The sequence below is a fragment of the Streptomyces yangpuensis genome (assembly GCF_024666385.1).
GTDB lineage: Bacteria > Actinomycetota > Actinomycetes > Streptomycetales > Streptomycetaceae > Streptomyces > Streptomyces yangpuensis.
Genome location: NZ_CP102514.1, coordinates 7,241,297 through 7,435,303, shown reverse-complemented (window position 1 = coordinate 7,435,303; position 194,007 = coordinate 7,241,297). Strand labels below are relative to the sequence as shown.

Below are 194,007 nucleotides of genomic sequence, written 5' to 3'. Positions count from 1 at the left end.
CACTGAGCCCCAGCAAGGCGACCGGCACCCGCACAGCAGGACCACCTCGCCCGCCAGACCCTCACGGCCACCGGCTTGCGCAGGACGGCGCCCGACAACCGCAGGTCCTCCCCATGACCCGCTCGTGTCCCCCGCCGCTACCAGGCCGCAGAACGGTAATCCTTCAGGAAAACCCCATGCAGAGGCCGACCCGCCTCACCCTCGCGAATCGGATGGTAAACACGCGCCGCGCCGTCCACGACATCCAACGGCGGCCGCCACCCGGTCGCCGCGTGCCGCGCACGAGCCGCCGCCGGCTTCTCATCCGTGACCCACCCGGTATCCACCGAACAACAGTGAATCCCCCGCGCGGCGAGATCAGCACCACTGGTACGAGTGAGCATGTTCAACGCAGCCTTCGCCATGTTCGTATGCGGATGACCGGGCGACTTGTTCAGCGCACCGAACTGACCCTCCACCGCAGACACATTGATCAGGTAACGAGCCCGACACGGCGACAACTCCAACAGCGGCAACAGACGATCCGCCAGCAGAAACGGGGCAACCACATTGACAAGTTGCACCTCGATCAATTCCGCAGCACCAACCCCGCCCAACCGAACAGTCCACGAATTCCCCGCAGCCAAATCCGGCAACAACCCCGCCGCATCCACCACACCCCCCACACCAACAAACACACCACACGCCGACAAAACCGAAGAGCCCGAGGCGGACAGCGCCAGGGGCGGACTGCCGGGCACGACGAAGCCGGGAGCCACCCAGTGACGTGCGGCCGGCAGCCCGGCAGCCTCGGTGGCGGCCAGGGCCGCGTATGCCTCGGGTGCACGGCGCAGGGTCTGCGCGGCGTTGTTGATGAGGATGTCCAACGGGCGGCCCCGGTCGAGCTCCTGGTCGGTGAAGGCCAGTACCTGACGCGGGTCCCGCAGGTCGAGCGCGGCTATGGTCAGTCGATTCCACCAGCGGTCACGGTCCGGGGCGGCGGCGAAGCGGGCAGCGGCGTCACGCGGGAAGCGGGTGGTGACCGTCAGGTCGGCGCCATCACGCAACAGCATCAGGGCGAGTTCGTGGCCGATCTTGACGCGGCCGCCGGTCAGCAGCGCGCGGCGCCCGGTGAGGTCGGTACGTGCGCTCCGCTGTTCGAGGTTGAAGGCGCCGCAGGGCATACACAGTTGGTGGTAGAAGGGATGCACTTCCCGGTAATGATCTTTGCAGATGTAGCAGCGCTGCCCGCGGCGCAAGGTTCCGAGGGCCGCCGCCGGATTCCGCGCGGCGAACCTTGATGACCCGTCTGCAGGCGACTGCTCGGGGTTGCGTCCGGCTTCTGTCAGGAGCCGCGGGCCGGTCGAGTGCGTGGACAGGGCTGTGTCCATGGTCCGGTCGCCCGCTCCGGTTGCGGTGGCGGCGAGGAGTGCGGCGTCGATCTCCCGGTCGCGTACACGTGCTTGGGCCCTGCGGTCGCGGCGACCGCTCCGGACAAGCTTCTTGGCGGCTCCTTCGATCCGGCGCCGCTGAGCGTCCTGCGCCGGCAGCTGGGCGGCCTGCTGCAGCAGGGCCAGCAGGTTCTCCACCGACTCGCTATCCATACACGTCTTCGAATTCACCTGCCCATTCTCAACGTGAAGTGTGTGGACGCCTCGGTCTGGGTGCGTGATCGCCCACCGGACTTGGCCTGGCCTGTTCCTGCGCCACGACGCCGGATACCCGGGTGCGGCCGGGAGGAGAGGGATCTAGCCTGGTGGCTTCTCAGTTGTGGAGGAGGGTTACGGTGCTGGTCATGCCTGGGCGGCGGACGTCGACGATGGAGCTGTTGGCCATCGAGGCTGCGAGGCGCGGGATGATGGTTCGTGCGGCGGAGGAAGTGAGCGCAGCCATGGAACCGGCACGGGGACCGGCCTGCGGACCGGCCTACTGGTACGGCGGGCCGACGGCGGGGGCTCGGTTGGCCGGACGGCTTGGGCTCGCGTTGCTCGAACCGGCGGATGATTGGCTTGTCCGGTTGCCGCAGGAATTCACCGGGCGGGAGGTGCGGGTCGGGACGGTCGCGGATGCCCGGGCGGTCGAGCGGCCGACATTCGTCAAACCACCACGGGACAAGTCCTTTCCGGCTGCTGTCTATGGCGATGGCTCCCGGCTGCCCGCCGATCTGGACCCCGCGACGCCAGCGTTGCTTTCAGAGGTGGTGACCTTCGCCGCCGAGTACCGGTTGTTCCTGCTTGACGGGCAGATCGTCGCAGGCAGTCGCTACGCGGTGTTCGGCCGCCTCGACCCGCTCCCGCTTCCGCTCCCGCTCGACAGGAACGGGGTCATTGCCCCGGGAGCCTCGGAAGCTTCGGAGATTGTCGAGTTCGTCGACCGTCTGGTCGCTGCGTCCGGGGTGGCCTTGCCGAGCGCCGTCGTTGTGGACGTCGGGCAGTTGCTCGATCCGTACCGCTCGGGCCACCAGTGGGCTGTGGTGGAGGCCAATATGGCGTGGTTCTCACATGCGTACGCGGCGGACCCGGCGCGGGTGCTGGACGTGGTGCTGCGGGCGGCAGGGCCTCGCGATCGGGTGCGGCCGCAGGATCAATCGTTCGTGCGGCACTGAGGACTCCTCACGCGGCAGTGGCAGTTGGCAGTGCCTGGCGGGGCGGCCCGTCCCCTGGCGCAGCGGCGGGTGAGCGGCAGCCGCACGACAGAATCCGGAGGCCACGGTTCGGATCTGCCGGTCAGGTACTCAACGATGGGCGCGCCGCCCCGTACGGAGCGCGGCCGAGGTGAGTACGGTCTCGGCCGGGCTCCGCGTGCGGGATCGGCGTGGCTCGGCCGCAGGTGAGGACGACCGCGTCCGCGCCGGCCGGAAGCCGGCCGCTAGGACCGGTTGAGCCAGAGCTGGCCGGCTTCTCCGGTGCAGGGCAGCTGCCGGACCTCGCGCCGGCTGCCGTTGGGCATGCCGGCGTCCGCGAGACAGAGTCCGCTGACCTTGTTCTTGATCAGGGCTCCGCCGTTCTGCCAGACGAATTGCCACTTCTGGCCGTCGGTGTGGGTGCAGCTCCGCTGGACGATGACCCCGTGGGAGTCGAGAGTCGTCGGCTGGACGCACATCAGCGCCGCGTGCCCCGGGGTGATGAAGGTGTACGGCTCGCCGAGGAGAGGTTCGGTCCAGAACCTCTGGTGCAGCTCGTTCTTGCAGCTGAACTGCTGAATGATCGCGGAATCGCTGAGGGATCCGGCCCTCACGTCCAGGCATTTGCCGGTACCGATGTTCGCCCACTTGTTCTGCGTGGCGACGGACACCGCGCTGCCGGAGTTTCCGGGGACGGCCTGGGCAGGCATGGTTACCAAGCCCGCCATCGACAGTGCCGCGCCGACGGCAACACCGGCGCGGAGGGCTAACGAATACACGGATCCCATGTCAGAACTCTCCCCATTTCGTCACACGCGCTGCGGAAGCAGCACTCAATCGAAGGCTAGAGCGCGCGGACGGCCCCGTGTGCCGTTCCTGGAGTCGATGACCGAATCACGTCGAGCGCACACCAGACGATCAGCCTGAAAGCGAAGGCGCCGTGGTGATCACTGCGCAACGACAGAGGCGCTCGCAGCCTGCCCGGCCCGGCCAGGGCGCCTGCAGGCGCAGGCGCCTGGCGCCTGGGACTCAGCGCAGGGTGAACGGTGCCACGTGGGTCGTGGTGTGAGTTCGGCTGTTGGTGCATTCGAGGTTGCAGTTTCCGCGGGCAGGCCTGGGCCTTGGGCATTCACGGGGAAGCCGTAGGCGAGCCGTAGGCGGACAGGAGTGGGGTGTAGCCGAACCGGCCTTGGCAGGCCTGGTGACCGGGCCAACGATGCGATCGGCCGTCAACGTGATGTTCGAGCCGGCGAGGTTGCTGCCGTTCGCGTCGAGGATCCGCAGGCTGATCACGACTGGGCCGAGCAGACGGGCCGGGCGGCTGGGGCCGTAGAGCCGGCGGATCCGGTACGCGACGTTGCAGGTGTCGCTCTTGGTCCACGGGTTTTTGACGGTGTCCGTGGCATCGCCCGCGGCCCTGCGGGGTCGAGCCGTACGGGGTCGCTCTGCGGTGTGGAGGTGTTGCCGGCGGCGTCGGTGGTGGTTGCAAGTCGGCGTGGTGTCGCCGTTGGGTGGGATGGCCACCGAGGCTGCCGCGCCCCAGAACTCGGTGGGACCGACGGGCTGGGCGCCTGTCACGCGCTGTGGATGGTCTTCACGACGCCGAAGCCGCAAGCCCCGTCGAGTGCGCCGATGTTGACGTGTGCGGGGCTCGTGGTGTTCCAGCCGGAGCTGATCGGCGTTGGTGAGATCGCGGCGAAGGTGGCTGGCGCGGTGGTGGCCGGGTCGTAGGTGAAGCGGCCTGCGGCGGTGATCGGGCTGGGGCCGTTGGCGTTGGTCACGGTGACATCCACGGTGCCCCGTGCCTGCTGGGCGCGTCAGCGGTCAGTACGTGCGGGCCGATGACCTGCACGTTCGTGGCCGGTACCGAACAGAAGTTCACGGCGGCGGCACCATACGTGAGGAACTCCGTGCTGCGGAGGGTCACGTCACGGTGTTCAGGCACCGCGCGAGGGCTTCCATGCCACCACCCACGCCCCGAGCGGGACTTCACGGCCCGGCACGTGATAGATCACCGCGTACGGAGGGACGGTGGCATCCCGGGCGCGCGCCTCCTCGCGGGAGAGGGCGCGACCGCCCGTACGGGACGTCGCGTCCCAGGACTCGTCGAACGTCACGTACGTCGTGTCAGGCATCTCCATCGGCATCGGCGTCTGCTGCGTCCCGCTCCGCGAGCACCTCGGGCATTCCTTCCAGCAGCACCACAACCGCGACCACCTCACCGACGTCGGAACGGCCGACCCACACGGGGTAGGTGCCGTCCCCGGTCGTGGCGAAGGCCATGAGTTCGCCGCCGGAGGCCTCGTCCCAGGTGTGCTGCATGAAGAGGGAACCGTCGTCGAGGTCCTCGTACCCGTCCAGGTCCGGCTCTCCCTGGATCAGCCCCCGCTCGTAGAGCGCGACGAGCGGCTCCCAGGCCCCGGCGTCGGCGAAGCAGCCGGTGGCGCCGTCGGTGTCGAAGCCGGCTATCTGGTTCTCGATGAACAACCGGGGATCGTCGTCCGGGGCGAGGGCCATCTCCCAGGCCGTGGCAGGGGTCTCACTGACGAGGAGGCGGACGGCCGTGCAGGACGTGGTCGTGACCTCGGCGTTCCGCCACTCGCAGTGGTAGCTGTAGCGCACGCACGCCTCGTCGAGTACGTACTCCCCGGGCGAGACCGGGACCGTGATGCGCGGCCCGTCGCCTTCGTCGGCGTCCGGGCCGGAGACGGCCAGCAGCCCGCTGGGTACGCGCAGGCCGGCGACCCGGCGCGGTTCCACGACGGTCATCTCGGGGTGGTACCCGTCGGTCACGCGCACCCCGGGGCGGAACAGCTCGTTGATCGGCCCGGGCTGTGCGGGGCGCGGCGCACGCCAGCACGTGACGGGAGCCTCTCCGTCACCGGGCTCGAACGGCTCTCCCCCGCCCTTGCCCGTCCCCGGATCAGCCGCCGTGAAGGTCGGTGGTTCGGCGAGCCCGTGAACCTGGGCCGAGAGGAGCGGCCACTCCCCGAATGCCGGGCGGTCCATCCAGCGCTCGTCCTCGCCCACGGTCGGGGAGGTGACGTATACGCCCCCGTCCTGCCCCTGGTTTTCCTGTCTCCGTTGGCCTCTCCCGTCCGGGAAGAGGTCCACGGTGGTGCGCGGGCACTTCTCGTCGAACTCCGGCATCTCCGGGTCGGTGTAGTGCCAGGCGACGGTGTACCGGCGCAGCAGCCGCGACGGTTCGTCCAGCAGCCGCATGTCCAGGTCGTAAGCGCGGCGGCCCTGGGCGTCGTAAACCCACAGCCCGACGTAATGGTCCCGCCAGGAGACGAGCCGGACCTCCAGCGGAGCCTCCCGGCCGGGCTCCCGGTACACCACCACATACGGAAGTCCGGTGGCATCCCGCTCCCGGGCCTCCTCGACGGAGATCGGCCGCCAGGGCGCACACGCCTCCGGGTCCCACGCCTGCGCGTACCCCACCTCGACGACCATTGCCGCTCCCCGCTCCTGCGCTTCGCCTTGACTGTGTTCCTGATCTGCAAGGTAACCGCCCGCTATGACAACGGCCCTACCGGGCCGGGTATGAGGCCGGTCGGCCGGCTGGTCGTCGCGTCGGCCGGGCACCGAGAGGCACGGGTGCTCCCTGGTGCGGGGGCCTGCGGACGTGAGGTACGGGGTTGCAGCGGTTGCAGCACAGCGGCGTCTGTGGTGTCGCTGCGGTGTCGTCGTTGTCTCTGGTCTCTACGCCGACGGGGCCTGACCGGACGGGAACTGCCGAGGCACGATCTGCCGTCTCCCATGATGCCGCGTGGGGTTCCGCGGGTGGATGAGTCCGTGCGCTGCCGGCTGATGCCATGTCAGTGCTGGGCAGTGTTCTGGTGTCGGTGTCGGGGGACAGCGGAGGGGGACGGGGCGTCGTGGCAGATACGAGCCGTAACAAGATCTGGGTAGTGGTCGGAGCCTCGTTCGTCGCCGTCGGCCTGCTGATCAGGTTGGCGATCGCCATGGGTGGCTCCCACGCTTCGCCCACGCCGATTGCGAGCCGGCCGTCGCTGGACGGCGGCGGTGCGGTGACGGTCAGCCCGGGGGGCTATCCCGCGCCCAGGTCTCTCTGCGAGCGCGTCGACTTCCAGGAATTCGCGGGGGTGTTTCAGCTTCAAGGTGCGCGCGATGGCTACAACACCGGTCTCGAGCCCGAGGTGGTCTCCGGCTCCATGTGCGAGCAGTCCATGTCTCGCGGTGGTACGGGAACGGTCGAGGTCACCGTCCTCTGCAGCGCGTGGCAGGACATTGCCAAGGCCATCGAGGGGTTCGAGCTCGGCCGGGCAGCACCCTACGGCCCTCCGGAGGCGGTATCCGGTCTCGGGGACCAGGCCTACCGCTACCGCGGGTCGAACCATCCCACTGTCGGGATGAAGGCTCGTGTCCGCAACCTCGACTGCAAGGTCGAGGCCGAACCGAAGCCCCCGATGACCGATGCCGAGGTCGACGGCTCGTTCGCGGCCATGCAGCAGCTTCTTCAGACCCTGATCCCCAAGCTGACCCACTGAGGTGGAGGGGACGGTTGGAGGTCGTCTGGGCGGGCACCGGGGCGGCTGCATGGAGGGCGCCCGCCCGGCGGCGGTGATCAGGTCGCTGTTCGTGTTCGCTCCAGGTGCTGGTGCAGGTGCCGGACCGTAGAGGTGGTCGCGTACGGCACAGGCGGCGTCCCGTACCGGCGGAGGCATGTCCGGGTCGGTGTCCGACACCTGGTGGAACGGGCGCATCCCTTGAGCACGTCGATGCTCGGGACGACGCGCCGCCCCCTGCTCGCACACTGTGGCCGCCTGGTCCAGGCGTCAACGCCGAGTCGGCCGACGTTCAGCTGCGCCTGGCGATGGCCCCTCCGGGATTGCGGGCCGGGCGGTTGGCGTTTCACCCACGTTCCCGCTCCACAGGCCTGTGTTCGGCCTTGCTGCCTGCGGCGTGGGGGCGGTCGCCTGTCGCCTGTCGCCTGTCGCCTGTCGCCTCAGCCTCGCACCATGGGCGATGAGAAACTCTCAGCCCCCAAGTCCGCGCGCGACTACTGTGCCGTCGGTGGATCGTCGCGAGCAGCGAAGGGGCTGAGTTGTGCTGACCACTACGCACCCGCCGTAGGTGCCTCTGGAAAGCCCAGAGGGCCGTACGGAGGCTCCCGATGTCCCGAACTGTCCGAACGACCCCCATGCGACTCCGCGTCCAAGCGGGCTCATCGGAGTCCATGGCGCTGTACGACCTGCGCTATGCACATGCTGAACTGGCGCGAGCCGCCCGCGAAGGCCGTCGTCCCGTCCCGGCGGAGACGCTGCGTCGGGTCACCTCTTGGCAGTGGATGGTGCTCTACTGCAGGACGGGCTCGTTTTCCGCCGAGATCGCAGCGGCCGAGCGCCGCGCCCGGCTCCAGGATCGACTCGACGCCCAGTGGATCCGCGGACTGCACCGCGCCGGCCACGAGCTTGACGACGCGGACATGCCGCCGGTCCGTCACCGTCATGGTGTGCTCTGGCATGCCTGGTAGAGCCGCGGAACACCACTGCCGTCTGCCGGGCAGCCACCTGCACGCACAGCTCATGGGCTGGGCCTTGCCGTCGCGGCCACGGCGGCGTTCTCCGTGCAGGCAGCCGTGAGTCCCGTAGGACGAGACAGGCCCGGCAGCGGGCCGGAACCTGGCCGTCGGCCCGGGTACACCTCGGGGCGTGTGACACGCATGCGCCGCACCGCACCGCACCGCACCCTCTGGAGCGGATCCGGTCCGGAGGGTGCGGTCGTGTTCTCAGCCTTCTGTGTCAGCCCCTGCGACGGCGGTTCCGGGCGACGATCGCGCGGGTGACCACGGGCGGGAGCAGGTCCTTGGCCAGCTTGCGCCAGCGGGCACCGGGCCTGCGCGGGACGGCAACGGGGACCGGCGCCGGTTCCGCTTGCGGCGCGGGGTGCAGCGGCTGCGGGGGTGTCGGCGCGACCACGCCCTGGTCCCCGATGCGTACGAGGGGGCGGCCGTCGATCACGTCCACGCCGTGCCAGAGGTCGGAGCGCTCCTCCAGCCACGCGAGCAGTGCCGCCTGGTGGGGCTCCGGGTCGCCCCAGGTCGCGTAGAGCTTCGAGCCCGAGACGCAGATGGGGTGCAGGTCGCCCGTGACGACGGCGGTCCAGACGGCGGCGGCGACGCCGGGGCAGTGCTCGGAGCGGTAGTCGTCGAAGACCACCACGGCATCCGGGGTCGCTACGAGACGCGAGGACGCGATGTCCGTGACGACATGCTCGTAGAGGTGCGAGGCGTCGACGTGCACGAATCGGCAGCTCGTCGGCTTGACCTCGTCGGCGACGACCGAGGTGGGGGCCTGGATCAGCGTAGGCAGCGCCTCGTGGAAGGCCAGGTAGTTCGTCTCGAAGCCGCGCCGCGTGAGCGTGGGGTAGGAGCTGCGGTTCTCCGCGATGTTGAAGTCGTCCGTCGCAGGCGAGTCGAAGAGGTCACAGACGGTGAACTCCTCGCCGGGCCGGAGGTACCGTCCGAGGAAGATCGCGCTCTTCCCCATGAAGGCACCGAGCTCCAGCAGGTCGCCCGGCTGCCCCTCATCGCTGTTCTGGCGTGTCAGGAACCAGTCGAAGAGCACCTGGTCATACGCCGAGAACCACCCTTTGACCTCGCTGTACGCGGTGGGGACGAGCGGGGCCGGCTCACCGTCGGGGGTGGTGACGGAAGCTTGTGAAACGTGCGACACGGAGAGTCATCCTCCAGCGGAGTGGCATCGGTTTTCACTCTGATACCCGGCCGGGTAACGGCACCCTAAGCCCTGAACGGACGTGTGACGAGATGTGAGCGAGATCTGCCTGTGATTTGCGGTCGGTGCACCTCGTGTGTTCAGACCTCGGTCCGGCGGCGCCGCCGCTCGACAGCGATGTTTCGGACGCGCCCGGGGGGGGCGGCGGCGGTCGCGAGCAGGTACTACGGCGCCTCGTACCCGGCCGGGCGTGGGACGGCGGCGCGCTGGGATCCGTCCGACGGCTCGGTGAGCCCCTCGGCGGACCGGGCTCGCCGCGGGTGATGGCCGTGAGCAGCGTCCACTCGCCCAGAGCCCCGGCCGCCGGTCCGTCCTTAAAGCGCTCCGCGTGCCGAGCAGTACGCGTGCCGAGCAGTATGTGTGAAACTCCCTCTGAATGATCACTCGGGGGGATTTTCGCGTTGAACGAGCTGTTGAAGAGAGTGTGGATCGGGATGGGCGCGACGCTGGTCGCGAGTCTGGGCGCCGTGGTCCTGCCGGACCACATACAGATAGCGGACGACGGGCGCATCCACCTCGGGGCGCCCGCACCCATACCGTCGCCGTCCGCGCCGGCGCCCACGCCGGAGTCCACGTCACCGCCCCTTACGCGGGAGGCGGTGGACGAGGTGATCCGGACCGCGGTCAGCGCGGCGGGACTCGACGCGGAGCAGGGCCGCCCGGCCATCGCAGCCGGCGGCAACATGAACAGGACGAGTTGGGTGGCCGTCCGCGAGAAGGCCGCAGCGCAGTCCGAGATGGACGCGATCTGCGCGGATCTGGAGCGCCAGGGCTGGACGCTGAACCCGAACGGCGACCGGCCCAACGCCTCCCGCAGCTACAAGCGCGGGGGCTGGTACCTGCTGGTGAGCACGCGCGGTACGAGCCAGGCGCCCTCCCCCACCTCCGGCTTGACCGACTCGCAGACCTATCTGACCCTGACCGGGCTCCAGCTGAACCTCGCCGACATCCCCCTCCCCGAGATCACCGTCCGCATCGGCTGACCTCTCGATCAGGGCCGGCCGGCCGCGAGTGCTGAAGCGCGAGGATTGCTGAAGTATGCAGACTCAGACTCCGGCGACAGCCCCCACGCCAGAGCCGTGCCGCGGTCGCCCGTGAGGCCCACCTCAAGGAGGCCTGCGTACCCGTGGCGAAGGTGGTGCGCAGGTGCCCAGGTCTCGGGGTCGGTGGCGGTCGTGGTCGCGGTGGCGGTCGGGGTGGCGTTCGCCGTGGCGGCGGCCCTGTGTGTGTGGGGTGCGGCAGGCCGTGGCCAGGCTGCCCGCGAGCCGGCCAGCCCGGCGGTACAGAGCCACCAGCGGTACCAACGGCGTGGCTGTTCCGGGGGCGTGCGGCACGGCCGGCCCACCCGGTGGGCGCGGTGGCACGCGGCCCACACCCTGTCGCGGGTGTGGGCCGTTTCGGTGTCCCTCTGTCGACGTGCCTGCTACCAGGACGACTTGGTGACTCCGGGGAGGAATCCGGCGTGCGCCTGCTGCCGCAGCCTCACCCGGGACAGGCCGAACTTCCGGAAGTACCCGCGGGGCCGACCGTCGACGCTGTCCCTGTTACGGACCCTGGTCGCGCTCGCGTTGCGCGGCTGCTTGCGCAGTTCGGCCATGGCCGCTTCCCGTTCGGCCCCGGTGGTGGAGGGCCTCCGGATGATCTCCTTCAGCTCCGCCCGCCGAGCGGCGTACCGCTCGACGGTGGCCTTGCGCTTCTCGTTCTGCCCGATCTTGCTCGCTTTGGCCATCAGACCTTCACCCCGCGTGCGCGGATCCGTGCCACCGCGGCCTCGATGCCGATGCTGTCGACGGTCTTGATGGCCTTGGCGCTGAGCGTGAGCCGGACGTGCCGGCTCTCGCTGGGCAGCCAGTACCTCTTGCTCTGGATGTTGGGGTCGAAGCGGCGGGACGTACGCCGGTGCGAGTGGGAGATGTTGTTGCCGAATCCCGGCTTGGCTCCGGTCAGTTGGCAGTGTGCGGACACAGGCTGGCCTGCCTCTCCACCGCGGAGGCGGTATCGATAATGGAAATCATTCCCATATAGTAGCGCCATGGCACGCAACGAAGTACGCCCGGTCATCAAGCTGCGCTCCACGGCGGGCACCGGCTACACCTACGTCACCCGCAAGAACCGGCGAAACGATCCGGACCGGATGGTGCTGCGGAAGTTCGACCCGGTGATCCGCCGGCACGTCGACTTCCGCGAAGAGCGCTGAACCGCACCACCGGCCACTGCACTCCATCCCAGAAGGACAGCATCATGAAGCCCGGAATCCACCCCGCCTACGGCCCTGTCGTCTTCCGCGACAAGGCCGCCGACTTCGCATTCCTCACCCGCTCCACCGCCACCAGCGACAAGACGGTCGAGTGGGAGGACGGCCAGGTCTACCCCGTGATCGACGTGGAGATCTCCTCGCAGAGCCACCCCTTCTACACCGGCACCGCCCGCGTCCTGGACACCGCCGGCCGAGTCGAGCGCTTCGAGCGCCGCTACGGGAGCAAGCCGTGACCCTGCCCGTCGCCATCGTGTGCGGGCTCCACTCCGACGCCCGCAAGGAGGTGGTGGAGCGGCTGCTGCACTCCGTACCCGGCAGCGTCGCGCTCCACCACGACCTGGCCGCCGCGCCCACCGGCACGGTGCTGCGCGTGGTGAGGGACGCATCGGGCGAGCTCTCCCGCACGCAGACGCCACTCGCCAACGACTGCGCCTGCTGCGCTCTGCGCGAGGACCTGGTCCCCGAGCTGCTACGGCTGGCCGACAGCGGTAGCGCACGCCTGGCCGTGGTCGAACTGTGGGACTCCGTCGAACCCAAGGCCATGGCCGAGGTCATCGCCGGACACGGCCGCCCGGCACTCGACCTCACCGGCGTGATCACCGCGGTGGATCCCTCCCTCGTACTGCCCTGCCTCGCCAACGGCGACGACCTGGCCGACATCGGGCTCGCGGCGGCCGCCTCCGACGGGCGGACGGTGGGAGACACCTGGGCCCGGCAGCTCGAGTACGCCCCCGTGCTCGCCCTCGTGGAAAGTGAGGACGCCGACGACGAGGACCGCGCCCTGCTCTCCCAACTGCATCCGACTGCCCGCCAGGTGCCGGCCGGGTCCGGGGAACTGGCCCGTCTTGCGTTCGCCGGCTTCGACGTGGAAACGGCAGCGGCGGCGCAGCACCCCGCCTGCGCCCGGCTTCCCCAGGAGGCCGACGAAGCGGGAGTCACCACCTTCGTCTGGCAGCGGCGCCGGCCGTTCCACCCCGAGCGCCTCTTCGACGCCCTGGAAGACCTCTCCTGTGCCGCCGCCCGCAGCCGGGGCCGGTTCTGGCTCGCCGACCGTCCCGACACTCTGCTGGCCTGGGACGCCGCCGGCGGCGCCCTCTGCGTGGAGAACACCGGGCCCTGGCTGGCCTCCCTGCCCGACGCCGCCTGGGAGATGGTGCCGCCGATGCGCAGGGCTGCCGCCGCACTCGACTGGCATCCCGAACACGGTGACTGCTGCCAGCACCTCGTCTTCACCTCCCCCGGACTCGATCGGGACGGGCTGGAACGACTCCTGGATTCCTGCCTGCTCACCGACGCCGAGTACGCGGCGGGGCGGGAGGCGTGGCGAAGGCTGCCGGCGGCCTTCGACTCGCTCCTCGACCCTGTCTCCTGACACCTTCCCCATCCCACCCCCGTACGGGTCTCTGTCCCCGTCCCGCACCTCTGCATCCCCCAGCCCAAGGAGTTCTCATGGCCCGTCGTCAGCCCCCCAAGCCGCTGAAGGCCCGCCCCAACCCGCTCGAAACGGCCCGGATCACGTACATCGACTACAAGGACACCGACCTGCTGCGGAAGTTCATCTCCGACCGCGGCAAGATCCGCAGCCGACGCGTCACCCGGGTCACGGCGCAGCAGCAGCGACAGCTCGCCGCGGCGATCAAGAACGCCCGCGAAATGGCCTTGCTCCCCTACGCCGGCAGCCGCTAGCACTCACGGCCGCGTGCCGGCACGGGGTGCGCGGGACCGCGACGCCGGCCGGGCCGTCTTGACGATCTTTCGCCGGGCGGACGCAACCGGCACCCCGGCGGCGTGCGTGTCGGCAGCCGAAGGGTCTCAGAAGACGTTGCACGTCGTGGCCGTGCGGAGTCGAACCGCTCGGCCCCGGACCCGGAGTGTCAGGAGCCGTTCCGTGTGGGAGAAGATGTTGGGAAACGACACCAGCGTGCATCAGGACCGAGTACTCGAAGCCTTCCGCCAGGAAGCCGAAGCCCTGACCCATGCCATGTCAGAGCTCTCCCCGGCCGACTGGCAGCTTCCGACGCGCTGCACTCCCTGGAGCGTGCTCGATCTGCTCGGACACGTATGTGTGGTGATCGACTGGCTTCCGGGCATGCTGGACGCACCGGCACCCGATGAGCCGGAGATCTCGGCAGCGGAGTACTACCGCCCGGACGACCGGTTCTCACCCCGGACCAACGACCGTCGGATCGCATTGGCCCAGGACCGCGCGGCAGGGTCCGCCGACGGCGCCGCCTTCGCCCGGGACTTTGCCGCCGCCTGGCAGCGGGTCGACCAGCTGTGCCGGGTGCAGCGGGTCGGCCGGACCGTACGTACGCGTCATGGCGACGCCATGCTCCTGTCGGAGTTCCTCCTGACCCGCGTGGTCGAGGTCGCTGTCCACGGTCTCGACCTCGCCGACGCACTCGGACGCAAGCCCTGGCTGACCCCGGCCGCCGGGGACGCCGTGACGGAGCTGCTCCTCGGCACGGAACATGTCACGGCCGTCGACGAGCTGGGGTGGAGCCGGGCGCGTTTTTTGCGCAAGGCCACCGGCCGGGAGCCGCTGAACGCAGCGGAGGCCGTACAGGTGGAACAGCTCGGCATGCGCTGGCTCGCCCTGGGCTGACCTCGACGCCCGCCCGCGCCCGCTTCCGAGGAACCAGGATCACCCGGTGGGCGGCGCGCAGCGTGTGCACGTCTGCCGCCGTATCGTAGGGATCACCTGGTACGGATCAGGAGGACTCGTGCGACGTGGTGAAGTCTGGTGGGTCGATTTCGGCGAACGGCGTCCGGCCGTAGTCCTGTCGGGAGGCAGCACGTCCGGGATCCGGGTGATGCAGGTCGTCGACCCGGCGGGCGTCGACATCAGCGGCCTGGGCGTCGAAGTGGCCGTGGGTGCCGAGGAGGGACTGCCCTGTGACGGTGTACTGCGGTTCGCGTTCCGGCGCCCGGGCTTCACCCCCTGTACGTGGCTGACCACTGTCTCCCAGGATGACTTGCTCGAACGGGCGGGCGTCCTGACCTCCGCGAAGCTCCATGAGATCGAGGAGGCGCTCCGCCTGGCCGAAGAGGCGCAGGAGGCGACCCCGGAGACGACCGCGAAGCTCAGCGAGATGAGGGACGCCCTGCGTCTCGGGGGCCTCGGGTAGGCGGAACGGGAAGGGCGGCCCGCCAGGTGCGGATGTCAGCGGCCTCCATCCGGAGGGTGTCGCGGTGACCCGGCTGCTGCGCTCACGCCGGTGCGCCTGCGCAGCAGCGTTCTTTCGTCTTGCGCAGAAGGCCGGGCGCGCCTCGGCGGTCAGGAAGTACCGGTGCTGTCGGGCGATGGCGGGAGCACGGCTGCCCGACGGCGCCGTTGTCCCCGAAAAGGAGCGAAGTGAAGACCCGTCAGAGGAATCCCGATGTCCCTGAGCCCGACGAGCCCTGGAGCGAGATCAGCCCAGGACTCTGGATGGGCGGACACTACTGGACCGACGGCACCGGCCGCCTTCAGCCGGCTGTCGCAGGTGACGAGTTCGACCTGGTCATCAGCCTATTCACGCGCACAGGCCACGGTCCGCACCCGGCGGTCCAGCACCTGATCACCGAACTCCCCGATGGTCCGCTCACTGCCGGCCAGATCCATTCCATCCAGGAGTTGGCCCGTACCGCGGCACATGCTCTACGAGACGGCCGTACCGTGCTCGTGCGATGTCACTCCGGCTACAACCGCTCCGGGCTGGTCACCGCGCAGTCTCTCATCGAGCTGGGTTACACATCGGACGCAGCCATCAGACTCATCCGCCAGAGGCGATCGCCGCGGGCACTCAACAATGAGACCTTCGAGCAGTACCTGACCACCGGGCTTCATGTGGCTCACCTCCTGAGCGGGCTCGACACGCTCGGCTGAACCACGCGCGTTGCGCTCCTCTGTGCCGCGGCGGCGGTTCCGAGGAGCCGTCGGGGGTCGGCACCGGGTTGGGGCTCCGTGGTGTTCTCCGTGGCCGGCACGGAGGCGGTACGCGGTCTCGCCGGGGCAATCTGTGGTCACGGCGATCGGCCCGGCAGCAGCAGACCGGGCCGAATCGCACCAGCGATTGAAGGAGTGACCATGGCCGGCACCACCACCACCGCCAGCAACAGCAACAGCACGTACGAGGGTTTCAGCGTCGAGGAACGGGCTGCGATGAAGGCACACGCCCTGGAGCAGAAGAAGGCCGCACGCCGAGGCTCGGCCGCGGAAAAGGCGGCGGAGGCGGAACGGGACGTACTGGCGAAGATCGCCGAAATGCAGGACTCCGACCGGATCCTGGCCGAACGCGTCCACGCCATCGTCACCGCCCACGCCCCGGCCCTCTCCCCGAAGCTCTGGTACGGCATGCCCTCCTACGCCCTGGACGGCAAGGTCGTCTGCTTCTTCCAGAGCGCGGAGAAGTTCAAGGCCCGCTACGCCACCCTCGGCTTCAGCGACCTCGCCAAGCTCGACGACGGCCCCATGTGGGCCGCCGGCTTCGCCCTGACCGAAGTAACCCCCGAGGTCGAGGCCCGGATCACCGAACTCGTCAAGCGCGCGGCGTGAAGCGTCCGACGGCAATTAACGCCGGTCCGGGCCGGCTGGGGTGCCGCTGTCGTGCGTGCAGGCTGCGGCGTGGCCCGGCTACGGGGTGGTCATCGGGGCGAGACCGAGGTCGGTGAGGGCACGGGCGCCGCGGGCGGCGTGGTCGCCGCCCGCGAGGGTCAGGGTCCGGGCCGACTGATAGCGGCAGCCGGCGGCGTCGAACGCGCTCGCGGTGGCGATCAGCCGTTCCGTGTCGGCGTCGAGCAGTGCCGCCGCGCGTTCCACGAGGGCGGTGGCGACCGGGTTGCCGGCCACCGCGGTCCGGGCTCTCGCCAGGCGGGCGGCTGCGTCGGGGGCTCCGGCGAGTACGGAGGCTTCGGCGCGTAGTGCCACGTACCAGTGGAGCCAGATCCAGGTGGTCCACTGCCGTACCTGGCCCGGTTCGGGGGCCGTTCGTTCCAGGGCTGCCTCGGGCCGCCCCTGGTGCAGCATGAGGAGCGCGTCGAAGACCGCACCGTACCCGTGGGTGTTCCATGGCGAGGGGTCGACCTGCGCGAGCAACGCGCTCCAGTCGCGCCGGGCTTCCTGGTCGTCGCGCAAACCGTGGATCGTCGCCATCGCTGCCGCCGGCGGACCAAGGACCGCTCGGGCGGGGCTGCCGGCCCGCTGCCAGGCGTCGCGGAACCGCAGGCCGGTGGTGAGCGCCTGTTCGGCGTCGCCCGCCAGTGTGTCGGCGACGAGCAGCCAGCCCGTGGCACGGTGGCCGACCTCGGCCAGCTGCGGGTGTTCCGCGAGTCGCCGCGCCCACTGGCGGGCGCCCGGGAGGTCGCCTACGCCGAGCGCGGCCTCGGTGGCCTCGCCGAGCGCCTCGATCAGCTCGTGGGTGCCGGCCGGGCCGTACGGGCTGTACGGTGCGTCCGAGCCGTCCGGCACGGTTACGAGCAACTCGACCCGGCGCCGAGCCGTCGCCGCTGCCGCGAATGCGTCCCCGGCCCAGCTCAGCGCACCGGCAAGGGTGTCGAGCGCGGCGGACTCCGCGAGCGGGTCCTTTTCGAGGTGGGCGAGTTCGACCGCTCGTTCGGCGGAGGCGATGGCCTCCTGGACGGCGGGGCTGCCGGGACTGCCAGAGCTGCTGCCGGCCGTGTGCGTCGCTCCGTCGGAAGCGTCGGTAGTGCCAGTGCCAGTGCCAATGCTGGCGCCAGTGCTGTGCGTGTGCGTGGTGCTGATCGCGTGGGTGAGGGTTCGCCCGGCCTCGGCCAGAGCGACCGCGGCCCGGGCGGAATGGTCGGTTCCGGCCAGTTCCCGGGCCTCGGCGATGAGCGCGTCGGCTTCCTCGGGCCGGAGCGGGGTGACGAACTTGCTGGAGAACCGGTACGCGTTGCTGGCGGCGGCCGCCAGATCGCGGGCGGCCGCGACGGTGTAGCCCGCCCCGCGTGCGACATCCGCGGCTGCGAGGTTGAGGCGGTGCATGTCATCGCCGTGCAGGCGGCAGGCGGCCACGGCTGCCGCGTGCCGGAACATCGCCGCCGCATCGGCCGGATTGGTGGCGAGCGCGGCGGCCTGTTCGTACCGCTGCTGGGACTCTGCGATCAGATGGCGGGTGAAGGCCAGTTCCGCCATGGCGCGGGCGAGACGGTAGGCGTCCACGCGCTGCTCCGTACGGCTCTCCGCCCACGCGAGGGCGGCGCGCAGTTCATCGGCCGCCCGGTCGAACCGGGCCCGCCAGTCCGCTCGTGGCTCCACCAGTTCGGCGCTTCGGGCGAGGCACCAGTGGAGGTGCCGGGCCTGGGTGTCGTGGAGTTCACCGGCCTCGGTGAGGCGGTCGGCCCCGTACTGGCGCAGGGTTTCCAGCGCCCGATAGCGGGTTCCGTCCGGGGCGAACGTGACGGCCAGCAGGCTCTGTTCGGCGAGTCGGGCCAGCCCGTCGACGACGGTCGCCGCGTCGAGCCGGGTGACCTCTGCCGCCGCCTGGGCGGTGAACGGTGTCACGAACACCGACACCCGGCGCAGCAGCGCCCGGTCGGCCGGCTCCAGGAGGTTGTGGCTCCAGTCCAGCGCCGCCCGGACCGAGCGGTGCCGGTCCTGGGCGCGGGAGCCTCCGGTGAGCATGCGCAGCGGGTGAGCCAGGGCGGCGGTGATGCCGTCCAGGCCGAGGGTGGCGTACCGGGCGGCGGCCAGCTCGATCGCCAGTGCCATGCCGTCCAGCCGTGCGCAGATCTCGGCGACCTGCTCGTACTGTGCGGGATCGAGGGGCCGGCCCACCGATGTCGCCCTGTCGATGAACAACGCGACCGCGTCCGACCCGCCGGCGACAGTGCCCTTGCTGTCATGGCGGTCACGGCTGTCGTCGCCGTCATCTCCGCCCTCGCCGTAGTCGGCCGACGACGGTGACAACGACAGGGAAAGTGACAGTGACGGGACCGGGTACACCCGCTCGAACGGCACCATCAGCCGGGAGCGGCTGGTCACCAGCACGCGCACCTGTGGGCAGGCGGCCAACAAGCGCTCGAGGAACAGCGCCGCCCCGTCGACGACCTGCTCGCAGTTGTCCAGCACCAGCAGGGCGTGGCGGTCGGCGAGTGCGGTGGCCACGGACCCGGCCATGTCGTGGCCCAGTTGCTCACCGAGGCCGAGCGCCTCGGCGACCGCAGTGGCGATCATGCCGGGGTCGGTGACCGGGACCAGGTCGACGAACCACACCCCGTCGGCGAACTCATCGGCGGCATCCGCGGCCACCGCCAGCGCGAGCCGGGTCTTGCCCACCCCGCCGGGGCCGACAGCGGTCACCTGCCGGTGCTCCTTGAGCATCGTGGCCAGCGCAGCCCGTTCGCTCTGCCGGCCGATGAACGAGGTGAGGCGCATCGGCAGCGCCGGCGCGGGGCGCTGCTGGTCAGGCCTCGTCCGTCGGGTCGCGCACCGGGCCAGCGCCCGCCGGTCGGGCACATCCAACTTGCGCAGCAGCGAGGAGACATGGGTCTCCACCGTGCGCACCGAGATGTACAGCCGTGCCCCGATCTCGGCGTTGCTGAGATGGTCCCCGACCAGTTCCAGCACCTCGGCCTCGCGAGGCGAGATTTCCGCTGCTTCTCCCATGGCCCCATTCTGTCGCACGCGTATCCGTACTCCCGCTCCGTGCTCGTCTCCGTGGTCGCCACGGATGCCGGCCGACCGTGCCGCGCGAGACGCTGTGACCCACACGGAACGGAACGGAACGGAACAGAACGGCCGTTCGCGGCCCATGACTTCAAGGAGCGCCATGTCCAGCTCGCCCACCCCGTCCGCCTCGTCCACCCCCTCCAGCCCCTCCACCTCGTCCCCCTCAGGAATCAGGACCGTGCTCCACCCGGTGTCCGAACTGGGCAGGGCCAAGGAGGTGTACGCGGCGGTGCTCGGCGTGGCGCCGAGCACCGAATCGCCGTACTACGTCGGCTTCGAGGCCGCAGGACAGCATGTCGGGCTGGTGCCGGGCGGCGGACCGCAGGCGATGACGTCACCGGTGGCGTACTGGCAGGTGACGGACATCGGGGCGACGCTGGCCGCGGCGACGGCGGCGGGTGCGACCGTGACCGAGCCCGCGCATGATGTCGGTGGCGGTCGGCTGGTGGCCACGGTCGCCGACCCCGACGGCAACGTCCTCGGCATCCTCCAGGACCAGTCGGGCACCGGCCCCCGCTCCCGCGCCCGGCGCCGTCTCGACACCGAGCACCGGCTCACCCACGATGTCGACGTCTGGGTGGCGACCGCTTCGACCGACGGCGCGCCGTACCTGGTGCCGCTGTCCTTCGACTGGGACGGCCGAACCCTGCGGGTGGCCACCCCGGCGGACAGCCCCACCGGCAGGAACCTGGCAGCAGCCGGGACGGCCCGCCTCGCACTCGGTCCGACCCGCGACGTCACCATGATCGACGCCACGGTCGAGGTCCTCGACCTCGATGCACTCTCGCAGGAAGTGGGTGACCGTTTCGCCGGACGCACCGGCTTCGACCCGCGCGCACTCACCACGGCCTACCGCTGGTTCCACATCACCCCGCACCGCATCCAGGCCTGGCGCGAGGAGGACGAGCTGGCCGACCGCGAACTGATGCGGGACGGGCGCTGGCTCGCCTGACGTCACCCACGGCAGGCCCACCGAGCCCTGGTACGTTGCGCTGGACGGTCCACGCCGGGGCTCAGGGCACGGTGAAGAGGACCTTGTCGCCGTCCGCCGCGGGGTCCGCCACCTTCAGCGTGGCCCGGACCTTCGCTCCGAGACAGAGGTCCTCGCCGTCGGTCGAGCTGACCTTGGCCAGCACGGCGGGGTCGGCCAGGTACACCTTGCCCATGCGGGGCCTGTCCCACTCGGCGTCGGTGTCGACGACCGCAGCGTCGAACACCTCGCCCACGCGGTGCATGAGGACCGCGGCCTCGGCCAGGTCCAGGGTCTGCCGGTCCGCAACACCCCCCTTCCCCCGTGCCATGTCGCACGGCAGGCAATGCAGGGCATCGAGCACCCACTCCGGCGGGTCTTCGTCCGCGCATGCCGCCACGCACAGCGCACCGGTATACCTGTCGACCAGGCGGCGCAGCGGGGCCGTGCAATGGGCGTACGGGGCCGCGATCGCCGCGTGCATCGTGTGTTCCGGCGTCTGGTGGTCGCGGAAGACGGTGTACTCCGCCTTGGGCATCGTTGTGGTGGCCTCGGTGAGGAACGCCATGTGCTTCCGGTTCTTCGGATCGAGCTTGCGGACCAGCGCGGCGTACGAGACACCGGGATCCCAGGCGATCCCCAAACACTTGGCGATCTTGTGCAGGCGCTCCACGACCTGTGGGTCGGTCTGCTCCTTCTGGGTGCGCAGGATCCCCGTACCGCTGTCGATCATGATCTGGGCCGCGGCCATTCCGGTCATGAGGGAGATCTGTTCGTTCCAGCCCTCCACCGGCAGCGTCGCCGCGTAGCTCAGCCGGAACGATCCGTCCTTGAAGGTGACCTCCTGGTTCGGCAGGTGTACCGAGATGCCCTCTCGCTTGATCTCGATGTTCTCCCGCAGCTTGCCGATCTCGCGCAGCAGTGCGACGGATTCCGCGGCCGTGCCGTTCTCGATGCCCTGCTGGACGCCCTGGTAGCTGTATTTGGCCCGGCTGCGGACCATGGCCCGGGTCACGGTCGATTCGGTGACGTTGCCGTCGGCGTCGAGGTCGTGCTGCCACAGGAGGGCCGGGCGGTCCTTGCACGGCAGCAGGCTGGCCGCGTCCTCGGAGAGCACGGGCGGGTGCAGGGGCACTTTGAGGTCGGGGAAGTAGAGGGTCTCGATCCGGTCGCGCGCCTCGGCCTCCAGGGGGCTGCCGGGCCTGACGAACGCGGCCACGTCGGCGATGGCGTAGTACACGCGGAAGCCGCCGCCTGACCGCCGTTCCAGATGCATGGCCTGGTCGAGGTCCTTGGAGGTCGACGGGTCGATCGTGAAGAACGGCAGATGGGTGGCATCCTCGTGGTCCAGGTCCGGTCGGGCTGCTGCCCTGTCGGCTGCTTTGAGTACGCGCTTGGGAAAGGCCAGAGGGATCTTCAGCTCCGTACGGAGCTCCACCAGCGCGGAACGCAGGGCGTCCAGGGCCTCGCCGGACATGTGCAGGGGGCGGCGTCGCATGCCCTGAGCGTAGGACGAGGGTCACGGACCGGCGCGGCGGGCGGGTCCGGGTGGCGGAGCGGCCGTACGGGGTGTAGGGCGGGGCCGCCCGCCGTACGGAACGGGCGAGGCGGCAAGGCTGCGGGGTGGGCCGTTTGTGGCAGGCCAGAGGCCTGCTGCGGGGCCAGTCTCCGGCACTGCGGCCACAGTAGGTGACCCGACAGGGCTGTCGTGGGAACGGATTTGTGACGAATCCTGTGCGCCGGCGCCGTATTGCAGAAGGGCACCCGCTTCCAGAAGGGCACCCGCCCTGTTCTGCCGGCGGTGAACCCCGGCCCGACCGGGCGCGACGATCACTACCGTCCAGTCCCATGACGACGATTGCCACGCGCACGGTCCAGTACCCGGCCGACGGTCTGACGATGATCGGGCACCTCGCGCTCCCGGCCGGTGCCGGCCGGCGGCCCGCGGTACTGCTCGGACCGGAGGGCCCGGGACTCAGCGACGTCGAACGCCGCCGGGCCGATGCACTCGCCGAGCTGGGATACGTAGCGCTGGCCTTCGACATCCACGGCGGGCGCTATGTGAGCGACCCTGAGGAGATGCTGGCCCGTTGCATGCCGCTGCTCGCCGACCCCGACCGGATGCGAGGCATCGGCCACGCGGCGCTCAACGTGTTGCGCGCCGAACCCCGGAGCGACCCCGACCGGATCGCCGCCATCGGCTACGGCACCGGGGGCGCGATCGCGCTGGAACTCGGGCGCGACGGCGTCGACCTGCGCGCGATCGGGACAGTCAACGCACTGACCACGGGCCGACCGGGCGAGGCGGCGCGCATCCGCTGCCCGGTGTGGGCCGGGGTCGGGTCGCAAGACCCGATCATGCCGCCCGCGCAACGCAACGCGTTCACCGCCGAGATGCAGGCCGCGGGCGTCGACTGGCGCCTCACGGTCTACGGCGGCGCCTTGCACGCCTTCCACCACCCGCCGGTCGACCACCCCGTGGTCCCCGGCGTCGGCTACCACCCACGGCACGCGCAGCGAGCCTGGCACGACGTCCTCGACCTGCTCGCCGAGTGCGTGCCTGTGACGGAGTGATCGGGGCAGTGGTCAGGTCAAGCTCGGAGATCGGCTGCGGATGCCTGTGCGGGTGCCCGGCGGGTGCTGGTGCCGGGCGGGTGCGGGCACAAGTGGTGCTGCACGCCGCGCGGATGCTCCAACACTGCGCATCGCCCCGTCGGACGGGGCTGCACCTGGACACCGTGCGCCGCTGGGGCGGCCGGTTCGCCGGACAAGCCTTGCCCGGGCTGGGCTCAGAGGCCGTCAACGCTGCGGCCGTCCGGCTCCGTGCGCACCCCGCTGCAGGCCGTCAAGGCCAAGGCGCCGGGCCTACCGCTGCCCACCGCTGGTCGGGCCCGGAACTGGCCCGCGATGCCGCCCGGCGGGGCATCGCCGCGTTCGTTTCGGCGTCCACCGGGCGCCGCCGGCTGGCCCACGACGCGCTCCCGAAGGCCTTACGGAGCCGACCGCTCAGGCGCCGGGAGCCCGGTATCCGACCTGGTCCACCTTGTTGAGGGCCTCCAGGGTTTCCTCGACAGTGAGCAGGACAGTGGTCTCGAAGGAGCGGAGCGCGCCACCACGGCTGATCGCCAGCGCCACCGCGGCCATCGACACGTTGTCCGGAGCCTCCCACAGGTTGTACCCGTCGTGTGTGCCGAAGGCGTACCAGAAGCCGTGGAGCCGCCCACCGACGGACTCGATGTACTCCCGGGCGGCCTCGGAACGGTCCTCGGGGTGGCTGGTCAGCCTCGCCCAGGTTTCCGGCGTGTAGCTGAACCTCGACAGATAGAGCGGCATAGCTTCCCCTTTCATCCCCCGCAGGGTGCCCGAGCCGCAAGCCGGAAGCGTGGCGGCGCCACCGCACATCCCCCTTGCGAGCCGACGGATGACCGTCCCGGGTCATGCAGTGCTCACTCGCCACAGGCCCCGCTCGCTCCGGAGCACCCTGGCCCGGCGATCGACTCCCCGGCCGGGGTGCCGACGGCCGGCCGGGTGGGGTCGTTGCAGGCATGGGCACCAGGCATCAGTTCGTGCACCGTGCCCGGCTGCCGCCGTACCGCCCGTCGAGGCCGATCCGCCACTGAGTCACCCCCAGAGCTGTCCCCTGTGCGGTGGCCCCAGCTGTCACGTCCGGCCGGGCGCTGCCCGGGTACGGCGTTCCTCGACCGACTCGACGTCGGCTCGCAGACCAGTGGCGTCCGCCAACCTGGGCAGCCGCAGCCGCTGTGCCCCTCGACATCAGGCCTCACGGCGCCGGCGAGCCTGACTGCGGGAAGCTCCTCGCCGACCAGCAGGGCCTTTCCGTTGGGCCATCGGGGTGCGCCTGGGAGACACCGTCGGGCGAAGCATCCGGGCGGTACGTCAGATTCGCGCATTTCTCCACGCATCCGACCTGACAGCATGTTAGGGATATAAGCGGAATGATCCGCCAAGTAGGAGGTATGTAGCAATGCGCACGACTCTTCTTCGTGTGGCGACCGTGCTGGGTAGCGTGGCAATGCTGGCCGCCGTCGGCAGCGGCGTGGCAACCGCCGATGGCGTGGGCAGCGCAGGCATCGGCAACCATGGCGTCGGAAACGCCGGTGCCTTCAACGACGGCATCGGAAACGCCGGCGCCTTCAACCATGGCGTGGGCAACGCCGGCATCGCCAACTGGGGACTGGGCAACGCGGGTATCGCCAACACGGGGATCGGCAGCCACGGCATCGGCAACTCGGGCATCGGCACCGCCGGCATCGGGAACTGAGACGGGCCACCGCCCACCAACATCGCACAACGACCGTGTGACACGACGCGCCCGGCCGATGGCCGGGCGCGCCCACCGGAGCCTCGGCCGCATCAGCTGCGAGGCACCGGTCCGGGCGAGACGCCCCGCAAGCCCACTAAGACAGCGAGGCTGGACGCTGTCGGCCGCAGCGACGGCCACGCAGGGCGGGCGAGGAGAAGGTCCCGATTGCTGGACGCGCTCACCTGGAGGGGACGGCGTCCTTCGGGGAGGTGTGCCAGTTGGTGACGACCGGATTGTCCACGGTGATGGTGCCGACGGGCAGGGAGACCGGGTCGGGGTCGTCGTTACCGATGGCCACGATGATGCTGTCCAGCTCTTTGCCACCGTTCGCGCTGGTGGCCTTCGGGTTCACCCCCGCGTAGGCCGCGGTGTTCCCGGACAGTGTGACCTGCTTTCCGGTGGACTGCTCGGCGGGGCCGGCTTCCGTGCCGTCGGATCCGAACGCAGTGGTCGGATGAGCGGCGGGCAGGACGCAGGTGATGCCTGGCTTCGCCTTCGCGATGACGAGAATGTATCCACCGGCCTGCGTCTCGGACCTGGTGCTCCAGGAGATGTCGTTGGCTCCGCAGACCGGTGACATGATCGCGACGAATGCCGCCGACTCGCACCGCGGCCCGGGCCGATGCGAGCGGGCCTGGACTTGCTTCGCCCGCTCTGGACGCATTATCGGGTGGCGCTGCCCCGGCACTCTTTCAACCGGTGGAAGTGCGCTCCGCAACCTTGCGCTTCCAGTGGAGTTGCCTGTGCGAGAACGCCTTCCGGGTCCGCGAGCGCCTTGTGCGCGTAATCCTCGAGGCGGGGTGTGCCCCGTACGGCTTGCCTCTCAGCCATTCAGTGACCGCGGGTGTTCCCCACGTCGGATGACGCACGAGGTCCGGTCGCTCTTGCACCTGCGGTCGGCGTGGATCATCCACTGCGTCCGGAGAGGACCCAAAACGAGACGCAGTCACTGTCGAGGTGGAACGGGCCGGCACTTGAACAGATACGGTCATGCCCGCCAACGCCGAGAGCCCTCACTACGGATCTGTCCAGCGGTATGCATCGAAGCGAGGTGTTGGCCCCCGTCACGCGAGCCGCCCCTGCTGTATCCCCTCCGGACCAGGGACTGACGAACAAGGAATGAACGCACAGATGAAGACGACAATCCGGTCAGCCTTGGGCACCGTCCTCCTGGCCGCCATGACGGCCACCAGTGGCTCTGCTGCCGCCCAGGAGGCAAGGGCCGACGCACCGGCCGCGGACCATGCCCGGCTGACAGGGCAGTGGACCGAGCCTGTCGACAAGAACCGCCCGGGAATCACCTTCTACATCCAGAAGCTGACCTTCACCGCGGACGGCCGTTTCGAGCAGATCAACGACGTGATCTGCAACCAGGACGATTGTCCCGCGTTCAGGATCGGCATGAACACGGGCACGTACCGTACGGAGGGAAGGACCATCCACCTCGACGGCAACCTCTCCGACCTGCACGGCGCCGTCCGAAGCAGCAACACCATCGTCCTCGACAAGCACGTTCTCCACCGCACCACCGGCGAGGCCTCGAAGTAGCTCGCCGGGCTTGCCTGGACCCGCGACGAACGTGCCGGGCGCGCATGCCGCAGCTGGGCCGCCGCCACCACCGACGACCCGCTTCGATGACGGCCGTTCATGCGAGATCGGACTGTCCGTGGACGGCGTGGAACGTTCCCGCCGCGGTGAACGCGTTGGCGATCGGCGCGATCCTGCTGGATCACCACAGGCGGCCTCACCCCCCAGGACACCGAGGGCATCCGCGCACTGCTCCTGGACCGCTTCGCCGCCTGGTCCCCGCGACTGCGGCAGATACACCGCTACAACGACGGCCCCTACGTCGACCGTCCCCTGTACGCCCTGCCCGGGGCAGCACAGCCTTCGAAGGCCGACCGCGGTGCCCCGCGGGGGCGGTGGATACTGTGGCGTTGCAGGTGAAGTTCATTGACGACCGGGGGACTTGAGCGCAACGCGAGAGCCGCATCGAGCAGGAGGACAACGGTGCCGTGGCGAACCCCGGAGGCGCCGAACTGCTGTACTGGCCGGACACCTGCACGGGGATCGGGGACTACCTGCTGCGGGCTCTGCCGAACACCCGGGTGGGCCTCCTGCGGGCAGACGCTCCCCGCACCGCCGAGGCCTCGGTCAGCGGCATCTTGTACGTGTGGCCGCAGGCCTCGCGCTGAAGGGGAGCCCTGGGATCCCAGGGCTCCCGTGTGAGCGGCTGTGCTTGGCGTCAGCGTGCGAATTTTTCAATGGCCGCGGGGGTGACCGGGGTGAAGAAGTTGACGAGGTTGCCGTCGGGGTCGCGGAACAGCAGCGACCGGTTGCCCCAGGGCATCGTGGTGGGCTCGGTGACGAAGTCGGTGACGAAGCCGGTCAGATTCTGGTGAACGCGGTCCACGTCGTCCACGAGGAACTCGGTGATCACGCTGTGGTTGTCCGCCGGCCGGGCCGAGCCCGGGGCGAACAGCGGGACGGTGCGGGTCCCGGCGATCGCGAGGGTGGCACCCGCGGTCCGGAGTTCGGCGAAGTCCTCGGTGGCCCACGTCGCCCGCGCCCCTGTGGCTCGCTCGTAGAAGTCGACGAGGCGTGCGACGTCGCTGGTGATGATGCGGATCGAGACGAAGTCCATGGGAATCTCCTTGGCTGTGCTGGAGGCGTGCTCGTCGCAGGCTAGGAGAAATAGTGGACAGAATCGGTCCTGTATTCGCGCTACGCTGCCAACATGCCTCGACCGACCGGCCGCGTGCTGACACTCCTGGAGCTGCTGCAGTCGGGCGGCACCCGGACGGTGGCCGAACTCGCCGACCGGCTCGGCGTCCAAGGACGCACCGTGCGCCGGTATGTGGACCAGCTGATCGACCTCGACGTGCCCGTGGAATCGGTACGCGGCCGCTACGGCGGATACCGGCTGGCTCCGGGGTACCGCTTGCCTCCGCTCATGCTCAGCGACGACGAGGCGCTGGCCGTGCTTCTCGGCCTGGTCGCGGGCCGCCGAGCGGGGTTGACGACGACGGAGCGCACGGCAAGCGAGACGGCGTCGGCGAAGATCCGGCGGGTGCTGCCCAAGCGCATCGCCCGTCGGCTCGACACACTCCTCGAAACTCTCGCCTTCACGGACCAGCCCGGCGAGTTCGACACCCCGGACGCCGGGGTCCTGCTCACGATCGCCGATGCGGTGCGCCACCACCGACCGGTATCGATCCGCTACACCGACCGTGACGGACGGCGCAGCGAGCGCACGCTGCACGCGTACGGGATCGTCACCCATGCGGGCCGGTGGTACGTCACGGGCAAGGCCGCCCGGATCGGCGAGGACCGGACCTTCCGACTCGATCGCATCACAGATGCGCGGACCCTGCCCGGCTCATTCGAAGCGCCAGTGGGTCCCGGTCCGGCGCAGCGCGTGTTGTCCGGGTTCGCCACGGCCGAATACCGGCATGAGGTGACCTTGCGGATCCACGGGACGGTCGAGCAGATCCGCGCCCACCTTCCGGCCGGCGTCGCGAGCCTGGAGGATGACGCGTCCGCGGTCGGCGAGGACCGCGCGACCGAGCGCTGGCTGCGCGTAGAGCTGCGGGCGGAGCGGCTCGACTGGTTGCCCCCGGTACTCGCCTCACTCGACCGGCCGTTCGTCATCGAGCGCCCCGATGAACTCCGCGACCTCGTCATCGCGCTCGCCGGTCGCCTCACGTCCTACGCCGCCGGGCACGACCGCGAGGAACCGATGGCATGAGATGGCACAGGGGGACGGTGTCATCAGGTCGAGGCCGTCGAGTCAGCCTGAAGGAGCAGTACAAGGACACACCCGCCGCCGGTGGCCGGTAGGTCCGCGGAGCCCCGCCCTTCGCCGACATGCTCCACGGTCGCGCCGTCAGCGGCCCACGTACGCGGGAACGCCGCCCAGTCCGTGGGGTCCGCCAGCGGGGTGGCGCCTCTGCCGTAGGGGGCGAGAAAGGCCTCGAGATGTGCGGTCGTGTCCGGCGGTACCGGCAGCCCGACGGCCCTCGGCCAGCCCTGTCAGGGCGTCGTCGCGGGTCCGTGCACGTAGTCGTCCGCGTCTACCGGACGAGCTGATACACCGGCCGGGCCCGTACAGGTGTCGTAGGCCTCCGTGCGCGGCCAGTACCGTCCTTCGAGGGACTCGGCGCTGCGGTTGAGGCGGGCCAGGACGTCCTCCAGCTCCCGCACCTCCTCGGGAGACCAGTCGGCCACCACCCGGGCCAGGCAGGAACGGTTGACCTCGCGGTCGGCGGCGAGCCGGCGACCGCCTTCGGCGGTGATGCGCAGTTTGCGGGCCATCCCGCCGTCCGGGTCCGCGACGCGCTCGGCCAGGCCGCAGCGCAGCAGCGCCGCCGTCTGGCGGTTTACGGTCGAGGTGTCGAGCCCGAAGGCCTCCGCCAACTGCCCGATGGACATGGGCCCCTGGGTGTCGATCCGGCTGAGCAGCAGGTACGCGGACCGCTCCAGGCGCTCGGGGTCGCGCTCACGCCGGGCCAGCACCTGGTGCCGCGAGAGCAGCATCAGCTCCCGTTCCAGTTTCTCCAGCACTGCGCCTCCCGCTCCCTTCGGCGCTCCATTATCGCCGCCCCGTGGACCGGCGGGGCTCCTCCTGCCACGAGCGGCCACCCACGGGCCGCAATATGCATGATACACAGCATGTGTACTATGCATTTCTCGTCGCGCCCCGACGAGCCCCAGCCTCAATCCGGAGGACCTTCATGACCGTCACCACGTCCACCGCCTCCCGCGCGGCCGAGATCCTGTCCCGGCCCGTCACCCTGAACGGCCTGACCGTCCCCAACCGCATCGCCATGGCGCCGATGACGCGGATGTTCTCCCCCGGCGGCGTGCCCGGCGAGGACGTGCAGGCGTACTACGCGAGCCGGGCCGCCGCCGGCGTGGGCCTGATCGTCACCGAGGGCACCTACGTCGGTCACGACTCCGCCGGGCAGAGCGACCGGGTGCCGCGGTTCCACGGCGAGGAGCAGCTGGCGGGATGGGCGAAGGTCGCCGCAGCCGTGCACGAGGCGGGCGGCACGATCGTGCCGCAGCTGTGGCACATCGGCATGGTGCGCAAGCAGGGCGAGGCGCCGTACGCCGACGCGCCCGCCGTCGGCCCCTCCGGCATCCGCGTGGACGGCACCGAGGGGACCGGCAAGGCGATGACCGGCGCCGATCTCGACGACGTCATCGGCGCGTTCGCCGACGCCGCCGCGGACGCCGTGCGGATCGGCTTCGACGGTGTCGAACTGCACGGCGCTCACGGCTACTTGCTCGACCAGTTCCTGTGGGAGCGAACCAACCGCCGTACCGACGCGTACGGCGGCGACGCGGTCGCCCGCACGAGGTTCGCCGCGGAGATCGTGGCGGCGGTCCGCGAGCGCGTCCCGGCCGACTTCCCCGTGATCTTCCGCTACTCGCAGTGGAAGCAGGAGGCCTACGACGCCCGGCTCGCGCAGACCCCGGAGGAGCTGGAGGCGATCCTGGCGCCGCTGGCGGCGGCGGGCGTCGACGTGTTCCACGCCTCCACCCGGCGCTACTGGCTGCCGGAATTCGAGGGCTCGGACCTCAACCTCGCGGGCTGGACCAAGAAGCTCACCGGCCGCCCGACCATCACCGTCGGCTCGGTCGGCCTCGACGGCGACTTCCTCCGCGCTTTCGTCGGCGAGGGCGCCGCGCTGGGCGACATCGACAACCTCCTGGACCGTATGGAGCGCGAGGAGTTCGACATGGTGGCCGTGGGCCGGGCGCTGCTCCAGGACCCGCAGTGGGCGGCGAAGGTCCTGGGCAACCGCTTCGACGAGCTGAAGCCGTACGATGCCGCGGCGCTCAAGTCGCTCAGCCGGTAGCCGGTGGCCGGTAGCCGGTAGCCGTCCTGAGCCTCGGCTCTCGAACGCCCCGCGACGTCGGTACGCCGACAACGCGGGGCGTTCACGCAGCCCGGTCATCCCCAGACGGGGAGGCAGTAGTCGCCGTCGGGGTGGGTGCCCTGTCCGGGGCGGGGCGGCCGCCCGGGCGTCCCGGTGCGGCGGGGGTCGTAGCGGTAGCCGTCGTGCTGCCGGTCCAGCCGGTACACGACCTGCGGAGTACCTCACGGCGGCGACGGAGGTACCCAGCCCGGGTGCCGTCCCGACAGACCCACCGCCCGGTCCAGCAGCGGGGCGTCGTCCGGTACGGGTACGACCGGGCCGAAGATGCCCCCGCCGCGGTCCTCTTCCTCTGCGGCGGCGAGGAGGAAGGCGTGCGAGAGGCGCAACGCGGCCTCGTCCGGGACGTACTCCTGGCCCGTCGCCCGGGCCAGATCCCAGCCGTGGATCACCAGCTCGTCCACGGCCACCGCGCCCGCGACCTCGCCCGGGAGGTCCACGCCGCCCGCCCGGGTCATGCCGGTCCAGGCAGCCGGGTCCTGCCAGGCCTCGGCCAGCTCGCCGAGGACCCGGGGCAGTTCCTCGCGCCAGGCGGCGGGCAGGGACACTCCGGCCGGGTCCGGCGCCGTGTCGGTGGTCGGGCCGAGGTCCTTGCGGCCGGCGTCACGGAACGCGACGGCGAGGCCGGTGAGGTGACCCAACAGGCCCCCCACCGTGTACTCGGGGCACGGCGTCGGGCCGGCCAGCCCGGTGTCCGGCACCTCCGCAGCGAGGCGGGACACGATCCGGGTCTGCTCCGCGAGATCGACGGACGGCGTACCGGTCATCCCCTGCTCCTCCGGGGGCACTCTCCTCATTCCTCCTCGGCGCCGTCGTCCGACTGGTTGCGTGCGCGCCTCGTGACCACGGCTGCCGCCGCGACGGCACTCGTGGCGAAGGCCAGGGCGAGCATCCACCGCTGGTCGAAGGTGTGGCCGGTGGCGTGGTCGAGGGAGTAGCGGCCCGCCCCCGCGAGGCCGATGGTGGCGGCGGTGAAGCCGAGGAAGGCCGGGTATTCGAACCCTCCGCCCTGGGCGAAGAAGCCGGCCGGGGCGTGGACGGCGACGGCTCCGGCCATGGCTCCCGCGGCCACGGCGCCGGCCGCCGGCGTGGCGAGACCCAGCGCGAGGAGCGCCCCGCCGCCGGTCTCCCCCAGGCCTGCGGCGAGGGCGCTCTGCCGGCCGGGCGTGTAGCCCATGTGCTCCATCGCGGCGGCCGTCTTGTCGAGGCCGGCGCCGCCGAACCATCCGAAGAGCTTCTGCGTGCCGTGCGCCATGAGTACCGCTCCGGTGCCGGCCCGCAGCGCCAGCAGGGCGAGGTCGCGTCGGTTGATGCAGCTCATGGAGGTCTCCCTGGAGGCGGCGGGCCCGGCCGTCGTGTCGGTGGTCGGTGGTCGGTGACGACATTCGTATCCCGTCGGGGCCGCAACGACCCTGCGCCGCCCCGCAAGTCCGCCGAACGGGCGGCAGCCCGGCCGGGCACCGGCCGGTGCTGCGGGACGCGTGCGGGTCAGGCGTGCGGTCGCGGTCAGTGCCCGCCGTCTTCGAGGAAGTGGCGGACGTCGGCGGCGAAGGACGCCATCTGCTCGCCCGCCTCCAACCGTGTGGCCACCGCGGCGCTCCAGCCTCCTGCGGCGGTCCGCCGGGAGCGCAGGGTCCAGGTCAGGGCGATGTGTCCACCCGAGGAGAAGACCGCGGACACGATAAGGTCCCGGTCGTAGGTCTCCCAGCGGCGGTCGCCGTCCCAGCCGGTGAAGTCGGGCGTTCAGTCCCGGCGCGTGCACCTCGACCGTGTGGTGCACGCAGTGGCCGTCGGCGCTGTGCCGGTCGCGAAGGCGACCCCCGCGGATGGGGCGTCCTGGCAGCGCACCGCCACGTACGGACCCTCATCGGCGAAGTCGTCGCGGCGGGTCACGAGGAGCATCCCTGGTCGGCGTGGGACTTCCCCGCCGGGGTTCCGGTGTCGCCCTGGAGCCACACGTAGCCGACGGGCTGGGCCTCGTTCCAGGTTTCGGCGAGGGCCGGGTCGACGGGCAGGAATCCGGCCGCGCGGTAGCAGCGAAGGGCTCGCTCGTTGTCCGGGTGCACGCGCAGGAAGACGTTGCGGTAGCCGGCCGCGACGGCGCGCGCGAGCAGCCCTCGCACCAGTACGCGCCCCAGGCCCCTCCCCCGGGTGTCCGGTGCCACGATGAGCCGGGCCAGTTCGGCCTCGTCCTCCCCGTCGTCGAGCCACAGCTCTCCGTAGCCCACGACCGCCCGTCCTCCACAAGGACATGGGCCCGGACGTCGGCATCCTGCTGCCAGTCGGTGACCGTCCGCGGGGACAGGGGGAACTCCTGCCGTCCGCACCACCTGACGACCTCGTCGGCCGAGGTGGGCCAGCCGGCCACCGTGGCGGCGTGGGCAGCGGTGAAAGGGAGCAGGTCCATGCCCGTCGGTCCGTCCGGAGTCACGATGCGACAGCGCCCCACACCGGGCCGCAGGGCGAGCCTACGTGTGCCTCTGCCGCCGTCGCACCGGTATTCCACGCCCTGACCCCCGTCGTGTGCCGCGCCCGGTCCGGTCTCGCGGCGGGACGCCGTCGCGTCCGCAGGGCGCGGGAGGGCCGACGCGTTCACACTGGCAGGATGACGAGTGCAGTGCACTGCGTGCAGTGCGGCAAGGAGGCCGGATGAGCTGGGCATCATGGACCACTCGCGGGATCTTCGCCGGCCGGGACGGTGTCATGACCGGCGAGGCGGGACCCGTCCTCACCGGTGAGCTCGACATCCACACCACGTGGACCGAGGCCGAGGGTATGGCGCACGTCACGGTGCAGTACAGCGGGGCCTCCGACTGGCTTCCCCTTGCGGGGAGTCCCGTCCCGTGCCCCAGTGAGGAGGCGAGCCGCGCCCTGCACGAGGCGGTCATCAATTCCGTACGTGCCGGAGCGACCCTGCCGCTGAGCGCCGGTCTGCCCTGAACCGCGATCCCCGATGCGAGCCGGTGCTGGCGGGCGGTGCCGTGCGGTACCGCCCGTCAGGCGGCCGCGCCCACGCTCCGGCGGGCGGCGAGCCTACGGCGTTCCTCCTCGGTGAGCCCGCCCCACACCCCGTACGCCTCGCCGGTGCGCAGCGCGTGCCGCAGGCACGCCTCCCGCACCGGGCACCGGGCGCACACCTCCTTGGCCGCCTCGTCACGGGCGGCGCGGTCCTCACCGCGCTCTCCCGCCGGGTGGAAGAACCGGCGCGAGCCCAGGCCGCGGCAGGCCGCTTCCGCCTGCCACGCCCAGTGGTGCTCGGCCAGACCCGGGAGTCGCGACACGTCGGACATTGCTTGCTCCTTCCGTGGGATGGTGATGACGAAGGCTCGCCTGCTCACGATCCGCCGGATGAAACGTCGGTGGCGACGCGGTCGACGGCGGGGGCCCGTCGGCCGCAGTGGGGGGCTGCGGCCGACGGGCGTCTTCACGGCCCTGCCGGGCCGGCTACGCCGCTACGCGGCGCCCGTCATCCGGGCGAACACGACCACGTTGCTGTTGTAGTAGTGCTTCTTGGGGTCGAACTCTCCGCCGCAGGTGACCAGGCGCAGGCCCGCGTGGTCGAGGTTCTTGTAGACCTCCAGTGTGGGGAACTCGGCCTTCGGGTACTCGCTGACCTTGTCCACCGTGAACGTGACCGTCTTGCCGTCCTTGCGCGTCACCTTGATGGTGTCACCGCCCTTCATCGTCTTCAGCTTCTCGAACACCGCCGCCGCTCCGTTCCAGGTGACGTGCCCTGCGATCACGGCCGGTCCCTCGGAGCCGGGCGTCGGTCCCGGCTCGTACCAGCCCGCGAGCGCGGGGTCCTTCGGGGTCTGCATGGTGCCGTCGCCGTTCTGCTTCAGCGTTTCCAGGGTGCTGGTCACGCCCAGGGACGGGATCGTGATCTTCTGCGGCTCGGAGCGGGCGAGGGCGGGCTGGGCCCGGCCCGCTCCCGTGCCGCCGCCCGTGGCCGAGCCTGCGCCCGTACCGTTCTTCGGCGCGTCGGCGGGTTTCCCGCTGGGGGCTGCGCCCGCGGCCTCGGGTGCCGCGCCCTGCGCGGCCTGCCCCTGCCCGGCCTGCCCGTCGGGGGCGGCGGGCTTCGCCGCGTTCTGGCCTCCGCAGCCCGCGAGGAGCAGCGCGGCGAGGGCGGCGGCGGCCAGGGGGCGTACGGTGCGGCGGCGGCTCCACCCGGTGGCCGTGGCGGTCGCGCCGGGTAGGGGCGACGTGCCGGGTTCGGGCGACGTGCCGGGTTCGGGGGTCGGCCTCACGCGCCGCCCCCGGTGTTCTCCCGGCGGACGGGGACGGGGACCGCGGAGGCCCGCTTGCGCGACAGCGCCACCGCGCCGGCCGCCGCGGCGAGCACGGTGATCGCCACGCCGTCGCGGACCGTCACCGGCACGGAGGTACTCTCCGGGGTGCCGCCGCCGGTCTCGATGGCTCCGACGGGGAGGGATCCGACGGCCGCGCCCTTGACCTCTCCGCAGTTGGTCGGGGCCGTGGCCTCCTGGGGCAGCTTCGGGTCGAGCTCGCTCTTGCCGGCTCCCTCGAAGTCGTACTTGCCGTTCTTGTTGCGGTCGATGCCGTGCTGTACGACGTGCAGGTCCTTGATGTGGTCGACGACGTCCTGACCGACGGTGATGGTCCGCTTGTAGGAGATCTTGCCCTTCTTGTCGGCGACGGGCATACGATCCACGGCCAGGCCGCTGGCGGGCTTGGTGTCACCCGTCGTCGTGAGCGAGATGTTGATGTCGCCGTAGTCGTGCGTGGCCTCGGTGTTGTTGAGGATTCCGTCGCGGTCGGTGTCGTCGGTCGCGTCCGGGCACTTGAAGTCGTGCCCCTTCGTCGAGCCGTGGAGGTGCTGGGCCGACGGCGAACCGGGCACCATGCCCTCGGACTCGATCTGTACGGTCAGCTGATTGCCCTTGAGACTGAGCATGACCGTGCCGCGGGAGCCCGAATTGTTCAGCTGCGCCAGATCGATCTGGTACGCCTTTCCGCCCTCCGCGAGCGCTGGTCCGGAAAGACCGAGGGTCAGGAACACGGCGGTGGGTACGGCGGCGAGAACCACGTGGCGACCGGCGCGCTTGACTATCACATTCGCTCCTGTTCCGTGGATCCCCAGGACGGGAATCGCAGATCGTACGGGGTGGAATCGAGCCCCGGAAAGGGTCTCGTTCCTATTTCGGCGCCCCAACGCCTGTGGATGGGTGCCTGTTTGAAGATTTTTCGGCGCCCACTACGTCCGGCAGCCTTCCCCCGGTCATCCAGATACGTGACATCGCATCGGCCAGGGCGGGGAATCGGGCCGCCTCGCAGAGCATCACCGAGAGCACGAGCATTCCGTGCGCGGTGGATTTCGGATCACGGTTGCGGTGCAGCCGCATGACCGCGTCGCCCAGGGGGCGGCGTCCCAGGAGGAGCCCCGGGAGCCGCACGCCCGCGGCCACCTCCAGGTCCCTGCGGCGGCCGCCGAACGGCAGTGCCTGCGTACGGCTGATGCCGGGCGGCGCGGGCGAGTCCCGCACGTGGCGGACGTACGCCTCCGGCGGAGCCTGGCCGTTCTCGAAAGTGTTGCGGAATCCGATGATGCGAGGGCCTGCGCCGTGCGGGCGGAGCTCGACGTAGAGCTCGATGAACAAACCACTGAGCTGAATACGGAGCGGGAGTTGGGATCTGCCCCGGTCCCCCGGGCCGGCCATGCTGAAAATACCGTGAGCATCTGCGGCTCTCGACCGGATGGTCGACGTCAGGAGCCGATACTCGTCCACCGATGCGTACGCCGAGGAAAACGTCACGGGTTTCAGCATGGCCGCCTGCATCAGGTGGAGGAGCCGGGAGCCGGACTCCTCGTGAGTAATCTGAACGGATTCGGTTCGACCTTGCTGTACTCACGCACGCGCATCCACCGCCTTATACATCGTTCCGGTCACCGACGGGAGGGGTGGCCCCCTTCCCCGGTTCCGGATTCGGTTTCGGTTCGGTCTCGACCTTTGTAGTCCTCCTGGCGGCGGCCGGGCGAATAGTTGGCCTGTGATGCCAAAAAATCAGCGCGCCGCCCCGTCCAGTGCCTGTTCCAGTGCCTCCAGGACGGTGTCGCGGAACAGCGTGGTCTTGTAGCCGGTCTGCGGCAGGGGCCGGCAGCGGGTCAGTACGGTCGCGGCCGCCGCGGCGAGGATCCCGGGGGTGGCCTCGCGGCCGATCAGCACGGTTTCCACCTCGGGCAGGCGCAGCGGGACGCGTGCCACCCCGCCGGCCGCGACGGCGGCGTGCGTGACGGTGGCGCCGTCGAGCGCGAGCCGGGCGGTGGCCTCGACCAGCGGCCACTCGGCGTGGGCCCGGCTGATGGTCCGGTGGTGGGCGGCGCGTTCACCGGGCAGCGGCGCGGGCAGCCGGACGGCGGTCAGGACGCGGTGCGGCAGCAGCAGGTGGTCCGCGTGGTGGAGGCGGTCGCCGTCGCCGTACAGGTCGGCGACGCTGCGCGGCGCTTCGTCGTGGATCTCGGCCTCGGCGTCGTAGGTGAGCAGGGCCGTCGCCAGGGTGGACGGATGCGGGGTGATGCAGGGACCGCCGCCGCGGACCACGCCGAAATGGTGGTCGCCCTCGCGCGCGGGGCAGCCGGCGCCGCCCTTCTGCAGGCAGCTGACGTGCGGGTTGCGGAAGTACCAACAGCGGTTGCGCTGCAGCAGGTTGCCGCCCAGGGTGCCGGCGGCGCGGATCTGGGGGGTGGCCGCGGTCCCGGCTGCCAGGGCGAGGGCCGGCCAGCCTGCGCGTACCCGGGGATCGGCGGCCAGCTCGGCGAGGGTGGTCAGGGCTCCGATGCGCAGGCCGCCGCCGGGCAGCGGCGCGGTGCCGCGCAGGTCCGCCACACCGTCGAGGTCGGTGAACGGCCCGGTGGAGACGCCGCTGCGCTGCCGGGCGCCGGTGTCGGTGCCGCCGGCCCGCAGTTCCCCGCCGCGGGCCCGTACGGCGGCCGAGAGGGCGGTGAGGTCGGGCTGTTCGGTGCTCACGTACCCAGTCCTTCCAGGAGCCGGTCGGGGCGGATCGGCATGTCGTACGGGCGCCAGCCGGTCGCGTCGTGGACCGCGTTGGCCAGGCACGCCGCGGTGGGCAAGGTGGCGATCTCACCGAGGCCGACGCCGCCGCCGGGGACGTGGTCGAAGCCCTCCTGGTGGAAGTGGACGGTGATCTCCGGGGTGTCGCCGATCCCGGGGATGCGGTAGTCCTCCAGGTTGTCGGTCAGCACCCGGCCGGTGACCGGGTCGGTGCGCCGCTCCTCGTACAGGGCGTAGCCGATGCCCTGGACGACGGCGCCCTCGCACTGGCTGCGGGCCAGCCGGTCCTCGTGGATGCGGCCCGCGGCGATACCGCTCCAGACGCGCAGCGGGCGGATCCGGCCGAGCCGGGTGTCCACCTCGACCTCGGCGACCTGCACCGAACCGGTGAAGCCGCGGCCGATCGCCACGCCGCCCAGGGTGAAGGGGAGTGCGAAGCCCCGGTGGTCGCGGGGGCGTCGCCCGGTCACCCGTACGCCGTGGGCGGCAGCGAGCCGGGCGGCGACGTCGGAGCCGCCGAGTGCTTCACGCAGCCGGGCGGCGGCGTCCGCGGCGGCGGGTACGAGGGAGGGGGTGGTGCGGCTGCCGCCGGAGGTGGGGCCGTGAACGGTGTCGCTGTGGCCGATTTCGGCGCGCACCCGCGCCTCGTGCAGGCCGAGTGCGTCGGCGACGGCGCGGCGCAGCACGGTCCGCGAGCCGGTGCCCATGTCCTGTACGGCGCAGCGGGCGACGACGATCCCGTCCTCGACGGCGAGTTCGACCTCGGTGACGGGGTCGAGGAGGTAGAGCCAGTTGGCCGCCGCGACGCCGACGCCTCGGCGGAAGCGTCCGGTGCCGCCGCGGCGGCCCGACCAGAGCGGCAGTGCGGCGGCGTGGTCGTAGAGGGCGTGCCGTTTGGGGTTGCCGTCCCAGCGGCGGCGCAGGGCGATCGGGTCCTGGCCGAGCCGGTGGGCCATCTCGTCGACGGCCTGTTCGAGGGCCCAGCACATGGTGGGGCCGCCGGGGCCGCGGAAGGGGGCGCCCGGGGGCCGGTGGGTGACGGTGTCGAAGTCGCGGAGCCGGCGCGGGGCTTTGCCGTACATGAACCGGGCGAGGGCCGCCACGGTGCCGCCCACCGAGACCCCGCCGTCGCTGTCCGCGTCCATCGCCAGCGCGCTCAGGTCGCCGGCCGCGTCGACGGACATCGCGAGCCGGATCCGGCTGGCGGGCCGGTAGCCGCCGTCGGTGAGTTCCTCGTCCCGGTCGAGCACGACCCGAACGGGGGCGCCGTGCAGCCGGGCCAGCTCCGCCGCGGCGACGACGTCGGTGGTCAGTCCCATCTTGCAGCCGAAGCCGCCGCCGACGTGGACGGCCCGCGCCACCACCCGTTCGGCGGGCAGGCCGAAGCGTTCGGCGGCGAGTTCGGCGACGGCTTTCACGGACTGTGTGGACACCTGGAGGTGGAGGGTGCCGTCGGCCCAATGGGCGAGGCAGGCATGCGGTTCGAGCGGGGTGTGGGTCTGCGCGGCAGTGGTGAACACGCCTTCGACGACCCTTTCGGGGTACTTGGTACGCGCCTCCTGGATGCGGCGTACGGCCAGGGCGGGGCGTTTGCTCATGGCGGACGGGCCCCGCAGGTTGCCCCGCCAGCGGGCGGGGACCAGTTGGGGGGTCTCCCCTGATCCGGGGGCCCGCTTGCGGGACGCCTTGTCCTCGTAGACCGGCGGGCCTTCGCCCGTTCGGGCCAGGCGCGCGTCCAGGGCCGCGGGCAGCACCTCGTAGTCCACGGTGACGCGCGCGGCCGTCGCCCGTGCGGCGGCCCGGTCGGTCCCCGCGACGGCGGCGACCGGCTGCCCGATGTAACGGACCACGCCGTCGGGCGGCAGCAGGGGCACCAGCGGCAGGTCGCCGGCCTCCAGGGAGCGTACGTGGGCGTGCGCGTGCGGGGAGCGGATGATCACGCCCTCCAGCAGCCCGTCGGGGTGCAGGTCGGTGGTGTAGCGGGCGGATCCGTCGGTCTTCTCCGGGGCTTCGACGCGCGGCACCGCCGCTGCCCCCGCGCCGTCGGGCGCCGAGCCGGTCGGTGCCGTGTCGTGGTCGCCGGCGCAGGCCGCGGCCACCGCCCTGAAGATCCCCTCGTAGGCGCCGCAGCGGCACAGATGGCCGGCCAGGGCCTCCGCGATCTGCTCGCGCCCCGGCCGGGCGGTGCCGTGCAGGGCGCGCCAGCGCTCGACGAAGGCTGCCGCGTCGACGACGAAGCCCGGGGTGCAGTACCCGCACTGGAGGGCGTCCTCGGCGGCGAAGGCCCGTGCCACGGGATGGCCGGACAGGCCCTCCACCGTCGTCACCCGCCGCCCGGCCAGCCGGGCCGCCGGGGTCAGGCAGGACACCCGGGGTTCCCCGTCGACCTGGATGGTGCAGGCCCCGCACACGCCGCCGGCGCAGACCAGCTTGGTGCCGGTCAGGCCCAGCCGGTCGCGGACCACGTCCACGGCGGCGGGGTCGCCGTCCACGTCGACCGTCCGCCGGGCGCCATTGACCTCGAACTCCACGAGACGTACTCCTCCGCCGTGGGGTGGTGGCCGCCTGGGCCACGCTCGCCGACAGCCTCCTTGATATCCCGGCGTCGGGGCCGGCGCAGCGCGGCGCGGGCCCGATCCCGCCCGGGCCCGGTACCGCGGGACGGGGCTGCGGGGCCCGGGGCCGCGGAGCGGTACGGGGCGGTTGTTGCTCCGTTCGCGGTGCGTCGCCCGTGGAGTTGCCGGTCGCTGGCGGGGCGTGGGGCTGGGCGCGCGAGCCGCTCGACGTCGGCACGCCGCTGTTCACTTGCAGGACTGAGCGGAGCGGCGGGCGGGCCCGCGCCACACCCTGCCGCGGCGCGGTGGTGCCGTGGTGCCGTCAGGTGCGGGGGACCTCGCCCGGGTCGGCGTGGTCGGGGAGGGTGCCGGCCCGCAGGGCCGCGGCCGCGTGGACGGCGGCGCCGACGGCCAGGGCGTCCTCCTCGAAGACGACACGGTTGGAGTGGCAGTCGGGGGCCTGCGCCGGGGGCACGCCGGGCGGACACGCACCCAGGAACGCCATCGCGCCCGGCACCCGTTGCAGGACGTAACTGAAGTCCTCGGCGCCCATGAACGGCTCGGCCAGGTGGTGGACCCGGCCGGGGCCGAGGAGCGCGGCGGCCGCGTCGTGGAGGGCGGCCGTACGGGCGGGGTCGTTGACGACGGGCGGGTAGCCCTCGGTGAGGGTGACCTCGGCGTGCGCCCCGTGGGCGGCGGCGACGTGGTGGGCGACGCGGGTGATGCCGTCGCGCACCAGCTGACGGGTGGCGGGGGTGAGGGTGCGGAAGGTGCCGCGGATCTCGGCGGTCTCGGGGATGACATTGCTCGTCGTACCGGCGTGCAGCGAGGCCACGGTGACCACGGCCGGATCGAACACGTCGACGGTGCGCGTGACCATGGACTGCAGGGCCTGGACGATCTCGCAGGCGACGGGTACGGGGTCGAGGGCCCGGTGCGGTGTCGAGGCGTGGCCGCCGCGGCCGCGTACGGTGACGTGCAGCCCGTCGGATGCGGCGAAGGTGGGACCGGGCCGCAGATGGAGGGTGCCGCTCTCGAACCGGGTGGTGACGTGCAGGGCGAAGGCGGCCGCGACGTCGCCGTCGGCACTCTCCAGTACCCCCTCGTCGATCATGTGGCGGGCGCCGCCGCCGGATTCCTCCGCGGGCTGGAACATGAAGACGACGCGGCCCGCCAGCAGGGCGCGGCGGGCCGCGAGCAGCCGGGCCGCTCCGACGAGCATGGCGGTGTGGGTGTCGTGTCCGCAGGCGTGCATGGCGCCCGGCACGGTGGAGGCGAAGTCAAGACCGGTCTCCTCGGCCATGGGCAGGGCGTCCATGTCGGCGCGCAGCAGGACCGTCGGGCCGGGCCGGGCGCCTTGGAGTCGCGCGGTGACGGAACTCAGGTGCGAGCCGGTGGACAGGTCCAGCCCGAGCCCGTCCAGTGCCTCCAGGACGGCTTGCTGGGTGCGGGGCAGGTGCGTGCCGGTCTCGGGCAGGCGGTGGATGCTGCGGCGCAGTGCCACGATGCCGGGCAGGGCGGCGCGTGCTTCGGCGAGCAGCCCTTGGAAGGCTTCCGGCGGGACGGGCACGGCGTCTCCTCCGCGAGAACGCACAACGGATGTACGGGACGTACGGGACGTACGGGACGTACGGGACGTCTGCCATGGTGCCCCGCCGTCCGCCCGCCACGCCGGCGCACCGCGTCCGGCGCGCCGGGGGGGGGGCGTACGCGCGGGGGCTCCGCGCAGTGTCAGCGGTGTCAGCCGTGCGTCGTGGGACGGGTGAGGGAGCGGAGGCGGCGGGCTTCGAGCACCGTGGCGAGGGCGTAGGCGCCGCCGCCCGCACCCGCGAGGGCCCAGTAGAGGCCGGGTGCGTCGAGTGAGAGCACCGCGCCGGAGGTCAGCGCGAGCCAGATGCCGAGGCCGTAGTGCAGCACGTTGCGGCGTACGGCCCCTTCGGCGAGGTAGAGCAGGCCGACGACGATGCCGGACCCGGCGGGCCACAGGACGGACTGGAGTTCCGGCGCGTCGAGTACGGAGGTCAGGCCGGTGATGGCGAGGGCCAGGGCGGTGAAGGCGGCGATCCAGGCGGTGCCGAGCAGTTTGCCGGAGAGGATCTCGGGGGCGGGGGCTCCGCGTTGGGCGCGGAGCGCGGCCAGGGTGGCCTGGACGATGCCGGTCACGAGCCCTGACCCGAGCAGTGTCATGGGGAGCCAGTCGGGCAGGCCGAGCAGGGGGGAGTCGCCGTGGGAGGCCGCGGCGGCCCCGTGGCCCAGCACATAGGCGAGTCCGAAGCTTGCGTAGGCCGCACGGCTGTCGACCTCGGCCGGTCGGCTGGTCGCGGGGATGCCGGCTTCGGCCGGCGGGAGAGTGGCGGTACTGGTCACGGTGGAGTTCTCCGGGGGTGAGGAACGGATGGGCGCGGGGCCGGGTCCTTGGCCTGGGTTCCCTGGATCGGGTCGGGTGGCCGCCGGGTTCGCAGTCAGGGGTGGAGGCGTCATGCGGGCTGTTCGGCGCGTGCCTTGAGGCAGTCGAGCCAGCTCTGCAGGGAGGTCCGCAGGGCCGTGGTGAGTTCGTCGACGGCGTCGACGGGGTCTCCGCTCCAGGACTCCTCGGTGTGGACGAGGACACCGGCGTCGGTCGGTTCGAAGGTCCAGACGTGGATGCCGATGATGCCCTGGACGGTCCCGTCCCAGACGATCCGCTTTCCGGGTACGAGTTCACGGATGGTGGAGGTGATGCTCATGCCGTGGGTCAGCCAGGTGAAGGCGGTGCCGACCGCCAACGGGCCGTTGAGGCGTGCCCGGTCGATGCCGGCGTTCCAGGCCGGCCAGTCGTCGACGTCGGTGTGCAGCGACCAGACGGTGGCGAGGGGGGCGTCGACCAGCGTGCTGAGGCCGACAACGACGGGGGCGGTGGTGTCGATGGAGTGCATACGGTGTCCTGTCTGTTGCGGGAACGGGCGGGGCTTTCGGGCTCTTGGTCAGGGGGCCGGAGCGGAGGCGGGCCCGGGGGTGGGAGCGGGCGCGGGCCCAGGTGCGGGCCCCGGTGCGGGGGCGGGGGCCGGGACCGAATCGGGCGTCTCGCCCTGCGGGGGCGGCGCCGCGGCTGCGGGCCTGCGGCACGGGACGAGCGCACGGCGGGCGCTCCCCGCCGGGCGGGTGAGTGGTACGGCGAGGAGCGCGGAGGCCGCCAGGATCGCGGCGGAGACCGCGAAGGCGGTGCGGTAGCCGGCGGTGAGTGCTTCGAGCGGGGGCTGGTGGCCGGCCGCGTGGGCGGTGACGGAGCCGGCCAGGGTGGCGAGGGCGGCGAGGCCGATCGCGCCGCCGACCTGCCGGGTGGTGTTCACCAGGCCGCCCGCCAGGCCCGCGTCCTGCCGGGGGACGCCGTCCACGGCGAGTGCGGTGAGCTGGACGAAGGCGACGCTCAGGCCCATACCGATCAGGACGCTCGGGCCGAGGATGTCGACGAGGTAGGTCCCCTCGGCGGTCATCCGGGACAGCCACAGCATTCCGGCGGCCTCGGTGAGCAGGGCCGCGACCACGGTGGCGGTCGCGCCGATGCGCCGGGAGATCCGGGGTGCCGCGAAGGCGCCGAGCATGTTGGCCACGGCGAGGGGAAGTTGGCCGGCGCCGGTCGTCAGGGGGCTCATCCCGAGGACCTGTTGCTGGTAGAGCGGAAGGAAGAAGAACAGCGCGATCCACACGGACCCCAGCAGCGCCATCAGGACATTGCCGGCGGCGACCTGGCCGGTGGCGAACAGCCTCGGCGGGATCAGCGCGTCCGGCCGTCGGCGTTCGACGAAGGCGAAGGCCGCGAACAGTACGGCGGCGGCGAGGAGGGCGCCGAGCACCCCCGCGTTCGTCCAGCCGAGGGCGCGTGCGCTGGTCAGCGCCCAGACCAGGCAGGTCAGGGCGAGGGTGACGGTGGCCGTCCCCGGGAGGTCGAACCGCCCGGTACCCCGGCCGGCGCCCAGCGGTACGCACACCGCCACCGCGGCCAGGACCAGCACCGCTCCCACAGCGGCGATGTGGAAGACCCAGGGCCAGCCCCACGCCTGGGTGAGTACGCCGCCCAGCAGGACACCGACCGCGCCTCCCGCACCGGAGACCGCTCCCCACACGCCCAGGGCCTTCCCCCGGGCGGGGCCGGGCGGGAACAGGTCCATCGCCAGGGCGAGTGCGGCCGGGGCGATGACCGCGGCGCCGAGACCCTGGACCGCGCGGGCGGTGATCATCAGCGTCGGCGTGGCGGCGAGTCCCGCCGCCAGCGAGGCCCCGGCGAACAGGGCGAGACCTGCGATCAGCACCCGGCGGCGGCCGAGGAGGTCGGCCGCCCGGCCCCCGGCGAGGAGCAGCGCCCCGAACGCCAGCCCGTAGGCGTTGACCACCCATGTGGTGCCGCCGTCCGACAGTCCCACGCCGGCCCGGATCTGCGGCAGGGCCACGTTCACGATCGAGGTCGCGAGCATGACGGTGAACTGCGCGGCGGCCAGCGCCGCGAGTGCGGGCCCCGGGCGGGGTGGGGCGGGGGTGTCCTTCGTACGTCCAAGGTTCATGGCGCACAGCCTCACGGCGGGCGGTGTCCACTTTCCATGCCCGGCGGGGCCGGTGACTGTCCACTCCTGTCCGCACCGGTCCGCACCAGTACGCACCTGTGCACTGGAAGGCGGCAGCACCCGCCCCGATCGGCGGCCGCGGGCGGCGCGGCCGGCGTCGGCCGGCGCCGGTTCAGTGGCCGTCGATGACCGTGGCGTACGCCGTTTCCCTGACCTCCGGTTCGGGGTGGCGGCGCAGGGCGACGACGGGGGCGCGGCAGGTGTCCGGCCAGTTGTGGCGCATGCCGAGTGCCGTGGCGAGGCCGACGGCGAGGAGGCCTTCGACGAGTCCGCCGTCGTCGCCCAGGGAACCGATCGCGGCGAGGGCGGCGGCGGGAGCGGCGAGCGGTTCGCCGTACCGGTGTACGGACTTGAGGTCCTCCGCCACCCGGCCCGCGAGCACCGGGCGGTCCCCGATGGCCGCGGCCAGCTCGCGGAGCGCGAGGAGGATGTCCGGCTCGGGCCCCGCCAGGTAGATGGCCCGGACGAGCAGGGCGGTGCGGGTGGCGGTGAGTTGCGGTTCGGTCGCCAGCCGGCGGGCCAGGGCCGCGCACATCCGGTGGTCGCGGGTCCATGAGGTGAGCAGGCAGTCCAGGCGACGGCGGGCCGGCAGGTCACCACCGGGTCCGCCGCCCTCCGGCTCTCCGGCCGTGATGAGGGCCAGCAGCCGTTCCACCACGCCGTGGAGGAGGCTGCCCGGCGCCACGCCACCCAGCGGGTGCGGCAGTTCGGACTGGGCGAGCTGCTGCAGTCCGGACCGCGCCCGCCAATCGCTCAGGGGCGATGCGAGGTCGGTGTAGACGTCCGCCAGCACTCTGCCGGCCGCGGGTGCGTAGGGCGCCCAGTACTCGAGAACGCCCAGGGCTGCGTTCGCCGTGCATTCGTCCGCGACCAGGGGCAGTCGGGCGACGAGTTCCCCGTAACGGGGCCGGTGGGCCGGCGCGAGGTCCATCGTGCCCCGGTCGAGGAGCGCGCTCCGGACCACGTCCGGCCCGTGGGCGGCCGCCGACTCCAGCAGGGCCCACATGTCCTCGTCCGGCAGGAGCGCCGGGGCCAGGCCGACGACCGTGGCGTGCACATCCTGATGGACGCCCGGGGTACGGGCGACGGTGGACAGGAGCGCGGAGGCGGCGCCCGGGGCGAGGTGTGCGACGGCGAGCCGGGCGGCCGCCTTCCGGACGGTCACCTTGACCCCGCTCTCGCGGGTCAGGACGTCACGGAGCACCGCCTCGACGCGGGTGGGACGGGCGTGGGCGGCCGCACGGCCGGCTGCGGACCAGGCGGCCGCCGCCCTGTCGTCGCCCGCGTGGTCGAGCAGGGCGCCGAGGACGGAGGCCGGGTCGTGCAGGTGGGCGGAGGCGTCCAGGGCCGCTGCCGTCAGGACCGCTGTCAGGGCCGTCGGTGCGGACTCGGCATGGAGGGACGCTGCGTCGACAGGGTCTGTGTCGAGGGACCCGGCAGCGCGGGACCCGGCAGCGCCGGACCCGGCAGCGCCGGACCCGGCAGCGCCGGACTCGGAGTGGCCCGAGGCGGAGTGGCCCGAGGCGGAGTGGCCGATGTACCGCTGGAGCAGGGCCCGCCCGTACTCCGGCACCGGCGCCACCGCGCGCAGCAGCGCGGCCCGTTCGTCGAGACCGCGGCCGGTGTCGGCCACGACGGCCGCGGCCAGCCGGACCGCGGCTTGCTGCTGCCGGGGCAGCCACCGGTCGGCGTACCGGTAGGGGGGCAGCGGCCGGGCGGTGCCGGCCGCCGGGAATCGGCCGCCCGGGGGCGGGGTCCTGGGCAGAGCGCGGTCGAGCAGGTCGGTGCGCTCGGCCGCCAGTACGGCGAGCACCGCGGGCAGGAACACCGCGGAGGGCTCCCGCGCCAGCAGCTCGGTGACGCGGGCGCCGCGGGTCGCCGGGTCGGCCAGCCAGGCCTCGGCGACGTCACCGTAGCGGGTGTCCGGGCACGTCCGGAGGGCCTGTTCGAGGCGGTGCCGGAGTTCGGGGATCCGGTGCGCACGGCGGCCGCAGGCCGTGACGAACGCGAGCAGGGGCGCGATGTCCCCCTGGGCGGTGGCACGGTCCAGCCACGGGCCGAGGGCGGTGAGGGCCGCGCGGATCGCGCCGGTGCGCGCGATGCTGCCCGCAGGTCCGAGGTCCACGGTGCCGGTGTGCGCGGTCAGCGCCTCCAGCACGCGTACGGCGCTCCGCAGGGCGGCGGAACCGGCAGGCGTACCGGGGGTCGTGCCGAGCAGGGTCACGGCCAGGGTCCGGAGGGTGTTGCGGGTCTCCTCGGAGCAGTCCCGGGCCCGCAGGGCGTCCAGGCACAGTCGTTCGAGCGACGCGGCCCCGCTGCGGCCGGCGGCGGGTGCGGTGGTTCCCAGGGCGCTCACGAGCAGCGGTGCGGGCAGATCGGCGAAGGCGGCGAGGGCGTCGTGGCGTACGAAGTCGCGCTCGTTGACCAGCCGGCCCGCGGCCAGCGCGAGGATCTCGGCCACCTCTTCCGGGTCGCGGGTGTAGGCGGCGTTGAGGCTCAGCTGCGCCCAGATCGACCCTCGGTCGTCGGCTTTGACGGTACCGAGGGCGGCCAGGAATTCGGGGCGGGCCTCGGCGGGCGGCAGCAGGGAGAGCGGACGCCACCGGCCCCAGCCTCGGTCGCCTCCGGTGCCGAGCCCCTCGATCGCCGCGCGGGCCCGGGCGTGCCGCTCGGCGGCCGGCAGAAGGGCGAGCACCTCCTCGTGCACGCAGACGTTCGGGCGGGTACCGGCCGCGGCGACGACGGCGTCCACGAAGGCGGGGCGGCGTGCCGGGGGCATCGACCGCAGGAGGGTGGTGAAGGCGTTCCGGTGGAGCCACCGCGCCCCGAGCCGGTTCAGGGACGGCGGGTCGGCCTTCACCAGCTGCCGCATGACGGCCGGGCCGGGTGTCCGTTCCCACCGTGCACCGGCCCGCGCGGGGTCGGCGTACCAGCGTGCGACGCGCTCGGCGTCCACCGCGACGAGGTGGCCCAACCCGCCGTGCACCGGATCGGGCAGGTTGTCCGGGCCGTGGCGTTCCAGCAGGTCCAGGACCCGCTCCGGGGCGGCGGGCAGGGCGGCGGCAAGGGCCGTGGCGTGCTGCTTCCACCAGACATCGCGCAACTGCGCGGGAAGACCGGCGAGTTCGCGTTCCGCGTGGGCGAGGACGGCGGCGGGGTGGCGGGCGGCCAGTACGCCCCAGTCCTCGAAGGCGAGCGCCCCGGCGAGTTCGGGCAGCAACTCGGCCGCGAACTGCGGTGAGCAGCCCGGCAGGAGGCGGGCCGCGTCCCGGTCGCCGTACGCGGTGCGCGCCCTGAGGGCCAGCCGCTGCGCGAGCCGGGGGCGCTGTCCGTCGCGCAGCAGTCGTGCGAGGTCGGCCCGGACCACGGCGGGCGCGTCGTCGTACGCGGCCTCGACGGCGGCGTCCGGGACGGGCAGTCGGCGGGCGCCGCGCAGCGCGTACCGGCGGACGACGGGGTCGCTGTCGGCGAGCCGGGCGGCGAGGTGCCCGACTTCACCGCCGGTGAGGGCGGCCAGCGCGGCGAGGCGGCGCTCGTAGGGGCCGCGCGCGTCCAGGGCGGTGAGGAGGTCCCGGAGGGCGCCGTCCCGGGCTGCGAGCCGGTGGGCGGTGACGGCGGTGTGCCGGAGCCGGGCGGCGTGCGGCAGGGGCGCGAGGTCGGCGAGCAGTTCGTCTGCGGTCGAGATCATCGCTGGGCATTGTGCCCGATGGGGTGGCGTCGGCCCCATCGAATTTCGGAGCGCCCGCCGCCCCTCGCGCCCACCGCCACCGCCCACCGCCCGGGTTCGGCGGGCGGCGGGCGGCGGGCGGCGGTGAGGAGGGGGCTTGGGCGGTTACGGGACGCGCAGCGCGGCCAGCCGCTGTTCGAACGGCACGGTGACGAAGCCGTCCGCCGGATCCACCGATGTGATCGCCCCGGTCGGCGAACGCGGCGCGATCGCGGCGGCGGTGTCGACGTCGGGGGCGGTGCCCGCGGCGGGGAGCACTGCGGGGGCGGTGAACCGGGCCAGTTCGGCGCCCGCACGCGCGATCCGCTGTGCCAGTCCCTCCTCGCCCCAGTCCTCCGAGGCCGCGTACACGGCGGTCGGCAGGACGAGCGCGCGCAGGTAGGTGAAGAGCGGGCGCAGGGCGTGTTCGGTGACCAGGGAGTGCCGGGCCGTGCCGCCGGTCGCGCCGAGGAGTACCGGTTTGCCGGTGAGGGCGTCCTTGTCGATGAGGTCGAAGAAGGACTTGAACAGGCCGCTGTAGGAGGCCGCGAACACCGGCGTCACGGCGATCAGGCCGTCGGCGGCGGCCACCGCGTCGAGCGCGGCGGCCAGCCTGGCGGGCGGGAACCCGGTGACGAAGTGCTGGGCGATCTCCGTCGCCAGCTCCCGCAGTTCGATCACTTCGGTCTCGGCGTCCACGTGCTGCAGGGCCGCGGCCGTGAGCCGGTCGGCGAGCAGTCGGGTGGAGGACGGTGAGCTCAGGCCGGCCGATACGACGACGATCTTCATGCCTGCGTCACCTCCTTCGTGTCTTCGGTGGTCTCCCGGGCGGCGGCCGCGACGCGGGCCGAGTGCGTCGGCGCGTCGGGTACGCCGGCCCGGCGCATGTTCGCGAACTCCTTGCGCAGCACCGGTACGACCTCCTCGCCCAGCAGGTCGAGCTGCTCCAGGACGGTCTTCAGGGGCAGGCCCGCGTGGTCCATCAGGAACAGCTGGCGCTGGTAGTCGCCGACGTAGTCCCGGAAGGAGAGGGTCCGCTCGATGACCTCCTGCGGGGAGCCGACGGTCAGCGGCGTCTGGGAGGTGAACTCCTCCAGGGACGGGCCGTGGCCGTAGACCGGCGCGTTGTCGAAGTACGGACGGAACTCGCGCACCGCGTCCTGCGAGTTCTTGCGCATGAACACCTGGCCGCCGAGGCCGACGACGGCCTGTTCGGGGGTGCCGTGTCCGTAGTGGGCGTAGCGCTGCCGGTAGAGGTTCACCATCTGCTCGGTGTGGGAGGCCGGCCAGAAGATGTTGTTGTGGAAGAAGCCGTCGCCGTAGTACGCGGCCTGTTCGGCGATCTCGGGCGAGCGGATGGAGCCGTGCCATACGAAGGGCGCGACGCCGTCGAGGGGGCGGGGGGTGGAGGTGAAGGACTGCAGCGGTGTGCGGAACTTGCCCTTCCAGGTGACGACGTCCTCGTCCCAGAGGCGGCGCAGCAGCGCGTAGTTCTCGATGGCGAGGTCGATGCCGTCGCGGATGTCCTTGCCGAACCAGGGGTAGACCGGGCCGGTGTTGCCGCGGCCCATCATCACGTCGACGCGGCCGTCCGCGACGTGCTGGAGCATCGCGAAGTCCTCGGCGATCTTCACCGGGTCGTTCGTGGTGATCAGCGTCGTCGACGTGGACAGGATCAGGTTCTCGGTGCGTGCGGCGATGTAGCCGAGCATCGTGGTCGGCGAGGAGGGGACGAACGGCGGGTTGTGGTGCTCGCCGGTGGCGAAGACGTCGAGGCCGACCTCCTCGGCCTTCTGCGCGATGGCGAGCATCGCCTTGATGCGTTCGTGCTCGCTGGGCACGCGTCCGGTCGTCGGATCGGCCGTGACGTCACCGACTGTGAAGATCCCGAACTGCATGGCTCCCCTTCCCGAGGTTGTTTACGATTCAACTATACCCGGGAACGAGGGGTGCGGCCGAGGTATTCCCGATGCCCCTGCCGGCTCGGCGGGCCGATCCCCCCGATGCCCCGATGCCCCGACGCCCCGACGCCCCGGCACAACGGGAAGCCGCCCGGCGGGACGGCGCCGGGCGGCTGCTGACGACCGCGTTCGCCGCGACGCGACGGCGGTCAGGCGGGGGCGTTCCAGGCGGTCGACAGCCCGTCCAGCCACGCAGGCGGCAGCTCCACGGCGTCCCACTCCTCGCGCAGCTCCCGCGGCGCGGCGGCGAGCCGCTCCAGCACGGCGATGCTCGTCGCGGAGTGGAGCAGCGAATAGCGGCCGTGCATCGTGATGGCGCTCCCCGGTCCGTAGCCGGCGAACATCCGCTCCAGCCGGGCCTGGTGGTCCGCGGCGAAATCCGTCAGTCGGCCGGCGTATCCCGCCCGCTGCCGGGGGCTCATCGTGCCGAGGACGGCGGCGAGGACCTCGTCCGTCACCTCCGGATCCAGTTCCGAGGCCTCGGTGAAGGACAGATAGAGCGGTGTGACGGCCACCCGGGCCCGTTCCACCTCCATGCGTCTGGCCCGGGGGCGCTCCCCCGCCGGGCCCTGCTCCCCTGCCGCTCCGACGGCCTGCACCAGGGTCCGCTCGGCGACGGCCCCGAGCTCCTCCAGGACGTCCCGGGCGCCGTCGAGCCGACCCGACTCGTAGGGCTCGTCCTTCTCCCCCGCAGCGCTCCGGCCGCCGCTCAGCTCCTCGTGCGCGAGAGCCAGCGCGCCCGCCTCCAGGAGCCCGATCAGTTGCCGTGCGTCATCGGACGGGACTCCCGCCCGGGCCAGGAGCTGCAGCAGCGTCGCCCTCGCGTTCTCGACGCTGACCTCGTCCGGCCACTGCCGCCCCCCGTCGGCCACGCTCATCAGATCCTCCTCGTCGCTCGGTGGTGCGGTGGGTACGACGCATCGCACCCTTCGACCGTGCAACGCGCGACGGCCGGACCGTGCTCCCCGCGGCGGCCCAGCCCGGGCGGCCGGGAGAGCGGCGATCAAGGGCACCGTAGCCGGTGATCCTTCCAGACGGCCGACGGCGCTGCCTCACGCCCTGCGGACGGCCCCGGCGGCGGCGGGTCGGCCGGGGCCGCGCCGGGGCCGCCGCGGGCGTCAGGGACGCAGGCCCGCCCGCCTGAGGGTGATCTCGGACAGGGCGGAGATGGCCTGCCGGTCGCCGCGGCGCCAGGCGTCGGCGAGGCCGCCGGGCGGGGCGGGGATCGCGGCGAGGTCGCCCGGCGGACCGGTGAGGGCACGCAGGGCGAGCAGGTCCGCGCCGCCGGGAGCGTCGAGGAGGCGCCGGATGGTGGCGGTGCGGCGGATCCAGCGCAGCCGGAGGGGAAGCCACAGCAGGAGCACGAAGGCCACGGGGACGACGATCAGGCCGAGCGCGGCCAGGAACGCCACCTGCCCGACGATGTCCTGCAGCGACTCCCCGGCGTCGGCGAGGCCGCTGCCGGCGTCGGACGCGGACCGGAACGGCGTCTGCAGGAGGTCGCCGACGAGCGGCACCCGGGAGGCCGTCTCCCCGGCGTCGTCGAGGGCGGCCGCCAGGCTGTCCCCGGAACTCTCCACCTTCCGGCCCGGCTCGGCCAGCAGCATGATCGTCTCGTGGACGGCCAGGGCGAACCTCACCGCGACGGCGATCAGGAGCACCGCGATCAGGTCCGCGAGGATCTGGCGGTTCCGTCGCGCGGGCGTCTGGGCGTAGAGAAGCAACGGCTGCTCCTGTTCCGGTCACGGCATCGAGGAGGGCCGGCCCCGGCCGGAGCCGTCGACTGCCGACGGCGAGGCCCGGCCGGTCGCTCGACCGTACGTCGCCCCCACCCCGTCCCCGGGTGTCCCCCGGCCCGGTTCCACAAGACGTTGCCGACTTGGCTCAGCGCACAGCCCCCGCGGGCGGAGCGCCGGCAGGGGCTGTGGGGGTGGTCAGGTCAGCCAGGGCTTCCAGACGTTCTCGTTGCGCTCCACCCACTTCTTCGCCGCCTGCTGCGGCGACAGTTTCTCCTCCGCGATCATCAGGGAGACCTCGTTCTGCTGGGCCTTCGTCCAGTGGAACTTCTTCAGGAAGTCGGCCGCCTTGCCGCCCGACTCCGCGAAGCGCGTGTTGAGGTACTTCTGCAGCGGCGTGTGCGGGTACGCGCAGGCCACCTTCTCGGGGTCGTCGGCGCAGCCCTCGCTGTACTCGGGCAGCTTCACCTCGGTCATCGGGACGCGCTCGAAGAGCCACTGCGGCTCGTACCAGTACGTCAGGAAGGGCTTGCGCTCCTTGGCGAACTGCTTGATCTGGGTGATCTGGGCGGCCTCGGAGCCCGCGAAGACCACTTCGAAGTCCAGGTCCAGGTTCTTCACCAGCGCCTTGTCGTTGGTGATGTAGGACGGGGAGCCGTCCAGCAGCTGGCCCTTGCCGCGGCTCTCCGGTGTGCGCAGCTGGTCGGCGTACTTGTCGAGGTTCTTCCAGTCGGTGACGTCGGGATGGGCCTCGGCGAAGTACGTGGGAACGAACCAGCCGATGTGGCCCGTGACCCCCAGGTCCCCGCCGCGGGTGATGGTCTTCTTGCCCTCGACGTACCGCTTCTCCTGTTCGGGGTGGCCCCAGTCCTCCAGGATGGCGTCGACGCGCCCCTGGCTGAGGGCGTCCCAGGCGGGCACCTCGTCGACCTGGACGGTGTCGACCCGGTAGCCCAGCTCGTGTTCGAGGAGGTAGGAGGCGACGGCGGTGTTCGCCTGGGCGCCGACCCACGACTGGACGGAGAGGGTGACGGTCTTCGCGCCCCGTGCCGCCGCGTACGGGGAGGTCTGGCGGGTCATGTCCGCGGCCCCGCAGCCGGTGAGGACGGCGAGTCCGGTCGCGGCGGCGAGGAGGGCCACGCCGCGGCGGCGGCGCGGCGGGCGCCGGTGGTTCGTGTCGCGCATGTCAGGCCTCCTTCGCGGGCTGGGTGACACGGTCGAGGAGCAGGCCGAGGCAGACGATCGCGGCGCCGGCCACCAGACCGGTGGCGAGGTCGCCCTGCGCGAGGCCGAGGACGACGTCGTAGCCGAGCGCGCCACCGCCGACGAGGCCGCCGATGATGACGACGGCGAGGACCAGCACCACGGCCTGGTTGACGGCCAGCAGCAGCGCGGGCCGGGCGAGCGGCAGCTGAACCTGGCGCAGCAGCTGGGAGCGGGTCGCGCCGAGCGAGCGGGCGGATTCCACGACGGCCGGGTCCACCTCGCGCAGGCCCTGGACGGTGATCCGGACGACGGCGGGCAGTGCGTACACGATCGCGGCCGCGGCGGCCGGGGCGCGGCCGACGCCGAAGAGCGCGACCACGGGGATGAGGTAGACGAACTGCGGCAGGGTCTGGCAGACGTCGAGGACCGGCCGCAGCAGCCGTTCGGCCCGGGCGCTGCGGGCGGCTCCCACGGCGGTCGCGAAGCCGAGGACGAGGGTCACGGCCACGGCGGCCAGGACCTGGGAGAGCGTGTCGAGGGAGGCTTCCCACACGCCGAGCACACCGACGGCGGCGAGGGCCAGGAACGCGGTGAGCGCGGTACGCCAGGTGCCGGCGAGCAGGGCGAGGGCGCCGGCCAGGAGCAGGAGCAGCCACCAGGGGGCGGACTGGAGCCCGGCGCGCAGCGGGTCGAGGACCCAGCCGGTGAAGCGGGCGGCCCAGTCGGCGGTACCGCCGACGACGGGGACACCGGAGTAGAGGTGGTCGGTCATCCAGGCGACGGCGGAGTTCACCGGCTCGGCCAGGGAGACGGTCCAGGACTCCGGCCATACGGAGGTGCCGGCCATCCGGCCGACGACGGCGACGGCCACCGCCGCGAGGAGGGTGAGGAGGCGGCCGTACCAGCCCGCGAAGACCCGCCGCAGCAGGTGCTGTTCGCTGACGGGTACGGGTTCGGCGCCGAGCCGGCGGCCCGCGGCGTCCGCGGTGCGGTCGAGGACCACGGCGAGCAGCACGATCGGGATGCCGGCGGCGAGGGCGGCGCCGACGTCCACGGAGGCGAGGGCCTGGTAGACGCGGTCGCCGAGGCCGCCCGCGCCGATCACGGAGGCGATGACGGCCATGGAGAGGCCGGTCATGATGGCCTGGTTGACGCCGAGGAGGAGCTGCGGACGCGCCAGCGGGAGGCGGGCGGTCAGCAGCCGCTGGCGGCCGGTGGCGCCGAGCGAGGCGGTGGCCTCCATGACGCCCGCGTCGGCCTCGCGCAGGCCGAGGGCGGTGAGGCGGGCCATCGGCGGGGCGGCGTAGACCACGGTGGCGAGGACGGCGGCGGGCACGCCGATGCCGAAAACCAGCACCATCGGCAGCAGATAGGCGAAGGCCGGCAGGATCTGCATGGTGTCCAGTACGGGGCGCAGCAGGCGGTGGGCGCGCGGGGAGAGGCCCCCGGCGAGGCCCAGCAGGGCGCCGAGCACGACGGAGGCGCCGACGGCGACAACCATCAGCGCGAGGGTCTGCATGGTCGGCACCCACATGCCGAGCAGCCCGCAGGCGGCGAAGGCGGCGGCGCAGGTCAGGGCGAGCCGGGTACCGGCGAGGCGCCAGGCCACCAGGGCGGCCAGGGCGGTGACCCCGGTCCAGCCGGCGGCGAGGAGGAGCACGTACACGGCGCGGACGGACACCACGACGGCGTTGCTGACGTGGCCGAAGAGGTACAGGAACAGCGGGTGGCTGTCGCGGTGGTCGATGATCCAGTCGCCGGCGCGGCCGAGCGGGCCGGAGAGGTCCACGGCCAGGTCCGCGGGCCAGCTGCCGGCGCCGGGGAAGGCCACGGCGAGCGGGATCAGCAGGGCGACGGCGATGCCCATCGGCACCAGGAACGCGCGGCTCGCGACCGGGCCGCGCCATGCTCTGCGGGGCCGGTCCGCGGCGGCGGGCGCGGTACGGGAGGGCGCCGGCCCGGCGGGTCGTGCCGCGGACCTCCGGGTCTGCGCGGGGACCACGGCCCGGGAGCCGGCCTGGGTGTGGGTCGGGGACGCGGTCATGCGCACCACCTCCGGGCGTCGGTGACAGGGGTCGGGGGACGGTCGGCGCGGGTCATGCCGCCACCCCCGTCCGGGCGGGGCGCGTCATGCCGCCACCCCCCATTCGGGCAGGGCGCGTCATGCCGCCACCCCCCGGCCGGGCGTGGCCGGGAGCCCGGCCACGACGGCGAGCAGCCCGGCGTCGTCCACGACGCCCAGGCAGCGGCCGTGGTCGACGACACGGGCCGGTCCGCCGCTGCGGGCGACGGCCTGGATGGCCTCGACCACGGTGGTGGCGGGGCCCAGCGCGGGTCCCTGTTCTGCCTCGCCCGCGACGGCGGGGCGCATCGCGGTGCGGACGGTGAGCACCTGCTCGCGCGGGACGTCGCGGACGAAGTCCCGTACGTAGTCGTCGGCCGGGGAGCCGACGATCTCCTCGGGCGTGCCGAGCTGGACGATGCGGCCGTCGCGCATCAGGGCGATCCGGTCCCCCAGGCGCAGTGCCTCGGCGAGGTCGTGGGTGATGAAGACCATGGTGCGGCCCTCCTCGTGGTGGAGCCGGGCGACCTCCTCCTGCATCTCCCGTCGGATGAGGGGGTCGAGGGCGCTGAACGGCTCGTCGAACAGCAGCACCTCGGGGTCGGCGGCGAGGGCGCGGGCCAGGCCCACGCGCTGCTGCTGGCCGCCGGAGAGCTGGCCGGGGCGCCGGTCCTCCAGTCCGTCCAGGCCGACCTTGGCGACGAGTTCGGCGGCCTTGGTCCGGCGGTCCCCGCGGCCGACGCCCTGGATCTCCAGTCCGTACGCCACGTTGTCGAGGACGGTGCGGTGCGGGAGCAGGCCGAAGTGCTGGAAGACCATGGCGGCGCGGTGGCGGCGCAGGGCGCGCAGCCGGGTGGCGTCCATGGCCAGGACGTCCTCGCCGTCGATGGTCAGGCTTCCGGAGGTCGGCTCGATGAGGCGGGTGAGACAGCGTACGAGGGTGGACTTGCCGGATCCGGACAGGCCCATCACGACGAAGACCTCGCCCTTGCGGACGTCGAAGCTGACGTCCCGGACGGCAGCGGTGCAGCCGGTGCGCTCGCGCAGGTCGGCGGCCGGGAGGTCGGCGTCGGCGGAGCCGGGGACCTTCGCGGCGGCCTTGTCGGGGCCGAAGACCTTCCAGAGGCCGTCCACGGAGAAGACGGGGGACCCCGCCGGGGCGCCGGCGGACGCACCGGCGGGTGCGGTGAGGGACGGGGCAGGAGTGGTGCCGGGGTGGGTGGCGGAGGTCCTGCCGGGGGTGGTGGCGGGGGTGGTGTTCATCGGGTACCACCGTCCCGGGCCAGCAGTTCGGCGGCTTTCTCTCCGACCATGAGCACTCCGATCATCGGGTTGACGGCGGGCATCGTCGGGAAGACGGAGGCGTCGGCGATGCGGATGCCCTCGAGGCCGCGGATCTTCAGGTCCGGGCCGACGACCGCGCCGGGGTCGTCGGCGGCGCCCATCCGGCAGGTGCCGGCCGGGTGGTAGACGGTGTGCGCGACGGAACGGGCGTACGCGCTCAGCTCCTCGTCGCCGGTGATCTCCGGGCCGGGGCACACCTCGCGGCCCAGCCAGCCGGCGAGCGGCTCCGTCGCGGCGATCTTCCGGGCCAGCTTGATGCCGTCCACCAGGGTCCGGCCATCGTAGTCGTCCTCGTCCGTGAAGTAGCGGAAGTCCAGGGCCGGTTTGACCTCGGGGTCCGCGCTGGTGAGGTAGAGGCGGCCGCGGCTGCGCGGCTTGGGGATGTTGGGGGTCATCGACACTCCGTGCGCGGGCCGTTCGTAGCCGATGCGCTCGGGATTGTCGGTGAAGGGGACCTGGTAGAAGTGGAACATCAGGTCCGGTCCCGCGGATTCGGGGTCGCGGCGGACGAAGAGCCCCGCGTCGCTGTCCATCGCGGAGTTGTCCGGGATCGGGCCGTCGGTCTCCCAGACGATCACCGACTCGGGGTGGTCCAGGAGGTTCTCCCCCACCCCGGGCAGGTCGTGGACCGGCGGGATGCCGAGGGCCTCCAGGTCGGCGCGCGGGCCGATGCCGGAGTGCAGCAGCAGGCGCGGGGTGTCCACGGCTCCGGCGCACACCAGTACCTCGCGGCGTGCGGTGACCAGGGACTCCGTACCGTCGGCGGCGCGTACGCGGACTCCGCGCGCCCGGGTGCCGTCGAGTTCGATCCGGTGGGCCCAGGTCTCCAGCAGGATGCGGAGGTTGGGGCGTTCGTCCATGACGGGGTGGAGGTAGGCCACCGACGCGGAGGAACGCTTGTTGTCCTCGGGGTGGTAGGCGAGGTCGAAGAAGCCGACGCCCTCGTGGAAGGGCTTGCGGTTGAAGCCCTCGATGCGCGGCACGCCCAGGGCGCTCTGCGCGGAGTCGACGAAGTCGCGGGCGATGGCGTTGCGGTCCTTCTCGGCCACCGGGACGATGTTGTTCAGGAGCTTGTCGAAGTACGGGTCCATGGCGGCCGCGTGCCAGCCCTCGGCCCCCGCCTCCGCCCACTCGTCCCAGTCGGACGGGAGCGGCTTGAATGAGATCAGGGTGTTGTGCGAGGAGCAGCCGCCGAGGACGCGGGCGCGGCTGTGGCGGATGTGCGAATTGCCGCGGGGCTGCTCGGTGGTGGGGTAGTCGTAGTCGAGTTCACCGCCGAGCAGGCCCATCCAGCGGCGCAGGGTGAGCACGTCGGGACGGTCGACGTCGCTGGGCCCGCCCTCGATGACGGCGACGGTGACGTCGGGGTCCTCGGTCAGGCGGGAGGCGATCACCGAGCCGGCGGTGCCGCCTCCGACGACGACGTAGTCGTACTCGTGCTCCGCCGGGGTGGGATGGTGTGGGGGGGTGGTCATGCTGTGCTCCTCCTTCAGCCCGCGAACCAGCGCACGGGGCGCGGGGCGAGGTTCTGGTACACGTGCTTGGTCTCGCGGTACTCGGCCAGGCCCGAGGGGCCCAGTTCGCGTCCGGTGCCGGACTTGCCGAAACCGCCCCACTCCGCTTGCGGGAGGTAGGGGTGGAAGTCGTTGATCCAGACGGTGCCGTGGCGCAGCCGGCCCGCGACGCGGCGGCCGCGGCCGGCGTCGGAGGTCCAGACGGCGCCGGCGAGGCCGTACTCGGTGTCGTTGGCGAGGGCGATGGCCTCGGCCTCGGTGCGGAAGGTCTCGACGGTCAGGACGGGCCCGAAGACCTCCTCCCGTACGACGCGCATCCCGCGGTGGCAGCGGTCGAGCACGGTCGGCCGGTAGAAGTAGCCGGGGCCGTCGGGGCGTACGCCGCCGGAGCGGAGCACGGCTCCCTCGGCGAGGGCGGAGGCCACGTACTCCTCGGTGCGTTCGCGCTGGGCGGCGGAGACCAGCGGACCGCACTCGACGCCGGGGTCGGTGCCGCGGCCGAGGCGGATCCGGTCGGCGCGGCGGGCGAGTTCGGCGACGAAGCGCTCGGCGACGCTCTCCTCGACGATGAGCCGGGAGCCCGCGGAGCAGACCTGGCCGCTGTGCATGAAGGCGGCGTTGAGGGCCTGGTCGACGGCGGTGTCGAAGCCCTCCTCGGTGGCGCAGGCGTCGGCGAAGACGACGTTGGGGTTCTTGCCGCCGAGTTCGAGGGCGACCTTCTTGACGGAGTCGGCGGCCGCGCGCATCACCTTCGTGCCGCTGGTGAGACCGCCGGTGAAGGAGACGAGGTCGACGTCGGGGTGGGCGGCGAGGCGCGCGCCGACGGGGTCGCCGGGGCCGGTGACCAGGTTCGCGACGCCGGCCGGCAGTCCGGCCTCGACCAGCAGGCCGATGAGGGCCGCGGTGGACAGCGGGGTGATCTCGCTGGGCTTGAGCACGAAGGTGTTGCCCGCGGCGAGGGCGGGGGCGATCTTCCAGGAGGCCTGGAGGAGCGGGTAGTTCCAGGGGGTGATGAGCGCGCAGACCCCGACGGGTTCGTGGACGACGACGCTGTGGACGTCCGGGGTGCCCGCGTCGACGACGCGGCCCGCGCTCTCGCCGGAGACGAGGTCGGCGAAGTAGAGGAAGGCGTCGGCGACGCAGTTCACGTCCACCCGGCCCTCTTCCAGGGTCTTGCCTGCGTCGCGGCTCTCCAGCAGGGCGAGGCGTTCGCAGTCGCGGTGGAGCAGGACGGCGGTGCGGCGCAGGACGGCCGCCCGTTCCAGGACGGGGGTTCGGGGCCATTCCCCGCCGTCGAAGGCGGAGCGGGCGGCGCTGACGGCCGCGTCGGTGTCCGCGGTGCCGCCCTCGGCGACGACGGCGAGGACCGTGCCGTCCGCCGGGTCGAAGACCTCTCGGGTGGCTCCTGAGATCGCGGAACGCCACGTTCCCGCGATGTGGATGGTCGTCTGCTCGGACACGACGCGCTGTACCTCCGATTCCGGCCACCGCGGCGTCCCCGCGGTGGTGCTGCTCGGGCGCGCTTGCCCCGGTCCTCGGAAGACATGTCCCAACAGTCACTGGAAGTGACGGGAGTCACTCCTTGTGGCTCCGCGGAGGGCTGGGCCGCAGGGCCTGCGTCACACCCCCCGGCCGGGACGTCCGAGGCCGCCGGGACGGCCGGGACAGCAGCGGGCGCAGACACTCCGGGTCCGGCGGCTCGGCCCGGCCGGTGCGCGGGTCGGGCACGAGGCCGGAAGTGCCCAGCCACTCGGTGAGGTACTTGGCCCTGGAGATCCCGGGGCCCCCGGTTGCCGCGCGGGCGGCCGGCCGACCGCGGCTGCCGCAGACGTCGTCGCGTCAGCCGCCGGTCGTACGGCCGGACGTGCCTCAGGTGTTCGCCAGCAGGAGGTGGCGCTCGTCCGGGGTGAGGCCACCGCGCACACCGTGCGGGATCCGGTCGGCCAGGGCGTGGCGGCGGCACGGGAGCCGGACCGGGCACCGGTGGCAGACCGCCTTGGCGGCCTCTTCGCGCTCCCGGACGGCCTCGGCCCGCTCGTTCACGGCCGGCTCGAAGACGTCCCGCGCCCCGGAGCGGCACGGTCCGTCGAGTGGTGCGTCGTGCCGGGCGTCGAGCATCCGCGGGTGGAGGAGTACGTCCGTACGGGAGTTGTCGGTCACGCCCGGGTTCCTTCCGGCAGGGGCGGTCCGTCGTGACCGCCTGTTCCGGCGCGTATCACCGGAACGGGCGCATCCATGCGCCGCCGGTTCCCCGGGTCACAGGCGCCAGTACGTACCGGCCCGGGAGTCGACGTGCACCACGTGCCGGCCGACGCGCACCACGTGGTGGTCCGGGCCGGACCAGGAACCGGCGGCGCCGTCCGCCCCGGGCAGCGGGGTCCAGATTTCCAGGAAGGTGCTGCCGTCCGGGTTGGTGCCCCGCTCGACGAGGTCCGCGCCGTCCCACCGGAAGGTGCCGGTGTCGTCGCCGGGCTCACCCGTGACGTGGTGGAAGCGCACGCGGGAGCCGTCGAAGGAGGTCGTACCGGCGAAACCGCGACTGTCGGCGTAGTACGGCCCGGCCTGCAGCCACACCACTTCGCCGTCCGGCGGGTCTTCGATCAGCGGTCCGCCGTCGCGGCTGATGCCGCGCCGCAGCCAGGCACCGCGCCCGGGTACCGGGACGCCGTCGGCCCGGCCGTCGCCTCGGCCCTCCGCCCGACCGCCGGCCGTCGGCTCCGGCGCCCGCTCCCGCTCCGGCTCAGGCGCGGTCATCGGTGGCGGCGGTGTCGTCCACGGCCAGCAGCGTCAGTGGCACGTTGCCGCGCACCGCCTGCGAGTACGGGCAGACCGCGTCCGCCCTGTGCACCAGGGGCTGCAGGTCCGCCGCCCGCCACCCCGGCAGGCTGACGGTGAGGGACACCGCGAGGCCGTATCCGGCGGGTGTGTCCGTCGTACCGAGCTCCACCTCGCACGCCACGCGCGCGGCGGAGGCGTCCGCCCCGAACTCGGCGGCGACTTCCGCGAGCGCGGAGGTGAAGCAGGCTGCGAAACCGGCCGCGAACAGCTGCTCGGGGTTGGTGGTGCCGGGTACCTTCTTGCGCGGCGGCGCGAGGCGGACGTCCAGGCGTCCGTCGTCCGTGCGGACGGCTCCGGTACGGCCCCCCGAGGCGTGCGCGGTCGTCCGGTACAGGCTGCGGGTGAGTGGCACGGTCATGGCGTTCGTACGGCCCATCTTGCTCGACGAGGACACTGCCCGGGTGCGGACAGCGGGCGGTGCCGCTCGTGCGGCAGCACCTCGCGCGTCGTCGTGCGTAACCGGGTACGGCGCATCTCGTCCGGGGCCTGGGATCCGGCCGCCGCACAATCTAGCACCGCGGAGTGTCGGCCCGGAACCGGCTGCGGTACGCCCCCGGCGGAAGCCCCTCCCACCGGGTGAAGGCCCGGACCAAAGCCGTCGCACCGCTCAGCCCGACGAGCGGTGCGATCCGGTCCAGCGGCAGGTCGGTGGTCTCCAGGAGCCGTCGGGCCCGGGCGCGGCGGGCGGCATCGAGGAGGGCGCGCCACGACGTGCCCTCGGTGTGCAGGGCCCTGCGCAGGCTGCGGACACTCAGGTTGAGCTGCCGGGCCGGGCCCTCGGGGCTCGCGTCCTCCAGCGTGGCCCGGTCGAGCCACCGTCGGACGCCTCCGGCCACCGTCCCGGCCGCGGACAGCCGCGCGAGGAGACGGTCGGCGTAGGCCCGGTGCAGGGCGTTGAGCACCGGGTCGTGGACGGGGCGGCGCCGGTCGAGGTCCGCGTCCGCGACCGTGATCGCGTTCTCCGCGGCGTCGAAGGCGACGGCGCAGCCGAACACCCGCGCGTACGGCTCGGCGGCCCCCGCGCGGGCGTGCGCGAACGACACGGTCAGGGGTGTCCAGTCGTCGCCCACGATCCAGCGGGCCGCCCGCACCATGCTGCTGACGACCGCTTCCACCTGCTGGGGGTGCATGGCGGACGGTCCGACGGTCGGCCGGTAGCCGATCCGGCCGACGCCGCCCTGGCGCTCCAGGGTGACCGTGCCCGCCTGGCTCACCAGCGGGTGGTAGCGCTCGGCCGCCTCCGCGGCCTCCGCGAGGCTGGCGCAGGTGAGGATGAGGTGGCCGAGGATGTGCAGGCCGTCGGGCCGGATGAGGTCGCCGACCAGGAGGCCGGTGTGGGGGCCCGCGTCCCCGGCGGCGAGCACCCCGTCCCACAGGGCGCGCATCTCGCCGTACTCCAGCCGGTCCGTGGGCAGGGCCCAGGGACCGGACCCGCCCCCGCCCCCGCCCCCGCCCCGGGCCGACGCGCTCAGGACGGCGTGGGCGTAGGACGCGGTGACGGAGGGCGGCTCGGCGGTGGACACGGCCGTCAGTCAATGCGGGCGCACCACCCCCGTCAAGGGTGTCCGCGGGCCGTCCGGCGCGGGAAGACACGGGAGGGGCAGGACCGGTCCGGGGAGTCAACGCCTTGGCCGTGGGGGTCAATGACGGCGCGGCGGGCCGCTCTTAGCGTCGTCCTTCGGACACCAGAGGAGTACGCCGTGATTCTCTTCCTGCTCCCCGCGGGCGACTACGACCCCACCGAGGCGGCGGTGCCCTGGGCCGCGTTGCGGGACGCCGGCTTCGAGGTGCGTTTCGCGACCCCTGACGGAAAGGTCGCGCTCGCCGATCCCCGGCTCACGGACCTCGGTTTCTCGTGGCTGTCGCCCTGGCTGATGACCCGCCGGGCCGAGCTGGCCGCATACCGGCGCCTCACCGAGGACCCGTCGTTCCTCGCTCCCTGCGCGTACGCGGACGTCGATCCGGACGCCGTCACGGGCCTTTTCGTCCCCGGTGGTCACGCGCCGGGCATGCGGACGCTCCTCGAAAACGCCACCGCCCAGCGGTTGTTCGCCGGGATCTTCGCCCGGGGGCTGCCGGTGGGGGCCGTCTGCCACGGAGTGCTGCTCGCCGCCCGGGCCAAGGATCCCGCGACGGGGCGCTCGGTCCTCCACGGCAGGCGGACGACGGCCCTGACGTCGTTGCTGGAGTTGACGGGGTGGAACCTCACCCGTCTGTGGCTGGGGCGCTACTACCGCACGTACCGGACCACCGTGCAGCAGGAGGTCACGGCGGCGCTCGCCGATCCGCGGCACTTCCTGGCCGGTCCGCCTCTGCCCGTGCGCGACACCGCCGCCCGGCCCGGGCGCGGCTTCACCGTCACGGACGGCAACTACGTATCGGCGCGGTGGCCGGGTGACTGCCACCGCCTCGCGGCGGACTACCTCGCGCTGGTCCGGGCGCACGCGGCGGCGGGAACGGCGGACCGCGCGGGGTGAGCCGGCCGGGGTCCGGACGGCCGCCCGAAAGACCATCTCCGCAGTGTCGTGCACGCTTCGTGAATGGGATGGGATGAGATGGGGATGACTCGACGAAGAGCATCGGGGCGAGGCCGGTACCTCCTGATCGGCCTGGTCCTCGCGCTGGTCGCACTGGCGCTCGGCCCCGCGACGGCGGCCGGCGCCTCGGCCGGCTCGCGGTGGTGGGAGCCCGTGGCGCGCCCGGCGCCGGACTCGCAGGTCAACGTCACCGGGGAGCCGTTCACCGGGACCGACGCGCAGGGCCGCGTCCGCGGATATGTCGACGGGCACGTCCACCTGATGTCCGACGAGGGCTTCGGCGGACGGCTGGTCTGCGGGAAGGTCTTCTCCACGGGCGGTGCGGCGGACGCCCTCAAGGACTGCCCCGAGCACTACCCGAACGGTGTCCTCGCTCTCTTCGACATGATCACCAAGGGTGGTGACGGCCGGCACGACCCGAACGGCTGGCCGACCTTCCGCGACTGGCCGGCCCACGACTCCTCCACCCACCAGCAGACGTACTACGCGTGGGTGGAGCGGGCCTGGCGGGGCGGGCAGCGGATCCTGGTGAACGACATGGTCACCAACGGGGTCATCTGCTCGCTGTACTTCTTCAAGGACCGCGGCTGTGACGAGATGACCGCGATCAGGCTGCAGATCCGCAAGACGTACGAACTGCAGGACTACGTCGACGCCATGTACGGCGGCCCGGGCAAGGGCTGGTTCCGGGTCGTCACCGAACCCGACCAGGCGCGCAGGGTCATCCAGGAGGGCAAGCTCGCCGTCGTCCTCGGGGTGGAGACCTCGGAACCGTTCGGCTGCAAGCAGGTGCTGGACGGCGCCCGCTGCACCATGGCCGACATCGACCGCGGCCTCGACGAGCTGCACGGTCTGGGTGTGCGCAGCATGTTCCTGTGCCACAAGTTCGACAACGCCCTGTGCGGTGTCCGGTTCGACTCGGGCACCCAGGGCATGGCCATCAACGTCGGCCAGTTCCTGTCGACGGGCACCTTCTGGAGCACGGAGCCCTGCCCGGGACCCGAGCACGACAATCCGATCGGGTTCGGCCTCGCCGCAGCACAGGCCGAGCACTCCGGGGACGCCGGCGCGTCGCACGCCCACGCGGCGGGCACGGTGGGCGCCGAGGGCGACGCGGAGACGGACGCCGAGGCGCGGGCCAGGATCCGCGGCGCGTTGCCGGAGGGGGTGGAACTGCCGGAGTACGGTGCTTCCTTGCAGGCGGCCCAGGCCCAGTGCAACCGCCGGGGCCTGACGGCGCTGGGCGAGTACGCGGTGCTGGGCATGATGAAGCGCAGCATGATGCTGGAGATCGACCACATGAGCGTCAAGGCGGCCGGCCAGGCTCTGCGGATCCTCGAAGCCGAGCGCTATTCCGGTGTCCTGTCCACGCACGGCTGGATGGACGAGAACTGGACCGAGCGGGTCTACCGCCTGGGCGGCTTCATCACCGGCCACATGTACGAGGCCCCCGCGTTCGCCGCGGAGGCGCGCAAGCATGCCGCCCTGCGCGCCCGGTACGGTGCCGGCTACGGCCTCGGCACCGACATGAACGGCTTCGCCTGGCTGCCCGGACCGCGGGCCGCGGCGGGCGATCCTGTCCGCTACCCGTTCCGCAGTGCCGACGGCGGCTCGGTCCTCGACCGGCAGGTCACCGGCTCGCGCGTCTGGGACGTCAACACGGACGGCGGCGGCGCCCATTACGGTCTCGTGCCGGACTGGATCGAGGACATCCGGGTCACGGGCGGCCAGGACGTGGTGGACGAGCTGATGCGGGGCGCCGAGGGCTATCTGCGCATGTGGGAGCGTACGAGCGACCACACCACCCCCTACGAGCCCCTGGTCCGCGGCTACCGCCCGCACGCCGGGCATCTGGCCTCCTCACGGACGCTGCCCGCGGGCTTCACCCATGAGGCGGTTTGGAAGGTGCTGCGGGACCCGGCACCGGGCACGGTCCGGCTCTACGAGTGCAAGGTGGCGAACCACTCGCTGCTGACGCCGGACCCGGGCTGCGAGGGTCAACAGCCCCTGGGCGCGGTCGGGTACGTGTACACGAAGGCGGTGCCGGGCTCGGTCCCCCTCTACCGGTGCTACATACCGTCCGTGTTCGACCACTTCGTCTCCAACCGGGCCGACTGCGAGGGGCCGTACGTGCGGGAGGGTCTGCTCGGCCACGTCATGCCGGCGGCCGGGCCCGGCACCGGCTGACGGCGGGCACCCACCGGATCCCGGCCTCCTTCAGGAACGGCCGGGCTCCGGTGGGCTGCCGCCGAGGACGTCGGCGACATGGGCGGCGAGTGCGGAGCGCAAGCCGTCGGGGGACATCTGCCGTTCGTCGATCAGGTGCGTCACCAGGTCGGCGCGGATCGCGGCCAGCAGGGCGTGGGCGGTGAAGTCCGGGTCGTGGACGCCCGGTACCCGGTCGAGCGCCGCGCGCAGCGTTTCGTGCCACCATCCGTAGTGCCCGGCCCGGTACGGGCTGCTGATCCCGGCGTCCTCCGCGGCGGACATGAGGTTCCGGTTCTCGGTCTTGAACTTCAGGGCGGTGTCGAGGAGGTCCAGCACCTGCTGCCGCGGGTCGGAACCGGTCTGCTCCTGCACCTCCCCCACCGCGCGCCGCAGCGGTTCGAGGCGGGAGGTGATCACGGCGGCGATCAGGCCGGCCCGGTCGCCGAAGCGGCGGAAGAGGGTGCCCTTGCCCACGCCGGCGGCTGCGGCGATGTCGTCCATCGACACGCTGTGGGGGCTGCTGCTGGCGGCGAAGAGGGCGTCGGCGGCCGCCAGGACGGCTTCTCGGTTGCGCTGGGCGTCCGCGCGCTCCGTACGCTCCCTGCCCTCCGTACGCTCCGCTCGTGGGGTCACGGGTCCTCCCCGGTCTACGGCCGCTCCGGCCCCTGGAAATGATATTCGGCCGGTGCGTGCGGGCGGCTGCACCTCCCGTTCGACGAAGGCGCGCAGGGTGCCCGGGGGGCGCCCGGTGAGGCGCTCGACGGTGTCCGAGGTGCGGTCCTCCGCGCCTGCGGCGATGGCGCGGTCCATGGCCGCGAGCATGGTGGCGAACTCCAGCGGGATCTCGGCCGCCCAGCGGTCGCGCAGTTGCTCGAAGGTCAGCTGCCGGTGCACGACGGTGCGGCCGGTGACCTCGGTGATGACCGTGGCGACGTCGGTGTAGCTGAGGGCCTGCGGCCCGGTGAGGATCAAGTCGGTGTTCGGGGCCTGTTCGGCGGTCAGGGCGTGTACGGCGACGGCGGCGATGTCCTCGGCGTCGACGAATCCGACCCGGCCGTCCCCCGACGCCGTGAGGATGGCTCCGTCGTCGCGGATGGTGCGGGCGTGAGGGGCGGCGCCGGTGAAGTTCTGCATGAACCAGGACGGCCGCAGCACCGCCCACTCCTCGAACAGGGCGGGCAGTTGCTCGTGCACGCGGCCCACGGCCGGGCCGCCGGAGGGGATCGCCGAGGAGCTGAGCAGCACGACGCGGCGTACGCCGGCGGCGCGGGCCCCGTGGAGGAAGGGCAGCATGACGGCGGCGGGGTCGGGAGCGCCGGTGGGCGGGACGAGGTAGGCGCGGTCGGCGCCGTCCAGGGCCCCGGCCCAGGTCGCCGGGTCGTTCCAGTCGAAGCGGACGGGGTCGGCTCCCGCCAGTGGGGTGGCGTTCCGGCCGGCGGCCTTGACGCGGCGTCCTGCGGCGATCAGTCCGGTGGTGACGCGGCGGCCGGTGGTGCCGGTGGCCCCGATGACCAGCGTGGCGTGGGTGGTCGTCATCGGTTCTCTCCGGTGAGGTCGGCCCCGACGCCGGTCAGGGATGCGGCGAGGGGGTTCCAGTAGTCGCGGTAGGAAGTGATGAGCCCGTTCTCGACCGTGACCACGGCGATGTAGGTCATGTCGTAGGGAGTGTCGGTCTTGACCAGACGGCCGACACCCCGCATCTCGACCACGATCGTTTCGGGGACGGTGGTCTGATGGATCGTCACGTCCGGGAAATCGTGCAGGTCGATGTGGTCGGGGTAGTCGCGCATGTACGCGCCGACCGCGGCCTTGCCTTCGAGGCGGGCCGGCCAACCGGCGGGGGCGAAGGGAAATTCGAGGACACCGCGGGCGTCCCACAGGTCGACCCAGGCGGGGATGTCCTTCTCCAGCAGCAGGCGCAGGCCGTGGCGGTACAGCTCCGCGGGCTCCATGGGCTCCGCGGGCTCCATGGGCTCCGTGGGGGTCGTCATGAGGAAGCTTCCGTTCTGCTCGGCGTGGCGGCGATTTCTGCTCGGCGGGGCGGCCCGGGGGAACACAAACGGACCGCCAGTCCGCATGACCGCGACCTTACGGACCGCCGGTCCGTTTAGCAAGGGCGGTGACCCCGCCGGCAGTGGAGAAGGGCACGGAAAAGGCCGTGGCCGACCCGCGGAACGGGTCGGCCACGGCCTTCGGCGGGGCTCAGGAAGTGCGCTTCAGGGTCCAGGTGTTGGGGTTGAAGCTGGGAACGGCGGAGTAGCGACAGCCGCTCGAGTAGTAGGTGCTGACGATGGTCCAGCCGGCGGGCGGCCAGGTCGACGCGCAGGCGTTGACCTGGGTGCCGACGGGGTAGCCTCTCAGGTCCTTGATCTGCTTCATGTTGGGCGTGAAGCCGGAGCCGCACCCGGCGCTGTTCCACCACTGGACGTCCACCCAGCCGTCCGGGGTGAGCGCGCTGGCGCACATGTTGACCGTGTCACCGGGCGCGGCGGAGGCGGGACTTGCGGTGACGGCCAGGGCGGTGACGGCCATGGTGGCCAGGGCAACGGCGTAACGGGTGCGGATCATGGGACGTTCCTTCCTCGGTGCACTGGGTTCGCCGCCGACCGTCGGCAGGCCGTACCAGGCGCCGCGTCATTGCTATCCGACCCAGGAAGACTCCAGAAAGTCACCTTTTGGGCATAACTCTGCGATCGTTTAGCGCCGGTGTCAGCCGATCGGCTGCCGCGCCTCGGCGCGCACCTTCAGGGTGGCCTCGGCGAACTTCGCGAGGTCGATGGCACCGGGCTCTTGCTGCGCGGTCTCCGGCGTCACGAATCCGACCGAGGCACCGGTGTTCTCGTCCGCCCAGGCGCATATGGGCAGGGAGCCACCCGCCGCGCCCTGCTTCATGGTCAGCACCTGGCAGGACAGGGTGATGTCGGAACCGTTCGGGGTGATGTCCTTCGCAGGGACGGCCACGGTCGCGCCCTCGGCGTCCCCGGCGCCGGCCAGCATCTTCCTGCGGGCCCCGGCCGGGTCCTTGAACCGGCCGTACATCCCCGAGACGACCAGCGCACCCGTGCCCTGCGGGGACTTGGCGCTGTACTGGCCGACGACCGGCTTCGGGTCGCGGATCTTCGAGTCGTAGGTGCCCTTGAGGGCATCCTCGCCCGCGGTGGCCGAAAGGTCCTGGTCCAGCGTGTACTTGCCGTCCAGAAGGGTCTTGGGGACGACGAGCTTGTGGGTGGCCTCGGGGAAGCCGCCCCCGCCTCCGGTCAGCAGGCTCGCCCCGAACCCGAGGACGCCGAGCGCCACCAGCGAGGCCGCGACGATCCCGATCACCATGCCCGTCCGGTTCCTGCGCTGCGGCGGACCCATCGGGGGCTGCCCCCAGGCGCCTTGGCCGGGGTACGGCTGCTGCTGCGGGTACGGCTGATGCCCCGGGTAGGGCTGCCCGGGGTGGGGCTGCGGGTGCGGGTGCGGGGGCTGCGCGGTGTACGGCAGGCCGCCGTACGGGGCCTGGGGCTGCGGGGGCCCGTACGGGCCGGGGTTCTGCTGGGGCGGGGGCGTGCTCATGCCCGAACGCTACGGCAGCCCCGCCCGCGTCCGCCGCCGAGGGTCTCCGGGCGGACGGTCAGTCCTGGGCGTGGTCCTGGTCCTGGCCTGGGCCTGGGCCTGGCCTGGGCCTGGGCCTGGGCCTGGGCCTGGCCTGGGCCTGGGCCTGGGCCTGGGCCTGGCCTGGGCCTGGGCCTGGGCCTGGCCTGGGCCTGGGCCTCAGTCCTGGTTCTGGGCCTCAATCCTGGTCCTGCGCCAGGCTGAAGAGCACCCGCTTGTTCTTGTCGGGGTAGGCGGGGTCGGCCCGTTCGAGCCGGACCCGGACGTTCGCGCCGAGTTCGAGGTCGACGGCGGCCGAGGCGACTTTGCCCAGCACGGCGGGCTCCGCCAGCTGTACCTGGCCCTCGCGAGGATTCGGCTGCGCCAGTTCCGCGTCCGTGTCGATCACCACCGCGTCGAAGGTGCTCCCCACCCGGTCCATGAGCAGCGCCGCCTCCACCAGGTCCACCGATTGCCGGTCCGCCGCGTTCCCCTTGGCCTTCTCCATCCGGCTCGGCAGGTCGGCCAGGGCGGCGAGCACCCATTCGGGCGGCTCCCGGTCCGCGCTCGCGGCCACGCACAGTTCACCGGCGTACCGGTCGACCAACCGCCGCAGGGGCGCCGTGCAGTGCGTGTACGGTGCCGCGATCGCCGCGTGGACGGTCTGCGCGGGGATGTGCTCGTGGTCACGGAAGGACTTGTAGACCGATTTCAGCAACAGGGCGCCGGCCGCCTCATGGAGGAAGGCCGCGTGCCGGTGCTGGTGCGGATCGAGGGAGCGGATCAGTTCGGCGTACGAGACGTGGTGCGGCCAGTCGATGCCGAGGCCCTGGGCGATGTGGCGCAGTCGCGTGACCTCGTGGGTCGGGGCCTGCTCCTGGGTCCGCAGGATTCCGGGGCCGCCGCCGTCCAGCATCATCCTGGCCGCGGCCATACCGGTCATGAGGGAGATCTGCTCGTTCCAGCCGTCCACGGGCAGTGCGGCCCGGTAGCTCAGCCGGAACGATCCGTTCTCGACGGTGACCTCCTGGTCCGGCAGGCTGAGCGAGATGCCGCCCCGCTCGGCCTCGACGGCCTCGCGCAGGGTTCCGATGTTGCGCAGCAGGGCGACGGACTCGGCGGCGGTGCCGGCGTCGATGGCCTGCTGGACGGCCGCGTAGTCGAGTCTGGCCGTACTGCGCACCAGGGCGCGGCTCACGGACGACGTGATCACCTCGCCGTGGGCGTCGAGGTCGTGCTGCCACAGCAGGGCGGGGACCTTCTGGTTCGGCAGCAGGCTGGCCGCGCCCTCGGAGAGGACGGGCGGGTGCAGGGGCACCTTGCCGTCGGGGAAGTAGAGGGTGACGATGCGTTTGCGGGCCTCGGCGTCCAGTGCGTCGCCCGCGGTGACGAAGGCGGCCACGTCGGCGATGGCGTAGTACACGCGGAACCCTCCGCCGGGCCGTCGCTCCAGGTACATGGCCTGGTCGAGGTCCTTCGAGCCGGGCGGGTCGATCGTGAAGAGCGGCAGGTCGGTCGCGTCCTTGTCGGGCAGCCGGGGCGCGCGGGCGGCGGCCTGGGCCGCGGCGAGCACCGGATCGGGGAAGACCGAGGGGGCCTGCAGGTCGGTCCGCAGCTTCTTCAGGGCGGTGGCCAGCGCGGCCTTGGCCGCTTCGGACATGCGCATCGGGCGGCGTGGCATGCCCCGAGCGTATGGCGGAGGCCGCCCGCCGGCACGGCGGGCGACCCGTCCGGGTGCAGCGGGGCCGGCCACACCGCGCGTCGACCGGACACGATGCGCCGGGCGTCCGGGGGTCCCGGCGGGGCGGCCGGTCGCTGCTCGGTGCGGGGTGGCGGCCCGGTCCTCGTCGTCGGGTCAGGCGCCCACACCCAGCACGGTACGGATCAAGGTCCGCTGGGCATCGGACAGGCAGGGGTCCTGGAGGTCGAGCACCTCGTCGTCGACGGTGATCCGGTAGCGGTAGCCGTCGGGTGCGGGAGCGACGGCCCGCTGGGCGAGCTCCTCCAGTTCCGCCGCGTCCGGGCGCCCGGACGTGTCGAGTGCGCTGAGCTTCTCCAGGCCGCCGGCGAAGCCTCCGGAGCGGGTGACCGTTATCAGCATGGCCGTTCCTTCCTGTCCGCTGGTGTGTCGTACGGTCTGCGCATCGCAGCCACTGCCGCGCATGCCCCGAACACCGGCGCGCTGTCACCCGGCGGGCGCCGATCCGCAGGAACGGCCGGAAAGCGCCGTGCGGCGGGCAGCGGCCGACGGCCGGCGCCTCGGCGCGAGCGCTCTGCGCGCGCGAGCCGGTCGGCGAGGAGTGCGCGCAGGAGTTCCGGTCGCTCGTGCGGCCCCGGGTACACGGGGCGCGCGCCGGGGTGTGCGGCGCCAGGGTGTGCGCGTCCAGTGCTCGGCGATCCGATGGCGGGCCGCCCGGTCGACGAGCCCTGGGGCGGGAGCCCCACGTAGCGTCGGTAGCGTTCGAGTATCTCGGGCGTCCGGATGACGAAGTAGCTCCGGACGACGTCGTCGCCGATGTGGCCCGGCGCCGAACCACGCCATTCAGGCCATGTGAGGCATCCGGAGGCCGTCACACACACTGTCCGCAAAAGCGTTCAGAACGGCCGGAATCGGCAAGACCCGCACCTCCGGGGTCGTGGCGGTCGCCGCGCTCCTTTCGTCCATGGTGTGCGCCTCGGGCGGCGCGGACCGTAACGGGAACCGCCCGCCTCAGGCGCCCCGGGCCCAACCGGTTGCGCACCGTGCACCCTTGCACCCCTGCACCCCTGCACCCCTGCCCAAGGATCTGCACTCGCCGGGAACGTCCGAATATCGATCACCGACGGGGAACACCGGCCGCCGTCCCAGCAGTTCATCGGATGGAACCGGGGGCGGGCCCGCACGACTCGTCCCCGACCGGGCAGATCCATGGGCAAGGAGACACCGTGCGCATTCTCTTCACCGGACCGGCCTCGGCCGGACACCTCTTTCCGATGATCCCGACCGCGCAGGCCTTACGTGCCGCCGGGCACGAAGTACTGTTCGCGGGCTCGCCGCCACTGCACCAGCTGCGCCAGGCAGGTTTCCCGATCGTCGAGATAGGCGACGGCCGCACCATCCAGGAGGTGTTCGAGCAGGACACGGGCGAGGAAGCGCGTTACGTCGCGCCCGACCTGACCTCCGACCAGATCCTCGACAGGGCGGCCCACGGTTTCGCCCTCCTGTCCCGGTCCACCGTGGACGGTCTGCTGGAGGTCGCCGACAGCTGGGGCGCCGACCTGCTGGTCTACGACTCCTTCCAGGCGTCGGCCCCGCTGGTCGCGGCCAAGCTCAAGATCCCGTCGGTGATCCAGAACTTCGGCGTGACCTCCGGCCACGACATGGTCGCCCGGCTCGCCGCCAACTTCACCGAGGCGTACGAGACGTTCCGGGTGGACGGCCCGGCCGAGCCCACCGCGCTGAACATCGTCCCCGCCTCTCTCGGCGGCGACCCGGACGGCCTGCGGATGCGCTACCTCCCGTACAACGGCGGCGGTTTCGTCCCCGTCGGACTGCTCCGCCGCGGCACGCGTCCGCGCGTGGCCGTCACCCTGGGCACGGTGCTCACCGAGATGGACGGCGTCAACGCCATCGTCCGTCTGATCGAGGCCGCCGCGTCGGTGGACGCCGAGTTCCTGCTCGCCGTGGGCGACGCCGACCTCACGCCGCTGGGCACCCTCCCGGACAACGTGCGCGCGCTGCCCTGGGTCCCGCTCGCCGAGCTGCTGACCGCCTCGGACGCACTGGTCCACCACGGCGGCTCCGGCACCCTGCTCACCGCCCTCCAGGCCGGCCTGCCCCAGCTCCTGCTCCCGCAGGGCGCTGACCACTTCATCAACGCCGACGCCCTCACCGCGACCGGCGCCGCCCTGCGTTCCGCCTCCGACGAGGTCGATACCGCACTCCTCACCCGGCTCATATCCGACCAGGCCCTGCGCGAGGGCGCCGACCGCCTCCGCGCGGAGAACGCCGCCCTGCCGACCCCGGCCGAGACGGTCCCCGCCCTGGAGGCCCTGACCTCCGCCTGAGGCGCCGCTCTCCGCGGCGCCAGGGAATCCCGGAGGCTGCTGCCGAGGCCCGGGCAGGTGCCCCCTGCCCGGGCCCAGGCCGACGGCACCGCGCCGGCGGCGAAGAGGCGGCTGCCAGGTCAGGGGGCGTCGCGTGGCAGGGTCAGGGCATCTCGTCGGGGTCACAGCTGGCCCGGCGCAGCCCGATCGCACGAAGGGCCCGCATCAGGGCCTCGTGGTCCCCCTCGCGCACGATGTGAACGGCTCCCTCCACCATCAGGCCCGACACCGCACGGGGCACCCGGGTGGCGGCGGTTCGCAGCACCACCCCGCTGGGCGGATCCAGATCCCGCACCCCCCGGAACACCCGCTGGACCCCCGCGTCCGAGTCGATGCTGTCGAGCCCGGCGGGCAGGGCCAGGACGGTGATGTCGGGGAGCAGGACGCGGGCGTGCGCAAGAGCGACCGCGGGGTCGTGGGCGTGCGACACGACCTGGAAGTGCGGGTTGCGCTGGATGCCCGAGCGCAGCAGCTCCAGCTGCTCGCCGTCGGGCACGCCGACTACCAGGACGGTCATCACCTTCCCATCGTGCTGTCCCGCGTACCGCGGGGCGACCCGGGAGGGCGGGGCGTGGAGCCCCGACTCAGACCGCCGCCGCATCGTCGGCCGACTCCGGCCGCGGACTCCGTACGGCTTGCGCGGGCACTCCAGCCTGTTCGGGCTGCGCGAGCGGAAGGTGCCGGGCGGCCTCGGTGGCGGTGTACGAGGTGGCGAAGGTGAAGGCGCGAGGGGACGGCCCGTGATCCCGTAGCTCGGTCAGCCGGTCCAGCGCCTCGCCGACGGTCGGCAGATGGCCGGCGGGCACCCACCACAGCACCATGTGCGCCTCGACGTGCCGCTCGAACCATTCGCGGCGCCGCCGCATCACCTCCAGGTGCCCGCTGCGGTAGGCGAAGTCCCACAGCGCCTCCTGGGTCTCCCACACGGACAGATTGACGATGACGTCCTCGCCCGCCGGGCGCAGGCCGGTGGCGTCGCTCTCCCCTTCCCCGACCAGGCGCCATACGAAGCCGGGCGCTCCGTCGGCGGCGGCGTTGACCGGGTCGAGCGCTTCCACGAACGGCGCGATGCGCGGGTCGTCGATGGGGTGGAGGAGCGTGGCGACGTTCAGCTGGGCGAGGTGGGCGGCCTGCATGGGTTTGGTCATGGCCTCATCCCAGCACGCCGTCCATTTCTATGTCAACGTTCATTGTTTTTAGAAGCCTCCACCACCACGCAGCACTCCCCCGGCCGGGCGTCCATGCGGGCACGGACCGGACCGTCGGGACCGATCAGCCCTTCCAGCAGGGCGAGGTTCATACCGCAGACGAGCGGTGGGAAGCGCTCGGCCACGACGTGGAACGGGCAGTTGCGCATGCGCACGACGCCCCCGAGGCCGCCCTCACCACCCTCGCCTGCCTCTCCGGCTTCGAGGTGCGGCTCGTAGCCACGGGCGGCCAGCAGCTCCATGGCTTCCGCGAGGCCGCCGCAGGGCGCCGCCGAGCCACGCAGGGCCTCGCCCCGGCGGCGGGCGGCAGCGCGGAGCCCGGCATCCAGGCCGGCCTCCTCCGCGGCCTCGGCGAGCAGTTCGGCGGCGGTCCGGTAGTCCCGGGCGGGCAGCGAGACCGACCGCTCGACCCGGGCCCGCGTGTACACCTTGGCCGGACGGCCCGCCCCCGGCCCCGAGCGTCCGGTCAGGCGCCGACTGCCGCTCTCCAGCAGCCCCGCCTCGGCCAGCCGGTCCAGGTGGTGCGCGGCGAGCGTCCGCGCCACGCCGACCGCCTCGGCGGCCTCGTTGCGGCCGACCTCGCGCCCCTGAGCCGCCACGTACTCGTACAGCCGGCGGCGTACCGGATCCTGCAGCACCGCGATCACGTCGATGTCCTTCATCCGGCCATTCTAGAAACAACACAGATTGGAGATAGAAGGCCCGGCGGAAACCGATCGACGGTCCTGCGCTGCGACGGCGACGATGCCGGAGGCAGCAGGCTCACCCCCCACACCCGGAGGCCCGATGGGGTCCGGATGTGCCGACATCGACGTGCTCGACGCCCTGACCGGAGCCGGCAGGTCCGCGGAGCTCAACGACGCGGACGACGCGGGCGACATGTTCGAGTGGTGTCCACCACCCGGAGGCGGGGACGGGCGGCACGCTCGGGTCTCGGGGTGTCCAGTGCCGTTGGAGGCTGCACCTGTCCGTGATCGTCACCAGCGACGCGCAAGGTGGTCTCCCTGCGCTACTGGCGGCACAGTTTCCCGTACCTACTCTGCATCTTCGACGGCCCCGGACACGGCGGTGAGATAGCGGCTCAGAGTTTCGCGGCTGTCCGGAGTGAACGGGTGCTGCCGCATGAACCGGCGGAGTTCGGACTCCGACAGCCAGCTGTGCCACATGATCTCGTCCGGATCGGGTTTCAGGTCGGCGAGTACGACGGCCTCATGGACCGCGAGCCAGTGGGGGCTGAGGCCGCTGCGGTTCAGGAACTTCACGATGAAGCGGACCGGTACCCGGATGCCCAGTTCCTCGGCCAGTTCACGGGCCGCGGCCTCCTGATAGGACTCGCCTGCGGTGACGGCGCCGCCGGCCACCACCTCGTAGTGCCCCGGGAACCGTGAGACCCCTTCAGAGCGGCGATGCACCAGGACCTTCCCCGCGCGATCCCTGCACACCGTCACGGCGATGCGATGCAACCAGCCGTGGCGAACGGCATCACTGCGGCTGACGACCGCCAAGACCCGGTCCTGCTCGTCAACGTGCTCCACGAACTCATTCATGCGCTCCACGATCGCAGGCAGCCGAATGCAAGATCCAACTGCCCTGTGCAGCCTCGTCTGCAAGCGGTGTCACCCCCGAAGCCCAGGCCCGCGAGACGAGATTCCCGCCCCCTCGGAGCCCCAACGAACGTGATACCGCGTGTCCTTGATGAGCGCACCTGGTCCGCCACGGAAGTGGTAGGGAGCGATGCTGCTGATCGAATGACTCTGGCCGGCCGCCGCGACTGCTGGCCCGGACAGTCAGGTAGAGGAACAGATCGGGCGCCACGAGTCAGCCGCCGTGGAGCCCCCACTCATCGAGGCCGCCGTAGATATGAGCTTCGAGGCATTGCGGGGCTTCAAGGCCCACGGCCTCGCCTCGGTACACGACGATGAGAGAGTCACCGCCTCGCCACCAGGTGTCGGTCACACCCTGTACTTCGGGCACCGGCTCGAAACCGCCGAGATCCATTGACTCAACGGCCTTGCCCTTGATCCTTGTGACGGTCCTGGCCCAGCGCCGGGCATGCGCGGCGAGCGCCAGGGACTCCACCCATCCGTCCGTGTTGGCATGCAGAGGTACCCAGCGGAAGGCATCGATCCCGAATGCCCCGTCGGGGCCGATCCGAAATCCGTAGGCCATCGACACCCGGCAGTTCCCCGCCGGGAACGGCCAGCCGTCTTCGGACATCCGCTCGGGGCAGTCGGCCTGCAGGATGCGCGGACCGCCCTCGTAGAACGGGGCCGGCGGCAGGGCGAGGCCTCCCCAGCGGTCCTGGAAGGCGGCGGCCCGGTCGATTGACGAAGTGATGCTGCCCGCGGATGCAGTTCGGGGTGGCGAGCCCCGCACCAAGCAGGCGAATCCGCGGTCACTGGTCATGGTGCTGGAGCCTGGCGACGGCTCCGCTCCCACCTCCTCGCAGGCCGACCATTGCGCTCCGTCGCACTGCGCCATCGGCTCGCCGCTACGTGTGCTTCCGTCCGGAAAGGCGTTGACCGTGAGGTCGGCCGCCGGTGTCTTCCCGGTTCGCCCGGCAATCGGCTTCGGCTGCCCGGCCAGGGGCGGCGATGCGCACAGGCAGCCGGAGGCCCGGCCCTGTGTCACCGTTCGCGGTGGTGTGTTCCCCGTACCCGCTCAGGGCGGTCAATGGCGCACGCGGTAGCGCAGGTGAAGTACCCGGTTGCCCTGAATCACCACATCGGGATCCTCCAACAGGTGTTGCGCCTGGACCGAACCGAAGTAGCGCTTGCCCGACCCGAACACGACGGGTACGACGTCCATGCGCACCTCGTCGACCAGGCCCGCGGCAAGCACCTGGCCACCGACGTCGCCGGCGGCGACCTCGACGATGCGATCACCCGCAAGCTCCTGTGCCTTGGCCACGGCTGCCTCGACACCGTCGACGAAGTGGAACGGCGCCTTGGGGTCCCAGCCCTCGGGCATCGGCCGGTGCGACACGACGACCACATGGTCGATCCCGCTCGGCGGTTTTCCGTCCCAGCCGTCCGTCAGGTCGAAGACGCGACGGCCGGCGATCGTGACCCCGATCCGGTCCCAGTACGGCCGGGTGTAGTCGAACGACGCCTGCGACACCTTCAGCGCGCCGCTCTCGTCCAACGGGACGTCACCGCTGACCAACCAGTCGAACAGCGGTCCGGGCTGGTCATTCTCGTCGGCGACGAAGCCGTCCACCGACACCGAGCTGTACATGACCACCTTGCCCATGGTGCTCTCCTCTCCTTCGGGGCCCCGAATTGGGGTCTCGTGAGCTGGCCCTCTTGTAAGAAATCCATCGGCGGGCATAGCCCGGTCCAGCTACCAGGCCCGGAAGTCCCGGAAGGACCGTCATCAGGACCGATCACGCCCCTGCTCACGGGCACCCCAGGGGCCAGTCGAGGCGAGCCGAAATCCTGTGGAGAGCACCTGCGTCGCGTGGAATGCTTTTCGGCGACTGCTGACGGAAGAAAAGGCTCACACCGTGTACGTACCGCCCTCCGCGCGACCTCTCGATGATGACGAGCGTGAGCTCGTGGAGCTGGCACGCCGCACCATCGACGCGCATACCGACGCCGGGCCCGACGAAGACGGGATCCACACGATGGGCGCCGCGGTCATGGCTGCCGACTACCGGATGTTCGCCGGCGTGAACCTCTACCACTTCACCGGTGGCCCCTGCGCCGAACTCGTGGCTCTGGGAGCCGCACGAGCCCAGGGCGCCCGCCAGATGCGCTGCATCGTTGCCGTGGGAAACCACGGGCGCGGGGTCATCGGCCCGTGCGGGCGCGATCGGCAGGTCTTCGTCGACTACTACCCCGCCATGCGCGTCATCGTGCCCACACCCGCGGGGCTCAGGTCCGTTCTCGCCGCCGACCTGGTGCCGCTGACTCAGCAATGGACCCGGGAAGGCATGAACGGTCTCGACCCCTCGCTCTACCAGGACCCCGAGACGGCCGGTCCCCCGATCATCCGGTTCAACCCCCGCTACCTCGAGGCCGTCCGCTCCGGCGCCAAGACCAAGACCACCCGCTTCCGGGACCCTGCCCGGCTCGGGCCGGCACGGCTGGTGTTCGAGAGCGACCCCGAAGTCGTCCTGCCGGCAGAGGTGACCGGCATCAGGCACTGCCTGGTCAGCGACCTCACCGACGAGGACGCCCGATCCGAGGGGCTGACGACCGCAACCGAACTCCGGGAAGGCCTCAAGGGCCACTACCCCGGCCTGGCGGGAACCGACGCAGTCGACGTCATCACCTTCCGGATCAACGAGGCAGACGCCGCTTGAAGAAGGGTACGGAACATTGCGCCTGAGGCGCATCGGAACGATCCTGGCCGCAGCCGCGCCGACCGTACTGGCGGTCCCAGGGCGGCCGGTGCCAGGACACCCGAGGACCGCGCACGTCAGCCGCGCCACATCGGCCACACGGTCGGCCCGCCGCCCGGGAGCCGGATCTCACCGGTGACGCGGAAACCCAGCGCTTCGTAGAAGGGGATGTTCGTGATGTTGCTGGACTCCAGGTAGGCGGGTTGGCCGAGCCGGTCGCACTCGGCCAGCTGCTGGCGCAGCAGCGCCGAACCGACCCCCATCCCCTGGAGTCCGCATTCCGTTCCCACCACCGGCAGGTACCAGTGGGGCGTGTCCGGGTGGGCCTCGTGCAGGGTGTTCTGGACCTCGCCGGCTCGCGGCATCCCGCGGAGGCCGAAGACGCGTGCGTACGGGGCCAGCGCCGCAAGCTCCCGCGCCGCGGAGGTCTTCCAGCAGCCGGGCCCCGACCACAGCGCGGCGGCCAGCAGCCGCCCGTCTCCCGTCGCCGCCACCCGGACGGCGCCCGCGCGCGGCCGCTGCTGACGCTGGGCCAGCCGGAAATAGCGGGCGATCCTGCCTTCGCGGCCGGCTGCCGGCACCATCCACACCATGACCGGGTCCTCGGCGAAGGCCCGGGCCAGGAGCGTGGCGACGGCGCCCGACTCGGTGGGCCGGGCCGACCGGATGCCGTACCCGTCCGACGGCACCCATGGATGTCTGCTCATGCGGTCACGGTAGGCAGCCGGACCGAGCCGTCCCCGTCGGGCGGTGGTGGACACGCCGCACAGGACACCGTACGAGCCACCCCTCACCGGGACGCGCGCTGCCGGACGGCGCAGGGTGCGCCCGAGCCCCGTGTCGGTGCTGAAGAACAACGTTTCCGTCGCGCCTTCGGGGAGAGCTCCCCCGGTCGGCTGTATCGATGGCGTTGTCCCGGGCCGGGAAGGCTAGTTGGGGGGCGGGCGTTCGGCCGGGGGGGTCGCGTCGGCGCCCCGTTCGGGACCGCGCGGCCCGGTCGGGCCGCTGGGGGCAACGGGGCCCACCGGGGCCGCTGGGGCCACCGGGGCGGAGGGGGTTGCCCGGTGTGCGACGGCCGCCGGTCGGGGTGAGTCCGGGGGGCGTTCGGTGTGTCTGCGCGCCCCGTGCGGCCGGGCTCCCTTGAATGGGCAGCCTCCTACGGAAACGGGCACCGTATGACCCTCCCCGCACCGCACCAGTCGCCGACGACCGCCGCGAGCCGGTACACCCGTCGGTCCGTCCTCACGGGTGCCTTCGCCCTGGCCACCGCCGCGGCGCTGCCCGTCGCCGCGGCCGGACGCGCGTACTCGGCCGCCGGCCCGGAGATCATCGGCTGCGCCGCCTGGGGGGCGCGGGCCGCGTCCGAGCCCGTCGTCGTCCTTGCCAACCGCCCGGAGCGGATCATCGTCCACCACACGGCGACGGCGAACGTGACGGACTACTCGAGGCAGCGCGCCATCGCCCTCGCCCGGGCCATCCAGACGTACCACATGGACGCGCAGGGCTGGATCGACACCGGACAGCACTTCACCGTCAGCCGCGGCGCGTTCGTGCTGGAGGGCCGCCACAACAGCCTGGCCGAACTGAACTCCGGCCGGCGTCAGGTGCGCGCGGCGCACTGCGTCGGGCAGAACACGGTGTCGATCGGGATCGAGAACGAGGGCACCTACACCTCGGAGGCCCCGCCCGCGGCGCAGTACGCGGCGCTCGCCGACCTGTGCGCCCACATCTGCGACCACTACGGTCTGCCCGCGTCGGAGATCTACGGCCACCGCGACTTCAACTCCACCGCCTGCCCCGGTGACCGCCTGTACGCCCTGCTGCCGGCCCTGCGCCGGGACGTGGCCACCCGCCTCGGCACACCCCTGTCGGAACCGGAGCCGAACCCCGACGAGGATCCGGTGTGGGACCTGGTCCGCCAGACCACCGGCCGGCCCCCGGCCGCGACACTCGGTGAGTACCTCCCGGCAGGTCTGCTGCCCTGACAGGACGCCGCCCCGTGCGAGGTCCGGGCCCGGGCCCGGACCGTCGTCGGCGCCACCCGGCTCCTGACCCTGACCCTGACCGCCACAACCTGCCCGGCTGCCTACCCGGCCGGCCGCCGCCTGTCCACCGAGCGAACACCTCCGTCCCTTCGTTCACGCGGCTGTGCGCGGCCACCGGGGCGGATAGCGTCGGGGCGGGTGGCCACTGCTGAGGTCCGCCCGCGTACCCGAAGGCAGGACGAGATGAACCCCTTGGCCGCCCGCGGTCCGCACAGCGTCACGCTCGCCACACGCGCCGACCGCAGCGTCATCACCCTCACCGGCGACATGGACCTCGACCACGTCGGACCCCTGCGCACGGCGCTCGTGGAGGCGTGCACCGCTCCCGGTGCTCCGGCGCGGGTGGTCGTCGACCTCGCGCGCCTCGGCTTCTGCGACTCCGCGGGACTCAATGCCCTGCTCCACGCGCGGTCGCTGTGCGAGTCGAACCGGCGGACCCTGACGCTCACCGATCCCGGCCCGCAGTTCCACCGTCTGCTGTGCATCACGGGCACCGACCGGCTGTTCGACCTCTCCGTGTCCGGGGGGTCCGCCGGGCCGGAGTGCGGAGCGCGGTGAGCGCGGTGAGCGCGGTGAGTGCGGTGAGCACGCTGAGTGCGGTGGGCGTCGTCGCTCAGCCGGACCTGAGCGTGACGGAGGGCGGCACACCGTACTCCCGCCGGTAGGCGGCGGCGAAGCGGCCCTGGTGGGCGAAGCCCCAGCGTCCGGCGATACCGGCGACGGTGGCGGTGCCGGACGGATCCGCCGGGTCCGCCGACCGGAGGTCGGCGTGGGCCCGCGCCAGCCGGACCCGGCGGAGGTGGCCGAGCGGAGTCGTGCCGGCGTGCCGGGTGAAGGCGTACTGCACCGCGCGCGGCGTGACCGGGACGGAGGCGGCGATGTCGGCCAGGGTGATGTCGCGGTGTGCGTTGGCCTCGATGAACGAGAGGGCGCGGCGCAGGGTGTCGCTGTGTGCGTCACGCGTGTCCCGCGGGGCGGCCGCGTCCCCGCGGGCGGTGTTCGGCAGCGTGTGCAGGACCGTGGCCGCCAGGTGCTGGACGGCCGTCGAGAGCAGCAGCCCGTCGGGGCCGTCGGCCACGGCGCTCTCGTCGACGACGTGGTCGCGGAGGTAGGCGACGGCCGCGCCGAGCCGCCGGTTCTCCGCCGGGCCGACGGCCCGGGCTCCGGTGATCCGTACGTCTCCGCCGCCCGAGCCGGGGGCGACCCGGGCCAGCAGGCGGGGGTCGAACATCGTGATCGTGTACCGGGCCTCGCGCACCTGCCCCGCGTACGGCCGGTCGTGGGGGGCGAGGAGGAAGGTCTCGCCGGGCCCGTAGACCTCCTCGCGGCCGTCGGTGGTGTCCACGATGGTGCCGCTGTGCATCGACACCAGGCAGACCTTGCCCAGGCAGCCCGCGTCGTAACCCATCGTGTAGCCGAACGACAGGCGGTCCACGCTCAGTCCCCCGGCTTCGGTACGGGCGATCCGCGCCCGGCTGTCCGCGGGGCGGCCGCCGATCTGCATGGGGGTGTACGCGGCGGACAGGAACGCCTCCGTGGCCTCCAGGTTCCCGCTCTCGAAGAAGAGGTTCGCCATCGTGCCCTCCCTCGCCGACGCCCGGCACCGCCTGCCGTCGAGCCGTCGGACATCGCCGCCTCCAGCACTTCCAGCGCCTCCAGTATGCCGTGGCCGGTCCCCGGGCTACCGGCCGGTGCCGGCCTCGAAGGTGACCGGGAGGCTCAGCGGGCCGCGCAGTCCGCCCGGGCGCCAGGGGATCTCGTCGGGTGCCACGGCGAGGGCGAGTCCGGGAAGCCGGCGCAGCGCGCTGCCGATGGCGATGTGGCCCTCCAGCCGGGCGAGCGGCGCGCCCAGGCAGTAGTGGACGCCGTGTCCGAACGCGAGGTGTGCGTTGTCCTGCCGGGTGATGTCCAGGCGGTCGGGGTCCGGGAAGCGTGCCGGGTCGCGGTCGGCGATGGCCGAGGCGATCAGGACGGTCGCGCCGCGCGGGACGCTCACGCCCGCGATGTCGAGGTCCTCGCGGGCGAAGCGGGCGATGCCGGGGCTGACCGGGCCGTCGTAGCGGAGGAACTCCTCGACGGCGCCTCCCAGGAGCTCGGGGTCGGCCCGGAGGAGATCGAGCTGTGCGGGGTGGGCGAGCAGCATGGCGATGCCGCCGCCGATCAGGTTGACCGTGGTGATGTAGCCGGCTGCCAGCAGCAGGAACACCATGGCGATGAGCTCGTCCTCGCTGAGCCGCTGCTGCTCGTCGCGGGCGGTGATGAGGCCGCTGAGCAGGTCGTCGCCGGGCTGGGCCCGTTTGGCCCGGATGAGGTCGGTGACGTAGGCGCGCATGTGCTGCCATGCCTCGTTGACCACGGCGGGGTCCGGGGGCTGGGCGCCCCGCATGATCATGCGGTCGGTCCAGTACTGGAAGTCGTGCCGGTCGTCCGCCGGAACGCCGAGCAGTTCGCCGATGACGGTGACGGGGAGCGGCAGGGCGAACTCCGCGACGAGGTCGGCGTGTCCGGCCGGAGCGATGCGGTCCAGCAGCCGGTCGGTGATGGCCTGGACGCGGGGCCGCAGTTCAGCGACCCTTCGGGCGGTGAATGCCTTGGAGACCAGTCGGCGCAGCCGGGTGTGGTCGGGCGGGTCGCTGCGGAGCATGTTGCTCAGCATCGAGTCGCGCTCGGTTTCGGGGAGCTGGGCCAGGAGCCGGGGGTCGGAGGCGTCCCGTACGTCGCTGCTGAGGCGGGTGTCGGACAGGGCCGCGAGGGCGTCCTCGTAGCGGGTGACGAGCCAGGCGTCGAGGCCGCCCGCGATGACGACGCGGCGTACGGGGCCCTCCTCGCGCAGTTCCCGGTACAGCGGGAAGGGGTTCGCGAGGAAGGCGGGGTCGGCGTAGGGGAGAAGGACGGGCCGCTCACTCATCGTGCCTCCAGGAATACGTCGCCGTAGCCATGGGAAGTGAGGATATGCGCCCCAGTCTCCACGAATGCAGCTTTTCGGTCATGGCGGACGACCCGTGGTCCTGCATGACAGCTCGTCAACCGCCCGCTCCGAGCCCGGCCTGACGGTCGGTCCGTTTCCGATGGACGCGTGATCTGGGCCAAGGCCCGCACCGGAAAGTATGATCAAGAAATGGCTGACATGACCGAAACTACGCCCGGCTGGCTGACCAGCGACGAGCTGGACATGGCCAGGGCTCAGATGCCGATCCTGTACGTCGAGGCCGTTCCCGTGCGCGTGAACGAAACCGGCGAGGTCACCAGCATCGGACTGCTCCTGCGGATCGGCACGGACGGGACGATCAACCGGACGTTGGTGTCCGGCCGCGTCATGCACCACGAACGGATCCGTGACGCGCTGCTGCGCCACCTGGAGAAGGACCTGGGCCCGGTGGCCCTGCCCCTGGTCCCGGCCTCGCTGCAGCCCTTCACGGTGGCCGAGTACTTCCCGACAGCCGGCATCACCCCGTTCCACGACCCCCGCCAGCACGCGGTGTCCCTGGCCTACGTGGTCCCGGTGACGGGTGACTGCCGTCCCCGGCAGGACGCCCTGGACCTGGTCTGGTTCAGCCCGCGGGAAGCGGCCTCGGCGGCCGTGCAGGGCGAGATGCCGGGCGGCCACGCGGTGTTGCTGAAGCAGGCCCTGGCGCACGTGGGACACACGTTCTGAGAACGTCCCGCGCGGTGGTCCGGCCGGGCCGCCGTCCGCACGGGGACGGTGGCCCGCGGGGGCGGAGCGGGCTCGGCACCACCGTCGAATCCACGGCGGACGCGGCCGGGGCGGCGGGCGGGGAGACGGCCGGGGCGACGGCCGGGGCGACGGCCGGGACGGCGGGCGTGTCGTAGGGACTTGTGCGGGTTGTCGGGTGATGATGGCGCGGTGCGACTTGATCACGTGTCCTATGCGGTGGCCCGCGACAGCTTCGTCTCGACCGTCCAGTGGATCGGATCGGCCCTCGGCGCCGGATTCGTGGACGGGGGCGTGCACCCGCGATTCGGCACGCGCAACTTCGTCCTCCCGCTGAGCGGTGGCACCTACGTCGAGGTCGTCACCACACTCGACCACCCCGCCGCCGACCGCGCACCCTTCGGCCAGGCGGTCGCCCGCCGCGCCGCCGAGGGCGGCGGCTGGCTCGGCTGGGTGGTCTCCGTCGACGACATCACCCCGGTCGAGGCCCGCCTCGGCCGCACCTCGTCCGAGGGCCACCGTGTCCGTCCCGACGGGTTCGACCTGAGGTGGAGGCAGATCGGCCTGCTGGAACTGCTGGAGGACCCGCAACTGCCCTACTTCCTGCAGTGGATGGTCCCCGACGAGGAGCGCCCGAGCGCCGACCCGCGCACCTCCACCACCATCCACGGGGTTTCCATCGCCGGCGACGCCGCCTCCATCGCCGAGTTCCTCGGCGAACCGGCCGACCACCCCCTCGACCAGATCGACGTCACCTGGGTCGAGGACGAGGAACCGGGCTTGGTCTCGGTCGAGTTCGCGACCGCCAACGGCCCGGTCACGATCTGACCGGGGCCCGGCCGCCCCGCCGGAGCAAAGGGCCGGGTCTCCCGGCTGAAGGGTGCAACACCCTTCAGGCCTGGGGCGCCGGGGTGAACTTCGTGAGGATCAGCAGGGTGTCGACGAGTTCCTCGGCGGGAGCGCCGGTGGCCAGCCGGCGCAACTGCTGCCCGAAGACCAGGGCCACGGCCACGCCGGCCAGGCGTTCGGGGTCCGGCACGCCCAGTTGGGTCAGGATCCGGGCGGCCAGCAGGTCGTAGGCGGCGAAGCATTCGCCCGCGGCGGTCCGCAGCCGTTCGTCACGGCCGGCCTGGACGTACAGCTCGAAGGGCGCGATGTGGCGGCTGTCGAAGGCGTTACCGCCTGCGACCCGCGCCACTACCTCGGCCGCCTGGCCGATGTCGAAGTGCTCGTCGGAGCATTCGTCGGCGAGCGCCGTGAAGTGCCGGGTCTCCTCGGCCACGAAGTGCAGCAGGCTCTCGCGCAGCAGTTCGTGCTGGGTGGCGAAATGGTAGGTGACGGAGCCGAGGGAGACCTCGGCCTCCTTGGCGATCCGCCGGTTGGTGACGGCCGCGATGCCGTCCTGCCCGATGATCCGCAGTACGGCGTCGATGATGCTCTGGCGGGTGGCGGATGCGTCGGGCATGTTCGCATTCTGCCCCATGGGCCTCCGCGTTCTCCCCTGCGGGGCCCCGGCGGCCGGGGCCGGTCCGGGTGTGGACAAGCAACGCGGCGGTCCCTACTGTTCGTTACTGTTCGTTCGAACGAACAGTTGAAGACCGCCGCAACGCCGCTACGCCGTACGGGAGTCGTCGTGAAGATGTCCGGATCGAACGTTCTGCTGACCGGGGCCACGGGAGGCATCGGATCCGCCCTGGCCGGGCGCCTGACCGCGGAGGGGACACGTCTCACCGTCACCGGTCGGCAGGAAGCCGCCCTCAAAGCCGCCGCGGACGCCTGCGGGGCCCGGGCCGTGGTCGCCGACCTGGCCGTCCGGTCCGACGTCGTACGTCTCGCCGAGACCTGCGCCGACGCCGACGTCCTCGTCGCGAACGCCGCCCTGCCCGCCAGCGGCGACCTCCTGGACTACACGGAGGAGCAACTCGACCGGGCCCTGGACGTGAATCTGCGGGCGCCGGTCCTGCTGTCCCGGCTGCTCGCGGAACACATGGTGGCCCGCGGCCGCGGCCACATCGTGCTGGTCGGCTCCATCTCCGGCAAGGCGGCGACCAAGTCGACCTCCCTGTACAACGCCACGAAGTTCGGGCTGCGCGGGTTCGCCCTCGCCCTGCGCCAGGAGCTCAGGGGCACGGGGGTGGGAGTGTCCCTGGTCCAGCCCGGCTTCGTCCGCGACGCCGGGATGTTCGCGGCCACCGGTGCCACCACCCCGAACGGCATCCGGACCGTGACGCCGGGCCAGGTCGCCGACGGCGTCGTCCGGGCGGTCCGCCGGGACCTGTGCGAGGTCAACGTCGCGCCGCCGGAACTGCGGGTACTCAGCGCCATAGCCGGGCAGTTCCCCGGCTTCGCCGAGCGGATCCAGGCCCGGATGGACGTCGACGGCTCCGTGCGACAGATCGTCGACGCCCAGCGCTCCCGCCGCTAGGGGGTGTCCTGCGCGGTCGGGCCGGGCTCGGCCCGCCGGGCAGGAGCCCCCGAGCCGCGCACCCCGTGGGCCCCGCTGCCCGCACTCGTTCGTCCCCGCACCTGCACGCACACGCACGCGCGCACCTGCGCGCACCTGCACGCCTCCATGTCGTCCCGAGCGAACGGAGAGCACCGCTGTGCCGAGCGAACACCGTCCGAGCGACGGGTACGGGGCCGGGCCCCGGGTCGAGCGCCGGTCCCTGCTGCGCTGGGGGGCCCTGCTGGCCGCCGGCGGGGCCACCGCGCTGGTTCCGGCCCCGGTCGGGCACGCCGCGACGAGGGGACGCGGAACCGACACGGTGACCACCACCTACGACGGCCACTCCCCCTACGGCAACGACCAGTGGGCCTTCGTCGCCTTCGACGTCCCCGCCGGAGTGCAGCGAATATCCGTCTCCACCAGCCACGACTCCTCCGCCGGCATCCTCGACCTCGGGATCTTCGATCCGGCCGGCTTCCGCGGCTGGTCGGGCGGCGCACGGTCCGGCTTCACCCTCGCCGCGTCGGACGCCACCCCCGGCTATGTGCCCGGGCCGGTCGGGCCCGGCCGCTGGTCCGTCATCCTGGGCCCCATGGTCAGCAGCCCCGGCGGCATGGCCTGGCAGGTCGACGTCACCCTCCACCATGGACCCCCGCTGCCCGGAGCCCCGTACGACATCCTGCCCGCGGCGGTCGCCGGACGCGGGCCCGGCTGGTACCGGGGCGATCTGCACCTGCACAGCGTGCACTCCGACGGGCAGCGCACGGTGGACGAGATCGTCGCGGCCGCCCGCCTGGAGGGGCTGCACTTTCTCGCCACCTCCGACCACAACACCAGCTCCACCGGGGTGTCGTGGGACGGGAACGTCCCGACCGACCTGCTGGTGATCAACGCCGAGGAGGTCACCACCCGGCACGGCCACTGGCTGGCCGTCGGCCTGCCGCAGGGCGAGTGGGTGGACTGGCGCTACGGCCCCGCGGACGAGGGGGTGTTCGAGGGCCACGCCCGCCGCGTCCACAGCCTGGGCGGGCTGACCATCGCCGCCCATCCGCTCACCCCGGCACCCGGATCCTTCTGGGAGTTCGGCCTCGACCACGTGGACGCGCTGGAGGTGTGGAACGGGCCGTGGACCCTGGACGACGCGGCCGCCATCGCCGCCTGGCACGCCATGCTCTGTCTCGGCAAGCGGGTCGCCGCCGTCGGCAACAGCGACGCGCACAGTCCCGCGGACGCCGTGGGCCGGCCGCACAACGTCGTGCGCGCCGCCGCCCTGTCCAGGACCGCGATCCTGGACGCGCTGCGCAGGGGACGGTCGTACGCCGTCGAGTCCGCGGCCGTGACCCTGGACTTCACGGCCCGTACCGGCACGGCCGTCGCGGGACCGGGCGAGGAGCTGCCCCTGTCGTTCTTCGAGGCCGTCGACGTGACCCTGGACGTGACGGGCGCCCCGGACAGCATCGCCACCCTGCACACCGAGTGGGGCATCATGGCCGCCACCCGCATCGGCGGCAGTGGCCGGGGCCGGTTGAGGTGGCGCGGCTGGGGCGGGGCGTCGATGTTCGCCCGTGCGGAGGTGTGCCGGCCCGAGCCCGCCTCCACCACGCTGGACCAACTGGTCGCCCTCACCAACCCGGTGTGGTTCCACTCCGCCCGGCTTCCCCCGTCCGACGTGCAGCGGCGCGTGCTCCACCACACCGAACGCAGCCCCGACGGGTCGTGGAGCAGCGTGCGGCCGCTGCCGGGTGCCGTCGGCGCGGCGTCGTTCGCCGCGGTGGGGTGCGCGGTGGCAGGCTTGGCGGACGGCTCGGTGGTCGTGCTGGGCATCGCGGCCGACAACGGCCTGTGGCTGACGGTCGTACGCGGCTCGGCGACGCCCGGCCCCTGGCAGCGTGTGCCGGGACCGGACGGCTCGGCCGGGTTCACCGTCCTGGACGCGGACGTCGCGGCCTTCCCCGACGGCAGCTGCCGGATCGTGGCGACAGCGATGGACGGCACCGTCCATCACGGGCGGAGGCGGGCCGACGGCGGTCTCACGGGGTTGCGCCCCGTGCCCGGCTCCCCCGGGACGCGCCGCTGGGGTGCGACGAAGGTGGCGATCGCGGCCATGCCCGACGGGTCCGCCCAGCTGCTCGGTTTCGGCACGGACGGTGCCATGTACCACTGCGTCCGCGGGCGCACGGGTACGTGGACGCCCTGGAGCAGGCCGGGCGGGTACGGCGCGGCGCCGGCGTTCGCCGGGCCCGCGCTGGCGATCACCGGGATGCCCGACGGGTCCTCGCAGATCCTGGTGATCGGGACCGACGGGCTCGTCCGCCACCGGCTGCGGCGGCCGGACGGCTCCTGGACCGGATTGCGGACCCTGCGGGGCGTCACCGCCCCCACGATGGGGGCCGGCGCCATCGGTATCGCGGGGACGCCGGACGGCTCGGCCCGGGTCGTGGCGGTCGGGCCGGACGGACGGGTCTGGCACAATGCCAGGCGCCCGGACGGCTCCTGGACCCCCTTCGCCCACGTACCCGGCCCGAACGGTACGGACCCCTTCCCCGCGGGCCAGGTCCGTGTCACCGTCCTGCCCGACGGCACCACGCACGTGGCGGCCATCAGCGCGGCCCAGGAGGTGCCGTCCGGTGCGTCGGCCGGTCGCGGTGGCGGCCCGGGCCAGGGCGCGTCGGTGTCCTCGGCCGGCGGGCCCGCCGGCATGCGGACCGTCGGGCTGGTCACTCCCGGCGCAGGGTCGTGACCAGGTCGCTCGGCAGGCCGTGGGTGTCGTGGAGGTGGTGGAGGTCCTCCTCGGTCAGCGGGCCTCGGAAGCGGGGGCGGGCCAGTACGTGCCGGCCGCGGTCCAGGAGGCGGCGGAACCGGTGTTCCTCGTCGGTGAGGTGGCGCCGCACGTCGCCCGGGGGCATGTCCTGCCTGAAGTGGTCCAGGGTGTGCCGGACCAGTTCCTCCGGGAGGTCACCGACACCGCGCGAGGGGTCGTCGCGCCACAGCAGGGTGAGCACGCGCCGTACCAGCCGTCGCAGCACGTAGCCCCGTCCGGTGCTGGACGGGCGCACGCCGTCGCCGAGCACCACGACGGCCGAGCGCAGGTGGTCGCAGACCACGCGCAGCGACGTTTCGTCCAGCTGCCACAGCGGCGGCACGAGTCGGCGCCAGGGCTCGAAGACGTCGCACTCGAACACGGACGACGTGCCCTGGAGCAGTGAGGTCAGACGCTCCAGGCCGAGTCCGGTGTCGACGTTGCGCCGGGGAAGGGGCACGAGGGAGCCGTCGTCGAGCCGCCGGTGGGTCATCGTCACGTGGTTCCACACCTCGACCCAGCGGTCGTCGCGGGTGGGTGTCGACCGGGGTGGGCCTTCGCCGCTCCAGAGGAAGATCTCCGAGTCGGGGCCGCACGGGCCGACGGGACCGTTGGACCACCAGTTGTCCTCGGAGGTGAGTTCGACGGGGACACCCCGGTCCTGCCAGAGGCTCAGGGAGTCGGTGTCCGGGCCGGTCCGGTCGTCGCCGCCGTGGACGGTGGCGTGGAGGAGGCCCGGGTCCACGCCCAGGCCCTCGGTGAGCAGCCCGTAGGCCCAGTCGAGGCTCAGGGGTCCGTCGTAGTCGCCCAGCGACCAGGTGCCGAGCATCTCGAAGACCGTCAGGTGCGTGGTGTCGCCGACCTCCTCCAGGTCGGTGGTGCGCAGGCAGCGCTGTACGTTGACCAGTCGCCCGCCGAGCGGATGGGGGCGGCCCTCCAGGTACGGGGTGAGGGGGTGCATGCCGGAGGTGGTGAAGAGGACGGGGTCGCCGGGTGGCGGCAGGAGGGTCGAGCCGGGGATCCGGCGATGTCCGCGGTCCTCGAAGTACTCGGTGAACGTGCTGACCAGGTGTTCGGTGTTCATGGGGGGGCTCCTTCGCATCACAGCGGGAAGGGGCACCGGAGAACGGACCGGGCGGTCTCCGGCCGGGGCGGGAATGCCACGGCACGGCCGACGGACCGTTTCCGGTCGCCGGGGAGAGGGGGAAGGTCAGGCGGCGGCAACCGGCGAGCTGGTCGCTCGCGCGGTCGCGGTGGTGCTGGGGCCGTTGACGTTCATGCGGCAACGGTAACGCGGCCGGGGCCGCCGGGGCACGTGGTTTTCACCGGCCCGCCGCCCGGAGGCCGTGGGGCACGGCCGCGCCGGCGGCGTGGCTCAGGCTCGCGTCCGCTCGCCGGTACGGGGGTCCTCCGCCCGCATCAGGAGGTGGCCGCGGCGGAAGCGCTCCTCGCTGCCGGGCTCCCTGAGCATCCGCCCGATCTCCGTGAACCCGGCCTCGCGGGCCAACTCCGCGAGGTCGTCGACCGGCCATCGGTAGGCGGTCGTCACCTTGTGGTCGAACGCCGTCACCGGACCGCCCTCGGCCTCGAAGAAAGCCAGCAGGAGGGTCCCGCCCGGGGCCAGCACCCGGCGGAACTCCGCGAAGTAGGCGGGGAGTTCCGCCGGTGGGGCGTGGATCACCGAGTACCAGGACACGATGCCGCCGAGCGCGCCGTCGGCCAGGTCCAGGGCGTCCATGGATCCGATGCGGAAGCGCAGGCCGGGGTGGGCCGCGCGGGCGAAGTCGACCATGCCGGGCGAGAGGTCGACGCCGAAAACGTCCAGCCCCAGGTCGCGCAGGTGCGCCGTGACGTATCCCGGACCGCATCCCAGCTCGGCCACGGGCCCGCCGCCGGCCCGTGCGAGGTCGGCGAAGGCGGCTATGACCGAGCGGTCCAGCGGGACGCCGTCGAGCCAGGCCCGGGCCAGATCCGCGTAGAGGGCGACGACCGCGTCGTAGGCGTCGGACGTCGCCCGGAGGTGCGCGCGGCGTTCGGTCACGAGGAGTACCGGCCCGAGGCGGTCTCCTTCACCACGCGGTCGAGGTATCCCTGCGTGGTTCCGGCGGCGGGGAGCACGATCCACTGGGGCACGCGGTACGGGTGGCGCTCGTGCACCCATGCCTCGAGGTCCGCGACCCGCTCCGTGGTCGTCGTGAAGGAGACCCGGTAGCCGCGTTCGTGTCGCAGGGTCCCGTTGTCGCGGTGGAAGAGCGTCATCCGCGCCTCGACGTCGGCGGCGGCCGACAGCCTGGCCTCCACCGCGCCCTGCGCGATCTCGTAGGCCTTCGCCTCGTCGTTCACGGTCGTCTGCGCGATCACTATGCCCGCCACGCCGGTCCTCCTCGATCGGTAGGCCCCCACCCTACGGCCGGAACTCGCCTGCGCCGCAGGGCATTCAGCGGGCCTCAGCCGGCCAGGGCCACCAGCCGTCGGTACGCCAGCTGGTCCGCGCGCCTGGCGGTGAGGTGGACGTGGACGTCGGCGAGCTGCTCCTTCAGGGCGGAGAAGCCGGCCGCGTAGGCCTCCTCCAGCTCACCGGCGGCCGGCGGCATCCAGAAGATCAGCAGGATCTCGTTCCTCCGGGCGCCTTCCGGGCTGGCGAAGGACAGCTCGTGGACGACCAGCCGGGGCTCGTCGGAGGGCAGTGCCTGCACCAGCTCGTCATGGGTCAGGTTGCCCTCCAGCTCCGGGACCAGGGCGGCGTCCGGGGAGTCCGGCCGGCGGAGGATCACGGTGTTGATCTCCCGCAGCTCCCTCAGGTGCCGGACGGCGGCGAGCCCGTCCTCCGACAGGCCGGTCGGACTGCTCACTGGATCACACCCCTCGGTACTGGTCGGGCCGGGGCGACGCCGGGAGCGTCCGCCGTCAGGTGTGGACGCGGCTGTTGGCGCCGTCGTGGCCGTCGGCGTGCTCGTCGTCGAACCAGTAGTCGCCTGCGGCGAGGTAGCGGAACGAGTGGGCGCTGCGGGTGGGCAGTGCGACGGTCGCGGCGCGGGTGCCGTCGCCGCGGGACTCCAGGGGGTGCGCGGCGGGATTCCAGTGGTTGAAGTCCCCGACGACGCTGACCGGGCCGTCCGGAGTTCCCTCGGGGAGGATGAAGGTGACCTGGGTGCGGCCCTTGAGCTGCTTGCGTTCGAGCACTGAATGACTCCAGCCGTGGAGGAACGGGGAACCGGCCCGTGCATCCTCACGCCGACGCCCGTGCGGTGCGGCGGTACCGGGCCGCGCGGTGGCCAGAAGTCACCCGGCTGGCCGCCCGGCGGGCTTCGGACCGCCCCGGTGGTACGTGCGACGGCCGTGGCACGCGTGGCCGGGTCGAACGGCTGTGCTCGGCGCCGAATCCGGGCAGGAGCAGGAGCTGAGGGCCGCGGCACGAGGCCGAACGCGCGTCACCAGGCGTACGGTTCGGGAAGCAACTGTGGCACCGCTCGATCAACTGCCCGCGCTCATGGGCGTCGTGGTCGGTTCGCTCGGCTCCTGCGCCGTGCGGACCCTGGGCAGTGGCCGCGCAAGTGGCGGGCCGAGCTGTCGGGGTGAGCTCGCTCCGGCCGCGCGGGGCGGTCCGCCGCCCGGCGGACCGGTCCCGCTCGCGTCACCGGCCGTCGGCCGAGCCGGGTGCGGCGGTGGGGTGGGCCTCCAGTTGCGCCTTCAGGTTGCGCAGGGTGGTCCGGATGTTCTTCCGCTGGAACTCGGCGAAGGTGTGCCCCTTCGTCGCGATCCTGTCGAACGCGTTGGCCACCGGGTCGGGCCAGGCGCGGCGGTCGTCGGTCCACGTCTCCGTCACCTCGGTGCCCCCGGGCACGGCGGCGAAACGGTACTCCCAGGTGGCGATCGGGCCGCGCAGCCACGGGCGGCGCAGTCCTATGGCGTGGACCTTGAACCGGAAGACCTCGCCCGGCTCGGCGGCCGTCACCGTGCATCGGGTGGTCCAGCGGAACGGACCGCGCTTGTTGTGGCCGTCGAAGACCATCCCGGGCCGGGTGGCCGTGCCGGGTCCCTCGGCCGGGGTCGCCCCCAGGTTCTCCGGGCTCCAACGGCCCATGAGGGCGGGGTCGGAGACGTGCTGGTAGACCGTCGACGGGTCGGCCGCGACGACGACGGTGTCATGGACGCTGAACGTGCGGGGCATATGGCTCCCTCCTCGGGGCACGACGGTAGCGGCCGCCGCCCCGCCCGGCAGCGGCGGGCCCCCTAGTGCTGCGGGAGGTGGGTCTTGGCGTCGTCGTACGTCGCCTCGCCGGGGGCGGCGGCCACGGCGTAGACGAGGTTCAGCACACCGGTGGTGAAGGTCTCGGCGGAGACCAATTCCAGCGGGACCGGGGTCGGGGCCTGCTCGAACAGGCGCATGCCGCCGCGCACGGCGATCGGGTGGACCAGGAGGTTCAGTTCGTCCAGGAGGCCCGCGGCCACCAACTGGCGCACCACGGAGACCGAGCCGCTGATCCAGACGGGCGCGTCCGTGCCCCGCTCCTCCTTCAGGACGGTGGCTCCCGCGACGAGGCCGCCGCGGAGCTGTTCGGAGTTGCGCCAGGTGAAGTGGAGCGGGCCGTTCGAGACCACGATCTTGCGGGCGTCGCCCAGCACTCGCGCGAACGGCGCGTCCTCGCCGCCCGCCGCCTCCCGTTCCGGCCAGGCGCCCGCGAAGCTGTCGTACGTCCTGCGCCCGAGCAGCAGGGTGTCGGCCCGGCCGAGGGTGGCGTCGACGGCGGCGCCCATCTCCTCGTTGAAGTAGGGGAAGTGCCACTGATCGGGTGCCTCGACGACACCGTCGAGCGAGATGAACAGCTGTGCCTTGATCTTCCGCATGGCCGGTCTCCGGGAGCTGGGGGTCGGTACGTCCGCCTACGGCCCATCCAAGGGCGCGGTGACCGGTAGCCGGGGCATTCACCCGTACCGCGGCTGCGTCGCCCGTGCGAGGACGTCGGCCGTGCCGCGCCGGGCCGGACGTTCCCGGTGGGCCGAGCCCGCGGCGATTCGTACGGAGAACTGCAACCCGATCGGGTCCCGCGCCGGAAGTGGGGGCGAGGGGCCGCGGGCGGCGGGTCCCTCGGCATGGATGCTCTCCACCGTCCGACCCACACGTCATGGCCAAGGGATTCGCTTTGAGAAACGCACCGCGCTGGGCCCGCTGGATCGTTCCGCTCGCGTTGCTGCTCGTCTGGCTCGGCATCGGCGGGACGCTCGGCCCGTATGCGGGGAAGCTGGGCGAGGTCGCCACGAACGACCAGGCGGCCTTTCTGCCGCGCAGCGCCGAGTCGACGAAGGTCATCGAGGCCCGGAAGGCGTTCGAGGGGGCGCAGTCCGTCCCGGCCATCGTGGTGTGGACGGCGGACGGGGCCCAGGTGACCGCCGGGCAGCAGGAGGCCGCCGCGCGGGCCGTCGGGGACCTCGCCGGCCGCCCGGGGATCACCGCCCCGCCCTCACCGGCCGTCGTGTCCGCCGACGGGCTCGCCGTCCAGTCCGTCGTACCGCTCGCACCCGACCTGGGCGAGGAACTCCCGGCGGTCCTGGACGAGGTGCGGGAGGCAGCGCAGCGGGTACCGGGCACCTCGGTCGGGATCGCCGGCCCGGCGGCCACCCAGGCGGACCTGTCCGACGCGTTCGCGGGCATCGACGGGCTGCTGGTGGGGGTGGCCCTCGGGGCGGTGCTGCTGATCCTGCTGCTGGTCTACCGCAGCGTGCTGCTGCCTCTGGTGATCATCGTGAGTGCGGTGTTCGCGCTGGGCCTGGCCTGCGCGGTGGTGTACGCGCTGGCCGACCGGGGTGCCGTCCGCGTGGACGGGCAGGTGCAGGGGATCCTGTCGATCCTGGTGATCGGGGCCTCGACCGACTACGCCCTGCTCGTCGCGGCGCGTTTCCGTGAGGAGCTCGCGGTACGGGGCGACCGGGCGGACGCGGCGCTGGCCGCCGTGCGTCGGTCGGCCGGGGCGGTGACCGCCAGTGCGGCGACCGTGGCCCTGGGGCTGCTGGCGCTGCTCGCGAGCGATCTGACGAACAACCGGGCCCTCGGGCCGGTCGGCGCGATCGGGATCGTGTGCGCGGTGCTGAGTTCCCTGACCTTCCTGCCCGCCGTCCTGGTCCTGCTGGGCCGCACCGCCTACTGGCCCGGTGTACCCGGGCCGGCCGACGCCGACGCCTCGGCCGAGGGGCACCGGATGTGGCGCCGTATCGCGGACCTGATCGACCGGGCGCCGCGACGCGTGTGGGTGTCCACCTCCGTCCTGCTGGTGGTGCTCGCCGGCTTCTCCCCCGCGCTGTCGTCCAAGGGCGTGCCGCTGGACGAGATCTTCGTGGGTGACGCGCCCTCGGTCGGCGCCCAGCAGACCCTCGCCCGGCACTTCCCCGGCGGCTCGGGCAATCCCGCCGTCGTCATCGCGGCCGCCGACCGGGCCGCGGAGGTGCGGGCGGCGGCCGAGGGCACGGACGGTGTGGCCGCGGTCGTGCCCGTCACCTCGGGTGGCGGCCGGCCGGGCACGGGCACCCCGCTGGTCGTGGACGGGCGCGTCCGGCTGGACGCCACGCTGGAGGCGGCGGCCGACAGCGACGCCGCGAAGCGGACCGTGCAGGAGCTGCGGGAGCGCGTGCACGCGGTGGCCGGGGCGGACGCGCTGGTCGGCGGTTACACGGCCCAGCAGTTCGACACCCAGCAGACCTCGGCCCGCGACCGCACCGTGATCGTCCCCGTCGTGCTCGGCATCATCCTGCTGATCCTCGTCGCGCTCCTGCGATCCGTGCTCGTGCCCGTCCTGCTGGTGGCGACGGTGGCGCTGAACTTCCTCGCGACGCTGGGGGTGTCCGCGCTGGTCTTCGGGCACCTGCTGGGCTTCAGCGGTACGGACGCGTCCGTACCGCTCTACGGGTTCGTGTTCCTGGTCGCGCTCGGCGTCGACTACAACATCTTCCTGATGTCCCGCGTACGGGAGGAGAGTCTCGCCCTGGGCACCCGTGAGGGTGTGCTGCGGGGGCTCGTCACCACGGGCGGCGTCATCACGTCCGCCGGTGTCGTCCTCGCCGCGACCTTCGCCGCGCTCATGGTGATCCCGCTGGCGTTCCTCGTCCAGATCGCCTTCATCGTCGCCTTCGGCGTCCTGCTGGACACCCTCGTCGTCCGTTCCCTGCTGGTACCGGCGCTCATCATCGACATCGGTCCGCGCGCCTGGTGGCCCAGTGCACTGAGCCGGCCCGGTACGGGATCCGGCCCGCGGACCGCGCCGGCGGCGCGGGCGCGGTGATCACCCCTCCGGCCAGGGCGTCCCGACGGTGTGCGGGCCGGCATCCGCGAGGCCGGCGAGGGCCGCGGGGTACGGGGCGAGGCCGAGGAGCGCCGCGGCGGCTCCGGCGGTGATCCGGTGCCACAGGCCGGCGTCGCCGATCATGGCGTGGCCGCCTCGGGCCATCCTGACCCCGTGGACCCGGGCCTCGGCGTTCCGGGCGCGGGTGAGGTAGGACCAGGTGTCCGCCGCCCGGGTGACGCGGTCGTTCTCGTCGTGGAGGGCGACGACGGCGCGGGCGCGCAGATGGGCGGTGGGTTCGCCCGGCGGGCACCAGGGGGCGAGCGCGACGACTCCGCGGACCTGCGGGTCGTCGGCGGCGCGCAGTGCGGCGCGGCCTCCCATGGAGTGCCCGACGAGTACGACGGGGACCGGTCCGGCGATGGCGCGGAGTTCGTCCAGGGCGCGGCGGGTGTCGGCGACCGGATGGGCGTGCCGGCCGTTCCAGCCGCGGTGGCGGTAGCGGACATGGGCGACGAGCACGTCGGGGTGGGTGGTGGCGCGCGTGAGGGCCGTCGCGAAGGGCCGCATGCGCAGGCCGGGGAGGTTCAGCCGGGGCGGCGGTCGCAGGGCGTCCGCCCGGCCGCCGTGCAGCAGCAGGACCGCGGCGGTCGCCCCTTGCGACAGCCGGTGGCCCGGGGCGGGTATCAGGGCCTGGTCGGGCAGTTCCCGGTCCGGGTCGCCGCATCGGTCGTCGGTGGTCTCCGGTGACGGCTGCTGGTTCACGTCTCGTCTCCTGCGTTGCGGGGGTGCCGGGGCGGATAGGGCGGACCGGGCGGAAGGGGTGGGCGGGGTGGACGGGGTCGGCGAGGTGGCCGGGGCAGGAATCCGCTGGTGCGGGCGGCGTACTCGGCGTAGCCGGGGCGGCCCGCCATGTGCTTCTCCAGCAGGCGCTTGCCGCTGCCCACGGTCAGCAGTCCCGTCATGACGACCGGGGAGACCAGGCTCAGGAGGGCCGACGACAGGCTCGCACAGGCGAGCAGGTAGATGCCCCACCAGACGAGGCTGTCGCCGAAGTAGTTGGGATGGCGGGTCCAGCCCCACAGACCCCGGTCCATGATGCGGCCCCGGTTGGCCGGGTCCTCCTTGAACCGGGCCAGCTGGTGGTCGCCCACGGCCTCGAAGCCGAGTCCCGCGGCCCACACGATCAGCCCGAGCACGCCGAGCAGGCCCACCGGGCCGCCCGCGTACGAGGCGACCTGGACGGGCAGGGAGATCAGCCAGACCAGCGCGGCCTGGAGGAGGTAGACGGTGCGCAGCGCGTACCACGTCCGGTTGCCCCGTGCCTTGTCCAGGAGCGCGGCGTAGCGCGGGTCCTCCCCGTGGCCGCGGGAGCGCCAAGCGATGTGCGCGGACAGCCGCAGTCCCCACAGGACGGTCGCCGCGGCGACCAGCAGCCGTCTCTCGGGGTCCCCGTGTCCGGCGGACAGCAGGTAGGTGGTGGCGGCCACGGCGCTGAAGGCAACGCCCCAGGCGATGTCGACGACGCGGTGCAGACGCAGCCGGGTGCCGACGGCGAACGCGGCGAGGAGTACGGCCGCCGCGACGGCCGCGCAGACCGCGAGGTTGGTACCGAGGGCGCCCCAGGCCGTGCCGTTCACGACCGCTCCCCCGCCGGGCTCCGGGCGCCGGCCGCCGGGACGAGGGCATGCCGGGCCGGCCTCATCGCGGGCTCCTCTCGGTGAGGACGATCTGGCGGACGTCGAGGTAGCGGGAGCGGAAGCCGGCTTCCGAGTAGGCCAGGTAGAACTCCCAGAGCCGCTGGAAGACGGTGTCGAAGCCGAGGGCGGTGACGGTCTGCCGGCTCGCGGTGAAGCGTTCCCGCCACAGGCGCAGCGTGTCGGCGTAGTGCTCGGCGAACCCGAGGTCGGACTCGGTGCGCAGGCCGGCCGCCGCCGCGTGCTCGGCGATGGCGCGGCGGGAGGGGATCAGGCCGCCGGGGAAGACGTACTTGCTGATCCAGGTGTGCGTGGCGGCGGTGTTCAGCATCTGCCGGTGTCCCATGGTGATCGACTGGAGGGCTGTGCGCCCGCCGGGGCGGAGCGACGCGCGCAGGGTGGCGAAGTAGGAGGGCCAGTACTCGGCGCCGACGGCCTCGATCATCTCGACGCTGACGACGGCGTCGTAGCGGCCCTCGACGTCCCGGTAGTCGCACAGCCGGACGTCGACGCGGTCGCCGAGCCCGGCGGCGCGGATCCGGGTGCGGGCGAGTTCGGCCTGTTCGGCGGAGAGGGTGAGGGTGGTGACGCGGGCGCCGCGGGCGGCGGCGCGCAGCGCGAGTTCTCCCCAGCCGGTGCCGATCTCCAGCAGTTCGGTGCCCTCCTGGACGTGCGCGAGGTCGAGCAGGCGGTCGATCTTGCGGTGCTGGGCCGCGGCGAGGTCCTCGAACCGGGCGGGGAGGCCGGTGAAGACGGCGGAGGAGTATGTGAGGGTCGGATCGAGGAAGGAGGCGAACAGGTCGTTGGACAGGTCGTAGTGGCGGTGGATGTTCTCGCGGGCGCCGCGCCGGGTGTTGCGGTCACGGCCGGGGCGGGCGGCGACCCACAGCGGTCGCAGGCCGCGCAGCGGGGCGGGGACCAGGTCGTCGACGTGCGTGGCGAGGACGGTCAGGAGGCCGGGCAGGTCGTCGCTGTCCCATTCGCCGGCCATGTAGGACTCCCCGAAGCCGATGAGGCCGTGGCTGCCGATGCGCCGGAAGAAGGCGTCGGGGTCGTGGAGGGTGAGGTCCGGACGCCGTGCCGGTCGGCCGGCGCGTCCGGGTCCGGTGCCGGATCCGGATCCGCTGGCGGTGGCGGTGGCGGTGGCGGATCCGATCCGAGTGCCGGTGCCGGTGCCGGTGCCGGTGCCGGTGCGTACGTCCAGTGGGAGCTGCCTCAGCGCCCGGCCGACCAGGTGTGCGGCAACGGCCGTACGGACCGGGCCGCCCGCCGGGAGCCGGGCCACGTCCGGCCAGCGTGCGCGATCCGCCCACTGCGGGGGCCCGGACCGAGGGGCGGGCAGCCGTACCTGGTGGTCGGACGTGGTGGCCGGGTGGGTCACGGGATCATTCCCTTCTGCGGTGTGTGCCGGGGGCGGGGCTGTACGGGCAGACCGCGCAGGAGCAGGCGGATGCCGTGGAAGCGGATCCCCGCCCAGACGGCGGCGGTCGACCAGGGCCTGTGGGCGGCCGCCCGCAGGAGGGCGCGGGCCGTGGCGGGGCGGGCGCGCCCCCGTACGGTGGCGGTGAAGGGCCGCCCGGCCTCGGTGTCGAGGTGCACGGTGAGGTCGAGCCGTTCCTCTGGCAGGGGCAGCCGCATCCGGTAGTGGCCCTCGACGGGGAAGAACGGCGAGACGTAGAACCGCTTCTCGGCCCGAGCCCGGCCGCCCGCGTCCGGGTGCAGGAGGTAGCAGTGCCGCTGCCCGTAGGTGTTGTGGACCTCCGCGACGACGCAGACCAGGGATCCGGAGGCGTCGTGGCACCAGTAGACGCTGAGGGGATTGAAGACGAATCCGAAGACGCGGGCGTGGGCGAGCATCACCACGCGTCCCCCTTCGATGGCGATGTCGCGGGAGGCGAGGAACTCCTCCAGGCCGGCCCGGATCGTGGGGGCGCGGCCCGAGAAGTGGTCCCGCGGGTCGAACCCGGCGAGCGGGCGCAGCGGGCGGGGCAGGACCGGGAGCCGGTCGAGGTCCACGCACCACAGGTAGGTGCGGTGCCGGACGTCGTGCCGCAGCGGCGCGGTACGGGTGTGGACGACCAGGCACTCGTACAGCGCTGCGGCGGGCGCCGCTTTCCCGGTCACCAGCGCACCCCCAGGGCGCGGGCGGCTGCCGCGCCGGAGCGGCAGCCGTCCTCGTGGAAGCCCCAGCCGTGCCACGCCCCGGCATAGGCGGTCACGGCGGTGTTCAGGCGCGGCAGTTCCCTCTGCGCGGCGACCGAGGCGGGCGTGTAGACGGGGTGTTCGTAGAGCATCCGGCGTACCACTCGGTCCGGGTCCACACGGTCGTCGGCGCCCAGGGTCACCACGTAGTCGGCACCGTCGGGCAGGTTCTGCAGGCGGCGCATGTCGTAGCTGACGCGGACCGACTCGGTGGAGGGGTCGCAGGCCGGGAGGTGGTAGTTCCAGCAGGCCCGGGCGTGGGGCGAGCGGGGCAGGAGGCCGGTGTCGGTGTGCAGGACCGTGGGGTTGGGCTCGTACGTGAAGGCGCCCAGGAGCCGCCGTTCGTCGGGGGTGGGGTCGGCGAGCATGCGGAGTGCCTGGTCGGGGTGGGTGGCGATCACGACCGCGTCGTATCCGTCCGTGGCGCCGTTCTCGGTGGTTATCCAGACGCCGGAGCCGCGGGCGGCCCGGTGGACGGTCTGTACGGGGCTGGAGGTGCGGACGCGGTGCACGCTCTTGGCCACGGCCTCCACGTAGGCGGCGGAGCCTGTGGTGACGGTCTTCCACTGTGGGGAGCCCGTGACCGAGAGGAGGCCGTGGTGCTTGAGGAAGGCGAAGAGGTGGGCGGCCGGGTAGGACAGCGCGGTGCGTGCGGGACACGACCACACCGCGGAGACCAGCGGGAGGGCGAAGTGGCTGACGAAGTACGGGGAGAACCGGCCTTCCCGGAGGAAGTCGCCCAGGGTGACGTGGTGGGAGGGCGGGTCGGCGAGGAGCCGTCGGGCCCTGCGGTGGAAGAGCGGTACCTGCGCGAGCAGGGCCAGGTAGCGGCCCCGCAGCGCGGCCCGGCCGGTGAAGAGGCCGGCCGGGCCGCGGGCGCCCGCGTACTCCAGGCCGCAGCCGTCGCACCGTACCGACATGCTCATCTCGGCGTCCTGGGTGGAGATTCCCAGCTCGCGAAAGAGCCGCAGCAGGTTCGGATAGGTGCGTTCGTTGTGCACGATGAAGCCCGAGTCCACACCCATGGGCCGCCCGTCCGGGCCGGTGAGCTCATGGGTGTGGGCATGGCCGCCGAGGCGGCCCTCGGCCTCGTAGAGGGTGACCTCGTACGAGCGCGCCAGGACGTGGGCGGCCGTCAGGCCCGCGATCCCGGCGCCGATCACCGCTGCTTTCCGGTGTTCCACCTCAGCACTCCCGCCGTTCGACGCGCCGCTGGGTGCGGTCGCTCTCCCGTACTTCGCAGTGGACGGGCCGGTGGATGGGTGCGGATGCGTCGTGGGTCGTGCGTCGTGCGTCGTGGGTCGTGGGTCGTGGGTCGTCAGGTGGGCAGGGCCATCAGGAGCAGGGGGGCGGTGGTGGGACGGCGGGAGCCTCCTGCCGGTTCGAGCGTGAGTCCGACGGCTCCGGCATCGGCGGTGTCGCCGTCGAGCAGGACCGTACCGTCCTGGTGGATGAACCCGGCCGGACTCATGGCGCCGTCGTGGTCGAGCCACAGCTGGTACGTCATGCCCGCGGCGGGGGCGGGCAGCCCGGCGGCGGTGAAGACGGCCCTGTTCTGCCGCTCGGAGGCGACGACGGTGGTGAGCGCTCCGTTGCTGGCCCGGCCGTGCGCGGTGCGGGCGTCGGGCGCGGCCAGGACGGCGCTGACGTCGTCGAGGCGCCGCTCGGCCTGGAGCGCCCGCTCCTGGTACTGCACGCTCTGCCGGTTCTGCCAGGCGGCCAGACCGGCGAACGACGCGGCCGCCACCACGCTGGCGGCCAGCGCGAGGGGTACGGCCCGGCGCCGCAGGGCACGGCCGACACCGGCCGGCTGGGTGGTGTCGCGGACGCGCGGGGGCAGTTGGCGTACACCGTCGACGGCGGCCATGACGTGCTGCTTCATCATGGGCGGCGGGTTCTGCGCGGCGGCGTCCGCCAGGCGCGCGGCGGTGGCCTCGAACTCGGCCACCTCCTCGCGGCACGCCTGGCACTGCGGCAGGTGGTCGCCGAACGCCTGCCGCTCGGCCGGGTCCAGGGCGTTGAGGGCGTAGGCGGCGGCGAGGGTGTGGAGGTCGGAGTGGTCTTGCTTCATGTGGTCACCCCCATGCAGTCGCGGAGCCGGATCAGCCCGTCGCGCATGCGTGTCTTGATGGTCGGCAGCGGTGTGCGCAGGGCTTCGGCGACCTCACGGTAGGTCAGGCCACGGTAGTAGGCCAGGCTCACGGCCTGGCGCTGGAGTTCGGTCAGGCCGCGCATGCAGCGGCGTACCTGTTCGCTCTCGAGGCGGGTCTCGACCTGCTCGGAGACCTCGTCGAACGCCGTCTGGTGCTCGCGGGCCGCCTGGGCCTGTTCCCGGTCGGCGGACGCCTGGGCGGAGCGGACGCGGTCGACGGCCCGCCGGTGGGCGATGGTCGCCGCCCACGCGGTGACGCTGCCGGCGTCGGACCGGTAGCGGGCGGCCTGCCGCCACAGATCGATCATCACCTCCTGTGCGACCTCCTCCGACTGGGACCGGTCGCGTACGACCCTGATCACGATTCCGAAGACCATGGGTGCGAGGGCGTCGTAGAGGAGCGAGAAGGCCTGTTTGTCGCCGTGGGCGACCTCGGCCATGACCTCGGCGAGGTCACTGCGGCCGGCGTGACTCGCCCGGCCGGTACGACCGGGCCCGAACGGGAGTGGTTGGTTCACCGGGCGGGCTCCGGCTGCGGGCGGGTGTGCGGCGGCGACTGCGGTACCTGCGGTGACTGCGGTGACAAGGGGGATGTGCGGCCTGGGGCGGCCGGCCGGGGGCGGGGTGTCCATCGCATGGGGGTCCGAGTCCTTGTCCTGGGAGCGGGGCCGTGTGCTGTGTCCAAGACCTCTTCGTAGCGGACGTGCGTACGGATGGCCGGACTTTTGGCAAACGGAGCAATTCGGTGTGTCGACGCAGGTGGGGGTGGTCGATGAGGGGGCGGGGGCGTGGGTCAGAGGTCGGGCCAGGTGACCACCGCGATGACCTGCTTGCCGAAGGGCGCGGGGCTGACGAAGAGTTCGGCCCCGAGGGCCCGGACGATCCCCAGCCCCCGCCCGCGTGTGGCGAGGGGACTGCGGCCGTCGGGCCGGCTGGGCAGTGAGGGGGAGGCGTCGCTGAGTGCGATGCCGGCCCGGCCCGGCTCGACGCTGAACGTGAGCGCGTAGGGCGGTCTGGCGTGCCGGACGGCGTTGGCGGTCAGTTCGGAGACGACGAGGAGGATGTCCTCGACGGTGTCGTGCGGACAGCCCACGGGGTGGACGGCGAGCAGCCACGCCGCCATGCGGCGGGCTTCCCGGGCGGCCTGCGGCCCTGGAGGCAGGGGGTGGTGAACGGTTGACGGCCGCGTGCGGGGTGCGGTGGCGAGTGCGGCGTCCATGACGATTCCTGGTTCCTGATCGTGGAGGGTGGACGGGTGGTGGTTCCGGGGCTCGGGCCCCGGAACCCCCGCCGCGCCCTGGTCGGCGCTACCACTTGTCGTGGCAGTTCCAGTGCCCGGGAACCCAGTGGTTCACCGAATGGCCGGGCACCCAGTGCTGCTTCCAGTAGCCCTTGCTCCACCAGCCGTCGTGCCAGTTGCCGTGGTGGTCGCGGTAGCCGTGGTGCCAGCTGCCGGGGTGCCACGTGCGTTCCCAGTGGCCCTTGTTCCCCTTGTCGGTCGCCCAGTGGCCCTTGACCCAGGTGCACCGATCGTGCTCCCAGCGGTCGTGGCGGTCCCATCGGTTCCAGCCGTTGTGGCGGTTCCAGCGGTCATGGCGGTCATGGCGGTTGTCCCGGTCACGGTCGTGATCACGGTCGCCGGTGAGCGTCGAGGGCACCGTCGACGGCGCCGCCGTCGGGGCGGCGCTCGCCGTACCGGACAGGCCCAGCAGCGAGCCACCGGCCAGCAGCCCGGCGGATGCGACTCCGACGACCAGACGCTTCATGTGCGGCGAAGCGGTCATCGGGCTCACCTCCTCCCTTTCATCTGGTTCATCAAGCATTCGGCTTCGTCTGCTCCTTCACCATCTGGAGCGTCACCACGGATTCGTGACGACCGGGGTGAAGGATTGGCAAGAGAGTCAAAGCGTCATATCTCGTCCCTTCGGAGTGTGCGTGCCGTGAACCCTGTCGCCCCTGCTCGGACGGCCGTGGGTCGGGGTTCAGCGGTGGCGGTGGCGGTGGCAGTGGCTTCGTGCGGGCTACCTCAGCAACGGCTCCTCCTCCCGACGCCCGGAACCGTCGGATCCCCCCTGGACGGGGGCGTCCTGGAGCCGCTCGCTCCCCGGCCGATGGGACTGCCGGCGCGTGTCCCCGCCGCCCGTACCGCCCTGATCAGCCCCCTGCCCGGGAGCCTTTTCGGTCCCCTGCCCGGGAGCCGCGTCGGTGCCCTGGCCCGGCGCGTTGCCGGGCGCCGTGCCCGAGCCCTGGCTGGGCGCGTTGCCATGGGCCTGACCGGGCACCTGTCCAGGGGCCTTGCCCGTACCGTCACCGGAGCCCTGGCCCGGCGCCTTGCCCGAGCTGTCGCCGGAGCCATTGCCTGTGTCCTGGCCGGACCCTCGCCGGGGCGCCTTGCCGTTGCCCTGGCCGGGCGCCTCACCCTTGTCCTGACCGGCCCCCTGCCCTGGAGCCTGGCCGGGGGCCTGGCCCGTGCCGTCACCCGAACCCTGGCCCGGGGCCTTGCCCGACCCGTGGCCGGATCCCTTGTCGGGAGCCTTTCCCGTGTCCGGCCCAGGCGCCTTGCCCGGCGCCTTGCCCGAGGCGTCACCGGGCGCCTTGCCGTTGCCCTGGCCGGGCGCCTCACCCTTGTCCTGACCGGATCCCTGCCCTGGAGTTTGGCCGGGGGCCTGGCCCGTGCCGTCACCCGAACCCTGGCCCGGGGCCTTGCCCGACCCGTGGCCGGGTCCCTTGTCGGGAGCCTTTCCCGTCTCCTGGCCCGGAGCCTCGTCCGGGGCCCCCGGAACCTTGCCCGGGTCCTGCCCGGGCCTCTGGTCCGGGGCCTCGCCGGATCCCTTGCCCGGGCTGTCGCCGGAACCGTTGCCCGTGTCCTGACCGGACTCCCGGCCGGGTACCTTGCCCGGGACCTGGCCCGTGCCGTCGCCGGACCTCTTGCGCGGGGCCTGGTCGGACTCCTGGCCGGGGGGCCTGTCCGGGACCTGGCCCGTGCCGTCGCCGGATCCCTTGCCCGGGGGCCGGCCCGGGGCGTCTCCGGAAGGGGTGTCCTTGTGCTGGTGGGACCCTCGGCCGGGGGCCTTGTCGGGGGCGTCGCCAGGGTCCTGCGGCTCCGACCCGGGCGTCTTGTCCGACCCGCGGCCCGAGCCGGGTTCCTGCCCTGGCGCCTTGCCCGGGTGCTCACCCGGGGTCGTTCCTGACCCCTGCCCCGGCACGTGCGCGGGGTCCTTGTCCCGGCCCGTGCCCGGCTTCGGGCCGGGGTCCTTGTGCTGGCTCGGGGTCGGCTTTTCCGGGCGCTCCTTCTCCGGCTCCCCGTGCGGCTTCCCGCCGGGGGCCCGGCCCGGGGCCGGGTCGGGGGGCGCGGGGTCCGTTCGGACCGTTCCCTCGTGGGCCGGCGGCAGGGCCGGGTACGGCGAAGCCGCGGTCCGGCCCGGCGGCGGCTCGACCGCGCGGTCGGACTGCCCCGGCGCCGCACCGCTCGGGCGCTCGTACCACGCCTTGCGGCCCGGGTCGTAGACCGTCACGGCCTTCACCGGCTTGGCGGCCGGCCTGACCGCGACCAGCTCGGCGGACCGGAACGAGGACCACTCCTGTCCGCTGATCCGCGCCTTCCCCCGGACCGCGACCGGCGGTGTCAAAGGGTTGCCGCAGGCACACCGGACCCGCGGTACACCGCGCCCGTCGACCAGTACGGACGTACCGGCCTGCAGGATCGCCTGGTAGCCGGTGGGCGCGTCGTTCTTGTACCCGTGGTTGGTGACCCTGGTGTCCCAGCCCAGCCGGACCGGGGTGAGCGACCGCAGATAGGCCGGGATCCCGGTGGGCCGGACACCCAGCGTGGTCGCGAAGGCGTCGCCCTTGTCCGTGTGTTCCCCGAGGAACTTGATCTGCTTCTCCACGTCGCAGCTCGCGATGTTCCGCGTACCTCCGTAGAGCCCCGGGTGGCCGCCGTCGACCTCCAGGGTGCGCGCGCCGCCCGTACCGCCCCGCACCGTCCCGGTGGTCCCGGGCGCGGCGCCGCCGGTCTCCTGTGCCGCCGTGGCCGTCGAGGGGGTGAACGGATCGGGCCCGGCCGCCGCGGCAGCCTCCAGGAAGACCTCACCGCCGGCCGCGGTGTTGCCGCCCAGCACGGTGAAGCCGACGACCACCGCCGAGACCACGAGCGCCGCCGTGCCGGCGCTCACCAGCGTCCTGCGCGAACGCCAGCGGCGCCCGGGCCGGTCGCCCCCGCTGTCGGCCGGAGGTACGAAGGAGCCCGAAGGGTACGACGGAGGCGGTGGGGGTATCGGCGGCGGGGCCTCGGGCGCGGGCGCGGGCTGCGGCTGCGAACCCCGGCCCGACAGCGGACCGGGCGGCGGGCCCATGGGGTGCTCGGACGAAGAGGACGGAGGACTCATGACACTCGCCCCCTGACACGGGGCACCGGGACAACGATGGTGACTCGCATGCGCTCGCTCCTTCTGGCCGTCGACGCCTCCACATCCCGGAGGGGAATCTCGGAAACCGGCGCCGCGGACCGGATTCACCGGCGACACCGATGGGGTCACACATGAGGTGTGACCCCGTCCATCGAGTAAGCCCCCCGCACCCGGGCGGGGTCATGTCGCGACCATTCGGGACTTGACAGAACCCGCAGGCGATCCTGCTAACGGACCCGCAGCGACGGCTCCGCCTGAGGCGCGTCCGCGGCCCCGGCCCGGTCCGCGACCAGGCGCACCGCCGCGATCGTCAGGTCCGGGTCGTGGAGCTGGACGTAGTGGTCGCTGCCGGTGGCCAGCAGGTGTGGGGTCTGCGGCCGCAGGGCCACCAGCGCCTGCTGGGCCGTGGGCCAGGCCTGCTCCAGCTTCGCCAGCAGGTCCTTGGCCATGGTGGGCGGCGCGGCGAAGGGCTCGGTCTTGCCCAGCACCGCGACCGGTACGGGCGGGAGCGGGCCGCCGCGCTCGATCGCCGTGACTCCGCCATCGACGTCGGCCTGCTCGAACGCGGGGTCGGCGTCGAACGGCGTGCCGGGGTGGCGGAGCGCTTCGACGTACGCCGGCCAGTCGGTCCCCATGGTGGGCTTCAACGCCGGCCCCAGCGCGTCGACGAGGACCAGTCCCCCCGTGCGTTCCGGGTGCTCCTGCGCGTACCGCAGGGCGAGCATCCCGCCGAAGGAATGTCCCACCAGCAGGTACGGACCCGGTACGTGGGCGGCGGTCAGCAGCCGGTCCAGGTCCTGGACCACGGCGGGCAGGGTGCGAGTGCCGTGCTCGGGCGTGCTGCGGGTGGTGAGCGTGGGCGGCTGGGTGTAGCGAAGGGTGCCGGGACGGTCGTACGTGCAGACGCGGGCGAAGGCGGCGACGCCCGGCAGCACGGCGGGGGCCTTCGGCACGGGCGGGGTGGTGTCGGTCAGCGACCACGGGTCGGAGGACTCGTGCAGCCCGGAGAGCAGCACCACGGTCGGGCCTGAGCCGGAGCCGCCGCCTGAGCCGGAGCCGCTGCCGGAACAGTGCAGGTACAGGCTGCGGCCGCCGCCGATGTCCACGCGCCGCCCGGGGTCCCCGCCGGCGCCCGGCCCCGGTGTGCCGGCCACGAGCAGGACGGCGGCCATCGCGGCCGCCACGGCGCCGGGGACACGCCATCGCATGCCCTCAGCTTCGCCCGCGGCGGGTCACCCCGCCAGTCTCATCCGACGCGGACGTAGAGCAAGAGCCAGACCAGCGGTGCCAGGGCGGCCAACGAGCCGAGGAGGACACCGATACGGGCGCGGACCGGGCCGGGCACCCCGCTGCGACGCGCCCTCCAGAGGTCGGGAAGTCCCCGGACGATGGCGCAGATCCCGACAGGGAGGACGAAATAGAGCGGCAGGAAGCGGACCAGGGGCGGAAGCGCCTCGGGCAGGAACGGGCAGCCGATGGCCGCGACGGCGCCGATGCCCAGGACCAGCGATCCCGTGCCGCCGGTTCGCGGCTCTGCCTGGTCTACCGCCTCGGGGATGTGCTGCTTCGCTGAACTCATGGCCGGCAGGCTATGTGCCGGCTGCCCGCGCGGCGTGAGTCGGGGTACTCAACCCGTTCTGAGCATCCGGCCCTGAGGTGGGGTCCTGTTGACAGCCCAAAGTGTGAGTGGTTTATTACTCACATGAACACGGAACGACGACGCCAGCTCTCCTCCGCCGAAGAGCGCCGTGAGACCGTCCTGCGGACGGCCATCGGGGCCTTCGCCGCCCGCGGCTACTTCGGTACGACGACCACCGAGGTCGCCAAGGCCGCCGGGATCTCCCAGGCCTACGTCTACCGGCTGTTCCCGAACAAGGAGGCGCTGTTCACCGCGGTCGTCGAGCGCTGCTTCGCGCGGGTCCGGGCCAGCCTCGAAGAGGGCGCCGCGCAGGCGCGGGGCAGTAGCCCCGAGGCGGTGCTGGACACCATGGGCGACACGTACGCCCACCTGATCGCCGACAAGGACCTGCTGCTCGTCCTCACCCACGCCCAGGCGGCGGCCGTCTCCGAGGCCGCCGTACGGGAGGCCGTGCGCGCCGGGTACGCCCGCATGGTGGAGTACGTGCGCGGTGCGTCGGGTGCGGCGGAGGCCGACGTCCAGCAGTTCTTCGCCACGGGCATGCTCTGCCACCTCCTCGTGTCGCTGGACGCGCACCAGGTGGAAGCGCCCTGGTCCCGGACGCTCTCGGCGGGCATCCGGCACTACTGACGGGGCGACGGGTGACAACAGGGCGGACCCGCACGGTCCGCCCTTCTTTCGAACCAAAGAGTGAGTGGTCGACCACACACAGGAGAACCCGCATGTACGCCTCACCGTCCCCCGGCCCGGCCGTCTCCCCCGCGGCGAACCCCACGGCGAAGCCCACGGCGATCCTCGCGGCCCTGGCCGCCGCGCAGTTCGCGGTCACCCTCAGCACCTCGATCGTGAACGTCGCCCTTCCCGCCGTGCGCGACGGGGTCGGACTGTCCGACGCCGGCATGTCCTGGGTCGTCAACGCGTACGGTCTCGCCTTCGGCGCCCTGCTGCTGCTCGGTGGCCGGGCGGCCGATCTCCTGGGACGACGCCGCGTTCTGGCGGCCGGCCTCGCACTCTTCGCCGTGTCGGCCGTCGCCGCCGGACTGGCGAGCGCCCCCTGGATGCTCGTCACCGCCCGCACGGCCCAGGGCGTCGGCGCCGCCGCGATCGCGCCCGCCGCCCTCTCGCTGGTCATGCGGCTCCATCCGCCCGGGCCGGCCCGGGCCAAGGCACTCGGGGTCTGGGGAGCCGTGTCCGGTGCGGGTGGCGCCGCCGGGGTCCTGCTCGGCGGGATCCTCACCGAAGGCCCGGGCTGGCGCTGGGTGTTCCACGCGTCCGGTATCGGCGCGGCGCTGGTCCTGGCCGCCACCGTGAACCTCGTACCGGCCGACCCGCAGGAGCTGGGCGACGGGCCCCGTCCGCGGCTCGACGTGGCCGGGTCGCTCACCGTCACCGCCGGCCTGGTCTCGCTCGTGTACGGGCTCACGGCCGCGGGCCGCTCCGGCTGGACCGACCGCCTCGTACTGGCATCCTTCGCCGCGGCGGCGGTCCTGCTCGCCCTCTTCGTCCTGGTCGAACGCCGCCGTGCCGCTCCGCTCCTGCCGTCGAGGCTGCTCACCCGCGGCGCCGTGGGCCCGGCCAACCTCCTGATGGCGCTGCTCGGCGCGGTCTGGGTCGGCCTGTTCTTCTTCCTCCCCCTCTACCAGCAACAGGTCATCGGGGCGGGCCCGCTGGAGGCGGGTCTCTCCCAACTACCGCTGCGGCGGCGAACATGCTCGGCTCCGGCCTGGCGCCCGTACTCACCCGCCGCATCGGGCCGCACCGCACGCTCCTCGCCGGCCTGGTCACGCAGGGCGCCGGGTTCCTGTGGCTGGCCCGGATCACGGCGGACGGTACCTTCCTCACCCACCTGCTCGGCCCCGTGCTCCTCGTCGGAGCCGGCCTCGGCGTGGCCTTCGTACAGCTCACCGGGGCGGCCGTCGGCGGGGTGGAACCCGCCGACGCGGGACTGGCCGGCGGCCTGGTCAACACCACCCGCCAGATCGGCGGCGCGGTCGGCCTCGCCGTACTGGGCACGTTCGCCGCCGCCCGCACCGCCGCGGCCTCCGCCTCCGCTTCTGCCTCCGCCTCCGCTTCTGCCTCCGCCTCCGCCTCCGCCTCCCCCGAGCTGCCGCACGCCGTGGCCCTCACCGAGGGGTACCGCGGCGCCTTCCTCCTCTCGGCCGCCGTCCTGGGCCTCGCGGCGGCCCTCACCCCGCTGCTCGCCCACAGAACCCGGCCGGTGCGCAAGCCCGAACCCGCTGATCACCCCACCCCAACCGAAGGAGCACCTCCTATGACCACGCACCCCACCACCGTCGACAGCGAAGCCCCCGTCGTCGTCCGCGTCGAGACCACCGTGCACGCCCCGCTCGGCACCGTCTGGGACCTGCACACCGACATCGCAGCCTGGGCCGACTGGAACACGGACGTGGACCGGGTGGAGTACGCCGGCCCGCTCGCCCCCGGCACCACGTTCCGCTGGCTCACCCACGGTCTCGACATCACCTCCACCGTCCACCAGGTCGTTCCCGGCCGGCGGATCGTCTGGGGCGGCCCGGCGCACGGCATCGACGGCATCCACGTCTGGACCTTCCAGGAGACGGCGCCGGGCATCGTGACGGTCCGCACGGAGGAGTCCTGGAGCGGTGCGCCCGTCGAGGCCCGCCGCGCCGAGATGGAACAGGCGCTTCGGCAGTCGCTGGACGCCTGGCTCGCCGCCCTCAAGACCACGGCCGAGGCCGAAGCGGCCGCGGAGACCGAGGCCGTGGCGCACGCCGAGGCCCGCGCCGCCGCCGGACGGGACTGACCGCGGACACCCCGCACCGCGCAGTCCCACACCCACGCCCCGCGCAGCCCCACACCCACACCCCGCACCCCGCACCGCCCTGCTTCCCCTTCGTTCCGTTCCACCGCCGCCCAAGAGTCCAGGAGACCGTCATGAGCAGCACCGCCAAGCCCTACCTGACCGGCCACTACACCCCCGTGGCCGACGAGATCACCGCCACCGGTCTCAGCGTCGAGGGCACCCTCCCGCCCGAGCTGACCGGCCGCCTCATCCGCAACAGCCACAACCCGAAGCCGGGCATCACCCCCACCCACTGGTTCAAGGGCAGCGGCATGGTCCACGGCATCCGGCTCCGCGACGGCCGCGCCGAGTGGTACCGCAACCGCTGGGTCCACACCCCCGCCCTCGACGGCGCCCCCTACATGACCGACAAGGGCCCCGACCTCACCGCCAGCACGGCCGGCACCCACGTCATCGAACACGCCGGCCGGCTCCTCGCCCTGAGCGAAGCGGCCCTGCCCTTCGAGCTGACGGCGGATCTGGAAACCGTCGGAGCCTACGACTTCGGGGGCAGGCTGACCTCGGCCATGACCGCCCACCCCAAGGAGGACCCGGTCACGGGCGAGCTGCACTTCTTCGCCTCCTCCCCCTTCCCGCCGTACCTGATCCACCACGTCGCCTCCGCCGACGGGAAGGTGCTGGAGAGCCAGGAGGTACCGGGCGCCGGCGCCGCGCTCAAGCACGACTTCGCCCTCACCGAGCACTACGTGGTGTTCCTGGAGGGCTCCGTGACCTTCGACCCGACCGAGCACTCGGGCATCCCGTACTCCTGGGACGACGAGCAGATCTCCCGGATCGGCGTCATGCCGCGCACCCCGGCGGGCGCCGGAGGCCGGGCCCGTGAGATCCGCTGGATCGAGATCGGGCAGGGCTACGGCATGCACTTCGCCAACGCCTACGAGGACCCGTACGGCCGTGTCGTCGTCGAGGGCCCGACCGTGGGCCGGGACGGCTGGCGGCGATCCTGGAACTGGTGGGTCGGCGCCGAGGACCGTGGGACCGAGCCCACCTCCGGTGCGCGCAGCACCCGGTGGACCGTCGACCTGGCGGCCGGATCCGTCAAGGAGGAGGTGACCGACGACCTGACGGTGGAGTTCCCCACGATCAACGAGGCGTTCCTCGGTATCGAGCACCGCTACCAGTACGCCCTCGCCTTCCCCGACGACCTGGGGATCGCCGCCCACACCCTCGTCAAGTACGACCGCACCACCGGCGCCCGGCAGCTGCTGCCGTTCGCCCCGGGCCGGCTCCCGAGCGAGGCCGTGTTCGTACCCGCCGAGGGCGCGGGCGCGTCGCAGGAGGACGCCGGATACCTGCTGACGGTGGTCAGCGACCTGAACGCGGACGCCTCGCAGCTGCTGGTCCTGGACGCCTCCGATCTGACGGTCCCGCCGGTCGCCACGATCCACCTGCCGCGCCGGGTCCCGGCCATGATCCACGGCTCCTGGATCCCCGACACCGCCGCCTGATCCCGTCCTTCTGGGCGCCGCCCCGGGTGAGCCGCGTCTCACCTGGGCGGCGCCGCTTGTCTATGCAACGAGTTGCATAGCAGGATCGGGGTATGGCGCTCGAACACGCGATCCTCGTCTCCCTGCTGGAGAAGCCGGGCTCCGGCTACGAGCTGGCCCGCCGGTTCGAGCGATCGATCGGCTACTTCTGGACCGCCACGCACCAGCAGATCTACCGCGTGCTGGGGCGCATGGAGAGCGACGGCATGCTCGCCGTCCGTACGGTCCCGCAGCAGGGCCGGCCGGACAAGAAGGAGTATTCGGTCGCGGCCCCCGGCCGGGCCGCCCTCGCGCGGTGGCTGCACGAGCCGATCGAGCCGGAGAGCCTGCGGCACGACCTGGCCGTGAAGATCCGCGGGGCCGCCTTCGAGGACCCGGCCTCCCTGATCGGCGAGGTCGAACGGCACCAGCAGGCCCACCGGGACCGCCTCGCCCGCTATCTCGCCGGTGAGCTGCGGGACTTCACCGGCCCCGGGGCACCGGCGCCGCTCGACGCCGGCCAGGAACTCCAGCACGTCGTGCTGCGCGGGGGGATCGCGCAGGAGCGGATGACGATCGCCTGGCTGGACGACGTACTGGCCACCCTCCACCGGCTCGGCCGGACGGCGCCGCCGCCGGTGAACGGCTGAGCCGCAGCCGGCCGCCCCCTCGCTCTCTTCTCCTCCCTCCGCGCAGCCGCGCGAAACCTCGACTGACGACCCCTCGGAAGGTGATCCGCCGTGTCCGACCCTCTGCTGTTCCACCCGCGCACCTATGACCCCGCCCACTTCGACCCGGAGACCCGCAGGCTGCTGCGCGCCACCGTCGACTGGTTCGAGGCCCGCGGCAAGCGGCAGATCATCGAGGACTACCGCACCCGCGCCTGGCTGGCCGACTTCCTCGCGTTCTCCGCCAAGGAAGGGCTCTTCGCGACCTTCCTGACCCCGGCTTCCGCCGCCGGTGAGGACGAGCCGGACAAGCGCTGGGACACCGCGCGGATCGCGGCCCTCAACGAGATCTTCGGCTTCTACGGCCTCGACTACTGGTACGCCTGGCAGGTCACCATCCTCGGGCTCGGCCCCGTCTGGCAGAGCGACAACGCCGCCGCCCACGAGCGTGCCGCCGGGCTCCTGTCGGAGGGCGAGGTGTTCGCCTTCGGTCTGTCGGAGAAGACCCACGGCGCCGACATCTACTCCACCGACATGCTGCTGGAGCCCACCGGCGACGGCGGCTTCCGCGCCACCGGCTCCAAGTACTACATCGGCAACGGCAACGCCGCCGGTCTGGTCTCCGTCTTCGGCCGCCGCACCGACGTCGAGGGCCCCGACGGCTATGTCTTCTTCGCCGCCGACAGCCGCCACCCGGCGTACCGGCTCGTGAAGAACGTCGTCGACTCCTCCAAGTACGTCAGCGAGTTCCGCCTGGAGGACTACCCGGTCACCGCCGAGGACGTCCTGCACACCGGGCGTGCCGCCTTCGACGCCGCGCTCAACACCGTCAACGTCGGCAAGTTCAACCTGTGCACCGCCTCGATCGGCATCTGCGAGCACGCGATGTACGAGGCCGTCACGCACGCGCACAACCGGATCCTCTACGGCCGACCCGTCACCGCGTTCCCGCACGTCCGCCGGGAGCTGGCCGACGCCTACGTCCGCCTCGTCGGGATGAAGCTGTTCAGCGACCGCGCCGTCGACTACTTCCGCTCCGCCGGCCCCGACGACCGCCGTTACCTGCTCTTCAACCCGATGACCAAGATGAAGGTCACCACGGAGGGCGAGAAGGTCATCGACCTGATGTGGGACGTGATCGCCGCCAAGGGCTTCGAGAAGGACAACTACTTCGCCCAGGCCGCCGTCGAGATCCGCGGGCTGCCCAAGCTGGAGGGCACGGTCCACGTCAACCTGGCGCTGATCCTCAAGTTCATGCGCAACCACCTGCTGGCGCCGGCCGAGTACGAGCCCGTACCGACGCGCCTCGACGCGGCCGACGACGACTTCCTCTTCCGGCAGGGTCCGGCCCGCGGTCTGGGCTCCGTCCGATTCCACGACTGGCGCCCGGCGTACGACGCCTACGCCGCCGTGCCGAACGTCGCCCGTTTCCGCGAACAGGCCGACGCGCTGGCCGAGTTCGCGGCGACCATCGCACCGGACGAGGCGCAGGGCCGCGATCTGGACTTCCTCCTCTCCGTGGGGCAGCTGTTCGCCCTGGTCGTGCACGGGCAGCTGATCCTGGAGCAGGCCCGTCTGACGGACCTGGACGAGTACGTGCTGGACGAGCTGTTCTCGGTGCTCGTGCGTGACTTCTCCCAGCACGCCGTGGAACTGCACGGCAAGGACTCCAGCACGCCGGAGCAGCAGACCTGGGCACTGGCGGCCGTCCGCCGCCCGGTCGTCGACGAGGCCCGTGCGGCCCGCGTCTGGGCCCGTGTCGAGGCCCTCTCCGGCTCCTACGAGATGGCGCCGTAGCCGTACCACTGCCCCGGCGGTCCCCACGACCCTGTCGTGCGGACCGCCGGGTCACCCCCGCCGGAATCGCCGGTCAGCGCAGGGACTCGGCCGGGGGCCGCTCTCGGAGGGCGCCGTAGGCGATGAAGTACGCCGGGACGCGGTTCAGCCAGGGTGATTCGGTGATGAGTTCCGTCATCCGCTTGGCCCGCCGGGGGTCTCCGAACGCGGTACGGCCCGCGAGCAGGGGCTCGATGATCTGGGCGTGGGCCAGGCGTTGGAGGCCCTGGGTCGCCACGGTGGTGGGCCAGCGGCGGCACTGGACGCGGCGTACGTCGTACAGTCCCACCCTGCCCTCGCGCAGCGGGCGCACGAGGTGGCGGGCCGCGGCGACCGCGTCCTGCACGGCGAGGTTGATGCCGATGCCGCCCACGGGGGACATCGCGTGGGCGGCGTCGCCGATGCACAGCAGACCGGGCCGGTGCCAGCGGCGCAGCCGGTCCAGTCGTACGTCGAGCAGTTTCACCTCGTCCCAGGAGGTGACGGCGTGGCTCCGGTCTGCCAGCCAGGGAGCTGCCTCCGCGAAGCGGGTCATGAAACGCTCCAGGCCCTCGGCGCGGCGCTCGGCGTCGGTGCCCTTGGGGATGAGCGCGGCGCACTGCCAGTAGTCGCCGCGGTCGATGAGCGCGGTGAAGAACCGGTCGCCGAGGCCGCCCACGAGTCCGCTGGGGTCGTCCTGGTGCCGGGGCAGGCGGAACCACCAGGCGTCCATGGGGCACGGGAAGTGCTGCAGGCCGAGTTCGGGCAGGGCCCTGGCCAGTGAGCCGCGGCCGTCGCAGGCCACGGTCAGGGTGGCCCGCAGTTCGCCGGTGGCACCGTCCGCGGTGCGGTGGCGCACGCCGTTCACCCGTCCGCCCTCGATGAGGAAACCGGTCGCCTCGGTGTCCATGCGCAGGTGGAAGGAGGGTTCCCGGCGCGCCTCGTCGGCGAGGAGGTCGAGGAGGTCCCACTGGGGCACCATGGCGATGTAGTTGTACGTGCCGTGCAGGGCGCCGATGTTCCCGACGGTGACCAGGGACCGGTCCGGTCCGATGGGCAGCTGCACCGTGCTGACGCGGCGCTGCGGCAGCCGGGCGAAACGCTCGGCGAGGCCGATGTCGTCCAGCAGCGACAGGGTGGTGGGGTGCACGGTGTCGCCGCGGAAGTCGCGCAGGAAGTCGCCGTGTTTCTCCAGCACCGTCACCTCCACCCCGGCACGGGCCAGCAGCAGGGCCAGCACCATTCCGGCCGGGCCGCCGCCCACCACGCAGCAGGTCGTCCGCTCCACGGCAACCACTCCCTTCGCGGAGACCGTGCGATCGATCCCCAGGGGACGTATACCGCACCGCGGGGCGCCCGTCCCGGCGGAACACACGCTCCGGGGTCCCGCGTAGGCTCGACGCGTGTCAGCCTCAGCCTCCCGTCTCCACCGCGTCGCCGTCCTCGTCCTCGAAGGCGCGAAGCCGCTCGACGTCGGGATCCCCGCCCAGGTCTTCACGACCCGCGCGAGCATGCCCTACGAGGTACGGGTGTGCGGCGCGGCGCCCGGTCTGGTGGCCGGCGGCGACGGCCTGTCGTACCACGTGACGCACGGCCTCGACGCCCTCGCGTGGGCCGACATCGTCTTCGTCCCCGGCTACCGCTTCCCGGACCGTGAGGACCCGCCGCGGCCCGTCATCGACGCGCTGGTCGCGGCCCACGCGCGGGGCGCCCGGCTCGCCGCGATCTCGACGGGCGCGTTCGCGCTCGCGGCGACGGGCCTGCTCGACGGGAAACGCGCGACGACGCACTGGCACTACGCCCGGGCGCTCATGGCCAAGCATCCGCTGGTCCGGGTCGACGAGAACGTCCTGTTCGTCGACGAGGGCAGCGTCCTGACCTCGGCGGGCGCCGCCTCCGGCATCGACCTGTGCCTGCACATCCTGCGCGGCGATCTCGGCGTGGCCGCGTCCAACCACGCGGCGCGCCGCCTGGTCGCCGCCCCGTACCGCAGCGGCGGCCAGGCGCAGTACGTGCCGCGCAGCGTGCCCGAGCCGCTCGGTGAGCGGTTCGCCGCCACGCGCGAGTGGGCGCTGATCCGGCTCGGGGAGGCGCTGACGCTGGAGTCCCTCGCCCGGCACGCCGGGGTGTCCCCCCGTACGTTCTCGCGGCGGTTCGCGGAGGACACCGGGTACACGCCGATGCAGTGGGTCATGCGTGCCCGCGTCGATGTGGCCCGTGAGCTGCTCGAACGCTCCCAGCGAGGGGTCGAGCAGATCGCCGCCGACGTCGGCCTGGGCACCGGTGCGAACCTGCGGCTGCACTTCCAGCGGATCCTGGGCACGACCCCGACCGAGTACCGGCGCACCTTCACGAAGGGCGAATAGGTCCGTCAGGATCCCGCCACCCACGCCTTGGCGAGATCCTTTTGAACAGTGGCGATCACGCCGCTGTCACGGGCGGGCGCGGGCGGCGAACCTGATGGCGAACGAAAGGGACTCGCTCATGACTCGCATCGCCATCAACGGATTCGGCCGCATCGGACGCAACGTGCTGCGCGCGCTGCTCGAACGCGACAGCGACCTCGAGGTCGTCGCCGTCAACGACCTCACCGAGCCGAAGGCCCTCGCGCGGCTGCTGGCGTACGACAGCACCTCCGGCCGGCTCGGTCGCCCGGTGACCGTCGACGGGAACACCCTGGTCGTCGACGGCCGCCGGATCACGGTGCTGGCCGAGCGCGAGCCGGAGCAGCTGCCGTGGGGCGAGCTCGGCGTCGACATCGTGCTGGAGGCCACCGGCCGCTTCACGTCGGCGGACGCCGCCCGCGCCCACCTGAAGGCGGGAGCGAAGAAGGTCCTGGTCAGCGCCCCCTCGGACGGTGCCGACGTCACGCTGGCGTACGGCGTGAACACCGACGCCTACGACCCGGCCGTGCACACGATCGTCTCGAACGCGTCCTGCACGACCAACGCGCTCGCCCCGCTGGCCGCGGTGCTCGACGAGCTCGCCGGCATCGAGCACGGCTTCATGACCACGGTGCACGCCTACACGCAGGAGCAGAACCTGCAGGACGGCCCGCACCGCGACCCCCGCCGTGCCCGCGCCGCCGGTGTCAACATCGTCCCGACCTCCACGGGCGCCGCGAAGGCGATCGGTCTGGTGCTGCCGCAGCTCGACGGCAAGCTGCAGGGCGACTCGATCCGCGTACCGGTCCCGGTGGGCTCCATCGTGGAGCTCAACACGACCGTGTCCCGCGAGGTGACGCGCGAGGAGATCCTGGAGGCGTACCGCGCCGCGGCCGAGGGCCCGCTGGCCGGTGTGCTGGAGTACTCGGACGACCCGCTGGTGTCCTCCGACATCACCGGCAACCCCGCCTCGTCGATCTTCGACTCGGAGCTCACCCGCGTCGAGGGCCGCCACGTCAAGGTCGTCGCCTGGTACGACAACGAGTGGGGCTTCTCGAACCGCGTGATCGACACCCTCACGCTCCTGGCCGCGGGCTGAGCAGCCGCCCCGCCGTCAGTGACCCGCGCTCCGGCCGGCCCCTCGGGCCGGCCGGAGCGTGCCGTTTTCCCAGCCGCCGTTCCGGGGTCCGCGTTCGCCGGGCTCGCGTTCGCCAGGCTCGCGCTCTGAGGTTCACGTTCTGAGGTTCGGGTTCTGAGGTTCGGGTTCGAAGTCCGCCTTCAGAAGTCCCCGTAGCGCATGCGGCCCAGGGCCGTCATCGGCCGGTCGTGGGCGGCGACCGGGGCCGGGAGGCATGTGGAGCCCGTGAGGTAGCGGTCCACGGCGGCGGCCGCCGCCCGGCCCTCGGCGATGGCCCACACCACGAGCGACTGCCCGCGGCCCGCGTCGCCCGCCACGAACACCCCCGGGGCGCGCCCGCCGCACGCCGCGAAGCCGGCGTCCCGCGCGAAGTTGCCGCGCTCGTCGAGCTCCAGGCCCAGCTGTTCGCGCAGGCCGCCCGCCCGCTCGGGGCCGGAGAAGCCGAGGGCCAGCAGGACCAGCCCGGCCGGGAGCACCCGCTCCGTACCCGCCAGGGGGCTGCGGCCCACCGGCTCGACGGCGGTCAGGTGCAGGGCCCGTACCCGGCCCGAGGCGTCCCCGTCGAAGCGCAGGGTGGCGCAGGCGAACAGCCGCGGATCGCGGCCCTCGCGCCCGCGGGCCTCGTCGTGGGCGTGGGAGATCCGGTATGTCTTCGGGTACACCGGCCAGGGTTCGTCGTCGGTGCGGTGGGGGCCGGGCTCCGGATTGATGTCGAGCTGTACCACCGAGAGAGCGCCCTGTCGCAGGGCCGTCCCCATGCAGTCGGAGCCGGTGTCGCCGCCTCCGACGATGACGACGTGCCTTCCTTCGGCCGTGATGGGAGGATCGGCCCAGTCGCCCTCCCGGACCCTGTTCGCGCAGGTCAGGTAGTCCATGGCCTGGTGGATCCCGTGGAGCTCGCGGCCTGGGACGGGCAGTTCCCGGCGCTCGCCGGCACCGACCGCGACGACGACGGCGTCGCACCGGGCCCGTAGCGCGGCGGCGTCGGCCGCTCCCGCCGTGGCCGTCCCGCCGGCGCCTCCCACGTCCTGTCCCGTGACGAACACCGTGCCCTCGGCCCGCATCTGCTCGATCCGGCGGTCCAGGTGGGCCTTCTCCATCTTGAACTCGGGGATGCCGTAGCGCAGCAGGCCGCCGATCCGGTCGGCCCGCTCGTGGACCGTGACCGTGTGCCCGGCCCGGGTCAGCTGCTGCGCGGCGGCCAGCCCGGCCGGACCGGAGCCTATGACGGCCACGGTCCTGCCGCTGTGCCGCTCCGGAGGGCTCGGTGTCAGGTAGCCGCGCCGCAGTCCCTCGTCCACGATGGTCTGCTCGACGTTCTTGATGGTCACCGGATCCGCGTTGATCGTGAGGACGCAGGCGTCCTCACAGGGGGCGGGGCAGAGCCTTCCGGTGGCCTCCGGGAAGTTGTTGGTGGCGTGCAGCCGCTCGTAGGCCGCGCGCCAGTCGGCGTGGGCGGCGTATGCGTTCCACTCGGGTATGAGGTTCCCGAGGGGGCAGCCGGTGTGACAGAAGGGGATCCCGCAGTCCATGCAGCGGTCGGCCTGCCGGGAGACGAGCGGGAGCAGCGCCTGGCCGGCGTGGACCTCGCGCCAGTCACCGAGCCGTTCCTCGACGGGCCGGGCCGGGATCGGCTCGCGAGGGATCCTGAGGAAGCCGAAGGGATCGGTCACTCGCCGCCTCCCTGGATCGTTCGCGGCGGGGTGTACGGGGGTGCGCACCGCGGTCCCGGCGCGCGCGTGAAGTGGCGGTCCGACCAGGTTACGCCGCCCGGGTGGCGGGCGCGCAGGGCCCCGCGGCCCTGCGCGTCGCACCCGTCGTGGTCACCCCCGCAGCAGGGCGCAGACGAAGTCCTCCTGGATCTCCCGGACCCGCGCGAGCAGCTCGGGGTTGTTGGTCAGGGACGTCTGCGTGGTGATCGAGAAGGTCAGCGAGCGCTTGCCGTCCGCCGTGGCCGCCGCCAGCTGCGTGTAGCCGGGGGTGTTGCCGGTGTGGCCGTACACCGTGCCGCAGCGGGTGGTGTAGCGGTAGATGGCAAGGCCCGCCTCGGTGCGGCCGGGGCCGGGGGGCTGGGACAGCGCGCCGGGGATGAACGTGAACTGCTGCCGTCGGGTGCGCTCCGAGACGAGGGCGCCGCCCGCGTATCCCCGGATGAAGGCGGTCAGGTCCTTCGGGGTCGAGACGATGCCGCCCGCGGCCCAGGCGCCGGAGGCGCTCACGGCCTCGCTGACGTCGACGGGCCCCTCCTGCGGGTCGATCTGGTAGCCGTGGAGGAACGGCTCGGGCAGCCGGTAGCCCTGGGGAAGGCTGGTGTCGGTCAGACCCAGCGGCCGGTACACGAACTCGCGCAGCAGCCTCTCGTACCGGCGTCCGGTGACGGCCTCGGCCATCAGCGCGACGGCGATGTTGTCGGAGTTGGAGTAGAGGTAGCGGCTGCCCGGCTCGAATTCGAGGTCCTGGTCGGCGACGAACTCCAGCAGGCGCCGGGAGTCGAAGTGGTGGCGGGGGTCCTCGCTGACGATGTCGATGAACGGCTGGGAGGCCGAGTAGTCCGGCAGTCCGCTGGTGTGGTTGAGGAGTTGACGCAGCGTCACCGCGTGCCAGGCCTCCGGCTGCTCGGGCAGCACCTCGCCGATCGTGTCGTCCAGGCTCAGCCGGCCGCGGTCGACCAGGCTCAGGGCCACCGCTCCGCTGAAGGCCTTGGCGACGCTGGCGATCCGCATGTGGTCGGTCGCCCTCGGCGGCCGGCCGCTCTCCACGTCGGCCACGCCCGCGCGGTAGACCGTGCTGTGGTCCCCGTCGCGCAGGACGGCGATGACCCCGGGGGGTCCGTCCGGGCGCTCGACCAGCTCCCGCAGCTCCTGGCGGAGGGCCGCTCCGCGGTCCGGCGGCGGGTTGCGGTCCGCGGCGGCCTGCGCCGGCAGTACGGAGGCGCCGAGCAGGGCGCCGCACACGGCGGCCGCGGCGAGCGGTCGCAGCGACGGGCGGAACCGGCGGGGGTGGCCGTACGGGCGTGGGGACACGGCGGAAACCTCCAGGGGGGAGACACGGAGCGCGGTGGCCCACGATGGCAGGAGCCGCGGCGATGCCCCGGCAGGCACGGCCGCGCACGGGCGGGCCGTGGCCCGTCCGGCCCTGACGGACCCGACCGGCACCCAGCCGCCATGGCCCCGGGGCCCTCTCGACGGCGGGGCCCCGTCGCGGCCTCCTGGGCGAACGCCCGCATCCGGCGGCAGCTGAGGGGATGACCGCCGCCGCGGAGTTCCCGGACGGGGCGCGCGCCGTCGACGGCGCGCGCCCGGCGGGAAGGTTTCAGATCGCGAAGAGCGAGCAGGCGCCGGACGACCGGAGTCGATCGATCGGAGGCATGTCGCATGGCGGGCGAGGGCAAGGACCAGGATGTGGTCGCGGCGATTCTGAAGGACCACCGCACGATGGAGGAGCTGTTCCGCCGGATGCGGAGCGTCGAGGCCGACCGTGAGGCGGCCCGGGACGAGTTCTCGGCCCTGCTCATCGCACACGGTGAGGCCGAGGAGGCCAAGGTCTACGGCGCGCTCAAACGCTTCAGGGGCGTCGACGACGACGAGGTCGAGCACGGCGAGGAGGAACACGCCGAGGGCAACGAGGCCCTGCTGAAGCTCCTGGAGGTGGACGACGTCGGGTCCGACGAGTGGGACGAACGCCTGGAGGACCTTGTGAAGGCGGTCTCCCACCACTTGGACGAGGAGGAACGGACCATCCTCAACGGCGCCCGGGAGAACGTCCCCGACGAGCGCCGGGCCGAGCTGGGCGCCGCCTTCCTGGAGGAGCGGGAGAAGCAGCTCGCGTCGGACTGCGGCAGCATCGAGAACGTGCGCAAGATCGTCGGCAAGTGACGGTGACGGCCTCCGGCGGGCTCGCAGAGGGACAGGCCCTCCCTCGACGAGTTCCGCGCCCTAACGGAGCGCGTCCGTACGGACGTTGACACCGTCCGTGCGGACGCAGAGGGCGTAGGGGGCGGCCGGCGGCGGCTCGGGCAGGCGGAGCCGCCGCCGGCCCGGGGTGATCGAGCCCAGGACGCGGGGGCCGGCGGCTCCGGTGCAGCCGGGCGCGTTGCCCGGCAGGCCGTGCAGCGTCAGGTACCCGAGCACGGCGAACGCGTACGCCTCCTTCGCCGCCGCGGGCAGCCCGAGTTCCTCCGAGGTACGCAGCCTGGTGCCGGCCAGCTCGGCCCGGAGCATCCTGGTGAGCGTCGGATTGCGTACCCCGCCTCCGGAGGCGAAGACCTCGGTGGCTCCCAGTGGCCGCAGCGCGTCGGCGACGGTCCGGGCGGTGAGGCGGGTGAGGGTGGCGAGCAGGTCCTGCGGCGGGAGCTGTCCGAACTCGGCCAGGTGGGACCGGAGATACCCCTGGTGGAAGAGTTCCTTGCCCGTCGTCCGCGGCGGCGGCAACCGGTAGTACGGCTCGGCGAGCAGGCGTCGCAGCAGGTCTTCGTGTACGCGCCCGGAGGCCGCGAGGGCGCCGTCCTCGTCGAACGCGAGCCGCCCGCCGCTCAGTTCGCGTACGGCTGCGTCGATGAGCGCGTTGCCCGGGCCGGTGTCGAAGGCCAAGGGGTCCGCGTTCCCGGGCACGACGGTGACGTTGGCGATCCCCCCGATGTTCAGGGCGGCCGGTACGCCGGGACGGCCGCGCAGCAGCATCAGGTCGATCAGGCTGACCAGTGGCGCGCCCTGCCCGCCGGCGGCGACGTCCCGGGGCCGGAATCCGGAGACGACGGGGCGGCCGGTGGCCTCGGCGATCCAGGCGGGTTCGCCGAGCTGGAGGGTGCCGTGGACCTGCCCGTCGGCCGCCCAGTGGTACACGGTCTGCCCGTGGGAGGCGATCAACTCGGCGCGCCCCGAGCACAGTTCGCGGTCGGCCCGGACGGCGAGCCGCCCGAAGGCCTGTCCGATCCGGGTGTCGAGCCGGCATACATCGGCGAGTGTGGTGGCGGCGGGCGGCAGGGCGCCGGCGAGCGCGGTCCGCAGGTCCGCCGGGTACGGCTCGCTGACCATGCCCAGCGGGGTGAGGTGCAGTGCGCCGTCCCCGGGCCGGTGGCCGAGGTCGCAGGCGGCGGCGTCGACGGCGTCGTACGAGGTGCCGGACATCAGGCCGATCACTCTCATCGCAGTGGCTCCCGGTGGTCGTCGGCGCGCAGGGTCAGCAGCGCCGGTGCGCTGAGGGCGCAGGCGGTGGCGGCGTAGAGGGCGGGGACGGCGGTGTTTCCGGTCCGGGCGGTGAGTGCGGTGACGAAGAGCCCCGCGCAGCCGGAGAACACGGCGTTGGCGAGGGCGTAGGAGAGCCCGAGTCCCGTGCAGCGGACGCGCCTTGGAAACATCTCGGCCAGCATGGCCGGGCCGGGTCCGGCGAGCAGGCCGACCAGCGCGCCGGCCGCGAGCACGGCTGCGGCCCGGGCCTGCGGGGACGCCCCGGGCGACTGGAGCACGTGCAGGAGGGGGAAGGCGGACACGGCGACGCCGAGTGCGCCGCCGAGCATGACGGGGCGCCGTCCGACGCGGTCGCTGAGCAGGCCCGCGGGCAGGATCGACGCTACGAAGCCGAGGTTGACGAGGGTGGTGGCCAGCAGGGCGTCCCGGAAGGACGCCCCCAGGGCGGACTGGAGATGGGACGGCAGGACGACCAGGAAGGCGTACCCGGCCGCCGACCAGCCCATGATCCGCCCGATGCCGAGCCCGACGGCACGCACCTGCTCCCGTACGGTCGCCGACCCGGCCGGGGCCGTCGCTTCGTTCGCCGACCCGGCCGGGGCCGTCGCTTCGTTCGCCGACCCCACCGATCCGGCCGACCCCACCGACCCGGCCGACCCCGGCGCGGGTGGGGGCCCGCCCGGTGGTTCCTCCAGCGCCGTACGCAGCCACAGTGCGACCAGGCCGAGGGGCAGGGCCAGCAGGAACGGAATCCGCCACCCCCACGCGTACAGCGCCGCGGCGGGCAGGACCGTCGCCAGGGCGGCGGCCGTTGCGGCGCCGGCCAGCAGGCCGAGGGCCACGGTGAAGGACTGCCAGGCGCCGTAGAGGCCGCGGCGGCCCGGTGGCGCGTACTCCACCATCACGGACACCGCCCCGCCGAACTCGCCGCCGGCGGACAGCCCTTGCACGACGCGCAGGAACGTCAGCAGCCAGGGAGCCGCGGCGCCGATGTCGGCGCGTGTGGGCAGGAGCCCGATCAGGGTGGTGGCGAGCGTCATGAGGCCGATGACGAGGACGAGGGCGGTGCGGCGGCCGTATCGGTCGCCGATGCGCCCGAACAGGAGGGCGCCGACGGGCCGGAAGAAGAAGGCGAGGGCGAACGAGGCGTACGTGGCGACCAGCGACTCGGCCTCGCCGCCCGGGCCTTCCGCGGCCGAACCCGCCCCCGATCCCCCGTGCACGGTGAAGAAGTTGGCCGCAATGACGGTGGCGAAGCAGCCGTAGACACCGAACTCGTACCACTCGACGAGGTTGCCGGCCGAACCGGCGAGCAGGGCCCGGCGGGCCGCGGCGTGCGGCGGCGGCGCCGGATGCAGGTCGGTCGTGGTCACCCGTGCTGCGTGCCCGCTCCGCGGCGGGCCGATGCCTGCCGGCACCCCGATTCAGCACATCGGCCGTGGCTCGGTCACCACGCCCCCCGGTATGCAAATCCTCCTTACCTATCATCTCGAATCGAACACAAAAGCGGGACAAATCACATCGTGTCCGATGTGGACGAGGCAGGACGTCCGGGAAAACTGGTCCGCCGTCAGAGCCAAGACGACTGCCACCGAGAACAGGACCAGGCCGCTGATCTGAATCGTCGCCTGCCAACCGATTGCGGAGGTGTCACGATGTCCTGCTCCAGGACGGACTTCCGAAAGGCCCTCAAGGGCACTTCTCCGATGTGCTGTTGCCCCAGAGCACGTGCCTTCTTCTTCATACTGCTCCTCGCGGCCGGCGCCCTGACCGGCCCCACGGACCCGGCTCACGCAGCACCGTCGTACGGCGAGAGAGCCGTGGCGGTGGCCGCCTCCAAACAGGGCTCGCCGTACGCCTACGGCGCCACCGGACCCAAACGCTTCGACTGCTCGGGGCTCACCCTCTACGCGTTCAAGAAGGCCGGCAAACGCCTTCCACGCACGGCCGACCAGCAGTACGAGCACACCCACCACATCCCCAAGGCCGATCGCACGGCCGGTGACCTGGTCTTCTTCCCTCGAGGGGCGACCATGGGCCACGTCGGCATCTACGCCGGCGACAACAAGATCTGGCACGCTCCCCGCCCCGGCACGACCGTGCGTCTGGAGCAGATCTGGAGCGAAGCGGTCCGCTACGGACGCGCCACCTGATCGGCAACCCCCCGCGTCCACCCGCGCACCCACGCTCACCGCCCCACCCGCGGTGGCAGCCGTCCGCGCGCGTGCACGTCGGCCGAACCCGGGTCACCGATCCTTTCTCGGTGGTACGCGTGACCTGGAAGCGGGCGACGGCCTGCGCAGCCGCCCGGCACACCTTCCTCCCTAGTGCAGCCGCCAGGTGAGTTTCCCGCCGCCGACCCAGCGGACCACGTCCGGATCGTCGAGGTCGTGGATGGTGATCCCCGCGTCCGCGGCAGCCAGGATCACGTCGGTCATGGATGTCGCCATACGGACCATCTCCCCGTCGATCTCGACGATCCGGAACGGCGGGTCGCCGGGCTGCACCCCCAGGACGGTGACCCGCGGCGAGGACATGTACGGGCTCATGCTCTCTGTCATGCGGAGAATCGTTCCATGCCGAGCCCCGTCTCCCGCCGATTGGCAGCGCGTCGGCCGTGCTGCTGACGTCTGCTTCCGACGCCGGGGGGCGGGATCTGAGTACGTGTACTGAGTACGCGCACTCTGACGAGGCGGGCGGGGCTGCACCACCATGGTGATCACCGGGGCCCCGCGCCCCCGCCCCGACCGGACATCACAAGGAGTCCCATGCGTTCTGGACCGGTGCGCGCCTTCGCCCGCATCACCTTCGGCAACTGGTTGTCGCGGGTGTACCTCGGCTCGGCCGCGTTCCTGCTGCTCATAGGCGCCGGCGAGGGAGGCGATCAGGCGGCCGGGCTGTTCGCCCTGATGCTGGCCGTGCCCACCGGGGCCATGCTGCTCTCGGTGGTCAACTCGCTGGGCGCCTGGGCACAGACCGACGGGAGCATCTGGGCCATCCTGGTGTGCTCGTACGTGTTCCAGGCCTGGCTGCTCGGTCTGCTCGTCCATGCGGTCCGCCGGGGATCGCGTCCCGCCGGCCTCTGAACGCCCGGCGCTCGCCGGCCGCGCCGGTATCCGTCGAGGTCAGCGCCTCGCGGATGCGGCACGGTCGATCATCGGCAACCCTGGCCATGGGGGACGGACGCAAAGGAGACCGTCGTGTCGATGATGGACAAGCTCAAGCAGATGCTGCGCGGCCACGAGAGCCAGGCCGAACAGGGCATCGACAAGGCCGGTGACTACGTCGACGGCAAGACCCAGGGCAAGTACAGCGGTCAGGTCGACACGGCCCAGGAAAAGCTCAGGGAGCAACTGCGCCGCGACCAGGGGAACCCCCCTCCGCCGCCCCGGTCCTGACCCCCCGCACACGGACACCGGCCGGGTGCCGGCCGAACCCCGGCCGGCACCCGGCCGGTCCCGGCCGCGGCGCACCGTCAAGCGGTGGCGTTCGCGGTCCCGGTGAAGCGGCCGCTCGGCTCGCCGCGGAGCCTGCCCGGCGGCAGCCTGCGGCCGAAGGCGAGCAGGAGGAGGTCCTGGGCCGCGCCGCGTACCGGGGCTCCGGATCCGGCGCCGTACGACCAGTCCAGGTCATCGGCGCACAGCTGCACGCCGTCGAGGTCGACGCCGAAGAACCGCAGGCCGCTGGGCCGGATCCCGGCGAGCAGCACCCGCAGTCGCTCCTCGGGGACGCGCCGGTCGATGCCGAGGGCGACCGTGATGTCCAGCCCGTGCACCACGTCGTGGCCGAGGGCCGCCGCGAACCCGCCGACCGGGGGCGTCCACGGGTGGTGGGCGCCGTCCCGCAGGAACGCGGCGAGCTCGGCCGTCGAACGGGCGGCCGCGTCCCTGCGCGCGACCCGGTCGGTCATGCGGTGCAGGTTCCCACCGGCGCCTGCCAGTTCGCGCAGGGTCGCGGGCAGGGAGAGCCGGAACCCCGTCGACATGTGGGCCGCGACCTCGCGGACCCGCCAACCGGCGCAGAGACTGGGCTCGTTCCACTGGCCGTCCCGCAGTCCGTCGAGCAGATCGGCCAACTCCCGGCGCTCTGCCGCGATCATTGCCCTGATCTCGGCCTTCCGTCCTTTGCGTGTCGTCGTGTTCGCCATGTGATCCAGCCTGGTGCCAACGGAGCCATACCGCCAATAGATTGATCTGCTTCGGCCTAGAATTCCTGGTTATGGAACTCCGCCAGTTGCGCTATCTCGTAGCCGTCGTCGAGGAGGGTGGATTCACCCGCGCAGCCGCCCGGCTGCACCTGGCGCAGCCGGGACTCAGCGCGCAGATCCGGCAGTTGGAGAAGGAGCTCGGGCAGCCCCTCCTCGACCGGTCCGGCCGCTCGGTGACACCGACCGAGGTGGGCCGGGCCGTCCTGCCGTACGCGCGGGCTGCGCTGGCCGCGGCCGACGGGGTACGGCAGGCGGTGGACGAGCACACCGGCCTGCTGCGCGGCAGGGTCACGCTCGGGCTGGTCTCCGGATCCACCGGCCACGCCTTCGACGTCGCCGCGTTCCTCGCGGACTTCCACGGCGCCCATCCCGCCCTGGAGATCGCGCTGACCGAGGACACCTCGGAGCGGATGCAGGCCGCGCTCCTGTCCGGCGAGATCGACATCGCGCTGCTCGGGCCCACGGGGGAGGGGACCCCGGCGGGCCTCTCCTTCCGGACGGTGATCGACGCTCCGCTCGGCGCCGCCGTCGCACCCGGTGACCCGCTGCTCTCCCCCGCCGGCCGCACCACGGTCCCGTTGACCGAGCTGCGCGACCGGCCGCTGATCTGTCTGCCGCGGGGCACCGGGGTACGGGCGGTACTCGAACGGGGCTGTGCCCGGGCGGGGTTCCGGCCCCGGGTCGCCTTCGAGGCGGCGTCCCCGCAGGTGCTCGCGCAGCTGGCCGCGCGGGGCCTGGGCGTCGCCGTACTGCCGCTCGGGGAGGAGGGGTCCGAGGCGGGCGGTGGGCTGCGCGCCCTGCGGCTTGCGGAGCCCGGCCTGCGGGCCCGTATCGTGCTCGCCTGGCCGGCCACGGGACCCGCGAGCCCTGCGGCGCGGGCCCTCCTGGACCGCCTGCGTGACGTCCTGTCCCACGTTGCCGAGGACGAGGGCGCGGGTGCTGCGGCTGCGGCTGCGGGTCAGGGCCAGGGCTCACGGCGCTGACCATGTGATCGTGCCCGTCCCGACGCCGATCACGGCTCGGGGCCGCATGGGTCCGTCACCGCGACGGGAGAGCAGCACGACCTCGTCCACCCGCGCCGCCATGGCGCCCAGCCGGGCCGTGCACTCCGCGGCGAGGCCGCGCGGATCGCGGGTGCGGCCGAGGGAGAGGTGCGGTGTGAACGCCGGGAACCGGCCGCGGCATGCGGGGAACGGCTCCGCCAGGCTCTCCTGGAGCGCCCTCCACGGGGGGAGGCCGGCCGCGGCGGGGTCCAGCCAGACGGTCGCGTAGGCGCGGTGCCGGAAGGCCCGCACTCCGCTGAGCCGGATGTCGAAGGGCTCGACGCCGGCCACCGCGGCGGCCAGCAGGGGGGCGGCCCGGGCGAATGCGGCCTCCGGGACGAAGCCGAAGACCAGGTTCACGTGCGGGGGCCAGCGGCGGATCTGCGGGTCGTGCTCGGCACGGACGGCCTGGATCGCGGGCCACAGCCCGGCCGGCGGGAGCCAGACCACGGCGGACCGGGGCGTGGGGGCCACGCCGAGGAAGCCGGGGACGCCTGCTCCGCCGCCGGTGGCCGGGGACACGTTCACACGGCCATGATGCCCCTGGTCGCCCCGCCGGCCGGCGGGCCCGCCCCCGCGCCGCTCAGTCGGTGAAGGAGCCGTGGCGTCCGGCCCCGGCCGAGAACCGGTCGGCCCCGGCCCGGGTCTCGCCCGCGGTGAGCGGCACAAGGCCGTGCCGGTACTCGGCGGCCAGCGCCTCCCGCTCCCCCAGACCGTGCTGCTCCCGTACGGAGAGCCGGTCGTGCCGCATGCACAGCTGCGGGAACCCGGCGATCTCGTGCGCGAGGCGTTCCGCCGCCCGGCGGGCCTCGCCGGGTGGTACGAGGCGGTTGACGAGCCCGATCGCGTACGCCTCGGCGGCGGTCACGGGACGTCCGGTCAGGATCAGGTCCATGGCGCGGCTCTCGCCGATGAGGCGGGGCAGCCTCACCGTCCCGCCGTCGATCAGCGGCACGCCCCAGCGCCGGCAGAACACGCCGAGGGTCGCGTCCTCCTCGGCCACCCGCAGATCGCACCACAGGGCCAGTTCGAGCCCGCCTGCCACGGCGTGACCGCCGATCGCGGCGATCACCGGCTTGGTCAGCTCCAGCCGTGTGGGGCCCATGGGGCCGTCGCCGTCGGCGAGCACCTGGTTGCCGCGGTCGGTCCCGACGGCCTTCAGGTCCGCGCCCGAGCAGAACGTACCGCCCTCACCCCACAGGACGGCGACGGACGCGGCCTCGTCCGCTTCGAACGCGCGGAAGGCGTCGGCGAGCCGGGCCGCCGTCGGACCGTCGACCGCGTTGCGGACCCCCGGACGGCCGAGGATCACCGTGGTGACGGGCCCGTCCCGTTCGATCCGGACGGTGGCGGCTTCTGCGGGCGGGGCGGCGGGCGCCGTCCCTGAGGGTTCGGAGGTCGTGGCCACGGCGGAACTCCATGGGTCGAGTAGTGCTGTCGGATGCGTCGGATGCGCGGGAGGTGCGGACGATCACTCTGGCGCAATCCCGGCACCGGCACGAGAGGGCCGGGCCCCGGCCGCCTGTCGGCCGGCCGGACGGTGACGTTCGAAGGCGGCGGACGGTGACGTTCGGAGCGGGCGGAACGGGGTAGGCGCCCTGTCCGGATCCGATGACCGACCGGACGGTGGGAACCGAGATGACCCAGTGCAAGATCCCCGACTACCGCACCGGCCACCGCGGCCGCCACTGGACGCATGCGCTGCGCAGCGCCCAGCGGGCCGGGGCCGTCGTCGTCACCGACGACACGCGGGAGCCGGTCACCTACGCCCACGACGGCACCGGTCCCGGCCGTTTCCGGCCGTGGATCACCGCCGCCGGCGACCGCTACGACAGCCGTGACGTCCATCCCGAGTGGTAGCCCCCGCACCTGGTGCCAGGTCGTGGCCGTACGGGTACCCGCCGTGGTCAGGCGCTCGTCGGCCCGGCCGGCCCGGTCGGCCCGGCCGGCGCGCCCGCGCAGGAAGGACACAGCCCGCGGTAGACGATCTCGGCCTCGGACACGGCGAAGCCGTAACGCTCCTGCGCCGGCAGACCGGCCAGCGGGTCACCGGTCGGGTGGACGTCACGGATGAGCCCGCAACCGGAACACACCAGGTGCTGGTGCGGGCGGTGCGCGTTGGGGTCGTAGCGCTTGGCCCGCCCGTGCGCGGAGAGCTCGGCGACCTCGCCCAGGGCGACCATCTCGCCCAGGGTGTTGTAGACGCTGGCCCGGGAGATCTCCGGGAGGCGCCCGGCCGCGCGGGCGTGCACCTCGTCGGCCGTCAGGTGCACGTGCTCGCCGTCGAGGACCTCCGCGACGACACGCCGCTGGGAGGTCATACGCCAGCCGCGCCCCCGCAGCCGCTCCAGCAGGTCACTCATTCGGCTCACCGGTTCATGATCGTCGGGACAGAGGACAGGGAGCGGGGCGGGCCCTGCCACTCCCGAAAAGCGAGCTACAGATTACCGCCGGGGAATGGCCGCCGGCGCTTTCCACAGCGGCAGAGCGATAACGATGATCGTACGATCTCCGCCTTTCCCTCCTTTTCCGTGCGCGCGGCATACCGGTAATGCTGGTTGGGCGAGAGCGCCCTGCGTGTTCTCTCAGCCCCGCGGTCCGCGGTGCGCGACCATACGGACGCCGTCAAGAGCGAGCAGCCAGCAGATGGAAGCACCGAGACAGGAAGAAGGACGGACGTGTCCGGCAGCGAAAGCGAGAACCCCGCAATCCCCTCCCCGACCCCCGCGCCCACTCGTCCCAGGACGAACCGGGACTGGTGGCCGAACCAGTTGGACCTTCAGGTTCTCCACCAGAACCCGCCTCAGGCCAATCCGATGGGCGAGGACTTCGACTACGCGGAAGAGTTCGCGACCCTGGACGTCGACGCGCTGAAGCGGGACGTCTTCGAGGTGATGACGACGTCGCAGGACTGGTGGCCCGCCGACTACGGCCACTACGGGCCGCTCTTCATCCGGATGAGCTGGCACGCCGCGGGCACCTACCGCATCGCGGACGGCCGTGGCGGCGGCGGTTCCGGCGCACAGCGCTTCGCGCCCCTCAACAGCTGGCCGGACAACGCGAGTCTGGACAAGGCGCGCCGACTGCTCTGGCCGGTCAAGCAGAAGTACGGCCGGAAGATCTCCTGGGCCGACCTGCTGGTGTTCGCGGGCAACTGCGCAATGGAGTCGATGGGGTTCAAGACTTTCGGATTCGGCTTCGGCCGGGAGGACATCTGGGAGCCCGAGGAAGTCTTCTGGGGACCCGAGGACACCTGGCTCGGCGACGAGCGCTACAGCGGTGACCGCGAACTCACCGGGCCTTTCGGAGCCGTGCAGATGGGATTGATCTACGTCAATCCCGAGGGCCCCAACGGAAATCCCGATCCGATCGCCGCGGCCAGGGACATTCGCGAGACGTTCGGGCGCATGGCGATGAACGACGAGGAGACGGTCGCTCTCATCGTCGGCGGCCACACCTTCGGCAAATGCCACGGCGCGGTCGATCCCGAGTACGTCGGTCCGGAGCCGGAGGCCGGTCCGCTGACGCAGCAGGGCCTCGGCTGGCACAACTCGTACGGAAGCGGCAAGGGCGTCGACACGATCACCAGCGGGCTCGAGGGAGCCTGGACGACCGAGCCGACGAAGTGGGACAACGGCTACCTGGACAACCTGTTCGCGTACGACTGGGAGCTGACGACGAGCCCGGCCGGGGCGCAGCAGTGGACGCCCAAGGACGCCTCGGCCCAGGGGACGGTGCCGGACGCGCACGATCCGTCGAAGCGGCACGCCCCGATGATGCTGACGACGGACCTGGCGCTGAAGCTGGATCCGGTCTACGCGCCGATCTCGAAGAGCTTCCACGAGAACCCGGACAAGCTCGCCGAGGCGTTCGCCAAGGCCTGGTACAAGCTGCTGCACCGTGACATGGGGCCGATCTCGCGGTACCTGGGGCCGTGGATCCCCGAACCGCAGCTGTGGCAGGACCCCGTGCCCGCGGTCGATCACGAGCTGGTCTCGGCCGGGGACGTGGCCGCCCTCAAGGGCCGGATCCTCGCCTCGGGGCTGACCGTCTCCCAGCTGGTGACCACGGCTTGGGCGTCGGCGGCGAGCTTCCGCGGCACCGACAAGCGCGGCGGGGCGAACGGGGCCCGGATCCGGCTCGCGCCGCAGAAGGACTGGGAGGTCAACGACCTGCCCGAGGTGGCCGAGGTGGTGCAGACCCTGGAGGGGATCCAGCGCGACTTCAACGGTTCGCAGGACGGCGGGACGAAGGTTTCGCTCGCCGACCTGATCGTCCTCGGCGGGTGCGCGGCGATCGAGCAGGCCGCGAAGAACGCGGGGCACGACGTCACGGTCCCGTTCGCACCCGGGCGTACGGACGCCACGCAGGAGCAGACCGACGTGGACTCGTTCGCCGTGCTCGAACCGCGGGCCGACGGGTTCCGCAACTACTTCCCGGCGGGTGAGAAGCTGTCTCCGGAGACCCTGCTGCTGGATCGTGCGAGCATGCTGGATCTGACGGCACCCGAGATGACGGTACTGGTCGGTGGCATGCGGGCCCTGAACACCGGGTTCCGGCAGTCCCGGCACGGCGTGTTCACCGACCGGCCGGAGGCCCTGACGAACGACTTCTTCGTCAACCTGCTGGACATGGGGACCCAGTGGACGGCGTCGGCCACGGACGAGAACGTCTTCGAGGGCCGCAGCCGCGGCAACGGCGAGCCGAAGTGGACCGCCACCGCCGTGGACCTCGTCTTCGGTTCCAACTCCCAGCTCCGGGCCATCTCGGAGGTCTACGCGTCCAAGGACGCGCGGGAGAAGTTCGTCCGTGATTTCGTGGCGGCCTGGGACAAGGTCATGACCCTCGACAGGTTCGACCTGGCCTGACGCGGCCGTCCCGGCCGGCCGCTCGTGGCGGCCGGCCGGGACGTGGCACGGCGTGCCGGACAGCGTCGTCGCAGACGGTGTACCGGACAGCGTGCCGAAGGGTGTGTCAGAGGGAGCTCTTCGACGCGCTGGAGACGACGCACTCCTTGTACTCGCTGCCGTTGCCCTTGCCGGTGTACGGCGTGGTGGCCTCGGTCTGCTGGGACGCACCCGCCTTGACCTTGAGACCGGTCACCCTGGCCTGGGCCGCTACCGCGCTCGACCCGGCGGCCGGGTTGAACTTCATGGTGATGCTGTAGGTCTGGTCCAGCGAACCGCTGTTGGTGACGGTGAGCCGGGCGACCAGGTTCTTACCGGAGCTGTCCAGCTTGCAGCTGTCGATCTTGATGTCGCGCTCGGCCTTGTCCCTGCTGGTACCGCCGGTGGTGGTGGTGCCGCCGGAGCTGCTGCTCGTACCGCTGGTGCCGCTGGTGCTGTCGCTGCCGCTGGTGCTGTCGCTGCCGCTGCTTCCGCCGCTGGTGCCACCGCTGCTGCTGCCGCCCGAGCTGCTGGAGCTGGAGTGGCTGCTTCCGCCGCAGCTGGCCCCGTGGGAACCGCGGGCACCGGTGAGCGCGACGATGGCGATACCGAAGACGGCTATCGCGCGGACATGACGAAACTTCACGTTCTACCCCGTTGGAATGTCAGGAACCGAAACAGCTCGCTTTGACGAGCACACGTCACCCTAACAGCGGATTCGGACAACCCCGTTCCGCCGCGCCGGAGCACCCGCGCGGCCGCGCCGGCCACCGTTCGGGGTGCGGTCAGCCGGGGTCGACGACGAGGTCGGCGCGGTGGCGGCCGGCGGCGATGAGGCGGGCGTTCGCCTCGTCGGAGCGGGCCACCCAGGCGTGTGCGAGGGCGGGTTCCTTGCCGTGACGCACGTGCCGTTCGACCAGGCGCCGCACCCGGGTCTCCTCGTCCGGGGCGCAGTACCAGGCCTCGTCCAGCAGCGGCCGCACCCCGGCCCACTCCCCCGCGTCGTGCAGCAGGTAGTTGCCCTCGGTGATCACCAGCGGGACGTCGGGGGGAACGGGGATGCTGCCGGCGATCGGCTCCTCGACGGTCCGGTCGAACGCGGGCGCGTAGACCGTGACTGCGCCGGATCCGGCGCAGGCGCGCAGGCGGGCCAGCAGGTGCACGTACCCGGCCGTGTCGAAGGTGTCCGGGGCGCCCTTGCGGTCGGCCCGGCCCAGCCGGTCGAGTTCGGCCTGGGCGAGGTGGAAGCCGTCCATGGGTACGACCACGGCCGTCCGCGGGCCGAGGGCTTCGGCCAGCCGGGCGGCCAGGGTCGACTTCCCGGCGCCGGGCGGCCCGGCCACGCCGAGGATCCGCCGACCGCCGCGGCGGGCCAGCCCGGCCGCCCTCTCCACCAGCTCCGTGGTCGTCTGCACGTGCGCATCCTGCCCGAGGCCGACAGGGCCTGGGAACGGGCGCGCGGAGGGGCGGGCCGGGCCGGCCCGGGGTCAGCAGCGGGGGCAGGCGTCGCGGATGACGCGCCAGGTGAAGCTGGTCGAGGCGGTGGCCCCGGCGGCGTCCCGGACGGTGACGGTGACGGTGCGGGTTCCGCTGCCGCGCGTGACGCCCGAGATCAGGCCGGTCGAAGGGTTGATCGTCGTGCCGAGGTGCAGGTTCGAGGCCGACCAGGTGTACGGCGCCACGCCGCCGGTGGCCGTCATCTGCAGGCGGACCGCGTCCCACTGGAGGTTGACCTGACCCCCGGGGTTGGCCACGACCGGTGCGGCGGCAACCTCGGCGGCCACGGCGGTGGTTGCGGTCTGCGACGCGGCGAGGGCCGGGCCGGCCGTTGCCACCAGGAGGGCCGCCAGGCCGAGGGCCAGGGCCGCCGGTCTGCGCGGGGTGCGTAAGGCTGTGCTCAACAGGACCTCCGAACTCGTCGGGTGTCGCGGCGGAGTCCGGTACGAGTCCCGGACGCCGTCAACTCCCGCATGGGATATGTCTGTTCGAGGTGCGATGGGGCGTCGGAATCATAGGCGGCCCCGCCCCCGGCGTCGATGCCCCCGCACCACCCGGTCGCGGACAGGGCCTAGGAAGCCGGTTTCCAGCCCCAGGCCGTGAGCATGCCGGGCGACAGGCCGGTACAGGCGGGGGACGCCAGGTACCGTACGGCTTCGTCGAGTTGTCCGTCGTCGACGAGACCGGTCGCCACCATGGCCTCGCGGGCCCGTTCCCAGGTGTCGGCCCAGAACCTGCTGATCGGGCTCCCCGGCAGGAGGGGCGGTACGTGGATCTCGGCCGCCACGGATTCCAGCCCGGCCGCCCGCAGCAGTTCGGGGTGGCGGGGCACCTGTGAGACGTCCGTACCGATGGTGTGGCGCAGTCCCCGCCACATGGCCCGCATGGCGCGGGTGTACGGCGTGGCGGGCGCGGAGTCCGTGGTCAGGTCGACGGCGTCGCTGACGACGAGCACGCCGCCGGGGGCGAGGAGCCGGCTCAGTGCGGCGACCATGCGCTGCGGGGAGGGCAGGTGCATGAGCACGAACCGGGCGTGGACGAGCCGGAAGCGGCCCGGGGCGAAGTCGTCGGCGGTGACGTCCGCCTGGAGCACGGTCAGTCCGGTCACGGGCCGCGCGGCGAGGAACCGGACGTCGCGGTCCACGGCGAGGACCTCCGTGACGCCGGCCTCCGCCAGCAGGCGGCGGGCGATCGTGCCCGTGCCCGCCCCCACGTCCAGGCAGGTCCATCCGGGCCCCACCCCGAGCGCGCGCAGCCGGGCCATGGTGGTGTCGTCGTAGGTGAGGGCTCCGAGGTCGATCCGGTCGCCCTCGCCACCCTGGTCCGGCCGGAAGACTCGCTCGCCGTAGCGCCCCTCGCCCGGGGATCCGGCACCCTCCGACGACAGCCCTGTGTCAGCCATGGGGCAATTGTCCCCTCGATCGGCCGTGCGCGCGTGGCGTCGACCGGCCGTGCGCGCGCGGCATTGCGCCCGGCCGGGTCCAGGGGGCGTCTCGCCCTCAGGCTCCGCCGGCCCGGGCGGACAGCGCGGTGCGCCAGGCCGGGGCTTCGGCGACGGGCTCCGGAGCGGCACGGCGGCCGCCCGCGGCGAAGAAGGCGGACAGCGGGAGCGTGGCCGCGCCGACCGTGACCGCGTCCGGTCCCAGCGCGCCGAGGCCCACCGTGACCCGTCCGGCCGGGTGGCGCAGGGAGTAGCGGGTCGCGTGCTCCCGGACCGAGGGCAGGAGGTACGGGCCGAGCAGCAGCCCCGCCCAGCCGCCGATCAGGATCCGCTCCGGCTGGAACAGATTGACCAGGTCCGACAGGCCCGCACCCAGGTACTCCGCCGTCTCCTCCAGGAGGTCGACGGCCACCGGGTCCGCCGCGCGCGCCGCCGCGAGCAGTGCGCAGAGCGCCGCCTCCTCGTCCACGGCCCCGGGCCGCGCGGGGCCGCCGCCGCGCTCGGCCCACCGGGCCAGCAGCGACTCCGCGCCCGCATAGGCCTCCAGGCAGCCGAGCGCACCGCAGCGGCAGCGCCGGCCGCGCACCGAGACGGTGAGGTGGCCCCATTCCAGCGGTGTGCCTCCGGTGGTTCCGCCGTCCGGCGAGCCGTCGGTGATCAGGCTCGCGCCGACGCCGGAGCCGAAGAGCACGACGACCGCGTTCCTGGCACCGCGCCCGGCGCCGAACCACATCTCCGCCTGGCCCAGGGTGCGCGCGCCGTTGTCGATGAGGTACGGGACCTTCTCGGGCAGCGCCCCGGTGGCCCGCAGCAGCCGCTCCAGGGGGACCGCGTCCCAGCCGATGGTCTGGCCGTGCACCACGGATCCGCCGGGCGCGTCGTGGTCGACGATGCCGGGTACGCCGACGCCGACGCCCAGCAGCCGGTCCGCGCCGATGCCCGCGTCGGCCAGCACGGTGGCGATTCCGGCCGCGACGTGGTCGACGACCGGACCGACGTCGTAGCAGCCGCGGGGCAGCAACGGCATCTCGGTACGGGCGAGTTCGGTCAGGGCGAGGTCGAACAGCTCGACGCGGACCCTGGTCTCGCCGACGTCGACGCCGATCATGTACGCGCTGCCGGGGCGGACGCGCAGCAGGGTGCGGGGCCTGCCGCCGTCCGAGTCGACGACCCCGGCCTCCTCCAGCAGGCCGTCGGCGACGAGTTCCCCGACGACGTTGCTGACCGACCCGGAGCTCAGCCCGGTGGCCGGCCCGAGTTCCTGGCGGCTCACCGGGCCCCCGAAGTACAGCCGCTGCAGGACGGCACTGCGATTGCCGCGCCGCAGGTCCCGTACCGTGCGTCCGCCACGCCCTGTGGTCATCTGACCCCTTCCACCGTCACGTCCGCGTGACTCCGCTCGCAACATACCCTTGCCCGGCCCCTTGACGCGACCCTTCCACGCCGCTTAACTCACGTCCTAAATTAAGGCCTGGATCAACCCCGCCGAAAGGGACCGATCCCCCATGCGCAGATCCTCAGCGACCGCCACGGCCGCCCTCGTCACCGTCGCCGCCCTGCTCGCCACCGCCACCGGGTGCGGCGCATCCGCCGACGGCGCGGGCTCGAACTCCGCCCCCGACGAGCTCACCTACTGGGCCTCCAACCAGGGGGCCGACATCGCCGCCGACCGGGCCGCCCTCGGCCCGGAACTGAAGAAGTTCGAGGAGCGGACCGGCATCAAGGTCGAACTGGAGGTCATCCCCTGGTCCGACCTGCTGAACCGGATCCTCGCCGCGGCCGCCTCCGGGCAGGGCCCCGACGTCCTGAACATCGGCAACACCTGGTCCGCCTCACTCCAGGCCACCGGCGCGCTGCTGCCCTGGAACGCCGAGAACTTCCGGGCCGTCGGCGGCCGGGACCGCTTCGTGGAGTCCGCCATCGGCTCGGCCGGGGCGGCCGGCCAGGACCCGGCCGCCGTCCCCCTCTACTCCATGGCCTACGCCCTCTACTACAACAAGAAGATGTTCCGGGAGGCGGGCATCGAGAAGCCGCCCGCCACCTGGGACGAACTCGTCGAGACCGGCAGGAGGATCGGCGACGGCGGCCAGGGCGGCAGGTGGGCGCTGGGAGCCGAGGGTGCCAACCTCGCCAACAACATCCACCAGGTCTTCGTCCTGTCCCGGCAGCACGGCGGGTCCTTCTTCGACGCCGCCGGAAAGCCCACCTTCGACACCCCCGCCAACGTCGCGGCCGTCAAGCAGTACGTCGACCTGATGGCCGAGGCGAAGGTCGTCGCGCCCGGCAACGCGGAATACGACAAGAACCAGTCCCTGAAGGACTTCGCGGCCGGCCGGACCGCCATGGTGCTGTGGCAGAGCGCGGCCGGTTCCTTCAAGGCCCACGGGATGAAGGACGGCGACTGGGGCACGGCCCCCGTCCCGGTCCCGGCCGGCGCCGTCCCCGGCCCGGGCGCGGGTGTCAATTCCATGGTCGCCGGGATCAACATGGCCGTCTTCAAGAACACCGACAACCTCGACGGCGCCCTGAAGTTCGTGGGGTTCATGACGAGTGACGAGGAACAGAAGATCCTCAACAGGACCTACGGGTCCATCCCTCCCGTCAAGGCGGCGCAGAGCGACCCCGCCTTCGCCGGCCAGGACCTCACCGTCCTGCGCGACACCCTCGCCACCAGCGCCGCCCCGCTCCCCCAGGTGCCGGAGGAGTCGCAGTTCGAGACGACCGTCGGCACGGCCGTCAAGGAACTCTTCGCCGACGCCGCGGCGGGCCGGCCGGTGACCACCGATTCGGTCAGGGCGAAGCTCGCCAAGGCCCAGCAGCAGATGGCGAACTGAGCCGCCGGCCATGACCTCCCCGCCCCGTACGGTCCCGTCCGGAACCGGCTCCCGCACCACCGCCACGGCCACCGCGGGGACCCCTGCGGCCCGCACCGGCGGCGTTCTCGCGCGCGTCCGCGGGACCGGCGGCCCCCGCCACCCCGGCCGGGCCCGCCGCGCCGCCCTGCCCTACCTGCTCCTGCTGCCCGCGGTGCTGCTCGAACTCCTCGTCCACCTCGTCCCGATGGTGATGGGGATCCTGATGAGCTTCCGCAGCCTCACCCAGTTCTTCATCCGGGACTGGTCCCGGGCCCCGTGGACGGGCTTGGACAACTACGAACTCGCCGTCGACATCGACCGGCCCGTCGGCCGGGCCCTCCTCGACTCCTTCGTCACCACCTGCCTGTTCACCGTCCTGTCCGTCGCCCTGTGCTGGCTGCTGGGCACCGCGGCAGCGGTGTTCACCCAGCACTCCTTCCGCGGCCGCGGGCTGCTGCGCGCGCTGTTCTTCATCCCGTACGCCCTGCCCGCCTACGCGGCGGTCATCACCTGGGCCTTCATGTTCCAGCGCGACAACGGCCTGGTGAACCACGTCCTCCACGACCAGTTGGGCCTCGGCGGCGCCGAGCACACCTTCTGGCTGATCGGGGACAACAGCTTCTGGGCGATGCTGACCGTCTCGGTCTGGAAGACCTGGCCCTTCGCCTTCCTGATCGTGACGGCCGCCCTCCAGAACATCCCCGGGGACCTGTACGAGGCGGCCGCCCTCGACGGCGCGGGTGTGTGGCAGCAGATCCGCCGCATCACCCTGCCCTCGCTCGGCGCCGTCAACCAGGTCCTGGTCCTCGTCCTGTTCCTGTGGACCCTCAACGACTTCAACACCCCCTTCCTGCTGTTCGGCAGAGCCGCTCCCGAGGCCGCCGACCTCATCTCGATCCACATCTACCAATCGAGCTTCGTCACCTGGAACTTCGGCACCGGCTCGGCCATGTCCGTCCTGCTGCTGCTCTTCCTGCTCCTCGTCACCGCCGCGTACCTGCTCCTGACCGGTCGCGGCCGGAAGGACGCCGATGCCCGCTAGTACGCACTCCCCCGGGCGCGGCCGCCGCGGCTGCGGCCCTCTCGACCCGCCGGCCTCGTTCCGGGCCCTGCGGGCCGTCTTCCTCACCCTGCTCGCCGCCTTCACGCTGCTGCCCGTCCTCGTGATGGTCACCAGCTCCCTCAAACCGCTCCAGGACGTCGCCGGACGGTTCCGGTGGATCCCGAGCGGGCTCACCCTGCGCCCCTACACCGACATCTGGCACACCGTCCCGCTCGCCGAGTACCTGGTGAACTCGCTGATCGTGGCCGGCACCGCCACCGCCGCGTCCGTCGTCATCGCCGTGTTCGCCGCGTACGCCGTCAGCCGCCACCGCTTCCGCGGCAAGCGCCTGTTCACCCTGACGGTGCTCTCCACCCAGATGTTCCCGGGGATCCTCTTCCTGCTCCCCCTGTTCCTGATCTTCGTGAACCTCGGCAACGCCACCGGGATCGCCCTCCACGGCTCCCGCGGCGCGCTGATCCTCACGTACCTCACCTTCTCCCTCCCCTTCTCCATCTGGATGCTGATCGGCTACTTCGACTCGGTGCCGCGCGACCTCGACGAGGCGGCCTTCGTCGACGGCTGCGGCCCCTTCGGCGCCCTGTTCCGTGTCGTGGTGCCGGCGGCCGTCCCCGGGATCGTCGCCGTCGCCGTCTACGCCTTCATGACCGCGTGGGGCGAAGTCCTCTTCGCGTCCGTCATGACCAACGACGCCACCCGCACCCTGGCCGTCGGCCTGCAGGGCTACTCCACGCAGAACGACGTCTACTGGAACCAGGTCATGGCCGCCTCGCTCGTCGTCAGCATCCCCGTCGTCGCCGGGTTCCTTCTGCTGCAGAAGTACCTGGTGGCCGGACTCACGGCAGGAGCCGTCAAATGACCCTCCCCGAAAGCCTTCCCACGACCGGCGTGGACGCCGTCGACGTCGGTGCGCTGCCCCGTGACTTCCTCTGGGGCACCGCCACCTCCGCCTACCAGATCGAGGGCGCCGTCGCCGAGGACGGCCGGTCCCCCTCCATCTGGGACACCTTCTCCCGCGTGCCCGGAGCCGTCGACGGCGGCCACACCGGCGACACCGCCTGCGACCACTACCACCGCTGGCCCGAGGACATCGCCCTGATGCGGGAGCTGGGCACCAACGCCTACCGGCTCTCCGTCGCCTGGCCGCGTGTCGTCCCCGGCGGCGACGGTCCGGCCAACGCCAGGGGGCTGGACTTCTACGACCGCCTCGTCGACGGCCTCCTCGCCGCCGGCATCCAGCCCTCCGTCACCCTCTACCACTGGGACCTGCCGCAGGTCCTGCAGGACCGCGGGGGCTGGCCGGTGCGCGACACCGCCGAGCACTTCGCCGCGTACGCGGGGCTCGTCGCCGCCCGCCTCGGCGACCGCGTCACCCAGTGGGCCACCCTCAACGAGCCGCTGTGCTCCGCCTGGATCGGGCACCTGGAGGGCCGGATGGCCCCCGGCCTGACCGATCTGACCGCCGCCGTGCGCGCCTCCTACCACCTCCTGCTCGGCCACGGCCTCGCCTCCGGCGCCGTCCGCGCGGCGGCTCCGGGCGCCCGGATCGGCATCGTCAACAACCTCTCCACCGTCGAGCCCGCCACCCCCAGGGACGCGGACCTCGACGCCGCCCGTCGCATGGACGGTCACGTCAACCGCTGGTGGCTCGACCCGGTCCACGGCCGGGGGTTCCCCGCCGACATGCGCGAGGTCTACCGGGTCGGGCTCCCCGAGCGGACGGGCGACCTCGGCGTCATCGCCGCTCCCCTGGACTGGATCGGGCTCAACTACTACTTCCCGCAGGTCGTCACCGCCGACCCGGACGGTCCCGCTCCGTACGCCCGTCAGGTGGCCCGCCCCGGGGTCCGGCGTACCGCCATGGACTGGGAGGTCGACGCCGGCGGTCTGGAGACCCTGATCATGCGCCTGCACCTGGAGTACGGCGCCGGGCCCGTCCACATCACCGAGAACGGCTCCGCCTACCCCGACACCGTCGCCCCCGACGGCACCGTCCACGACCCCGAGCGGGCCGCCTACCTGACCGCCCACCTGGCCGCCTGCGCACGTGCCGCCCGCAGGGGCGCGCCCGTCGCCGGGTACTACGCCTGGTCCCTGCTGGACAACTTCGAATGGGCCTACGGCTACGACAAGCGCTTCGGTCTGGTCCACGTCGACTACGCCACCCAGCGGCGCACGGTCAAGTCGAGCGGCCGCCGGTACGCCGGGATCATCGCCGCCCACCGGGACCGCTGACCGGGGCGGCGTGACGCGGGTACTGCGGGGCGGCTGCTGCCGCCCCGCAGTCCGTGGGCCCACGAGGGTCAGGGGAAGGAGAGGAGGGTGGAGGGGACGGTCGAGGTGCCCGAGGTCGGGGCGCCGGTACTGTTGATCACGTGCTCGTACTGGCCGTTGCCGCCGAGCGAGACCACCAGCAGGTCGTGGAACTTCACGCCCGGCTTGACCGGGGCCTGGAAACCGTGTTCCTGACGGATGGTCGGATCGACGTTGTAGTAGCAGTAGCTGCCCAGCCCCCATCCCTCGTGGACCTCTACCGAATCGGCCACCTGGTAGGCCGCGTAGCCCTTGATCGAGCCGTTCTGGATCGCCGCCTGGTCGGGCGCGTCGTACGCCTTCTCGTTCTGGAAGAAGATCGTCCGGCCGCGTTCGCCGTTCCACTGCACGTCGTACTTGTTGAAGTGCTCCACGAACAGGCCGGTGGCGAGCACGTCGTCGCCGTTGACGCGGAAGCCGTAGTCGGAACGGTTGGTCTCCCAGCCGACCCCGTCGCCGTGGTCGGCCCGCCAGATCCAGGTGTGGTCGACGATCGTGTCGTGGTTGTTGACGACCATGCCGACCGTGGCCCTGCCCGGGCCGGCCCCGCCGACGCGGATGAAGACGTCCTGCACGGTGGTCGGGTCGGCGGCATGGTCGGTGGTGGTTCCGGCGGGACCGATCTCCAGCAGCGAGGGCGAGTTGACGGGACCGGCGTCGATCAGGAAGCCGGCCAGCCGCACCCCGTCGACGTCCCCGACCTTCATCGCGGTCACCCCGTTGTCCGGGATGACGGTGGCGAGGCCGAGGCCCAGGACCACGGTGCCGGGCCGGTTCACCTCGATGGTCCGGTCGACGTGGTAGACGCCGGGGGTGAACAGCAGGTGCAGGCCCTGGGCCAGCGCCTGGTTGATCGTCGCGGCGCTCGCCCCCGGCTTGACCACGTAGAACTGGCTGAGGGGGACGGAACTGCCCTGCGGGGCGACGCCGTTGCCCCAGGAGGTGCCGCGCGCGTCGACCCGCTTGGCGGGCACGAACACCTTGTAGTCGTTGCCGTCGAGGTACAGGAAGGGCTTCTCGCGGGAGATAGGGGTGGTGTCGAGGGTGGTGTACGGCGGGTTCGGGAAGCCCTGGGCCGGTGCGCCCTGAGTGCCGGAGAAGACCTGGTTCCAGACGCCGTTGGACCAGCCGCCGATCGAGCTGTCGCGGGTGTACCACTGCTGCTGCGAGTAGTTGCCCACCTGGCCGTCGATCCTGGAGTCGGCGATGTAGCCGCCGGAGGCCCATCCGTAGCCGTTCGGCGCGAGGTTGAGACCGCCCTTGACGTGCATCCGGCGGAACGGCGCCGCCTGGGAGACGGCCCAGCGGTCGGTGCCGTTGACGGGGTTGAGGGCGAGGTTCTCGGCGGAGCGCCAGAAGTTCTGGGTGGCGTTGCCGTTGAACCAGCCCGCGTCGACGGTCACGTCACCGTTGATGGTGGTGTCGTCGGGGCTCAGCCCGAGGCCGGAGATGGCGGTGTAGAAGCCGATCTGGGCGTTCAGGCCGTGGTAGGTGCCGGGCTTGAAGAGGAACTGGTAGCGGCCGGACCCGAACTGCGCGGACTCCTGCTGCTGGAAGACCTGGTCGAGCCTGGCCTGGATGCCGGGCGTGGCGGGGTCGAAGACGATCACGTTGGGGCCGAGGTCTCCGCCGCCGGGGAGGGTCGGGCCGGTGTCCGTGGTCCCGTACACCTGGAACTCCCAGAGCGAGTAGCCCCAGGCGGTGGCCCGCTGGGTGCCGTACACCCGCACATGGCGGGCGGTGCCGGTGATGTCGAGGGTCTGGACGCCGCCGGGCCCGGCGCTGGTGGAGTAGGCGGTGGTCCAGTCGGTGCCGTTCTCGGACAGCTCGATGCGGTAGGCCCGCGCGTGGGCGGTCTCCCAGCGGAGCACCACCTGGCTGAGCCGGGCGGTGGCGCCGAGGTCGACCTGTATCCACTGGGGGTCGGCGAACCGGCTGGACCAGCGGGTGCCGTTGTCGCCGTCGACGGCGGCCGAGGCGGGGGTCCCGGCGCCTTCGGTGCTGGAGGCGGTGGCGGGCCTGCCCTGCGAGAGCAGGACGGGCGCCGCCTGGGCGCTGGTGCTGCCGGGCAGCAGCACGAGGAGGGCGGCGACGAGCGTGGCGGCGAGAGCCGACGCGAGGGAGGGCCCGGGGCGCGGGAGGCGCGTGCGGCCTGTGGGGGTGAGGGGCATGCGGAGTGCTCCTGACGTCGTGGATCCGGGGGGGGATCGAAGCGTGAGTGAACTGCTCGCCGAAGAGCCCGTCAAGGGCTCCTGCGTTCACGAAACGAAGACCGGACCATGCGTCAGATACGCGGCAGAGCTGTGAACTCGGAGTTTCTTCAATCCTTGTGAAAAGTGTTGACGAAAAAAGTTGCCGTCGCTGTACTGGCGCTGCCGCCGACCCCCGCACTTGATCCCGTCGACGCCAGCGGTGGGACGATCGGCTTCAGACTTCAGGAAGTGACCCTGCAAAAGCGAAGGGGGGCCCTATGTGTTCGATGTTTTACGCCGCCCCGGCCCGTGGGCCGGGGCGGTCGTCCTGCCTGCGGAGCAGGGCTGTCAGGTCTGGTCAGGGGCCGGAGCGGCGGCCGGCGGGGTGGGGCCGGCCGGGGCCGGGGCCGGGGCCGGGGCCGCTGCGGCGATCAGGGACTCCGCGAGGTTCTCCTTGCGTATCCGCAGGTCGACGTAGAGCAGCGCGGTGACCAGCGGCGGGAAGCCGAACTGGAAGAGCCCGCTGACCAGGACGCCGGCGAGGATGCAGATCACATACACGCCGAGTCCGACGACCGCCACCTCCGGATCCGGGTCCCCTTCGCCCGCCTGCATCACGCTCGGCAGGAACGCGGCCATGCCGACGAAGCCGAAAGGCATCTGGATGGCGTAGCCCACGGCCCCCGCCACGAGGTATCCCAGCATCGTGATGCCGAACACGCGCCACCAGCCGTCCTTGACCAGGCGGGAGGAGCGCCGCAGCGCGGCGACGGTGCCGAGCCCCTCGCACACCGCGGCGGCCGGCGCCAGGCTGAGGCGCGTGGCCAGCCAGACCGTCACGGGCAGGCAGAGCAGGACGGCCAGAACCAGCAGGATCAGGGCCGCCGGCGGGCCCGATCCGTCGACGGACATGATGACCAGCGGGATGCCGACCGCGTAGACGAGCAGCATCGGCGCGCCCGCGATCAGCCCGGCGAGCACTACGGTGCCGAGCACCGCGGGCAGCCGGGACCAGCAGCGGCGCCACATCGCGCCGAACGTCGTGGAACGGCCTAGCACGGCCTCCTGAATCACGGCCGGGCCCAGTGCGCTGAGCAGCCCCGCGCCCACGGTCACCGTGACCAGCAGGAGCACTCCGACCGGCACGAAGGCGAGGAGCAGGCCCATCACGTCCTCGTCGGCGGCGCTCTCGCCCGGCCCGAGGTCGAAGACGTCGGTCAGCCGGTCGTGCGCGACCGCGACGGCGATGCCGGTCGCGGCGGCCACGAGCAGGATCCCCATGCCCTGTACGGCGAGCATGATGCCGACCAGGGGCTTCCAGTGCCGGCGGAAGGCCGAGAACGCCCCGCCGAGTATGTCGCCCACGCTGAGCGGTTGAAGCGGTATGACGCCCGGTGTCGGCGCCGACGGCGGCACCCAGCCGCCTCCCCATGGCGGCACCGGCTGTCCCGGGTGCTGTGCCCACCCCGTGTTCTGCGACATCTGTGTGTTCCCCCTCGGATGAAAGGGAGAGGGTAACCCGCGGCGGGGCGCGGCCGTGCACGGGCCCCGGGCCACTGTCGCCGCCTCCCGTGCAGGTCAGCTCCTTCGGAACGGCCACCGCACCGTACGCACCGCGCGCTCCGAACCCACCGGACGCGCCTTCGCCGACTGAGGATAGGGTGCGGTGCGCACCGATCGGGCGGTACTGGGGAGCGGCAGGGTGATGAACGGTCAGCGGCCGGGCGGCGACAGGGCAGCGGCGCATTTCGAGCCCCTCGGTCCCGACGACCCGACGACCGTGGCCGGTTACCGGCTCGGCGCCCGGCTCGGTGCCGGCGGCATGGGCAAGGTGTACCTCTCCCACACACCCGGGGGCCGCCCCGTCGCGATCAAGGTGATCCGGCCCGAGTTCGCCGAAGACCCGGAGTTCCGCCGCAGGTTCGCCCAGGAGATCCGCTCGGCGCAGCGCGTCCAGGGCCTGTACACCGCACCCGTCATCGACGCGGACACCTACGGCCCGCGCCCCTGGCTGGCCACCGCCTACGTGCCCGGGCCCTCGCTCGCCACCGCCGTGTCCGCGCACGGCGCCCTGCCCCTGGAGACCGTGCTGCTGCTGGTCGCCGGGATCGCCGAGGCACTCCAGGTGATCCACGGCGCGGGCATCGTGCACCGCGACCTGAAGCCGTCGAACGTCCTGCTCGCCTCCGACGGCCCGCGCGTCATCGACTTCGGGATCGCCCACGCCGCCGACGCGACCTCCCTGACCGGCAGCGGGGTCTTCGTCGGTACGCCCTCGTTCATGGCGCCCGAGCAGGCGTCCGGGCGGGGCGTCGGACCGGCCACCGACGTCTTCGCGCTCGGTCTGATCGCCGCGTACGCCGCCGTCGGCGCGCCGCCGTTCGGCGAGGGGCCCTCGCACGGCGTGCTCTACCGCATCGTGCACGAGGAGCCCGAGCTGTCGGGGGTTCCGCCGCGGCTGTCCGAGCTCGTCATCCGCTGCCTCGCCAAGGACCCGGCGGCCCGTCCGTCCGTCGCCGAGGTCATCGCGCTGTGCCGGACCGCGAACGGCTCCACCATGCTGCGACGCCCCGAGGACTGGCTGCCGGCGGCGGTCACCGCGGAGATCTCGGCCCGGTCCGCCGCGCCCGCTCCGGATCTCACACCGCCGCCTCCGACACACCCGCCGACGGCGTCGGCCACGGCTCCCGGCGGGGCGGCGTACGCGCCGACGACGCCGTCCACGCCACGACCGCCGGCTCCCCCGGCGACCGCGCCGCGGACCCCGTCCGCTCCGCAGCCGGCTCATCCGTCCGTGAGCCCGTACGCGCCCACGCAGTTCGGCGCGGCCGCGCCGCGGTCCGCGGCGCCGGTGCCGTTCCAGCCGCAGCACCCACAGCACACACAGCAGATGACGGGGCCACGGGCCGGCCGGCGGGGGCCGGCCGTGCTGGCCGCGGTGCTGGCGCTCGCGGTCGTCGGCGGTGCGGCCGTGTACGGGCTGACCAAGGGCAAGGACACCGGCTCCGGCTCCGGCTCCGGCGCTTCGTCGTCCGCTTCCGGTGGCACCGGCGGCGGAGCGGGCGACGCCGCGAAGCCGTCGACCGGCGGCGCCCGCCCCGACCCGGCGCCCGCCGACCACAAGGGCGTCAACCTCACGGCGGGGTACCACCTCAGCCTGGGCGAGGAGCCGTTGCGCCCGCAGAAGGGCGAGGACGGCGGGTACGAGCTGTCGTACGACACGGGCGGCTATCTCGACGCCGAGGGCCGGGGCGGCAGCATGGTCCTGCTGGACCCGGGTCAGGAGGGCTCCCTGGCCACCTGCCGCACCGAGACCCGCTTCACACAGAACGTGTACGTCGACAAGCTGGGCACGGGCCGCCAGATCTGCCTGACCACCGGCACCGGGCACCTCGGCCTGATCACGGTGCGCGGCATCTCGCCGGAGGACTCCCCGAGCACCTACCTCACGCTGGACGTGACGGTCTGGCGCAACGGCGCGGCGGGCTCCGCCTCCCGCTGACGAACCGGGTCGGCCGTCGTCACGCGGCTGTTCAGGCGGCCGTTCAAGCGGCCGTTCGCCGTGACATGCGGTAGACGACGCTCGGGCGCAGCGGGCCGTCGGGCACGGTGAGGTCGTCGAAGTCGTCGGCGGGGTCACGGGTCATCCCGATTCGGCGCATCACCGCCTGGGATCGCACGTTGGTGGCCGTGGTCACCGCGAGGATCTCCGGCAGTGCGAGGGTTTCGAAACCGAAGGCCACGACCGCGAGGGCGGCCTCCGTGGCGAAGCCGTGCCCCCAGGCCGAGCGGGCCAGACGCCAGCCGGCCTCCACCCCGGTGAACGGCATGTCCTCGTCCACCGGGTCCAGACCGGTGAAGCCGATGAACTCGCCGGTGTCCCGCACCTCGACCGCCCACCAGCCCCAGCCTCGCTGCTCGATGGCGGCCCGGAAGCGGGCCGCGGACGCCTCGCTCTGCTGACGGGTCAGGACGCCGTCGAAATGTTCGCGGACTTCGGGATCGGCGTTCATCGCCGCCCAGGGGGCCAGGTCGGACTTCCGCCATTGGCGCAGGACAAGACGTTCGGTTCGCAGTTCGGACATGCCGTCAAACTATCCGATCACCTTCAACCGATCATGTTTCAGGGACCGGAGGGAACCTCGACGTCCCGTTCGCACTCTCACGGGGCGTACCCGGAAGGAGGCTGTCATGAACACAGGTACCAGCAGCGCGGGGCCGAGGCACCCGAGGCACCCGAGGCGCCTGTGGCAGATCGAGGCGGCGTGGGCGCTCACGCTGGCGGCCGTGTCGGCCGAGGTCCTGGTGTGGGTGCTGGGGGTGTTCGTGGTGGCGCCCACCGGACTGAACGAACTGACCGAGCACGCCGGGCGCAGCGGCGCGATCGCCCAACTCGCCCTGTCGGGCGGGGTACTGGCCGTCTTCGTGGCCGGTTGGCTGGCCGTGGCGGCGCAGATGCGGGCCGGGCGCGGCTGGGCCCGTGTGGCGCTGACGGTCGTGGGTGCGGCGTTCCTGCTCTTCCGGGTCGCCGACTTCGGCATGGACGGGGCCGACCCGGTGTGGTGGGGCGTCGTGAACGCCCTGCCCGACCTGCTGGCCGCGGCCGCCGTCGTCCCGATGTACCTGCCCGAGGCCCGCGCCCACTTCCCGGCGCGGGCGCGGCGCGCCGCCTGAGCACGGCGTACGACGGCGTGGCCGGAGGTCTCGCACTCGGCAAGACCTCCGGCGACGACGGGCCGTCGGGCCGTCGGACCGTCGGACCAGGTTCTGGCGGGTTCGGACGACAGGGCCTTGGCCCGCCGAGCCCGACGCGCGCGTTCTAGTTCGAACGCGGCCGGGGTGCCGGACAGGCCTGCCAGGCGAGGTGGTAGAGCGTGCTCACGCTGGCGTCGGTGGAGTCCATGGTCATGAAGCTGGTGGCGGTCTGCGGATTGGACGTGCCGGCGTTCACGCGCAGTTCGGTGTTGATGTTGAAATTGCGTTTCTCACCACACGGCGCCCAGACGAGATCCGCGTACTCCGTCCTGTCGGTCGCCTGCCAGTTGTCATTGAGCGGGCCGTTGAACTGATGCGTGCGCTGGGCGGTCTGCGGCATTCCCTGGAAGTAGTAGCTCGCCTTCTCCTGGCCCCAGGCTCCCGGTTGGAGGAATGCGAATCCCCGGTAGTCGGCCTGGACAATGGCGTAGGTGAATCCCGAGGGAACGTGGACCCGCAGATTGAGCTGGCAGTTCTTGCGGAATCCGGTCGGCGGCGCGCCGGGCCCGACCTGCGCGAGGTACTCACTGTAGGTGACGGTGAAGGCCGTGTTGTCGGGTGCGACGGCCACTTCGGCGGTGCCCTCCCGACAGCCGGACCCGTTCACCGTGGCGAGTTCGATCACGATCTTGTCGGGCGGTGCGGTGATCTGCGGGGTCGGGCCGGCGGCTCCGGCCGGGGTCGCCGTGACGATCAGCGCCGCAGCCGCGGCACCGGTGAACAGGGTGCGGGGCAGGGAAGGGGACATCGTTGTCACTCCTGACCGTGATGTGCTGGTTCCGGGGCTCACGCCGTGTCAGACCGCGGGACATTCCTTCCACGCGAAGTGGTAGACCGTGCTCACGCTGCCGTCCGTGGAGTCCATGCTCATGAAGCTCAGCGCCTGCGGGCTCGATGTTCCGGCGTACACGCGCAGTTCGCTGTTGACGTTGAGGTTGCGCTCCTCGCCGCACGGCGCCCAGACCAGATCGGCGTACTCCGTCTGGTCGCTCGCCTGCCAGTTGTCGGAGTAGGGGCCGTTGAACTGGTGGGTCCTGCGGGTGGTCTGAGCCATGCCCTGGAAGTAGTAGTTGGCGCGCTCCTGGCCGTAGGCCCCGCGCTGGAGGTGGGCGAAACCGCGGTAGTCCGCCCGGGCGATGGCGTACGTGAAGCCCTGCGGCACGTGGATCTGGAGGGCGAGCTGGCAGTTCTTGCGGAAGTCGGTTCCGCCGGAGCCGGCGCCGGTCTGGGCGAGGTAGTCACTGTACGTGACCGTGAACGAGGTGTTGTCGGAGGCGGCGGCGACGCTCGCCGTGCCCTGGGGACATCCCGAACCGTTCACGCCGACCACGTCGACCGTGATTCTGCCGGGAGGATACGTGGCGTTGTGGGCCTGTGCCGGCATCGCCAGGGTGGACAACGCCACCACCGCCGCGCCGACGGTCAGCCTGCGGAGCAACATCCTTGTTTCTCCATTCATCGGGGGCCGCCGATCGAATTTCGGCATGGACATGCCACCACGGGCCCGCCGACGGCGAAAGGACGGGATATGGACAACCGCCCCCGTGGTGTGCGCACACCCGTTCACTGGCCGAATTCCGCCACGGCGGCAAAGCCCCCGATGCGACGCCGCCCGGCCCCGGAACGTCCCCACGCAGGTCGGACGGCAGACCCCACGGTCCGCCCCCCGGCCACTCACCACAAGGCGCCGCGCCCCCAACTTGGCCGGACCAGGCGCGCCACCGCCCCGCCCCACCACGCGACGAGGCACGTGCCCCGACCACCCCGGTCCGAAAGAAGTCCGGGAGCGCCTGGGGGCCGTGGAGCGCGCACTGTCCTTCGGCCCGGCCGAACGCGTCGCCGCCGATGCCCGGGACCGGCTCCACTGCACCCGCGGTGAGGAACGGGTTCTCGACGGCCCCCTGCGCACAGGGCGCCACGCCGCCCGCCAAGGGCTCGGCCCGTGCGGCCCGGCCGTGCACCTGAGCTGATTCGCTCCGCCGCCCCGGGGCAGGTCAGCGGCCTGCGGCCGTACGGGCCGCCGCCCGGGCCGCCTTGGCCTCCCGTACGGCGTCCCGGTGGCGCCGCTCGGCGGCCTCCGCCGCGGCGGCGAGGTGTTCACGCTCCTCCCGGACGCGCTCCAGCCGCGCCTCCAGCAGGCCGATCTCCTCGTCGAGCGCCCCGAGTCCGGTGCGGGCCTGCGTCCGCTCCGTCTCCGCCCGGGCGAGCGCCTCCTCGGCGAGTTCGGCCTCCCGCCGCGTCCGCTCGGCCTCCCGCCGCCTCCGCTCGGCCTCCCCCGTATCCGGCTCCGGCACCCGCTCCCGCTCCCGCTCCCGCTCCCGCTCAGCCTTCCGCTCCCGTTCCGCCCCGGCCATCGGCGGTCGCGGCGCCGCGCCCGGTTCGGGTGCCACGTCGGCGAAGCCCACCGCCGGGGGCGGCGCCTTCGCCAGTACGCCCCGTACCCAGTCCCGGGCGGCCTCGGGATCGGCGAGGACGCTGCGGAGGATCTGCTCGACCTCCCGCTGGACCGCCGCCGACAGGTCCTGCCCCGCTTCGCCGGCCAGCCGACGGGCCTCGCCGGCCATCGCGGCGATCACCACGTGCTGCTGGTGGGACAGCTTGCGCAGCTCCTCCCCCGACAGTGTCCGGTGCGCCTCGCGCAGCCCCTCCCCCAGCTCCAGCAAGCGCCCCGCCTGATCCGCGTCGGCGCGGGCGAGCCGGTTCGCGGCCCACACCGCCAGCGTCGGCTTGCGCAGGGCGGCGATGCCCTTCGCCTCGGCGCGCCGCCCCGCCTTGCGCGCGGCGGCCGCGTGAGCGTCCCGGGCAGCGGTGAACTCCTCCGGCCTGAGCCCGTACAGCTCGGCTGCCACCGCGTCGATGTCGGCCACAGCACCACTTTCCCCCACCCGAGGGTCCGGAGCGACAGGGCACCGGTTGGCGCCCCGCCTCACCCCGGCCTGTCCCCCCGGCTCAGGCCGGGTCCCGCACCACCTGGGTGTTCTGGCCGGCGGTCAGCAGCCAGGGCCCGTCCGCCTCCCGTGTCATCACGTACAGCGGCGCGCCCTCACTGCCGTCGGGCGCGTGGTAGACCTGGCGCACCTTCACCGCCGCGACGTCCGGCCGCAGGAACTGCACGTGGACGACCTCGTAGGTGACCTCGCCGTCCCAGTTCGCCCCGGGCAGCACGGCACGAGTGAATTCGGCTATCTCCGCGAATCCGATGAGGACCTTGCCGTGTGCCGTCGTCCACAGCGCGTCCGGGTGGAACAGAGCCAGGAAACCCTCGGCGTCCTTGGCGCGCTGGGTGCGTTCGACCGTGGCGACGACCTCTTCGATCGCCTTGATGTCGGCGGCCTTGGCCGCCTGCTCGATGTCCATGGGCCCGATTCTGCTCCCTCAACCGCACTTGAGGTCAAGCGATATGATCATAATGCGGCATGACCATGAAGACCCTCTACCTGCTCTGCTCCGCCGCCCCACCCGTGTTCGACGTCGCCCATGTCGTCGAAGACGCCCAGGCCCGCGGCTGGAACGTGTGCCTCGGGCTCACCCCCACCGCCGCGCACTGGCTCGCCGGGAGCCTCGACGGGCTCGCCGCCCTCACCGGCCACCCCGTGCTCTGGCAGTACCAGCTCCCCGGCGAACCTGAGCAGTGGCCGGCCGCCGACGCGATCCTCTACGCCCCCGCCACCTTCAACACGGTCAACGCCTGGGCCCTCGGCCTCACCGACCGGCTGACCGTCGGCCTCGCCGCCGAGGCCCTGGGCAACGGCACTCCCGTCACCGCCATCTCCTGCACCAACAGCGCGCTCGCCGCGCATCCCCAGTACGACATCTCCCTCGCCACCCTGCGCAACGCCGGGGTCCGGCTCCTCCCGCACGACAACACCCCCGCCGAAGCCCCGGCCCCTTTCCCCTGGACCACGGCCCTGGGCGCCCTCGACCCCGTCCTCGACCCCGCTCCCGTCCAGCACTGAGCGAGCGGACCGCCAAGGAGCGGGGACGGCGGGTGCGGGCCGCGGCTTGCGCGGCCGCGGCTCCTGTCCCATAGTCCGAGGTATGGACGCGCGCGAGGCCGCGCTCCGGCGGGCGCACGACCATGCCGTCCGGTGGCTCGCGAGCCTGTCCGAACGGCGGGTTCCCGCACGCGCTTCGGTCGAGGAGATCGTGCGCGCGCTCGGTACCGAACTGCCCGACGCCCCCGCCCGTCCGGCCGATGTGGTCGACCTGCTGGCCACCGCGTGCGAGCCGGGACTGACCGCCTTCCCGAGCGGCCGCTTCTACGGGTTCGTGGTCGGTGGTACGGAGCCTGCCGCGCTGGCCGCGGACTGGCTGGTCAGCGCCTGGGACCAGAACTCCGTGATGCGGGCCGCCTCGCCCGCGTACGCGGCTGCGGAAGAGGTCGCCGGCACCTGGCTGCTCGATCTGCTCGGTCTGCCCGACGACAGCGCCGTCGGCTTCACCACCGGTGCCACGATGGCGAACTTCACCTGCCTCGCCGCCGCGCGCGACGAGCTGCTGCGCCGCGCCGGCTGGAACGTCGCCCGGCACGGGCTGGTCGGTGGTCCGCCCGTACGGGCCGTCGCCGGCGAGGACCGCCACATGGCGGTGGACCTGGCGCTGCGTTACCTGGGTCTCGGCGCCCCGGCCCTGGTGAAGGCGGACGGCCAGGGACGTATGGTGCCGGAGGATCTGCGGCGCGTCCTGGCGGCAGGCGGAGACGGACCGGCCATCGTGATCCTGCAGGCCGGGGACATCCACTCCGGTGCCTTCGACCCCTTCACCGATACGGTCCGCGCCGCCCGTGGGGCGGGCGCGTGGGTGCACGTCGACGGGGCGTTCGGGCTGTGGGCGGCCGCCTCGCCGCGTCATGCGCACCTGACGGCGGGCTGCGCGGACGCCGACTCGTGGGCGACGGACGCCCACAAGACCCTGAACGTGCCCTACGACTGCGGTCTCGCCGTCGTGCGTGACCCGTCCGCGCTGCGGGCGGCGATGGGCCGGCGTGGCGACTACCTCATCCAGCACGAGCACGGGGACCCCGTCGACAAGGTGCCCGAACTCTCCCGGCGCGGCCGGGCCTTCACCGTGTGGGCGGCGCTCAGGTCCCTCGGCCGCTCCGGGGTCGCCGACCTCGTCGACCGGCTGTGCCGGCACGCTTGCGCCTTCGCCGACGGCATCGCCGGGATCGAGGGTGCCCGGGTGCTCAACGAGGTGGTGTTCACCCAGGTGTGTGCGGAGTTCGGCGACGACGAACGCACCGAGCGGGTACTCACCCGGCTCCTCGACGACGGCACGACATGGATCAGCGGGTCCACCTGGCACGGGCGGCGCGTCATGCGCGTCTCGGTGAGCAACTGGTCCACGGACGAGGACGACGTGACGCGCGCCCTGGACGCGATCCGCCGCGCCGCCACTGGCCTCTGACTCCGGCTGCCCGTCTCCTCCGACGGCGGCCTCGCCCTGCGGTCGGCGCCGGTCGCGTCAGTGGACGACGCTGAAGCTGCGCCAGGGGTTGGTCCTGGGGGCCGTCACGTTCGACAGGGTCGTCGCCACGTAGATGCCGTTGTTCGGGTCGTTCGTCTGCTTGCAGTCGTAGTTCTGGTACAGGATGACGTCGACGAGGGTGTTGTTCTCGACGTGGGTGGCCCCGTCCGGGATGGCGATCCGGTGGCAGCCCGTGACGAGGCTGTTGTTGTAGTGGATCTCGACCGGCGAGTCGTGGCCGCGGAAGCTGAGCTGGCCGACGGTGGTCCGACCCAGACCCGAGCAAGCGGTGGCGCCGAGCAGCAGCGCTGCGGCCCCCGCGATGATGCCGATACGTCGCCTGTGGGACATGGTGCGGTCCTCGTCTGTGCGGTGGTGGCGGTCCTTGCCCACAGCGTGGCCCGGGGTGGCGCGCGTGGCCTGCTGTGCTCGGCCGACCGGATGAACGGGGTGTTCGGGCCGGCGACTGCGGGCCGCTCGCCCGCACGCGCCGACGCCGCACCGCGGACGCGGGGTACGGGTACGGGTACGGGTACGGGTACGAGTCGGGGTACGGCGGCCGGGGGGCGCCGCCGGTCACTCGGAGCGAGGATGAAGGTGATGGAGGGGCCCGGAAGGAGCGGGTGCGGGATGCATGAGGAGATGCCGCTCGAGGACCTGATCAGCGGCGCGGCCCAGAACGCCGGCGGGTGGCTGGGCGCCCTGCCGGTGGCGCTCGTGGCCACGAGCGGCGACGGCACGATCGTGCGCTGGAACCACGGGGCGCAGGAGCTGCTGGGCTACGACCCGCACCACGTCCTCGGACGGCACATCGCCGATCTCCTCCACCCCGGTGCCGACCGCAGTCTGGGCCGGTCCCTGTGGGAGACGGCCGCCACCGGCCGCGGGGTGATGGGCACGGTGACCGCCTGGCACCGAGGCGGCCACCCGCTGGAGCTGGAGATCTGGGCCTGCCCCGTACCCGACCGGCGGCACGGCGCCTCGGCCGTGCTGGTGTTCGCCGCGGACGCGCACGCGGCGCGCCGGATCCGCGGGTCCTCGGCGGTGTGGGACGGCCTGTTCGCCCGCTCGCCCGTGGGGATCGCCGTACTCGACACGCAGCTGCGGTTCCTGCAGGTCAATCCGGCGCTGGAGGCGATGAACGGGCTGACGGAGTCCGCCCACGTGGGCCGGCGGCTCGCCGAGGTGCTGCCGGAGGTGAACGCGGGCGAGATGGAGGAGGCCATGCGCCAGGTCCTGGCGACCGGCGAGCCGGTCCTCAACCGCCGGCGCACCGGCCGGACCCCCGCGGACCCGGACCACGACCACGTATGGGCGTGCTCGTACGTACGGGTCGAGGACCCGGCCGGCCGGCCGATCGGCGTGATCGCCTCTCTGCTCGACATCACCTCGCAGCAGCGCGACCACACCGAGGCCGAGGCCGGGCGCCGCCGGCTCGCCCTGCTCACCGAGGCCAGCTCCCGGATCGGCGCCAGCCTCGACCTGGAGCGCACCGCGCAGGAGTTGGCCGACCTGGCCGTCCCGCACCTCGCCAGTGCCGTCACCGTCGACGTGCTGGACTCGCTGGCGCGCGGCAATGAGCCGGGCATGGGGCTGACCGGGGGTGTGGCGCTGCGCCGTCTGGGCAAGGCCCCGCTGACGGGCTCCGCGGTGACGCAGATCCTCGCCCCGCTGGGCCGGACCCTCACCTTCCCCGCGACCGCGCCGTACACCCAGGCGCTCGCGGCCCGTCAGCCCTTCCTGATCGCCCACCTCGACTCCATGGCGGTCGCCTCGGCGTCCCGGCACACCCCGAAGCCCGCGCAGCTCGTCGAGACGGGCGTGCATTCGTTCATGATGGTCCCGCTGGTGGCGCGCGGGCTGGTCCTCGGTGTGGCCTCCTTCTACCGCACGCGGCCCTTCGAGCCCTTCGGTTCGGACGACGTCACTCTCGCCGGGGAGCTCGCCGCCCGGGCCGCCATCAGCATCGACAACGCCCGTCTCTACCACCATGAGCACGAGACCGCCGTCGTGCTGCAGCGCAGCATGCTGCCGCAGCATGTCACCCCGCCGCCGGGACTCGAGATCGCCCACCGCTACCTGCCGGCCAGTGACGTCAACGAGGTCGGCGGGGACTGGTACGACGTCGTCCCCCTCGCCGGCGGGAGGGCGGGGCTGCTCATGGGGGACGTGATGGGGCACGGCATCGCGGCCGCCGCGGTGATGGGGCGCCTCTCCGCGACCGTCCGGGCCCTGGCGCGCCTCGACATGCCGCCCACGGCGCTGCTCCAGCAGCTGGAGGCGACCCTCGCCGACCTCGCGGAGCCGATGCTGGCCACGTTCCTGTACGTGGTCTGCGACCCGGCGACCGGCCGCTGCACGATCACCCGGGCCGGTCACCCGCCGCCGGCCGTGGCCGAGCCCGACGGCACGGTCTACCTGGTCAAGACTCCGCCCGGGGCCCCTCTCGGTGTCGGCGGGGTCACCTTCACCACCACCGACCTCACGCTCCCGCCGGGCAGCCTGCTGGTCCTCTACACGGACGGCCTGATCGAGGCCCGCAACCGCGACATCGACGAGCGGCTGGGCGAGCTGACCGGCCTGCTCACGGAGCCCCTCCAGCCGCTCGACCACCTCTGCGACTCGCTGATCGCCCACCTCGTCCCGGCGTCCGCCGACGACGACATCGCCCTGCTGACCGCCCGTATCGGCAGGAACCACCCGAACGGCACGTACCACCTGAACGGCCGCTGAGTCCCGCGGGCGGGGACTTCAGGCGCGGCGGTCGGCGGCGTCGAAACGGGCCAGGCCGAGGGCTCCGGCGTGGAGGGAGTCCTCCAGGGCCCGCCGGGTGGCCCCGTCCAGGCCGCCGAGCTCGTGGGCGACCTCCTCGGCGGCGTCCCGCGCGATCTCGGCGGCCACGTCCGCGGGCGCGGTACGGGGCCCCAGCTTGCTGACGGCCGACGCGGCGCGGGCCGGGGTGAGCAGGCCGGTACCGTGGGCGAGCAGCCAGCCGGGGACACCGGCGGCGCCTTCGGCGGGGGCCTGGTAGGGGCGCGCGCCGTCGAACCGTTCGTCCTCGGCGAAGGCGGGCTGCTTGGCCTTGGCCATCGGCCGGGCGGACCCGCGCGACTCCCCCGCGGGCTTGACGACCACGCCCTCCGCCAGGTTGTCCGGCAGGGCGGGCAGACCGAGCAGGCCCGGCAGCCGGGTCGGGAAGAGCACCGGCAGCTCCTGGAGCCGGGCGAGCGGGCCCTCGGCCAGCAGCGGCACGCAGAGCAGCCCTGCCGACGCCGCCGCGGCGCGCAGGGTGCGGTCGCCGACCCAGTGCGGGCCGTCCGCGTCGGTGACGGTCGCGTCGAAGGGCAGCCAGACCAGATCGGGGGCGTACCAGACGCCGGTCTGCACGGCCGTCGCGCCCGGCACCGCGGGTACACCGGGGTGGGGGTAGCGGCCGCCGGCCAGTTCGCCGTACAGGGTGACGACCGCCGAGGGCACGGCGCCCGTCGCCTCCCTCAGGCTCCGCGCGCAGCGGGTCGCCGCCACCGCCAGGGCGGGCCAGATCCGGCCGACGCCGAAGAAGTCGTCGAGTCCGCCGTCGTCGAGCAGCTCGCGCCGTTTGGCGGGGTGCGCGCCGGCCGTGTCGCAGACGACGGCGAAGTTGGCGCCGTGGATCTTCTCGTGGGCCACCCAGGTCCGGCCGCGGGCCTCTCCCAGCCGCGTGTTCGCGGGGATCTTCGGGTACGGGGACCATTCGGGTTCACGGTGCACCGGGCGATGGTAGCGATCACCGCCGGTGCCGGTCAGGTCCTTTTTCCCGCCCCGGCGGGCGCGGTCAGAGGGGGTCCACGTCGAGGAAGGCGGAGAGGACGGCCTCGCCGCCGCCCGGGGTGCCCGGCAGGGCGAGTTCCGCCCAGATGACCTTGCCCTCGGGGGTGTAGCGGGTGCCCCAGTGCTCGCTGAGCTGCGCGACCAGGAACAGGCCGCGCCCTCCCTCGTCCGTCGTGGCGGCGTAGCGCAGGTGGGGTGCGGTACTGCTGCCGTCCCAGACCTCGCAGGTCAGGTTGTGGTCGCGGAGCAGCCGGACCCGCACCGGCCCGCTGCCGTGCCGCAGGGCGTTCGTGATCAGCTCGCTGAGGATCAGCTCCGCGGCGAAGCCGAGTTCCGTCAGGTCCCATTCGTCGAGCTTCTTGGCGGCGACGCTGCGCATGGCTCCGACCGCGCTCGGTTCGAAGGCGACGTCCCATTGGGCGACCCGGTCGGGGCCGAGGGTCCTGGTGCGGGCGATGAGCAGGGCCACGTCGTCGGTGGGACGGGCGGGGAGCAGCATGTCGAGGACGGCCCGGCAGCTGTCGTGGGGGTCCCGGTCGGGGTGGCTGAGGGCCGCCCGGAGCAGTTCCAGCCCCTCGCTGATGTCCCGGGTCCGTTCCTCCACCAGTCCGTCGGTGTAGAGGACCAGCTGGCTGCCTTCGGCCAGCTCCAGTTCCGCGGTCTCGAACGGCATGCCGCCCAGGCCCAGCGGGGGGCCCGCGGGCAGCTCGACGATCTGTGTGGTGCCGTCGGGGCCGACCAGGAGCGGGGGCAGGTGCCCGGCCCTGGCCATGGTGCAGCGCTGGGACACCGGGTCGTAGACGGCGTACAGGCAGGTGGCGCCGAGTACGCCGCCGTCCGCGTCCTCGGCGTCCTGGTTGTGGTCGTGGTCGATGCGCTGTACGAGGTCGTCCAGGCGGGCGAGGATCTCGTCGGGCGGCAGGTCGAGGGAGGAGAAGTTGTGCACCGCGGTGCGCAGCCGGCCCATGGTGGCGGCGGCGTGCAGGCCGTGGCCGACGACGTCGCCGACGACCAGGGCGACCCGGCTGCCGGGCAGTGGGATCACGTCGAACCAGTCGCCGCCGACCCCGGACTGGGCGGGCAGGTAGAAGTGCGCGACGTCCATGGCGCTCTGTTCGGGCAGGGCCCGCGGCAGCAGGCTGCGCTGGAGGGTCACGGCGAGGGCGTGTTCGCGGGTGTAGCGGCGGGCGTTGTCCATGCTGACGGCAGCGCGGGCGACGAGTTCCTCGGCGAGGGACAGCTCGTCCTCGTCGAAGGGCTCGTGCTTCTGCGAGCGCCAGAAGTTGACCACGCCGAGGACGACACCCCGGGCCATGAGGGGGGCCGCGATGAGCGAGTGGATGCCGTAGTCGACGATGGCGCGGGCCCGGGGCGGGTCCTGGGCCTGCCAGCCGGGGGCCTGGGACAGGTCGGGGACCAGTTCCGCCCGTCCGGTGCCGTAGCCGCGGGCCTGCGGGGTGGACGGCAGGAAGTCGATCAGCCGGCCGACGGGGTAGAGGGGGTGGTCGGAGCGGATGCCGCTGATGGCGGTGCGCCGCATGTCGGCGCCGGGGGCGGGCTCGTCGCCGTCGATGACCTGGTCGGCGAGGTCGACGGTGACGAAGTCCGCGAAGCGGGGTACGGCGACGGCGGCGAGCTCCTCGGCCGTGCGGACCACGTCGAGGGTGGTGCCGATGTCGCCGCCCGCGTCGTACAGCAGTTTGAGGCGCCTGCGGGCCGTTTCGGCCCGGGTGGTCAGGATCTGCATCTCGGTGGAGTCGCGGATGGTGACCACCGCGCCCTCGGGCCGGCCCCGGGGGTGGGTGGGCCGCTGGTTGACGACGAGCAGCCGGTCGCCGGACCCGATCACCTCGTCGGTGGCCTCGCGGCCGGAGAGCAGCAGGTCGGCCATCCGGCGCTCCAGGCCGGGCACGTCGCGGATGGGGCGGCCCTCGGCGTTCTCGGGCAGGCCGAGCAGGCGTTTGGCCTCGTCGTTGGCCAGCAGGAGCTGTCCGTCGCCGTCGGTGATCACGACGCCTTCGCGGACGGCGTGGAGCACCGCGTCGTGGTGCTCGTACATGCGGGTCATCTCCTGCGTGCCGAGCCCGTGGGTCTGGCGGCGCAGGCGTCTGCTGATCAGCCAGGTGCCGACGGTGGCCAGGGCCAGGCCCGTGGCGATGGCCAGGAGGATCACCGGGAGCTGGCGGTCGAGGGCGCCGCTGACGTTCTCGACGGTCAGGCCGGCGGACACCAGGGCGACGACGTCCCCGTCGGGGTCCTTGACGGGGACCACCGCCTGGATCTCCTTGCCGAGGGGGCCCTCGACGCTCTCGGTGTGGACCTTGCCCTGCAGGGAGGGCTCGATGGTTCCGACGAACCGTTTCCCGATGCGGTCCGGCTGGGGATGGCTGTAGCGGATGCCGTTGGTATCCATCACCACGATGAAGTCGACCCCGGCGGCCTTGCGCGTCTGCTCGGCCAGGGGCTGCAGGATCGTGGAGGGGTCGGACGTCTTCAGCGCGGGCTGGAGGCCCAGCTGGTGGGCGAAGGTCTCGGCGACGGCCACCGAGCGGTTGCGCGCCTCGCGGTCGATGTCGTGCCGCGACTGGAGCACCAGGGCCAGCAGGGCCCCGGCGGCGAGCAGGACCACGATCGCCACCTGGAGGACGAATACCTGGCCGGCGACGCTTCTGAATCGGTTGCCTAGAGGTGACCGCACCGACGTGCCCGGCACGGGTGGCAAGGAATGGTCACGAACCCAGTTGTAGCACTTCCGGGCCTCCATGGCTCCCGGCATGCACAATGCGCGCCGGGAGTGTCACACCTCGTCCCGCACTGTCCGTCAGGACGGGCGGGGTGCGCCGGCGGTGCCGGCGCCGTCGGCGGGGGCTGCGGCAGGGGCGGGCGCGGCCTGCGCCGTCCGCGCGGTACCGGCGGTCCCGGGGGCCGCCGGACTCGCGGGCGCCGCGGGCGCCGTGGGCGCCGTCGGAGCCGGGGTCGCGCCTGCCTCGGGGGCCTCCGGGGCGCAGACGACCTCGTCGCGCGGGGTGTAGTGGGTCTTGAACTCCTCGTTGCGGACTTCCTTGCCGCCCTGGACGAAGACGCGGCCGACCGTCACGTCGAAGCCTTCGAGCGGGGTCTGGACCTCGCAGGCCGGCCCGGTGCCGGTGCGCTTCGCGGGCGGCGTGACGTTGGTGCGCGGCCCCTTGGTCGCGCGTATCTCGTCGTACTTCCTGGTGCCGAGGAGGGTGATGGTCAGCGAGGTGTCCGTGGATTCGGCCTGTACGTAGACGGCGTGGCCGGAGTCGTTGATCCAGCGCAGGTCGAGGGTGCCCCAGGCGACAGTGGCCTCGCGGCCCTCGGGGTAGCGCTCGATGTAGAAGGAGTGGGCACCGTGCTCGACCGGCTTGAGGCCGGCGAAGAAGACCGCGTTGTACATGGTCGTGGCCACCGCGGAGACGCCGCCGCCGGGCGACTTCACATACTGGCCGTCATTGATCATGATGCCGTCGACGAAACCGTTCTCCTTGGTGCGCTCACCGACCGTGCGGTTGAAGCTCCACTCCCGTCCCGGCTGAACCACGGAGCCGTTGATGAGCTCCACGGCGCGGCTGATGTTGGTGCTGCGGTACGGGGCGGCCGGGAACTCGACGGTGAAGGAGGAGATCTTCTCCTTGATGCCGATCCGTCGCGCCTCCTCGCTCGTGAGCTCCGGCTGGACGGCCACGGTGGCGACCTCGCCGCTGCGGGCGGCGCCCGTGCGGGTCAGCAGCGGCAGCACGGCCTTGCCGAGCGCCTCCTCGGTCACCTTGCGTCCCGCGCGGCTCTGCCGGGCCATGACCACGGTGCCGTCGGGGCCGACGCGGGGGGCGGCGTCGAGCGCGGGACGGCTGACCTCCTCGACGGGGCGGGCCACGGCGGGCTCGGCCAGCAGACCCTTGGAGTCGAGGGCGGGTACGAGACGGCCCTGGGCGTCGGGCCGCATCTTCAGGTGCTCCCCCAGCACTGCGGGGGTGATGGACACGCTCTTCCCGGCGACGGTGAGCGCGACGGGCCCGGACATGGCGGGCCGGGCGAACTGCGTCAGGGCCCGTCCGGTCTCCTCGGCGCCGACGGCCGGCTCGGTGCGCTCGACGGGCAGCACGACCGGGGCGGTGTCGGTGCGCAGGTAGGCGTCACGGAGCGTGTCGAGGGCGCGGTCCTGGACGAGGGTGACGCCCGTGAGGGGGGCGACGGCCTTGGCCGCGCCCTTCTCGAAGGCGATGGCCCCGTCGCGGGGTGCGCGGGCGGTGGTCCCGGCGATGCGGTCGACCGCGACCCGGCCCTTCCGCTCGTCGGCACGGATCACGGGTTCGACGTCGCGCCGGCCGGAAGAGAAGAGGCCGCCGATGACGGTGACGGGGTCGTAGCCCTTGCGCACGGCGCGGTCGACGGTCGCGGCGGTGTCCAGCGAGAGGCCGAGCGTCGCGGGATCGGCCTTCTCGACGTGGTCCCCGATCTTCATGGCGACGGGTGCGGCGGCGCTGGGGCCGAGCTCCCGGTCCAGTACCCGCCGGGCCTGTGCGACGGGCAGGCCGCCGATGTCCACGCCGCGCACGCGCGTGCCCTGGTCGACGTCGCCGCCGGCCACGAGTCCGGTGACGTAGAGGCCGCCCAGCCCGAGGACGACGGCTCCGCCCGCCACCATCGGCAGGGCCATCCGCCGGTTGCCCGTCCAGCCGCGCACGCGTCCCATGTCACTCCCAGTGGCGCCGACCGTCCTCGGGCGGCGCGGGCCGCTCACGCGGCACATAGACGACAGATCCGGCATTCATGATTCCCCCAAAAGGGGCAATCGAGGGATGAATGTAACGGTTCTCACGATCCGGGGTCCGCCCGCGCGTGAGCGACGGGACCTCATCCGGCACCCGGCGCCACCGGTGTCCGCCGCGCCCGTGACCGGTCGCCCGTCAAGATCGACACCATGGCAGACTGGCCGTCCGCGCAGGTGCGGCGAACCGGGACGGAGGACACCATCGTGCGACGGCGACGAGGGCGTGAAGCCCTGGCCTCCATGGCGTCGGCGGTACTGCTGACGGCGACGGCCACCGGCTGCGGCACCGCGCTGCAGGACCTCGGCCCGCTGCCCCCGCGGTTCTCGGGTCCCGCCCTGCCCGCCGACGCGGTGGTGTCGGAGATGACGTCGGTCCTGGCCGCGGAGGGCATCACGGTGGCCAGGCAGCCCTCGGACGGCCTGGGCCGGTGCACCGAACGGCTGATGGGCCGGCACGCCCCCGAGACGGCGGGCTCAGCCCTCGAGGCGGCCTTCGCACGCGCCCGCTCCGAGCACGGCTGGCAGGCCGGCCCCGCCCTGGGCGGCGGAACGCTGACGCTTGCGAAGGGCAACTGGACCGTCCTGGCGAGCCGCCCGTCCCCGGAGGCCGCGCAGGGCGTCCAGGCTCCGGTGGTGATGTCCCTGACCTGCCTGGAACCGGGGAGTCCCACCGCACCGCAGTCCCCCTGAACCCCGTACCGCCGACCCGCCGGAGCGCGTGTCACGCTACGGCGGGCGGGGAGGAGGGGTCAGAAGGCCCGCAGGAGGTACTTGGTGCGGAAGCCGCCGCTGGTCGAGCAGTCGAGCGTGCTCTGCGTACCGGTGTAGGTGAAGCCGGAGGGGACGGTGCACGCCCACAGGCCGGTCTTGGGGGTGCGCAGCAGGTACTTGGTGCGGAAGCCGCCACCGGTCGAACAGTCCAGCGTGTTCTGGGTGGAGGAGTAGGTGAACCCGTCGGACACGGTGCAGGCCCACAGATTGTCGGCGGGCGGCTGGACGAAGTAGTAGGTGCGGAAGCCGCTGTCCCCGCAGTTGAGGGTGTTCTGGGTGGAGGTGAAGGTGTAGCCGGGCGGGACGGTGCAGGACCAGAAGCCGGCAGCTGCGCCCGCCGTGTCCCGGGCCTCGGGAGCGGGTGAGGCGGACGCGGTGGCGGGGACGAGCGCGGTGGCCAGCATGACGGCCGCACCGCCGCCGCCGAGCAGCAGCGTACGCAGTTTCGATCGGATCACGGGATGCACTCCTGGCTCGTTGTTCACCGGACGGAACCATGCGGTGGGAGGTACCGGGATCTGCTCCCTTCCGGGACCTCCGCGGGGGCGTGCGCTGGAATGCTGGCAGCCGCATAGTGCCCCGGCAAGGGCCACCCCGGCCCTCCCCGCCCACTTCCGGCCGCTTCGGGCAGCGCTGCGACCTGCGCGATCGACAAGAAGCGGTGCACCGGCGGGAGCGCGACCCGGCCGGAAACTACACGGGCAGGGGTGGCAGGGCGGCCTCGTACAGCCAGGCCGAATACAGGTCGTCCAGCGGGTCGGCCGTGTAGCGGGCGGCGTGGGTGGTGAACGCCGCGGTGCTGACGACTCCGTGGCGGTACACGGTGGCCCAGTCGCGCAGCATGCGGAAGAAGTCCTCTTCCCCCAGCGCGCGGCGGAGTGCATGCACGGCGAGGCCCCCGCGCTGGTACAGACGGTCGTCGAACATCAGTTTCCGGCCGGGGTCGACGAGGCGCAGGTCCTGCGGACGGGTGGCCAGCGACCGGTGCGCGGCGGCCGCCTGCTCGTGGGCGGTGCGGCCGCCGGAACGCTCCGACCAGAGCCATTCGGCGTACTTCGCGAAGCCCTCGTTGAGCCAGATGTGGCGCCAGTCGGCGATGGTCACGCTGTTGCCGAACCACTGGTGCGCGAGCTCGTGGGCGATGAGGCGCTCCGACCCGCGGACGCCGTCGACGTGGTTGGCCCCGAAGAGGGAGAGGCCCTGGGCCTCCACCGGCACGTCGAGCTCCTCGTCGGCGACGACCACCGCGTACTCGCCGAAGGGATAGGGGCCGAAGAGCTCCTCGAAGAGCCGCATCATGGCGGGCTGCCGGGCGAAGTCCCGGGCGAAGCGCGACAGCAGGTGGGCGGGCACGTGGGCGCTCTGCGTCACGCCGCCGAGCCCGGGGTCGCCCAGCAGCACGGTCTGGTACATGCCGATGGACAGGCCGACCAGATAGCTGGAGGTCGGCGCGGGCTGCTCGTAGACCCAGGTGGTGGTGCTGGCCCTGGTGGTCCTGGTGAGCAGCCGTCCGCCGGCGACGACCGTGTAGGCGGACGGTGTGTTGACGGAGATCTGGTACGAGGCCTTGTCGGCGGGGCGGTCGTTGCACGGGTACCAGGAGGGGGCGCCGACCGGCTGGCTGGCCACGAGCGCGCCGTCGGTCAGTTCCTCCCAGCCGAGGCCGCCCCAGGGGCTGCGCACCGGCTTGGGGTTGCCCGACCAGGTCACGTCGACGGTGAAGGCGGCCCCGGCCGGCAGCGGCTTCGCCGGCCGGATGCGCAGCCTGCCGCCGCGGTGGGTGTACTGCGGGGCCCGCCCGTTGACCAGGACACGGCCCAGCTTGAAATCGGCCAGGTTCAGGTGGAACTCGGTGAGCGGCGCCCGTCCGGCGATCGCGCTGAGGCGGCCGGTCCCGGCCAGCCGGTTGGGGCCGGGACGGTAGTCCAGCGCGATCTCGTACCGGTGCACGCGGTAACGGGCGTCGCCGTTGGCCGGAAAGTACGGGTCCGATACCGCTGTGGTCTGGCCGCTCACTGCCGCTTCAGCTCCCTGCGCCGTGCTCGTACGACGTGCTGGTGTGCCCCTGCCGTGCCCGCTGCCGCTGCCGTCCCGGACGGCGCCACCGCCCCTCAGGACCGCCACGCCTCGATCGGGTTGCCCAGCCAGCGGGTGTCGGCGGGGACGGACTCCCCGGCCATCACGAGGGAGGCGGGGCCCAGGGTGCTGCGCGCCCCGACCGTGCTCCCGGGCAGGACGATTCCGCCCGGGCCCAGGGTGGCGCCCTCACGGAGGATCACAGTATCCGTCCTCAAGATCCGGTCGTGGAAGAGGTGTGTCTGCAACACACAGCCGCGGTTCACGCTGACGCCGTCGCCCAGTGTGACCAGGTCGGTCTCCGGCAGCCAGTAGCTCTCGCACCACACGCCGCGGCCGATGCGGGCGCCGAGCGCGCGCAGCCACAGGGCCATCAGCGGCGTCCCGGGTACGGATCCGGCCTGCCAGGGCACGGCCAGGACCTCGACGAAGGTGTCGGCGAGTTCGTTGCGCCATACGAAGCCGCTCCACAGCGGGTGCTCGCCGGGCCGGTGCCGGCCCACCAGGATCCACTTCGCGGTCACCGCCACGCAGCACGCGGCCGTACCGGCGGCCAGCAGGACCGCTCCGGACAGCAGTGCGGCGCCCCAGACGCCCAGGCCGCTCCACACGGTCAGGGCGCACAGGGCTGCCACGGTCAGTACGGCCAGGGCCGCCGAGCAGAAGACGGGGACGAGCCGGCACAGCTCCACCAGCCCGCGCGCCCACAGCAGGCGGGCGGGCGGATCGTAAGTCCGGCTCCGGTCGGCGTCGGCGCTGGACCGGGGCAGCTTGACCGGTGGCAGGCCCAGGTACGAGCTGCCCTTCTTGGCCTTCTTCGGCGCGGCCGACAGGACGCCGACCAGCCCGTCGTCGGGCACCGTGCGGCCGGGTGCGGCCATCCCGGAGTTGCCGAGGAAGGCCCGGCGGCCGATCGAGGAGTGTCCGATGCGCACCCAGCCGCCGCCCAGCTCGAAGGGGGCGGCGAGGGTGTCGTCGGCGAGGAAGGCGCCTTCGCCCACGGTGGTGAGGCTCGGCAGCGCCAGTACGGTGGACACCTCGGCCCCGCGGCCGATCTTCATGCCGAGCAGCCGCAGCCAGACCGGGGTGATCAGACCGGCGTAGAGCGGGAAGAGGGTCTCCCGGGCCAGGTCCATCAGCTGGGTGACCGTCCAGGCCTGCCAGCCGATGCGGCTGTGTGTCGGATGGTTGCCGGCCCGCAGGCCGAGGCTCAGGAGGCGTACGGCGACCAGCAGGAGCAGCGCGTAGGCGAGGCCGAAGGCGAGGGCCGCGGGCACCACGGCCACCAGTGCTCCGCGCAGGGCCCCGGCGAGCCCGGCGTCCGCGGGGACGAACCGGCTCAGCACGAGCAGGGCGGGCACGGCGGCGAGGACGGGCAGCACGGTGAGGCCGAAGCCGGTGGTGCCGTACATGGCCCGCCAGTGGAACGCGCGCGGCGGGCGTTCCTGGGGCCAGTTCCGCTTGGCCCTGCCGAGTTTGACGGCGGGGGCGCCCGCCCAGCGCTGCCCGGTGGGGACGGTGCCGGCCACGGCGGAGCCGGGGGCCACCTCGGCCCGCTTGCCGATCCGTGCGCCGGGGAAGAGCATGCTGCGGGTGCCGACGACCGCTCCCGCGCCGATCCTGACGGGGCCGATCTCCAGCTGGTCCCCGTCCAGCCAGTGCCCGGACAGGTCGACCTCGGACTCGACGGCGCAGCCGCGGCCCAGCTTGAGCATGCCGGTGACGGGGGGCAGCGCGTGCAGGTCGACCTCGGGGCCGACCTTGGCGCCGAGGGCCCGGGCGTAGCGTTCGAGCCAGGAGCCGGTCAGGGAGGTCGCGCCCGCGTATTCGGCCAGCCGCTCGGCGGTCCAGAGCCTGAGGTGGACGCTGCCGCCCCGCGGGTGCCGTCCGGGTTTCACCCCGCGCAGGAGCAGCCGGGCGCCGCCGGCGGCGACGGCCAGGCGCCCCGGGGGGCTGAAGAGCAGGACGGCGCCGGCGGCGACGAGCCACCAGGAGGCGGTCGGCGCCCACGGGTAGGGCCCGAACCGGTGCAGTACGTTGCCCAGCGCCAGGAGGGCGACCGTCCAGCGCAGCCCGAGCACGGTGAGCAGCGGGAGCAGCAGGAGCGTCTGGAGGACCTGGGAGCGCAGGGGAACGGGCGCCACGGGGCGGGCCGCGCCGCTGTCCGGGGCGGACTTCTCCAGGCGGCGGGCCAGCTTGCGCAGGGTGGGCTGCTGGTAGATGTCGAGGACGGCGGCGCTCGGGTAGCGGGTGCGCAGCCGGGTGGTGAGCTGCGCGGCGGCGATGCTGTTGCCGCCGATCGCGAAGAAGTCGTCAAAGGCGCTGGTGACGGCCGCGCCGAGGGTTTCGCGCCACTGCTCGGCGAGCCAGGCCTCGGTGCCGTGGAGTTCTTCGGCGGGGCCGGCGGTCTCCAGGTCGGGCAGCGGCCAGGGCAGGGCGTCGCGGTCCACCTTGCCGGAGGTGCGGGTGGGCAGCTCGGCGACGGGTGCGAGGAGCGGTACGAGGGCGGCGGGCAGCTCGGCCCGCAGGCGTTCGACGGCCGCCGCGCGGTCCCAGCCGTCCTGGGTGACCAGATAGCCGACGAGCAGCTGGTTGCCGCTGCGCGCGGTGCGGACGGCGGCGGCGGCGCCCGCCACGTGGGGCAGGGCCTGGAGGGCGGCGTCGACCTCGCCGAGTTCGATGCGGCGGCCGCCGAGTTTGATCTGCTCGTCGGCGCGGCCGAGGAAGACGAGCCCTTCCGGTTCCGCGCGGACGAGGTCGCCGCTGCGGTAGGCGCGCTGCCAGCCGAGGGACGGGAGGGGGGCGTACTTCTCCGCGTCCTTGGCGGGGTCGAGGTAGCGGGCGAGGCCGACGCCGCCGATGACGAGTTCGCCGCTGCCGCCCATCGGGACCGGCTCCCCGGACCCGTCGACGACGGCGAGTTCCCAGCCGTTCAGCGGGAGGCCGATGCGGACGGGTTCCTCGCCGGTCAGGAGTGCGGCGCAGGCGACGACGGTGGCTTCGGTGGGGCCGTAGGTGTTCCAGACCTCGCGGCCCTCGGTGACCAGGCGCTGGGTCAGTTCGGGCGGGCAGGCCTCGCCGCCGAAGATGAGCAGCCGGACCTCCCCGAGGGCCTCGGGTTCCCACAGTGCGGCCAGGGTCGGGACCGTGGAGACCACGGTGATCTCCTGTTCCACCAGCCAGGGGCCGAGGTCGGCGCCGCTGCGGACCTGGCTGCGCGGGACGGGCACGAGGCAGGCTCCGTACCGCCAGGCCAGCCACATCTCCTCGCAGGAGGCGTCGAAGGCGACGGACAGGCCGGCCATGACCCGGTCGCCGGGCCCGATCGGTTCCTCGGCGAGGAAGAGCGCGGCCTCGGCGTCGACGAAGGCGGCGGCGCTGCGGTGGGTGACGGCTACGCCCTTGGGCCTGCCCGTGGAGCCGGAGGTGAAGATGATCCACGCGTCGTCCTCGGGGCCGGGGCGCGCGGAGCGGTTGCCCCCGCCGCGGCCGGACGTCCCGGTGGGGCCGCCGGTGCCGACGGTGTCGACGGCATCGACGGCGGCGGCGCGGCCGCGGGTGTCGATGCGCAGGTCGGCGCCCACGACCGCCCGTACTCCCGCCTCGCCGAAGACCAGGTCGGCCCGTTCGTCGGGGTCCTCCGCGTCGACGGGCACGTAGGCGGCGCCGGCCGCGAGGACGGCCAGGATCGCCACGTACAGCTCGTTGGTGCCGGACGGGACGCGTACGCCGACCCGGTCGCCGGCCGCGACCCCGGCGGCGGCGAGGGCGCGGCGGCCGCGGTCGGCCTCGGCGGCCAGGGCGCGGTAGGTGAGGCGGGTGGTGCCGTCGTCGAGGGCCGGTTCGTCGGGGAACGCCCGTACGGAAGCTTCGAGGATGTCGAGGAGGGTGCGGGGCGGGGCGGCGGGTCCGGCGCGGAAGCGGGCCGGTTTGCCGGGGTCCTCGTGGGGTCCCGTTCCTCCGTCCGGGGCGTCGCGGGTGCCGCGGTCGTCGAGGAGAGCGAGTTCAGTGCGGTCGGGTGTGGCTGGCATCGGCCCTCGCGTGTCGTTCCGGCAATTGGTCCGGTTCATCGGCGGAGACCGGATTCACCCCGTTTGTCCCGGTCTGTAGCCGAACAACCCACCAGCCTAGTGCGGGGTCGAGAATTTTCCCGTCGAAGCTTCGGGTGTGGCCGATTGACGCCGTCAGGCCGGCCGCCCGGGACCGGAAGCCTTCACTTCTCGACCGTGTAGCGGACCCGGGCCCACAGCGGCAGGGCGAACCAGCACAGGAGGTACCAGGCCACCACCCCGGCCACCAGCCACGGCACGACGGCGTCGTGGGTGGCCACCCGCAGGACGAGGAAGAGCGCCGCGGTGCAGGTGGCGAGCAGCAGGACGAGGCCGACGAAGGTGAGCCGGGATGCCCAGGCCACGGCCTCGGGCTTGATCTGCCGCCCCGAGACGACGCGGTGGAAGGCGACGGGGCCGATCAGGGCACCGGTCGCCAGGGAACCGAGGACGATGGTGACGATGTAGATCGTCTTGTCGGTCTGGGGAAGGTCGTGGAAGAGCGGGGTGAAGACCACGGTCAGCAGGAAACCGAAGAGGATCTGTACGCCCGTCTGGGCGACGCGGATCTCCTGGATCAGCTCCTGCCACTGCCGGTCGGCGCGTTCCTTCTCGCTCTCGTCCCGTGCGTCGTACCGCTCGTCGTCCCCTGTGTCGTTCCGCTCGGCGGTGGCGTCGGACATGCCGTCTCCCTGGATTCGTGTGCGGCGGGCCGGTTGGCCCCTGACACATGTGCCCGAGTACTGCTTCCCGATTCCCCGGCCGCGTCGGCGAAGGGGCTGTCGTCGAGGCGGGCCAGCAGGTCGGCCGGGTGCCGGTAGACGACGCGGGCTCCCGCGTCCTCCAGGTCCCGCCGCGGGATCCCGCCGCTGAGCAGTCCGACGCAGACGACGCCGGCCCTCGTGGCGGCCGTCATGTCCCACACGGTGTCGCCGACGAAGACGGAGTCGCGCGCGGCCGCTCCGGCGAGCTCCAGGGCGTGGTGCACGGGATCCGGGGCCGGTTTCCCCGCGCTGACGTCGTCGGCGCTCGCGGTCGCGGCGATCACGTCGTCGGCGCCGACGGCTTCCCGCAGGGCGGTGAGCTCGGCGTCGCTCGCGGACGTCACCAGGACGATTCGCCAGCCCCTGCGGTCGAGCTCGCGCAGCAGTTCGGCGGCGCGGTCGAGAGCGGGCAGCCGGTCGAAGTAGGTGGCGTACAGGGTGTCGTGCGCCGTGGTGAGCCGTTCGTCCCCGCCCGTGTCGCGGCCCTCCCCCAGGAGGTGGCCGAGGAGGTCCTCACCCGGCAGTCCGATGGCGCGGTGGATGTCGTGCATCGCCACGGCGTGGCCTGCCTGCCGAAGCGCCTCCCACCAGCACGTGACGTGCAGGTGGTTGGTGTCGGCGAGGGTTCCGTCGACGTCGAACAGAGCGGCGCGGGTCATCCTTTCGCCTCCGTGCGGTCGATGGCCGGGAGCCGCCGGAACACCCCGACGGCCCCGCTTCGTACGGCGCCTACCCGGTGCGCCCCCGCCCACGCGTCCCGCCCGACCGCCTGCTCGTCCGCCCGTCGGCCCGGGCCCGCCGGGACCCGGCCGGGGGGTTTCGGCGGCGCCGGACGGGTTAGGCGCCTGCCGTCCGGGCAGGGAATGCCTGCCCGGACGTGCCGGACGTGCCGGAGCGGACGAGGGAGGTCCTCCGTGAAGAAGTCTCCTGCCGATGCGGCCGCCGGCGGGACCGGTCCGGCCGGTGGGGCAGATGGGGCCGGTGGGGCCTCTCCCCCGGAGACCCTGAGCCCGCCCACCCTGGCCGACGGACAGCTCCCCAAGGACCACACCCAGGCGATCCTGGAGGTCACCAAGCGCGTGGCGGCGCTGCTGAAGCAGTCCGGCCAGCCCTTCGCACTCGCCGGCAGCGTGGCCGCCTTCGCCCATGGCGTCCCGGCCCGGTTCCAGCACGACACGGACTTCTGCATGCGGCGCGAGGACGCCGACGCGGCGATCAAGGCCCTTGAGGCCGGCGGCATCGAGATGCGCCGGGCCGCCGAGGACTGGCTGGTCAAGGGCCGCACGGGCGGGGAGGAGATCGACCTGATCTTCGAGCTGGCCCGCCGGCCGGTCGGTACGGAGCTGCTGGAACGGGCCAGCGTGAAGTCGGTGGACTCGGTCTGGATGCCGGTCCTCTCCCCCACCGACCTGATGGACAGCCTGCTCGCGGCCCTGTCCGAGCACTACTGCGACTTCGGCGACCTGCTGCCGATGGCCCGGATGCTGCGCGAGCAGATCGACTGGGCTCGGCTGGACGCCGTACACCGGGACGAGCCGCTGCCGGACTCCTTCCTGTACCTGCTCGACCGGCTCCGCGTCATCGACCGGGGAAAGGGGACCTCATGATGTCCGTGGAGAACCTCGACTACCGCGTGGAACACCTGCGCGACCGTCTGGCGCGCGAGGACATCGCCGAACTCGGTGTGCGCGTGGAGGCGCGCGGCGCGTGGGTGATGGTCTGGGGCACCCTCGCCGACGCCGCTTCCCGGGCGGCCGTACTGCGGATCGTCGCCGACGAGCTGGAGGGCGTGCCCTGGCACGAGGACCTGACCGTGCACCGGGTCGGGCCGCCCGGAGCGGCGGAGGTGCTGTCGTGATCCGCGTCGCGGCCGTCGGGGACATCCACCTCGGCCCGGGCAGCGCAGGCGTCCTGCGGCCCGCCTTCGACACGCTCGGCGACTGCGCGGACGTGCTGCTGCTGGCCGGCGACCTCACCCGGCACGGCACCCGCGAGGAGGCCCGCGTGGTCGCGGAGGAGGTCGCCGGGCTGCCCGTACCGGTCGTCGCCGTCCTCGGCAATCACGACTATCAGAGCGATCAGCCGGACCTCGTCGCGCGCGAGCTGGCCGCGGAAGGCGTCCACGTCCTCGAGGGCGACGGCGTCACCTTCGACGTCCGGGGCGTCACCGTCGGCGTCGCCGGCACCAAGGGTTTCGGCGGGGGTTTCGCGGGCCGCAGCGCCACGGAGTTCGGGGAACCGGAGATGAAGGCCTTCATCCGGTACTCCCGGGCCTGCGCGGACGGGCTCGGCCGCTCCCTGCGGGAGCTGCGCACCCGGGGCTGCGCACTGCGGGTGGCCCTCACGCACTTCTCGCCCGTACCGGACACCCTGGCGGGTGAACCGCCCGAGATCTACCCCTTCCTCGGCAGCTATCTGCTGGCCGAGGCCATCGACGACTCCGGTGCGGATCTCGCGGTCCACGGGCACGCGCACCTGGGCACCGAGCACGGGATGACGGGCGGCGGGGTGCGCGTGCGCAACGTCGCCATGCCCGTCATCGACCGCGCCTTCGCGGTGTACCACCTCTCCCCGCCGACGGACTGAGCTCTTCGGAAGGGTCAGCGCGCCCCGATCGGGTATATAACCCGACGGGAAACCCACGACGGCCCCGCTGCGCTCCGCGCGGCTCCCCGACCCGTCGGAGGACACTGATGACCCCCCTGCCCCGCGACACCGCGGACCCTGTCCATACCGGATCCCCGGTGGACACCATCGAGATTCCCGAGAACCCCCTCGCCGTCAGCACGGACGACGCCCGGAGCCTGTCCGTCGCGCTCTTCCACCGGCTGCGCGCCCTGGCCGAGGGCACGCCGGAGTACTCCTACGTGCGCAACACCCTGGTCGAGCTGAACCTCAGCCTGGTGAAGTACGCGGCCCGGCGCTTCCGCAACCGCAGCGAACCCTTCGAGGACATCGTCCAGGTCGGCACGATCGGCCTGATCAAAGCCATCAACCGGTACGACGTCGAGCGCGGGGTCGAGTTCGCCACCTTCGCCGTGCCGACCATCACGGGCGAGATGAAGCGCTTCTTCCGGGACACGAGCTGGTCCGTGAAGGTGCCCCGGCGCCTCCAGGAACTCCGGCTGGACATGGCGAAGTCCTGCGACGCGATGGAGCAGGACCTGGGCCGCCGGCCGACCGACCACGAACTCGCCGAACGCCTCGGCGTCAGCGACGACACGCTGGCCGAGGGCCGGCAGGCCGCCAACTGCTACGTCGCCGAATCCCTCAGCACCTCCGTCGGCCAGGACTCCGACGGCGGGGCCCTGCCCCGTTCGCTGGGCACGGAGGAGGAGGCGTACGCGCTCATCGAGGACCTGGAGACCCTGAAACCGCTCCTCACCGCCCTCGGCGAGCGCGACCGGCTGGTCCTGCAGCTGCGCTTCGGCGAAGAACTCACCCAGTCGCAGATCGGCGAGCGCCTCGGCATCTCGCAGATGCACGTGTCCAGGCTGCTGGGCCGGATCATGGCCAGGCTGCGCGCCGGGATGCTGGAGGACCGCGGCGGCGAGCGGCAGGGGGACGAGGACACGCCCTGACGGGCGGTTCCACGTCGGCCTACGAGGACACAGGTCTACGAAGACACGGGCTGCGGTCCCCGGGCGTCCGGGGACCGCAGCGGCGAGTCGATCTCCGCCCACACGCACTTGCCGTCCGCGAGGGGCAGCGTGCCCCACCGCCGGGCGATCCGTTCCACGATGAGCAGTCCGTACCCGCCCGGCCGGGCCGCATCGGGCCGGGAGCGCGGCGTGGGGGCCACGGGGTTGTCGTCGGTGACCTCGACGCGCAGCAGGTCGTCCGTGCACTCCAGCAGCAGCGTGCGGGGGCCGCCCGCGTGCAGGCAGGCATTGGCGACGACCTCGGACACCAGCAGCAGGACGTCCTCGGAGTCGTCACGGTTGTCCGGCATCCACCGCCAGTCGATCAGGGCGTCACGGGTGAAGTCACGGCAGCGGGTGACGGCGTCCGTCATGCCCGTCAGCAGGAGACTCCGGCTCCGACCGGTGGACCGCGGCTCCATGGCGCTCCTCCCTCACCCGTGGCGCGGCTCGGCCAGCGCGTGCGCCACATCGGGGTGTACGGGGAAGATCCCGTCCGCACCGGTGATGCGGAACATGCGGGCGACGGGTGGGCGCAGCCCGGCCAAGGAGATGCTGCCGCCTTCCTCCCGGAGGGAGAGCCTGCTGTGCAGGAGGACGTTCAGTCCCGTGGAGTCGCAGAACCGGAGCTGCGAGAAGTCCACCAGCAGCCTGCGCGCGCCGCCGTCGACGGCCGCGGCGAGGGCGGCTCGCAAGGGTTCGGCCGTGTCGTGGTCCAGCTCTCCGGTGAGTGCGAAGACCATCACGTCGCCCTCGGACCGCACGTCCACGGCGAATCTGTCACCGTCCTCCGGCGGGGCCATAGGGAACCACCTCTTCCCACGTACGCGGGTTCGTGCAGTGCCATCGTCCAGCCGGCCACCGCTCGGCGCGAGCGGCCGGTTCTGCTCGGCGCCTACCCCGCGGTGGCGGGGTCAATCGAGGGGGCGGGAGGGAGCCCGGCCCGGGCGCAGGCCGGGCACAGGCCACGATAGGTGATCTCGACCTCGGACACGGCGAACCCGAAGCGCTGCGCCGCGGACAGCACCGCCAGCGGGTCGCCGTCCGGGTGGACGTCGCGGATGAGGCCGCATCCTGAGCACACCAGGTGCTGGTGCGGGCGGTGCGCGTTGGGGTCGTAGCGCTTGGCGCGGCCGTCGGTGGTGACCTCGACGACCTCCCCGAGGGCCACCAGCTCGCCCAGGGCGTTGTAGACGGTGGCCCGGGAGATCTCCGGCAGCCGCAGGGTCGCGCGGGCGTGCACCTCGTCGGCCGTCAGGTGTACGTGCTCCCCGTCGAGGACCTCCGCGACGACCCGCCGCTGGGACGTCAGCCGCCAGCCGCGCCCCCGCAGCCGCTCCAGCAGGTCACTCATCTCGGCTCCCCCTCGGGTTCGTCGGGCGCCCGCGTGCGCCCGGTCGGCTTCCGGAATCCGATCCGATATGGGCTTGGTACTCATCTTGACTTGGATTGCGTCCATCGTAGGATCGGATCCGTTGATAACCAAGAGGCAGGAAGACTCCCGAGCGGCGGGAGTACGGGACGGACGGTGACCGCTCGGCGTCGGGTCGGCCGCCGAGGCCGGGCCCCGTGCGCAGGGACCGTGTCCCGCCTGTTCCACCGCATTCGGTCCTGAGCACCGCGATCCCCCTGGTACGGAAGGATTCCCATGTCCGAGAACCACGATGCAATCGTCACGGACGACAAGGCGCAGGGCGGGGGCGGCTGTCCCGTCGCGCACGAGCGCGCCGCGCACCCCACGCAGGGCGGTGGAAACCGCCAGTGGTGGCCCGAACGGCTGAACCTGAAGATCCTCGCCAAGAACCCCGCGGTGGCGAACCCTCTGGGTGAGGAGTTCGACTACGCCGCGGCGTTCAAGGCCCTCGACCTGCCCGCGGTCAAGCGGGACATCGCGGAGGTCCTGACGACCTCGCAGGACTGGTGGCCCGCCGACTTCGGCCACTACGGCCCCTTCATGGTCCGCATGGCGTGGCACAGCGCCGGCACGTACCGGATCAGTGACGGACGCGGTGGCGCGGGCGCCGGCCAGCAGCGTTTCGCGCCCCTCAACAGCTGGCCGGACAACGGCAACCTCGACAAGGCCCGCCGTCTGCTGTGGCCGGTCAAGAAGAAGTACGGCCAGAGCCTGTCGTGGGCCGACCTCATGATCCTCACCGGCAATGTCGCCCTGGAGCAGATGGGCTTCGAGACCTTCGGCTTCGGCGGCGGCCGCGCCGACGTCTGGGAGCCGGACGAGGACGTGTACTGGGGCCCCGAGACCACCTGGCTCGACGACCGGCGCTACACCGGTGACCGGGAGCTGGAGAGCCCGCTCGGCGCCGTCCAGATGGGCCTGATCTATGTGAACCCGGAGGGCCCGAACGGCAACCCGGACCCGGTCGCGGCGGCCCGCGACATCCGTGAGACGTTCCGCCGGATGGCCATGAACGACGAGGAGACGGTTGCCCTGATCGCGGGCGGCCACACCTTCGGCAAGACCCACGGCGCCGGACCGGCCGAGAGCGTCGGCGCCGACCCCGAGGCCGCCCCGATCGAGGCGCAGGGCCTGGGCTGGGCCAACTCGTACGGCACCGGCAAGGGCGGGGACGCGATCACCAGCGGTCTGGAGGGCATCTGGACCAACACCCCGACCACGTGGGACAACAGCTTCTTCGAGATCCTCTTCGGCTACGAGTGGGAGCAGTTCAAGAGCCCGGCCGGCGCCCACCAGTGGCGGCCCAAGGACGGCGCGGGCGCGGGCACCGTGCCCGACGCGCACGACCCGTCGAGGACGCACGCCCCGACCATGCTGACGACCGACCTGTCGCTGCGCTTCGACCCGGCCTACGAGCGGATCTCGCGCCGCTTCCTTCAGGACCCGGCCGCGTTCGCCGACGCGTTCGCCCGCGCGTGGTTCAAGCTGACCCACCGCGACATGGGCCCCGTCGTGCGCTACCTCGGTCCCGAGGTACCGTCCGAGGAGCTGCTGTGGCAGGACCCGCTGCCCGCGGTGGACCACGAGCTGGTCGACGCCGCGGACGTCGCCTCCCTGAAGGCGCAGGTCCTCGCATCGGACCTGACGGTGTCGCAGCTGGTGTCCACCGCGTGGGCGTCGGCGTCCTCCTTCCGCGGCAGTGACAAGCGCGGTGGTGCCAACGGCGCCCGCATCCGCCTGCAGCCGCAGGCCGGCTGGGAGGTCAACGAGCCCGACCGGCTGGCCGGGGTGCTGCGCGTCCTGACGGGGATCCAGGAGGCGTTCAACGCCGCCCAGGACGGCGGCAAGCGGATCTCGATCGCCGACCTGATCGTGCTGGCGGGCGCCGCCGCGGTGGAACAGGCCGCCAGGGACGCCGGGTTCGACCTGCGGGTGCCCTTCACGCCGGGCCGGGTGGACGCCACGCAGGAGCAGACGGACGTGGAGTCCTTCGCCGCGCTGGAGCCGGCCGCCGACGGCTTCCGCAACTACCTCGGCAAGGGCAACCGGCTCCCGGCCGAGTACCTGCTGCTGGACCGGGCGAACCTTTTGAACCTGAGCGCGCCCGAGCTGACCGTCCTCGTCGGCGGCCTGCGGGTGCTGGGTGCCAACCACCAGCAGTCGCGGCACGGCGTGTTCACCACGACTCCCGGTTCGCTGACGAACGACTTCTTCGTCAACCTCCTGGACCTGGGGACCGAGTGGAAGGCGACGGCGCAGGACGCCAACACCTTCGAGGGCCGTGACAGCGCCACCGGCGAGGTCAAGTGGACCGGTACCCGTGCCGACCTGGTCTTCGGCTCCAACTCGGAGCTGCGGGCGCTCGCGGAGGTCTACGCGAGCGACGACGCCAAGGAGAAGTTCGCCAAGGACTTCATCGCGGCGTGGGACAAGGTGATGAACCTGGACCGGTTCGACCTCGTCTGATCCGGGCATCCCGGCATTCGGACATCCGGACATCCGGGCATCCACCCCCGGCCGGCACCGCATGGTGCCGGCCCGGGGGTGGTCCCGGGTCACAGGCGTGCCGCGCGCTTCAGCCTTCCCAGGTCGACGAACTTGAAGTCCGTATCGGTGCGGGTCTCCCCGTCCGGTCCGGCGGTCACGGGGGTGTTGCGGCCGTCCTGGACGACGAGCAGCCCCTCGGGGAACCTCCTGCCCAGGGGCGCGCTGGTGACGGCGGCGCCGTCGCACTCCTGGGAGCCGTCGGGCGCTCCGGGCCCGGTGCCCGCCGCGACGCGGAAGCCGCGGACGTACGCGTTGCCGTTCTCGCGGTCGAAGACGGCGAAGGTGTCGTCGCCCTGGCTGGAGGCGAGGAGGTAGCCGCCGTGCCGGGGGTGCTTCGGGTCGCGCCAGATGGTGAGGCCCTCGACGTCGGCGGACACGTGCCGGCCGCCGAAGCCGGGGTCGGCGCCCGCGTCGCACTCCTCGGTCTGCGGGTTCCAGGTGCCGGGCACGCCGAAGGAGCGGACCTTCTCGATCAGGCGGGCCGGGGAGCGCAGGTCGGCGTCCAGCTTCCAGATACCGACGTCCTCCTGGCCGGCGTAGAGGTCTCCGGTGTCGGGGTCGACGACCATGCCCTCCACCTGGGGGAGTTCGCCCGGTTCGCCACACGGTGACCACGGCGTTCCGTCGGGCAGGGTGAAGGTGGCGGGCAGCGCGGTGGTGCGGACCGTGCGGTAGCCGACCTTCCCCCCTGCGGTGGGCCGGAGTTCGGCCAGGGCCAGCTCGGTGCCGTGACGCCTGCTGGTGACGGCGAAGGAGCGGCCGCTGCGGCGGTCGGTGTACGCGGCCAGGCCGTAGGCGGTCCGCTGGTCGTCGATCTCGTCCTGGTCCGCGGAGAACACCGGCGGGGCGGCCGTTTTGTCCGTGACGTCGACCAGGGGCGCGGTGGGCCGCCCGGGGTCGATCCGGTAGACGCGCAGCCGGTCGCTACCGCGGTCGGAGACGACGGCCACGTCGTGGTGTCCACCGGGGAAGCGCAGGCCGGTGACGAGGTCGACGTTGTTGAACCGTCCGGGCTTGTGCCCGGCGCCGGGCGGTGGCGGGGCCGGCAGGGACTGGACCTGGCGCCCGTCCAGGTCGTAGACGCGCAGGCCGCCCTCCTTGGCGGTGGCGATGACCAGGCTGCGGTCGGGGTCCTGGGCGTTGCGCCAGATCGCGGGGTCGTCGGCGTTGGCGTTGCCGCCGGCCTCGTCGTCGAAGAGGGAGGGCGTCTCGACGGAGGCGGGCACCTGCGGCAGGGGCGGCGGGGTGCCGCGGTCCGCGCGGGCGTGCGCCGGTACGGCGATCACGCCCAGGGCCACGACGGCGGCCACGCCGACCGCCGTTGTCCGCCTGCTCGGGAACGCGCTCATCTTGCCTCCTGGTCACGGGGGTCGGGTGCGGCCGGCCGCGGAGTCGGGTCCCACGGGTGCTCCGTGGCCGGGCCGCCCCCACCGTGGGCCACCCGCGGGTGACCACCATGGAGCGGACATGGCGTGAGCATGACCACGTCGTGAAATCCCGCGTGCGTCCCGCGTCCGTCCCGCTTCCTTAGCGGAACGTTAGATCTGCGCGGCGGAGCTTGTCCGGCTCCGGCGGCGGCCCCATGCTCTGGACACTCCCCCGCCGCAGGGGCCGTTCTCCCCTCTCCCGTCAGGGACTTCCCGCTGGAGCCGCCATGTCCTCGTCCACCGTCCCCGTCGTCCCGACGCCCGCGGAGGAGCGCCGCAAGCGCCGGCTCGCCCTGATCGGCGGCTCGCTCGGCAACCTCGTCGAGTGGTACGACTGGTTCGTCTACGCCAGCTTCGCGATCTACTTCGCCGACTCCTTCTTCCCCGGGGACAACCCGACCACGCAACTGATGAACACCGCGGGGATCTTCGCGGTCGGCTTTCTGATGCGCCCCGTCGGCGGGTGGATCCTCGGCCGCGCCGCGGACCGGCACGGACGCAAGAGCGCGCTCACGCTCACCGTCACCATGATGTCGGTGGCCGCCCTGCTCATCGCCGTCGCCCCGACCTACGGCCAGGCCGGGTACTTCGGCGCCCTGGTGCTGCTGCTGGCCCGTCTGCTGCAGGGGATGAGCATCGGCGGCGAGTACGCCGCCAGCGCCACGTACCTGACCGAGGCGTCCGCCCGCAACCGGCGCGGCCTCGGCTCGTCCTTCCAGTACGTGTCGATGACCTGCGGCCAGCTGCTGGGTCTGGGCATCCTGATCACGATGCAGCACACGCTCACCACGGGGCAGTTGGAGAGCTGGGGCTGGCGGGTCCCCTTCGTGCTCGGGGCGTTGTTCGCCGTGGTCGTCTTCTGGCTGCGGCGCCGGCTCCAGGAGACCGACGCCTTCCAGGAGGAGGCGTCCGGCAAGGACGCGCACGACGACAGCACGCGCGGCACGCTCAAGGCACTGTGGCAGTACCGTCGGCAGGCCGGCCTGGTCATGGCCCTGACCCTCGGCGGCACCGTGGCCTACTACACCTACACCACCTACCTGACCAAGTACCTCGTCGGCAGCGCGGGCATGGAGAAGACCACCGCCACCCTGGTGAGCTTCACCGCGCTGACCCTCTTCGCCGTGCTCCAGCCCTTCGCCGGCATGCTGTCCGACCGGATCGGCCGCCGTCCCCTGCTGATCACCTTCGCGGTGGGCTGCACGATCGGCACGTACCCGATCATGACCGCGCTGGGCTCGGCGTCCTCGTACTGGTCCGCGCTCGGTCTGTCCCTGCTCGCCCTGGTGATCATCACCGGCTACACGTCCATCAACGCGGCGGTCAAGGCCGAACTGTTCCCCACCAGGGTGCGCGCCCTGGGGGTGGCACTGCCGTACGCCATCGCCAACGCGCTGTTCGGCGGCACGGCGGAGTACGTGGCGCTCTGGTTCAAGAGCAGTGGTCACGAGACCATGTTCTTCTGGTACGTCTCCGGGTGCGCGCTGATCTCCCTGGTGACCTACGTGCTGATGCCGGACACCCGCGACGCGGCCCTCAGCCGGGCGGAAGCGGACGCGGACGCCGCGGCGGGGGCCGGTGCGGCCGGGAAGCCCGTCGAGGCGGTGCGCTGAGCGGCGGCGGTAGCCTGGGTCCGCGGCCCGCGCGGGCCGCGGATCCCGGACGGCGAGAGGGGCTCCCGTGCACGCGCTGCTGGTCGAGGACGACGACCGGATGGCCCAGGCGCTCGGCACCGCCCTCGCCCAGCGCGGACACACCGTCCGCCGGGTGGCGCGGGCCCAGGACGCGCTGCGCCACACGCGCGAGGCGGAGTTCGTCCTGCTGGACCTGGGGCTGCCCGACCTGGACGGGACAGAGCTGCTGCGGCGGCTGCGGACCGTCTGCGGTGTGCCGCTGATCGTGGTGACCGCGCGGTGCGAGGAGCGCGACATCGTGCAGGGTCTGCGGGCGGGTGCCGACGACTACGTCGTCAAGCCGTTCCGGATGGCCGAGCTGATGGCCCGTATCGACACCGTACGGCGCCGGACGGACGCGCACGCCGACCGCGCCGCCCCGGGCCCGGCGGTCGTGCGCCGCGGGGATGTGGAGGTGGACCCTGCGGGCCGTACGGTCACCGTCGCGGGTGCCGAAGTACGCCTGACACGCAGGGAGTTCGACGTCCTCGCGCTGCTGGCCACCCGGCCGGACGAGGTTCACTCGCGCGAGGAGATCCTGGACCGGATCTGGGGCGACGCCTTCCTCGCCGCCTCGCGCTCGCTGGACGTGCACGTGGCCGGCATCCGCGCCAAGACCGGCCGCTCCGGACTCGTGCGCACCGTCCGCGGGTACGGCTACCAGCTCGGCGGGGAGCGGTGAGGCGGCGGCTCCTCGCCGTGCTGACGGTCCTCATGGGGGTGGCGGCGCTGCTCCTGTGCCTGCCGCTGGCCGAGGGGTACGCGCGGGGCCGTACGGAGCACCTGCTGCTCCAGCGCCGTTCGGAGGCCGTGCGGTTCGCGGATCTCGCGGAGCGGATGCGTACGGATGCCGACCGGGCGGAGCTGGTGGCCGAGATCGGCCGGTACGCCGACCTGTACGGGGCGGGCGTGGTGGTGGTCGACACGGCGGGCGCGACGCTGGTACGGGCCGGTACCACCCCCGGCGCGGGGGCGGTGGAGGCGCGCAGCCGTGCCCTGACCGGCCGGTCCACCGACCGGCTGCCGACGCTGCGGCCGTGGGGTCCGGGCGGCGTCGTGCTCGCCGAGCCGGTGGGCCGGGACGAGCGGGTCAGCGGGGCGGTGCTGCTGGCGGTCCCCACCGATGCCGCCCGCCGGGACGTCACGGTCCGCTGGTCGCTCGTCGCGGCCGGAGCGCTCGCCTCCTTCGCGGCGGCCGCGCTGGTCGCCGCGGGGATCGCACGCTGGCTGATGCGGCCGGTCCTGGACCTGGACCGGGCGGTGGAGCGGCTGGCCGCCGGCAGCCTCCGGTCCCGGGCCGGCTCGGACACCGGCCCTCCCGAACTGCGCCGTCTGCGCAGGCACTTCAACACCATGGCCGACGCCGTGGCCGAATCCATCGGCCGTCAGCGCGACTTCGTCGCCGACGCCTCCCACCAGCTGCGCAACCCGCTGGCCACGCTGGTGCTGCAACTGGAGAACGTCGAGCCGCACGTCACCCCCGGGCCGGGCCTCGCCGAGCACGCCCGGGCCCTGGACGAGGCCGAGCGTCTGGCGGAACTGCTCGACGGCCTGCTGGCCCTGGCACGCGTGGAGTCCGGTGCCGCCGAGCCGGCCCGGCAGGACGTGTCGCGGGCGGTACGGGACCGGGTGTCGGCCTGGGCCCCGGTCTTCCGCGCGGCGGGGCTGGGCCTCACGGCCGCCGACGTCGCGGACGGCCTGTGGGCACACACCCTGCCCGACGCGGCGGGCCGGATCCTGGACGCGCTCCTGGACAACGCGGTCAAGTTCGTGCCGAGCGGCGGCCGCGTCGAGGTGAGCGCCGCGCACCGGCCCGACGGGAGCGCGGTCGTCCGGGTGGCGGACGACGGCCCGGGGGTCCCGGACGACCAACTGGCGTCGCTGCTGCGGCGCTTCACCCGCTCCCCCGGACACCAGAACATCCCCGGCAGCGGCCTGGGCCTGGCCATCGCCGACGAGATCGCCCGCCTCAGCGGCGGCACCCTCACCCTCGCCCCGAACACCCCCCGCGGCCTGACGGCGCACCTCCACCTCCCCCCGGACACCACCTAGCCGTAGACCGAGCGGTAGTACACGGCCGCGCCCGGGTGGAGGGGGACGCGGCCCGTCGAGATGGCGAAGCGCGGCTCCAGGCGGGCGCCCGCCGTCACCTCCCGCAGGAGGTCGCGCCACTGGTCGAAGACCACCCGCAGCAGGTCGCGCACGACGTGCTCCGCCACGTCCGTGCGGGCCAGGAGGTAGTTGCCGACGCCGATGGTGCCCACCGGCTCCGTGAGGCCGTACACCCCGGCCGGCAGGGTGACCGCCGTGTAGACGGGGGCGTACCGCGCCCGCAGCGGGGCCACGTAGGCGTCCAGGGGCAGGAAGCGCAGGGGCCGCTCGCCCGCCAGCGTGGACAGGGCCGGGGTGGGCACGCCTCCGGACCAGAACAGCGCGTCGACCGCGCCCTCACGCAGCGCCGCCACGGACGCGGCGAGGCCCAGCGGGCGCTCGTCGGCCGGTGCGTCCGGTCCGGCGGCTCGCAGCACCCGCTGGGCGACCACCCGTACCCCGGATCCCGTCGCACCGGCGGCGACCGGGCGGCCTGCGAGGTCCGTCACCGTGCGGACCGGCCCGTCGGCCGGGACGACCAGGTGCGTGTAGTTGACGTAGACGCGGGCGAGTGCCGTCACCGCGACGGGCGCGGGGAAGGATGCGCGTCCCAGCACGGCGTCCTCGGCGGCGTCCGCCATGGCCAGGGCCAGTTCCGCGGAGCCCTCGTCGAGGCTGCGCAGGTTGTTCACGCTCGCCGCCGTACTCACGGGGATGATCTCCAGCGGCAGGTCGCTCGCGCCGACGGCGAGCGCCAGGGCCTTCCCGAAGGCGTTGTACGGCCCGCCCTCGGGGCCCGTCGCGAGCCGCAGCCGGCGTACGGGGCCAGAGTCCCCCGAACAGCCGGCGAGCGACGCCGCGACGGCGCCGATCCCGGCGCCCAGCACGGCGCGGCGCGACGGTCCGGTCAACTGCCGGCCTCCTGAGGTCTCCTCGGACGAACGGGGTGTGCGGGGTGGCTCATCATCATGCGGCACACGACGCGCGGCACGTGACCGCTCGGACTGCCGCGAAGAGTAGTTGAAAGAGGAAAGATGCCCAGGTCAACTGGTCTGTCCGAAAGATGAGTTACTACCCAGGAGACATGGAACGTCGCTCAGAGTTCGGGTACCTTCCATCACGTCGCCGCCACACCCGGGGCACAGGGCCCCACGGGACTTGCGGCGCAAAGGACCCGACCCCTGTTGACGACAGCAACCGAAGTCTTCACAGTCCGGCCATACACCCCGCACTGCCAGGTGATCAACGATGAGGGCGATCACGCCGTCATCGGCATCTCGCCGGGCAACAGCTACTTCTCGGCCCAGCGTGTTCTCGACCTCGCCCAGTGGGGCATGCGCAACTTCGCGCAGGTCGACCTCATTTACACCGACATGCACGTCGCGGAGATGTACGAGGCCCTCGGATACGGCGAGGACGAAGCTCGCCGCAAGGCGGTGAAGAACCTGCGCGGAGTCCGCGCCAAGGTCAACAACGCCGCCGCCGAAGCCGACCCCACCGGCGTCCGCCTCCGGGCCCGTCCGATGTCGTCCCTCACCGACATCCCGGCGTACCGGACCCTCCACAACCATCTGAACAACCTGCTCGACATCGACCCGGAGTTCCGGGAGACCTGCAACTCCCTTGTCGACGCCTTCCTTTCCTCGAAGGTCCTGAACGGGAAGGCGGCCACGGCCCGCCAGCGCGAGGTCTGCCTGGAGTACGTCTGCGCCGAGGCGCCGCTGTTCCTCGACACGCCCGCCATCCTGGGCGTGCCGTCCTCCCTCAACTGCTACCACCAGCTCCTGCCCATGGCGGAACTGCTCTACTCGCGCGGCTCGGGGCTTCGTGCCTCACGCAACCAGGGCCACGCCATCATCACCCCCGCCGAAGGAGACTCCGATGACCGCTGACACCCTCCTCGACTTCCCGTTCTCCGCACGCGGTGACCAACTCCCGGCCGAGGTCGAGCAGTTGCGCAACGAGCCGGTCAAGCGTGTCCGCACCATAGCCGGTGACGAGGCATGGCTCGTCTCGTCCTATTCGCTCTGCAAGCAGGTCCTCGAGGACCCGCGGTTCAGCCTGAAGGACACCTCGGCACCCGGAGTGCCGCGGCAGTACGCGCTGACGATCCCGCCCGAGGTCGTCAACAACATGGGCAACATCACCGGCGCGGGCCTGCGCAAGGCCGTGCTCAAGGCGATCAACCCGAAGACCGGCAACCTCACCGGCTGGATGCGCGAGCAGGCGAACACCCTGGTGGACGAGATCCTGCGCAGCGGTGCGCCGGTCGACCTGCGCGCCGCGTTCACCAACCCGTACGCGGAGAACCTCCACTGCCGCATCCTCGGCATCCCGGAGGCCGACGCCCCGCGCCTGGCCGCCAGCCTGGACATCGCGTTCATGAACTCGGCCTGCCCCGTCACGGGCGCCAAGCTCAACTGGGACCGCGACATGGCGTACATGGTGGAGCGCCTCGACGACCCGGCCACCGTCGGGCTGATGGCGGAACTCGCCGCGCTGCGCGAGGACCCCGAGTACGCGCACCTGACGGACGAGATGCTGGCGACCGTCGGCGTCACGCTGTTCGGCGCCGGGGTCATCTCCACCATGGGCTTCCTGACCATGGCGATCGTCTCGCTCCTGCAGAACCCCGACGTGTGGGAGCAGCTGCGCAAGGCGCCGGAGAAGATCCCGTCCGCCGTGGACGAGCTGCTGCGCGTCAACCTGTCGATCGCCGACGGCCTGCCGCGGCTCGCACTGGAGGACGTCACCCTCGGCGACGTCGAGGTCAAGAAGGGCGAGCTGCTGCTGGTCCTGGTCGAGGCCGCCAACACCGACCCGGCGGTCTACTCCGATCCGCACACCTTCGACATCGACCGCGCGAACGCCGGTACGCATCTGTCCTTCGGCGGCGGACCGCACTACTGCCCGGCCACCGCGCTCGGCAAGCGGCACACGGAGATCGCCATCGAGGTGCTGCTGGAGAAGATGCCCGGCCTGCAGCTGGCCGTCCCGTTCGACCAGCTCGTCTGGCGTACCCGTTTCATGAAGCGCCTCCCGGAGCGACTGCCCGTCCTCTGGTAGCGGCGCCGGCGCGCGGCGGCGCGCCCGCACCGTGAGGACGGCCCCGGCCGGGGGGAATCCGGCCGGGGGCGTCACCGTACGCACGGGGGGCGTACGGGCGGGTGCGGGCCGCAGGCGCAGCGGGCAGCGGGCAGCGGGCAGCGGGCAGCGGGGACGCGCGGCCTCAGGCCAGGAAGGCCGCGACGGCGGGCACGAACCGGCCGGCGTCGTCGAGCCAGGGATAGTGGCCCGCTCCCCGCTGCACGACGAGCGTGGCGTCGGGGAACAGCTCCGCGCATGCGGCGACCGACCGGGGCGGGCTGTTCAGGTCGAACTCTCCGGCGAGCAGGAGGACCGGGGCCCGCAGGGCCGCCAGCCCTGCTCGGGTCGCCTCCGGATCGAAGGCGCCCTCGGCGCCGAAGCGGGCGACGGCCTCCGGGTTGCCGGGACGGCCCGCCGCGTGGTGGCGCCGCGCCTCGTCGTCCCAACGACCGTAGAAGAAGGGGGCGATGGCGTCGCGGTCGCCACCGGTGCCGGCGATGAGCGCCTCCAGCGCGGCGAAGGCCGCGGGGAACCACGGTTCGCCGGCCCGCAGCCGGGCGAGTTCCCGCCGGTTCTCTCCCGTGATCACCGTGCCGACGGCGCGGGTGCCCGGGGTGATCAGGACGAGCCTGCCCACGCGCTCCGGATACCGGGCCGCGTACTGCAGGGCGGGGTTGGCTCCGGCGGAGTGGCCGAGCAGATCGATCCGGTGCAGGCCGAGATGCTCGCGCAGCGCCTCGATGTCGTCGACGAGGCGGTCGCTGCGGTAGGAGGAGGTGTCCCGCGGGACCGCGGAGCGGCCGGTGCCGCGCAGGTCCATGACGATCAGGCGGCGGTGTGCGGACAGGCCTCCGAGGTCGCCGAGGTAGACGGAGTCCGCGGGGCCTCCCGGGACACAGACGAGCGGGTCGCCGCCGCCCTGGCTGCGGTGGGCCAGGAGAGTCCCGTCGGGCGCGGCGAACACGGACTCGGACTCGGACTCGGACACGGAGTCGGACACGGAGCCGGACGCGGATGCGGGGGTGGTCATGACGCGCATCCTGGCAGCCATAACCAGGTTGTACAACCCGGTTATGACGAGACGGCCCCGCCGGGTGTATAACCGGGTTGTGGCAGATCGATACGGCTCACTGACCGAGGAAGAGGCGGCGCGGATGCTCGCCGGGATGAACGAGGTCATCCGGGCGGGCGAGGAGATGCGCAGGCTGCGCACCGAGATGATCAAGCTGTTCGCCGGCTTCGGCTGGACACAGGACAAGATCGCCCGGATCACGGACATGAGCCAGCCCGCCGTCTCCAAACAGATGACACGGCTGACGGCCGGCGAACCGCTGCCGCGGCTCGGACTCGCCCTGGACCAGCACGACGTCCCGTGGCTCGAAGGTCGTCTGTGGGCCCTGGCGGAGGAGGTCGCCGACTCCCTGGACACCGCACACTGCACACGCTTCGTCGGCGCCCTCACCAGGGGGCGCAAGCGCTTCACCCCCGAGACCACCGACGAGCTGCGACGCCTCCTCGAAGAGGACCTCAAGCAGGGCGCCGCCGAACTGCCCGCCCTCTTCCGGAGCACGTACGACGAGATCAGCCGCGGCCTCGACGTGGGCTCGACGCCGGCTCCCTCGGGGTCGGCCCCGGCGTCCGTACGCCGGACCGTCGCCCGCCAGCTCCAGCGCGACCGCCTCAGGGGTGAGGCCTGAACGGAAGCGGCCGGGTGCTCACCCCGTCCCCACCCGTCCGGCGTTCCGCCAGTACCTCCCGGATCACGTGCCGGGCGTTGCGCGCCATCGCCGGATTCGTCGTGCGGTAGTAGGGCAGCGCGATCACGGCCTGCGAGAGTGTCCGTCCCCGGCCGCGGGCCCAGGTCGTCTCGTCGACACCGAGCGCCTCGCGGAAGACCTTCCGCGCCCCGGCGGGCAGCAGGTTCCACGCCGGGAACAGGTCGCACGCCGGGTCCCCCACCCCCGTGCACCCGAAGTCGATGACCGAGGTCAGTCTGCCGCCGTCCACCAGCAGATTGCCCGGCATCAGATCTCCGTGCAGCCACACCGGCTGCGCGTCCCACTCCCCGGCCCGCACCGCGTCCTCCCACACCGCCGTCAGGGCGTCGCAGTCGACGCCCTCCTCCGGGATCAGCCGCAGCTCCCCGATCGCCGCCCGGGTCGGCGCGTCCAGGGCCGCGAGCGGCCCGCCCCGGTAGGCCTGCGGCGCCCCCGCCAGGGTGATGCTGCGCATCGCGGCGACGAAGGCGGCCAGGTCCCGGGCCAGGGCGACGGGGTCCTCCAGGGCGCCCGCCTCGGGGTTCTCCCCGGCCAGCCACCGGTGGACCGACCACCGCCACGGATATCCCTCTGCGGGCTCGCCCGCCCCCAGGACCTGCGGGACGGCCGTCGGCAGCAGTGGAGCGAGGCGGGGCAGCCAGTCCCGTTCCGTCGCGATGTCCTCGGCCCCGCCCTCGCGCAGGGGCAGCCGTACGACCATGTCCTCGCCGAGCCGGTACATGGCGTTGACCGTGCCGCCGGACGGGAACCGCTCCACCGTCATCCCGGCCCACCGGGGGAACCGGCCGGCGACCAGCCGCCGTACGAGACCGTCGCCGACGGGGTGCTGGCCGGGGTGCATCTCTCCTGGGTTGATGCTCACGGCCGCCATCCGACCCGCGGGGACGGCCGCGGTCAACCGGTTTCTTCCGGCCGTTCGGGCGGTGGCGCCGCTGCCCCGGGGACGTCGTGATCGTTCGATGGCTGACGGGCCGTCCGGGACCCGTCGGCGGCAGGTACCTCGACAGGGGAGGCGAGTGGTCGGAACGCGAGTCGCACGCAGGGCCGTGCTCCGGGGGCGTCGTGGGGCGCCGCGGCAGCGCTGCTCGGGCCGTCGCCGGCGGACGCCCGCCGACTTCGCGGACCTGGTCCGGGGACGGGGAGGGCGGCTCCTGAAGGACCGCGCTCAGGGCCGGTCGTACCAGGAGAACGCCGCGATCCGCCAGCCCTCCGGGGTGCGGACGAACTGGATGGTCTTGGTGCCGCCGCCCTCGAACGGTTCGTCGTCCAGGACGCCCGACTTGCGGTACTCGCCGAACCGCGACGCGATGTCGCCCGCGATCTCGGTCCGTTCGGAGGTCTCCCACTCGGCGAACTCCACCAGCCGTCCGCCGGCGAGCAGTTCCCGCCGGGGCTCGATGAACTCGTCCACGGTGTAGACCGTGAACCGCGGGCCGGTCATGACGATCACTCCCCCGGGCACGACGAGCCGGCGGATCCGGTCCACGTCGGCGGCCTTGCCGCCGCGGTTGTCGAAGCATCCGAAGAACTCGGCGGTCAGCGTGTCGATCTCGGCCTTGGACATGGACGCGACACTAATTCGCCGGATCCGCCGTCCGCAATCACGGGGCCGCCCGCGCCTTCGTGATCACCAGGGGCGGTCCGGCCCGCTCGGCCGACCACGGCCGGCTCGCGACGAGGTCCGGGTCGGCGACGGCGAGCGCCTCGTCCACCGACGGCCGGTGCCGGACGACGTCGCGGAAGCCGGCGCGCTCCAGCAGCGCCGGGTAGACGGTCACGGGCCACGCGTGGTTGCGCATCCGCTGCCAGGATCCGTCGGTGCGCCGGAGCCGGACGGTCACCTCGTCGCCCGGTGCGTACACCTCGCCCGGCTCACCGATCCGCAGCGAGGCGTACTCCGTGCCGGCGCAAGCCGGATCGGTGGTCAGCAGCACGAACGGGGCACCCGGCCGCAGCAGCCGGCGGATCTCGGTGAACACGCCGAGCAGGGCGTCCTCGGTGGGCAGCGACGCCAGTACGTGGTTGCACATCACCGCGTCGGCGCAGCCGTCGGGCAGGTCCGTGACGCGCCCGTTCTCGACCAGGTGGTACTCGGCCACCGCGGTCGCGGAGGCACGGGCCAGCTCCAGCATCTCCGGGGAGGTGTCGGCGCCCAGGACCCTGGCCCCCAGGACGCGCGCCGCGTGGTCGGCCACCCTGCCCGGCCCGCATCCGTAGTCCACCAGGACCTTTCCGGCACCGATGCGGTCGGCCGCCAGCGCCCGCAGGACGAACGGGTAGCCCAGGAGCCAGTCCGTGGCCGCCTCCACGGCCGCGAACGCCTGCGCTCCCTCGTGTCCGGACCAAGCGGTGCCCTCTTCGCTCACAGCCCCACTATCGGGCCACCACGGCCGTGCGGCACGTCCACCACACGGGCGCGGGCATCGTCAGAGGGTGATCCAGTACCGCCGCTTGGGGCCGATCAGGGTCTCGCGCACGTCCTCCAGTACCCCGCCGCAGCGCTCGATGGTGCGGACGGACCCTTCGTTTCCGGGGTCGCAGGTGAGCAGGACCCGGTCCATCCCGAGGACGCGCGCCTCGTGGAGGACGGCGGACAGGGCCCAGGTGGCGAGGCCCTGTCGGCGGGCCGAGGGCCGGATGCCGTAGCCGATGTGGCCGCCGGCGTCGAGGAGGAAACCGTTGAGGTAGTGGCGCAGATCGATGGCGCCCAGGTAGGTGTCGCCCTCGGTGATCCACCAGTACGTCGCGTGGACCCGGCCGTGGTCGACCGGCAACGAGCGGTCCGCGTGGCCGCGCAGTTTCCGCGTCCAGGCGGCGAAGCCCTCCGGGCTGTCGACGTCGTCGTCGGCGCCGAGCCCGGCGCCGTCCATGTGGGCGTCGGCCCCCCATTCCTCCTGCGCGGCGGTCCAGGATCCGTGCAGGTGGGGGCTGGGGGCGATGAGCTGGGGCATGCAGGGGACCCTAACAGTCGGATCATCCGACCGACCCGTCGTGCCCGGTGGGTGCCCGGGCCCGCCTCAGCCGGACTTCGGCTCGGACGGCTTGTGGCCGGGGTAGACGTGGTCGGGCGTCACGATGCCGGTGATCGCCTCGCCGAAGAGCGTGCTGGGCTCCTGGCCGTCGTGCAGGATGTCGGTGTTGAGGATGACGACCATGGTCGCCTGCGCCTGCGGCAGGTACACGCCGAGGCTCTCGTAGCCCGGGAGCGAGCCGTTGTGGCCGATCCAGCCCTGGACGTTGAAGAGGCCCAGGCCGTAGCCGGCGCCGGGGATGCCCACGGAGGTGGTCTTCAGGCGCTGGGCCTGCGTCTCGGGCGTCAGGAGGGTGCCGGTGGCGAGGGTGCGCGCCCAGCTCCGCAGGTTCTCCAGGTCGGAGATCATCGCCCCGGCCGCCCAGGCCCACGACGGGTCCCAGTCCGTCGACACCTCGACCTTCCCGGACGCGGTCTGGTCGGTGTACCCCTGCGCGTGCGGTGCGGGGAACTCGGACCC

The 194,007-nt window shown here is 72.7% G+C and carries 185 protein-coding genes, 7 pseudogenes and 1 riboswitch (1 of these 193 running past the window's edge); of the genes and pseudogenes, 70 read left to right on the top strand and 122 right to left on the bottom strand.

Annotation, left to right across the window (positions count from 1 at the left end; translation table 11 throughout):
- Window positions 1–137: 137 nt before the first annotated feature.
- Window positions 138–1,568: an SDR family NAD(P)-dependent oxidoreductase gene (locus tag NRK68_RS33755; protein WP_257857719.1), complete on the bottom strand. Its 1,431-nt coding sequence runs from the start codon at window positions 1,566–1,568 to the stop codon at window positions 138–140.
- Window positions 1,569–1,798: 230 nt separating this feature from the next.
- Between NRK68_RS33755 and NRK68_RS33750 the strand changes: the two genes are divergently transcribed.
- Window positions 1,799–2,584: an ATP-grasp domain-containing protein gene (locus tag NRK68_RS33750; protein WP_257857987.1), complete on the top strand. Its 786-nt coding sequence runs from the start codon at window positions 1,799–1,801 to the stop codon at window positions 2,582–2,584.
- A gap of 263 nt (window positions 2,585–2,847) precedes the next feature.
- On the opposite strand, the gene NRK68_RS33745 is transcribed toward NRK68_RS33750, so the two are convergent.
- The 4 genes from NRK68_RS33745 to NRK68_RS33730 all read right to left on the bottom strand — a co-directional run bounded on the left by NRK68_RS33745 (window position 2,848) and on the right by NRK68_RS33730 (window position 6,058).
- Window positions 2,848–3,312, bottom strand: coding sequence for an RICIN domain-containing protein (locus NRK68_RS33745; protein ID WP_257857718.1), 465 nt, complete (start codon window positions 3,310–3,312; stop codon window positions 2,848–2,850).
- Window positions 3,313–4,176: 864 nt separating this feature from the next.
- Window positions 4,177–4,383 (bottom strand): hypothetical protein, encoded by a 207-nt coding sequence (locus NRK68_RS33740; protein WP_257857717.1) that lies wholly within the window; start codon window positions 4,381–4,383, stop codon window positions 4,177–4,179.
- Window positions 4,384–4,539: 156 nt separating this feature from the next.
- Window positions 4,540–4,737 (bottom strand): hypothetical protein, encoded by a 198-nt coding sequence (locus NRK68_RS33735; protein ID WP_257857716.1) that lies wholly within the window; start codon window positions 4,735–4,737, stop codon window positions 4,540–4,542.
- The gene (locus NRK68_RS33730) at window positions 4,730–6,058 is read right to left on the bottom strand and encodes a DUF4241 domain-containing protein (protein WP_257857715.1); all 1,329 of its coding nucleotides are present in this window, start codon (window positions 6,056–6,058) and stop codon (window positions 4,730–4,732) included. Before NRK68_RS33730 ends, NRK68_RS33735 begins: the two co-directional genes overlap by 8 nt.
- Before the next feature lie 425 nt (window positions 6,059–6,483).
- Between NRK68_RS33730 and NRK68_RS33725 the strand changes: the two genes are divergently transcribed.
- Together NRK68_RS33725 and NRK68_RS33720 are read left to right on the top strand one after the other, a co-directional pair.
- Window positions 6,484–7,116 carry a hypothetical protein gene (locus NRK68_RS33725; RefSeq protein ID WP_257857714.1) on the top strand — a complete coding sequence of 211 codons (633 nt, stop codon included), beginning with the start codon at window positions 6,484–6,486 and terminating at the stop codon, window positions 7,114–7,116.
- Between the two features lie 689 nt (window positions 7,117–7,805).
- The gene (locus tag NRK68_RS33720) at window positions 7,806–8,102 is read left to right on the top strand and encodes a hypothetical protein (RefSeq protein ID WP_257857713.1); all 297 of its coding nucleotides are present in this window, start codon (window positions 7,806–7,808) and stop codon (window positions 8,100–8,102) included.
- A gap of 268 nt (window positions 8,103–8,370) precedes the next feature.
- Here the strand turns inward: NRK68_RS33720 and NRK68_RS33715 are convergent, their stop codons facing one another.
- A complete protein-coding gene (locus NRK68_RS33715) occupies window positions 8,371–9,303 on the bottom strand; it encodes a class I SAM-dependent methyltransferase (RefSeq protein ID WP_257857712.1) in 933 nt (310 codons plus the stop codon).
- A 461-nt stretch (window positions 9,304–9,764) separates the two neighbouring features.
- Between NRK68_RS33715 and NRK68_RS33710 the strand changes: the two genes are divergently transcribed.
- The gene (locus NRK68_RS33710) at window positions 9,765–10,346 is read left to right on the top strand and encodes a hypothetical protein (protein WP_257857711.1); all 582 of its coding nucleotides are present in this window, start codon (window positions 9,765–9,767) and stop codon (window positions 10,344–10,346) included.
- Between the two features lie 440 nt (window positions 10,347–10,786).
- Here the strand turns inward: NRK68_RS33710 and rpsN are convergent, their stop codons facing one another.
- Window positions 10,787–11,092 (bottom strand): 30S ribosomal protein S14, encoded by a 306-nt coding sequence (rpsN, locus tag NRK68_RS33705; RefSeq protein ID WP_257857710.1) that lies wholly within the window; start codon window positions 11,090–11,092, stop codon window positions 10,787–10,789.
- Window positions 11,092–11,328: a 50S ribosomal protein L28 gene (gene rpmB, locus NRK68_RS33700; protein ID WP_257857709.1), complete on the bottom strand. Its 237-nt coding sequence runs from the start codon at window positions 11,326–11,328 to the stop codon at window positions 11,092–11,094. The genes rpsN and rpmB overlap by 1 nt, the downstream gene beginning before the upstream one ends.
- Before the next feature lie 67 nt (window positions 11,329–11,395).
- Between rpmB and rpmG the strand changes: the two genes are divergently transcribed.
- The 8 genes from rpmG (at window position 11,396) to NRK68_RS33660 (ending at window position 16,157) form a co-directional block, all read left to right on the top strand.
- Window positions 11,396–11,560 (top strand): 50S ribosomal protein L33, encoded by a 165-nt coding sequence (gene rpmG, locus NRK68_RS33695; RefSeq protein ID WP_030772340.1) that lies wholly within the window; start codon window positions 11,396–11,398, stop codon window positions 11,558–11,560.
- 44 nt (window positions 11,561–11,604) lie between these two features.
- Window positions 11,605–11,853 (top strand): type B 50S ribosomal protein L31, encoded by a 249-nt coding sequence (locus tag NRK68_RS33690; RefSeq protein WP_257857708.1) that lies wholly within the window; start codon window positions 11,605–11,607, stop codon window positions 11,851–11,853.
- Window positions 11,850–12,992 (top strand): CobW family GTP-binding protein, encoded by a 1,143-nt coding sequence (locus tag NRK68_RS33685; protein ID WP_257857707.1) that lies wholly within the window; start codon window positions 11,850–11,852, stop codon window positions 12,990–12,992. The genes NRK68_RS33690 and NRK68_RS33685 overlap by 4 nt, the downstream gene beginning before the upstream one ends.
- Window positions 12,993–13,069: 77 nt before the next feature.
- Window positions 13,070–13,306: a 30S ribosomal protein S18 gene (gene rpsR / locus NRK68_RS33680; RefSeq protein WP_257857706.1), complete on the top strand. Its 237-nt coding sequence runs from the start codon at window positions 13,070–13,072 to the stop codon at window positions 13,304–13,306.
- A gap of 235 nt (window positions 13,307–13,541) precedes the next feature.
- A complete protein-coding gene (locus tag NRK68_RS33675; RefSeq protein ID WP_257857705.1) occupies window positions 13,542–14,225 on the top strand; it encodes a maleylpyruvate isomerase N-terminal domain-containing protein in 684 nt (227 codons plus the stop codon).
- Window positions 14,226–14,343: 118 nt separating this feature from the next.
- Window positions 14,344–14,748 carry a type II toxin-antitoxin system PemK/MazF family toxin gene (locus NRK68_RS33670; protein ID WP_257857704.1) on the top strand — a complete coding sequence of 135 codons (405 nt, stop codon included), beginning with the start codon at window positions 14,344–14,346 and terminating at the stop codon, window positions 14,746–14,748.
- 227 nt (window positions 14,749–14,975) lie between these two features.
- On the top strand, window positions 14,976–15,488 hold the full coding sequence (locus NRK68_RS33665) for a protein-tyrosine phosphatase family protein (RefSeq protein WP_257857703.1): 513 nt from the start codon (window positions 14,976–14,978) through the stop codon (window positions 15,486–15,488).
- A 201-nt stretch (window positions 15,489–15,689) separates the two neighbouring features.
- Entirely contained in the window at window positions 15,690–16,157 is a 468-nt protein-coding gene (locus NRK68_RS33660) for an iron chaperone (RefSeq protein ID WP_257857702.1), read from the top strand.
- A 78-nt stretch (window positions 16,158–16,235) separates the two neighbouring features.
- Here the strand turns inward: NRK68_RS33660 and NRK68_RS33655 are convergent, their stop codons facing one another.
- Window positions 16,236–19,229, bottom strand: coding sequence for an ATP-binding protein (locus NRK68_RS33655; RefSeq protein ID WP_257857701.1), 2,994 nt, complete (start codon window positions 19,227–19,229; stop codon window positions 16,236–16,238).
- 163 nt (window positions 19,230–19,392) lie between these two features.
- On the opposite strand from NRK68_RS33655, the pseudogene NRK68_RS33650 reads away from it, so the two are divergent.
- Both NRK68_RS33650 and NRK68_RS33645 read left to right on the top strand, forming a co-directional pair.
- Window positions 19,393–19,791, top strand: a pseudogene (locus NRK68_RS33650) (VOC family protein); the annotation flags it as partial.
- Entirely contained in the window at window positions 19,777–20,244 is a 468-nt protein-coding gene (locus tag NRK68_RS33645; protein ID WP_257857986.1) for a pyridoxamine 5'-phosphate oxidase family protein, read from the top strand. The pseudogene NRK68_RS33650 and the gene NRK68_RS33645, both read left to right, overlap by 15 nt.
- A gap of 61 nt (window positions 20,245–20,305) precedes the next feature.
- On the opposite strand, the gene NRK68_RS33640 is transcribed toward NRK68_RS33645, so the two are convergent.
- Window positions 20,306–21,760, bottom strand: a complete 1,455-nt coding sequence (locus tag NRK68_RS33640; RefSeq protein ID WP_257857700.1) for an RNB domain-containing ribonuclease — start codon at window positions 21,758–21,760, stop codon at window positions 20,306–20,308.
- Between the two features lie 350 nt (window positions 21,761–22,110).
- On the opposite strand from NRK68_RS33640, the gene NRK68_RS33635 reads away from it, so the two are divergent.
- Entirely contained in the window at window positions 22,111–22,836 is a 726-nt protein-coding gene (locus NRK68_RS33635; RefSeq protein ID WP_257857699.1) for a dienelactone hydrolase family protein, read from the top strand.
- Between the two features lie 432 nt (window positions 22,837–23,268).
- Here the strand turns inward: NRK68_RS33635 and NRK68_RS33630 are convergent, their stop codons facing one another.
- Complete coding sequence (locus NRK68_RS33630; RefSeq protein ID WP_308296348.1) at window positions 23,269–23,595, bottom strand: GYD domain-containing protein; 327 nt, start codon at window positions 23,593–23,595, stop codon at window positions 23,269–23,271.
- A 673-nt stretch (window positions 23,596–24,268) separates the two neighbouring features.
- Here NRK68_RS33630 and NRK68_RS33625 point away from each other — a divergent pair.
- Window positions 24,269–24,544 (top strand): pentapeptide repeat-containing protein, encoded by a 276-nt coding sequence (locus NRK68_RS33625; protein WP_257857697.1) that lies wholly within the window; start codon window positions 24,269–24,271, stop codon window positions 24,542–24,544.
- A gap of 220 nt (window positions 24,545–24,764) precedes the next feature.
- On the opposite strand, the pseudogene NRK68_RS33620 reads toward NRK68_RS33625, so the two are convergent.
- A pseudogene (locus NRK68_RS33620) lies at window positions 24,765–25,157 on the bottom strand (DUF4232 domain-containing protein); the annotation flags it as partial.
- A gap of 560 nt (window positions 25,158–25,717) precedes the next feature.
- Between NRK68_RS33620 and NRK68_RS33615 the strand changes: the two are divergent.
- From NRK68_RS33615 to NRK68_RS33605, 3 genes and pseudogenes are all read left to right on the top strand, one after another.
- Window positions 25,718–26,134, top strand: coding sequence for a hypothetical protein (locus NRK68_RS33615; protein ID WP_257857696.1), 417 nt, complete (start codon window positions 25,718–25,720; stop codon window positions 26,132–26,134).
- Between the two features lie 177 nt (window positions 26,135–26,311).
- Window positions 26,312–26,461: pseudogene (locus NRK68_RS37065) on the top strand (FAD-dependent monooxygenase); the annotation flags it as partial.
- Between the two features lie 140 nt (window positions 26,462–26,601).
- A complete protein-coding gene (locus NRK68_RS33605) occupies window positions 26,602–26,781 on the top strand; it encodes a hypothetical protein (protein ID WP_257857694.1) in 180 nt (59 codons plus the stop codon).
- Window positions 26,782–26,831: 50 nt separating this feature from the next.
- Here the strand turns inward: NRK68_RS33605 and NRK68_RS33600 are convergent, their stop codons facing one another.
- Complete coding sequence (locus tag NRK68_RS33600; RefSeq protein WP_257857693.1) at window positions 26,832–27,230, bottom strand: VOC family protein; 399 nt, start codon at window positions 27,228–27,230, stop codon at window positions 26,832–26,834.
- A 93-nt stretch (window positions 27,231–27,323) separates the two neighbouring features.
- On the opposite strand from NRK68_RS33600, the gene NRK68_RS33595 reads away from it, so the two are divergent.
- Entirely contained in the window at window positions 27,324–28,334 is a 1,011-nt protein-coding gene (locus NRK68_RS33595; protein WP_257857692.1) for a helix-turn-helix transcriptional regulator, read from the top strand.
- A 284-nt stretch (window positions 28,335–28,618) separates the two neighbouring features.
- On the opposite strand, the gene NRK68_RS33590 is transcribed toward NRK68_RS33595, so the two are convergent.
- Entirely contained in the window at window positions 28,619–29,122 is a 504-nt protein-coding gene (locus NRK68_RS33590) for a MarR family winged helix-turn-helix transcriptional regulator (RefSeq protein ID WP_257857985.1), read from the bottom strand.
- A 197-nt stretch (window positions 29,123–29,319) separates the two neighbouring features.
- On the opposite strand from NRK68_RS33590, the gene NRK68_RS33585 reads away from it, so the two are divergent.
- The gene (locus NRK68_RS33585; protein ID WP_257857691.1) at window positions 29,320–30,450 is read left to right on the top strand and encodes an NADH:flavin oxidoreductase; all 1,131 of its coding nucleotides are present in this window, start codon (window positions 29,320–29,322) and stop codon (window positions 30,448–30,450) included.
- Window positions 30,451–30,545: 95 nt separating this feature from the next.
- On the opposite strand, the gene NRK68_RS33580 is transcribed toward NRK68_RS33585, so the two are convergent.
- The 5 genes from NRK68_RS33580 to NRK68_RS33560 all read right to left on the bottom strand — a co-directional run bounded on the left by NRK68_RS33580 (window position 30,546) and on the right by NRK68_RS33560 (window position 32,756).
- Window positions 30,546–30,677, bottom strand: coding sequence for a DUF2716 domain-containing protein (locus NRK68_RS33580; RefSeq protein ID WP_257857690.1), 132 nt, complete (start codon window positions 30,675–30,677; stop codon window positions 30,546–30,548).
- Between the two features lie 15 nt (window positions 30,678–30,692).
- Entirely contained in the window at window positions 30,693–31,295 is a 603-nt protein-coding gene (locus NRK68_RS33575; RefSeq protein ID WP_257857689.1) for a TIGR03086 family metal-binding protein, read from the bottom strand.
- Between the two features lie 26 nt (window positions 31,296–31,321).
- On the bottom strand, window positions 31,322–31,849 hold the full coding sequence (locus NRK68_RS33570) for a DoxX family protein (RefSeq protein WP_257857687.1): 528 nt from the start codon (window positions 31,847–31,849) through the stop codon (window positions 31,322–31,324).
- 185 nt (window positions 31,850–32,034) lie between these two features.
- Window positions 32,035–32,208, bottom strand: a complete 174-nt coding sequence (locus NRK68_RS33565; protein ID WP_257857686.1) for a DUF6228 family protein — start codon at window positions 32,206–32,208, stop codon at window positions 32,035–32,037.
- A 209-nt stretch (window positions 32,209–32,417) separates the two neighbouring features.
- Window positions 32,418–32,756: a GNAT family N-acetyltransferase gene (locus NRK68_RS33560; RefSeq protein ID WP_257857685.1), complete on the bottom strand. Its 339-nt coding sequence runs from the start codon at window positions 32,754–32,756 to the stop codon at window positions 32,418–32,420.
- Between the two features lie 421 nt (window positions 32,757–33,177).
- On the opposite strand from NRK68_RS33560, the gene NRK68_RS33555 reads away from it, so the two are divergent.
- Window positions 33,178–33,468 carry a hypothetical protein gene (locus NRK68_RS33555; RefSeq protein ID WP_257857684.1) on the top strand — a complete coding sequence of 97 codons (291 nt, stop codon included), beginning with the start codon at window positions 33,178–33,180 and terminating at the stop codon, window positions 33,466–33,468.
- Window positions 33,469–33,524: 56 nt separating this feature from the next.
- Here the strand turns inward: NRK68_RS33555 and NRK68_RS33550 are convergent, their stop codons facing one another.
- The 24 genes from NRK68_RS33550 to NRK68_RS33435 form a co-directional block, all read right to left on the bottom strand.
- Window positions 33,525–33,818, bottom strand: coding sequence for a WhiB family transcriptional regulator (locus tag NRK68_RS33550; RefSeq protein ID WP_257857683.1), 294 nt, complete (start codon window positions 33,816–33,818; stop codon window positions 33,525–33,527).
- 162 nt (window positions 33,819–33,980) lie between these two features.
- Window positions 33,981–34,775, bottom strand: a complete 795-nt coding sequence (locus tag NRK68_RS33545) for a class F sortase (protein ID WP_257857682.1) — start codon at window positions 34,773–34,775, stop codon at window positions 33,981–33,983.
- Window positions 34,772–35,602 (bottom strand): hypothetical protein, encoded by an 831-nt coding sequence (locus NRK68_RS33540; RefSeq protein WP_257857680.1) that lies wholly within the window; start codon window positions 35,600–35,602, stop codon window positions 34,772–34,774. The genes NRK68_RS33545 and NRK68_RS33540 overlap by 4 nt, the downstream gene beginning before the upstream one ends.
- 82 nt (window positions 35,603–35,684) lie before the next feature.
- Window positions 35,685–36,314: a ribosome-inactivating family protein gene (locus tag NRK68_RS33535; RefSeq protein ID WP_257857679.1), complete on the bottom strand. Its 630-nt coding sequence runs from the start codon at window positions 36,312–36,314 to the stop codon at window positions 35,685–35,687.
- Window positions 36,315–36,551: 237 nt separating this feature from the next.
- On the bottom strand, window positions 36,552–37,514 hold the full coding sequence (locus tag NRK68_RS33530) for an FAD binding domain-containing protein (protein WP_257857678.1): 963 nt from the start codon (window positions 37,512–37,514) through the stop codon (window positions 36,552–36,554).
- Window positions 37,511–40,090, bottom strand: a complete 2,580-nt coding sequence (locus NRK68_RS33525) for a molybdopterin-dependent oxidoreductase (RefSeq protein ID WP_257857677.1) — start codon at window positions 40,088–40,090, stop codon at window positions 37,511–37,513. Before NRK68_RS33525 ends, NRK68_RS33530 begins: the two co-directional genes overlap by 4 nt.
- A 346-nt stretch (window positions 40,091–40,436) precedes the next feature.
- Window positions 40,437–41,684 carry a M20 metallopeptidase family protein gene (locus NRK68_RS33520; protein ID WP_257857676.1) on the bottom strand — a complete coding sequence of 416 codons (1,248 nt, stop codon included), beginning with the start codon at window positions 41,682–41,684 and terminating at the stop codon, window positions 40,437–40,439.
- Between the two features lie 170 nt (window positions 41,685–41,854).
- Entirely contained in the window at window positions 41,855–42,481 is a 627-nt protein-coding gene (locus NRK68_RS33515) for an ABC transporter permease (protein ID WP_257857675.1), read from the bottom strand.
- 110 nt (window positions 42,482–42,591) lie between these two features.
- A complete protein-coding gene (locus tag NRK68_RS33510; RefSeq protein ID WP_257857674.1) occupies window positions 42,592–43,029 on the bottom strand; it encodes an SRPBCC family protein in 438 nt (145 codons plus the stop codon).
- 48 nt (window positions 43,030–43,077) lie between these two features.
- Complete coding sequence (locus NRK68_RS33505) at window positions 43,078–44,652, bottom strand: MFS transporter (RefSeq protein ID WP_257857673.1); 1,575 nt, start codon at window positions 44,650–44,652, stop codon at window positions 43,078–43,080.
- A gap of 172 nt (window positions 44,653–44,824) precedes the next feature.
- Window positions 44,825–48,400 carry a hypothetical protein gene (locus tag NRK68_RS33500; RefSeq protein ID WP_257857672.1) on the bottom strand — a complete coding sequence of 1,192 codons (3,576 nt, stop codon included), beginning with the start codon at window positions 48,398–48,400 and terminating at the stop codon, window positions 44,825–44,827.
- Between the two features lie 144 nt (window positions 48,401–48,544).
- Window positions 48,545–49,207, bottom strand: coding sequence for a CE1759 family FMN reductase (locus tag NRK68_RS33495; protein ID WP_257857671.1), 663 nt, complete (start codon window positions 49,205–49,207; stop codon window positions 48,545–48,547).
- Window positions 49,204–50,316, bottom strand: coding sequence for an LLM class flavin-dependent oxidoreductase (locus NRK68_RS33490; protein WP_257857670.1), 1,113 nt, complete (start codon window positions 50,314–50,316; stop codon window positions 49,204–49,206). The genes NRK68_RS33495 and NRK68_RS33490 overlap by 4 nt, the downstream gene beginning before the upstream one ends.
- A 212-nt stretch (window positions 50,317–50,528) precedes the next feature.
- Window positions 50,529–51,257 (bottom strand): hypothetical protein, encoded by a 729-nt coding sequence (locus tag NRK68_RS33485; protein WP_257857669.1) that lies wholly within the window; start codon window positions 51,255–51,257, stop codon window positions 50,529–50,531.
- Window positions 51,258–51,497: 240 nt separating this feature from the next.
- Window positions 51,498–52,103 (bottom strand): hypothetical protein, encoded by a 606-nt coding sequence (locus tag NRK68_RS33480; protein ID WP_257857668.1) that lies wholly within the window; start codon window positions 52,101–52,103, stop codon window positions 51,498–51,500.
- Window positions 52,104–52,313: 210 nt separating this feature from the next.
- Window positions 52,314–53,300: an ABC transporter substrate-binding protein gene (locus NRK68_RS33475; RefSeq protein WP_373024335.1), complete on the bottom strand. Its 987-nt coding sequence runs from the start codon at window positions 53,298–53,300 to the stop codon at window positions 52,314–52,316.
- A 1-nt stretch (window position 53,301) separates the two neighbouring features.
- Window positions 53,302–55,365 (bottom strand): ABC transporter permease, encoded by a 2,064-nt coding sequence (locus tag NRK68_RS33470; protein WP_257857667.1) that lies wholly within the window; start codon window positions 55,363–55,365, stop codon window positions 53,302–53,304.
- A 117-nt stretch (window positions 55,366–55,482) separates the two neighbouring features.
- On the bottom strand, window positions 55,483–56,646 hold the full coding sequence (locus NRK68_RS33465; RefSeq protein WP_257857666.1) for a quaternary amine ABC transporter ATP-binding protein: 1,164 nt from the start codon (window positions 56,644–56,646) through the stop codon (window positions 55,483–55,485).
- Entirely contained in the window at window positions 56,643–58,202 is a 1,560-nt protein-coding gene (locus tag NRK68_RS33460; protein ID WP_257857665.1) for a GMC family oxidoreductase, read from the bottom strand. The genes NRK68_RS33465 and NRK68_RS33460 overlap by 4 nt, the downstream gene beginning before the upstream one ends.
- A gap of 14 nt (window positions 58,203–58,216) precedes the next feature.
- Window positions 58,217–59,701 carry an aldehyde dehydrogenase family protein gene (locus NRK68_RS33455; RefSeq protein ID WP_257857664.1) on the bottom strand — a complete coding sequence of 495 codons (1,485 nt, stop codon included), beginning with the start codon at window positions 59,699–59,701 and terminating at the stop codon, window positions 58,217–58,219.
- A 409-nt stretch (window positions 59,702–60,110) separates the two neighbouring features.
- On the bottom strand, window positions 60,111–60,401 hold the full coding sequence (locus NRK68_RS33450) for a WhiB family transcriptional regulator (protein WP_373024332.1): 291 nt from the start codon (window positions 60,399–60,401) through the stop codon (window positions 60,111–60,113).
- A gap of 96 nt (window positions 60,402–60,497) precedes the next feature.
- Window positions 60,498–60,995 (bottom strand): hypothetical protein, encoded by a 498-nt coding sequence (locus NRK68_RS33445; RefSeq protein ID WP_257857663.1) that lies wholly within the window; start codon window positions 60,993–60,995, stop codon window positions 60,498–60,500.
- Window positions 60,982–61,437 carry an Ohr family peroxiredoxin gene (locus NRK68_RS33440; RefSeq protein ID WP_257857662.1) on the bottom strand — a complete coding sequence of 152 codons (456 nt, stop codon included), beginning with the start codon at window positions 61,435–61,437 and terminating at the stop codon, window positions 60,982–60,984. The genes NRK68_RS33445 and NRK68_RS33440 overlap by 14 nt, the downstream gene beginning before the upstream one ends.
- Window positions 61,438–61,519: 82 nt before the next feature.
- Window positions 61,520–61,583: riboswitch (guanidine-III (ykkC-III) riboswitch) on the bottom strand.
- Between the two features lie 5 nt (window positions 61,584–61,588).
- Entirely contained in the window at window positions 61,589–62,602 is a 1,014-nt protein-coding gene (locus NRK68_RS33435; RefSeq protein ID WP_257857661.1) for an AraC family transcriptional regulator, read from the bottom strand.
- Between the two features lie 177 nt (window positions 62,603–62,779).
- Here NRK68_RS33435 and NRK68_RS33430 point away from each other — a divergent pair, with 177 nt between their 5' ends.
- Window positions 62,780–63,556, top strand: a complete 777-nt coding sequence (locus NRK68_RS33430; RefSeq protein WP_257857660.1) for a type 1 glutamine amidotransferase domain-containing protein — start codon at window positions 62,780–62,782, stop codon at window positions 63,554–63,556.
- A gap of 84 nt (window positions 63,557–63,640) precedes the next feature.
- Window positions 63,641–65,803, top strand: coding sequence for an amidohydrolase family protein (locus NRK68_RS33425; protein ID WP_257857659.1), 2,163 nt, complete (start codon window positions 63,641–63,643; stop codon window positions 65,801–65,803).
- Between the two features lie 30 nt (window positions 65,804–65,833).
- Here the strand turns inward: NRK68_RS33425 and NRK68_RS33420 are convergent, their stop codons facing one another.
- The 7 genes and pseudogenes from NRK68_RS33420 to NRK68_RS33390 all read right to left on the bottom strand — a co-directional run bounded on the left by NRK68_RS33420 (window position 65,834) and on the right by NRK68_RS33390 (window position 71,501).
- Window positions 65,834–66,457 (bottom strand): TetR/AcrR family transcriptional regulator, encoded by a 624-nt coding sequence (locus NRK68_RS33420; protein WP_257857982.1) that lies wholly within the window; start codon window positions 66,455–66,457, stop codon window positions 65,834–65,836.
- A gap of 66 nt (window positions 66,458–66,523) precedes the next feature.
- A pseudogene (locus NRK68_RS33415) lies at window positions 66,524–67,360 on the bottom strand (NmrA family NAD(P)-binding protein); the annotation flags it as partial.
- Window positions 67,357–67,815, bottom strand: a complete 459-nt coding sequence (locus tag NRK68_RS33410; protein ID WP_257857658.1) for a nuclear transport factor 2 family protein — start codon at window positions 67,813–67,815, stop codon at window positions 67,357–67,359. The pseudogene NRK68_RS33415 and the gene NRK68_RS33410, both read right to left, overlap by 4 nt.
- 211 nt (window positions 67,816–68,026) lie before the next feature.
- Window positions 68,027–68,392 (bottom strand): hypothetical protein, encoded by a 366-nt coding sequence (locus NRK68_RS33405; RefSeq protein WP_079026062.1) that lies wholly within the window; start codon window positions 68,390–68,392, stop codon window positions 68,027–68,029.
- Between the two features lie 141 nt (window positions 68,393–68,533).
- Window positions 68,534–69,382 carry a hypothetical protein gene (locus tag NRK68_RS33400; RefSeq protein ID WP_257857657.1) on the bottom strand — a complete coding sequence of 283 codons (849 nt, stop codon included), beginning with the start codon at window positions 69,380–69,382 and terminating at the stop codon, window positions 68,534–68,536.
- Window positions 69,383–69,599: 217 nt separating this feature from the next.
- A complete protein-coding gene (locus NRK68_RS33395; protein ID WP_257857656.1) occupies window positions 69,600–71,081 on the bottom strand; it encodes an RNB domain-containing ribonuclease in 1,482 nt (493 codons plus the stop codon).
- A 174-nt stretch (window positions 71,082–71,255) separates the two neighbouring features.
- Complete coding sequence (locus tag NRK68_RS33390; protein ID WP_257857655.1) at window positions 71,256–71,501, bottom strand: protealysin inhibitor emfourin; 246 nt, start codon at window positions 71,499–71,501, stop codon at window positions 71,256–71,258.
- Window positions 71,502–72,325: 824 nt separating this feature from the next.
- Here NRK68_RS33390 and NRK68_RS33385 point away from each other — a divergent pair.
- Complete coding sequence (locus NRK68_RS33385) at window positions 72,326–73,447, top strand: nucleotide disphospho-sugar-binding domain-containing protein (protein ID WP_257857654.1); 1,122 nt, start codon at window positions 72,326–72,328, stop codon at window positions 73,445–73,447.
- A gap of 142 nt (window positions 73,448–73,589) precedes the next feature.
- Here the strand turns inward: NRK68_RS33385 and NRK68_RS33380 are convergent, their stop codons facing one another.
- The 6 genes from NRK68_RS33380 to NRK68_RS33355 form a co-directional block, all read right to left on the bottom strand.
- The gene (locus tag NRK68_RS33380; RefSeq protein WP_257857653.1) at window positions 73,590–74,003 is read right to left on the bottom strand and encodes a response regulator; all 414 of its coding nucleotides are present in this window, start codon (window positions 74,001–74,003) and stop codon (window positions 73,590–73,592) included.
- Window positions 74,004–74,070: 67 nt separating this feature from the next.
- Window positions 74,071–74,634: a DUF3291 domain-containing protein gene (locus NRK68_RS33375; RefSeq protein WP_257857652.1), complete on the bottom strand. Its 564-nt coding sequence runs from the start codon at window positions 74,632–74,634 to the stop codon at window positions 74,071–74,073.
- Window positions 74,635–74,666: 32 nt separating this feature from the next.
- Window positions 74,667–75,356: a helix-turn-helix transcriptional regulator gene (locus NRK68_RS33370; RefSeq protein ID WP_257857651.1), complete on the bottom strand. Its 690-nt coding sequence runs from the start codon at window positions 75,354–75,356 to the stop codon at window positions 74,667–74,669.
- A gap of 372 nt (window positions 75,357–75,728) precedes the next feature.
- Complete coding sequence (locus NRK68_RS33365) at window positions 75,729–76,241, bottom strand: NUDIX domain-containing protein (protein ID WP_257857650.1); 513 nt, start codon at window positions 76,239–76,241, stop codon at window positions 75,729–75,731.
- Between the two features lie 271 nt (window positions 76,242–76,512).
- The gene (locus NRK68_RS33360) at window positions 76,513–77,100 is read right to left on the bottom strand and encodes a hypothetical protein (RefSeq protein ID WP_257857649.1); all 588 of its coding nucleotides are present in this window, start codon (window positions 77,098–77,100) and stop codon (window positions 76,513–76,515) included.
- Between the two features lie 264 nt (window positions 77,101–77,364).
- On the bottom strand, window positions 77,365–77,946 hold the full coding sequence (locus NRK68_RS33355) for a dihydrofolate reductase family protein (protein ID WP_257857648.1): 582 nt from the start codon (window positions 77,944–77,946) through the stop codon (window positions 77,365–77,367).
- 304 nt (window positions 77,947–78,250) lie between these two features.
- On the opposite strand from NRK68_RS33355, the gene NRK68_RS33350 reads away from it, so the two are divergent.
- Entirely contained in the window at window positions 78,251–79,000 is a 750-nt protein-coding gene (locus tag NRK68_RS33350) for an ASCH domain-containing protein (protein ID WP_257857647.1), read from the top strand.
- A 116-nt stretch (window positions 79,001–79,116) separates the two neighbouring features.
- Here the strand turns inward: NRK68_RS33350 and NRK68_RS33345 are convergent, their stop codons facing one another.
- Window positions 79,117–79,746, bottom strand: a complete 630-nt coding sequence (locus tag NRK68_RS33345; protein ID WP_257857646.1) for a GNAT family N-acetyltransferase — start codon at window positions 79,744–79,746, stop codon at window positions 79,117–79,119.
- Between the two features lie 468 nt (window positions 79,747–80,214).
- On the opposite strand from NRK68_RS33345, the gene NRK68_RS33340 reads away from it, so the two are divergent.
- Both NRK68_RS33340 and NRK68_RS33335 read left to right on the top strand, forming a co-directional pair.
- Window positions 80,215–81,024, top strand: a complete 810-nt coding sequence (locus tag NRK68_RS33340) for a peptidoglycan recognition protein family protein (RefSeq protein ID WP_257857645.1) — start codon at window positions 80,215–80,217, stop codon at window positions 81,022–81,024.
- Between the two features lie 243 nt (window positions 81,025–81,267).
- Window positions 81,268–81,642 (top strand): STAS domain-containing protein, encoded by a 375-nt coding sequence (locus NRK68_RS33335; protein ID WP_257857644.1) that lies wholly within the window; start codon window positions 81,268–81,270, stop codon window positions 81,640–81,642.
- Between the two features lie 55 nt (window positions 81,643–81,697).
- Here NRK68_RS33335 and NRK68_RS33330 read toward each other — a convergent pair whose 3' ends face one another.
- Together NRK68_RS33330 and NRK68_RS33325 are read right to left on the bottom strand one after the other, a co-directional pair.
- Window positions 81,698–82,660, bottom strand: a complete 963-nt coding sequence (locus NRK68_RS33330; protein ID WP_257857643.1) for an AraC family transcriptional regulator — start codon at window positions 82,658–82,660, stop codon at window positions 81,698–81,700.
- Between the two features lie 105 nt (window positions 82,661–82,765).
- On the bottom strand, window positions 82,766–83,992 hold the full coding sequence (locus NRK68_RS33325; RefSeq protein WP_257857642.1) for a cytochrome P450 family protein: 1,227 nt from the start codon (window positions 83,990–83,992) through the stop codon (window positions 82,766–82,768).
- Window positions 83,993–84,202: 210 nt separating this feature from the next.
- Between NRK68_RS33325 and NRK68_RS33320 the strand changes: the two genes are divergently transcribed.
- Both NRK68_RS33320 and NRK68_RS33315 read left to right on the top strand, forming a co-directional pair.
- Window positions 84,203–84,739 (top strand): NUDIX hydrolase family protein, encoded by a 537-nt coding sequence (locus NRK68_RS33320; RefSeq protein WP_257857641.1) that lies wholly within the window; start codon window positions 84,203–84,205, stop codon window positions 84,737–84,739.
- A gap of 210 nt (window positions 84,740–84,949) precedes the next feature.
- Window positions 84,950–85,585 (top strand): VOC family protein, encoded by a 636-nt coding sequence (locus NRK68_RS33315; RefSeq protein ID WP_257857640.1) that lies wholly within the window; start codon window positions 84,950–84,952, stop codon window positions 85,583–85,585.
- Between the two features lie 64 nt (window positions 85,586–85,649).
- Here NRK68_RS33315 and NRK68_RS33310 read toward each other — a convergent pair whose 3' ends face one another.
- Window positions 85,650–86,222 carry a TetR/AcrR family transcriptional regulator gene (locus NRK68_RS33310; RefSeq protein WP_257857639.1) on the bottom strand — a complete coding sequence of 191 codons (573 nt, stop codon included), beginning with the start codon at window positions 86,220–86,222 and terminating at the stop codon, window positions 85,650–85,652.
- Window positions 86,223–86,390: 168 nt separating this feature from the next.
- Here NRK68_RS33310 and NRK68_RS33305 point away from each other — a divergent pair, with 168 nt between their 5' ends.
- Window positions 86,391–87,182, top strand: coding sequence for an SDR family NAD(P)-dependent oxidoreductase (locus NRK68_RS33305; RefSeq protein WP_257857638.1), 792 nt, complete (start codon window positions 86,391–86,393; stop codon window positions 87,180–87,182).
- Window positions 87,183–87,360: 178 nt separating this feature from the next.
- On the top strand, window positions 87,361–89,943 hold the full coding sequence (locus NRK68_RS33300; protein ID WP_257857637.1) for a CehA/McbA family metallohydrolase: 2,583 nt from the start codon (window positions 87,361–87,363) through the stop codon (window positions 89,941–89,943).
- On the opposite strand, the gene NRK68_RS33295 is transcribed toward NRK68_RS33300, so the two are convergent.
- The 7 genes from NRK68_RS33295 to NRK68_RS33265 all read right to left on the bottom strand — a co-directional run bounded on the left by NRK68_RS33295 (window position 89,921) and on the right by NRK68_RS33265 (window position 94,851).
- Entirely contained in the window at window positions 89,921–91,087 is a 1,167-nt protein-coding gene (locus NRK68_RS33295; protein WP_257857636.1) for an alanine--tRNA ligase-related protein, read from the bottom strand. The two genes, NRK68_RS33300 and NRK68_RS33295, sit on opposite strands and share 23 nt — an antisense overlap.
- Before the next feature lie 291 nt (window positions 91,088–91,378).
- Window positions 91,379–92,044, bottom strand: coding sequence for a class I SAM-dependent DNA methyltransferase (locus tag NRK68_RS33290; protein ID WP_257857635.1), 666 nt, complete (start codon window positions 92,042–92,044; stop codon window positions 91,379–91,381).
- Window positions 92,041–92,376, bottom strand: a complete 336-nt coding sequence (cutA, locus tag NRK68_RS33285; protein ID WP_257857634.1) for a divalent-cation tolerance protein CutA — start codon at window positions 92,374–92,376, stop codon at window positions 92,041–92,043. Before cutA ends, NRK68_RS33290 begins: the two co-directional genes overlap by 4 nt.
- A 74-nt stretch (window positions 92,377–92,450) precedes the next feature.
- The gene (locus NRK68_RS33280; protein WP_183064871.1) at window positions 92,451–92,855 is read right to left on the bottom strand and encodes a cofilin family protein; all 405 of its coding nucleotides are present in this window, start codon (window positions 92,853–92,855) and stop codon (window positions 92,451–92,453) included.
- A 55-nt stretch (window positions 92,856–92,910) separates the two neighbouring features.
- Window positions 92,911–93,186, bottom strand: coding sequence for an isoamylase early set domain-containing protein (locus NRK68_RS33275; RefSeq protein ID WP_183064870.1), 276 nt, complete (start codon window positions 93,184–93,186; stop codon window positions 92,911–92,913).
- 451 nt (window positions 93,187–93,637) lie between these two features.
- Window positions 93,638–94,174: an SRPBCC family protein gene (locus tag NRK68_RS33270; protein WP_183064869.1), complete on the bottom strand. Its 537-nt coding sequence runs from the start codon at window positions 94,172–94,174 to the stop codon at window positions 93,638–93,640.
- 62 nt (window positions 94,175–94,236) lie between these two features.
- Window positions 94,237–94,851: a dihydrofolate reductase family protein gene (locus NRK68_RS33265; RefSeq protein ID WP_183064868.1), complete on the bottom strand. Its 615-nt coding sequence runs from the start codon at window positions 94,849–94,851 to the stop codon at window positions 94,237–94,239.
- Between the two features lie 296 nt (window positions 94,852–95,147).
- On the opposite strand from NRK68_RS33265, the gene NRK68_RS33260 reads away from it, so the two are divergent.
- On the top strand, window positions 95,148–97,277 hold the full coding sequence (locus NRK68_RS33260) for an MMPL family transporter (protein ID WP_183064867.1): 2,130 nt from the start codon (window positions 95,148–95,150) through the stop codon (window positions 97,275–97,277).
- Here the strand turns inward: NRK68_RS33260 and NRK68_RS33255 are convergent, their stop codons facing one another.
- From NRK68_RS33255 to NRK68_RS33200, 12 genes are all read right to left on the bottom strand, one after another.
- Window positions 97,278–97,982: an alpha/beta fold hydrolase gene (locus NRK68_RS33255; protein WP_183064945.1), complete on the bottom strand. Its 705-nt coding sequence runs from the start codon at window positions 97,980–97,982 to the stop codon at window positions 97,278–97,280.
- 56 nt (window positions 97,983–98,038) lie between these two features.
- Window positions 98,039–98,917 (bottom strand): DUF1295 domain-containing protein, encoded by an 879-nt coding sequence (locus NRK68_RS33250; RefSeq protein ID WP_257857633.1) that lies wholly within the window; start codon window positions 98,915–98,917, stop codon window positions 98,039–98,041.
- A gap of 61 nt (window positions 98,918–98,978) precedes the next feature.
- Window positions 98,979–100,355, bottom strand: a complete 1,377-nt coding sequence (locus NRK68_RS33245; protein ID WP_373024319.1) for a class I SAM-dependent methyltransferase — start codon at window positions 100,353–100,355, stop codon at window positions 98,979–98,981.
- Complete coding sequence (locus tag NRK68_RS33240) at window positions 100,352–101,101, bottom strand: DUF1365 domain-containing protein (protein WP_373024576.1); 750 nt, start codon at window positions 101,099–101,101, stop codon at window positions 100,352–100,354. Before NRK68_RS33240 ends, NRK68_RS33245 begins: the two co-directional genes overlap by 4 nt.
- Window positions 101,095–102,360, bottom strand: a complete 1,266-nt coding sequence (locus NRK68_RS33235) for an NAD(P)/FAD-dependent oxidoreductase (protein ID WP_257857631.1) — start codon at window positions 102,358–102,360, stop codon at window positions 101,095–101,097. Before NRK68_RS33235 ends, NRK68_RS33240 begins: the two co-directional genes overlap by 7 nt.
- 134 nt (window positions 102,361–102,494) lie before the next feature.
- Window positions 102,495–103,247 carry an anti-sigma factor gene (locus NRK68_RS33230; RefSeq protein ID WP_183064864.1) on the bottom strand — a complete coding sequence of 251 codons (753 nt, stop codon included), beginning with the start codon at window positions 103,245–103,247 and terminating at the stop codon, window positions 102,495–102,497.
- A complete protein-coding gene (sigK, locus tag NRK68_RS33225; protein WP_257857630.1) occupies window positions 103,244–103,846 on the bottom strand; it encodes an ECF RNA polymerase sigma factor SigK in 603 nt (200 codons plus the stop codon). The genes NRK68_RS33230 and sigK overlap by 4 nt, the downstream gene beginning before the upstream one ends.
- Before the next feature lie 275 nt (window positions 103,847–104,121).
- Window positions 104,122–104,547: an ATP-binding protein gene (locus NRK68_RS33220; protein ID WP_183064862.1), complete on the bottom strand. Its 426-nt coding sequence runs from the start codon at window positions 104,545–104,547 to the stop codon at window positions 104,122–104,124.
- Between the two features lie 88 nt (window positions 104,548–104,635).
- Window positions 104,636–105,112 (bottom strand): hypothetical protein, encoded by a 477-nt coding sequence (locus tag NRK68_RS33215; protein WP_257857629.1) that lies wholly within the window; start codon window positions 105,110–105,112, stop codon window positions 104,636–104,638.
- Window positions 105,113–105,349: 237 nt separating this feature from the next.
- On the bottom strand, window positions 105,350–107,503 hold the full coding sequence (locus tag NRK68_RS33210; RefSeq protein WP_257857628.1) for a DUF6777 domain-containing protein: 2,154 nt from the start codon (window positions 107,501–107,503) through the stop codon (window positions 105,350–105,352).
- 461 nt (window positions 107,504–107,964) lie between these two features.
- Window positions 107,965–108,945: an alpha/beta fold hydrolase gene (locus NRK68_RS33205; RefSeq protein WP_183064859.1), complete on the bottom strand. Its 981-nt coding sequence runs from the start codon at window positions 108,943–108,945 to the stop codon at window positions 107,965–107,967.
- 38 nt (window positions 108,946–108,983) lie between these two features.
- Window positions 108,984–109,316 carry a hypothetical protein gene (locus NRK68_RS33200; RefSeq protein ID WP_257857627.1) on the bottom strand — a complete coding sequence of 111 codons (333 nt, stop codon included), beginning with the start codon at window positions 109,314–109,316 and terminating at the stop codon, window positions 108,984–108,986.
- Window positions 109,317–109,439: 123 nt separating this feature from the next.
- Here NRK68_RS33200 and NRK68_RS33195 point away from each other — a divergent pair, with 123 nt between their 5' ends.
- The 6 genes and pseudogenes from NRK68_RS33195 to NRK68_RS33170 all read left to right on the top strand — a co-directional run bounded on the left by NRK68_RS33195 (window position 109,440) and on the right by NRK68_RS33170 (window position 116,152).
- On the top strand, window positions 109,440–110,006 hold the full coding sequence (locus NRK68_RS33195) for a TetR/AcrR family transcriptional regulator (protein ID WP_183064857.1): 567 nt from the start codon (window positions 109,440–109,442) through the stop codon (window positions 110,004–110,006).
- 92 nt (window positions 110,007–110,098) lie between these two features.
- Window positions 110,099–110,995: pseudogene (locus NRK68_RS33190) on the top strand (MFS transporter); the annotation flags it as partial.
- An 89-nt stretch (window positions 110,996–111,084) separates the two neighbouring features.
- Entirely contained in the window at window positions 111,085–112,161 is a 1,077-nt protein-coding gene (locus NRK68_RS33185; protein ID WP_257857626.1) for an SRPBCC family protein, read from the top strand.
- A 131-nt stretch (window positions 112,162–112,292) separates the two neighbouring features.
- Complete coding sequence (locus tag NRK68_RS33180; protein ID WP_257857625.1) at window positions 112,293–113,669, top strand: carotenoid oxygenase family protein; 1,377 nt, start codon at window positions 112,293–112,295, stop codon at window positions 113,667–113,669.
- A gap of 92 nt (window positions 113,670–113,761) precedes the next feature.
- Window positions 113,762–114,337, top strand: coding sequence for a PadR family transcriptional regulator (locus tag NRK68_RS33175; protein ID WP_183064855.1), 576 nt, complete (start codon window positions 113,762–113,764; stop codon window positions 114,335–114,337).
- A gap of 90 nt (window positions 114,338–114,427) precedes the next feature.
- Window positions 114,428–116,152, top strand: coding sequence for an acyl-CoA dehydrogenase family protein (locus tag NRK68_RS33170; RefSeq protein WP_257857623.1), 1,725 nt, complete (start codon window positions 114,428–114,430; stop codon window positions 116,150–116,152).
- 73 nt (window positions 116,153–116,225) lie between these two features.
- On the opposite strand, the gene NRK68_RS33165 is transcribed toward NRK68_RS33170, so the two are convergent.
- A complete protein-coding gene (locus NRK68_RS33165; protein ID WP_257857621.1) occupies window positions 116,226–117,458 on the bottom strand; it encodes an FAD-dependent oxidoreductase in 1,233 nt (410 codons plus the stop codon).
- 115 nt (window positions 117,459–117,573) lie between these two features.
- On the opposite strand from NRK68_RS33165, the gene NRK68_RS33160 reads away from it, so the two are divergent.
- Both NRK68_RS33160 and gap read left to right on the top strand, forming a co-directional pair.
- Entirely contained in the window at window positions 117,574–118,536 is a 963-nt protein-coding gene (locus tag NRK68_RS33160) for a GlxA family transcriptional regulator (protein ID WP_183064852.1), read from the top strand.
- A 118-nt stretch (window positions 118,537–118,654) separates the two neighbouring features.
- On the top strand, window positions 118,655–119,653 hold the full coding sequence (gene gap / locus NRK68_RS33155; protein WP_183064851.1) for a type I glyceraldehyde-3-phosphate dehydrogenase: 999 nt from the start codon (window positions 118,655–118,657) through the stop codon (window positions 119,651–119,653).
- Window positions 119,654–119,832: 179 nt separating this feature from the next.
- Here the strand turns inward: gap and NRK68_RS33150 are convergent, their stop codons facing one another.
- Together NRK68_RS33150 and NRK68_RS33145 are read right to left on the bottom strand one after the other, a co-directional pair.
- Complete coding sequence (locus NRK68_RS33150) at window positions 119,833–121,365, bottom strand: glutamate synthase subunit beta (protein WP_183064850.1); 1,533 nt, start codon at window positions 121,363–121,365, stop codon at window positions 119,833–119,835.
- Window positions 121,366–121,515: 150 nt separating this feature from the next.
- Window positions 121,516–122,715 carry a serine hydrolase domain-containing protein gene (locus NRK68_RS33145; protein ID WP_257857620.1) on the bottom strand — a complete coding sequence of 400 codons (1,200 nt, stop codon included), beginning with the start codon at window positions 122,713–122,715 and terminating at the stop codon, window positions 121,516–121,518.
- A gap of 351 nt (window positions 122,716–123,066) precedes the next feature.
- Between NRK68_RS33145 and NRK68_RS33140 the strand changes: the two genes are divergently transcribed.
- Window positions 123,067–123,567, top strand: a complete 501-nt coding sequence (locus tag NRK68_RS33140; RefSeq protein ID WP_257857618.1) for a hemerythrin domain-containing protein — start codon at window positions 123,067–123,069, stop codon at window positions 123,565–123,567.
- A gap of 60 nt (window positions 123,568–123,627) precedes the next feature.
- Here NRK68_RS33140 and NRK68_RS33135 read toward each other — a convergent pair whose 3' ends face one another.
- The 3 genes and pseudogenes from NRK68_RS33135 to NRK68_RS36980 all read right to left on the bottom strand — a co-directional run.
- Entirely contained in the window at window positions 123,628–124,836 is a 1,209-nt protein-coding gene (locus tag NRK68_RS33135; protein WP_257857617.1) for an anhydro-N-acetylmuramic acid kinase, read from the bottom strand.
- The gene (locus tag NRK68_RS36985; protein WP_373024572.1) at window positions 124,833–125,384 is read right to left on the bottom strand and encodes an MFS transporter; all 552 of its coding nucleotides are present in this window, start codon (window positions 125,382–125,384) and stop codon (window positions 124,833–124,835) included. The genes NRK68_RS33135 and NRK68_RS36985 overlap by 4 nt, the downstream gene beginning before the upstream one ends.
- A gap of 204 nt (window positions 125,385–125,588) precedes the next feature.
- A pseudogene (locus NRK68_RS36980) lies at window positions 125,589–126,251 on the bottom strand (MFS transporter); the annotation flags it as partial.
- Window positions 126,252–126,584: 333 nt separating this feature from the next.
- Between NRK68_RS36980 and NRK68_RS33125 the strand changes: the two are divergent.
- Window positions 126,585–127,031 carry a C40 family peptidase gene (locus tag NRK68_RS33125; RefSeq protein ID WP_183064941.1) on the top strand — a complete coding sequence of 149 codons (447 nt, stop codon included), beginning with the start codon at window positions 126,585–126,587 and terminating at the stop codon, window positions 127,029–127,031.
- A gap of 171 nt (window positions 127,032–127,202) precedes the next feature.
- Here NRK68_RS33125 and NRK68_RS33120 read toward each other — a convergent pair whose 3' ends face one another.
- Window positions 127,203–127,439 (bottom strand): hypothetical protein, encoded by a 237-nt coding sequence (locus NRK68_RS33120; RefSeq protein ID WP_046780107.1) that lies wholly within the window; start codon window positions 127,437–127,439, stop codon window positions 127,203–127,205.
- A gap of 207 nt (window positions 127,440–127,646) precedes the next feature.
- On the opposite strand from NRK68_RS33120, the gene NRK68_RS33115 reads away from it, so the two are divergent.
- Together NRK68_RS33115 and NRK68_RS33110 are read left to right on the top strand one after the other, a co-directional pair.
- Window positions 127,647–127,964 carry an SCO4225 family membrane protein gene (locus tag NRK68_RS33115; RefSeq protein ID WP_183064846.1) on the top strand — a complete coding sequence of 106 codons (318 nt, stop codon included), beginning with the start codon at window positions 127,647–127,649 and terminating at the stop codon, window positions 127,962–127,964.
- Window positions 127,965–128,078: 114 nt separating this feature from the next.
- Entirely contained in the window at window positions 128,079–128,276 is a 198-nt protein-coding gene (locus NRK68_RS33110) for an antitoxin (RefSeq protein WP_257857614.1), read from the top strand.
- A 77-nt stretch (window positions 128,277–128,353) separates the two neighbouring features.
- On the opposite strand, the gene NRK68_RS33105 is transcribed toward NRK68_RS33110, so the two are convergent.
- Complete coding sequence (locus NRK68_RS33105; RefSeq protein ID WP_257857613.1) at window positions 128,354–129,025, bottom strand: maleylpyruvate isomerase family mycothiol-dependent enzyme; 672 nt, start codon at window positions 129,023–129,025, stop codon at window positions 128,354–128,356.
- Window positions 129,026–129,096: 71 nt separating this feature from the next.
- On the opposite strand from NRK68_RS33105, the gene NRK68_RS33100 reads away from it, so the two are divergent.
- Window positions 129,097–130,068, top strand: coding sequence for a LysR family transcriptional regulator (locus tag NRK68_RS33100; protein ID WP_257857612.1), 972 nt, complete (start codon window positions 129,097–129,099; stop codon window positions 130,066–130,068).
- On the opposite strand, the gene NRK68_RS33095 is transcribed toward NRK68_RS33100, so the two are convergent.
- Window positions 130,057–130,656 carry a 2'-5' RNA ligase family protein gene (locus NRK68_RS33095; protein WP_257857611.1) on the bottom strand — a complete coding sequence of 200 codons (600 nt, stop codon included), beginning with the start codon at window positions 130,654–130,656 and terminating at the stop codon, window positions 130,057–130,059. The genes NRK68_RS33100 and NRK68_RS33095 overlap by 12 nt on opposite strands.
- 55 nt (window positions 130,657–130,711) lie before the next feature.
- Window positions 130,712–131,467, bottom strand: coding sequence for a crotonase/enoyl-CoA hydratase family protein (locus NRK68_RS33090; RefSeq protein ID WP_257857979.1), 756 nt, complete (start codon window positions 131,465–131,467; stop codon window positions 130,712–130,714).
- Between the two features lie 299 nt (window positions 131,468–131,766).
- Between NRK68_RS33090 and NRK68_RS33085 the strand changes: the two genes are divergently transcribed.
- A complete protein-coding gene (locus tag NRK68_RS33085) occupies window positions 131,767–131,988 on the top strand; it encodes a hypothetical protein (RefSeq protein ID WP_157879817.1) in 222 nt (73 codons plus the stop codon).
- A 47-nt stretch (window positions 131,989–132,035) separates the two neighbouring features.
- Here the strand turns inward: NRK68_RS33085 and NRK68_RS33080 are convergent, their stop codons facing one another.
- The gene (locus NRK68_RS33080; RefSeq protein WP_257857978.1) at window positions 132,036–132,491 is read right to left on the bottom strand and encodes a Fur family transcriptional regulator; all 456 of its coding nucleotides are present in this window, start codon (window positions 132,489–132,491) and stop codon (window positions 132,036–132,038) included.
- Between the two features lie 315 nt (window positions 132,492–132,806).
- Here NRK68_RS33080 and katG (NRK68_RS33075) point away from each other — a divergent pair, with 315 nt between their 5' ends.
- Window positions 132,807–134,996: a catalase/peroxidase HPI gene (katG, locus tag NRK68_RS33075; RefSeq protein WP_257857610.1), complete on the top strand. Its 2,190-nt coding sequence runs from the start codon at window positions 132,807–132,809 to the stop codon at window positions 134,994–134,996.
- Between the two features lie 106 nt (window positions 134,997–135,102).
- Here the strand turns inward: katG (NRK68_RS33075) and NRK68_RS33070 are convergent, their stop codons facing one another.
- The 5 genes from NRK68_RS33070 to NRK68_RS33050 all read right to left on the bottom strand — a co-directional run bounded on the left by NRK68_RS33070 (window position 135,103) and on the right by NRK68_RS33050 (window position 139,315).
- The gene (locus tag NRK68_RS33070; RefSeq protein ID WP_257857609.1) at window positions 135,103–135,660 is read right to left on the bottom strand and encodes a hypothetical protein; all 558 of its coding nucleotides are present in this window, start codon (window positions 135,658–135,660) and stop codon (window positions 135,103–135,105) included.
- Window positions 135,661–135,799: 139 nt separating this feature from the next.
- The gene (locus tag NRK68_RS33065; protein WP_257857608.1) at window positions 135,800–136,429 is read right to left on the bottom strand and encodes a nucleoside/nucleotide kinase family protein; all 630 of its coding nucleotides are present in this window, start codon (window positions 136,427–136,429) and stop codon (window positions 135,800–135,802) included.
- A gap of 72 nt (window positions 136,430–136,501) precedes the next feature.
- Window positions 136,502–136,915, bottom strand: coding sequence for an Ig domain-containing protein (locus tag NRK68_RS33060; RefSeq protein WP_257857607.1), 414 nt, complete (start codon window positions 136,913–136,915; stop codon window positions 136,502–136,504).
- A 167-nt stretch (window positions 136,916–137,082) separates the two neighbouring features.
- Complete coding sequence (locus NRK68_RS33055) at window positions 137,083–137,913, bottom strand: class I SAM-dependent methyltransferase (RefSeq protein ID WP_183064836.1); 831 nt, start codon at window positions 137,911–137,913, stop codon at window positions 137,083–137,085.
- A 97-nt stretch (window positions 137,914–138,010) separates the two neighbouring features.
- Window positions 138,011–139,315, bottom strand: a complete 1,305-nt coding sequence (locus tag NRK68_RS33050) for an ROK family transcriptional regulator (RefSeq protein ID WP_257857606.1) — start codon at window positions 139,313–139,315, stop codon at window positions 138,011–138,013.
- 142 nt (window positions 139,316–139,457) lie between these two features.
- Here NRK68_RS33050 and NRK68_RS33045 point away from each other — a divergent pair, with 142 nt between their 5' ends.
- From NRK68_RS33045 to NRK68_RS33030, 4 genes are read left to right on the top strand one after another with little or no spacing between them, the layout of a single operon-like run.
- The gene (locus NRK68_RS33045; protein WP_183064834.1) at window positions 139,458–140,786 is read left to right on the top strand and encodes an ABC transporter substrate-binding protein; all 1,329 of its coding nucleotides are present in this window, start codon (window positions 139,458–139,460) and stop codon (window positions 140,784–140,786) included.
- A gap of 10 nt (window positions 140,787–140,796) precedes the next feature.
- The gene (locus tag NRK68_RS33040; RefSeq protein WP_257857605.1) at window positions 140,797–141,849 is read left to right on the top strand and encodes a carbohydrate ABC transporter permease; all 1,053 of its coding nucleotides are present in this window, start codon (window positions 140,797–140,799) and stop codon (window positions 141,847–141,849) included.
- Window positions 141,839–142,729 carry a carbohydrate ABC transporter permease gene (locus NRK68_RS33035; RefSeq protein ID WP_183064832.1) on the top strand — a complete coding sequence of 297 codons (891 nt, stop codon included), beginning with the start codon at window positions 141,839–141,841 and terminating at the stop codon, window positions 142,727–142,729. Before NRK68_RS33040 ends, NRK68_RS33035 begins: the two co-directional genes overlap by 11 nt.
- On the top strand, window positions 142,726–144,105 hold the full coding sequence (locus NRK68_RS33030; RefSeq protein ID WP_183064831.1) for a GH1 family beta-glucosidase: 1,380 nt from the start codon (window positions 142,726–142,728) through the stop codon (window positions 144,103–144,105). Before NRK68_RS33035 ends, NRK68_RS33030 begins: the two co-directional genes overlap by 4 nt.
- 68 nt (window positions 144,106–144,173) lie before the next feature.
- Here the strand turns inward: NRK68_RS33030 and NRK68_RS33025 are convergent, their stop codons facing one another.
- Together NRK68_RS33025 and NRK68_RS33020 are read right to left on the bottom strand one after the other, a co-directional pair.
- Window positions 144,174–146,354, bottom strand: coding sequence for a discoidin domain-containing protein (locus tag NRK68_RS33025; protein WP_183064830.1), 2,181 nt, complete (start codon window positions 146,352–146,354; stop codon window positions 144,174–144,176).
- A 369-nt stretch (window positions 146,355–146,723) separates the two neighbouring features.
- Window positions 146,724–147,740: a hypothetical protein gene (locus NRK68_RS33020; RefSeq protein ID WP_257857603.1), complete on the bottom strand. Its 1,017-nt coding sequence runs from the start codon at window positions 147,738–147,740 to the stop codon at window positions 146,724–146,726.
- 340 nt (window positions 147,741–148,080) lie between these two features.
- On the opposite strand from NRK68_RS33020, the gene NRK68_RS33015 reads away from it, so the two are divergent.
- Window positions 148,081–149,877, top strand: a complete 1,797-nt coding sequence (locus NRK68_RS33015; RefSeq protein WP_257857977.1) for a serine/threonine-protein kinase — start codon at window positions 148,081–148,083, stop codon at window positions 149,875–149,877.
- A 43-nt stretch (window positions 149,878–149,920) separates the two neighbouring features.
- On the opposite strand, the gene NRK68_RS33010 is transcribed toward NRK68_RS33015, so the two are convergent.
- Window positions 149,921–150,460, bottom strand: a complete 540-nt coding sequence (locus NRK68_RS33010; RefSeq protein ID WP_257857601.1) for a GNAT family N-acetyltransferase — start codon at window positions 150,458–150,460, stop codon at window positions 149,921–149,923.
- Window positions 150,461–150,566: 106 nt separating this feature from the next.
- On the opposite strand from NRK68_RS33010, the gene NRK68_RS33005 reads away from it, so the two are divergent.
- On the top strand, window positions 150,567–151,049 hold the full coding sequence (locus NRK68_RS33005; protein ID WP_257857600.1) for a hypothetical protein: 483 nt from the start codon (window positions 150,567–150,569) through the stop codon (window positions 151,047–151,049).
- A 145-nt stretch (window positions 151,050–151,194) separates the two neighbouring features.
- Here NRK68_RS33005 and NRK68_RS33000 read toward each other — a convergent pair whose 3' ends face one another.
- Window positions 151,195–151,878: a DUF4360 domain-containing protein gene (locus NRK68_RS33000; protein WP_183064826.1), complete on the bottom strand. Its 684-nt coding sequence runs from the start codon at window positions 151,876–151,878 to the stop codon at window positions 151,195–151,197.
- A 48-nt stretch (window positions 151,879–151,926) separates the two neighbouring features.
- Entirely contained in the window at window positions 151,927–152,571 is a 645-nt protein-coding gene (locus tag NRK68_RS32995) for a DUF4360 domain-containing protein (RefSeq protein ID WP_183064825.1), read from the bottom strand.
- A gap of 358 nt (window positions 152,572–152,929) precedes the next feature.
- Here NRK68_RS32995 and NRK68_RS32990 point away from each other — a divergent pair, with 358 nt between their 5' ends.
- The gene (locus NRK68_RS32990) at window positions 152,930–153,100 is read left to right on the top strand and encodes a hypothetical protein (RefSeq protein WP_257857598.1); all 171 of its coding nucleotides are present in this window, start codon (window positions 152,930–152,932) and stop codon (window positions 153,098–153,100) included.
- 24 nt (window positions 153,101–153,124) lie between these two features.
- Here the strand turns inward: NRK68_RS32990 and NRK68_RS32985 are convergent, their stop codons facing one another.
- Both NRK68_RS32985 and NRK68_RS32980 read right to left on the bottom strand, forming a co-directional pair.
- Window positions 153,125–153,997 carry a hypothetical protein gene (locus NRK68_RS32985; protein ID WP_257857597.1) on the bottom strand — a complete coding sequence of 291 codons (873 nt, stop codon included), beginning with the start codon at window positions 153,995–153,997 and terminating at the stop codon, window positions 153,125–153,127.
- An 82-nt stretch (window positions 153,998–154,079) separates the two neighbouring features.
- Window positions 154,080–154,487, bottom strand: coding sequence for an SgcJ/EcaC family oxidoreductase (locus NRK68_RS32980; protein ID WP_257857596.1), 408 nt, complete (start codon window positions 154,485–154,487; stop codon window positions 154,080–154,082).
- Window positions 154,488–154,546: 59 nt separating this feature from the next.
- On the opposite strand from NRK68_RS32980, the gene NRK68_RS32975 reads away from it, so the two are divergent.
- Both NRK68_RS32975 and NRK68_RS32970 read left to right on the top strand, forming a co-directional pair.
- On the top strand, window positions 154,547–155,086 hold the full coding sequence (locus NRK68_RS32975) for a flavoprotein (protein WP_183064821.1): 540 nt from the start codon (window positions 154,547–154,549) through the stop codon (window positions 155,084–155,086).
- 82 nt (window positions 155,087–155,168) lie between these two features.
- The gene (locus NRK68_RS32970) at window positions 155,169–156,536 is read left to right on the top strand and encodes a pyridoxal phosphate-dependent decarboxylase family protein (RefSeq protein ID WP_257857595.1); all 1,368 of its coding nucleotides are present in this window, start codon (window positions 155,169–155,171) and stop codon (window positions 156,534–156,536) included.
- A gap of 57 nt (window positions 156,537–156,593) precedes the next feature.
- Here the strand turns inward: NRK68_RS32970 and NRK68_RS32965 are convergent, their stop codons facing one another.
- Entirely contained in the window at window positions 156,594–156,947 is a 354-nt protein-coding gene (locus NRK68_RS32965; RefSeq protein WP_183064819.1) for a hypothetical protein, read from the bottom strand.
- Window positions 156,948–157,226: 279 nt separating this feature from the next.
- Between NRK68_RS32965 and NRK68_RS32960 the strand changes: the two genes are divergently transcribed.
- Complete coding sequence (locus NRK68_RS32960; protein WP_183064818.1) at window positions 157,227–159,329, top strand: SpoIIE family protein phosphatase; 2,103 nt, start codon at window positions 157,227–157,229, stop codon at window positions 159,327–159,329.
- Between the two features lie 18 nt (window positions 159,330–159,347).
- Here NRK68_RS32960 and NRK68_RS32955 read toward each other — a convergent pair whose 3' ends face one another.
- The 3 genes from NRK68_RS32955 to NRK68_RS32945 form a co-directional block, all read right to left on the bottom strand.
- Window positions 159,348–160,346, bottom strand: coding sequence for an RNA ligase family protein (locus tag NRK68_RS32955; RefSeq protein WP_183064817.1), 999 nt, complete (start codon window positions 160,344–160,346; stop codon window positions 159,348–159,350).
- Window positions 160,347–160,410: 64 nt separating this feature from the next.
- Window positions 160,411–163,044, bottom strand: a complete 2,634-nt coding sequence (locus NRK68_RS32950) for a SpoIIE family protein phosphatase (RefSeq protein ID WP_308296335.1) — start codon at window positions 163,042–163,044, stop codon at window positions 160,411–160,413.
- A 183-nt stretch (window positions 163,045–163,227) separates the two neighbouring features.
- The gene (locus NRK68_RS32945; RefSeq protein ID WP_257857593.1) at window positions 163,228–165,120 is read right to left on the bottom strand and encodes a VanW family protein; all 1,893 of its coding nucleotides are present in this window, start codon (window positions 165,118–165,120) and stop codon (window positions 163,228–163,230) included.
- A 228-nt stretch (window positions 165,121–165,348) separates the two neighbouring features.
- On the opposite strand from NRK68_RS32945, the gene NRK68_RS32940 reads away from it, so the two are divergent.
- A complete protein-coding gene (locus tag NRK68_RS32940; protein WP_257857592.1) occupies window positions 165,349–165,888 on the top strand; it encodes a hypothetical protein in 540 nt (179 codons plus the stop codon).
- A gap of 59 nt (window positions 165,889–165,947) precedes the next feature.
- Here NRK68_RS32940 and NRK68_RS32935 read toward each other — a convergent pair whose 3' ends face one another.
- The 5 genes and pseudogenes from NRK68_RS32935 to NRK68_RS32915 all read right to left on the bottom strand — a co-directional run.
- Window positions 165,948–166,427 carry a hypothetical protein gene (locus NRK68_RS32935; RefSeq protein ID WP_183064813.1) on the bottom strand — a complete coding sequence of 160 codons (480 nt, stop codon included), beginning with the start codon at window positions 166,425–166,427 and terminating at the stop codon, window positions 165,948–165,950.
- 235 nt (window positions 166,428–166,662) lie between these two features.
- On the bottom strand, window positions 166,663–167,985 hold the full coding sequence (locus tag NRK68_RS32930) for a M1 family metallopeptidase (protein WP_183064812.1): 1,323 nt from the start codon (window positions 167,983–167,985) through the stop codon (window positions 166,663–166,665).
- A gap of 95 nt (window positions 167,986–168,080) precedes the next feature.
- Entirely contained in the window at window positions 168,081–172,076 is a 3,996-nt protein-coding gene (locus NRK68_RS32925) for a Pls/PosA family non-ribosomal peptide synthetase (RefSeq protein WP_257857590.1), read from the bottom strand.
- A 182-nt stretch (window positions 172,077–172,258) separates the two neighbouring features.
- Window positions 172,259–172,777 carry a DUF6328 family protein gene (locus NRK68_RS32920; RefSeq protein WP_183064810.1) on the bottom strand — a complete coding sequence of 173 codons (519 nt, stop codon included), beginning with the start codon at window positions 172,775–172,777 and terminating at the stop codon, window positions 172,259–172,261.
- Between the two features lie 86 nt (window positions 172,778–172,863).
- Window positions 172,864–173,517, bottom strand: a pseudogene (locus NRK68_RS32915) (HAD family hydrolase); the annotation flags it as partial.
- Between the two features lie 255 nt (window positions 173,518–173,772).
- Between NRK68_RS32915 and NRK68_RS32910 the strand changes: the two are divergent.
- The 4 genes from NRK68_RS32910 (at window position 173,773) to NRK68_RS32895 (ending at window position 176,439) form a co-directional block, all read left to right on the top strand.
- The gene (locus NRK68_RS32910; protein ID WP_308296334.1) at window positions 173,773–174,465 is read left to right on the top strand and encodes a nucleotidyltransferase family protein; all 693 of its coding nucleotides are present in this window, start codon (window positions 173,773–173,775) and stop codon (window positions 174,463–174,465) included.
- Window positions 174,462–174,716 carry a hypothetical protein gene (locus NRK68_RS32905; protein ID WP_183064808.1) on the top strand — a complete coding sequence of 85 codons (255 nt, stop codon included), beginning with the start codon at window positions 174,462–174,464 and terminating at the stop codon, window positions 174,714–174,716. The genes NRK68_RS32910 and NRK68_RS32905 overlap by 4 nt, the downstream gene beginning before the upstream one ends.
- Entirely contained in the window at window positions 174,713–175,444 is a 732-nt protein-coding gene (locus tag NRK68_RS32900; RefSeq protein ID WP_183064807.1) for a metallophosphoesterase family protein, read from the top strand. The genes NRK68_RS32905 and NRK68_RS32900 overlap by 4 nt, the downstream gene beginning before the upstream one ends.
- Before the next feature lie 107 nt (window positions 175,445–175,551).
- On the top strand, window positions 175,552–176,439 hold the full coding sequence (locus NRK68_RS32895; protein WP_257857589.1) for a SigB/SigF/SigG family RNA polymerase sigma factor: 888 nt from the start codon (window positions 175,552–175,554) through the stop codon (window positions 176,437–176,439).
- 35 nt (window positions 176,440–176,474) lie between these two features.
- Here the strand turns inward: NRK68_RS32895 and NRK68_RS32890 are convergent, their stop codons facing one another.
- From NRK68_RS32890 to NRK68_RS32880, 3 genes are all read right to left on the bottom strand, one after another.
- Window positions 176,475–176,921 (bottom strand): ATP-binding protein, encoded by a 447-nt coding sequence (locus NRK68_RS32890; RefSeq protein WP_183064805.1) that lies wholly within the window; start codon window positions 176,919–176,921, stop codon window positions 176,475–176,477.
- 12 nt (window positions 176,922–176,933) lie between these two features.
- A complete protein-coding gene (locus tag NRK68_RS32885; RefSeq protein ID WP_046780076.1) occupies window positions 176,934–177,302 on the bottom strand; it encodes an STAS domain-containing protein in 369 nt (122 codons plus the stop codon).
- A gap of 92 nt (window positions 177,303–177,394) precedes the next feature.
- The gene (locus NRK68_RS32880; RefSeq protein WP_183064804.1) at window positions 177,395–177,853 is read right to left on the bottom strand and encodes a Fur family transcriptional regulator; all 459 of its coding nucleotides are present in this window, start codon (window positions 177,851–177,853) and stop codon (window positions 177,395–177,397) included.
- A 294-nt stretch (window positions 177,854–178,147) separates the two neighbouring features.
- On the opposite strand from NRK68_RS32880, the gene katG (NRK68_RS32875) reads away from it, so the two are divergent.
- On the top strand, window positions 178,148–180,379 hold the full coding sequence (gene katG, locus NRK68_RS32875; protein ID WP_183064803.1) for a catalase/peroxidase HPI: 2,232 nt from the start codon (window positions 178,148–178,150) through the stop codon (window positions 180,377–180,379).
- 89 nt (window positions 180,380–180,468) lie between these two features.
- On the opposite strand, the gene NRK68_RS32870 is transcribed toward katG (NRK68_RS32875), so the two are convergent.
- Window positions 180,469–181,809, bottom strand: a complete 1,341-nt coding sequence (locus NRK68_RS32870) for a phytase (RefSeq protein ID WP_257857588.1) — start codon at window positions 181,807–181,809, stop codon at window positions 180,469–180,471.
- Between the two features lie 305 nt (window positions 181,810–182,114).
- On the opposite strand from NRK68_RS32870, the gene NRK68_RS32865 reads away from it, so the two are divergent.
- From NRK68_RS32865 to NRK68_RS32855, 3 genes are all read left to right on the top strand, one after another.
- Window positions 182,115–183,500 carry an MFS transporter gene (locus NRK68_RS32865; RefSeq protein WP_257857586.1) on the top strand — a complete coding sequence of 462 codons (1,386 nt, stop codon included), beginning with the start codon at window positions 182,115–182,117 and terminating at the stop codon, window positions 183,498–183,500.
- Between the two features lie 67 nt (window positions 183,501–183,567).
- Entirely contained in the window at window positions 183,568–184,242 is a 675-nt protein-coding gene (locus NRK68_RS32860) for a response regulator transcription factor (protein ID WP_183064800.1), read from the top strand.
- Window positions 184,239–185,612: a sensor histidine kinase gene (locus NRK68_RS32855; protein WP_257857585.1), complete on the top strand. Its 1,374-nt coding sequence runs from the start codon at window positions 184,239–184,241 to the stop codon at window positions 185,610–185,612. Before NRK68_RS32860 ends, NRK68_RS32855 begins: the two co-directional genes overlap by 4 nt.
- On the opposite strand, the gene NRK68_RS32850 is transcribed toward NRK68_RS32855, so the two are convergent.
- Window positions 185,609–186,562, bottom strand: coding sequence for a TAXI family TRAP transporter solute-binding subunit (locus NRK68_RS32850; protein ID WP_257857584.1), 954 nt, complete (start codon window positions 186,560–186,562; stop codon window positions 185,609–185,611). The two genes, NRK68_RS32855 and NRK68_RS32850, sit on opposite strands and share 4 nt — an antisense overlap.
- A 273-nt stretch (window positions 186,563–186,835) precedes the next feature.
- Here NRK68_RS32850 and NRK68_RS32845 point away from each other — a divergent pair, with 273 nt between their 5' ends.
- A complete protein-coding gene (locus NRK68_RS32845; RefSeq protein ID WP_183064799.1) occupies window positions 186,836–187,543 on the top strand; it encodes a cyclodityrosine synthase in 708 nt (235 codons plus the stop codon).
- Window positions 187,533–188,717 (top strand): cytochrome P450, encoded by a 1,185-nt coding sequence (locus NRK68_RS32840; protein WP_183064798.1) that lies wholly within the window; start codon window positions 187,533–187,535, stop codon window positions 188,715–188,717. The genes NRK68_RS32845 and NRK68_RS32840 overlap by 11 nt, the downstream gene beginning before the upstream one ends.
- 163 nt (window positions 188,718–188,880) lie before the next feature.
- Here the strand turns inward: NRK68_RS32840 and NRK68_RS32835 are convergent, their stop codons facing one another.
- A complete protein-coding gene (locus tag NRK68_RS32835) occupies window positions 188,881–189,768 on the bottom strand; it encodes an alpha/beta fold hydrolase (protein WP_257857583.1) in 888 nt (295 codons plus the stop codon).
- Between the two features lie 79 nt (window positions 189,769–189,847).
- Between NRK68_RS32835 and NRK68_RS32830 the strand changes: the two genes are divergently transcribed.
- Window positions 189,848–190,435, top strand: coding sequence for a sigma-70 family RNA polymerase sigma factor (locus NRK68_RS32830; RefSeq protein ID WP_257857582.1), 588 nt, complete (start codon window positions 189,848–189,850; stop codon window positions 190,433–190,435).
- On the opposite strand, the gene NRK68_RS32825 is transcribed toward NRK68_RS32830, so the two are convergent.
- From NRK68_RS32825 to NRK68_RS32805, 5 genes are all read right to left on the bottom strand, one after another.
- Window positions 190,419–191,357: an aminoglycoside phosphotransferase family protein gene (locus NRK68_RS32825; RefSeq protein WP_257857975.1), complete on the bottom strand. Its 939-nt coding sequence runs from the start codon at window positions 191,355–191,357 to the stop codon at window positions 190,419–190,421. The two genes, NRK68_RS32830 and NRK68_RS32825, sit on opposite strands and share 17 nt — an antisense overlap.
- A gap of 324 nt (window positions 191,358–191,681) precedes the next feature.
- Window positions 191,682–192,080, bottom strand: coding sequence for a nuclear transport factor 2 family protein (locus NRK68_RS32820; RefSeq protein WP_183064796.1), 399 nt, complete (start codon window positions 192,078–192,080; stop codon window positions 191,682–191,684).
- Between the two features lie 37 nt (window positions 192,081–192,117).
- Entirely contained in the window at window positions 192,118–192,882 is a 765-nt protein-coding gene (locus NRK68_RS32815) for a class I SAM-dependent methyltransferase (protein WP_257857581.1), read from the bottom strand.
- Between the two features lie 60 nt (window positions 192,883–192,942).
- Window positions 192,943–193,467, bottom strand: coding sequence for a GNAT family N-acetyltransferase (locus NRK68_RS32810; RefSeq protein WP_183064794.1), 525 nt, complete (start codon window positions 193,465–193,467; stop codon window positions 192,943–192,945).
- Window positions 193,468–193,533: 66 nt separating this feature from the next.
- A protein-coding gene (locus NRK68_RS32805; RefSeq protein WP_183064793.1) for a serine hydrolase domain-containing protein crosses the window boundary here: on the bottom strand, window positions 193,534–194,007 show its 3' end. Its footprint extends 756 nt past the window's final position; 474 of the gene's 1,230 nt are visible here — the last part of the coding sequence; its start codon lies off the right edge, out of view — the gene reads right to left on this strand; the stop codon is at window positions 193,534–193,536.

Coding starts and splice junctions, on each gene's coding strand:
- NRK68_RS33550 (WP_257857683.1), bottom strand. CDS start 33,818: ATGTCCGACGTGTCGCGACTCCCGGGTCTGGCCGAGCACCACTGGGCG.
- NRK68_RS33750 (WP_257857987.1), top strand. CDS start 1,799: ATGGAGCTGTTGGCCATCGAGGCTGCGAGGCGCGGGATGATGGTTCGT.
- NRK68_RS32995 (WP_183064825.1), bottom strand. CDS start 152,571: ATGTTGCTCCGCAGGCTGACCGTCGGCGCGGCGGTGGTGGCGTTGTCC.
- NRK68_RS32960 (WP_183064818.1), top strand. CDS start 157,227: ATGCATGAGGAGATGCCGCTCGAGGACCTGATCAGCGGCGCGGCCCAG.
- NRK68_RS33720 (WP_257857713.1), top strand. CDS start 7,806: ATGGCGCTGTACGACCTGCGCTATGCACATGCTGAACTGGCGCGAGCC.
- NRK68_RS33735 (WP_257857716.1), bottom strand. CDS start 4,737: ATGCCTGACACGACGTACGTGACGTTCGACGAGTCCTGGGACGCGACG.
- NRK68_RS33015 (WP_257857977.1), top strand. CDS start 148,081: ATGAACGGTCAGCGGCCGGGCGGCGACAGGGCAGCGGCGCATTTCGAG.
- NRK68_RS33005 (WP_257857600.1), top strand. CDS start 150,567: ATGAACACAGGTACCAGCAGCGCGGGGCCGAGGCACCCGAGGCACCCG.
- NRK68_RS33440 (WP_257857662.1), bottom strand. CDS start 61,437: ATGACCGTGCCACTCACCCGCAGCCTGTACCGGACGACCGCGCACGCC.
- NRK68_RS32810 (WP_183064794.1), bottom strand. CDS start 193,467: ATGCCCCAGCTCATCGCCCCCAGCCCCCACCTGCACGGATCCTGGACC.
- NRK68_RS32965 (WP_183064819.1), bottom strand. CDS start 156,947: ATGTCCCACAGGCGACGTATCGGCATCATCGCGGGGGCCGCAGCGCTG.
- NRK68_RS32890 (WP_183064805.1), bottom strand. CDS start 176,921: ATGGAGCCGCGGTCCACCGGTCGGAGCCGGAGTCTCCTGCTGACGGGC.
- rpsN (WP_257857710.1), bottom strand. CDS start 11,092: ATGGCCAAAGCGAGCAAGATCGGGCAGAACGAGAAGCGCAAGGCCACC.
- NRK68_RS33120 (WP_046780107.1), bottom strand. CDS start 127,439: ATGACAGAGAGCATGAGCCCGTACATGTCCTCGCCGCGGGTCACCGTC.
- NRK68_RS33585 (WP_257857691.1), top strand. CDS start 29,320: ATGACCGTCACCACGTCCACCGCCTCCCGCGCGGCCGAGATCCTGTCC.
- NRK68_RS33115 (WP_183064846.1), top strand. CDS start 127,647: ATGCGTTCTGGACCGGTGCGCGCCTTCGCCCGCATCACCTTCGGCAAC.
- NRK68_RS33045 (WP_183064834.1), top strand. CDS start 139,458: ATGCGCAGATCCTCAGCGACCGCCACGGCCGCCCTCGTCACCGTCGCC.
- NRK68_RS33000 (WP_183064826.1), bottom strand. CDS start 151,878: ATGTCCCCTTCCCTGCCCCGCACCCTGTTCACCGGTGCCGCGGCTGCG.
- NRK68_RS33615 (WP_257857696.1), top strand. CDS start 25,718: ATGAAGACGACAATCCGGTCAGCCTTGGGCACCGTCCTCCTGGCCGCC.
- NRK68_RS33400 (WP_257857657.1), bottom strand. CDS start 69,382: ATGAGCACGCCCCCGCCCCAGCAGAACCCCGGCCCGTACGGGCCCCCG.
- NRK68_RS33500 (WP_257857672.1), bottom strand. CDS start 48,400: ATGATCTCGACCGCAGACGAACTGCTCGCCGACCTCGCGCCCCTGCCG.
- NRK68_RS33360 (WP_257857649.1), bottom strand. CDS start 77,100: ATGACCAGTGACCGCGGATTCGCCTGCTTGGTGCGGGGCTCGCCACCC.
- NRK68_RS33365 (WP_257857650.1), bottom strand. CDS start 76,241: ATGAATGAGTTCGTGGAGCACGTTGACGAGCAGGACCGGGTCTTGGCG.
- NRK68_RS33330 (WP_257857643.1), bottom strand. CDS start 82,660: ATGGCGAACCTCTTCTTCGAGAGCGGGAACCTGGAGGCCACGGAGGCG.
- NRK68_RS33340 (WP_257857645.1), top strand. CDS start 80,215: ATGACCCTCCCCGCACCGCACCAGTCGCCGACGACCGCCGCGAGCCGG.
- NRK68_RS33200 (WP_257857627.1), bottom strand. CDS start 109,316: ATGAGTTCAGCGAAGCAGCACATCCCCGAGGCGGTAGACCAGGCAGAG.
- NRK68_RS33635 (WP_257857699.1), top strand. CDS start 22,111: ATGACGACGATTGCCACGCGCACGGTCCAGTACCCGGCCGACGGTCTG.
- NRK68_RS33425 (WP_257857659.1), top strand. CDS start 63,641: ATGACTCGACGAAGAGCATCGGGGCGAGGCCGGTACCTCCTGATCGGC.
- NRK68_RS33505 (WP_257857673.1), bottom strand. CDS start 44,652: ATGAACCTTGGACGTACGAAGGACACCCCCGCCCCACCCCGCCCGGGG.
- NRK68_RS32865 (WP_257857586.1), top strand. CDS start 182,115: ATGTCCTCGTCCACCGTCCCCGTCGTCCCGACGCCCGCGGAGGAGCGC.
- NRK68_RS33640 (WP_257857700.1), bottom strand. CDS start 21,760: ATGCGACGCCGCCCCCTGCACATGTCCGGCGAGGCCCTGGACGCCCTG.
- NRK68_RS32970 (WP_257857595.1), top strand. CDS start 155,169: ATGGACGCGCGCGAGGCCGCGCTCCGGCGGGCGCACGACCATGCCGTC.
- NRK68_RS32975 (WP_183064821.1), top strand. CDS start 154,547: ATGACCATGAAGACCCTCTACCTGCTCTGCTCCGCCGCCCCACCCGTG.
- NRK68_RS33335 (WP_257857644.1), top strand. CDS start 81,268: ATGAACCCCTTGGCCGCCCGCGGTCCGCACAGCGTCACGCTCGCCACA.
- NRK68_RS33630 (WP_308296348.1), bottom strand. CDS start 23,595: ATGCCGCTCTATCTGTCGAGGTTCAGCTACACGCCGGAAACCTGGGCG.
- NRK68_RS33465 (WP_257857666.1), bottom strand. CDS start 56,646: ATGAACACCACCCCCGCCACCACCCCCGGCAGGACCTCCGCCACCCAC.
- NRK68_RS33490 (WP_257857670.1), bottom strand. CDS start 50,316: ATGCAGTTCGGGATCTTCACAGTCGGTGACGTCACGGCCGATCCGACG.
- NRK68_RS33495 (WP_257857671.1), bottom strand. CDS start 49,207: ATGAAGATCGTCGTCGTATCGGCCGGCCTGAGCTCACCGTCCTCCACC.
- NRK68_RS33195 (WP_183064857.1), top strand. CDS start 109,440: ATGAACACGGAACGACGACGCCAGCTCTCCTCCGCCGAAGAGCGCCGT.
- NRK68_RS33105 (WP_257857613.1), bottom strand. CDS start 129,025: ATGGCGAACACGACGACACGCAAAGGACGGAAGGCCGAGATCAGGGCA.
- NRK68_RS32980 (WP_257857596.1), bottom strand. CDS start 154,487: ATGGACATCGAGCAGGCGGCCAAGGCCGCCGACATCAAGGCGATCGAA.
- katG (WP_183064803.1), top strand. CDS start 178,148: ATGTCCGAGAACCACGATGCAATCGTCACGGACGACAAGGCGCAGGGC.
- NRK68_RS33405 (WP_079026062.1), bottom strand. CDS start 68,392: ATGATCCGCACCCGTTACGCCGTTGCCCTGGCCACCATGGCCGTCACC.
- gap (WP_183064851.1), top strand. CDS start 118,655: ATGACTCGCATCGCCATCAACGGATTCGGCCGCATCGGACGCAACGTG.
- NRK68_RS33745 (WP_257857718.1), bottom strand. CDS start 3,312: ATGCCTGCCCAGGCCGTCCCCGGAAACTCCGGCAGCGCGGTGTCCGTC.
- NRK68_RS33125 (WP_183064941.1), top strand. CDS start 126,585: ATGTGCTGTTGCCCCAGAGCACGTGCCTTCTTCTTCATACTGCTCCTC.
- NRK68_RS33345 (WP_257857646.1), bottom strand. CDS start 79,746: ATGAGCAGACATCCATGGGTGCCGTCGGACGGGTACGGCATCCGGTCG.
- NRK68_RS33325 (WP_257857642.1), bottom strand. CDS start 83,992: ATGAGTGAGCGGCCCGTCCTTCTCCCCTACGCCGACCCCGCCTTCCTC.
- NRK68_RS33010 (WP_257857601.1), bottom strand. CDS start 150,460: ATGTCCGAACTGCGAACCGAACGTCTTGTCCTGCGCCAATGGCGGAAG.
- NRK68_RS33025 (WP_183064830.1), bottom strand. CDS start 146,354: ATGCCCCTCACCCCCACAGGCCGCACGCGCCTCCCGCGCCCCGGGCCC.
- NRK68_RS33660 (WP_257857702.1), top strand. CDS start 15,690: ATGGCCGGCACCACCACCACCGCCAGCAACAGCAACAGCACGTACGAG.
- NRK68_RS33265 (WP_183064868.1), bottom strand. CDS start 94,851: ATGCGGAAGATCAAGGCACAGCTGTTCATCTCGCTCGACGGTGTCGTC.
- NRK68_RS33175 (WP_183064855.1), top strand. CDS start 113,762: ATGGCGCTCGAACACGCGATCCTCGTCTCCCTGCTGGAGAAGCCGGGC.
- NRK68_RS33205 (WP_183064859.1), bottom strand. CDS start 108,945: ATGCGATGGCGTGTCCCCGGCGCCGTGGCGGCCGCGATGGCCGCCGTC.
- NRK68_RS32925 (WP_257857590.1), bottom strand. CDS start 172,076: ATGCCAGCCACACCCGACCGCACTGAACTCGCTCTCCTCGACGACCGC.
- rpsR (WP_257857706.1), top strand. CDS start 13,070: ATGGCCCGTCGTCAGCCCCCCAAGCCGCTGAAGGCCCGCCCCAACCCG.
- NRK68_RS33040 (WP_257857605.1), top strand. CDS start 140,797: ATGACCTCCCCGCCCCGTACGGTCCCGTCCGGAACCGGCTCCCGCACC.
- NRK68_RS33590 (WP_257857985.1), bottom strand. CDS start 29,122: ATGCTGCTCTCGCGGCACCAGGTGCTGGCCCGGCGTGAGCGCGACCCC.
- NRK68_RS33055 (WP_183064836.1), bottom strand. CDS start 137,913: ATGGCTGACACAGGGCTGTCGTCGGAGGGTGCCGGATCCCCGGGCGAG.
- NRK68_RS33035 (WP_183064832.1), top strand. CDS start 141,839: ATGCCCGCTAGTACGCACTCCCCCGGGCGCGGCCGCCGCGGCTGCGGC.
- NRK68_RS33370 (WP_257857651.1), bottom strand. CDS start 75,356: ATGAAGGACATCGACGTGATCGCGGTGCTGCAGGATCCGGTACGCCGC.
- NRK68_RS33030 (WP_183064831.1), top strand. CDS start 142,726: ATGACCCTCCCCGAAAGCCTTCCCACGACCGGCGTGGACGCCGTCGAC.
- NRK68_RS32870 (WP_257857588.1), bottom strand. CDS start 181,809: ATGAGCGCGTTCCCGAGCAGGCGGACAACGGCGGTCGGCGTGGCCGCC.
- NRK68_RS33575 (WP_257857689.1), bottom strand. CDS start 31,295: ATGACCGGTACGCCGTCCGTCGATCTCGCGGAGCAGACCCGGATCGTG.
- NRK68_RS33595 (WP_257857692.1), top strand. CDS start 27,324: ATGCCTCGACCGACCGGCCGCGTGCTGACACTCCTGGAGCTGCTGCAG.
- NRK68_RS33355 (WP_257857648.1), bottom strand. CDS start 77,946: ATGGGCAAGGTGGTCATGTACAGCTCGGTGTCGGTGGACGGCTTCGTC.
- NRK68_RS33600 (WP_257857693.1), bottom strand. CDS start 27,230: ATGGACTTCGTCTCGATCCGCATCATCACCAGCGACGTCGCACGCCTC.
- NRK68_RS32820 (WP_183064796.1), bottom strand. CDS start 192,080: ATGTCCAAGGCCGAGATCGACACGCTGACCGCCGAGTTCTTCGGATGC.
- NRK68_RS33050 (WP_257857606.1), bottom strand. CDS start 139,315: ATGACCACAGGGCGTGGCGGACGCACGGTACGGGACCTGCGGCGCGGC.
- NRK68_RS33310 (WP_257857639.1), bottom strand. CDS start 86,222: ATGCCCGACGCATCCGCCACCCGCCAGAGCATCATCGACGCCGTACTG.
- NRK68_RS32835 (WP_257857583.1), bottom strand. CDS start 189,768: ATGACCACCCCCGCATCCGCGTCCGGCTCCGTGTCCGACTCCGTGTCC.
- NRK68_RS33445 (WP_257857663.1), bottom strand. CDS start 60,995: ATGACCGCGCCTGAGCCGGAGCGGGAGCGGGCGCCGGAGCCGACGGCC.
- NRK68_RS33730 (WP_257857715.1), bottom strand. CDS start 6,058: ATGGTCGTCGAGGTGGGGTACGCGCAGGCGTGGGACCCGGAGGCGTGT.
- NRK68_RS32825 (WP_257857975.1), bottom strand. CDS start 191,357: ATGCACCCCGGCCAGCACCCCGTCGGCGACGGTCTCGTACGGCGGCTG.
- NRK68_RS36985 (WP_373024572.1), bottom strand. CDS start 125,384: ATGGGCTGGTCGGCGGCCGGGTACGCCTTCCTGGTCGTCCTGCCGTCC.
- NRK68_RS33375 (WP_257857652.1), bottom strand. CDS start 74,634: ATGACCAAACCCATGCAGGCCGCCCACCTCGCCCAGCTGAACGTCGCC.
- NRK68_RS33390 (WP_257857655.1), bottom strand. CDS start 71,501: ATGCTGATAACGGTCACCCGCTCCGGAGGCTTCGCCGGCGGCCTGGAG.
- NRK68_RS33395 (WP_257857656.1), bottom strand. CDS start 71,081: ATGCCACGCCGCCCGATGCGCATGTCCGAAGCGGCCAAGGCCGCGCTG.
- NRK68_RS33690 (WP_257857708.1), top strand. CDS start 11,605: ATGAAGCCCGGAATCCACCCCGCCTACGGCCCTGTCGTCTTCCGCGAC.
- NRK68_RS33100 (WP_257857612.1), top strand. CDS start 129,097: ATGGAACTCCGCCAGTTGCGCTATCTCGTAGCCGTCGTCGAGGAGGGT.
- NRK68_RS33485 (WP_257857669.1), bottom strand. CDS start 51,257: ATGAGCGTGGCCGACGGGGGGCGGCAGTGGCCGGACGAGGTCAGCGTC.
- NRK68_RS33295 (WP_257857636.1), bottom strand. CDS start 91,087: ATGAACACCGAACACCTGGTCAGCACGTTCACCGAGTACTTCGAGGAC.
- NRK68_RS32895 (WP_257857589.1), top strand. CDS start 175,552: ATGACCCCCCTGCCCCGCGACACCGCGGACCCTGTCCATACCGGATCC.
- NRK68_RS33135 (WP_257857617.1), bottom strand. CDS start 124,836: ATGAGAGTGATCGGCCTGATGTCCGGCACCTCGTACGACGCCGTCGAC.
- rpmG (WP_030772340.1), top strand. CDS start 11,396: ATGGCACGCAACGAAGTACGCCCGGTCATCAAGCTGCGCTCCACGGCG.
- NRK68_RS33510 (WP_257857674.1), bottom strand. CDS start 43,029: ATGCACTCCATCGACACCACCGCCCCCGTCGTTGTCGGCCTCAGCACG.
- NRK68_RS33535 (WP_257857679.1), bottom strand. CDS start 36,314: ATGCTGAAACCCGTGACGTTTTCCTCGGCGTACGCATCGGTGGACGAG.
- NRK68_RS33185 (WP_257857626.1), top strand. CDS start 111,085: ATGCTCGGCTCCGGCCTGGCGCCCGTACTCACCCGCCGCATCGGGCCG.
- NRK68_RS32920 (WP_183064810.1), bottom strand. CDS start 172,777: ATGTCCGACGCCACCGCCGAGCGGAACGACACAGGGGACGACGAGCGG.
- NRK68_RS32945 (WP_257857593.1), bottom strand. CDS start 165,120: ATGGGACGCGTGCGCGGCTGGACGGGCAACCGGCGGATGGCCCTGCCG.
- NRK68_RS32885 (WP_046780076.1), bottom strand. CDS start 177,302: ATGGCCCCGCCGGAGGACGGTGACAGATTCGCCGTGGACGTGCGGTCC.
- NRK68_RS32905 (WP_183064808.1), top strand. CDS start 174,462: ATGATGTCCGTGGAGAACCTCGACTACCGCGTGGAACACCTGCGCGAC.
- NRK68_RS33180 (WP_257857625.1), top strand. CDS start 112,293: ATGAGCAGCACCGCCAAGCCCTACCTGACCGGCCACTACACCCCCGTG.
- NRK68_RS33220 (WP_183064862.1), bottom strand. CDS start 104,547: ATGGACGCCGCACTCGCCACCGCACCCCGCACGCGGCCGTCAACCGTT.
- NRK68_RS33380 (WP_257857653.1), bottom strand. CDS start 74,003: ATGACCGTCCTGGTAGTCGGCGTGCCCGACGGCGAGCAGCTGGAGCTG.
- NRK68_RS33410 (WP_257857658.1), bottom strand. CDS start 67,815: ATGACGACCCCCACGGAGCCCATGGAGCCCGCGGAGCCCATGGAGCCC.
- NRK68_RS32880 (WP_183064804.1), bottom strand. CDS start 177,853: ATGAGTGACCTGCTGGAGCGGCTGCGGGGGCGCGGCTGGCGGCTGACG.
- NRK68_RS33570 (WP_257857687.1), bottom strand. CDS start 31,849: ATGAGCTGCATCAACCGACGCGACCTCGCCCTGCTGGCGCTGCGGGCC.
- NRK68_RS33460 (WP_257857665.1), bottom strand. CDS start 58,202: ATGACCACCCCCCCACACCATCCCACCCCGGCGGAGCACGAGTACGAC.
- NRK68_RS33320 (WP_257857641.1), top strand. CDS start 84,203: ATGGCTGACATGACCGAAACTACGCCCGGCTGGCTGACCAGCGACGAG.
- NRK68_RS33230 (WP_183064864.1), bottom strand. CDS start 103,247: ATGAAGCAAGACCACTCCGACCTCCACACCCTCGCCGCCGCCTACGCC.
- NRK68_RS33140 (WP_257857618.1), top strand. CDS start 123,067: ATGGCGGGCGAGGGCAAGGACCAGGATGTGGTCGCGGCGATTCTGAAG.
- NRK68_RS33270 (WP_183064869.1), bottom strand. CDS start 94,174: ATGCCCCGCACGTTCAGCGTCCATGACACCGTCGTCGTCGCGGCCGAC.
- NRK68_RS32940 (WP_257857592.1), top strand. CDS start 165,349: ATGGCAGACTGGCCGTCCGCGCAGGTGCGGCGAACCGGGACGGAGGAC.
- NRK68_RS33080 (WP_257857978.1), bottom strand. CDS start 132,491: ATGAGTGACCTGCTGGAGCGGCTGCGGGGGCGCGGCTGGCGTATGACC.
- NRK68_RS33475 (WP_373024335.1), bottom strand. CDS start 53,300: ATGCGCGACACGAACCACCGGCGCCCGCCGCGCCGCCGCCGCGGCGTG.
- NRK68_RS32840 (WP_183064798.1), top strand. CDS start 187,533: ATGACCGCTGACACCCTCCTCGACTTCCCGTTCTCCGCACGCGGTGAC.
- NRK68_RS33655 (WP_257857701.1), bottom strand. CDS start 19,229: ATGGGAGAAGCAGCGGAAATCTCGCCTCGCGAGGCCGAGGTGCTGGAA.
- NRK68_RS33555 (WP_257857684.1), top strand. CDS start 33,178: ATGAGCTGGGCATCATGGACCACTCGCGGGATCTTCGCCGGCCGGGAC.
- NRK68_RS33215 (WP_257857629.1), bottom strand. CDS start 105,112: ATGACCGCTTCGCCGCACATGAAGCGTCTGGTCGTCGGAGTCGCATCC.
- NRK68_RS33470 (WP_257857667.1), bottom strand. CDS start 55,365: ATGACCGCGTCCCCGACCCACACCCAGGCCGGCTCCCGGGCCGTGGTC.
- NRK68_RS33085 (WP_157879817.1), top strand. CDS start 131,767: ATGACCCAGTGCAAGATCCCCGACTACCGCACCGGCCACCGCGGCCGC.